A 230,686-nucleotide genomic window follows, 5' to 3' on the forward strand; every position below is an offset into this window, starting at 1 on the left:
TCACTCCCCTGAAATCCGCCGCCATTGCCCGTAAAGGCATTGTTCGCTCCTTCCAGATCTCTGCCGTGTTTCCCCACATGACCGCGCTGGAAAACATTCGCGTGGCCCTGCAAACCGCAGAGGGCTCCTCCTACAGCTTCTGGAAATCCGGCAACTCCCTGCACAAGCTCAACGAGCGCTGCATGGAGCTGTTGGAGTCTGTTGGCCTGGCCGAGTTCGCCAATACCACCACGGTAGAGCTGGCGTATGGCCGCAAACGGGCGCTGGAGCTGGCCACCACCCTGGCCATGGAGCCCCAGCTGTTGCTGCTGGACGAACCCACTCAGGGCATGGGCTCGGAAGACGTTGACCGCGTAGTGGAACTGGTGCGCAAGGCCGCCCAGGGTCGCACGGTACTGATGGTGGAGCACAACCTGAGCGTGGTCAGCAAACTGTGCGACCGCATCACCGTGCTCGCCCAGGGTGCAGTATTGACTGAAGGCGATTACCAGACGGTCTCCGCCGACCCGCGTGTGCGTGAGGTGTATATGGGCAGTGATGGCAGCGGCGAGCGGGGGTCACAGGCCGCCGCCAGTGAAAACGTGGAGGCGGCCCAATGAGCAAGAATCCGGACCGCGAATACGAGCAGCTGCGCATTTCCGGCCTGCACGCATTCTATGGCGAATCCCACATTCTGCACGGCATCGACATGGTGGTTCAGCGGGGCGAACTGGTCACACTGCTCGGCCGAAATGGCGCAGGGCGCAGCACCACGCTGAAAGCCATCATGAACATGGTGGGCCGGCGCACGGGTTCCATCATGATCAACGGCGAAGAAACCATGCAGTGCGCACCTCATCATATTGCCAGGTTGGGTGTCGGGTATTGCCCCGAGCATCGGGGCATTTTTTCCTCCCTCAGCGTGCAGGAAAACCTCACCCTGCCGCCGGTGGTGCGCAGCGGTGGCATGAGCCTGGAAGAAATCTACACCATGTTCCCCAACCTCTATGAACGCCGCTTCAGCCAGGGCACCAAGCTCTCTGGTGGCGAACAACAGATGCTGGCCATGGCCCGCATTCTGCGCACTGGCGCCAACATGCTGTTGCTGGATGAAATCACCGAAGGCCTGGCCCCGGTGATCGTGGAGAAACTGGGGGAAGTCCTGATAGCCCTGAAGAACAAGGGCCTGACCATTGTTCTGGTGGAGCAGAATTTCCACTTTGCCGCGCCGTTGGCCGACCGACATTACGTGGTGGAGCACGGCCAGATTGTGGAAGAAATCAGCGCCAACGAACTGAGTGCCAAACAGTCGGTGCTGGATGGCTATTTGGGGGTCTGACCCCGGATAGAACGAGAGTAATAAGAGCAACAACAACCCGAACCAACGCAATACAGTAGCGGAGAAACAACAATGACAATGATGAAAAAGCTTCTGACCTCAGCCGTTGCATCAGCTCTGATGGCCAGTGGTGCCCAGGCGGCAATCTCGGACAACACTGTAAAAATTGGCTACCTGGCCGATATGTCCGGTACCTATCGAGACCTGGCCGGCCCCAATGGCCTGACTGCCCTGGAAATGGCGATCAAGGATTTTGGCGGTACCGTCAATGGTGCCAAGATTGAAGTGGTAAGTGCTGACGACCGCAACAGCCCGGACACCTCCTCCAGCACCGTTCGCCGCTGGGTGGAAAACGACAAGGTGGATCTGGTGGCCGGTATGGTGGCTTCCTCGGTGTCCATCGCCGTGAGCAAGATCCTGGAAGAGAACGACCGGCTGGGCATCATTTCCGGTTCGGCGGCTTCCAGCATCACCAACGAACACTGCACACCCAACCACATTCACTATGTATACGACACCTATCCGCTGGCCAATGGTACGGCCAGTGCTGTAGTGAAGGAAGGCGGCAAGACCTGGTATCTGCTGACCGCCGACTACGCCTTCGGCCACGCCCTGGAAGCCGACGTTACCCGCGTGGTTGAGGCCAACGGCGGCGAGATCGTGGGCAGCGTGCGCCATCCGTTCCCGACCCAGGATTTCTCTTCCTTCATCCTCCAGGCCCAGGCCTCGGGAGCGGATGTGGTCGGCCTGGCGAATGCCGGTGCAGACACCACCAACGCCATCACCACCGCCAGTGAGTTCGGGGTAACCCAGGCGGGCCAGACGCTGGCGGCTTTGTTGCTGTTCCTTACCGACGTCCATGCCCTCGGTGCGGAAACCGCGCAAGGCATCCAGCTGACGACCGGCTGGTACTGGGACATGAACGACGAAACCCGCGAGTGGTCTGATCGCTTCATGAAAGAAACCGGTGTGCGCCCGACCATGGTTCATGCCGGCATTTACTCCAGCACCATGCAATACCTGAATGCGGTGGCCGCCACCGGCTCGGATGATGCCCAGACCGTGCGCAAGCAGATGATGGATACACCCATCAACGACATGTTTGCCAAGAACGGCAAAATCCGGGTAGACGGCCGTATGGTGCATGACATGTACCTGGCGGAAGTGAAAACTCCGGCGGAGTCCAAGAATGAATGGGATCTGTACAAGATCCTGCGGACGATTCCGGCGGATGAAGCCTACCGCCCGCTCTCTGAGAGCAAGTGCAAGCTGGTGAACTAAGCAACGGGGAATTACCCGGTGCCCGGTCTCTAAGCGCGACCGGCGCCGGGTACCCGCCCGGACGAACACCCCAACAAAAACAACGTCTGCGCTGCTTGTGGAGTTAGCAACATGACCATGATTTTCGGCGTCCCCCTTGCTGTGCTGTCTGGCCAGCTGCTGATCGGGATTATCAACGGCGCCTTCTACGCCCTGTTAAGCCTTGGCCTCGCGGTTATCTTCGGTCTGCTGAAGATCATCAACTTCGCCCATGGCGCCATGTACATGCTCGGTGCCTTGGTCACCGTGGTTCTGTTTGACCTGCTGGGCGTCAATTACTGGGTCGCGCTCTTTGTCGCTCCCGTACTGGTTGGCGCGTTTGGTATGCTCATCGAATACTTCCTGCTCCGGCGCATTGCCGGCCAGGATCATATCTACAGCCTGCTGCTCACCTTCGGGGTGGCCCTGATCATCCAGGGCGTGCTCACCAATATCTACGGCGTGTCCGGGCTTCGATATTCCATGCCGGACATGTTCAAAGGCGGCATCAACCTTGGCTTCATGTTCCTGCCGTACTACCGGGCCTGGGTGATCGTGGTGGCCCTGCTGGTGTGTTTTGGCACCTGGTTCATCATCGAGAAAACCAAACTGGGCTCCTACCTCCGGGCGGGCACAGAAGACTCACAGCTCATGCAGGGCTTCGGCATTAACGTCCCCTTGCTGGTGAGCCTGACCTACGGATTCGGCGTCATGCTGGCGGCTTTCGCCGGTGTGCTGGCGGCACCCATATATTCGGTAACTCCGGTGATGGGGTCCAACATTCTCATCGTGGTCTTTGCGGTGGTGGTGATCGGGGGCATGGGCTCCATTGGCGGGGCCATAATCACGGGCATCCTGATGGGCGTGATCGAAGGCCTCACCAAAACGTTTTACCCGCCGGCGTCTTCGGCCGTTATCTTCCTGGTGATGGTTCTGGTGCTGATGATTCGACCCACCGGCCTGTTCGGTAAGGAGGCATAATCATGAACCAGCCTGTTAATCCTGCCGATATCCACAAAGCCATTGTCGAGCAGCAAAAGATCCAGGACCGCAAGAAACTGATGGTGAACGGCGTGCTGCTGCTGTTGCTGCTGGCCGCGCCCTTCGTGATGTACCCGGTCTTCCTGATGAAGATCCTGTGTTTTGCCCTGTTTGCGGTGGCCTTTAACCTGCTGTTCGGCTTTACCGGCCTGCTGTCCTTCGGCCATGCGGCCTTCCTGGCCACCGGAGGTTACACCACGGGCTACCTGCTCAGTCATTTCTCCGGCCTGACCACCGAGATGGGCATTATTGCCGGTACCGCCACGGCCACCTTGTTGGGACTGGCCTTTGCGTTACTGTCGATCCGCCGGCAAGGCATCTACTTTGCCATGGTGACCCTGGCGCTGGCACAGCTGGTGTTCTTCTTCTTTGTGCAGTCGGAATTCACCGGCGGCGAAGACGGCATGCACGGCATCCCCCGGGGCGAGCTGTTTGGTCTGATTAACCTCGAAGACAACCTCAACATGTACTACTTCGTGCTGGTGGTGTTTATCGCCTGTTATCTGCTGGTGCAGCGCATTGTCAGCAGCCCGTACGGGCAGATCCTGAAAGCCATCAAGCAGAACGAACCGCGGGCGGTCTCGCTGGGTTACAACGTGGATCGTTACAAGATCCTGGCCTTTGTGATCTCCGCCGCGCTGGCGGGCCTGGCCGGCTCCATGAAATCCGTGGTGTTCCAGCTGGCGTCCCTCAATGATGCCCACTGGCATATGTCGGGCGAGGTCATCCTGATGACCCTGGTGGGCGGCATGGGTACGCTGCTTGGGCCGGTGGTGGGCGCCACCTTTGTGGTGAACATTGAATACCAGCTGTCCCAGGGGCCGCTGCGCGACTGGGTAGACCCGATCCTCGGCGGAATCTTTGTGCTGACGGTACTGGCCTTCCGCAGCGGGATTGTGGGCGAGCTGCAGAAATTCATGCGCAAGAACCTGGGATGAGTTACGGGGGCGGCAGCCCCCAGTCCTGTTCGGCCAACGCCTGCGCGATAGCGCGGTAGCCCTTGTCGCTCGGGTGGTAGCCGTCCCGGGCGAGCAGGGCAGGGTCTGACACCGTGGGGTAACCCAGATACCGGAAATCGTCCGGGTTCCTTGCCGCAAGCACCTGATACACCCTGTCCAACTGCCGCGCCCGCCATCCCATAACCTGGCGCAGGGGTGCCGGCAAGGCCGAGAATTTGTCCATGGGCGGCACGCTGAGCAACGTAATGGGCGCCTGATACCGGGTTGCCAGGGTTTCGCGGAGCTGAATCAGTTGCCGGCGAAACCGGAACCGTGGAGTGAAACCGGTAGTGTCGTTTACCCCCATGCTCAGTAATACTGCATCTGCCGGTGGCAAGTCGGCGGAGCCCAGCGCATCAAGCAGCGCACCCAGCCGAATACCATTAACCCCGAAGGTAGACCAGCCAATACAGAGCCCGGTGCGTTGATGTAACTGCAACGCCAACTGGCTTGCCAGACCCTGGGCGTGGCTTTCAACCCCCACGCCCGCCGCAGTGGACTCGCCCAGCACCAGCAACCGAAAAACGGGCTCTCCCTCGCCGTACTGGCCTGCGCAATCCCCAGTAGCCTCTGGCAGCCGCGGTGTTACCCGCCGGGTGCGCTTGCCCTGATAGAGCAATACCGGAAACAGCAAAGCCGTAGTCAGCCAGAAAGGCGCGTGCATAAAGGCGTCTCTTTCAGCGAGGGTAAAGCCCAAGTATTGCAGGATTCCCCCATGCCAAACCAGCCAGAAACAACATAAAGCCCGGAGTTATACGAACGCGTTCGCAAAACTCCGGGAAGGTACCGGGAAATGTTGCTAACCTTCTGATAAGTTTGAAAAGGAATATCGGGGCGTGCGGAGTTATACGCCCCCAATCTGGAGCAGGGGTGGCTCAAACACGGGCGTATAACTCCGGCGGTAGCCGTGGTGGATTCAGGTAATTTGCTGATTTTATTAGTGAAGCTGGGGTTTGTTAGGGCCGAGATTTTTGGAGTTATACGAATGTGTGTTATACGAACGCGTTCGTATAATTAGCTGTTATGTGTTCTTTGTGAAGCGAGATATTTTGCTGTGTGCGAGAAAATATGAGTTTTAGCGATGATTTTTTGAGCATCTTGGGCGCCTGGCAGAGGGGGTGGAACGAGGATCAGGAAACTCGACTCCAGCTTGCAGACAAACTCAAAACAAGTGCCAAAAACCTGCCCAATGAGTTCAAGCAGGTGCACGGCCCCTGCTATCGAAAAAGGTTTCTACACTATGGTGAGCTTTTTGAAATCATTATGGTTGATGAAAAAGATGAGGGGCTGACTAGCTGGACCGTCTGTCAGAAATATGCAGAGAATTTCAAAGGCCTCCATAGGCCGGATGCGGTATCTGCCGCAATATTTGAGCACTCCCCAAAAGCCGATGAAGTCGTTTTGAATATCTGTGCCCTTTGGGATGCACCGTCTTTCTTGGACTCAGCGAAACAGTACCAAAGGAATGGTGGTGAAAACGCCGATGCGATCTTCAACTTCAAAGCCTCTCAAGGGGAGGTCATATTAAGTGCACCTCTCAAGGGAAGCGAGATAGTTGCTCTCACTGGGGCATCTAGCCCTTTTGATGAACTTTGCGATAAGGCGGGCATACCCGAGTCCGAGAGAGACGGCTATTTCAAACAGTTGATCGACCTTGAACAGTATCCCGAAGCCCTGAAGTACACGTCCAAAGAGGGGACGCAGAGGGTTATACAGAACACCATTAAAATTATGGAAGAGAAGATTGAGGCCGCGAGACGTGGAGCCACTATCACACATAACCATTAGCGCCAGTCGGACAGGTTTGTCGCGCTGTGCGCCACAAACCAGCCGCTGCGCATGGCGTTAAAGGTCCAAGACTGTTCTATGGCTAAATCTGAGTTTGAGCGACTTCCTTTGCATGATGCATTGCTTGAATCAGCAGAGGCGAGATGGTCTGAGAAGACAATTAAGTTGCGTCTTGCGGTGTTCACTGATTCTACAAAAGAGGCTGCTCCGCACGTCTTGAGCTTTCTGGGAGTCACCAACTTTATAATGCGGCACGAAGAAGCGTGGGGGCCGTCCGATTCAGTGCTCTCTGCGTCATATAGTTGCGGTATCTATAGACTGGAGATGCAATCTGGGGATTGTATCGAAGTGGAGGCTGGTTCCTTTGATCTGGCCAGCCTTTAACCAAGCGGTCAACCGGACACCAAAAGCTTACCGCTTTTGGTTCCCTCCGCTGGCGCTCCGGTGCCGGTTACCTCAGCGTTATGTGTCACGGGGGCTGAATGTCCTTCCCAAAAGATAGAGTCGTTGTTGATAGCGATGTGAATCCAAGAGACGGTATTGGTGTCGAGATATACCAAGATGACGAGCTTGTGATAGAGATTTTCCGAGATGACACAGAGAGAACTAGGACCGTTACGGTGTTTAGAGATTCGGTATCCTTGGAGTTGATGGAAAAGGCTATACAAAGATTCAAGGACGAAGGCCTATGGGATTTCATTGAATATGATGAATAAGCACATAACAAGGCCAGGCACGGCGACGCCTGCTACATTGCGGCTTCGCCTCCATTCCGTAGCCGCGCATGCTGGCTGGCGTTATAAGTAATGATGAAGATGCCATCTTGCCCAAATTGTGAGTCCGCGGTTTCGCTCTGGCGAAAGCTGTTTATGGGGCCGAAGGTTGTGATTCGTTGCACGAATTGTGACGCAAAGATACGCATCAACGAATCTCGCTATATTTTGCTGGTAGTCCCAGGGCTTTTTAGCGTTTTGTGCGCTGTGAGGTTAATGGAGGACGCCGATAGCTTCCTTTGGGGAGGATCGCTGGCATTATCGGTACTGGCCATGATTTACATCGTCCTTTTCTATGTCACTTACGAGTTGGTCGAGTGAAGGGACGTATGTCGCGGGCCTATGAAGTGACTTATAACCAGTGGGTGAAGCTGACCGGTACTACGCTGCGCTCCGCACCGGCAGCTTACCCAAGGCGTTAACAGATAAGGAGATCAAAGTGTCTTGGTTTTGGAATGCCTTTCAACAAACAGAAATTAGCGAAAATCGTAAGCGGGGCAGTGAGGCGCAAATTGATGCAAAAGTCGCTCTCCGTTCGATTAACGAGTTAGAAGAGAAAGTCGATCGTCTTTCACTTCTCTGCCACGCGCTGTTCGAGGAGCTAGAACGGACAACCGGTTTTTCCGAAGCTCAGCTCAAAGAAAAAATGACGCAAATTGACCTTAGAGACGGAAGATCAGACGGCAAGTATGATCCTGTTCTGGGGAGTGATTGCCCGGATTGTGGTCGCAAAGTAAAGAAAACGCGCTCAAATTGTTTCTGGTGCGGTGCTAGTCTTGGTGCATTCGGTTAGGCCCAGTCTGTTAACAAGGCAATCAAATTCGTTCCGGCCTTCTGCATCCACCGGGCGCCCTTTCAGGGCGCCGTTTATTGCTGGCGTTAGGGTATCAACTAGAAGCGGAGACACAATGAACAAGATAATCGAGCTATTCTCCGCTTTGTTAACGCCTACACTTGCCGTTGTTGCGGTGTATATCGCTTATCATCAATTTAAAATCAATAGATACAAAGCAAGAGTAGATCTATATGAAAAGCGATTTCATATGTACGAAAAAGCGCTAGATTTAATACAGCGAATGAGCAATGGAAATGAAAGTCCGGATGAAATAGTGCTTGAGTTCAAGAAAAGTACCGCTGGTGCTTATTTCTTATTTGGTGAAGAGGTCGGAAAATATTTCAATACACTTTGTGAAAAAGCTATAGAGTATCAACTGATTGAGGAGCAGTTACGGAAATTGCCTTACAGCGAAGAGGAACAGCTGTCTAAGCGAGATGACAAGCTCAAGATTAAGAAATGGTTCTTTTCTCAATTTGAAGAATCTAGGAGCTATTTTATGAAATACCTAAAGTTCGATGAGATTTAACCCTAACAATGCATTTCACCGGACAAGCCGGTGAACGCGGCGTTATGTGCCTGAGGGGTAAGTCCTCATGAGAAGTAATGTAACCAGAGCCTGGGTCGCAACCGTTGTCGTCCTGTCGTCTCTGATTCCCTTGGCATTACTCGGAGCATTTGCCTTCTATGCTCATGGTGGTCTTTACGATGGTTATCAGGGGAGCATCAGCGCATTGATCGCAATGGCAATTCTGGTCCCGGTCTTATCGCACAGAGAGAGATTTTTCTCGCTGAATACCAAACGCCAGATTGGGATTTTGGTGTTGAGTTTGGGATTGTTAGTGATTACCTATCTGTTCGTGCTGTCGACAATGTCAGGCCCAGTGAACTGACAGTGCAATCACATAACAAGGTGTTGTAGTTTGTTCCGGCCTACGGCCTCCACCGGACGCCCCTGGCGGGCCACCGCTAAACCAAGGCGTTATAAGCACTAGGGAAGTCAGCATGCTTAACAAGGCAGTCTTAGTATTTTTGTTCTTATTATCAGGATCCGCTATCGCTGAGGAAAAACCGCCTGAGCTTTGGTCATGGTTTAAAGATCTGAACAAATCCAAAGAGGCTTGCGAGATACAAAGCTCTTATGCTCTGCAAGTCCTAGGGCTAGAGAATCAAGTTGAAAATGAGTACGGAATATACGGAAACGTAAAGTCAAATCGTGTTGTGGTTAAATGTATAGAAATATCACCCAATCAAAGCAAGCTCATGGTTGCGGTTGCTGGCTACAATAGGGATTCAGTTGAGCTTGTAAGAAATAAAATCATTGATTCAATTCAGTAGCATACAGCTTATAACAAGGCCAGGCGCAGCGACGCCTGCTACATTGCGGCTTCGCCTCCATTTCGCAGCCGCGCATGCTGGCTGGCGTTAAAAGTCACAAGGAAGTATTCGTGGAATTTCTGTTAATACTGCTCATCCCACTTGGATTTATTGGAGTTTTCCTTTCGGCTCCCTTTTGGATCTCTCGGGTCACGAAAGCCGAGCATGAAGAGGTACTTACTGAAGCCCAAAACTATGAGGGAAAGGAGAGAGACGAGTTCATAGAAGCACAGCGAAAAGACAAACGCCTTGGCGAATACAGCAAGAGCCTCTCTGGAGGAGCGGTACTTATCTTCATAGCTGGACTTGCTCTGCTGTCAGGGGAGCTTTCGATTCGCGGAGGCGACCCAATAGTAAGCCAAGCTATTGGCGATGATCGATTCTTTGCTTTTGTAGGGATTATTTTGGTTTTGGGTGTTTTGCTTGCTGGATACGGGTTGATCGGGAAGTGGAAAAATGGAACGTTAAACAAGTCACGGAAGACGGACGCGTAGGATGCGCCGCTTCGTTCAGCGTTATAGGTCACTATGAAAATCGCGATAATCGTCTTATTAATTCTTCTGGTCGGAACCAACGCGTTTTGGGTTTACCAAGCACTAGACTCTGGCGTAACTGCTTCCTATCGGGATGACACAATCAATCGGCTCCAGAAAACTCAGGATCAGCTTATGGCTACCATACCCAAGCTGGCAGGTTCTCAGGAGAAGGCTGAAATTGTTGATACGTTCGAAGCTTTCACAGATCAAGAAACGTTCGAGAAAGAAGGCTGTACCTGGGTGGGTTGGGTAGGTCTGAAGTTTGGCGACGACGATAGATTGTTGGCGGTTTCGCCCTCTTGGTCATATCGGCAGGGAAATCCGTGCTTTGAGAACTTATAACAAGGCCATTAGTTCTGTTCCGGGCCGATGGCCCTCCACCGGACGCCCTTGTCAGGGCGCCGCTTATGGCTAGCGTTTAAATCACAGGGAAAGTCCATGCAGAGATTATTTGCAGCGATCATTATTTTCTTCGGTTGCCACGCCATTCAAGCATCTGAATTTGAACCAAACGTCGAGATGAACCAAAGGGTGATAAAGGCACTCATCGAGGCGGGTTCAGTTCCCACGAAGCCACATCCTATAGAGCATCATTTTTTATGCTACACCTCAGACTGTCTTCAAGAATTGCTGGAAAAAGGTGAATCGCTCGGATACCGGGCGGCTTATATGGGAGAGGATACTTATCAAGGCACCTGTAGTAGCCCCCATTTAAACCGGACACCTTGGTAGAAGCAAAGGCCTAGGCATAGACCTAGTGCAAAGGAGTGTCCAAGGTGGAGAGAATCGAAGTCATAACCGGAGTGCAGCGCCGTCGCCGGTATTCCGCGCAGGAGAAAGCATTCATGGTTGCAGAGTGTGAGCAGCCAGGCATGTCGGTATCGCTTGTAGCCCGGCGTCATGGTATATCAGCAAGTCTGTTGTTCCGTTGGAAGAAGCTGATGAAAGACGGTGGCATGTCCGCGATTGAATCCGGTGATGAGGTTGTAAGCGCATCCGAGGTGAAAGCCCTGAACAAGAAGGTTCGGGAGCTGGAGCGGATGTTGGGCCGCAAGACGATGGAAGCTGAAATACTCCGGGAAGCCCTGGAGGTGGTTCAGTCAAAAAAGTTGATCTCGCGCATGCCGTTGCTGCCACCGGACGATACCCTCTGAAGCGGGTTGCGGAAGTGCTGAAGGTGTCGCGCTCCAATCTTTTGGATCGCCTTCATGGTCGCCAGAAAGGCCGAAGCCCGAGATACAGCAAACAGGACGATGACCGGCATTTACCGTTTATCCGTGAGCTGTGCGAGGCCCGTGCTGCCAATGGCTATCGAAGGATCACGGCTCGACTGAATCGGTTGCTCGCAGCCAACGATGAGCGAGTAAACCACAAGCGCGTGTACCGACTGATGAAGCAGAATGGGCTGCTGTTACCCCGGTATACAGGGCGACCTCAAGAGCGCTGCCACAATGGCCAGGTTATTACGTTGAAGCCGGACCTTCGCTGGTGCTCAGATGGCTTGGAGATCCGCTGCTGGAACAAGGAGGTTGTCCGTGTAGCCTTCAGCCTGGACTGCTGTGATCGTGAGCTGATGCGCTATGTAGCGACCACTGGTGGCATCACCGGTGAGATGGTTCAGGACCTGCTGCTGGAAAGCTTGGAATACCGGTTCGGCCAGTCAGAGCGAGTGCCTCATCCACTGGAGTGGCTGACTGACAATGGCAGTTGCTACATTGCCAAAGAAACGCGAGCCTTCGCGTCCTCTCTGGGCTTTGTCGTGTGTACCACACCGGTGAGAAGCCCTCAGAGCAATGGCATGGCTGAGGCCTTCGTGAAGACGTTCAAGCGGGACTATGTGTACCTGAACGATCTTCCTGATGCCGCCACAGTGATGGCCAGGTTGCCGGAATGGATCGAGGACTATAACCGCAGCCACCCGCACAAGGGGCTGAAAATGAAATCGCCCTGGGAGTACCGGGCGGAACTGGCATCAAACGAATGAGGTGGTGTCCGGTTTAGCGGGGGCAACTACAGCACCCACTATTGGTATGGGGACCTAGTAAAAGAAACCGTTTTAGACCTTCACATCATCAATCAGCAGAATTCACTTATGCTCAAACTGGCGGACGAATTCAATGCAGACTATGACGGTTGGGGAACACCAATTATCAAATAATTTAACAAGGCGCATCAGTACTTGGCCTATGGCCACCGGGCCGCTTTCAGCGGCCGCTGTGCTTCAGCGTTATGCGGTCACTGAATGAGCATTGAGATTGTTCTCGCAATATCAGCTTTCCTCTTGGTCATTCCGGTGTTGATCACCCGCTGGCTATGGTTTTGGGTGTTCTCGCTGGTATTGGGGCTCCCGATGGTTGGGGTTTGGGCGGTGTATTTTTACCAAACATCGCAGCCTGAATACTCTGGTTCTCCACAGGAGTTTTTTGGCATCCTCATAATGGTGCTGGTCTCAGGCTCCTTAGCAGTGGGAATGTTCCTGCGGTACATTCGGTGGGTAATTGGACTTAAAGTACACGAAATTAGGGCGGCAAAGGCGTTGGGTTCCGGCGCCCCAGGGAGTAACACATAACCAGCTGTTGTAGTTCGTTCCCGGCCTGACAGCCATCCACCGGACGCCTACTACGCTGCGCTCCTTATCGGCAGCTTACCCAGGGCGTTATGCAGCGCTTACCGCGGACGGGGCGAGCTAATGGACAATGAGATGCTTCCACCATGGCTTCAGTATCTCGACATACCGTTGGGGTCTATCGGTTAGCGAATGGGTCTTGGCGAAGACTACTGGTACAGATTCGTTGATTGGTTCGGCAGCCTTAGTGGGAGAGAAAGGGAACGCTACCGGGAGCGTTACCCAAAGCCAGAAGACTGGGCAATGTTTTGGCCTCATGTTCCTGAAAAGCTGGAGGCCTATGTTGGAAAAAATGCATAGCCAATCGTTCAAGTTCGCTACCGGCCTGGCGGCCGTCCGCGGACGCCTAACATCCAGCGTTATGTGTGAGGGACCATGCACGAGTACTATCGAATAGAACAAGGGATATGGCCTCATTTGGAGAAAGCGGGGTTCGTAAAAGAGTCTGAGAATGATCTGGTCGATTATTGTGGCTCAATCAGAACGATCTTCGCGAAGGATGAAAGGCGGGTTCTCCTGGAATGGGACGGAGAAGAGGACTTTGGCTTCGCTGAAGTATGGCGTAATGGTGAGTGGTGCGCATTACCCACCAAAGTATTGGAGTCCAAGAAAGCTGAAGTTCAATCAGCAATCAAAAAGTTGTGTGCCGATTTACAGGGGTATTTGAATTGAGCCTGGCTCTATTAAATTACCAGGCGGTCAACCGGACGCCAAAAGCAAGGCACTCTTGGTTCCCTCCGCTGCGCTCCAGCGCCGGTTACCGCAATCGTTATAGCCCAAGGAGATTCGGTGCTGGTCTGGGATGAGGCAGATGTGCTATCCGTGCTTGAGGTACTTCCGGAAGTGGAGCACGACGGTATTTGGCATAGGTACGTAGTCCAGAGGCATGGAATTGAGCTTACTGTAACTATTTACCAATATGACGCTGATGTTTGGTTTGAAATGCGATCATTAGGCATTGAGAAGCCAATTTTCTCCATGCGGGTTACCGATTGCCCTGGTATAGCACGCAGGCTTGATTCTACTGGCGAGTATTTGGAGTTTGCCGCGTCAAAGTGTTTTGGTTCGCGCTATGACGGGGAGCAACCAATGCCTTATGGTGTCCGTGTATACATTAAGCCTACGATCAACGTGGCACTGTTCGGGTAGGTTATAACAAATCGATTAAGTTCGTTCCGGTTTGGCGGCCTCCACCAGACGCCCCTGTCGGGCCGCTTATCATCGGCGTTATGTCCATGAATAGACGCGTTATTTTTACAATAATTGGCACCATGGTAAGCGCGATCGTGTTCTGGAATGCGTTGGCCGAGGCTGTTGTGCTCTACGAAATGTGGGCGACTGGGGCATCCACACGGGCGGAATTAGTAGATGACATGGGTTTAGGTATTCTGTTGCTCGTAGTGGTTCCACCGGGCACGATCATCCTGTCGTCGATCATTGCATGGGGAATTTGGCGGCATCTGAAGAAGCGACAGTTATAGCGCATAACCAGTTGTTGTAGTTCGTTTCGGGCCTTCGGCCCTACATCGGGCGTCCATTTCGCTGCGCTGTATGAGCGCCGCTGAACGTCGGCGTTATGTACTCTAGGGAGCTGGGCTTGGATTTCGAGTTAATTAGAAGAGCTGCAATCTCTTCGCTCCCGGCGTTAGTCGTCGCTTTTGGGGCTTACCGGTTAGTCAAAGCATTTTTCTATACGCCTGCTCCTTCAGGCCCCGCCTCACTTGGAAGAGCCTTCGGATTTCTGTTTTCGGGAGAAGTCATGGGGGCTGTAACTATTTGGTACCTCTCCTATGTATGGTCATTCTTGGTTGGTGAAGAGTTCATCAATGCACTCCGGCTAAGTTTCTTGGTTTTAGTGTTTGTTTTCGTGAGCACTGGCGCTGGGTACTTAGCTGCGCATAGCTACGAAAAAGTGGGTGGTATGAATGCTAAAATTTTTGTGGTGACTGGCTTTTTCCTGCATTCACTAATTTCTTCGATAGCATTTATGCGATCCGGGTATGTAGTTATTATGCTATTAAGCTTTATCCCGAGCAGCATTTTGGGGGTATTTCTGCAATTAAGAATACATAACCAACCACGGCAGCCAGACGCTCATTAAGCGCGCCGCTGCGTTCCGCGTTAGGCCTGAATATCTATGGAAACATTCATCGCGAATTGTAGTCAGTATAGGGCCTACGACCGCAGGCTAAAGCAAGAGGGTAGCCTTACGATATTGGTGCGAATCAGTATTCGCGGAAATCACCATAAAGGCCCTGTTCCGGTATCTGTCGTCTACGAAGCCATATTTCGGCCATAGGAGAGATACTGGGAGATTGATAAAGAGTACCCGGATGAAGAGCCTTACCCAGTGATCTATTCAAAAGATTTTTCTACAGCGGAAGATCGAGATTTTTATGTGGAAAGAAATTTCGACTTCGGAACCAAGCTGGCATAACAAGTTGTTGTAGTTTGTTTCGGCCTGCAGCCTCCACCGGACGCCCCTGTCGGAGCGCCGATAAACGTCAGCGTTATGGCGCTTTACGTACATTTCGTCTACATTTTCTGGGTTGCGCCAAGATAGTTGGAGGGCAATTAACATGGAGGTTGCACAGTGCGCTAGCACCTCAATCCTGGAGAATGACCATGAAAAAAATAATGCTAAGTTTGGTTCTTGTTGTGTTCGCCTCGACGGCGTTCGCTCATGGTGGCGGTTGCCGGAAAGACAGCCCACCTGGGCAATGCTGTCACGCAGGTTCACAGCCTTATCATTGCCACTAAAGCTGTGTTTTCCAGCGGAGCTTGGCTGGTTGAGCTATAACCATATGGTCAACCGGCAACCAAAAGCGTACCGCATTTGGTTTCCTCCGCTGGCGCTCCGGAGCCGGTTACCTCAGCGTTAAGAGGCATCATGTTCTGGAAGAATAAAGGATCATTCAGGCTCATTCCGGTGCTCCCCAAGAACTATCGAAGTATTTGCCTGCACGCGATAGAGATCGCGTCCGAGCCCTGCGTGGTAGTTGATAATGATGTGGTTACCGACTTCTCCGAACGAGGCAAGCTCACTCAAAAGGGCATTCGCAACTGCAGGAATCTAGAGATTCGGGATGGGGGTGTTGGAATCGTGGGCTTTCATGATCATCCCAGTGAAATGTGGATCAATGAAAACTACCAAGATTTCGCCAATTACTGCGAACACCAAGGTTGGCTTCAAATTCAAGGGCCGGCCTCTTAACAATCGGCTGTTGTCGGACGCCCCTACGCTGGCGCTCCGGTGCGCCGCAAGGTCATGACGTGATACAGAATCTGCGGAGAATTGAATGTTTGGAGAAGTTGGCTTTTCGCCATGGGTGAACTGGGAGGCCAGAGCCGAGGTCAATGGAAGAAAGCTTCCAGGCGTCTACTTCATCGCTCGGAGCAAAAATGAGCCTAAGGACTTTAGGGTCAATAACGACAGCATTATCTACATAGGTGAAACAACCGGCCAAACTCTCGGGGATCGCCTGAGGCAATTCAACACGTCAGCGTTCAGCGTAAAGCCTGGACACTCAGGAGGCAACACGTTCAGAGAAACCATGTCTCACGATACTGATGCACCTATGCTATGGGTGTCTGCCTGCCCTGTAGAAATGGGAGAGGTCTACACCGCGGCTTATATTAAGTATCTGGAACGGCGCCTAATTTGGGAATATGTCTGCACATACGGATGCCTTCCACCATGCAACAGTCAGTAGGCTTCTAGTATAACAATGCCATTAAGTCTGTTCCCGGCCGATGGCCCTCCACCGGGCGTCGCTGACGGGCCGCCGCTATCGATGGAGGTTACATCGAATGGTATGACTCAAAGCGTCAAGAATTTGGGTTGGGCATGAAGTCTACCGAGGGCAAATATATTTTTATCGGGGTTGGCGGTGATTTGGTCGGTGCGTACTGTGCCATGTAATCAGTAAACAAGTGAATTAAGCGGGCCGTTTTGAGCTGGCGCTCCAAATGGCCGCTTATTCGGTGTGTTAGCTGTAAGAACGAGAAGGTCCGAGAAAAGGAACGCTATGATTGAGGATCTGAGAGTATATTTTGGCGTGTATGGATTTGAGTGTGATCATACAACGATTACGAATCAATTAGGTGTACCTCCGACCTCCGCTTGGAATAAAGGAGAGACCTATAGGGTTGGTTTCTCGAGTGCGGTACGTACGCATAGCCGATGGTCTCTTGGTACTGGATTGAGTGCTTCGGCGTCGGTGGAGGACAATTTAATGAGGTTGGTAGAGCTATTGGCGCCAATAATTGATCGAGTTAACGATGTTAAGCAACAATTCGAAGCTAGCTTAGTTGTGGTTCAGCATTTCAGGACAGCCAACAATGATTTCTCTCTGTCTGCAACGTGTTTGGAGAGAGTTAGTAGTTTGGGGTTGGACTTGTGGTTTGATCAGTACTACGAGTCTCGTACCAGCTAACAAGTCACTGTTGCCGGACAATTTTTCCACCGCTTTGCGGTTCCAAAATTGTCGCAAAGTTTTGCGTTAATTTCTAAAGACAGGGATCAGTCCATGCATCACGAAGATCTTAAGCAAGTGCGAGAAAACTGGTACTCGGCTTTTTTCGCAGGTGACGTTGAGCACCTTGCTCGGGTCCAGGCAGACAATTTTACGGTCACTACCGAGCGTGGTGTCCAATCCAAAAAATCCCAGATCGACGCGATCTCGTCAGCCAAGCGCAATGGCAGTTGGTTTCCCCAAGGAGGGGAAAAACACGACACTGCGTTAACCATTCAGGATTCTGGTAGCAGCACCACTGTCACTGGTCAGGGGTATACCATTTCTGGTCAATCCCCAGGGCCGGTAGTGGCGTTTTCGGAAACCTGGAAGTGGGATGGCGCTGCTTGGCAGGTTGTCAGTCTGAGCTACGGTGCAGCCCGAAACTAAAATTAACAAGTCACGGAAGTCGGACGCGTGAGACGCGCCCCTTCGTTTTGGCATTATGGGAAACTCTATGCAAACCACTAGCGTATTTGAAAGCAAGGAGTCTGGCCTTGGATATGGTGGCTGGCTTCGTTGTTTTCGGGTATTCAATGGTATTAATTGGGGGATAGGAGTATTGGTGGTTCTGGCGCTGCCTCCCTTGTTTTTGCTTACTTGGGGAAACAACTCTCAAAATGACTTGAATCTTATTGCATCATTGGTGAGGTTTATTCCTGGAGCTGTGATTTCCTTTTTAATATGGAAGTCGCTACTAATGAAATCGGATAAGGTTCCATCAAAGATTAAATGGTTAATGAGGATTGATCTGGCGCTGAGTCTTGTAGCGATCATGCTTATATATTATTTATATATGCGAGGTTACGTTAGTGAAAAGCCAGCACCGATCCTATTTGGTATTATTTATTATGTGGTCTGTTCCTCTTATTTTAAGCGCTCAAAGCGAGTTGCTTCATACTATGGTGTCAATTCTTGAAGCCCCACATAACGCGCAGGCACAGCGACACCTAACTGCATTGCGGCTTCGCCTCTGGACTTCCCCCACTTCAGTAGACACGCATCGATAACTCCGAAGAGGGAGAAGAACGATGCCTGCAATGAACACGGGGAAGAAGACCCAAAGGTACAGCATTGAGTTCAAGGTCAAAGCGGTGGAATGGAGCTACCAGGCGCACCGGAGCGTGAAAGGCGTAGCGGAAGCGCTGGATATACACCCCTTCATGCTGTCACGCTGGCGAAAGGAATACCGAGAGGGAAAGTTCGCCATGAAACGGGTCAAGAAAGCGCCTGATGAAGCCAAAAAGCTGATGAAAGAGAGGGATGAAATCAACCGTCTGAAACGCCGGATAGCGGAGCTTCAGGAGGAAAATGACATCCTAAAAAAGTTTCAACGTTTTCAGGCAGAGGAACGACGGAAGCGTTCAGATTCGTCTGGAAACACCGAGGACAACACGGAGTAAAGGCGCTGTGTCGTCACCTGAACATATCTCGGTCTGGCTACTACGCCTGGGCAAACCGCAAGCCCAGTCAGAGAGCTGCTGAGAATGCTGATTTACTGTTGAAGGTTCGAAGAGTCTTCAACGACAGCAAAGGCCGCTATGGCAGTCCACGGGTCTACCAGGCTCTGCGTCGAGAGGGGCTGGTTGTCGGCGAGAACCGGGTTGCGAGGGTCATGCGGGAATGGGGAATGAAAGCCCGTGTTGCTCGCGTGTATCGCCCGAATGAGGACGCTGAGGGAAGACCTGAAAGCCTTGCCCAATCATCGACTGGAGGCCGACAAACCGGTCGCAGCGAATTTGCAGTGGAGCAGCGATGTCACCTACATCAAGCTGGGCAAGAAATATGTGTTCCTGGCGGTTGTGCTGGATCTGTATTCCCGACGCATCATCAGTTGGCGGCTTGGTGAGAATCTGAGCGCAGATTTTGCCAGGGCAACGCTCAGGGAAGCCTTCGCGAGCCGGAAACCGTCCCCGGGCCTATTGTTCCATACGGATCGTGGTATCGAATATCGCGCTCATAAGACCCAAGCTCTGCTGAATCGATACTTGGTACGGCACAGCATGAACCGCCCAGGACAGTGTACGGATAATGCTGAGGTGGAGTCCTTCTTCAAGACACTGAAGGGCGAGTTGCTGCACGCCACGAGCTTCGTGACGATGCGGCAATTACGGAAACATATAAGTAACTATATTGAGAGCTTTTATAACAGCCAAAGGCTGCACAGTGGTCTTGGTTACCGGACTCCGATAGAGTTCGAAGGAATCAATTGATGGGGCGTGTCCATTTTATTGGGGGAAGTTCATTCCCGGCCCGACAGCCTTCCATCGGATGCTGTTTACGCAAGCGTTAACCTCATTGACAATCTGGAGAGCCTGACATTGTGGAAGTTTGATCCCGTCATCAGGGATGCTAGCTATTATCGTCGGCGCTGGTCATTCATTAATGGTTTGTTCAGTTTCGTGTTCCTGGTTGCCGGTACGGTGGCATTCTATTTCGACAATGTGACGCTACCTGGACGCACGGGACTCGCTGAGTTTTCGGGTAAGTGGGCCCACGGGGTAGGGGTGGCTTCCTTTTTTGTTGCCGCCTATTGGATTTATATGTCGCTAAAGGAGTATCGAGTCTCTTTACTCATACTCATAGCGCCGTTTTTAGCTGCGGCGGCGGTGTCGGCAACTTTGCTCGCCATCAAGTATGGTTAACAAGTTGTTGTAGCCCATTCCGTCCTGTGGCCTCCACCGGACGCCCTTGTCAGGGCACTGCTTATTTCAGCATTAGAACCGCAACCCTGAGGGGCTAGTAATTTGAGAAAAGTATTAATGAGTGCATGCCTTTTAGGTAAAAAGGTCAGATACGATGGTGGAAGCCTTTCGGTGCACGATCAACTTGTGGAGAAGTGGGTATCTGAAGGCCGGATCGTTTCCGTCTGCCCGGAAGTGGAGTCCGGGATGAGTATCCCCAGGAAGCCTGCGGAGATCTTCGGAGGTAGCGGAACCAGTGTGTTAGACGGTGAAGCTGACGTTTTTGAAAAAGGCGGAGATGTTGTCACCGATGATTTTATCGCAGGTGCCTCCATTGCTTTGGAGCTGTGCAAAAAGTTCAACATTGAGATAGCTGTACTGGCTGAGTCCAGTCCTTCTTGCGGCAGCTCTTTCATCTATGATGGTAGCTTTTCAGGTAATCGGACTCCTGGCATCGGGGTTACGGCCGCGTTGTTGCGTCGGCATGGTATTCAGGTGTTTAGCCAACATGAGATAGCGGATGCCAATAAGGCCATCCACGCGACGAGTGCGTGATGGTGGGCGTTATGAAGCAAGTTTTCGGCAAAGTGTTCGGAATCGGTGATGGCAATGAACACGGGATCATTTGAAAGACTACGAAACCGGTTACTGAAGAGCTTTCTATTGTAGTTCGTTCCGGACTGGAGCTTACATCGGGTGCTCCTGTGGGGCACGGTAAGGAGAGCAGATGAAAATTTACGGTGATGCCAAATCCGGCAACTGCTACAAAGTTCAGCTGGTGTGCAACCTCCTGAACATCGACCACGAGTGGATTGAGGTCGATATTCTGGCTGGCGACACCAGGTCCGACGAGTTCTTGCGAAAGAACCCGAATGGCAAAATACCTTTGCTTGAACTCGATGGAGGCGAGACGCTTTCCGAGTCCAACGCCATTATCAACTTCCTGGCAGGCGGATCGGCGTTATACCCCGAGGGTGGGCTGGCTCAAGCGCGTATCCTGCAGTGGCAGTTTTTCGAACAATACAGCCATGAGCCTTATATCGCGGTAGCCCGCTTCATCAATAAGTACCTTGGGCTGCCTGATGACAGAGCTGAGGAATATGCGTCGAAGCAAGCCGGCGGCCACAAAGCGTTGCGAGTGATGGAGCAGCAGCTTCAGAAAACGCCTTATCTCACAGGGGAGCATGCGACCACGGCAGACATCTCGCTTTATGCCTACACCCACGTAGCTCACGAGGGCGGCTTTGAACTGGCAGACTATCCGGCGATTCTGGCATGGCTGAAGCGTGTGGCTTCGTTGCCAGATTTCAAGCCGATGGCCTGAGGCCATTGGCTTTTCTGAGCTTTCCAATCCAGTGAACCGGATGCCCGCGTCGGGCGCTTAACAACAGCCTTGTATGAACCAAAGGGATTGTTTATGCATAGATCGATAGTGTTGGTTGTGTTGTCTTTCCTCCTGCTGACAGGCTGTGCCTCTCACCAGATACCTGTCAGGCACAAGGTTGCCCTGTCTTCTGACTCAGAACGAATCGCTTATGACGTGGTCGGGAGTGGAAAAACGGCTCTGGTGTTTATCCACGGCTGGAGTTGTGACGGACGCTACTGGCAGCAACAAATACCGGCGTTTGCCGGCGATTATCAGGTGATTACGGTTGATCTGGTGGGCCATGGGCACTCATCGGTTGGCCGCTCTGATTATTCGATGGTGGCTTTCGCTCACGATGTGAAGGCCATTGTCGATCAAGAGCGCATTGAACGTGCGATTCTGGTAGGGCATTCGATGGGCGGTGCGGTGATTGCCGAAGCAGCCAGATTGATGCCGGCCAGAGTTGTTGGTGTGATAGGGGTTGATACCTTACAGAACGTTGCGGAGCGAATTCCCCAAAGTGTCGTTGATGAAATGGCTCAGCCCTTTGAGGCTGACTTTACGTCGGCGGTAAAGGATTTTGTCGCACCTATGTTTCCTGAAGGTGCCGATGAGCCATTGGTTTCCTGGGTGAAAGAAGATATGTCTTCTGCGCCAAAGGCCATTGCCTTGAACGCTTTCCGAAACTATCTCGGGCGATATGTCACTGGCGAAGCGGCCACTGCGTTTGATGAAGTCAGGGTGCCCGTCATCTCGATAAACGCCAGGTTATGGCCGACAGCGGTGGAAGAGAATAGAAAACACATTGATGATTACCAGCTTATGTACATTGAGGATGCTGGCCATTTCCCGATGTTGAAAAGGCCTGAGGCGTTCAATGAGCATTTGAAACAGGCCATTGATTCGATCGAGGAAAAGGGCAGTAAACCCATTTAACTGCCGGGCAGGGCATGCTTGGTGGCACGCGGGAATTCTGAATGAGCAGCAGCTCCAATAAACCATCCGAGTTGGCGCAAAGCTGGATAACGAATGCCGAACTCTGGACCTCGGCGGTCCGCGACGGCGATATCGAGAGTCGCCGCCTGGTGACTGATCAGGCCATGGTCAACGCCGTGCTCGCCCAACATCCGAGGCGGGTGCTTGACTTGGGGTGCGGAGAAGGTTGGCTGGTACGGGCGCTCGCCAGTCATGGTGTTGACTGCGTCGGGGTGGATGGCTCACCCGGGTTGATTGAAGCGGCCCGGTCCCTTGGGGGAGGACGATTCCACGTCTGTACCTATTCTGAGCTTGTCGACGATGCCCGGAAGATAGGCCACAACTTTGATGTGGTGTCTGTGAATTTCGCAATCCTCCATGAAGACGTGGCCGGGTTATTGCGGGCTCTCCGGCCGTTGCTTGCTCCTCGGGGAAGAATGGTCATGCAGACGGTGCATCCCTGGTTGGTGAGCGGCCCCTATCTCGACGGTTGGCGCAATGAGGATTTTCGGGATTTCCCGGGAACATGGCAATCCATGCCCTGGTACTTTCGCACGCTCGGCTCCTGGGTAGCGTTGTTCCGGGACTGCGGTTACTCCATTGTTGATATCGCAGAGCCACGCCATCCCGTTACCCAGCAGCCAGCGTCGCTTTTGATCACGCTTCACCGCCATTTATAGGGCTGGCGGTACTTCTTGCAGGAGGCAGTATGATTCGGGTTGTTTACCGTTGGAAAGTTAAGGAAGAGAACTTCGCGGACTTCAAGAAGGTTTGGGTTCGCACCACCAACCATATCCATGAAACCGTGCCCGGAGCCCTGGGTAGCTTTATGCTCCGCAGTCCTGAGGACAAAACCGAGGTGCTCACCGTCGCGAAATGGGATTCCGTGGAAAGCTGGAAAGCATTCTGGAGCGGGGAAAACCCTGCGCAGATGGTGGGCATGCGGGCACTGGGGGAGCGCGTTTCAGTGACGCACTATGAGGAAGTCGAAGACTTTACCCGTTAGCTCTGGCTGCAAAGCGTCAATCGACCAGCCAGTGGCGTTTCTTGCTCCCATCAATTGCTCCAGGTGTGGCTCTCAGGGGCCAACCGCTGCCTCGATAGCAGCAATATCGATTTTTCCCATGGTCATCATGGCGTCGAAGGCACGCTTGGCAACACTGGGGTCCGGGTTATTGATCGCCTCGGTAAGGGCCACGGGGGTTATCTGCCACGAAAGTCCCCACTTGTCTTTGCACCATCCGCACGCACTTTCCTCGCCCCCGTTATCGACTATGGCATGCCAATAGCGATCTGTTTCTTCCTGATCCCAAGTCGCAATCTGGAAAGAGAAGGCCTCGTTATGCTGGAAGGCGGGGCCGCCGTTGAGCCCAAGGCAGGGAACGCCAAGCACCGTAAATTCAACCGTTAAGATGTCGCCCCTGGATCCGGCGGGATAATCCCCGGGTGCGCGCAATATCCTGCCGACTGAGGAATCGGGGAAGATGCTGGTATAAAACTGAGCGGCCTCCTCAGCCTGGCCGTTGAACCAGAGGCAAATGGTATTTCTCGGATGTGTCATGGCAATAACCCTCCTGGACGTTTGGTTTGTGTCTATGAGTCTAGTCGGTTGGGAATGGTCGAAATCGACAACGGCTATCGGCAACTATCCAGAAGGCGAGTGGCGTGCGCCTTTACCGCGTGTTTGAGCTCAGCAGGGGAATGAATGGTGAAAGCAAAGGTCAGCTGGGCTAGCCAGCTGGCGAACCACTCGAAGCTGTCGACGTGGGTTTCCATCAAAAGGCCATCGGCAGTTTGCTGAATGCCATCACGGCAGTATTCGCCGGGATCAAATAATGAGGCTAGCGTTGCAGGATCGGTATGAAAGGTCAGGGATACCGCGTGGGTATTGTTCCAGGCCATGAAGCTCTGGTGCAGGAATTCTGCGGCATCAAAATCTGCAGGCCGTATGAAGCGGTCTGCGAGCAGCTGAACCTCGCTGATTCGGTCCAGTCGGAATGAGCGCATGGCCGACCGGAGATGGCAAAATCCCGTGACATACCAGCGCCCCTGTCTGAAAACCAGGCCGTAGGGGTCGATGTTCCGCTCCATTTCGGGGTGTTGTGGAGCGTGGTATATGAAATGGACTGAACGAGCGGTTTCTGTGGCAGTGGCCAGTGTGTCCAGTGCATGTTCATCCAGATTGGGCTCTTTGCGCGGCAGGATTACTCTGGCTGTCTCGCTGATGGCCCGAGCCCGACTTTTCAGCTTGTCGGGCATTACCCGCTCCAGTTTGGCCTGAACACTGGCAATGGCGGGCGCTGCATCGGTCAATCCAAGTTGCTTCGCGGAAAGCAGGCCCAGCGAGATCGCCAGCGTTTCCTCGTTGGTGAACATCATCGGCGGTAGTTTGAAGCCCGCCACCAGTCTGTACCCACCGTAGCGTCCCTGTTCTGTCATCACAGGGATACCCAGATCCTCCAGTATCCGGATGTAGCGCCGAACCGTGCGCCGGTTTACGCCCAGCCGTTGCGCTAACTCCCCTCCGCCCAACTGGCCATGAGCCTGAAGTAGTTCCAGAACAGTCAATACACGGGTGGTTGGGCCAGACATGGGCGCCTCCGGGGAGCTGAATCAGCCGTCAGATGATGCCACGAATTATTTCATTTATTTAGGACGGATTCTTGCCTAATTGCCGCATAAGCTGGCGCTGCAGTACACACAATCATGAAAACAACTGGCAGGAAAAGGAGATCAATATGTCAGATCTGACGCTTTATACCCATCCCATGTCCCGCGGGCGCGTGGTTCGATGGATGCTGGAGGAAGTGGGTGCCGATTATACGGTGAAAACACTGGAGTTTGGCGGGGATATGAAAGGGCCGGAATACCTGGCCATTAACCCGATGGGCAAGGTGCCCGCTATCAAGCATGGCGACGTGGTGGTGACTGAAGTCGCCGCGATCTGTGCCTGGCTGGCCGATCGGTTCCCGGAAAAGAATCTGGCTCCCGGGCTCCACGCACCGGAGCGTGGCGGGTATTACCGCTGGCTGTTTTTTATGGCGGGGCCTTTTGAAATGGCGAGCAGCGCCATCGCTTATGATTGGCGGATCGATAGCAGCAACGAGCAGGCTGTAGGATGTGGGCCAGTCAACGACAGTATTAAGGTACTGGAACAAGCGCTGGCAAAAACTCCCTATATCTGCGGTGATCAGTTCACGGCTGCAGATGTGCTGGTGAGTAGTTACCTTTGGTGGGAAATGATGCAGGAAAACATCCCCAGGCTTGATGTGTTCCGGGAGTACACCGACAGACTGGAAAGCCGGCCAGCGGCCAGACGTGCCAACGCACTGGACGATGAACTGGCAGAGCAGCTCAAAGCCGCAGTGGTCTGATTTTGCCGGCTCTGAGATACGGGGCATGACAACCTTGCCGGGCAGGCCTGCTTGAGACGGCCCGGCACGGTTACAGGCATCACCGGAGTCGTTCGCAAGGGGGCATCTGGTATGTACCAGTTGTCATGAATCTTTAAGGTGACCGCAACACAATAATCACAGGACTGACACTTTCTCCCTCTATTTTGGTAGGTACCAAAACTGGTATATACCAATAAAGGAGAGTTTCATGTCTTCCCCCTACCGCATACTGCTGGCAGCCGGTGCCTCGGCCCTGCTGCTGACAGGTTGTAACGATTCCAGTTCGAGTTCTGACGCAGCTCCGGCCCCTGGCACTGAGCAGCCGGGCAACCCAGACCCTGTGGTGGTGCCGGCGCCTTCGGCAGAGCAGCCCCCCGATTTTATTGTCAGGCCGTATTTGCAGGCACCGGGTAGCGATACCATGACGGTGATGTTTGAGACCGAGAACACGCAGCCGCAGGTGTGGGTGCGTCCTTTCGGCAGTTCGGACGAGTTTCAGAAGATTGACGCTGGCGTTCACTCCGAGGATGGCCTGGTGTATCGGGCGGTCATGTCGGGGCTCCAGTCAAATCGTTTGTACGAATACTACGTGCTGACGAACGACGCAGGCGGAGTGGGGCGGGTGACGCAGGCCTTTGCCTTCAAAACCTGGCCAGATGCGAGCGACGATGTTGATCAGGCGCGGTTCATTGCGATCAGTGACACCCAGCTGGATCGGGAGATCTACGAGGTGGTGCTGAACAACGTGGTGACAGATGGTTTCATGACCGAGGAATGCAACGGTACTCAGCCCGAGACCTGTGCCGAGAACATTGCTGCCATCACTATCTCAGGGGACGTGGTACAAACCGGCGGCAACCGTTCCAACTGGCGGGACCAGCTGTTCGGGCGAATGGCAGATATCACACCCTACGTGCCACTGATTACGGTTCCGGGTAACCATGACTACTACTCGAATGCGGAGCTGGAGCTGTATCGAACTTACATGTCGCCACCGGAAAACGGATCGGTGGGCTATGAGGATCACTGGTATTTCATCGATTATCTGGACCTTCGGTTGATTGGGCTGGACAGCTACCCGATTTCGGGCGCCCACGGCAGTTTCAATCGCGAGACCTTGGCGGTTCAGCGCCAATGGCTGCGGGAAACGCTGCTTGATGCCGAAATCCAGCAGAAGACCTTCGTGATGGGCATGTTCCATCACGGCTGCCTGTCTGAGATGTGGAATGTGGGGGAAAGCATTGGTTCCTGCGAAATGGTGTCTGAGCTGGAAAAATACAGCGACCGCACCGGTGCGGTCACCGGCCATTTCTTCGGGCACACTCATTCCTATTCCCGCGGGCAGTCGTTAAACACGCCGCACCTGTGGCTCAACGCAGCCAGTGCCTCAGGCTACATTGAACCACTCGACAACGCCGATCATCAGAACAATCAGATCAGCGACTACGATACCTTTGAGGTCAGCCGTAGCGAGTTTGGTTACAGCGTGCTGACGTACCGTTTTGGAGCGGACGCCTCGGTGACGTTGCAGCGGAAAAAAGGCGGGTATGAAGGTGATACCGAATTTGAGGTGGTGGATGAGGTAACCTTCGCCAGTAACCGCAATGACAACCTGCCGCAGGCAACCGCGGGAACGGGTGAGCTGCCGGCCACGGATATTCAACTGGCGGTGAACGTGGGAGCGCCTGAGCAGGTGCACGAAGTGCAATGGCAGATCTCCGAGAATGAGCAGTTCGAGGGGGTCGTGTTTGACGTATGGGGTAACGAAACCCGGCGCCACAATCTGTTCTATGATGAAGCCACTCAGGTGGGCGGTGATGAATATCAGGGCTATGAAGCCATTGATACCCAGCAGGGCGCCGATATCTTCCGTCTGGATCTGTCGGAGCTGTTAAGCCTGAAGACCGTCCGTCCGGGGGGGGATGACTACTACCGCTGGAACAAACGGTTTGCCTCTCAGAATACGCACGTTTCCTCCTACGATGCCTACGGCGGACAGCCAAGGCCCACTCTGGGGCTGAAGCCCGGCACCACCTATTACTGGCGAGCCCGGGTGAGAGACTCGCAGATGAACTGGTCGTCCTGGAGTGAGGGCTACAGTTTCAGCCTGGCCGGCACCCGCACCCCGAACCTGCTGACCAATGGTGATGCAGAAGCCGGAGACCTCTCGGCCTGGACGCTGTCGAGCGGACTGGTCAGTGCCATCACGGCCAACAACAACGGGGGCTTTGGTGCGGCCGAGGGCGACTACTATTTCGCGGGCCGAGGGTTCGGCCAGGGGTTGCCTGGCGACTGCTGCACGGATTCGGCGTTCCAGCAGGTGGATATTTCGTCCTACGGGCAGGATATCGACGCCGGTAAGGTGTATCTGGATCTCTCGGCGCAAATGACCACCTGGTCGGCGGATGATATACCGGAATTGAGGATTGAGTTGCGCGATGCGAACGATCAGCCGGTGGCGTGGAACCAGTCGCCGGAGCGTACCAGTACCTCCATCAAGAGCTGGGAAACCCAGTCAATAGAGGGCTTTTTACCGGCCGGTGTCCGCAGCGTGGTGGTGCACATTGGCGGTGAGCGCAAGGCCGGCAACGACAACGACGTTTACTTTGATAACGTGTCGCTGAGTTTGCTGTACTGAACGATCTCTGCTCATTGAAAAGCAATAGACGGAAACCCCGGGCCGCCGATGTGGCCTGGGGTTTCTTATTTTAACGTACCGGGTTCAGGAACTTACGCCCTTCGCCCGTGCTCTGTCATACTGTCGTCACAGTGCCGGCTTAGCGTGGCAGGTTTTGTGGGTGACAGGAGCGGAGTATGCAGCAGCAAGCGTTTGCGGAGGGTACCCTGCCGCTTTATCTGAGGGTGCGAGATCAGTTAGCGGGGCAGATCGACAAGGGAGTGCTGACCCCGAATACCCGATTACCCTCCGAGCGAATCCTGGCCGAACAATTCGGCACTACCCGCGTCACCACCCGTCTCGCGCTCGCGCAACTGGAAGCAGAAGGAAAGATCTACCGCTCCAATCGCCGTGGCTGGTTTGTTTCTCCGCCCCGGCTGATCTACAAGCCAACGCACGATTACAGTTTCTCAGACAACGTTACCGCTCAGGGGCGAGTGCCCGAAACCGAAACCCTGGATGTCACCGCGACCGAGGCCAATGCCTGGCTTGCCACAAAAACCGGCCTGGCTGTCGGCGATCCGGTGATCTGGCTTCGTCGGCGCCGTCAGATTGATAGCCGGCCAGTGCTGGTTGAGAACATTTACCTGAATGCGACCCGCTTGCCGGGCATTGAGACATACGATTTCAACCGCTCGCTCTGGAAACTTCTCCGGGAGCAATACGGCGTGGAACTGAAGGGTAAGCGAATTGAAATGTATCCCACGGCGTTGGTGGATCCTCAGGCGAGTGCCATCGGTGTAACGGCTGGTACCGCAGGGCTCTATGTCACCCGTTGCAGTCAGGACGGTCAGGGAGGCTTTATCGAGTTCGATGAAGAGTTCTGGCTGCACGATGCCTTGAGTATTCAGGTTGAAGTGAGCTGACCACTCCGGCAGATCGTCTCCGGACTGTCATCGGGTCTTCATAAAACCGTCACAGTTCCTCGGCAAACTGGTCTATACCAGATGAGCGAGGAGCTACCATGCCCACACCCCATCATCCGGATGTCGTCATTATTGGAGGCGGCATCCTCGGATGCGCGATTGCCCGATATCTCAGTCGTTTACCCGGCCTCAGCGTCACCGTGGTTGAGCGACACGGCCTCGGAGAGCAGACCACCAGCTACGCGGCTGCGCTTCTTACCCGTATCCGTCCGCATTCGGCCTTGACGGCTTTGGCCATGGAAACCTTTCGCGCCATCGAGGAAATGGGGCAGAGCAGCGGTGAGCCCTTACCGCTCAGAAGCGTTGGCAGTCTGCAGGTGTCTGCGCGACCAGACGGGCTGCGCCAGCTCGAAGAGACGGCCCGGCGAGCAAAAGAGGCCGGCGTGACTGCAAATGCGATTGCCGTGCAAGATGCCATGCAACTGGCTCCGTGGCTTGATTTGACACCCGATACTGCCGCCCTCTGGTTGCCGGACGATGGCTATATTGATCCTTATTCGTTGTGCATGGCTTATGCCGCTGAGGGGCGCCGCCGTGGTGTTCGGTTCCGTCTGAAGCAAAGTGTCAGCGACCTGCTTATGCAGGGTGGCCGGGTAACGGGTGTTCGCCTAGGGCATGGTGAAGTGCTCTCGGCCGGCCTGGTGGTTGATGCCGCCGGCCCCTGGAGTACGGCTCTGGCCAGGCAAGTGGGTGTTCACCTTGGCATGGCGCCGGTGCGCAGTCATTACTGGATATCCGCACCTGACGCTCGTATTCCTGCCCATGGCCCGATGACGATATTGCCCGACAGTGGCGCTTATGCGCGGCCAGACGTGGGCGGTTTGCTGTTCGGTCTTCGGGAAGCACAGGCCGTGGTTGCAGACCCGGCGGTCCTGCCCGAGAGTCTGCAGGGCTTCCGCTTCGATACCGATCCAGCGGGTGAGCATGCCCTTGAGGACGGGTACGCGTCACTGCGGTCTCAGCTTCCCCTGCTGGACGAACTCCGGTTGGCCCACTACGTCAGCAACGTTTCCAGCTATACCCCGGACGGCTTCTACCTGCTGGGCCCCATGCCTGGCATTCAGGGTTTTATCGCTGCAACCGGCTGTTCCGGTGCCGGCATTGGTATGTCGGGAGGCATTGGTCGATTCATCAGCGAACTGATAGCCGGCCAGCCGACCTTCGTCACTTCCGAGCCGTTTCGCCTGGACCGGTTTGGCGCCATTGATCCCTTTGATCCTGATTTTATCCACCGCTGTGCTGCGGCACGAGCCCGCAAACGCACTGGCTAATTCCGTTGGAGACTCCAATGACCCCGAACGATCCGTATTTACTGACCCCCGGTCCGCTGACCACCAGTCTGTCTGTGAAGCAGGCCATGTTGCACGACTGGGGCTCCTGGGATAACGACTTTAATGAGCTCACCGCAGAGGTGTGTGCGCGTCTGCTGCGTGTGGCCGGTGGCCAGGATAGTCATGTGTGCGTTCCCATGCAGGGTAGCGGTACCTTTGCGGTGGAAGCCACGTTGGGCACGCTGGTTCCCCGGAACAGCACCACGCTGGTACTGATGAACGGAGCCTATGGACAGCGAATCAGCAAAATTCTTGATCGCTTGGGCCGTCGATGTCTGGCCATCGACAAAGGAGATTACCATCCGCCGCGGGGTGACGAGGTGGCACGGACACTTCGACAGTACCCGGAGATTGATCAGGTGGTGGTCGTTCACTGCGAAACCAGTTCGGGCATTCTCAACCCGATTCCTGAAATCGCCGAGGTTTGTGAAAAGGCTGGCAAGCGCCTGATTATCGACAGCATGAGCGCGTTTGGCGCGTTGCCGGTCAACGTGGCGGAGTTACCCTGTGCGGCGCTGATTTCGTCCGCCAACAAGTGCTTTGAAGGTGTGCCGGGCTTCGGTTTTGCCATAGTGGACAAGACCCTGCTGTCTGAATCCGAAGGGCAGTGTCACAGCCTGTCGCTGGATCTGCACGACCAATGGCGGTACATGGAAAGAACGGGGCAGTGGCGCTATACGCCGCCGACCCACGTGGTCGCCGCCTTTTTGCAGGCCCTGCGAGAACACGAGGCCGAGGGCGGTGTGGCCGGTCGTCTTGCCCGCTACAGCCGAAACCGAGACCGACTGGTGGCGGGCCTTCGCGAGCTAGGGTTCCAGACTCTGCTGGCCGATGAATGGCTGTCTCCGATCATTACGACTTTCCTGTCTCCAGACAGCCCGGATTTCGATTTTCCCCGTTTTTACGAGGCCATCAAGGCCCGAGGTTTCCTGATCTATCCCGGCAAGCTGACGGTCGCGGAGAGCTTCCGGCTTGGCTGTATTGGCCAACTTCATGACCCGCAGATTGATGCAGTGGTGGCGGCGATTGCCGATGCCTGTCAGTCGCTGGGAATGCCGGTGCCGGTACCCCCTCCGGCTGCTGCGCCAGACAATCTTGAAAACCAATGATCTCACTCTGATCGCAAAAGGAAGAAGCGTTATGCACAGTTACACCCGTCGTTACACCGGTCCTCTGCAAGCGGTGATTATGGACCTTGCCGGAACCTGCGTGGATTTCGGTTCACTGGCACCGATTCAGGCCTTTCTCCAGCTCTTCCGGAACGAGGGCATTGATGTCTCCGAAACCGAAGCCCGGGAGCCCATGGGGACCGAAAAGCGTGAGCATATCCGTTGTTTGCTGGCGATGCCCCGCATTCGGAGCCAATGGCTGGAGGCTCATGGTAAGGCGCCGGAGGCCGCTGATGTCGATCGCCTCTATGAGGCATTTCTGCCCCTTCAGACCGCGGCGATTGCGGAACGGGCAACACTGATTCCGGGTGCTCTGGCGCTTCAGGATCTGCTTCGTGAAAAAGGCATCAGGTTGGGGGTGAACACCGGATATAGCCGAGACATGGTGAACGTTATGCTGCCGGGGCTCGCGGATCAGGGGTTTATGCCGGAAAGCGTGGTTGTGGCGACAGAAGTGCCGGCCGGTAGGCCGGCACCCCACATGAGTCTGAAAAACGCACTCGAGCTGGGCATTGGCGCAGTTCAGGCCTGCGTCAAAGTGGACGACACAGGGACGGGTATTGAGGAAGGTCTGAATGCGGGTATGTGGACGGTGGCCGTAGTGGCCTCCGGTAATTCAGTCGGATTGAGTGAAGCTCAGTTTTACGCCCTTCCGGAGAACGATCGCGAAGCGTTGCTGGCCCGTGGTCGCCAGGTGATGGCGAGATCGGCAGCCCACTATGTCATCGATTCGATACAGGACCTGCCGGGCGTTATCCGCGATATCGAGAGGCGTCTGGCAGCGGGAGAGCGCCCCTGAGGGACCGACAAGGAAACGTCATTGATCTGTCACGTCTTTGCAATCAAATGTCCCTAAGGTGGTGGTTAGCGAATCTGGTATAGACCAGAAAGCCTAACCGAACTGATGCCGTAAAAGGAGAGTAGCGTGAAACACCTGAAAAAAGCCCTGGCCCTGACCGCCCTGATGGCGGCCGTTAACGCCAACGCCCAGACCGAACTGACCGTGTACACCGCGGTTGAGGCGGAAGATCTCAAGAAGTATGCCGCCCGATTCAATGAAGACCACCCGGACATCAAGATCAACTGGGTTCGCGACTCCACCGGTGTCATCACCGCGCGACTGCTGGCCGAGAAAGAAAACCCGCAGGCAGATGTCGTTTGGGGGCTGGCGGGAACCAGCCTGCTGTTGCTGAAGAACGAGGGCATGCTGACGCCTTATGCACCGGAAGGGCTGGAAAAACTGTCGCCGAAGTTCCGTGACCGCGATGAGACTCCCTCATGGGTGGGCATGGATGCCTGGATGGCGGCGGTATGCGTCAACACCATCGAGGCTGAGAAGAACAATTTGCCCATGCCCACCAGTTGGCAGGATCTGACCAAACCGGTGTATCGGGGCCATGTTGTGATGCCGAACCCGAACTCTTCCGGAACCGGTTTTCTGGACGTTTCAGCCTGGCTCCAGTTGATGGGCGAAGACAAAGGCTGGGAGTTCATGGACGGCCTGCATCAGAACATCAGTCGCTATACGCACTCCGGCTCCAAGCCTTGCAAAATGGCTGCTTCGGGTGAGACCTCGATTGGTGTGTCTTTCGCTTTCCGTGGTGCCCGTCTGAAAGAGAAGGGCGCGCCTCTTGAATTGGTGTTCCCGGAAGAAGGGCTGGGCTGGGAAGTTGAAGCGACCGCCATTGTTGACGGCACCGACAAACTGGAAGCCGCCCAGACTCTGGTCGACTGGTCAATCACCCGCCAGGCCATGGAGATGTACAACGAAGGCTACGCCATTGTAGCGATGCCAGGTGTGGCACAGCCGGTGGAACATTTTCCCGCCAACGCGGAAGCGCTGATTATCGACAACGATTTCGGTTGGGCCGCCAGTAATCGCGAAGCCATTCTGACCGAGTGGGCGCGTCGTTACGACGGCAAATCCGAAGCCAAGTAATCCGCTCGGAGCCGGGCGCAGCCCCGGCCTGTGCGACCGGGCACCCGTTCTGGTGTGCCCGGGCAGATATTGGAGAAGCAGGGGGTACCATGATTCAGCATACCCAGGGAAGTCGTCTGGAAGTCCGGGGCGTAAACAAGTTCTTCGGCGAGTTTTGTGCGTTGAAGGATATCAATCTCACCATTGAGCCCGGTGAACTGGTGTGTTTTCTGGGGCCGTCCGGATGTGGCAAGACGACCCTGCTTCGCATTATTGCCGGGCTTGAACAGCAGAGCTGCGGCACGCTCCGACAGGGCGATGTCGATATCTCGCAAAAGCCGCCCCGGGATCGTGACTTCGGCATTGTGTTCCAGTCCTACGCGCTGTTCCCGAACATGACGGTAACCGACAATGTGGCGTACGGACTGCGTAGCATCGGTATGCCCAAGGCCCGGGTTCGTGATCGGGTAGACGAGCTTCTGGCCGTGGTCGGGCTGGAGGATCACGCCCGCAAGTATCCCGCGCAGCTTTCCGGTGGCCAGCAGCAACGGGTGGCGCTTGCCCGAGCCTTGGCGCCATCCCCGGGCCTGCTGCTTCTCGATGAGCCACTCTCAGCTCTGGATGCGAAAGTTCGCCACCACCTTCGCAGCGAGATTCGCAGCCTGCAGAAGCAACTGGGCGTTACCACCATCATGGTAACCCACGATCAGGAAGAAGCCCTGGCCATGGCAGACCGAGTGGTGGTTATGAATAACGGGGTGATTGAACAGGTGGGAACACCCCTGGACATCTACCAACAGCCTGCTTCGGCGTTTGTGGCGTCGTTTATCGGGGCAATGAACTTTTTCGACAGCGCTCCGGTGAACGGGCAGCGTGTTCGCCTCGGCAATCGGGAGCTGGATCTGGTCAGGCCGCTACCGGCCACGCCGGACGGCATTCGTCTGGCGATTCGGCCTGAGGATGTTCATCTCCTGCCGCAGGGCGACGGTGAGTGGGAAGGCCAGGTCCAGGCGATGGATTACCTGGGGGCCTTTATTCGCACCCACGTCCGGCTGCATGGCGTGGAACTGGACCTGGTGGTGGACGTAGACCCGCGCTCTGCCCGACAACTGGAATTGCGGGTGGGCGGTGCAGTCTGTCTCAACCTGCCGTCTGATGCCTTGCATTGCTTCGCGGCCTGAAAGAGGTCGCGAAAACCCGATGCCCTCGTTTCACCCTGGTAAGACCTTCATGATGGATTCCTCTGTACCTCTAACCTCGCCCTCACGCAGGGCAGGGGCCTTGTCGGAACTCCGGCAGCGTGTCACCGGGCGCTGGCTGTTTGCGTTGCTGCTGGTGCTCGGCTGTGCGGTTTTGAGCCTTCTGGTTCTGGCGCCGCTCTATACCCTGTTGTCCAAGAGTGTGGAGAACAAGGCCGGTGACTTTGTCGGGCTCGACAACTTTGCTCATTATCTGAGTTCCGGCGGCATCGAATCGGCCTTTTTCAACTCCCTCTGGGTTGCAGGACTGAGCACCCTGGTGGTGGTCGGTCTGGCCTTTATGGCGGCCTGGGCGTTAACACGAACTCGCCTGCCGATGACCGGCTGGATTCGCGGGGTTCTGGTGCTGCCGATACTGGCGCCCTCTCTGCTGCCGGCGATCAGCCTGGTGTATCTGTTCGGGAATCAGGGTGTCCTGAAAAGCTGGTTGTTCGGTGCCGAAATCTACGGCCCCATCGGTATTATCATGGGGTCCTGTTTCTGGACGTTTCCCCATGCGCTGATGATTCTGCTGACGGCAATGGACAATGCCGATGGTCGGCACTATGAGGCCGCAACCGCGTTGAAGGCGAGCCCCTGGCGCACCTTCTGGACCGTGACGGTGCCAGGTGCCCGTTATGGACTGGTCAGCGCCGCGTTTGTGGTTTTCACTCTGGTGATCACTGACTTCGGGGTGCCCAAGGTGATTGGCGGGCAATTCGACGTGTTGGCTACCGACATCTACAAACAGGTGATCGGGCAACAGAAATTTGAAATGGGGGCCGTCGTCAGCGTGCTGCTTTTGCTGCCCGCCATGCTGGCCTTTCTGGCCGACCGCTATGTGCAGCGCAAGCAATCGGCAAGCTTTACCGCGCGCTCGGTGCCTTACCGGCCGAGCCGGGACCACAGGAGGGATGTCATCGGTGCTGTTATGCTGGCGCCGACGGTTCTGTTCATCCTGGCCATTATCGGTATGGCTGTCTACGCCTCGTTCGTGACTTTCTGGCCGTACAATCTGGAACTGAGCCTGAACAACTATCAGTTCGGCCGTATGGACGGGGGCGGCTGGGGCGCCTACACCAATAGCCTGCAGATGGCCCTGGGCACCATGGTGATCGGGACACTGCTGGTTTTCTTCAATGCCTGGCTGATGGAGCGCACACCCCAGCCGAGGCTGCTGACCGGTGTATTTCAGTTCCTGTCGCTGTTGCCGCTGGCGGTGCCAGGCCTGGTGCTTGGGTTGTCGTATATTTTCTTCTTTAATCATCCGGATAACCCGATCAACGGGATCTACGGCACGCTGTTTATTCTGATTCTGTGTACCGTGAGCCATTTCTACGCGGTGTCCCACCTGACGGCGGTAACGGCGTTAAAACAGCTTGATCAGGAGTTCGAAGCGGTGGGCGAGTCCCTGAAAGCGTCTCGCTGGCGGGTCCTGTTTACCGTGACCTTGCCCTTGTGTCTGCCGGCGATTCTTGACGTTGCGCTCTACCTTTTCGTTAACGCCATGACCACGGTGTCTGCGGTGGTCTTTCTGTACGGTCATGATTCACAACTCGCCTCTGTCGCGGTACTGAACATGGATGAGGCGGGAGACATTGCGCCCGCCGCCGCCATGGCGATCCTGATAACCACCACTTGTGCTGCCGCGAAGCTCATTCAGGGTGGCCTGCGCTTCTGGGTGGATCGGTCCACGCGGGCCTGGCGCCAGGGCACCGAATGAACGGCCCGGCAATGATCCTATGACACCAATCGCGATTGTTATTGTACTGGTGTCGGCGCTGGCCCATGCGGGCTGGAACCTGTTTGGCAAAAAAGTCAGTCCCACTGGTGCTTTCTTCTGGTATAGCACCTTCTGGGGCGCCTTTCTGACATTGCCAGTCTTACTGTATTACCACCGGATGTTGCCGGAACTGGACGCAGGGATCTGGTGGCTGGTGGTCGCGACCGGTTTCTTTCAGGCTACCTACCTGAGCAGTCTGGCGGCAGCATACCGACACGGGGAATTGTCGGTGGTTTACCCGCTGGCCCGTTCTTCGCCGCTGATCATCCTGTTAGTGGGAACGTTGTTCCTTGGCACCGCGGAGGCAATCACCACTGCTGCGGTTATAGGGATCAGTCTGATTGTGGCTGGCTGTATTGTTCTGCCAATGCAGAGATTCCGCGACTTCACGCTGGCGAACTACCGTAACCTGGCCACGTTGTTTGCGCTGTTGGCCGCAGCCAGCACGGCCGGTTACTCCATGGTTGATGATCTGGCCACCGAGCGGATGCGGGCGCTATTGGCGGGACTGGCGCAGGACGCCGAGGTGGCACTCGTGTTCGTGATTCTCCAGGCCTGGTCGGCGCTGTGCTGGCTCAGTCTTGGTCTGTGGTTACAATCCGAAGAGCGACGACTGTTGAGGGAGCTGGCCGCAAATTGGCGCAGCACCATGGCGGCTGGCATCCTGATTCTGGGCACCTACGCGTTGGTGGTTTGGGCTATGGCCTATGCGGACGATGTGAGTTACGTTGTCGCGTTCCGGCAAATCAGTATTCCCATGGGCGTAGCCCTGGGCTGGTATTTCCTGGGCGAGGCCTTGCATGGGCCGAAGGTCGTGGGGGTCCTGACCATCCTGGCCGGCTTGCTGCTTGTGGTTTTGGGATAACCGGGGAAGGGGCGGCGGGCGGCCCGATCGCCGGCGCCGCAAGACATGCCCGGGCCATAGCCAGGTGTCGTAGCATCATGGCAGGGCCGCAGAATCTGTCAGGATCTGCCAGCCGTGTTTCTGGGCGTGTTGTCTCAGCCTGGGGTCCGGGTTGACCGCAACAGGGAAATCAACTTGTTCCAGTAGCGGCAGATCGTTATGCGAGTCGGAATAGAACCAGGTCTTTTCCGGTGTTACCTGGTCCCTCCCCAGCCATTCGCGCAGGGCGGCCACCTTTCCTTCCTGGAAGGGGCGCCTTGGCCCGATCTGTCCTGTCAGGCTTCCGTCGCGCCATTCCACTTCCACGCCGATGCCTTCCTCAATGCCCAGATGCTGAGCAATGGGTTTGACCAGATGTTCGCCGGTGGCCGATATGATCAACACCCGGTGCCCCTGGGCCTTATGCCACGCAACACGCTCGCGGCCGGTCGGTAAAACCCGTGACGCAATGACACGATCAATAAACCGGCTGACGAGGGTGTTGAGTTGTTCCCGGTGCCAGCCCTGTAGCGGTGCCAGGCTGAATTCCATATACGCCTGAAGGTTCAGTCGGCCTTGCCGGTAGTCCGACATGAAATCCCGGTCTTTGTCGAGGGCATCGTCAGTGCGCTCGATCTCTTGTGCCCGAAGGAACTCGGTGAACAATTGAGAGCTGTCCCCCTGAATCAGGGTCTCGTCGAGATCAAATATGGCAAGCATTGTTAACTCCTTTGGTATACACCAGATTGTGCTTCAGGCGTGTTACGGTTGTGTGACGACGACGGGCTGAGCGGTGGGATTCCGGCGGCCGGCTTGATGCTGGCGGTTTTGCTGTCTACGCTGACCGCTATGGACAGCGAGCAGGGCAGACCGATATGAAGTTTCCCTCCAGCACAGCGTTCGCGCTCCTGGGCGCGGGGTTGATTGCGATCAGCTTCGGTCTTGCGCGCTTCGCCTTCGGTCTGTTTGTTCCGCCCATTCGTGCGGATCTGTCTTTGTCGCCCCATGTGATCGGTATCATCGGTGCACTCCCTCTGATCAGTTTTGCACTGGCGTCGGTGGTGGCGCCCTGGTGTGCCGACCGTCTCGGCGCCCGGAATACGGCGATGGCCTCCGGCGTTTTTGGGGTAGTCGGACTGGCTTTGATCAGTCAATCGGCCGGTGCCCTGTCACTGGGGCTGGGTGTATTTGCCTGTGGTATCTGCACGGGCCTGATGATGCCTGCACTGACAGCGGCCATGCAGGCACTGGTGCGGCGCTCGATGCATGGCCGGGTCAGCTCGGTGATGAATGCTGGTACCAGCGTGGGTGTGATGGTTGCGGTGCCCACGGTTCTTTTTCTGGCCGGGGCCTGGCGCTATACCTACGCGTCTTTTGCCATTCTTGCCCTGATCGGGGTGTTTGCCACCTGGTTTTTCCTGCCTTCGGTTTCACGGGTGATGCCATCTAACGCAGCGCCACCGCCGGCGATCACGGCTTTGCAGTGGTGGCGCCTGTTACGGCTCTCGATCTTTGGCTTCATGATGGGGTTTGTCTCGGCGGCCTACTGGATTTTCGCGCCCGACCTGGTGGTGAACCTGGGTGAAATGAGTTCCGATTCCACCGCCTGGCTGTGGCTGGGCGTTGGGGTTGCTGGCCTGGGTGGTGCCGTGGTTGCCGATCTGGCAGACCGCAATAACCCGCCGATCACCCAGGCATTGATGTTGATGATGCTTGCGGCGAGCCTGGCTCTGTTGGCTGCCAGTCCAGACAACCTGCCGCTGGCAGCGTTTTCAGCCCTGGTGTTCGGGCTGGCCTATATGAGTCTGACCGGGCTGTACCTGATGACAGGGATTCGTTTGTTGCCGGGGCGGCTGTCCATGGGGCCGGTGCTGCCATTCATGGCGGTGTCTCTGGGACAGGCAGCGGGCTCGCCTGTGGTCGGTATGCTGGTGGGGCAGGTGGGGTATGCCGATGCCTTTGGGTTCTTCTGCGCCATTGGCATTGTCGTGGCCATGTTTTCACCTCTATACCCGCGCTATCTGGAGCAGGAACCGGAGGAGGAGACGGAAGACGAAACCGGGCTCCAGGCTGCCTACGATTATCAACTGCAGAATGAAGAGGGTGAGCCCTACCGGTACAAGCGTATGAGCAAGCATTAGGTTTCACTGATAGCAGAAACCCGGCCGTGGCCGGGTTTCCTGGGGTTGAGCGGTATTCGATTATTGCTTCAGTCCCATTTCCTCAATCGAGATTTCCCGCATCTTGAACTTCTGGATCTTCCCGGTCACGGTCATCGGGAAGGCATCCACAAACTTGTAGTTTTTGGGAATCTTGAAGTGGGCGATCTTGCCCTTGCAGAAGGCCTGCAGGTCCTCTGCGGTTACCGGGTCTGCATCGGGCCGCAGTTTCACCCAGGCAATCAGCTCTTCACCGTACTTCTCGTCCGGAATACCGGTTACCTGCACCTCTTCAATGGCCGGGTGAGTGTAGAGGAACTCTTCGATCTCTTTCGGGTAGATGTTTTCACCACCGCGGATCACCATGTCCTTGATGCGGCCCACGATCTGGATGTAACCATCCTCGTCCATGGTCGCCAGGTCGCCGGTGTGCATCCAGCCGGCATCGTCGATGGCTTCGCGGGTCTTTTCCTCGTTGTTCCAGTACTTCAGCATTACGCTGTAGCCGCGGGTACATAGTTCGCCAATCTCACCTCGGGGCATGACGTTGCCTGTGCCCGGGTCGACAATCTTGGTTTCCAGGTGCGGCTGGGTGCGGCCCACGGTGGTGACCTGCTTCTCGAACGGGTCGAGGGAACTGGTCTGGGTGGAAACCGGGCTGGTTTCCGTCATGCCGTAGGCAATCTGCACTTCTTTCATGTGCATTTTGCCGTTGACCTTCTTCATGACTTCGGCGGGGCAGATGGAACCTGCCATGATGCCGGTGCGCAGGGTGGAAAGGTCGTAGCTGTCGAACTCCGGGTCGGCCAGTTCGGCGATGAACATGGTGGGGACACCGTACAAGGCCGTGGCTTTTTCCTGGTGGACCGCCTGGAGTACGGTTTTCGGGTCAAAGCCTTCGCTCGGGTAGATCATGGCGGTGCCATGGGTGATGCAGCCCAGGTTGCCCATCACCATGCCGAAGCAATGGTAGAGCGGCACTGGAATCACCAGCCGGTCGTTCTCGGTCAGGCGCTGGCTTTCACCAACAAAATAGCCGTTGTTCAGAATGTTGTGGTGGGTGAGCGTGGCGCCTTTCGGGTTGCCGGTGGTACCGGAGGTGAACTGGATATTGATGGGGTCGTCGAACTGCAGCTCATCCTGACGCTTGGCAAGGTCCGCCTCTGATACGTCGCCGGCAAAGCCCAGGAAATCCTGCCAGGTCCACATACCCTCGTGGTTATCCGGGTGTACGTTAATGACCGCCCGGAGATCGGGGACGTTGTCAGCTTTGAGTTTACCGGGTGCGCTGCGCTTCAGTTCCGGGGCCAGCTCGTAGATCATCTCCCGGTAGTTGGAGGTTTTGAAGCTGTCGGCGGTAACCAGAACGCTGATGCCGGCCAGATTCATGGCGTACTTCAGCTCGTGAACACCGTAGGCCGGGTTGATGTTTACCAGAATGGCGCCTACTTTCGCAGTCGCAAACTGGGTAACGGTCCATTCGTAGCGGTTGGGTGACCAGATGCCCACGCGGTCGCCACGCTTGACGCCGATGGCCATGAACGCCCGGGCCGCTTCGTTTACCTTGTCGACGAACTCTTTGTAAGTCCAGCGAATGTCCTGGTGCAGGCACACCAGAGCCTCGTTGTCGGGAAACTGTTGGGCGGTGCGGTCCAGCATATCGCCGATGGTCATGCCCAGCAGTGGCTTTTCTGCGATACCGCTGGTGTAACTTGGGAGAGTCTTGCTCATGTCTCTGCCTCCATTGTTTTTGTAGTTGAGGGCTGGAAAGTTACTGGCACAGGCCCCCGAGTGCCTGGCCCACTTTAGAGCCGTTATGACGTTTCAGTTGCGCGCAGATCCAGTCGCCGGTTTTCACCAGCTTGTTCAGATCCGCGCCGGTATCGATGCCCAGGCCGTTAAGCAGGTATAGCACGTCTTCGGTGGCTACGTTGCCAGATGCCCCTTTGGCATAAGGGCAGCCGCCCAGACCGGCCACAGAGGCGTCAATCACGCTTACGCCCTCTTCCAGTACTGCGTACAGGTTGGCCAGGGCCTGGCCATAGGTGTCGTGGAAATGCGCCGCCAGTTTGTCCATGGGCACATGGGCGGCCACGGCTTCGAGCATCCGCTTGGCTTTCAGGGGCGTACCCACGCCGATGGTGTCGCCCAGGGATATTTCGTGACAGCCCATGTCGTACAGGGCCTTGGCCACGGTGGCCACTTGTGCCGGTTGGATATCGCCCTCGTACGGGCAGCCCATCACGGTAGACACGTAACCGCGTACGGGAATGCCGTGTTTGCGGGCTTCTTCAACCACCGGTGCAAAGCGCTCCAGGCTTTCAGCAATCGTGCAGTTGATGTTCTTTTGGGTGAAGGACTCCGATGCCGCACCGAATACCGCTACTTCGTCGGCCCCGGCCGCCAGGGCGCCCTCGAATCCTTTCAGGTTCGGGGTGAGGGCCGAGTAGCGAACGCCGGGTTTACGGGTGATGCCGGCCATCACTGCGGCCGCGTCGCCCATTTGCGGCACCCATTTGGGTGATACGAAGCTGGCGGCCTCGATGTGACTGAGACCGCAATCGGCCAGCCGGTCGATCAGGCCGGTTTTGACCTCGGTGGCGATCACATCGCCGGGCTCATTCTGAAGCCCGTCCCTGGGGCTCATTTCCACCAACCGAGCCTGCTTCGGAAAGGCCATTATTCTGCCTCCCCGGTGTCGATGGCGATGAGTTCCGCACCCTCGGCCACCTGGTCACCCTCGGCGTAGAAAATCTCGGAAACCACACCATCGGCGGGCGCCTTGATGGCGTGTTCCATTTTCATGGCTTCCATGATCACCAGCGTCTGGCCGGCCGTTACCTTGTCGCCTACCTGGGCCTGAATCGCCACTACGGAGCCGTTCATGGGCGCCGCCAGGCTGCCTTCGCTGGCCATTTCCTCAAACCCGTAGGTTTCCCGGTATACGGTGCACTTGAAGGTATCGCCCTCGTAGAAGAGCACCAGTTCTTCGTTGTGCAGGTTGCCGTGCACGCTTAGCCGGTGGCCGTTGATCACCGCCTGCAGGTAATCGTCATTCAGTTTGGCGTTCAGGTGGTACACGCTGCCGCCCACGAACACCTGGTAGCGGTCATCCCGTTCCAGGATCTTGAGCTCGTGTTTATCGTCGCCCACCTGAAGGGTGAGAGGCTGGGCGTATTCGGAGTTCATGCGCCAGCTGTTCTTGCGGCCGAACGGCGACCAGGGATCGCCGGTAACCGGTTCCGCTGATTTGCGTTGCTCCAGGATGAATCCAGCGGCAAGCACCAGTGCCTTGTCCAGATCCAGTCTGGATTTCGGGAACAGCAGGTCGTTGTGAGTGGCAATGAAGTTGGTGGTCAGTTCGGCTTCGCGGAATGGCTGCGCATCCACCGCCGCGTGCAGGAACCGGATATTGGTTTTCAGCCCGGCGATACGGTAGTGCTCCAGGGCCTGAACCATGCGGTTGACCGCCTGTTCGCGGGTCTCGTCCCACACGATGAGTTTGGCAATCATCGGGTCGTAGTGGATGCTGATTTCATCGCCTTCGGTCACGCCGGTATCTACCCGCACGTGGGCAGACTCATCCGGAGTGCTGAGGTAACGCAGGGTTCCGGTGGCTGGCAGGAAGTCCTGATCCGGATCTTCGGCGTAGATACGCGCCTCGATGGCGTGGCCACGGGTCTTTACCTGGTCCTGGGTCAGCGGCAGGGGCTCACCCCAGGCCACTTTCAGTTGCCATTCCACCAGATCCTGGCCGGTGACCATTTCGGTGACCGGGTGTTCTACCTGCAGGCGGGTATTCATTTCCATGAAGAAGAAGGAACCGTCCACGTCGTACAGAAACTCGACGGTGCCGGCGCCCACGTAGTTGATGGCCTGGGCCGCCCGCACCGCGGCTTCGCCCATGGCTTTGCGGGTGTCTTCACTGAGGCCGGGGGCGGGCGCTTCTTCCAGCACTTTCTGGTGCCGGCGCTGCACGGAGCAGTCCCGCTCGGCCAGATAGATGCCGTTGCCGGATTGATCGCAGAACACCTGGATTTCGACATGGCGTGGCTGGGTCAGGTAGCGCTCGATCAGCATGTCCGGGTTGCCGAACGCATTTTTTGCCTCGCGCTGGGCCGCGGCCAGGGCATCGTCGAATTCGGCCATGTTTTCGACCACCCGCATGCCTTTGCCGCCACCGCCGGCAACCGCTTTCAGCAGCAGCGGGAAACCGCATTTTTCGGCTTCAGCCCGCAGCAAGTCCGGCGACTGGTCCTTGCCGTGGTAGCCCGGCACCAGCGGTACACCGGCGTCTTCCATGATCGCTTTTGCCGCGGACTTGGAGCCCATGGCGGCGATGGCGGAAGAGGGCGGGCCGATGAAGACGATATCGTTGGCTTCGCAGGCTTCTGCGAAGTCGGTGTTTTCAGACAGGAAGCCGTACCCCGGGTGGATAGCCTGGGCACCGCTTTCTTTGGCAATCTCGATAATCTTGTCGGCCCGCAGGTAGCTCTCGGAGCTGGGGGCGGGGCCGATGTAGAAGGCCTCATCGGCCATGGCCACGTGCCGGGCGTTGGCGTCGGCTTCGGAATAGACCGCTACGCAACGGATGCCCATTCGATGGGCCGTCTGGATGATCCGGCAGGCGATTTCGCCCCGGTTGGCTATCAGGATCTTGTTAAACATTATTGTGTCTCCGGAATCCAACTGGCCTTTCGTTTGTTCAGGAAAGCGCTAAGCCCTTCCTGGCCTTCTTCGCCCACACGAATATCAGCGATGCGCTGCGCGGTGTCGTCAATCACTTCGGAGGTGATGGTCTTGTGGCTGACCGCAAAGACCAGTTCTTTGGCTGCTTTCATGGCTTCGGGACCGTTCAGCGCAAGTTGCAGTAGCAGCTCGTCGCAACGCTGGTGCATGGCCTGTTCGTCTTCGCACACCAGGTGAACCAGGCCGTAGTGCTGCGCCTCCTGAGCACTGAAGACTTCCGCCGACAGGAAGTAGCGCCGGGCCTGACGTTCGCCGATGGCTCGCACCACATAGGGGCTGATCACGGCCGGAATCAGGCCGAGTTTGACTTCGCTCAGGCAGAAGCTGGCTTTTTCAGTGGCCAGCACGATGTCGCAGCAGGCCGCTAGGCCGACCGCGCCGCCGAAGGCCGCTCCCTGCACCAGGCCGATCACGGGCTTGGACAGGTGGTTCAGGGTGTTCATCAGACGGGCCAGTTCCCGGGAGTCGTCCAGGTTTTCCTGGCGGGTGTTGTCCGCCATGCGGCGCATCCAGCCCAGATCGGCACCGGCGGAAAAGTGTTTGCCCTCTGAGCGCAGGATAACAATCTGGGTTTGCTCATCCCGGTCCACGTGTTCCAGTGCCTGAATCAGCTGCTGGATGATCACGTCGTCGAAGGCATTGCGTTTGTCCGGGCGGTTCAACACCACTTCTGAGACGCCATCGCCCCGTTGGTGCAGCAGAACCGCTGTGTCTTGCTGTGACATGGCTGCGCTCCTTTACATGCGGAACACGCCGAAGCGCGTTGGCTTGGCGGGCCGGTTGAGGGTGGCAGACAGGCTCAGGGCAACCACTTCCCGGGTCTGGGCCGGGTCGATCACGCCGTCATCCCACAGGCGGGCGCTGGCGTAGTACGGGTGGCCCTGGTGTTCGTAGGTTTCGGTAATGGGCTTCTTGAACTCGGCTTCTTCCTCGGCGCTCCAGCTCTGGCCTTTACGCTCCAGGCCTTCCCGGCGTACCTGCGCCAGCACGCCGGCTGCCTGTTCGCCGCCCATGACGGAGATCCGGGCATTCGGCCACATCCACAGGAAGTCCGGGCTGTAGGCGCGGCCACACATGCCGTAGTTGCCGGCACCGTAGCTACCGCCAATCAGAACGGTAATCTTGGGCACGTTGGCACAGGCCACGGCCATCACCATCTTGGCGCCATGTTTGGCGATGCCCTCGGCTTCGTATTTCTGGCCGACCATGAAGCCGGTAATGTTCTGCAGGAACAGCAGGGGTATGTTGCGTTGGCAACACAGTTCAATAAAGTGCGCGCCTTTCTGGGCGGATTCGCTGAACAGGATGCCGTTGTTGGCGATGATGCCCACGGGGTAGCCGTGGATGTGGGCAAACCCGGTTACCAGGGTGGAGCCGTAATAGCGCTTGAATTCGTCGAATTCTGAGCCGTCGACGATGCGGGCGATGACGTCGCGCGCATCAAACTGCTTGCGCAGGTCGGTGCCGACGATGCCGTAGATTTCTTCCTGATCGTACAGCGGGGCGCGGGGCTTCTGGACCTCAACCGGTACTGGTTTGCGACGGTTCAGGTTGGCCACGCAGCGCCGGGCGATTTCCAGGCCGTGGGCATCATTCTCGGCGTAGTGGTCGGCGACACCGGAGATTTTACAATGCACGTCTGCGCCCCCCAGGTCTTCCGCGCTGACCACTTCACCTGTGGCGGCTTTTACCAGCGGTGGGCCGGCCAGGAAGATGGTGCCCTGGTTACGGACGATGATGGATTCGTCGGCCATGGCGGGCACGTAGGCGCCCCCGGCGGTACACAGGCCCATGACGACGGCAATCTGGGGAATGTCGTCTGCGCTCATACGGGCCTGGTTGTAGAAAATGCGGCCGAAGTGGTCGCGGTCGGGGAAGACTTCATCCTGTTGGGGCAGGTTGGCGCCACCGGAATCCACCAGGTAGATGCAGGGCAGGCGGTTGGCCATGGCGATTTCCTGGGCCCGCAGGTGCTTTTTCACGGTCAGCGGGAAGTAGGTGCCGCCTTTGACGGTGGCGTCGTTGGCGATAATCATGCACTCGGTGCCGGAGACGCGGCCGATGCCGGCGATGACGCCAGCGGCGGGCACTTCTTCCTTATAGACGTTGTAGGCGGCGAACTGGCCGATTTCGAGGAAGGGGGAGCCTTCGTCGATGAGGGTGTTGATGCGCTCGCGAGGCAGGAGTTTGCCTCGGTCGGTGTGGCGCTTCTGGTAGTCGGGGCCGCCGCCCTGGTGGATCTTTTCGACTTTTTCCCGGAGGTCGGCGACGGCTTGTTGCATGGCCTGGTGGTTGGCCTGGAATTCGTCGGACCTTGGGTTGATTTTGCTTTGGAGTATCGTCATGTTCCGTGGTCCCTCGGGTTGGGGGCACGGGCCTGGAGGGGTGTCGTTCCGAAAACCGCTACGAGCACATCCATGTGCGCTTCTCTCCGGCCATCCATGGCCTCCGAAATTTTCGGAACGACACCCCTCCAGTCCCTAGTCGTACAATTGGAGCTGGATTCTGTGCGTCGTTACTTGTTCAGGAACAGCTCGCGACCGATCAGCATCCGTCGGATTTCAGACGTTCCAGCGCCGATTTCGTAGAGTTTCGCGTCCCGCAGCAGGCGGCCGGTCGGGTATTCGTTGATGTAGCCGTTGCCGCCCAGCAGCTGGATGGCGTCCAGGGCCAGTTTGGTGGCCATTTCGGCGGAGTAGAGGATGGCGCCGGCGGCGTCTTTGCGGGTGGTTTCGCCGCGGTCGGCGGACTGGGCCACCATGTAGACGTAGGATTTCGCGGTGTTCATCCAGGTGTACATGTCGGCGACTTTGCCCTGTACCAGTTCGAATTCACCGATGGCCTGGCCGAATTGTTTACGCTCGCGGATGTAGGGGACGACCACATCCATAGCAGCCTGCATGATGCCCAGCGGGCCGCCGGAGAGGACGAGGCGTTCGTAGTCGAGGCCGCTCATGAGGACTTTGGCACCGTTGCCCACGCCGCCCAGGACGTTTTCTTTGGGAACTTTGCAGTCCTGGAACACCAGTTCACAGGTGTTGGAGCCGCGCATGCCGAGTTTGTCGAGTTTCTGGTGGCGGCTGAAGCCCGGGTAGTCGCGCTCTACGATAAAGGCGGTGACGCCTTTGGAACCGCCTTTCGGGTCAGTCTTGGCGTAGATAACGTAAGTGTGTGCGTCCGGACCGTTGGTGATCCACATCTTGTTGCCGTTGAGGACGTAGTGGTCGCCTTCGTCGCGGGCGTGGAGTTTCATGGAGATTACGTCGGAGCCGGCGTTGGGCTCGGACATGGCCAGGGCGCCGATGTGTTCACCGGTGACCAGCTTGGGCAGGTATTTCTGCTTTTGTTCTTCGGTGCCGTTGCGGTGAATCTGGTTCACGCACAGGTTGGAGTGGGCACCGTAAGAGAGGCCAACGGAGGCCGAGGCGCGGCTGATTTCTTCCATGGCGATGACGTGGGCCACATAGCCCATGTCGGAGCCGCCGTACTCTTCGCTGACGGTAATGCCCAGCAGGCCCATGTCGCCCAGTTTGCGCCACAGGTCCATGGGGAATTCGTTGTTTTTGTCGATTTCCTCGGCCCGCGGGGCAATTTCGGTGGCGGCGAAGTTATTCACCTGTTCCCGGAGCATGTCCAGGGTCTCGCCGAGGCCGAAATTGAGCTCTGAGTACTGTGATTTCATCGTTTGCTACCTTTTTGTTTTTAACGTCGGGTATCCGTTGGCTGCCAGGTTCTATTTGCTGACAGCGGTTTCTTTGGTGTTCGTCGTCAGGCCCTGCTCTTCCTTTTTCTTCTGCAGTTCGGTCAGGGCTTCGCGGCACCGTGCTTCGGCGGTGTCCATTTCCATCTCTGCCATGGCGATGTCTTCTTTCTGCTGTTCCAGCTGTTCCCGTCTTGCGCTGAGGATTTCCAGCATCTTCAGCAGCTGCTTTTCATTGCCGGTCAGCGTTTCGTCCCAGAGGTCGAACAGTTCTTTCGTTTCGGCCAGGGAAAAGCCCATGCGCTTGCCCCGGAGAATCAGCTTCAAGCGAACGCGGTCCTTGGTGCTGAAGATCCGGGTTTGCCCGCGCCGGGTGGGCTTGAGCAGCCCCTGGTCTTCATAGAACCGGATGCTCCGGGTGGTTACATCGAACTCCTGGGAAAGCTCGCTGATGCTGAAAGTTCGTTTTTCGCTCATGACGGATTTCCTTTTTTCACCAAGGTTAGTTAAAGTTTACGTAAACGTAAAGTGTTTTTGTGGTCCGAATGAATACCCGCGGATCAGACTTCGATCATTGTTAATAAGGAGTACCCGATGGAATTCCAGAATGTGCCGGCAATTGTAACAGGCGGTGCCTCCGGTCTGGGTGAGGGCGCTGCCCGTGCTCTGGCGGCGGCTGGCTGCAAGGTTGCGATTCTTGATGTGAACAAGGAGCAGGGCGAAAAGGTTGCGGCTGAGCTCGGCGGTATCTTCCTGCATTGTGATGTGACTTCGGCCGACAGTGCTGAGGCTGCTGTCAATGCTGCGCGAGAGGCTCACGGCCCCTGCGGTGTCGCCGTGAACTGCGCGGGTATTGCGCCGGCGGCCAAGATTCTGGGCCGGGAAGGTGTGATGCCGCTGGAAAGCTTTAGCAAGGTGGTCCAGGTTAATCTGATCGGCACCTTCAATATCTTGCGGCTGGCGGCTGCCGATATGGCGCAACGGGAACCGAACGGTGACGGCGAGCGCGGTGTCATCATCAATACCGCTTCGGTTGCTGCCTACGAAGGCCAGATTGGCCAGGCGGCTTACAGCGCATCCAAAGGCGGTGTGGTGTCCCTGACCCTGCAGGCGGCCCGCGAGCTGGCCCGTGAAGGGATTCGGGTGAATACCATTGCTCCTGGCCTGTTTATGACACCAATGCTGGCGGGTATGCCCCAGGAAGTGCAGGACAGCCTTGCAGCCACGCTACCGTTCCCGAAACGCCTCGGTAAGCCGGAAGAGTTCGGGATGATGGTGGACCAGATGGTGCGCAACCCGATTCTGAATGGCGAAGTCATCCGGCTTGATTGTGCCCTGCGGATGGCGCCAAAGTGACATTGGAATAACCTGCCAAAAGCAGGTTTCTGTAATGGTGTTCGCCAAAAGCGAACCGGTAACCACAGGTGAGTGATATGACTAACCCTGTCGATCAGGAAGAACTGGCTCTTTTCCGGGAGTCTGTGATCAAGGCTCTGGAAACCGAAGTGGCCCCGCATTACGAGGCCTGGGAGAAAAGCGGCATTGTGCCACGGGAGCTTTGGAACACTCTGGGCGATGCAGGCATGCTGTGCGTCGATGTGCCGGAAAGCTGCGGCGGCTGCGGCGCACCCTTCCAGTACTCGGTCGTGGTGGGTGAGGAGCTTGCCCGGCTGGGATTCGGTGCGCTTTCCACCAACGTGATGGTGCATTCCGACATTGTCGCGCCCTATCTCAGCCATATCGGCAATGAACAGCAGAAACAGCAGTGGCTGCCGAAGATGGTATCAGGTGAGGCGGTGGGCGCCATTGCCATGACCGAACCGGGCGCCGGCAGCGACTTGCAGGCCATGCGCACCAGCGCTGTAAAAGACGGCGACGACTACATCCTCAATGGCTCCAAGACCTTCATCACCAACGGCCAACACGCCGATATGGTGATCGTCGCCGCCAAAACCGATCCCAAAGCCGGAGCCAAAGGGATCAGCCTGTTCCTGGTGGATACGTCGTTGCCAGGATTCAGCAAAGGCCGGAACCTGGACAAGATTGGCCAGCACTCTGGCGATACCTCTGAACTGTTTTTCTCCGACATGCGCATACCTGCCTCGGCGTTGCTGGGCGAGGAAGGACAGGGTTTCGTTTACCTGATGCGCGAACTGCCCCGTGAGCGACTGGTGATCGGAGCGCTGGGTGTGGCAGCGGCCCGGGGCTCGCTGGACATGACCATCCAGTATGCCCAGGAGCGTGAGCTGTTTGGCCAAAAGCTCAGCCAGTTGCAGAACACACGTTTCGAAATTGCCCGCATGGAAACGGATTACCGCATCAACAAAGCGTTTGTGGACCAGTGCATTCGGGAATACGAAGATGGCAAATTGGATGCCCCCACGGCGTCCATGGCCAAGTACAGCGCTACCGAGATGCAGTGTCGTGTTGCTGATGGCTGTTTGCAGCTGTTTGGCGGCTACGGCTACACCACGGAGTACCCGATTTCCAGGAACTTTATTGATGCCCGGGTGCAGCGGATTTATGGCGGCACCTCGGAAGTAATGAAGGAAATCATTGCCCGGTCGGTACTCGGAAGATAGTACCTCCTGAATCCAGCGCTAATTCTTTTTGAAGGCGACTGAAATGTATGGGGTTCGAGCAGGGGGATACCTTTCCGGGACCGTCAAAAGCCATGGATGGCTTTTGTCGAGCGTACAGGGATGTATTCACAGCGTGTCTCGGAAAGGTATCCCCCTGATCGAACCTGACTCCCAACATGGAGACCAGATTCAATGAACAACAATGACATCGTTATAGCAGGCTCCGCCCGAACCCCCATGGGCGGAATGATGGGCTCCCTGAGTACGGTACGTTCACCGGACCTGGGTGCCGTCGCCATTAAGGCAGCCATTGAACGCTCCGGCCTTCAGCCGGCAGACATCCAGGAAGTGATCATGGGCTGCGTGCTGCCCGGTGGCTTGGGCCAGGCGCCGGCGCGTCAGGCCTCGAGGGCCTCTGGCATCCCGGACAGCTCCGGCTGCACCACCATCAACAAAATGTGCGGCTCCGGCATGCAGGCCGTCATCATGGCCCACGACCAGATCAAAGCTGGCACCAACAACATCATGATCGCCGGCGGCATGGAAAACATGAGCCAGGCACCGTACCTGTTGCCGAAAGCCCGCGCCGGCATGCGCATGGGCCATGGCCAGGTACTCGACAGCATGTTCCTGGACGGCCTGGAAGATGCCTACGAGGGTGGCCTGATGGGCGTATTCGCCCAGCGTACGGCAGATAAATTCGACATCACCCGCCAGGCTATGGACGAATTCGCCATCGGCTCCCTGCAAAAATCCCTGGCGGCCATCGAAAACGGCTGGTTCCGGGACGAAATCGTACCGGTAACCGTCCCGGGCCGAGGCGGCGACACCGAAGTGGATACCGATGAACAACCGGGCAACGCCAAACCGGAAAAAATTCCACACCTCAAACCCGCGTTCGCCAAGGACGGTTCTGTCACCGCCGCCAACTCCAGCTCCATCAGTGATGGTGCTTCCGCGCTGGTACTGGCCTCCGCCGCCGAAGCCGATGCCCGGGGCCTGACCCCGCAGGCCCGGGTCGTGGCCCACGCTACCAACGCACGCCTGCCGTCCGAATTCACCATCGCACCGATCGGCTCCATCGAGAAGGTGCTCAAGAAAGCGGGGTGGACGCTGGACGATGTCGATCTGTTCGAGATCAACGAAGCCTTTGCCGTGGTCACCCTGGCGGCGATCAATGAGCTGAAGCTTCCTGCGGAGAAGGTCAACGTGCACGGCGGTGCCTGTGCACTGGGGCATCCGATTGGTTCCTCCGGCTCCCGGATCATCGTCACCCTGATCAATGCGTTGAAACAGCGTGGGCTTAAGCGTGGTGTAGCCTCGCTCTGCATCGGTGGTGGTGAAGCCACGGCTGTGGCTATTGAGCTGATCTGATCGGCTTATATTCCCTGTAGCCTGTCAGCTCTGGGGCGGGCTTGCGGGGTGGCCGGGTTAAAGATCCCGTTCCTGGAATTGTCGCGGTTCGATTTTCAGCTTTTTCAGGCGTGAGGACAGGGTGGTCGGTTTGACACCCAGCAGCGCAGCGGCGCCATCGTCGCCGAACACCCGGCCGCCACTGATTTTCAGGGCTCGTCTCAGGTTGTTTGTCTCAAGCTCCCTGAGTTCGTGCTCTGTCATCAGTTCACCGTCGAAATGCCTGGCTGGCGGCATGGGTTCCAGCGTGTGTCTGGCGGCAGAATCCGGACCCTGCAGGTCCAGATCCAGCCGGCCATCGGCTGTGATCACCTGACGTTCAATAACGTTTTCCAGCTCCCGAACATTGCCTGGCCACGGGTAAGCTTTGAGCGTTTCCACGTCCCGCTCCCGGAGTGCCAGCGGTGGCCGGTTGAATTTCTGGCACGCCCGGTTCAGAAACTCCTGGGCGAGAATGGGAATGTCCTCGATACGTCGGCGCAACGGCACCGACTCAATAGGGAACACATTCAGGCGAAAGTACAGATCCTCCCGGAAGTTTTTGTCCCGGACCTCGGTTTTCAGGTCGCGGTTGGTGGCGGCAATGACACGAACGTCCACGGCTCGGGTGTGGTTTTCCCCCACGCGTTCGAACTGTTGATCCTGCAAGACCCGCAGCAGCTTGCCCTGGAGCTCCAGTGGGATCTCGCCCACTTCATCCAGAAAAAGGGTACCCCCATCGGCGAGCTCGAAGCGACCAACCCGGTCACTGACGGCTCCGGTAAAGGCACCCTTTACATGGCCAAAGAACTCACTCTCAAACAGATCCTTGGGAATCGCTGCGCAGTTTACCCGGATCAGGGGGCGATCCCTCCGGCTGCTCGACTGATGAATGGCCCGGGCAATGAGTTCCTTGCCGGTACCGGATTCCCCAGTGATCAACACGTTGGCATCGGTTGGGGCGACCATTCCGATTCTGCGCACGATGGCTTTGATAGCATCGCTCTGGCCTAAAATTTCGTGAAAGTGGTATTCCGCACTGAGTTCTTCCTGAAGGTAGGCGTTTTCCATTTCCAGGCGGTGTTTCAGGGTTTCCACTTCCTCCAGTGCTTTTTGCAATTCCTTCTGAGTCTCAAGCCGGGCAGAGATATCGCGAAACACCACCACGGCACCAACCGGGTGGCCATTGTCTATAATGGGCGTACTGGTGTATTCCACCGGAAAGCCGGTGCCATCCTTGCGCCAGAACCAGTCCTCGCCAACCCGTTTTACACTGGCGTCCCGAAACGCGGCATAGATAGGGCATTCTTTCAGGGGGAAGATGCTGCCGTCTTCGTGGGAGTGGTGCACCACCCGGTGAATCACCCTTCCCATCAGCTCGTCAATGCGCCAGCCCAGCATGCGTTCCGCTGCCGGGTTGGCAAAGGTCGTCCGTCCCTCGGCATCCACCCCGTAAATGCCTTCGCCCACCGCGTGCAGGATCAACTGGTTTTCCCGCTCCATGTCCTTGAACAGTTCTTCTACCCGCCGCCATTCCAGCAGGCCACCCCGGTGGTAGTGGTTGGCGTCGTGTCGTTCCCGCAAGGTGCGCAGCTGGCGCCGGTCCCGAAGCAGTAGCAGGAGGCTCTGGGATTCGGCTTCACCCACCCGTGAGGAAGAAATCTCCAGCTCCACGTTGCGCCCATCCCGATGCTGCAGGATGAAATCCCGGCTCCAGCCATGACTGCGAAACAGGGTTTCCTCGGTAAAGGCGATGAGCTGAGGCCGCTGGTCGGTGAACAGGTGGGTACAGGGAGTACCAATCAGAGACTGTCTGTCGGTTCCGACCAGCCGCCCCATGGCGCTGTTGGCAGCGATGATGAGATCGCGCCCGGCATCCACCAGCAGCGCCGCCTCCGGAAGGTGGTCAATCCAGCTGGTGGTACTGGTGGATGTTATCGCGGCTTTGATTGTCATCGGGTTGTCCTTTCTCTGGCCTGACAGAGACAGAACAAACCTTGTGCCAACTCTGAAATTTCGTAGTGGAGGCTACGAAATATCGTTAATTACGAAAGTTCGTAATTGGCAGGAAGCACCGAAGAAAAATAAAAGCAATATAAAACAAGGTGTTAAAGATTTTTTTGGGGTTGGCACAAACCCTGCGATATCTCCTCCAGAACGTGTTGTCGGCCCGGGAGCAGATTCTCTCCGGGAGCCGAGCCACCACTTTACTGCACCGCAAGAGTGCATAAACGACCCGTACTTCAGGAGAGTGCCCCATGACGACAAAGAGCCTTGGTAATCCGTTTGATGGAGACAAATCGCTGATCCACGCCAAAACCTGTGGCTGCCCGGACTGTAAGCCCGGCCAGGACGCCCCGGCAATTTCGCTGGACCTAAAATCTTCCGTCAGCAGGCAGGACGCATCGGAGGCGCCACTGAATTCAGAAGAGATGATGGACCGAGCCATCGAGAGCGCCGTTGTCCGCTCCGTATTCGGCCACAACGACCACAGCCGCCGCAGCTTCATGAAAATGATGGGTGCGGGCACCGCCGCCGCGCTGCTGGGCAGCGTGTTCCCCATGGACAAGGCCAAGGCCGCGGTTAAGGAATCCCTCGGCAAGCTTGAGAAGACCAAACTGAACGTTGGCTTTGTACCCATTACCTGCGCCACGCCGATCATCATGGCTCACCCCATGGGCTTCTATGAGCGCTACGGCCTGGACGTGACCGTGACCAAGACCGCGGGCTGGGCGGTGGCCCGGGACAAGTCCCTGGCCGGTGAATACGACGCGTCCCATATGCTTACCCCAATGCCCCTGGCCATGACCATGGGTGCCGGTTCCACACCGGAGCCGTTCATCATGCCGGCGGTGGAGAACATCAACGGCCAGGCCATCGTGCTGCACGTGGACCACAAGGACAAACGCGATCCCAAGCAGTGGAAGGGCTTCAAGTTCGGCGTGCCGTTCGAATACTCCATGCACAACTTCCTGCTGCGTTACTACCTGGCCGAGAACGGTATCGACCCGGACAAGGACGTGCAGATCCGAGTGGTTCCGCCACCCGAGATGGTGGCCAACCTGCGTGCCGGTAACCTCGATGGCTACCTGTCACCGGACCCGTTCAACCAGCGTGCCGTGTGGGAAAAGGTGGGCTTCATTCACATGCTTACCAAGGATATCTGGGAAGGCCACCCCTGCTGCGCCTTCGCCTGCAGCCAGCAGTTTGCGACTCAGAATCCGAATACCTATGGAGCCCTGCTGCGCGCCATCATTGATGCCACCCAATACTCCAACAACCCTGAAAACCGAAAGGAAATTTCCGAAGCCATCGCGCCCAAGAACTACCTGAACCAGCCGGTCCCGGTAATACAGCAGGTGCTGACCGGGTACTACGCGGACGGCCTGGGCGAGGTGAAGAATGTGCCGGATCGCATCGATTTCGATCCGTTCCCCTGGCATTCCATGGGTGTGTGGATCCTCACCCAGATGAAGCGCTGGGGCTACATCGAGGGCGACGTGGATTACAAGGGCATCGCCGAGCAGGTCTACCTGGCTGGAGAAACCGGCAAGCTCATGGAGGAGATGGGCTACAGCGCGCCGGACAAGACCTACAAGACCCACACCATCATGGGCAAGACTTTTGATCCGGACAGCGCGGAAGAGTATGCCCGCAGTTTTGCCATCGGGAGGGTATAACCATGGCTTCCCTGAACATACGGGCGGCGTTGCTGTCGGTGTCGTTCCTGATTGTGGCCCTGGGGCTATGGGAAATGGCAACCCAGCCGCCGGAAGCCCAGACCGGAATGAGTGAATACGAAATGCTCATGGGTGGCGCCGACCAGGAATCCCGGGTACCGCCACCTTCAGCGGTGATCAAGCTGGCCTGGGCCGAGCTGTCGAATCCGTTCTACGACGCCGGCGCCAACGACAAGGGTATCGGCATCCAGCTGGCCTATTCGGTTTACCGGGTACTTACCGGCTACCTGGCGGCCATGGCCATCGCCTTGCCCCTGGGGTTCCTGATCGGTATGTCTCCACTGATGTACAAGGCCCTGAACCCCTACATCCAGGTTTTGCGGCCGATTTCGCCGCTGGCCTGGATGCCCCTGGCCCTGTTCATAATCCAGGACTCGGACGCCTCGGCCATCTTCGTGATCTTCATCTGCTCGATCTGGCCGATGCTGCTTAACACCGCCTTTGGTGTGGCCAATGTCCGGCAGGATTGGGTGAATGTGGCCCGAACCCACGAACTGGGGCCGATCAAAACCGCGTTAACCGTGATTCTGCCGGCGGCCGCGCCCACCATCCTGACCGGCATGCGCATCTCCATCGGTATTGCCTGGCTGGTCATCGTGGCGGCGGAAATGCTCGTGGGCGGCACCGGCATTGGCTACTACGTGTGGAACGAGTGGAACAACCTGGATCTGGCCAGTGTGATCTTCTCCATCCTGATGATCGGGGTGGTGGGAATGCTGCTGGACCTGGCCCTGGGCAAGGCCCAGAAACTGGTGGAGTACAAAGAATGAGCGGCCCGGCACCGGCCGCCGATGCCGGCCTCAACCCTCCGAACGGAGACCTGTTATGAGTAAACCATTCCTGGAAGTAGATGGTCTGTCCAAAGTCTATCCGGATGGCCAGGGCGGTGAGCTGACCGTCTTCGAGGATATCCGCTTTGCCCTGGAGAAAGGCGAGTTCGTCTGCATCATCGGCCACTCCGGCTGCGGCAAATCCACCATCCTGAACGTGCTGGCTGGCCTGGACGAAGCCAGCGCCGGCAACGTGGTGATGAACGGCAAGGAAGTAAAGGGCCCGGGCCTGGAGCGCGGCGTGGTGTTTCAGAACTACAGCTTGCTGCCCTGGAAAACGGCCCTGAACAACATCGTATTTGCGGTGAAAGCCCGTTGGCCCGGCTGGTCCAAGGAAAAGGTGCGGGAGCACAGCGAGCGCTACCTGAAAATGGTGGGCCTGGAGCACGCCATGAACCGCAAGCCCTCACAGCTCTCAGGCGGCATGCGCCAACGGGTGAGCATCGCCCGGGCCTTCGCTACCCAGCCGGAACTCCTGCTGCTGGATGAACCCTTCGGCGCGCTGGATGCCCTTACGCGAGGAGTGATTCAGGATGAACTGGTGAAGATCTGGGAAGAAACCCGCCAGACCGTGTTCATGATCACCCACGATGTTGATGAAGCCATTCTCCTTTCCGACCGCATCTTTCTGATGTCCAACGGCCCCAATGCTCGCATCGCCGAGAGTGTGAAAGTGGACATCCCGCATCCGCGGGCGCGGGCCACCATTTTCCAGAACCCGGCTTACCACAAGACCCGGGACTACCTGGTTGACTTCCTGGTCAACCGAAGCGGCTCGGCCCTGCCGGAACAAGACGGCAGCCCGAAAGTTGTCGAGCCTGCCAAAGGTACCGCTCAGCCGGAACCGGCTGAACCTGAAACCGAATCCGAAACTGCCGCTCGTGCGGTGAATGCCTGACGTTAAAAGTGAAGAGAGGAACCAACCATGATGAACAAAGAACTGATGACCGCAAAAATCCTTGAAGCCAAAGTTGCCAAGGGCATGACCTGGGAAGCGATTGCCGAGGCAGTGGGGCTGTCGCCGGTGTTCACCACCTCTGCGGCTCTCGGGATGAACAGCCTCACCGAGGACAAGGCTTTCGCCCTCTGCGAAACCCTCGGCCTCGACAAGCCGGTAGCCGAAGCCCTGCAGGTCTGCCCCAAAAAAGCGTGGGATGGCGCTGTTCCCCAAGACCCGCTGATCTATCGCCTGTATGAAGTGGTAGGCGTGTATGGCGATACCATGAAAGCGCTGATTCACGAGAAGTTCGGGGATGGCATCATGAGTGCCATTGACTTCACCATGGACATTGAGAAGGAAGAGAATCCGAAGGGCGACCGGGTGGTGGTTACCATGAACGGGAAGTTTCTGCCTTATAAGGCCTGGTAGTCGTCGGACTTTGAGTTTGCCTCGTTCCTAGCCTTCTGGCTGCGGGGCGGGCTTGCGGGGTGGCTGGTGGATTTGTCTTGGAAAAAGAACTCGCTTCGCTCAGACACCTTTTTCCGGCGAAAAATCCACCATACCCGCCGTACCTGCCCATAACATCAAGGCTGCGAGCCCAACCCTAACTAGGGCAGGTCGGTAACGGCGCCCGTAGATGCGGAACTCACCACACGGGCATACTTGGCCAGCACGCCCCGGGTAAATCTGGGTTCCGGCGGCGTCCAGGCTTTGCGCCGTTTTTCCATTTCCGCGTCAGAGATTTCCAGCACAATCGAGTTGCTCACGGCATCAATGGTGATGGTGTCGCCGTCTTCCACCAGCGCAATTGGCCCGCCCACGGCGGCCTCTGGTGTGATATGGCCAACCACAAAACCATGGCTGCCACCGGAGAAGCGGCCGTCTGTAATCAGAGCTACATCACTGCCAAGACCTTTGCCCATAATCGCCGAGGTGGGGCTGAGCATTTCCCGCATGCCGGGCCCGCCCTTGGGGCCTTCGTATCGGATCACCAGCACGTCGCCGGCCACCACGGTGCCGTCCAGGATGCGTGCCTGGGCCTCCTCTTCCGAGTGAAAGACACGGGCGCGGCCGGAGAAATGGGTGCCTTCCTTGCCAGTGATTTTCGCCACCGAGCCTTCCGGAGCCAGGTTGCCGTAGAGAATGCGCAAATGGCTGTCGGCTTTGATCGGGTTGTCGAAGGCGTGGATGATCTGCTGGTCTTCGGGGTAGGGCACCACGGTCTCGAGGTTTTCTGCCAGGGTCTTGCCGGTCACCGTGAGGCAGTCCCCATGCAGCAGCCCCCGGTCGAGCAGCATCTTCATTAGCGGTTGAATGCCGCCAATGGCCACCAGCTCGGACATCATGTAGTGGCCGGAGGGGCGAAGGTCTGCCAGGACCGGTACCTGTTTGCCGATGCGTACGAAATCGTCCAGTGACAGCTCCACTCCCACGGTACTGGCCATACCCAGAAGGTGAAGCACGGCGTTGGTGGAACCGCCCAGCGCGATCACCACGGTGATGGCGTTCTCGAACGCTTCCCGGGTCATGATATCGGAGGGCTTGATATCGGCTTCCAGCAGTTTCAGTACCGCGGCGCCCGCGGCTTCGCAATCCGCCAGTTTGCTGTCGGAAACGGCGTTCTGGGCCGAGCTGCCTGGCAGGCTCATACCCATGGCCTCAATGGCGGAGGCCATGGTGTTGGCGGTGTACATGCCGCCACAGGAGCCTGGCCCGGGAATCGCGGTTTCCTCGATCTGTTTGACTTCGATCAGCTCCATGTTACCGCGGGCATGGGCGCCCACCGCCTCAAACACGGAGATGATGTCGGTATGGTTCTCGCCGGGCATGATGGTGCCGCCGTAAACGAAGACCGAGGGCCGGTTCAGCCGGGCCAGGCCCATCATGCAGCCGGGCATGTTCTTGTCGCAGCCACCGATGGCGACCAATCCGTCGAAGCCCTCACAACCGGCCACGGTCTCAATGGAATCAGCAATCACCTCGCGCGACACCAGAGAATATTTCATGCCCTCGGTGCCGTTGGCGATGCCATCGGAGATGGTGATGGTGTTGAAGATCAGGCTCTTGCCCCCGGCTCCGTCGGCACCCTTGGCGGCCTCCCGGGCCAGGCCGTCAATGTGCATGTTGCAGGGCGTAAGGTTGCTCCAGGTGGAGGCAATGCCAATCTGGGGTTTGCGGAAATCCTCGTCGGTAAAACCTACCGCCCGGAGCATGGCCCGGCTGGCGGATTTATTGATACCGTCTACCACCGGTGCCGAGTGTCGGCGTCGTTTATCGGTTGTCATGCGTTATCCCTCTCCGTCGTTTCAAGCCGATCGCGACCGTGCCATGGTATCGGAGACCAGTTCAACTCCGGCAACGGTATGCAGTTTCTCCAGCTGAGATTGAAGCATAGCAACTGGCCGGGAACCCTCCAGCGTGAGGGCAATGTCGAGGGTATCGCCAGTTGATTCCATGGCCATCCTGGAAATCCGGAAGCCGCGTACCCGCACCACCCGGCACAGCCGCTCCAGAGCTGCCGCTTCCTGGTTCATGCGGCAATTCAGGGTATATCGTTGACTGGCGCTTTCATGATTCGGCTTCATGCTACCTGCTCCTTGCGGCTGTTCGTTTTACGGGGTTCGTCAATCATTTCCTTGTTGCTGGCGCCGGCTTTGACGATGGGCCAGACGTTCTCTTCACGACTGATGGCAACGTGCAGCAGCATCGGGCCGTTGTAAGCCAGAATGGTTTCGATGCCGCGGCGGATCTGGTCGGTCCGCTCAATGTGCAGGGCCGGGATATCGAACGCCCGGGCCATGGCGACAAAGTCCGGATTGTCGTCCAGATCGATCTGGCTCTCGCGGTTGTTGTAGAACAGTTCCTGTTGCTGACGAACCATGCCCAGGCACTGGTTGTCCAGAATGATCAGCTTCAACGGCAGGTTGTAGCGCCGTATGGTGGCCAGTTCCTGTGCGTTCATCATGAACGAACCATCACCGGTCACGTTGATGACGGTGCGTGTTCGGTCCGAGAACTGGGCGCCGATGGCCGCCGGAAGCCCGAAGCCCATGGTGCCCAGACCTCCGCTGGTCAGGTGGTGGCGTGGATGGGCGAACTGGTAGTACTGGGCAACCCACATCTGATGCTGGCCAACATCGCAGGCGATGACAGTGTCGTCGCCGGTGATGCCGGAAAGCTGACGGATGAATGCGGGGCCGGTAATGGGGGCCAACGGTTCCTCGTTATCGGCGGCGCGAAAGCCTCCGGTGGTATGCCAGGTGCGGCATTGTTTCTGCCAGGCGTCGATAGCCAGTGGCTCAGCCGCAATGGCATCGGTCATTGCCGCCAGAATGGCGTTCAGATCGCCGCGCAGAGACAGGTCTGCTGGCCGCAGTTTGTTGATCTCGGCGGCATCGGCGTCAATATGGATCATCCGGGCATTAGGCGCGAATCCGTCCAGGTTGCCGGTGGCACGGTCATCCAGCCGGGCGCCGATGACGACCAGGAGGTCGCACTCGTCAACCGCCTTGTTGGCCGCCCGGGAACCGTGCATGCCGAGCATGCCCAGATCATTCGGGTTGTTTCGGCCGGCGTTGCCTATGCCTTTGAGGGTAACTACGCCCGGCAGCCCCGAGACTTCGGCAAAGGTACGAAAACGGTCTTCGGCTCCGGCCAGAGACACACCGCCACCACTGTAGAGCAGGGGCCGCCTGGCTGATTTCAGCATGGCCAGGGCCGGGCCGATCTCCGGGCAATCCGCTGGCGGTGCCTCGGTGCAGGCCGGGGCTGGAGCCTCAATCTCGGACAACAGAATGTCTTTGGGAATATCAATCCATACCGGCCCGGGGCGGCCAGCCTGGGCCAGGTCGATGGCTTCCTCCAGAATGCCCGGCAGGTCTTCGGGGTCATCCACCAGGTAGCTGTGTTTGACGATGCCCAGGGTCATGCCAAGGATGTCGGTTTCCTGAAAGGCGTCGGTGCCAATCAATCCGGAGGGGACCTGCCCGGTGATCACCAGCAGGGGAATGGAATCCATGTAGGCGTTGGCAACGCCAGTGATCAGGTTGGTGGCGCCGGGGCCGGAGGTGGCAATACAAACCCCCAGTTGGCCACTGGCCCGGGCGTAACCGTCTGCCGCCAGGGCGCAGGCCTGCTCGTGGCGGCACAGCACATGCTCCATTCCCACGTCATCCACCAGCGCGTCATACAGGGGCATGATGCAGCCACCCGGATACCCGAAAACCGTGCTGATGTTATGGCGGTGGAACGCTGCAAGAATGTGCTGTGAGCCGTTCATGGTCGTTTTTCCCTTTTTCTTTGCCGCAAAAAAGAAACCCCCGGGACCTTGCGGTGCCGGGGGTTTCTGGTGTCGTTGTCAGGTTGTCGCTATCTCACCCGCTTGTCCACGCAAAAGCCCCCGGACGGTACCACGACCACCAGGACTAGCTTCACAAGGACCATAACTGCGTTGAGATTCATGAAATCGACAATCTGCTCTGAATTGAGTTGAACAATGTGTGTAGAATCTAACCCACGTTTTCAGGCGGATGCAAGGGCTTATTTCCGGAAATTCAACCGGTGCCGGCTTTTTCGCTTTCTCAAACCAAATCTGTTCACGGCGAGTGGTGCATGACAAGAGCAAAATGGAGCTCCCTGGGATTATCCCTTCTGGTCATCGTCTTATTGGTTGTATGGATGGCAACGGGTGAGGTAAAAGTCGCCAGTGAAGAGGCGCCGGAGGCGCCGGCTTCCGAACAGGTATCTGTCACCCGGGTTGAGGTAACACCGGTCAGCGCGCGGGCTTATCAGCCAGCCCTGAAGCTTCAGGGCCAACTGGAACCCTGGCAGTCGGTTCAGGTCAGTGCCCGCGTGGCTGGTACTGTTGAGCAACTGAACGTTGAGCTGGGGCAGCAGGTGAAAGCGGGTACGGTGCTTGCGACCTTGTCGATGGATGGTCGGGACACGGTGGTACAGCGCTGGCAGGCCAGTATTCGCAAGTTGGAAGCGGATCTGGCCGCCGCCCGGAAGCTGCGTTCCAGCAATCTGGCCGCCGAAACTGAAATACTGCGTCTGCAGAGTGAACTCGCCGCGGCTCGAGCAGAACTCGCTGCGGCTGAACTGGCGCTGAATCACCTCAAGCCCATCGCACCGTTTGATGCCACTGTGAATCGTCGCGAAGTGGACGAAGGCAGTCTGGTGCAGGTGGGAACGCCCCTGTTTGAGCTGGTACAGATAGACCGCCTGAAAGCCACCGGACAGATCCCCCAACAATCGGCGGCGCTGGTTCAACCGGGGCAGGCAGTCGATATACAACTGCTGGACGGCTCCCGGCTGGCCGGCGTTGTCAGTTTTGTGGCCAGCGCTGCCAATTCGGACACCCGAAGTTTTGCGGTGGAAGTGGTGGTGGAGAATCCTGAATTGAAGCGGGCTGCGGGCGGCTCTGCCAGCCTGAGTATTCAACTGCCGGAACAACAGGCCACCTTCATATCGCCGGCTTATCTGGGGCTGGATGACGATGGCCGGCCCGGCGTGAAGTATGTCGATGCCGATAATCGAGTGGTGTTTGAGACCGTGCGGCTGCTAAGCGTCTCGACCGACGGTGCCTGGGTTGCCGGCTTGCCGCCTGAGATTCGCCTGATTACCCGAGGGGCCGGATTTGTCTCGCCGGGTGAACAGGTGCGCCCTGTTGATACCTCCGACCAGCGGGGCTGACCGTCATGCGAGCATTGATTGCCGCGGCCATGGACCGAAGCCGCACCACGCTGTTGTTGTTCCTGTTCCTGCTGTTGGGCGGTATGGCGGCCTACCAGGTGATTCCCAAGGAATCCAATCCGGACGTCACCATCCCGATGATCTATGTCTCGATGACGCTTGAAGGCATCAGCCCGGAAGACGCTGAGCGCCTGCTGGTCCGGCCCATGGAGCAGGAGCTGCGCTCGCTGGAAGGCATCAAGGAAATGCGGGGTACCGCCTCAGAAGGCCATGCCTCGGTGATGCTTGAATTCGACGCCGGTTTCGATCCGGACAAGGCCCTGCAGGATGTCCGGGAGAAGGTGGATACCGCCCGCAGCAAGCTACCCCAGGAAGCCGACGAACCCCGGGTCAATGAAATCAACGTGTCGCTGTTTCCGGTGTTGTCGGTAGGCCTGTCCGGTCCGCTGTCGGAACGCGAGCTGATCACCATTGCGCGCCGACTTCAGGATGCCATCGAAGCCATTCCCGAAGTGCTGGAGGTGGAAATTGGTGGCGACAGGGAGGATCTGCTGGAGATCGTGGTGGATCCCCAGGTGCTGGAAAGCTACGGCATCGATTTTGATCAGTTGGCCTCCCTGGTTACCCGGAACAACCAGCTGGTGGCTGCCGGCTCACTCGACACGGGTAATGGTCGGATGGCGCTGAAAGTGCCGGGAGTAATCGAAACCATCGAAGATGTGATGTCGATGCCTGTTAAGGTAGACGGCGACACTGTGGTTACCTTCGGTGATGTGGCCATGCTGCAGCGCACCTTCAAAGACCCGACCGGCTTCGCCCGCATCAACGGGGAGCCAGCCCTGGTACTGGAAGTTTCCAAGCGCTCGGGCGCCAACATTATTGAAACCATTGAGCAGATTCGCACCCTGATTGATGAGGCCCGGCCCCGGTTGCCGGAGACCCTCGATATCCGCTTCATCATGGACCAGTCCGAGGAAGTGCGCGATATCCTCTCGGATCTGCTCAACAACGTGCTGACTGCCATTGTGCTGGTAATCATCGTGGTGATCGCGGCCATGGGCCCACGCTCAGCTGTGCTGGTGGGGCTCACCATCCCCGGGGCGTTTCTGACCGGCATCCTGGTGATCTGGAGCATGGGCCTGACGCTCAATATCGTCGTGCTGTTCAGCCTGATCCTCGTGGCGGGCATGCTGGTGGATGGCGCCATTGTGGTGTCTGAGCTGGCAGATCGGAATCTGTCGGACGGGCAGCCGGTCAAAGCCGCCTGGGTGGAAGCAGCCTCGCGCATGGCCTGGCCGGTTATTGCCTCCACGGCGACGACGCTTGCGGTCTTCGTGCCGCTGCTGTTCTGGCCCGGAGTGGTGGGCGAATTCATGAAATACCTGCCGATGACCGTGTTGATCTGCCTGATTGCTTCGCTGGCCATGGCGCTGGTTTTTCTCCCGGTTTTGGGTGGCGTGAGCGGTGGTCGCCGGCACCACCAGGATGCCAGTGAAGGGCGTTTCATGCGGGGCTACCGACAGGTGCTGGCCGCTCTTCTGCAGCGCCCGGGCCTGACCTTGCTCGGCACCCTGATGGTGATTGTTGTGATCTACGCCGCCTATGGGCGCTTTAACCATGGTGTCGAGTTTTTCCCGAGTGTCGAGCCCGAGTCGGCCCAGGTTCAGGTGCGGGCTCGTGGCGATCTTTCGGTGTGGGAACGGGATGCCATTGTGCGTGAAGTGGAGTCTCGGCTGCAGAATATGCCGGAGGTAAAGGCCCTGTATGCGCGCTCCATGGTGACCACCAGCTCCCAGATGGCTCCGGATGTGATCGGCGTTCTGCAGTTCCAGTTCACGGACTGGTACACCCGCCGCACTGCCACGGATATTCTGGAAGACTTTCGGGAACGTACGGCAGATATCGCCGGTATTGAACTGGAGTTCCGCAAGCAGGAGGGCGGCCCGGCTGAAGGCAAGCCCATCGAGCTGCAGGTCAGCAGTATGGACAGCACACAGCTGGATGGCTATGTCGACAGCATTGAGAACCGCATGCGCGAACTCGGTGGTTTTGTCGATATTGAAGACGACCGGAGCTTGCCCGGGATCGAGTGGCGCCTGAATGTGGATCGTGAGGCGGCCGCTCGATTCGGTACCGATGTGTTGAGCATCGGCAGTGCGGTTCGGCTGGTAACCAATGGCCTGGTGCTGGCCACCTACCGGCCGGAAGATGTTCGCGATGAGGTGGACATTGCGGTGCGGGTGCCCAACAATTGGCGGGAGCTGGATCACCTGGAGCGCCAGACACTGAACACCCCTCGCGGTCAGGTGCCGCTGTCGGAATTCGTGGACCTGGAGCCAGGCGACAAGACCGGCTCAATCGTGCGGGTTGATGGCCAGCGCACGATCACCATCAAATCGGATATTGCGCCGGGCAGGCGAATGGACGAGCTGCTGCGGACCCTGCAGGCTGAGATGCCTGAGCCACCGGAAGGGGTGAGCGTGCGCTTTGCCGGCGAAAACGAGGATCAGCAGCAGGCCGCCAACTTCCTGACCTCCGCTTTTCTGGTTGCGGTTGGCCTGATGTTGCTGATTCTGGTGACCCAGTTCAATTCTCTTTACCAGACCCTTCTGATCCTGTCGGCGATTGTATTGTCCACCGCCGGAGTGCTGCTGGGCTTGCTGTTTTCCGGTCAGTCTTTCGGCGTGGTGATGGTGGGCATGGGCATTATTGCGCTGGCGGGTATTGTGGTGAACAACAACATCATCCTGATCGATACCTTCAACCAGATGAAGCGGGAGGGCAAAGCCGCCTACGAGGCCGCCCTGGAGACCGGATGTCTGCGTTTCCGGCCGGTGTTGCTGACGGCCATCACCACAATCCTTGGGCTTACCCCCATGGTGTTGGGGGTAAATGTGAATCTGTTGGAGCCATCATTGGGGCTAGGTGCGCCATCCACTCAGTGGTGGACGCAGCTGTCCAGCGCCATTGCAGGCGGCCTGGCCTTTGCGACGCTGCTCACTCTATTACTGACGCCGGCTTTGCTGGTTCTGGGAGAACGCACCGGCCAGCGGGTCAGGGGGCTGGTCCGGCGCATTTCACAGCGTGATCAGTAGCGGATTCGCCCAGCCAACTCCTGGGCCTTCCGGGCCATAGCCTCGAGCTCCGGAACCGTGCGCAGGTTCTGCTCTGCGGCATCGTGCATGGCTTCGGATATTTCGGCCACTTCTGTGACATTTCGGTTGATGTCTTCGCTGACACTGGTCTGCTCTTCAGCGGCGGTGGCCACCTGCGTTGTGGCGTCGTTTACCTTGATCATCCTCTGGGTAATGTCTGCCAGTGTGGTTCGTACTGCATCCACGGATTCGCTACTCTCTTTGGCGACCACCTCAGAGGCCTGCATGTACTCTGTGGCGTCCCGGGAGCCATTCTGAATGGAGGCAATGATCTCATCTATTTCCACGGTGGCGTCCTGAGTTTTGGCTGCCAGGTTGCGAACCTCATCGGCAACGACCGCAAAACCCCGCCCGGCTTCTCCAGCTCTGGCAGCCTCTATTGCGGCGTTGAGCGCCAGTAGATTGGTCTGGTCGGCAATTTCCCGGATTACCCGCATGACGTCGCCGACCTGTTGGCCGCTTTTGGCCAGTTCAGCAACGGTGGCCGCGGAACTGCGGATCTGATCGGTCAATCGATTCATGCTGGCAACCGCCTGGTTGATCTGTTCGTCGGCGTGTCGCGTCTGGTTGGCGGTTTCGTCCACCTGGCTGGCAACAGAACTTGCGTGCTGTGCGACGTCCTGAGCGGTGGCTGACATCTCGTTCATCGCCGTGGCTATCTGGTCAATGCGTTGGTGCGCTTTGTCAGACTGAGAGGACACTGCGTCGGCGTTGGACCGAATCATCGCTCCGGTGTCGGCCAGCTGAGACGCGTTGTGTTGCATCATTTCGCCGGTTTCCCGCAGGAACCGGTGCAGGGTTCGGGCGGTGTCCGCCAGTCGACCCAGCTCGTCCGGGCGTTTCAGGGTTACCGGGTCTGTCAGGTCGCCCTCACCAATTCTGCTCAGTTTGGCAATCAGCTCCTGGGTCGGACGTACCACGGACGTCACCAGAACACCAAGACAGGCCAGCGTGCCCATCACGATGGCAGCGAGCAGCAAGCCACCCATCAGCCAGGTGGTTTCCGTTGCGCTGTCCCGCAATTCGCCGGAGTGGGAGACGGCCACGTCACGAATTTTGTTGGCCGCCTGCTCAATCAGTTGCGCGGGTTCACGATCAATCCCGGTCACTGCTTCATCGCCCTCGGTATGGTCGTACCCCGAGGCCACGAAATCCTGGTATCCCGTCCGGTACGCTTCGCCCATCCGTTGATGGGCGGCCCTGAACCGGTCCATCAGCGCGCGGGCTTCCTGATCAGCGATTCTTGGGATCAATTGGTCCAGCTGTTGTTGAATACTGGACTCGGTCTTCTGGAACCGTTGCCAGTATTTATCGCGCTGCGCATCGTCGGCGCCGCGAATCAGGACGTTCTTCCATTCCTGAACCTGCGTCTTGAAATCACTGAGAATGTCTTGCGCTTCCAGGGCCAGCACAATCTCGTCACTGATCAGGTGTTCGTATTCATCCTGGCTGGACAATGATCGGTTGAAGTAGATGCCTGCAACAATCGCTATCAGAAGGTTGGAGACCACGATGATGGTAAGGATCCGGTTAAGGATGCTTTTGTTGTACCAGCGCATGGGCGGGGTCCTGTAAGATGCTAGGGCTAATGGAGTATCGTGGCGGCCTCTGGCGGGCTGCCTGACTGGTTTATCGGCCGATATTTTATATTATGAACCCGCTCACAGAAATTTATCGTGATTCCCAGCTTCTTGTGGTTCACAAACCGGCCGGGTTGCTCATGCATCGCAGCCCGATTGACCGCCATGAGACGGAATTCGCGTTGCAGTACGCCCGTTCTATGAACGGCGGAGCCCATGTCTATCCGGTGCATCGGCTGGATCGGCCGACATCTGGCATCGTTTTGTTCGCCAGGGATCAGGCAACGGCGAGGGTACTGGGGCTTGCAATGATGGCGGGCGAATTCAAGAAGACCTACCTTGCGTTGGTTCGAGGCTGGGCGCCGGAACAGGGCGTGATCGATCATCCACTCCGGGAAGAGCCCGAAGACCGCCGATTGAAGGGAGAAGAACAGCCCGTCCGGCCGGCCCTGACTCGCTACCGTTGCCTCGCCACCACGGAGTTGCCGGTCTCTATTGAGCGATACCCCACCAGTCGTTACAGCCTGGTGGAGCTGAAGCCCGAAACCGGCCGGAAACATCAGCTCCGGCGGCACATGAAGCATATTAGTCATCCGATTATCGGGGATGCCAATCACGGGCGCGGCCGGCACAACCGGTATTTTGCTGAACGGTTCGGCTATGGGCGGTTGATGTTGGCGGCCACTGAGCTGGAACTTTCACACCCGGCCACCGGGGAAGTCCTGCGGTTTTCTGCCCCTCCCGAGGAGAGCTTCCGAACTGTGCTGGAAATATTTGAACAGGAGACGGTGACGGGTTAAGGGCTGACGCCAGCCAGATCGGACAACTTGTGTAGCTTTTTATGTCAATTTGCGACAAATAGTACTTTCAGCAGACGTTGTCGCTACCTTGGTGCATACTCAGTCGTAAGCTTATAACAAATAACAAGTGCGTTTGACGCCCGAGACTGCTATGCCACGGCTTTTTGTCTTCCTGACGCTGTTCTTTTATTTGGTGCTCCCTTCCTTTGCCCATGCAGATGCCGGAGAGTGGGGGCCCTTTTCCAAACGCCTTGAGCTTTCACGGTTCGTCGATTTCTGGAAGGAGACAGGGTCGCCATCGGTTGCTGACATACGAAACCTTCCGGACCAGGCCTGGACCCGAAACGGTAGTGACAGTGTCAGTCTGGGGTATGGCGAGGATATCTACTGGTTTCGGGTAAAGCTCACCAACACGCTGAAATCGGAAGCCAGTAATTTTCTGGAGATCGGTTACCCTGTCCTGGACCATATTGAGATCTACCGTGAGGTCAGCGGGAAGCTGCTCGAACCGCTGATCCTTGGGGATAAGCGTCCTTTTTACGACCGGCCGATCCACCATCGCAATTTCATTGTCCCGTTGGTGCTGCCCCCGGAATCGTCCACAACGGTTTATCTTCGGGTGGACACCACCAGCTCTATGCAGGTGCCCATGACGCTCTGGGAGCAGGATGCCTTCTACGCGGCTGAACAGGCTCGTAGCCTGTTTGAGGGGATCTATTACGGCATCGTCCTGGTGATGATGCTTTACAACCTTTTCGTCTTCATGGCTGTGGGAGAGCGCAGTTTTCTCTACTACGTTGGCTATATTGCAGCGATGCCGCTTTTCCTGGCGTCACTGCACGGTGTGGCGTTCCAGTACCTCTGGCCTGAGGCGACCTGGTGGAACGACCAATCCATTATTGTGTTCCTGAATCTGGTGGTGCTGTTCGGGGGAGCCTTCAGTATTCGCTTCATCAGTGTGACAAGAAAAAACCACCCGTGGCTGAACCGGTGGACGATGGCGATGATCATGACGGCCGGCCTGCTTGCTCTGGCGGGCCTTCTTATTCCCTACAGGCTGATGATTCTTCCGACGATTATGGTTGCCTTTGTAGGATGCTCCACCATGCTTATGCTGAGTGTGGTGCGCTGGCTGAAGCGTGACCCAGCTGCCCGGTATTACACGGTAGCCTGGGTTTTTATGCTGTTCGGGGGCATCGTATTGGCGCTGAGTAAATTTACCATGCTGCCCAGGAACCTGCTGACTGAGAATGCCACTCAGGTTGGCTCGGCCCTTGGCGTGATTCTGTTATCGCTTGCGCTGGCTGACAGGCTGAACCGGGAGAAGAAGAAGTCGTTTGCGGCCCAGCAGAAGTTATTGCGTGAGGAACGCAAAGCTCGACTGGCCCAGGAAAAATCGTTGCGTGTTCAGCAAGAGGCTAATGCCCTGTTGGAAGAGAGGGTGCAGGAGCGAACCCGCGACCTGGAATCCCTGAACGAACAACTACTGGAACTGAGTGCGACGGATCCCCTTACCGGACTCAAAAACCGGGGGCACTTTGACAAAAAGTTTCAGGCTGACGTGGTCCATGCCTATCGGTTTGAGGAGACACTGTCGCTGCTGGTGGTAGATATTGATCACTTCAAGAGCTTTAACGATACCTACGGACATCTCGTTGGCGATGATTGTCTGAAAATGGTCGCCGACTGCATCAAACGTCACGTCACCCGGCCGCAGGATCTGGCCGCGCGATACGGCGGCGAGGAGTTTGTCGTCCTGTTGCCAGACACTCCGGAAGCGGGCGCCGTTCGGGTCGCCGAGAGAATCCGCGAGGAGATTCAGAAAACAGCTTTCCGGGTCTCCGATCAGGTACTTCATCTGACCGTCAGTATCGGTGTTTGCAGCTGCGCGCCCGCCCGGGCGGACGCTACCAAAGCGTTGTTTGCCTGCGCCGATGACGCGCTTTACCAGGCCAAGGCGGAGGGCCGCAACCGGGTAATTGCAAGTACCCAGGCCGGGCAGGACCAGGCAGTCTGTCAGGCCTGATTTGACCGGGCTGCCTGGCTTAGAGTGGGCCAGGGGTGGTTGGCTTCCAGCGCGTAGGCAATTTCAAGTAGCGTTCGCTCATCGCCATGCCGACCCATAAACTGCACCGAAATGGGCAGGTGCTGGCTGCTTTCCCCCATAGGCAAGGCGATAGCCGGAGCACCTGTGGCGTTGGCCAGCGGCGTAAAACTCACATAGCGGGTCAGCCGTTCGAACAGGGTATCGAAAGGTACGCCGGGGTTCAGATGGCCCAGTGGCGGTGTGGTATGTCCCAGGACGGGGGTCAGCACCGCGTCATAATCATTCATGTGCCTCTGATAGTCGTGCCAGGAGCGTTTCAGCCGCCAGATGACAGCGGGCAGGCGCCAGAACTGGCGGCGGAACATTTTGTCCAGGCCATTGGTCAGGCCGTCCACTCGGGATTTGTCGAAATCCGGGTGATAGAGCTTCTTACCGCGGGCTTTTACACCGAACGCGAGCATCCCCCAGTAAAGCGCAAAGTCATCCGGAAATGAGCTGGCGACCGGCACATCCATGGGCTCGATAATGTGCCCCAGCTTTTCCAGGTAGCGGGCCGTCTGCTCCACGGTTAGCCGGGTTTCCGGGTCGGTGGGGTGGCCGTTGATGGAGTCCAGCACCAGGCCAATGCGCAATTGTCGGCCAGAGGGGCCCTGCACATGCCCGATGGCGGGTAGTTTCCGGTTCTTGAACCAGGACTCGGCGTACGCCAGGAAGCCGGCGGTATCGCGCACTGAACGCGTGACGACACCATCACTGATGATGTTGACGGGCAAATCCCGGGCGGCATCGTTATCTACCACTCGGCCTCGTGTAGGTTTCAGGCCTACCAACCCGCAACAGGCAGCCGGTATGCGGATAGAGCCGCCACCGTCATTGGCGTGGGCGATGGGCACCACGCCGGCTGCGACCAGGGCGGCAGCACCGCCGGATGAAGCGCCACAGGAATAGTCCAGGTTCCATGGGTTGCGTGTCGGGTCTCCCTGGGCGGGCTCACTTGAGGCGTTAAAACCGAATTCCGGCAGTGTGGACTTGCCCAGGCAAATATAGCCCTGGGACAGCATCTGTTCGGCAAAAGGGCTGGTTCTTTTCGCCACCCGGGGCGTGACCGCCTGTGACCCGTGCCCGGTGGGCAAACCCTCAACGTCTGTGTTGTCCTTGATATAAGTAGGTACACCGGCAAAGGGGCCAGTCTGGGCGCCCGGTCGCTGGCTCTGTGTCAGCGCTGGCTGATAACGTTCAGTCACCACACCATTGATCACCGGCGCCGCCAGCTGTGCCCGCTCTATCGCCGCCGCCGTCACTTCCTGCGCCGAAACCTCGCCTGAACGAATCCGTTCAGCAAGTGCAGTAGCGTCGTTGTCGGCCAGCGCGTCGTTGCGGAAACAATGGAAGCGGGTACTGGGTGGCTGATTCATGGCGGCTCCTGAAAGCAAAAACAGAGGCTTACTAACATAACTCAGGCTTAAACGTGACGATATGTCATTTCAGGTATGGCGTCACAAAATGGGTGCAAAATATGGCAGCAAAGGATTGATCTGTGTCTCTTTCAATGAAGCCTCAAGCACAGTAAGCTGTTTGCCAACCTACTGAACCAGAATGAATAATGGATCTGATCGAGCCAGCTGTCCGGGTTTTTCTCGGCGTTTTTTTCCTGATGATTGGCCTGCAGTTTGCGGCCCGTACGCTCGGCCTGTATTCACGATTGGGCTTCTCTCACATCAATTATGGCAGGATCGGTACGGCTACCTGGTGGCATCGCCACACCTTTAACCTGTTCCGGGCTGCGATTCTGCTGGTTTGCCTGGCCAGGATCTGGGTTGATCTGGACGCCTGGTTGGGCGTTTTCCCCCTGCTGTACCACTGGCCGGTGTTACTGGCCGGGGCTGTGCTTCTGCTGGTTTCCTACACAGCCGTGAACTATCTGCAGGCCTACATGCATGAGGACTGGCGTTCCGGCATTGATGACCAGCATGGCAGTGGGCACCTTCTGACCGATGGACCTTTTGGTCGCAGCCGGAACCCGCTGTTTCTGGCGGTGATGACGGGGCAGTTGGGGTTCTTTCTGGCGTTGCCCAGCGTGTTTTCGCTGGTGTGCCTGGTGACTGGCGTGCTGGTGATCATGCGCCAGGCCAGGGAGGAAGAGAAAGCCCTGGCCAGGCGTTTTGATGAACAGTACGAGGCCTATTGCAAACGGGTGCCCCGCTGGTTCTGACTGTCGGGCTCAGGACGCTTTGTTCCGCGCTTCCTTGATCACGTCGTAAGCGTGGCTGATTTCACGGGTTCGTTCTTCCGCCATTTCCCGCATACTTTCGGGCAAGCCGCGTCCGGCGAGTTTGTCCGGGTGGTTTTCACTCATCAGCTTGCGGTAAGCGCGCTTGATCTCGGCGTCTGAGGCCTCTGGCGAGACGCCAAGAACCTTGTAGGCATCATCGATCTGCTGGCTGCTGGAATAATTGCGGGTACCGCCCGCCTGGCCGGCATGGGCACCACGCAGCATAGCTTCGAGCTGGTCGACCTGACTTTCCGGCAGCCCCAGCCCACGGGCGATACGAACCAGCATTTCGTGCTCGGCCGGATGTACCTGCCCGTCTGCGGCAACCGCAGACACCTGTACCTGCAGAAACATCTGCAACAGCACCGGCTGGCGGCCGGACGCCTGCATGAAGCGCTGGAGTTCGGCATCCAGGTCGAAGTCCGATGCTTTACCCCGGTTGAACGCTTCCTTGGCCATGGCTTTCTGGGATTCGTTCAGGCGAAAGCGAATGAACATGGCCTCTGCCATCTGGATTTCATCCCGTGAGACCACGCCATCGGCCTTGCACAGGGCGCCCATCACCGCGAACACGGATTCAATGAAACCGGCCTGCAGCCCCTGAAGCTTGCCCAGCAGTCGGCTTTTCATGCGCTGGAACAGGAACGCACCAATGGCTGCGCCAACCAGAAAGCCGGGGAATCGACCAAAGGCATAACCGATCAGACCGCCAAAAATGATTGCGAACAGCATTCTCTATCCTTCGTTGAGTAAACAGTCCTGAGAATATACGTGTTTTTGGTCAGGGCTTCATGAACAGGCTTTCATCCACGGTATCAATCTGCTCGGCCTTCAGGTGCTGGGCACCGTAGCGCCGATAGGTTCCGGAGCGTACGAAGAGCAGGAATACCTCCCGGTCTATATGGCCCTGTCTGGTCATGTTATCCATGATGTCCAGTGCTTCAGACAGTGTCTTGCCCTGCTTGTAAGGGCGATCCACGGCGGTCAGCGCCTCGAAGATGTCAGCCACGGCCATGATTTTCTCGGGAATGCTCATGTCCTCACCGCTCAGGCCGAAGGGGTAGCCCTTGCCGTCCACACGCTCGTGGTGGGTGCCGGCCAGCCGGGGCACACGGGCCAGACGGTCTGGCAGGGGCAGGGCATCCAGCATGCAGATGGTCTGCACGATGTGTTCGTTGATACGGAAGCGCTCTTCTTCCGTCAGGGTGCCGTACTGGATGGTCAGATTGTGGAGTTCTCCCCGGTTGTAGGCATACTCAGGCAGCTTCATGTCAAAGCCCCAGAGATTGCGCGGGTCGTCCCGCTGGACCGGAGGCACCCGGTCGCCCCAGGTGCGAATATGCCAGGGTTTGTCTGCCAGCAGTGGCTCTGTGGCGGGCAGTGCCGCTTCCGGAGAATCCGCCAGGGCTTGCTGCTCATCCCCGGAGAGGCCCAGCCGGTCACTGAAATGGCGTTGCCAGGTCTGGGCTCCGATCTGGCGAATGCGCGCTACATCCTCGTCCGACATGGACTCACTGCCCACATTGGCGTCTGCCAGGAAGCCAAAGTCAGCCTGAAGTTTTGCCTGGGCCTCATCTCTGTAACGGGCAGCCTGGGTCGGGTCTTCTCCATTCAGGCAGGCTTGAAGGTAACGGACCTCGGCATCCCGGTGCAGGATTTCAAAGCGGGCCCGGATTTCGTGGATGCGGTTGTAGATGGTTTCCAGCTTTACGGCTTTGTCGACCACATATTCCGGGCTGGTGATCTTGCCGCAGTCGTGCAACCAGGCCGCCAGGTGAAATTCGTAACGTTCGTCTTCGTTCATGCGGAAATGGGCAAAAGGCCCTTCCGATGCCTGCTCTGCCACCTCCGTGATCATCTGGGCGAGCTTGGGTACCCGCTCGCAATGACCACCGGTGTAGGGCGACTTGGCATCAATGGCGCTGGCCACCAGGCGGATAAACCCATCGAGCAGGGCTTGCTGGCTTTCGATCAGTTCACGGGTTTCGATGGCAACTGCGGCGGAGCCGGCAATTTCATCCACGAAAACAATCAGGTCATCACTGAGATGGGTGTGGTCGCCCACTTCCATTTCGATGATCAATGCACCAATGAGTTTCTTGCGTCGATTACGCAGGATGGCAAACACCGGGTGGCCGGATATGTGGTTTCTGAGCTGACGAATGATCTCGTTATCGTCTGCCGCCTGGTTGATGGCTGGCAGGCTGGCGGGCAGTTCAAGTCCGCGGTTAACCGCCAGGTCGAGCTTATGTTCATGGCTGCCGTACAGGTAAATAGCGCCACGTTCCTGGCTGACGATGGCGATGATCTGATCAAGAATGTCGCGTAACAACTGGTTCAGGTCCTGGCCCCGGTTGAGCACCGTGGCGATGTTCTGGAAGCTTCGGATGGTGCGGGCCATGTCATCCAGGGCAATGCTGAGCTCCGAGGCTTCCCGGATATGCGACTCCGAACGGATTGGCATGTCAAAGCGGAAGCGGGAGAGGCTGCTGACCCGGTCGGTCAGGCGTTCAAGGGGTTTGCCCACCTGGCGCCCCATAAACCAGCCAAGTATCAACAGCAGAAGCGCTATGGCGCCGGCGATCGCGGTCTGGCGGGCAAGGGCGGCCCAGACATCGGCCAGCAGTTCATCCGAGGGAATGGCGACAACCACGGAGAGTGCTTCATCGGGCAGGGTTCCAAGTCGCTCGGCCATGCCATACCAGTCACGGCCCTGCTGCTGAAAGCGGCGGATTTCCCGGTTGGTGCCAGGCTCAAGCACCTGGCGGATCACGGCATCGGGCTCGGTGTTACCGTCGGCGTCTGCAAGCAGTTCCCCGGAGGCGCTGACAATGGCCAGCCGGCTGCCTGGGGTCTGTTTCAGCTCCGCCAGTTGCGAGCCCAGGTCGGTCACGGTGACATCAACACCCAGCACGGTACCCGGGATACTGGCGGCCCTCTGAGACAGGGTCAGCCCGGTTTCCTGGGTGGTGAAAAACACATAGGGCGCTGATAGCTGCAGCGAATCTCCGGCCCTGGCTGCCTGATACCAGGGGCGCTGGCGGGGATCATAGTCGTAATCCGGCAGCGAGCGGCGTTCGAGCAGTTCCAGGTCGCTGTTATAGAATTGCCAGATGCCCTTGCGCAGGTTGCCCTGGTATTCCAGGCTTTGCAGCAGATAGCGACTGGTTGCGGGGGCGTCCGGAAACTGGAGTGAGCCCGAACTGCGAATCTTACGGAACAGGAAAAAATCGCCATTGTCATAGCCTGCGTATACCGCACTGACAATATCGCTGCTGGTGAGCACATCGGCAATCACCGGCAGGCGTTGCCGTCGTTGCTCAAGGGTAGAACTCCGGGAGAGTGGGTCGTGCCGCAACAAGGCCAGCGCCGTAGCCGGCGGTTGGGTAATGGCATTGATACGATCGTCCACGCTTAGAGCCAGCTGTCGGGCAGTGGCGGCGGCAGCGGTGACCTTGGCCTGTTCCATGCCCCGATAACTCTGGGCCACCAGTGTGATGGCCAGTATCAGCATTCCCAAGGTAATGGCAGAGGCTATCAGGAATGCCAGTGATACCCGGGCGGACTGTTTGTTGTGTGGCGGTTTTGTCTGTCTCACAGCGTCGGGATCCAACGACGGATGAAGGGTTCTCTAAGTGTAGACGCTCTGCGGGCGTTATTCTGATTTCAGAAGATAAACGGGTGGCTTATGACGCCAGATCTGTTTTCCGGGTCGAACGATCAACCGACAATGGAAGCCTTTGACGAGGGCGTGGTTGTGCTACGGCGCCATGCCGTGAAGCACCAGCAAGCCTTGATGCGAGATATAGAACAGGTGGCGCGACAGGCGCCGTTTCGCAACATGAAAACGCCGGGTGGCCATCAGATGTCGGCCGCCATGACCTGTTGCGGCCCCCTGGGATGGGTGACTGACGAGACAGGGTATCGCTACCAGCCTCAGGATCCCTTATCCGGGCTTCCGTGGCCGGCCATGCCCGAAAGCTTTGTCTCATTGGCCTGCAAGTCAGCCCGGGAAGCGGGATTTCCCGGCTTTGACCCGGATGCCTGCCTGATTAATCGCTATCAGCCAGGGGCCAAAATGGGACTGCATCAGGATAAGGACGAAAAAGACTTTGCCTGGCCCATTGTGTCGGTGTCTCTGGGTCTGCCCATTGTGTTTCAGTTTGGTGGACTCAAGCGCAGCGACTGCCCCGCGCGTATTCTGCTGGAACATGGTGATGTGGTGGTCTGGGGCGGTCCGGCCCGTTTGCGTTACCACGGCGTTCTGACTCTGAAAGCCGGTGAACACCCGGTGACCGGCTCGGCCCGCTACAATCTGACCTTCCGTAAGGCTGGCTGATACCTTATTGCAGCCAGGCCACCAACAGGCCTGCGGCCAGAGATAACACCATCGGGCCAGCCACCAGCAGACCGGTTTGTCGGTTGCCGATACTCCAGGCGATGCCCGATTTCACCAGATTATTCACCGCTGCCGCGATGACAATCCCCAGCACGGCTGCATCCATGCCCAGGCCATCGTTGGACATCCGGGTAAGAGACAGGGTGATGGCATCGACATCCGCCACGCCAGAGGTGGCGGCCAGGGCGTAAATGCCGACATCGCCAACGGCATTCTTGAGGAATTCCCCCAGTAACAGAATGGCGGTCAGCAAGAAACCGAACACCAGTGCGGAAGAGAGATCCAGCGGGTTCTGGTTCATGGTGGGCTGGCTCACCTGCAGTTGCCGGGCGTTGCGGCGCCAAATGATCAGCGCGGGCACGTAGAGGAGGGCGGTCATCATGGCGACCGGCCAGATCAGGCTGGGCAGCAGTGCCTTGTTGATGACCAGGCAATAAACCAGAATCCGGGGGAACATGGTGCCGCAGGCAATCAGGATGCCGGCAGCAAACTGCGGGCTGAAGTCGGGATTTTTCGCCGATTGCCGGGCGAAGTGCAGGCTCAGGGCGGTAGATGAACTCAGCCCGGCAAACAGACTGGTGAACAGAATGCCTTTGCGGGCTCCGGCCACCCGGATGGCAAAGTAACCGACAAATGAGATGGAGGCGATCATCACCACCATCCACCAGATTTCCCGGGGGTTGAGCACGCCACCCGGGCCCATGGCCTCGTTTGGTAGCAGAGGCAGCATCACCACCGAGATCAAGAGCAGTTTAAGGGCCGCGTCCAGTTCGCTGGCCTGAAGCTTGTGTACCCAGCCGTGGATTTCTTCCTTGTTGTCCAGAATGATGGCGGTGACCACCGCAGCAGCGGTGGCGATCACCGGATCCACCGCCACGGCAACGGCGCCAAAACAGAAGGTCAGTAACATGCCGACCATGCCGGTAATGCTGAAATTGCGGATGTGTTCCAGGCGCTCGCTGTAGGCCACCAGCCCCATGGCCACTACACTAAGTAGCAATACCGGAAAGGCCCAGGGGGTAATCTGCTCCGACAATACGGCGGCAATACCGCCCAACAGCCCGACCAGTGAGAAGGTGCGGATACCGGCAATGCGTTCCCCGGATTTCTGCTCCCGGGCATCCCAGCCCCGCTCCAGCCCAATGATGGCTCCGAGCAGCAAGGCCACGGCCAGATTGATGGTGGTCTGGTTGGCGTTTAGGAACTGGCTTGCTACATCATCCATGTACTTGTCACCAAAAAGATTATTTAAACGCATTCTAGGCAATTAGCGGCCCCGGCGGCACCCCCGGTCTGTCGGGATGGTCAGTCTGGCCATACTTTCAGGACGGTTTCTGGTACCCTTCGCGGCCCCGATCTGATATCCCCAAGAATTGAAAGCGACACCCCTGACCATGACAAACGCACTCAAGCAGAACTGGTTTTCGAACATCCGCGGCGACTTGCTCGCCGGAACCGTGGTTGCGCTGGCACTGATTCCGGAGGCGATTGCCTTCTCTATCATTGCCGGGGTTGACCCGAAAGTGGGCTTGTATGCCTCCTTCTGTATTGCCGTGATTATTGCCTTTGTCGGTGGCCGCCCGGGAATGATCTCGGCGGCCACCGGCGCCATGGCGCTGCTGATGGTGACGCTGGTCAAAGAGCATGGCCTGCAATACCTGCTGGCGGCAACCCTGCTGACCGGTGTGATCCAGATTGCCGCCGGCTACCTGAAACTGGGCGGCTTGATGCGGTTTGTATCCCGTTCAGTGGTGACCGGTTTCGTGAACGCTCTGGCCATCCTGATTTTTATGGCCCAGTTGCCGGAACTCACCAATGTGACCTGGCATGTCTACGCCATGACCGCCGCTGGTCTGGCTATTATCTATCTCTTCCCGCTGATACCCACTGTGGGCAAGTTGATTCCGTCTCCGCTGGTTTGCATCGTCGGTTTGACCATTGTCTCCATGGTTATGGGGCTGGATATTCGTACCGTAGGTGATATGGGTGAATTGCCGGATACCTTGCCGATTTTTCTGTGGCCAGACGTACCGCTGACGCTGGAAACCCTGATGATCATCCTGCCCTATTCACTCGGTCTTGCCGTGGTAGGGCTGCTGGAATCCTTGATGACGGCGACGATTGTCGATGATCTTACGGACACGACCAGCGACCGTAACCGCGAGTGCAAGGGCCAGGGCATTGCCAATATCGGTTCCGGCTTGCTGGGCGGCATGGCAGGCTGCGCGATGATCGGTCAGTCCATCATCAACGTGAAATCCGGTGGTCGCACACGTTTATCCACGCTCACGGCCGGTGTCTTTCTGCTGATTCTGGTGCTTGTGCTCGACAAGTGGCTGGTGCAGATTCCGATGGCCGCCCTGGTGGCCGTGATGATTATGGTCTCCATCGGTACCTTTAGCTGGGATTCCATCCGTAATCTCAGGGAGCATCCATTGTCTACCAATATCGTGATGCTGGTTACGGTCATTGTGGTCGTCGCCACCCACAACCTGGCTTTCGGCGTGCTGGCCGGTGTCCTGCTGGCGGCCCTGTTCTTCGCCAACAAGGTTGGCCATTACATGCTGGTGACCTCCGAGCTGGACGAGGCAACAGACACCCGTCGCTATACCGTGGTGGGCCAGGTGTTTTTCAGTTCCTCGGAAAAATTCCTGGAATCCTTTGACTTCAAGGAAGCGGTGGACAATGTTGTGATAGACCTCAGCCGCGCGCACTTCTGGGACATTACCGCCGTTGGCGCGCTGGACAAGGCGGTGATCAAGTTCCGCCGAGAGGGTGCGGATGTAGAAGTGATTGGCCTGAATGAGGCCAGTGCCACCATCGTTGACCGCTTCGGGGTGCACGACAAGCCCGACGCCGTTGACCAGCTGATGGGGCACTGATATGACTCAGACCAAAGAAAACTCTGACATTCGCAGCAAGAATAACAGCCAGAATCAGGCGCAAGGCGAGGCAGCTATGACGGCAGACAAGTTGAGAATTGTGGCGTGTATTGACGGTTCCCGGGCCGCCCCTGCAGTGTGCGATTTTGCCGCCTGGGCCAGCCGCCACATGGACACGCCGCTGATGCTGCTGCATGTTCTGGATGAAGAACGGTATCCGGCCGAGCCGGATCTGGCTGGCAGCATCGGCCTTGGCAGCCGCGAGCATTTGCTGGATGAGCTGGCGGAGCTGGACCGTAAGCGCTCCAAGCTTGCCCTGGAGCATGGCCACCACATGCTGGACGAAGCAGAGGCCAGGGTAAAAACTGCGGGTATTGGCGAGACGGTCAAGCGCCAGCGCCATGACAACCTGGCCGAGGCTCTGACCGCGCTGGAAAAAGAAACCCGGCTATTTGTGATGGGGTTGCACGGTGAAAGCAGTTCCGATCGAGATGTGCACATCGGTAGCCAGCTTGAGACCGTGATCCGTAGTGTGCATCGTCCGATTCTACTGGTGCCAGATGAATACCGCGAGCCGAAAAGTGCCATGGTGGCCTTTGATGGTTCCGCGACCGCCTTCAAGGGCATTGAGATGATTGCGGCCAGCCCGGTGTTACGGGGCATGCCTTTGCACCTGGTGATGGTTGGAGCCGACACGGCCGATCGTTGGGAGCAACTGAAAAAAGCGGAAAAAATGCTGGAAGGCCTCGGTGTTGAGATCACGCTGGCTATCCGCGCTGGCGATGTGGAGCCCACGCTGCACGCCTATCAGGAAGAGCACGGCATCGACATTCTGGTGATGGGCGCTTACGGCCACTCGCGAATCCGCCAATTTCTGGTGGGCAGTACAACAACCACCATGCTGAAAACCGCGCACAAGCCGCTGGTTATTCTCAGATAAGGAGCAACCATTGCTCACAGGCAGCCGAGAAGGGAACCCGATGATCAGAAGGTTATTGACCCTGATATCCCTGGTTGTCCTTGCTGGCTGTGCAGGAGGGATCAAGCCGATGGAACACGGGCCGGCAATACCGGTCGCCTCGGAGCCAGACGCTTTTCTGCAGGCACAGAGCGAAGAGCGGGTCGGCGCCGGGTTGCCGGCGGTAAAACTGCTGAACACCGGCCAGGATGCCTTTCTGGCCCGGGCCGCACTGATCGAGACTGCCAGCCAGCGCATCGACGCCCAGTATTACATCTGGAACGATGATGACAGTGGGCGTTACCTGGCCAGCCGTCTGGTTGCGGCCGCAGATCGCGGGGTGGTGATTCGCCTGCTGCTGGATGACATTAATGTTGCTGGCAAGGAATCCCTGTTCGCCTTGCTGGATGCCCACGCCAATATCCGTGTGCGTATTTTCAATCCATCCCGGTCCCGGGATGGATTCGGTCGCTGGCTCTCGTTTATCACTGACTTTGATCGCATCAACCGGCGCATGCACAACAAAACCTTTGTGGTGGACAGTCTTGTGGGTATTGCCGGGGGCAGGAACATCGGGGATGAGTACTTCGATCAGCATCCGACACTGAACTTCCGGGATCGCGATGTTCTGGTGCTGGGGCCGTTGGCGGGGGACATGACCGCCAATTTCGAGGCCTACTGGGACAGTCCCTGGACCTTGCCGCTGGTAGAGCTTTATCCCAAGCCTGAACAGGCACAACCGAAGCTCAGCGTCCTGATTGAATCTGCCGCCTCGCGGCATTACCAGATCGAGCCCCCAGGAAACCGGCAAACGGCAAGAACCTATCTGGAGACCTTGTTTGCCAACACCGTTTCCGCACCCGCCGAACTGGTGTTTGATCCGCCTCCCGAAGACCCGGATGCCCCCGCAGAGGCTCCCCAGCGAACCGCGCAAACCCTGTATGACCTGGTGGACGGTGCCCGGTCCGAGATTCTTATTGAATCGGCGTATCTGATCCTGACTGACCATCAGCTCAGTGCCATGAGCGACATTGGCAGAGGTCGTTTACAGGTTGCCGCCCTGACCAATTCGCTGGCCACCAATGATCTGGTTACCAACCACTCCGGATACGCACGGTGGCGCCGGGCGATGTTGGAGCAGGGTATTGAGCTACACGAATTACGACCGGATGCCCCTGCATGCCAACGTTGGGTGGCCGCCAGTGCAGCCTGTGAAGGCGGTGAGGTAAGCCTTCATTCCAAAGCGGTGGTGTTTGATCGGGAAACCCTGTTTGTCGGGTCCTTTAACGTGAATCTTCGTTCCATCTATCTCAATGGCGAGACGGTGCTGGTGATCAAAAGCCCAGAGCTCGCGGATGCCGTGGCGGACGATATCCGTTACGCCATGGAGCCCCGGAACAGCTGGCGGGTTGAGCTGAATGGCCAGGATGAGCTGGTCTGGCGGTCAGAAGGGCAGGAGGTGCAGCACGAGCCGGAGGTGGGTTTCTGGCGCCGGGCCATGTCGCGGATGCTGTCGTGGTTGCCTATCGAGAAATACCTGTAGCGGGGCTCAGGCCTCGTTGCCGGCAGCCACACCAGACGCCCAGGCCCACTGGAAATTGTGACCACCCAGGTGCCCGGTCACGTCCACCACTTCGCCAATAAAGAACAGGTTCGGCCGATCCAGAACCGCCATGGTTTTGGAGGAGAGTTGGCGTGTATCAACTCCGCCCAGGGTCACTTCTGCGGTTCGATAACCTTCGGTGCCGGCAGGTTTCACCGTCCAGTTGCCCAGAGTGTCGGCAATCTGCTCGATGTCCTGATTGCTGCAGCCTTGAAGTGGGCCCTGCCAGCCCTGAAGTTCATTAAATGCCTGGGCAAAACGTTTGGGCAGATGCTGGTTGAGATACTGCGCCAGAGTGGATTGCGGCTTTTGCCTGCGAAGTGCCAGCAGGTCCTCCTGAATACGCAGGCCGGGCAACAGGTTGATGTGCACCTCATCCCCCGGCCGCCAGTAGCTGGACACCTGCAACATGGCCGGGCCACTCAGCCCCCGGTGCGTCACCAGCATGGGCTCGCGGAAATGCTGGTTGTGGCAGTGGGCATCCACAGGGCAACTGACGCCCGAGAGTGGTGCCAGTTGCTGTTTCAGCTCCGGTTGCAGGGTAAAGGGCACCAGCCCGGCCCGGGTCGGCAGAATGTTCAACCCGAATTTTCTGGCAAGCTCATAACCGAATCCGGTCGCGCCCATGGTGGGAATGGACAGGCCGCCGCAGGCAACCACAAGAGATTCGCAGCTCAGCACGCCGCTGCCAGTCATAACCTGATAGCCACCGTTCGCTTCCCGTACTTTCTGAATCTGGGTCTTCAGTCGGATCTCCGCGCCCGCCCATTCACATTCGGTCAGCAGAACATTGAGGACGTCTTTGGCGCTGTCCCGGCAGAACAACTGACCGGGCGCTTTCTCCTCGTACTCGACGCCGTGTCGATCCACCAGTTCGAGGAAATCCTGGGGAGTGTACCGCTTCAACGCTGAGATACAGTAATGGGGATTGTCCGAGAGGAAGTTGGCGGGTGTGCTGTTCAGGTTGGTGAAATTGCAGCGCCCGCCGCCGGACATCAGGATCTTCTTGCCCGGTTTGTTGGCATGGTCCAGCACCATCACACGCCGACCACGGTAGCCGGCGGTTGCCGCACACATCAGCCCTGCTGCGCCGGCGCCGATGATGATTACGTCATACGCTGAGGATGAACCTGCCATGATACTACCCGCCGTTGGTGAAAAACGCCGGGCAGTATACCAGCCTCACGGCAGGTGAACGGAGCCTTCCATGTAGAAGGCTGCCTGGCCAGAAATGGCCACCCGCTCGCCCCGGAGCTCGCAGCGCAGTTCGCCGCCGCGGGCAGAAATCTGGCGCGCCCTGAGTTCGGTTTTACCAAGCTTCTCAGCCCAGTAGGGCACCAACACACTGTGGATGGAGCCGGTCACGGGGTCCTCGTCGATACCGGCGCCGGGAGCGAAATAGCGGCTGACAAAATCGCAGTCCGTTCCCGGGGCGGTCACAATCAGGCCCTGGTTGCCCAGCTCGGCCAGTTTGCGGTTATCCGGAGTTGCGGTCCGCACCTCGTCTTCGGAGTCCAGCACCACCATGTAATTGGTGTCGTTAGGCACGTAGAAAGACTCGGCCGGCGCCCCGGGCAAAGCCTCCAGAATCAGCGCCGGCGTTGGCCTGTGCTCGAAAGGCAGATTAGGGAAATCCAGTTCCAGCCAGCCTTCTGTCCGGCGGGTAACGGCCAATGGACCACTTTTGGAGTGAAAACGTACGGTGTCGGCCGGCCAGTTCAGGCGGTTGAACACCACCCACGCCGAGGCCAGTGTGGCATGGCCGCACAGCGGTACTTCCACCGCAGGGGTGAACCAGCGGATGTGGAAATCCGCTGGGTCAGACTCTGGCAACGGCACCAGAAACGCGGTTTCCGACAGGTTGTTCTCCAGTGCTATTGCCTGCATCCGCTCGTCTGGCAGCCATTGGTCCAGCGGCATAACGGTTGCCGGATTACCGCCGAACAGGGTGTTGGTAAAGGCATCGACCTGATAAATCGGTGTGGTGTTCATAGGTTCTCCCTGTTGGAGTTGGTCAGATAATGTCTGGCTCGCGAACGGGCGAAGCGCTGTAATTCCTGCTCACTGTAGCAGTGGACTTCCGGTAGCGGGCGGTTGCCGGTGAGAATCCAGTGGTTGTGGCCGGCCGGGATTACCCGGATGCCCTCCCGGGCCAGGCCTTGTATGGTTTTGAGGTGAAGGCCGTTGCCTGTAGTAGCGTCTGCACCGGCGAGGTTGAACAGGTCTTTCTGACTGGCTCTGGATCTTTCCGGTTGCTGATCAAAACGCTCGTGGGTTTTCTGTACCTGTGCCATGGTGAAACTCCTTCTTCAGTGGATGGCTTTATTGTTCGCTTATCCGTATTGCCATAACAGATTCAGTTAACCAGGCATTGAATCGGTACAGATGGCCTATAATCTGAACTGTGCTGGCCGAAAAGTAGCCAATCTGTACTGCCTGAATCGGCGCCGGATCTGCTGCAATAGACCTCGATTGGCCACTGCAAACAGGGAGAAGACCATGGGTGTGCTTTATAACCAGGTAGCAGATCAGCTGCAGGGGCTGATTCGTGATGGCGTTTACCGGGAGGGTGAGCGTTTGCCTGGGGTTCGGGTGCTCAGTCGCCAGTTCGGAGTCAGCATTTCCACGGTGCTTCAGGCCCACCAGACACTGGAAGCCCGTGGCTATCTGCAGGCCAGGGAGCGCAGTGGCTATTTCGTAAGGTTGCCTGCCAGGGACGTGCCGGAACCCAGAATGTCGGAACAACGTAGCCAACCGCTGCCGGTGTCTGCCCGGGAAATGACACTGGATCTGTGCGCGGACGAGCAAAAGCGCATGGTGCCGTTGGCCACCGCCATACCACACCCGGATTACCTGCCGCTGCGGCAGATCCAGCAGAGCACCCTGTGGGCTGCCCGGCGGGGCCTGGAAACCCTGGACTACGCCTTCCCCGGCAAGGAATCCTTTCGCCGGCAGATTGCCCAGCGCATGGCGAGCCTCGGCGTGCCGATCTCGCCAGACGATGTACTAGCCACCAATGGTGCCCAGGAGGCCATCATCCTGGCTCTGCGAGCGGTCACCCAGCCCGGCGACATTGTGGCCGTGGAATCGCCTTCCTTTCCGGGAATCCTGCAGGCGCTGGAAGTGGTGGGGCTCCGGGTGATTGAGATTCCAACCCATCCCTCCGATGGTATTAGCCTGGAGGGGCTTCAGCTGGCCTTGGAGCAGTGGCCTCTGAAAGCCTGCGTGGTGGTGCCGAATCACAGTAATCCTATGGGTGCCAGGATGACGGACGAGCGCAAGCAACAACTGGTGGCCATGCTGGCGGCCGCCAATGTGCCGTTGATTGAAGACGATATCTATGGCGATCTGTACCACACGGGTGAGCGCCCGCGGCCGGCCAAGGCTTTTGATCGCGCCGATAACGTGATCTACTGCAGCTCCTTCTCCAAAACCATTTCACCGGGCCTGAGACTGGGCTGGATGATCCCCGGTCGACACATGGCCAGTGCTCGCCAGCACAAATATTTTGTGAACCTGGCAACCTCATCCATTCCTCAGTTGGCGGTGGCGCATTTTCTGGAGCAGGGTGGTTACGATCGTTATTTGCGCGCTGCCCGCCAACACTACCATGAGGCGACCGAACGGCTGCGTTCGTCCGTGGCCCGGTCGTTCCCGGAGGGCACGGCGGTCAGCCGGCCACAGGGAGGGTTCGTGCTCTGGGTGCAGCTGCCGGACGGTGTGTCCGGTACTGAAGTGTATCGGCGCGCCCGGGCCGAAAACATCAACGTGGCACCGGGGCTGATGTTCTCAACCACCAACAAGTTCGAGAACTGCCTGCGACTGAACGGTGGCAATCCCTGGACAGACCGGCTGGAGACCGCGGTGATACGACTTGGCTCCCTGGCCCACGAAGTCCAGCGTCATTCTGGCTGAGCGGGCTGCCTGAGTTCGAGGGGGTTCAACAGACCCGCGGCAATGGCCAGGCCGGTCACGTCTGGCAGACGCTCTGCACCAAGGCGCTTCATCACCCGGGCCCGGTACAGGTCGATGGTCTTGACGCTGACATCCAGCTGCTCGGCAATTTCCTTGCTGGTGTAACCCTGGGCCAGGGGCAGGAATACATCCTTTTCCCGGCGGGTCATGCTGGCAATCAATGCTTCGGTACTGGCAGCAGGCGTTGCGTTTGGTACAGGATCGTCGGCGTCCTGAAGGGCTTGTTGCACACTGTCCAGCAACAATTGTTCGTTGAATGGTTTTTCGATGAAGTCAAAAGCCCCGGACTTGAAGGCCCTTACCACAATGGGCACGTCGGCGTGGCCGGAAACAAAGATGATCGGCACGTCCAGGCCTCGTTTCTGCAACTCTTCCTGTACGTTCAATCCCCCCAGCCCCGGCATACGGATATCCAGAACCACGCAGCCAGGGCGCTGGTCTTCCACCGCATCCAGAAACTGGCGGCCATCGCTGTAGGCTTTCACCTTCAGCCCCACTGATTCCAGTAGCCACTGGGTGGATTCAAGCATGCCGGCGTCGTCGTCGACCACGTAGACCGTGTTGTGCGTGTCTGGCATCAGGGTTTTTCTCCTGGCGAATGTGCGAAATCTGCGGTGCGATTTGGGGCGAGCCGGTGCTGGTTGGGCGGAAACCGGCAGATCAATGACAGCCCGCCGGTTTCGGCGGGTATGGCGTCGAGAAAGCCGCCAAAACCTTCGATAATGGAGCGGCTCATGGACAGCCCGAGCCCCAGGCCTTTGGGTTTGCTGGTGAAAAACGGCTGAAACATCTGGCGTATGCCTTCGTCATCCAGGCCCGTGCCCTCGTCGGTGACCTGGATCAGGGTTTCGCGCTGATCGTTGATGCAGGTGGTCACCACGATATGGGACAGCCGGCCGGTTTCGCCACGGGCTTCGACATTGGCTTCTATGCCGTTACGGACCAGGTTGATCAACACCTGCTCCAGCAGAACCGGGTCTGCGGTAATCACGGGAGAATCGGCGGCCAGATACTCCTGTAACCGGACCCCGTTTTTTTCAGCTTCCCACTGGCACAGTTTCACTACGTCGCTGATAACGGCATTGAGCGAGACCGGTGCCATGCGCTTCTGGCCCTTGCGCAGGAAAGCTCGTAGCCGTTTGATGACTTCTGAGGCCCGGTTGGCATGATGTACGATCTTCTGCAGACCGTCGTCCACTTTCAGCAGACGGTCCGGGTGTTTATCGGCTTCCTTGAGAAAACGCTGGCTGGCGCTGGCGAAATTGACGATGGAGGCCAGCGGCTGGTTCATCTCATGAGCAATGCTCGAGGCGAGCTCGCCCAGGGTGGCCAGGCGCGCGGTATGGGCCAGCTCGTCTGCCAGACGTCGGTTCTGCTCTTCCGATTCTACCCGGGCGGTAATATCACGGGAGACACTGATCACTTCAACTACGGCACCGGTGTATGTCTCGCGGATGGCTCGGCTGGCAATCTCGAACCAGCGGCGGCTGCCGTCCCGGTGATGGAGTTCCAGAGTGAGGGTGGCGTAGCCGTCTTCCCGCAGGCGGTGGCGGGTTTGTGCCAGCTCTTCGGCCAGATTCTCCCCCTGGAAAACGTCTTCCAGGGCTTTGCCGCGCAGCTCTTCGGGCCAGTATCCCAGCAGCCGCCAGGAAGCGGGCGTGGCGTCGATAAAACGGCCATCCGGGGCATGGCGGGAGATCAGGTCGGTGGTGTTCTCAGTGATCAGGCGGTAAAGCCGGTTGGAGCGGACCGCCTGCTCCTGATCCCGAATGTCGTTGGTGGCATCGCGCCCGCGCACCAGAACCTGCGTGCCCTCTGGCAGGGGAATAAAGCTCCACAGAACGATTCGATCACTGAACCGTGACTCCACATCCTCAATGGCCCGGCCCTGGCCGATGGCCGCCTGCACCAGCGCCTGAGTGTTTACCGGTAACAAAGTATCTGGTGTCGGTGCTTTACTGATAGTGAGCAACTCACGGGTGGCACGGTTGCAGTCGGATACCGTGGCGTCGGCTGCCAGAATCAGCGTGGGTTGCGGGTCGCTGTCCAGTAGGAGATTGATTTGTCGAGAATTGTTGGGATCTGTCATGTTTTATAGAAGTATTCCCATAATACCATGGTAGAGTTTCTAGTAATTTTGCTGTGGTCTACCATTTTCGGCAATGCTGATTATAGCTGCTTTAGCGATTCTTCTGAATACGCCATAAGAACAACATCCGAGTTAGAGGACCACGCCAATGACGTCGATCTTTGACCAGGGCCTAGAGCCCCGGGACGCGAACTACGCTGTTCAATCCCCCATAGATTTTATCGAGCGCACGGCCAGTGTGTATCCGGATTACCCGGCCATTATTCACGGTGCTATCCGCCGCACCTGGGCTGAAACCTACGACCGTTGTCTGCGCCTGGCATCTGCCCTGAAAGGCCGTGGAATCGGCCGGGGCGACACCGTTGCCGTGATGCTGCCGAACATTCCGGCCATGGTGGAGTGCCATTTCGGCATTCCGATGATCGGTGCCGTGCTCAATACCCTGAACGTTCGCCTGGATGCCGAAGCCATCGCCTTCATGCTGGAGCATGGCGAAGCCAAGGTGGTGATTGCTGACCGGGAGTTCGGCCAGGTGATCAAGGATGCGGTGCGCCATCTGGAGCACAAGCCGCTGGTGATTGACGTGGATGATCCGGAATATGGTGAGGGCGTTCAGGTCAGCGATCTGGATTACGAGGCCTTCCTGCAGGAAGGGGACCCGCAGTTCCAGTGGAGTTTCCCGGATAATGAGTGGGATGCCATTTCCCTGAACTACACCTCCGGCACTACCGGTAATCCCAAAGGCGTGGTGTACCACCACCGCGGTGCCTACATCAACGCGCTGGGCAACCAGACGGTGTGGTCCATGGACATGCACCCGGTGTACCTGTGGACGCTGCCGATGTTCCACTGCAATGGCTGGTGTTTCCCCTGGACCATTACCGCCATGGCCGGTACCCACGTGTGCCTGCGCCGGGTAGACCCGGAGAAGATTCTGCAGCTGATTCGTGACCATCAGGTTACCCACATGTGTGGTGCTCCGATCGTCCTCAATGCCTTGCTGAATGCCTCACCGGAAGCCAAGGCGGGCATCGACCACGAAGTGAAGTCCATGACTGCCGGCGCTGCGCCACCCGCCCAGGTGATTGGCTCCATCGAAGAAATGGGCATCAAGGTTACTCACGTGTATGGCCTGACCGAAGTCTATGGACCGGTCACTGTGTGTGCCTGGAAATCCGAGTGGGACGAGCTGCCCCTGCATGATCGCGCCAAGATCAAAGCCCGCCAGGGTGTGCGTTACCACACGCTGGGCGGCACCATGGTGGCTGATCCCAACACCATGCAGCCAGTCCCCAAGGACGGCAAAACTATCGGTGAGATCTTCCTGCGCGGTAACACCGTGATGAAGGGCTACCTGAAAAATCCGACCGCCACGGAAGAGGCGTTCCGTGGTGGCTGGTTCCACACTGGCGACCTGGCGGTGTGGCACGAAGACGGCTACATGGAAATCAAGGATCGCCTGAAGGACATCATCATATCCGGTGGCGAGAACATCTCCACCATCGAGGTGGAAGATACCCTCTATCGCCATCCGGCCGTACTGGAAGCGGCGGTGGTTGCCCGGCCTGATGAGAAGTGGGGCGAAACCCCCTGTGCCTTCATCACCCTGAAGCCGGAAGCCGGGGATGTGTCTGAAGACGACATCATCAACTTCTGCCGCGAGCACCTGGCCCGCTTCAAGGTGCCCAAGACCGTGGTCTTCACGGAGCTGCCGAAAACCTCAACCGGCAAGATCCAGAAGTTCGTACTGAGGGACCAGGCCAAAGACCTGAACTGAATCCTTTAACGGCTGCGCCTGCCGGCGCAGCCATACCTCTCCACAAAAACAACACTGGCTGGCGCCTGAAACACGGTGTCTGGAGGTTTCTTTATGCAAATGTTCCACAGAAAAAACGGTGAAGAGCAGCCGTACTGGCCTGCTGGTCCCTTCAAAGTTCGTCTTCCGTTTGTACATTACCGCTGGGAATTCGCGGAGATGGTGCAGGCGTTGATCATGTTTGTGGTCAGTCTGGCCATGATTCCGCTGCTGGAAAAATATCTCGGTGTTCCCTATGACGTGGCCCTGGCCTACGTAGTGATCTGCGGTATTGGTTTTATGCTGCCAGCCTTGCTGGGTGTGCCTCTGGTGCCCGGCTGGATTACCCCGGGTATTCCGGTGGTGCTGCTGTTCCTTTCCGATTATGAACCCGGCCCTGAGGCCATCCAGGCGCTGTTTGCATTGCAGTTCCTGGTGTTCCTGATCTTTCTGATTCTGGGCGTGACCCGTCTGGGCAGCAAACTGGTTAACTGGATTCCGCGCTCGATGAAGGGCGGTATCATTATTGGTGCCGGTATTGCGGCATTGATGGGTGAAATCGAGGCCGGCGGCCGCCTGGCCAACACGCCGATCTCCCTGATCGTGGGTGGTCTGGTGTGTCTGTATCTGATGTTCTCGGTCTCGTTCAAAGGCTTTGTCGACAAGAACGTGCTGGCCCGCAAGATTGCCAACTACGGCATGGTGCCGGGCATGGTGGTGGCCATTCTGGTGGGCTTTGCCACCGGCGAATACGATGTCCCGAACGTGGAGTGGGGGATCACCAAGCCAGCGTTCGACCAGCTGTGGAACTACCTGCCGTTTAGCGTTGGTTTCCCGGATCTGAATGTATTCCTGTATGCGATTCCGACCGCAGTCATTGCCTACGTCATTGCCTTCGGTGACATCGTGGTGGGTCAGTCCCTGATGAACCGTGTTGACCACCTGCGCAAAGACGAAGACATCGACAACAGCGTGGACCGTGTACACCTGGTGACCGCTATTCGTAATGGCGGCCACGCATTCTTCGCGCCGTACCCTGGCCTGGCTGGCCCGATCTGGACGGCGGTGACCGCCACCATGGCCGAGCGCTACAAGTATGGCCGTAATGCCATGGATTCCATCTACAGCGGTGGTGGCACCTTCTGGATTACAGGCTTCATCGCACTGTTTGTGCTGCCGCTGGTGAGCTTCTTCCAGCCGGTGCTGCCGATTGCCCTGTCGCTGACACTGCTGCTGACCGGCTACATCTGTTTGATGGTGGGCCTGGAGCAACTGGAAAACAACACCGAACGCGGTATTGCTGGCACGATGGGCGTAGTACTCGCGGTTTACGGCGCGGGCTGGGGCCTGGCCACTGGTGCGGTGTTGTACTTCCTGATCGAGCGCACTCATATTCTCGGCTTTACCCCCGACCCGGAAGCACCGGGCGCGGAGCCGGTCAACGAGCACTGAACCTGATGCCGCCGTGTTCGGCGGCGGCATCTACCCACTGTGTGTCCTTGGGAGGCCTGAGCGCCTCCCTTTTTTGTTGCTGTTCGGACTTCTGACAAGTTGTCATATTGTGACAAAGCGTCTTTTTTTCTTGAGGTATGCCTTTCGGTTTGCAGTTACGTGGGGGTAAACTGATCCCGTTGATTAAAAATTATCCGCAGTCAAACTCCCGATAACAACAAACAGACCACAGGAGGCTGCCATGACGATCAGCTCCACCCCCGATGGTGTCACGGTCAAACCCCGGCACCTGCGGTTCGATGTTCGTACCGAACTGAGAACGCTCTGGCATGGCAACGATGCCTTTCGAACGGCCTTTTTCAATGCCTTGTCCCTGCAGTTTCCGGATGGCGAGCAACAGTTTATCAACGCAGTCCGGCTCTACCGGGATCAGATTACCGATCCCAAGTTGAAGGAGGAGATCAAGGGCTTTATCGGCCAGGAGGCTTTGCATAGCCGGGAGCACAAGGAATACAACGAGGCTCTGAAAGCCCGGGGCTACGATATTGATGCCCTGGACGAACGGTTCCGCAAACACATGGAGTGGGTCGGGCGCCTGCCGCCGAGTCGGCAACTGGCCGGGACTTGTGGTGCTGAGCACTACACGGCGGTTCTGGCCAACGCCATTCTCAGTCACCCGGAGTGGATGGAAGGAGCGACTCCAACCATGAAGAGGCTGTGGCGCTGGCATGCCATTGAGGAAACCGAACACAAGTCGGTGGCCTTCGACGTATACCGTGCCTGTATCGGCAATGACAAGCTTCGCCGGATCGTGTTCCTGTTCGTGACCTGGAATTTCTTCCGCTACACCTTCCTTAATACCTGCAGCCTCCTGAAAACGGACGGCAAGCTCTGGAGCCTGAGAACCTGGTTGGGCGGTCTGAATTTCCTGTGGGGCAAGCCGGGGGTTCTGCGCAAGTGCCTGCCGGATTTTCTGGCCTATTTCCGGCGGGATTTTCACCCGTGGCAGCAGGACAATCGCGGTTTGCTGGAAGCCAATCTGAGGGAACTGGAAGCCTGATCCGGTTCCCGGGTTGCTGAAATTTTCATCAGCCTGTGTAACACTGGGGCGCTGCAAAATAATCATAAGAAAGGGCGTACCCGCCAGAGGACGCGCCCGAACCCGGAGACATTCAGCATGCGAGTTGGTCTGATCGTTGATAGCGCCTGTGATCTACCCTATGAATTCGCCCGCAAACACGACCTGTTTGTGCTGCCCGTCACGGCCATAATTGATGGCCAGACCTACATCGATAACCACGATCCTGTCCGTACCCAGGAGTTCTATCAGAGCGGCCTGCTCGATAAGGGGCACCAGGCGGAAACGGAGGCGTTCAGCGCCGAGCAGATTCATGATCTTTTCATGGAAAAAATTGTCACCGAATTTGATGTCGCCATCTGCGAAACTGTTACCCGCAGCCGGAGCCTGATTTACCAGAACGCATCTGAAGCCATGAACTCTGTGATGGCGCATTATGAAGAGGCGCGCAAGGCTGCAGGCCGGGATGGCAAATTTTCCATGCGGGTGATCGACAGCAAACAGATATTTGCCGGCCAGGGGCTGCTGGCGGCTCACACGCTGAAGCTGATTGGCCAGAAAGTATCGAAGAATGCGCTTCGCCATGAAGTGGAAACCTTCACCGACAAAATCTACACCTGTGTCATTCCCCGGGATCTGCATTACATCCGTGAACGCGCCCGGCGCCGAGGTGACAAAAGCGTGTCTGCGGTGGCGGCTTTCCTGGGTAAGGCGCTGAACATCATCCCGGTGATTTTCGGGCAGGGTGTGGAAGGCAAACCGGTTGCCAAGACCCGTAACTTCGACATGGCTGTGGAGAAGGTGATGAATTACGCGGTCGCCCGGGTGGAAGCGGGTTTGCTGACGCCGTATGTCAGCCTTTCCTGTGGCCTGAGCTGGACCGAGATCGAGGATCTGCCGGGCCTGAATCGCCTTCGGGACGCGTGTGAGCAGAACGGCGTTGAGCTGTTGTTGTCCCAGATGGGTATTACCAGTGCCATTTATGTGGGGCCGGGCAGTATCTGCCTGGCGTTGGCCGCCGAGCCTCACGAGTTCAGTGATTTTCAGTAAATCGAACGGGCCGGTCGCCAGACTGGCCCTGTATCACGCCTGATGGTGTAGTTCGGGCAAACCCGCCATACGCCGGAACGTGTTAGCCTCTTTGCCAGACAAGAAAACCTGGCAAAGGAAAACAGGCTTATGACCGAGACCACCTCAACCCTGGCGGACCAATTACTTGAAGCCCACGTTCGGCACGAGCTGAATGCCCTGAAAGGCGCCAAACTGAAAAAGTTCCTGCATCAGGAAGTGGACGAACTGCTGGAGTATGCCAATAGCGTGACCCTGGAGCGTGTGGTTAGTGCCGAGCAGATTATGGGCCTGATCCGGCGGGTGGTGGTGAGCATGGAGCTGGATGCCGGCATTCCGGAGCTGGCAGCGGACCTGGCAACCGAAGTGTTGAAGGCCCCGGTTCAGAGCCAGACCAGACTGGGCGATATTCTGTCCCGTGAGCAGGCCAGTGCGTTTGTTGAGGAAGCCCTGGAGTTGCGCCATCAGCGGGAACGGGTGATCAGTGAGATTATGGCTCACCCGGTTTATCAGGAGCTGGTGTCGAATGTGGTCTATCACGGGCTGGTGAACTACCTCTACGAGGATAATCTGATTACCCGCTCAGTACCCGGGGTGGGCTCGATGATGAAGTTCGGCAAGAAAATGGCTAACAAGGCGGTGCCGGGGCTGGATGAGACCTTTGAACGCCGCATCAAGGCCTGGCTTTCGGACAGCCTGCCGAGCCTGATTGCCCGAAGTGAGCAGTTCCTCCACAAGGCTTTGAGTGATGACGAACTGCGTGACACAGTCATGGCGGCCTGGGTGTCTCTCGAAGACCGAACCATTGAGGATCTGCAGGACGGACTGGGTGATGTTCAGTTGCAGGAATTTGTGGTGCTGGGCTATGACTTCTGGCTGCATTTCCGCCAGACCCCGTATTTTGAGGGCTGCGTTCAGGCAGTAGTGGAGGGGTTGTATGCCCGTTATGGTAACCAACCGGTGATGAACCTGCTCGCGGATATCGGCGTCACGCGGGAAGTGATTGTCACGGAACTTGAAGCGGTGGGCTTGCCGCTGGTGGATCTGCTCCGGCAGGAGGGCTATCTGGAAGCGCTGTTGCGGCGCAGGCTGGAACCGTTCTATCGTTCGGCAGCGACGAAAAAGCTGCTGGCGGCCGCTGGCTGAAACGCATCAGGGCCAATCAAAAAAGGCCGGAGGTGATGCCTCCGGCCTTTTTCGTTTGCGCGCGGCCTGGCCTCAGCGCTCCAGGTACTTGAGTTTGTCGGGCTTACCGTCCCACTCTTCGGCATCTGGCAGCGGGTCTTTCTTTTCAGTGATGTTGGGCCACTTGCCGGCCAGCTCTGCGTTGATTTCAACAAAGGCTTCCTGGCCTGCCGGCAGCTCGTCTTCCGAGAAGATGGCCTCGGCCGGGCACTCTGGCTCGCACAGGGCGCAGTCAATGCACTCGTCCGGGTCGATGACCAGAAAGTTGGGGCCTTCGTAGAAGCAGTCCACGGGGCAGACTTCCACGCAGTCGGTGTATTTACACTTGATGCAGTTATCAGTAACGATAAACGCCATAGTCAGATCCCTGGTTCGTAGAAGATTCAGTCTCATCAGGAGCCTGTCAGTTACCCGGCCCCGTTTATAATTTGGAGCGATATTGTAGGGAGCCCCCCACACTGCCGCAAGCGTTGGCCTGCTATATCGTTATTACCCAGATCAAGTTTGGCGCAGAATGCTGTTATTTTGCCAGTAACTCCTTGAGTTCATAAAGCTGGTTCAGGGCGTCTCTAGGGGTAATGCCGTCCAGATCGAGCTTCTCCAGAGCCTGTTCCACTGCACTAGGCTCGGCCACGGCAAACATGTCGCCCTGGTACACTGCATCCACACTGGCGGTCTTAGCCGCAGATGGCGTAGCCGGTTTCGGCTCATTAACGCTCACGGGCGCCGGCGACGGGTTGCTGCCTGCTTCCAGACCTTCCAGATGCGCCAGCTGGGTTTTGGCGTTGCGGATCACATCCTGGGGTACACCGGCCAGTTTTGCCACCTGCAGCCCGTAACTCTGGCTTGCCGGGCCATCGTGCACATTGTGCAGAAACACGATGGAGTCGTCGTGCTCGGTGGCGGTCAGGTGCACGTTAACCGCATGTTCGAGGTCATCGGCCAACTGGGTCAGCTCGAAGTAGTGGGTGGCGAACAGGGTGTAACACCGGATGTTCTTTGCCAGGTGCTCGGCCGTGGCCCAGGCCAGCGAAAGGCCATCGAAGGTGCTGGTGCCGCGGCCCACTTCATCCATCAACACCAGGCTGTGTTCGGTGGCATTGTGCAGGATATTGGCGGTTTCAGTCATTTCCACCATGAAGGTGGAGCGGCCACCCGCTATGTCATCCGAGGAGCCCATGCGAGTGAATATCCTGTCCACCGGGCCAAGCACGGCGCGGTTGGCAGGCACGAAGCTACCGGTGTAAGCCAGCAGGGCAATCAGGGCGGCCTGGCGCATGTAGGTGGACTTACCGCCCATGTTCGGGCCGGTGATCACCAGCATGCGGCGTCTGGTATCCATCAACAGGTTGTTGGGCACAAACGGCTCGTCGAGCAGCTGCTCCACCACCGGGTGCCGACCTTCCTCCACATCAAATCCTGGCTGGTCGGTAAATTCCGGCGCGGTGAAGCGCAGGGAGGTGGCTCGTTCGGCGAAGTTGCTCAGCACGTCAAGTTCGGCCAGGGCCTGGGCGGCGTCCTGTAGCGGGGCCAGCTGCTCGGCCACGGTTTCGAGGACATCGTCGTACAGACCTTTTTCCCGGGCCAGGGCACGGCTTTTGGCGCTCAGTGCCTTGTCCTCAAACTCTTTCAGTTCCGGAGTGATGAAGCGTTCGGCGTTTTTCAGGGTCTGGCGGCGGATATAGTCCACCGGCGCCTGGTCAGACTGCGCCCGGCTGATTTCGATGTAGTAACCATGCACCCGGTTGTACCCCACTTTCAGGGTGGAAATGCCGGTGCGTTCACGCTCCCGGGTTTCCACATCCAGCAGGTACTGGCCGGCGTTTTCACTGATGTTGCGGAGTTCATCCAATTCTTCGTCGAAGCCTTCGGCAATCACACCGCCATCACGAATCACCACGGGCGGGTTGTCGATGATGGCGCGTTCCAGCAGGTCGGCCAGTTCCGGGTATTCACCGATGACGGTGGCCAGCTTCACGACATGGTGTGAGTTGACCGGTTTCAGTGCCTCCTGCAGTTCTGGCAGGGCATGAAAAGCGTCGCGCAGGCGCGCAAGGTCCCTGGGGCGGGCAGAACGCAGGGCAACCCGGGCCAGAATCCGTTCGATATCACCCACCCGTTTCAGCAGATCGTGCACCGGCTCATAGTGGAAACCGTCCAGCAGCGCAGATACTGCCTGCTGGCGCTGGCGCACGCGCTCAACATCCCGAAGTGGACGGTTCAGCCAGCGTCGGAGCTCCCGGGCTCCCATGGCGGTGGCGGTGCGGTCCATCACCCAGGCCAGGGTGTGTTGTTGGCCACCCATCAGGTTGGTGTCGATTTCCAGGTTCCGGCGGCTGGCGGCATCCAGTATCACGGCGTCTTCCCGGCGTTCGCGGGTCAGTTTTCGGATATGTGGCAGTGCCGTGCGCTGGGTCTCCTTGGCGTATTGCAGCAGGCAGCCGGCAGCACAAACGGCCAGGGTCAGGTCTTCGCAGCCAAAGCCGGTGAGATCGCGTACCTGCAACTGCTGGGTGATCACCCGGAGGGCAGTGTCCGATTCAAACAGCCAGGGGCCCTGGCGGCGTACGCCGGTGAAACCCTCAAGGATGTCGGTATAGGGAAAATCCTCGCTGATCAGGATTTCAGCGGGTCGCAGGCGCTGAAGCTCACCCTGCAGGGCTTCAAGGCTCTCCAGTTCCGACACCGCGAACCGGCCGCTGGAAATATCCAGTGAGGCAAAACCGAACTGCTCTTTGTGATGGTAGATGGCTGCCAGCAGGTTATCGCGGCGGTCTTCCAGAAACGCCTCGTCACTCAGTGTGCCGGGAGTGACAATGCGCACGACCTTGCGTTCCACCGGGCCCTTGCTGGTGGCAGGATCTCCAATCTGCTCGCAGATAGCGATGGACTGGCCCGCGCGAACCATGCGGGCAATGTAGCCTTCGGCCGAATGGAAGGGTACCCCTGCCATGGGAATCGGATTACCTCCGGACTGGCCACGTGCGGTCAGGGTAATGTCCAGCAACTCTGCGGCTTTTTTAGCGTCGTCGTAAAACAGCTCGTAGAAGTCCCCCATGCGGTAGAACACCATCTCGTTCGGGTGTTCTCCCTTGATTTTCAGGTACTGCTGCATCATCGGGGTGTGCTTGGACAGGTCCGTCATAGTTCCTCAATTCTTCCGGGTAAACATCGGCAAGGGTGGTGGCACGCCGTTCGGGATACCAAAACCCGCGATGGTACCACGGTCCGGAGGTGTCGGCAGCCGGTCAGTCACTCAGGGCATCATCAGTCCGGGATAGTCTGTCGCCAGCCTTTGCAGGTCAGCCGGTTCGTCGACGTCGTTCAGGGTTTCGCTCTCCGCCAGCCGCCACCCCAGGGCCGCCAGACGCTGTCGGGTGATGGCGGCCACCTGTTCGGTACTCCAGGGTATATCCGTGAAGAGGGTCGGGCTGAAACGCCGGAGCCCCAGCAGGGCATAGCCGCCGTCGGCGACCGGACAAAGGCAGGCATCGTGGTTCAGGAGGTCGCCGGCCATTTGCCTGAGTCGGTTGGCGTCAAGATCCGGGCAGTCTGTTCCGATCAGGATCACCGGTAAGCCGGCTGTCAGGGCGTGTCTGGCGGCTTCCGCCATGCGATGGCCCAGGTCACCGTCAGCCTGGGAAGACAGGATGGCTCGGTCCCCAAGGTCCAACTGTTGCCAGTATTCTGCCGCAGGATCCGGGCTGACACAGAGCTCCACCGGGCCGATATTGGCGTCGAGGGCCTGCGCCAGAGTGTGCCGCAGCATGCGGTCTGCCAGCCGGGCGGCACCGGCCTCGCCCAACGCCGGGATCAGGCGGGTTTTTACCTTTCCAGGTCGGGGTTCTTTGGCGATAACAATAATACGTGTCTGGTTCATCGGTAACGGGCTGCCAGTTGGTCTGCGGGAACGCCGCGCCAATAGGCCCAGCGCAACTGCCACATTAAAAAGATCGTCCGCCAGCCGCCGCGCTGGTCCCAGCGCCGGCCGGAGGTGACCACTCTGTCACTCAGACACACCGGGGGCGTGATGTGTTTCAGGCGTTTGCAGATTTCCACATCTTCCATCAGTGGTTGTTCCGGAAAGCCTCCGACCTGCTCGAACAGGGTTCGAGTCATAAACAGGGCCTGATCGCCCGTGGCGATGCCGGTCAGTCTTGAGCGCAGGTTCATCATGGCGCCAACGATCGGCAACAGGCGGGAACGGCCGTCGATACGAACATCAAAACGGCCCCAGCTGGTTTCTGAGCGTGCCAGGTGAGTCATTACTTGCGTGTCCGCATGCTCCGGCAACCGGGTGTCCGAGTGCAGGAATATCAGGAAAGGCGATTGGCTGCTGCGTGCTCCAGCATTCATCTGGGTTGCGCGTCCGCGGGCAGAGCGAATCAGGGGAAACCCCCTCGCTTCAATGAGACTGTCCGATTTGTCGTCGCTGCCGCCATCCACCACAATGATTTCGGCGCCCCGCTGACGCCAGATTTCCAGGTGGCTCAGCAGTGATTCGATACCGTCGATCTCGTTGAGAACGGGGACGATGATCGCCATCCGGGGATCTTCTTCGCGTATTGGGTGTCGCAACATGGATTTTGGTGGCCTCCTGAGAGGAGCATATCAGAGCTCGGGGTGGTGAGCATGGCAGGCGGGAGATGAGGTTATGAAACGACTGGTTTTGCTGGGTGCCGGCCACGCTCACATGGTGGCGTTGCGTCAGTTCGCGCGCGAGCCGTTGCCGGAAACTGAGCTGGTGGTGGTGTCACCGTCCCGGTGGCAGTACTACTCCGGGATGATCCCGGGCTGGCTGGCCGGGCACTATCGCTTCGATCAGTGTCGTGTCCTGGTCGAGCCCACGGTGATCGCCGCCGGTGGCAGGCTGGTGCTCGATCGGGCTGTTGAATTGCGGGCAGCCGAGCAGGAGGTCGTGTTGGCAAGTGGTGAACGGGTGCCCTACGATCTGCTCTCTGTCGATGTTGGATCGGCCAGTGACAGTGCCGTGCTGAACGAGCCGGACAGCATGATCCTCGGTGTTAAGCCCGTCGAAAGATTTGCTGAAGACTGGCCGGCAACCGAAAGATCCCTGCGCGCCAGAGCGCGCCCGCGCATTGTTGTTCTTGGTGGAGGCGCTGGAGGTGCGGAGATCGCTATGGCCCTGGCCCGGCGATCAGCGGACTGCGACCAGGCGGGCGTTGTTCTGGTGGCCGGCAGCAATGGTGTAGTGCCGGGCTTTCGTCCCCGCTTTCGCCGCCTGGTGCGGCGGGCGCTGATGCGCTGCGGTGTCGAGATTGTTGAGGAGTATGGCGAACCGGTGGTTGATGGGGTCCGGTTGGCTGGTGGGCGACGAATGCGGGCCGATGCGGTTCTGGTATCTACCGGTGGCAGGGCTCTGCCCTTTCTGGAAGCCAGCGGCCTGGCCGTAGACGAAGCCGGTTTTGTCAGGGTAGACGCCAGCCATCGCAGCACGTCTCACCACAATGTGTTTGTGGCCGGAGATGCCTGTAGCCGGGTTGACCAACGGCTGGACCGTTCCGGGGTACACGCGGTTCGTGCCGGGCCGATACTGGCCCGCAATCTTGCGGCTGCGATATCGGGTAAACCGTTGGTGCGTTTCTATCCGCGCAGGTTTTCGTTGTACCTGTTGGCGGCGGGAGACTGCACGGCGATTGGTAGTTATGGCCCCTTGACGTTTTCGGGCGCCTGGGTCTGGAAGTGGAAAGACCGCATTGATCGCGGATTTGTTGACAGTTTTCCCGGAGCCTGAGACTGGCGACGGGCATTATAGGAAACGGGAGAACCGTATGAATGTGACCGACGGACAATTGGCCAAGGCTGGTGACGCGCTGGCGGCGGCGCTTGAGCGCAGGCGGATGACCATCGCTACCGCTGAAAGCTGCACCGGTGGCTGGGTGGCCAAGGTGCTGACTGACCGGGCGGGTTCGTCCGCCTATGTTATGGCGGGTCTGGTGACCTACAGTAACGCCGCTAAGCAGGCCATCCTTGGCGTACAAGCTGATACTCTGGAGCAGTGCGGGGCGGTCAGTGAACCGGTGGTGCGACAGATGGTGACAGGTGCCATACGTGCCACAGGCGTGGATATCGCTGTCGCTGTCAGCGGTGTTGCCGGGCCGGGTGGGGGTAGTGCAGACAAGCCGGTTGGTACGGTCTGGTTTGCCTGGGGCAGCCGGGCTGACAACACCGAAGCCCGGGTAGCGCATTTCGATGGCGATCGGGATCAGGTGCGCCGGCAGTCGGTTTTGTATGTATTAGAAGGAGTTACCGGATTTGTCGAAACCCTGTGAGGATTTTCACCTTTCCGGGGGTTGGTCTCCTTCTGGCCATATGTTTTAATACTGTTCAAATATACAGGAAAACACTGGATGGCTATTCAGGTTTTCTCCGGATTCTGCCGCATTGGCCAACAAGGTTGAGCGGCCCTGGTAACGAGGGTTTGCAAGAATGGAAGATAACCGCAAGAAAGCACTCGGCGCAGCGTTGAGCCAGATCGAACGCCAGTTCGGTAAAGGTGCTGTAATGAAGATGGGCGACCAGCCCCGTGAGGCGATTCCTGCCGTATCCACCGGCTCCCTTGGGCTGGATGTTGCTCTGGGCATTGGTGGTCTTCCTTACGGCCGGATCGTTGAGATTTACGGCCCGGAGAGCTCCGGTAAAACCACACTGACTCTGCAGGTTATCGCGGAAGCGCAAAAACAGGGTAAAACCTGTGCCTTTGTGGATGCCGAGCACGCACTGGACCCGGTTTATGCGGAAAAGCTGGGTGTTAACGTTGATGAGCTGCTGGTTTCCCAGCCGGATACCGGTGAGCAGGCGCTGGAAATTGCCGACATGCTCGTGCGCTCGAACGCGGTGGACGTGATCATAGTCGATTCGGTAGCGGCCCTGACCCCGAAAGCGGAAATCGAAGGCGAGATGGGCGACAGCCACGTGGGTCTTCAGGCTCGCCTGATGTCACAGGCACTGCGCAAGCTTACCGGTAATGTGAAGCACGCCAATTGCCTGATGGTGTTCATCAACCAGATCCGTATGAAGATTGGTGTTATGTTCGGTAGCCCCGAGACCACCACCGGTGGTAACGCCCTGAAATTCTATTCCTCTGTGCGTCTGGATATTCGCCGTATCGGTTCGGTGAAAGACGGCGACGAGGTGGTGGGCAACGAAACCCGCGTAAAAGTCGTCAAGAACAAGGTGTCGCCTCCGTTCCGGCAGGCGGAGTTCCAGATCATGTACGGCAAGGGCATCTACCACATGGCGGAAGTGCTCGACATGGGCGTGAAAGAAGGCTTTGTGGACAAATCCGGCGCCTGGTACGCCTATAACGGCGACAAGATCGGCCAGGGCAAAGCAAACGCTTGTAAGTTCCTGGAAGAGAACCTGGATATCGCCAATGAAATCGAGGCTAAAGTGCGTGACAAGCTGATGCCCAAGCCGGTCAAGAAAGAGACGGCGGAGGCTCCTGCTGAAGCTAATGGCGAACTGCTATAAATTCTAAAAAGAGAAAGATAGGGAGGCGTGACATGAAGCGACTGCTGATTGTGGCTCATGCCCCGTCTCCGAATACCCTGAGATTACGGAGCGCCATCGAAAATGGCGCTCGTAATCCGGACATCGAAGCGGTAGAGGTGGTGGTAAAGGCGCCTCTCGAAGCTGGCCCCGAAGACATCCTCGCATGCGACGCCATCATCCTGGGCACCACGGAAAACCTCGGCTACATGTCTGGCGCCCTGAAAGACTTTTTCGACCGCAGCTACTATCCCTGCCTGGAGAAAACCCAGGGCCTGCCTTTTGCCTTTTATATCCGTGCCGGCCATGATGGTACCGGGACCCGCCGAGCTATTGAGACCATAACCACAGGGCTGCGCTGGAAGCTGGTGCAGGATGCACTGGTATGCCGGGGTGAATTCCGGCCCGAGTTTGAAGAGCAGTGTTACGAGTTGGGTATGGCAGTGGCGGCCAGTCTTGACGCCGGCCTGATTTGATCAACTGGCGTAGCGGTTGTAGAAGCCTTCAATACGGGACAGTGCGTTGTCCATCGTTCGTGAGTAGGCATTTTTGTCCAGGCAATAGGCAAACTGCAGACTGACCCGATATCCCGCCTGGTAGGGCTGGCAGGCGATAACCCGGGCGCCGACCCGGGATTCACTGATGTACTTGCCCTCGATATCAAGAAACAGTCGCACACCTACATCCACCGGTCGTGGGCAGAGAACCGCCATACCATAGCGGTTCATGTCCAGGCAGGTAACTGCCACAGGCTGTTTGCCACGGCCGAAGAAACCGCGCTCACGCAGTTGAACCCTCAGGCAGGACGCCGGAAAACGATCCTTGATGCGGCGATCTGCGGAATTATTCGTCATGTTTTCAGTCATCACGTGTCTTGTACTTGTTGTGGCCGGATTCCGTCCGGGAGATGAAGTGTAGTAATCGACGGCTTGCATGAAAAATGACCACGGCCGGATTTGTGACCAAGTTGGCACTTGCAGTCGGCTCTGGCCCCTTTCGATAAAACCGGACGAGGTACGCGACAGACCCGGCCCCAGGCACTACAATGGCGGGCCTGAAATCCGACAAAACTGACCGTTACGGGAAGCCAATTTGAAGTCTCTGCCCCTGCATCAGCTGTATAAAGCCTGCGTCCTCAAAGACCTGCCATTCAAGACCACAAGGCAACTTGAGCCCCTGGCCGAAATCGTGGGCCAGAACCGTGCCCAGGAGGCCGTGCGCTTTGCCCTGGCCATGCCCCATGGCGGCTACAACGTCTATGCCGTGGGTCGGAATGGGCTGGGCAAGCGAACGATGATGCTGCGTTACCTTGAGCATCATGTGGACACGCTGCAGCAAAGCCATGACTGGTGTTATGTCGCCAACTTCGAGGAACCGCGTAATCCCAAGCTGTTGCAGCTGCCGGGAGGTATGGGGACCCAGCTGAAGCAGGACATGGAAAAGCTGATGACCCGGCTGGTGAAAACGATCCCCCAGACTTTTGACAGCGACAGCTTTCTGGAACGCTCGGAGCAGTTGAAGAATGATTACGGCAAGAGGCAGGAAGATGAGCTGGCCAAAGTGGCTGCCCAGGCCAAACGGAAAAAGGTAAGCCTGACGGTAACCACCCCCGGTGGCTATCGCCTGGTCGCCATGAACGGCGACGAGCCTCACACGGCGGAAAGTTTCCAGGCTCTGACCGAGGAGCAGCGGGACAAGTTTGAGGACTCGATCAACAAGCTTGAGAAGAAGTTGCGCCAGGCGTTGCGGAAAATGGCGGACTGGGAACAGGAATATGCCGACAAACAGCAGGCTCTGAACCAGGAGACCCTGGAGGGTATCTCCGGCCATCAGATTGACGAGCTGGTGGAGAAATACCGTGAACAGCCCGATGTGGTTACATACCTGGAGGCGGTTCGCAAAGACCTGGTGGATAACCTGGATATCTTCCTGGAAGACGACGAGGAGCAGGCTGCCATTGCCTGGGCCGCACTGGACAAGAGAATGCCCCGGCGCTACCTCATCAATGTGCTGGTGCATCAGAAAACCAATGAAGTACCGGTGGTGGTGGAAGATAATCCCACCTATCACAATCTGTTCGGCTATGTGGAAAACGTGACCTACAAGGGCACGGTCTTTACCGACTTCTCTCTGATTCGGGCCGGAAGCCTGCACCGGGCCAACGGTGGCTATCTGCTGATGGACGCCATCAAGGTGCTGGAGCAGCCGTTCGTGTGGGATGGTCTGAAGCGCGCATTGCGATCAAAATCTATCCAGATCAACTCCCTGGAGCGGGAGCTGACCCTGTCCGGCACCATTTCCATCGAGCCGGAGGCGGTTCCTCTGAACGTCAAGATTGTGTTGTTCGGCGATCGGGAAACCTGGATGCTGCTGCAGGAATACGATTCCGAGTTTGCCGAGCTGTTCCGGGTAACGGCGGATTTCGAAAACGAGATGTACCGCACCGAAGAGAGCCAGTTGCTGTACGCCAAGTTCATCTCCAGCCTTGTGGTTGAGAAGAAGCTGTTGCATTGCACCAACAAGGCGGTGGCTCGCATTATCGAGCATAGTGCCCGCATGGCTGACCATCAGGACAGGCTGTCGTTGCATGCCGCCGACATCGCCAACCTGTTGCGAGAGTCGGATTTCTGGGCCCGCCAGGCTGGTGCCAAGCTGATTTCTGAGGTACATGTGGAACGTGCGCTGGAGAGCGCCCGTTACCGCAGCAGTCGCATCCGTGATCAGTTCTATGATTCCATCCGGGACGGTTCCACTCTGGTGACCACCACGGGCACCTGCGTAGGTCAGGTAAACGCGCTTTCGGTATTGTCCACCGGTGGCTTCGAGTTTGGTTTGTCCAATCGTGTGACCGCAAGCTGCTACTATGGCGATGGCGGAGTCATGGACATTGAGCGCGATGTGAAGCTGGGAGGCAATATCCACTCCAAGGGCGTGATGATTCTGAGTTCCTGGCTAGCCTCTCATTTTGCCGTGAACGATCCCATGCACCTGTCTGCCAGCCTGACCTTTGAGCAGAACTATGGCGAGGTGGATGGCGACAGTGCCTCGTTGGCGGAACTCTGTGCGCTGATTTCGGCCTTGTCCGGCATTCCGGTGCGGCAGGATCTGGCCATTACCGGCTCTGTTAATCAGTTTGGCGAGGTTCAGCCGATTGGTGGTGTGAACGAAAAGGTGGAAGGCTTCTATGCCACCTGTGAGCTTAAAGGTGGTCTGACCGGCAGCCAGGGTGTCATCATTCCAACCACCAATGTCCAGAACCTGATGTTGGACAGCGAAGTGGTGCAGGCGGCCCGGGCAGGGCGGTTTGCCGTGTACCCGGTTGCCCGGGTGGAAGAGGCGATTACACTGTTACTGGGCAAGCCGGCGGGCAAAGCCGATGAGAAAGGCAGGTACCCCAAGCAGAGTGTTTTTGGCATTATTCAGCAACGGCTCGAAAAAATGCGCGAGCATGAGCGGCAGGAGCACGCCCGGGACGATCATAAAGATCCGTCCATTCACTGACCGGCACCATAATAAAACGGACAGGAGAGTACAGATCCATGACTGAGATCCAGCAAACTGTGTACGTGGTAGAGGACGATGAAGCCGTTCGTGATTCACTGGAGTTGTTGTTGAAATCCGATAGCAAGCCGGTGAAAACCTACGAAAGCGCCAATGCCTTTCTGAAGGACTATTCCGACAAGATGGCCGGCTGCATCGTGCTGGATATACGTATGCCCGGGATGGATGGCATGGAGCTTCAGAAGAAGCTTAACGACAAGCATTCGATCCTGCCCATTATCTTTGTGACCGGCCATGGCGATGTGCCGATGGCGGTGGATGCCATGAAAGAGGGCGCCGTGGATTTCATCCAGAAGCCCTACCGTGAAGAGGCCCTGCTGGAGAAAATCGAGGCGGCCCTGGAGCAGGATCAGGAACAGCGTAAATCCCTAGACGAAAAACAGGAAATCATCCGCCGGGTGAAGAGTCTGACGCCCCGCGAGCGGGAAATCATGGACCGCATGATTGCAGGCCAGGCCAACAAGGTCATCGCCATTGAGCTGGAAATCAGCCAGCGTACCGTGGAGATTCACCGTTCCCGCGTAATGCACAAAATGGGCACGCATTCCCTGGCCCATCTGGTACGTATGGTCCTGTCCGTAAAGGACCTTATCGACTAGGACGGCCGGCACCGTCATCATGTCCGAACGTTTTTAACCGGCCGTATTTCTATGACTGAAACTGTCAGTGAGAACTCCGAGGTGACGGTTCTGTTGGTGGACGACAACCCGCAGAACCTGAAGGTCCTCTACGAGACCCTGAAAGACAAAGGCTACCGTTTGCTGATCGCCAACGAAGGCGAGAAAGCACTGGACCTTGCCCACCGACACCACCCCGAAGTCATCCTTCTGGATATCATGATGCCGGAAATGGACGGCTATGAGGTGTGCGAGCGCCTGAAAGCCGACCCGCAAACGGCCGACTGCGCGGTGGTGTTTCTGTCGGCACTGGATGATCTGCAGGCCAAGGTAAAAGGTTTTTCTCTTGGTGGCGCGGATTACATTTCCAAGCCTTTTCAGTCCCAGGAAGTGATTGCGCGGGTGAAAACCCACGCCCAGGTGATTCGCCTTGAGCGCGAATTACAGGCCCGGAACCGTGAACTCCAGGGTGATCAGGCCCGGATTCTCAATTCCATCAGCGAGGGCATCTACGGCCTCGACGAGGATGGCATCATTGAATTCGCCAATCCCGCTGCGGGCATGATCATGGGCTGCCCGGTTGAAGACCTGATCGGCAAGAGCTTTTTTGATCTGCATTTTTCCACCGCGTCAGATTCGGAAGACAACCTGCCGGTGATGGCTACCTGCCGGCAAGGCGTGGCCGAAAACCAGCGCGATATCCGCATGCTGCGGGCCGACGGTTCCGGTTTCCCCGCGGAGTATCGCTCAACGCCAAAGCTGGATGACGAAGAACTCCACGGTGCGGTGGTGGTGTTCCGGGATATCACCACCGAGCTGGAAAACGAGCAGGCACTGGAGGATGCCCGGGCCATGGTTCAGGAGCAGCGGGATCAACTGGCCCACACCTCCCGTTTGAGCACCATGGGTGAGATGGCGGCGGGATTTGCCCACGAAGTCAATCAGCCACTGACGGCCATCACCAATTACGCCCGTGTGGCCAAGCGTATGATGGGAAAGGAGCAACCGGATCTGGGTTTGCTGCAGGAAACCCTGGACAAGGTTGAGGCTCAGTCCCATCGTGCCAGCGAAATCATCCGCCGGATCCGGCGATTCATGAAAAAACCTGCCACCGGTAAGGAAATACTCTCGGTTCCCGGTTTGCTGGAGGATACCCGCCAGTTTGCCGAGGTCGACATGCGCAACAACGAAGGTGGCATCGAGGTACAGGTAGAGGATTCGCTGCCGGATGTGCTGGCCGACCCCATACAGGTGCAGCAGGTCGCCCTGAACCTGATACGCAATGCCCTGGAAGCCACCCGCAGTGCCGGCGCGGCAACGCCGGTTGAAGTGAGCGCCCGCCGTTGTGGCGACCACTGTGTCCGAGTTCAGGTGCGGGACCATGGCATCGGCGTCGCCGAAGAAGCCGAAGAGAAACTGTTTCATCCGTTTCATACCACCAAGGACGAGGGTATGGGGATCGGATTGGCCACCTGCCGCTCCCTGATTCAGGCCCAGGGCGGCGAAATCGGATACGAGCGCCCGGACGATGGCGGCGCTTGTTTCTGGTTCACCCTGCCTGTTTCCGGAGCCGAAGGAGAACTCTGCGCTCCGGAGGAATAAGCGCTACAGCCAGTCGATGCGCCCGGTCAGATGCGGGGCATCGCCTTTCGCATTCAGTAACTGGAAATCCCAGCCATCCTTTCCTGTCTGCCAGTTGAGCATCGCGTTTCCCGGCAGCAGCAGGGGTTTCTTGAACTGACAACTGGCCCGCACCGGGCCATCCTTCCAGCCCTTCTGATTCTCCAGCAGCGCCAATGCCCGTGCTTTGCTCCACATGCCATGGGCAATGGCCCGTGGAAAGCCGAAGGCTCTGGCGCTCAGGGCATGCATGTGGATCGGGTTTCGATCCCCCGAGACTTTGGCGTATTGCCGGCCCAGGTTTTCCGGGGCTTTGATCGCTTCGGAGAAGGGATAGGTTTCCAGCTCCGGTTTCGGTTTGGGGCTGGTTTTACCGGGGCCGTTGGTTATCCGGAACAGGTTGGTGCTGACTTCCTCCCAGATCAGGCGTCCTGAGGCTCTGGCTTCCGTAACCAGGTCAAATTCCAGGCCCCGGTCGGTGCGTTTCTGGTTGTCGAGGATAACCTTGAGATCCAGATTTTCGCCTGCGGCCAGAGGGCGATGCTGGGTGATGCTGTTTCTCAGATGGACCAACCCCAGCAACGGCAGCGGGAATGCGGGTTCGGTCAGCAGCTTAAGGTGCAGGGGGAACGCCAGGATATGCGGCCAGGTCACTGGCAGGCGGGTTCCCGGCTGAAAACTGCAGACTTTCATATAATCGCGGAGCGCGGGAGAGTCCGTTGTAACGCCCAGAAGACTGGCCTCCAGCCTCGGAATCTGCACCGCTTCGGGGTGGTTCTTTCCGGATTTCGGCAGCAGTGCCTTACCGTACAGAGGCAAGAGGGCAGGGGGCGTGTGGTGATAAACCAGTGGCGCGGACATCGTAGCGTTCTCCTTGGTCGGCCCCGGGGCCGGCATCCATGTGCATGTCTTGATGGCAATGTGATTTTATATTGGGCGTTGCCAATTTCTGGTACAACTGTGCGTATGTGGCCTGATATGCTCTAATGTACGACGAAAGTCTGGCAAACCCGGCCAGATCTGGCATTGACCTGGCGTGCTCCGGGCCCTGTCCGGCGGGTCAAAGTAGTAACCAATAAATAAAAAAGCGGGATACTATGCAGGAACTACGTGATGCAGGCGTGATGCTGCGCCTGATATACGAGGCGATGAAGCGAAGAGGTATTGATACCGACGCCATCTTCAGCCGCCTTGGCGTTAACGAGCAGTACGTATACACGGATCAGCTAAGGACTCCCCACAGCGCCCAGCTCTATTTCTGGCAGGCGGTGGAGGATGTATCCGGTGACCCCGACGTTGGTTTGCACCTTGGGCCATTGCTCCCCGCCTACAAGGGGCAGGTACTGGAATACCTGTTCCTGAGTAGTCCGACGTTTGGCGAGGGGTTGCGCCGCGCCCAGAATTATCAGCGCTTGCTCAGCGATGCCGCCAACACGGATTTTTTCGTGGCTGGCGATGAAGCCTGCATGGTTCTGGATACCGCCTCAGACGATGTTCGCCGTCTGAAACACTTCAATGAGTGTTTTGTTCAAGGCCTGATTACCTTCTTCAAATCCATTACCGACGGCAATTTCTACCCATCCCGGATTGAGTTCGAGCATGATCGGGAGCAGGGTCAGGACCATGTTCGTGAGGTGTTGGGGTGTGAGGTGGTGTTCGGTGCCGAGGAGAACCGGCTTTACTTCCCCGCCGAATTGTTGTCCCATGCATCGCCTCATGCGGAACCCGAACTGTTGGCCCTGCATGAACGCTTCGCCAGTGAGCAGGTGGCCCGGCTCGAGAAGAAGGACATTGTTGGCCAGGTGGAGCGCATCATCGCGGAATTGCTCGATAGCGGCGAAGTCACGCTTGATGCCGTGGCTGAGCGTTTGGGGATCAAGCCCCGGACCCTGCGAACCCGGCTGACCGAGGCCGAGACCAGTTTTAATCAGGTATTGGCGGATTTCCGCTACCGTCTAGCACGGCAGCTACTGGCCACCACCGATGAATCCATTGATGAAATTGTCTACCTGACAGGCTTTTCAGAACCCAGTACGTTTTATCGGGCGTTCAAGCGCTGGTCTGGCATGACACCGATTGAATACCGCAAGACCGCCCAGGGCAAGGATGCAATGGTTGATGCCATGTAAGTGGCGATTCAGGCAAATCTGAAAAAAGTTTGGGAAAATCGTTGACATAAACGAGGGCCTCTTTATAATGCGCCCTCGTTGTCACAGAGCAGTCGCAAGACAGCTCAGGCAGCTACGCGGAGCGGTAGTTCAGTTGGTTAGAATACCGGCCTGTCACGCCGGGGGTCGCGGGTTCGAGTCCCGTCCGCTCCGCCATTTTTACCTCCCCTGAAGTCTTCTCAGTTTTTCCTGATCCTCAGAATCTTTCGATGTTCACCCGGGCTGATGCCATACCATCGCTGGTATGCCTTGTGAAATGCCGGTGGGTTGGCAAAACCGAGCAGCCAGGCAATTTCTGCCAGCGAGCTGTCGGTTTCCTTCAAGTAATCCCAGGCCAGTTGTTGGCGGGTAGTGTCCAGCAATTGCCGGAATCCACTGCCTTCTTCGGCCAGCTGTCGTTGCAGTGTCCAGGGCGTCAGGCCCATTTTTGCGGCCAGAACGTCCACCGACACCTTGCCACCCACCAGTAATGGCGCCATGTGATGGCGGGCGCGATCGGTAATTCTCCACCCTCGCTGGATTCGCTGCAGTTCCTGTTCGCACAGGCTCACCAGTTTCTCATTCATGCCTCTCTGGGCCTGTGCCGGTACCAGTTCCCAGATTGAAGCCTTGATCCTGATATCGTTTGCCGGAGCCCCGAATTCCACAGGGCATCGGAACCAGCTCTCGAACAGGTCGTCCTGGCCAATGGATGGGTACTCAATCCGGACACGCTCCAGTACATCGTAGCGGCCAGTCATGTGTCGAATCAGTTGGGTCCAGGCGGCCAGCACAGAATCCACGACAAAATAGTTGTATTGGTTGTAGGGGCGAATGGAATAGAAGCTCACGGTTTTCATTGCGCGCTGAAAGCTGGGAGCCCCGCGGGAATTATGGCTGGTGAGGAGTGAATATCGCACCAGCAATTCAAGTGCCCCGGCGACTGTCCCGGCGGTTTCGGCGGCGAGCCCCGCGATGCCGGCGTCGACCGGGCGTGACAGCGCCCCCATGCGCAGCCCCAGCGCCGGATTCCCCGTGGCTTTGATAGCGGCGTGGCCCAGTCGCATGAATCTGGGGATGCTGATACGGGCATCGACGGCTGCCTGTTCCGGAGCGCTCAGATGGAACCGTGCTTTCAGCTGTTCCGCATCTCCACCTTCGGCAGCAACGGCCCGCAGTAGTACGGACACGTAGAGCAGGCTGATATCGCCCAGAGCATTCCGGGCCGGCGTTCGGGATTTGATCATGGGCCTATTATTGATGTTGTTCAGGGATAATCAAATGTTATTTTTGGATATTGTTGGCGCAGAGCAGGGTCGGTAGTGTTATGCCCATAACAAATGGGCGGATGTCCCGATACCTGATCAGATGAGGAGAATTTCATGACCACTGCTTCCGGCGAGAGCAAATACCCGAATCTTCTGAAGCCTCTTGATCTGGGCTTTACCACGTTACGCAACCGTACCCTGATGGGGTCCATGCACACCGGCCTTGAGGAAGTGAAAAACGGTTTTGAGCGCCTGGCTGCTTTCTACGCTGAGCGCGCCCGTGGCGGCGTTGGTCTTATCGTGACTGGTGGTATAGGCCCGAATACGGAAGGTGCGGTATTCCAGCATGCGGCCAAGATGAATACCGAGGAAGAGTCCGACAAGCACAAGGTCATCACCAAGGCGGTTCACGACGAAGGTGGCAAGATCTGTATGCAGATTCTGCATGCTGGCCGCTACGCCTACTCTCCGGAGCTGGTGGCACCCTCTGCTATTCAGGCGCCCATCAACCCTTTCAAACCCAGGGAGCTGGACGAAGCCGGTATCCAGAAGCAGATCGACGATTACGTGAATTGCGCCGCTCTTGCGCAGCGGGCCGGCTATGACGGTGTCGAGATCATGGGTTCTGAAGGTTACTTCATCAACCAGTTTATCGTCGCTCACACCAACCACCGCACCGACCAGTGGGGCGGCAGCTACGAGAACCGTATCCGTCTGCCGCTGGAGATTGTGCGCCGGGTCCGTGAGCGGGTGGGTGAGAACTTTATTATCGTCTACCGGTTGTCCATGCTGGACCTGATTGAAGACGGCAGCACCTGGGAAGAAGTGGTTCACCTGGCCAAGGAAATCGAGAAAGCCGGAGCCACCATTATCAACACCGGTATCGGTTGGCACGAAGCCCGTGTTCCGACCATTGCCACCTCGGTGCCCCGGGCTGCATTTACCAAGGTAACAGCGCGCCTGAAGGGCGAGGTCAGCATTCCTCTTGTGACCACCAACCGGATTAACATGCCGGATGTCGCCGAGAAAGTCCTGGCGGACGGCGATGCCGACATGGTCTCCATGGCCCGGCCGTTCCTGGCCGATGCTGAGCTGGTGCTGAAGGCGGAGCAGGATCGTGCCGACGAGATCAACACCTGCATCGGCTGTAACCAGGCTTGTCTGGATCATACCTTCAGCGGCAAGCTGACCTCCTGCCTGGTCAACCCGCGGGCCTGCCATGAAACCGAGCTGGCTTACGTTAAAGCGGCGCAGCCCAAGTCCATCGCGGTAGTCGGTGCCGGCCCTGCGGGCCTGGCGTTTTCCACCGTGGCCGCGGAGCGTGGTCACAAGGTGACCCTGTTTGATGCCGGCAGCGAAGTCGGTGGCCAGTTCAACGTGGCCAAGCGTATTCCGGGCAAGGAGGAATTCTACGAAACCCTGCGTTATTTCCGGAAAATGCTCGACAAGACCGGGGTCGATGTACGTCTGAATACCCGGGTTTCCGCCGAGGAACTCAAAGCGGGTGGTTTCGATGAAGTGGTTCTGGCTACTGGTGTGGAACCCCGCACTCCGGATATCGAGGGCATTGATCGCCCGAACGTTATCGGTTACCTCGACGCCCTGTTGGAGCGCAAGCCGGTGGGCCAGCGAGTGGCGGTGATCGGTGCCGGTGGTATCGGTTTTGATGTGTCCGAGTTTATTGTCCACAAGGGCGATTCTCCCTCTCTGAATACCGAACACTTCATGAAGGAGTGGGGCGTGGACCTGTCGGTAGAGCATCGCGGCGGTATCCAGGGCGTTACGGCGGAAGTGCCGGCACCGGCTCGCGAGGTCTATCTGCTGCAGCGTAAGGCCTCCAAAGTGGGCAAGAATCTGGGCAAGACCACAGGCTGGATTCACAGAACCTCGCTGAAGAATCGCCATGTTCAGATGGTGCCGGGGGTGACTTATCGCAAGATCGACGATGAAGGTCTGCACATCACGGTTACGCCGAAAGGCGCAGAGCAGGGTGAGGACAAGATCCTGCCGGTGGATACCATCATTGTGTGTGCGGGTCAGGAGCCGCTTCGCGAACTGCAGGCCGGTGTTGAGGCAGCGGGCATTCCGGTACACCTGATTGGTGGCGCCGATGTGGCGGCGGAGCTGGATGCCAAGCGGGCCATTAACCAGGGTAGCCGGCTCGCTGCGGAGATTTGATCACAAATCGTTGCAGTTTTTCTCTGTGCTTCGGCACTTGTCTGGCTAGACTATGTCGGAAAGTGTTTGAATTGGAACCAAAGGGCGCTGGCGAGCGTCCGGAACTGAGATTCCCGGGGCACGGAGAAGGTTGATGGTAAATGCCAGCCAGGCCGCTGAAGGTTATTCGGCGGTATTTTTTATGGACGGTAGCCAGGTTGCCCGGCAGATGAGACTGTCGGAATTTGGCGCTTTCCTGGATGGCTATGTTGGTCTGTCAGACCTGGCCGAGACTGATGTCCGGGCGGTTCTCGTCAATCTCAGCACCGATCTGAATGTGCGTTCTCTGGTGTTCTTCCGCATCTGGTTTGATGAGGAGGGGCGCGCAGACAGCCACTGGAATGTCCCCATTGAAGCGCTGGCAGAGCAGGGCGCCAAAGGCCCCAACATGGGGGGCGGCCCTATCAGGCTGGTGTGTCGTAGTCAGTGTCCGGATCCAGAGTTTGCCAATGAACTCTGGGACCCGGACATGACCCCCGGAAACAACCATTTTCAGGCCATTCGCAAGGCGGTTGACGCCAATACTCTCCGTTTTCAGAAGATCGAGCCCGAAGAAGAGAATATCCCGGTACTCACTGCCCCGACCCCGCAATCGAATAGTGACGATGGTAGCCGTGACCGCGCGCGTCTGGCTCAGGTCCTCCGCGAGCAACGGCTCAGAATCAAGACGCTCCAGAGCGTCCATCGGGATTCACTGGCTGACCTTCAGCGTGAGCATCGCAATGAAATGCAGGGGCTGCGCAGTGAGCTGGCGGACCTGGAGCAGCGACACGAACGCCTGAAACTGACCAACGAGCAGTTGAAAAAACGCCTGTCCCAGCGCAATGAGCAATACCTGAGCATGCAGGAGAAAATGGCGGAGGGCAGTGCCGAACAAGGCAGGGAAGATGCCAACGCCAATGCCGAGACGGTGTTGTTGCGGGAACAGTTGGAGCGCAAACAACGGGAGCTGGAATTGCGTGACGACAAGATCGTGGCTCTGGAGCAGGAGAACCATGAACTCCGCCATCGCCAGCCTCCGGAAGATTCCCTGCTGGAGCAGCTGCGCACCCAGGCGGTATTCCTGGTGGCCTACCACCCCGGTGTCGGGCATATTACTTTGCCCTACGAAGACATCGACACTTACTTCGGGAACCCACTGGCCTATGCCGCAGAGCGCTGTGGCATGAATGAGCCAGCCTATCGGGAATGGCTTGCCCACTATGAACACCCCGTATGCAAACATGTTGATGACGAAGGCAAAGCCTGTGGCGAGCCCATCATGCGCGTGACCCAGCCTGCCGAATTCGAGCCCGGACAGGACGATCGCTGCGACCAGCACAAGGCCTGATCGGTATCTTTTTTCAGAATCTGCCCGAGTTTCGTTAAACTGTTTCCTGTTTCATTCAGAGACCACGGGACACTTCATGGACCAGTTCAGGAATATCGGCATCGTCGGGCGCATGGGTAGCGTCAAGGTGGTGGAATCTTTACGGCAGCTCAAGCAGTACCTTACCGCCAACAATTACCATGTGATCATCGAGGAAGACACTTCCACCATGATTCCGGGCCATGGTCTGCAGGTGGCCAGCAAGAAGCTCCTGGGTGAGATCTGTGATCTGGTGATCGTGGTCGGGGGCGATGGTAGCCTGCTGGGCGCCGCCAGGGAGTTGGCCAAGTCCAAGATTCCGATTCTTGGCGTGAACCGCGGCCGACTGGGGTTTCTGACCGATATCTCGCCGTCAGATCTTGAAGAGCGCCTGGCCCGGGTTCTTGAGGGCGATTACATCGAAGAGTCCCGGTTTTTGCTGGATGGTCACGTTGAGCGCAATGGCCAGCCATTGGGGTATGGCTCGGCACTCAACGATGTGGTTCTGCATCCGGGCAAATCCACGCGCATGATTGGCTTTGATCTGTTTATCGACGGTCATTTCGTCTACAGCCAGCGTTCAGATGGTTTGATTGTGGCGACGCCGACCGGCTCTACAGCCTACTCTCTGTCGGCTGGTGGCCCGATTATGCATCCCAAGCTGGATGCGGTGGTGCTGGTGCCCATGTTCCCCCACACCCTGAGCAGTCGGCCGATCGTGGTGGATGGTAAAAGCGAGATCAAACTGGTGATCGGCGAAACCAATGAGACCTATCCACAGGTCAGCTTCGATGGTCAGATGAACATTGCCTGTGCCCCGGGGGATATCATCAGAATCACCAAAAAACCATTCAAGATCCGTCTGATTCATCCCACCGATCACAATTTTTACGCGACCTGCCGGGACAAGCTGGGCTGGGCAAGCGAAATAGCAGCGAGTTGATCATGGCGGCAATCAAGACAACCGCACATCGCGGCTACGACGTTATTGGTGACATCCACGGCTGCGCCCATACCCTGGAGCGATTGCTGGAGCAGATGGGGTATCGGAAGCGGAACGGCATTTACCAGCACCCCAGCCGACAGGCCATTTTTATCGGCGATATTATTGATCGTGGGCCGAGAATCCGGGAAGCGTTGCACCTGGTGCGTGACATGGTGGAACACGGCTTTGCCCGAATTGTCATGGGCAACCACGAGTACAACGCACTGGGTTACTGCACCCGGGCACGGCCAGGCAGCGGCAAGAAATTTCTGAGGGAACACAATGCCCGCCACGATCGGCTGATCAAGGAAACCCTTGAGCAGTTTGATGCGTATCCACATGAATGGAACGAATTTCTGGAGTGGTTTTATAGCATTCCGCTGTTCATTGATGAGGCTGGCTTCCGCGTGGTGCATGCCTGCTGGGATCAGACCCTGATTGATCAGTTCCGCCAGAGCCAGGGCGGCGCCTGTATCGACGAGGATTTCCTGCACGCCTCGGCGGCCATCGAATCCTTCGCCGGGCAGGTGATGGATACCCTGTTGCGCGGAACCGACCTGCGCCTGCCGGAAGGGATGTCCATTACGGGCCGGGATGGCTACGTCCGGCAGTTCTTCCGTACCAAGTTCTGGGCAGACGACCCGCAAACCTATGCAGATGTGGTGTTCCAGCCGGACCCGCTGCCGCCGGAGGTGGCCAGCAGGACTTTGCGCGAGGAGGAGCGCAAGCAGCTGATTACCTATCCACTGGACGCACCGCCGGTGTTTGTCGGGCATTACTGGATGGAGGGTGCCCCTGCTCCGCTCAAGCACAATGTGGCGTGTATTGATTTCAGCGCCGTGAAGTATGGCAAATTGGTGGCCTATCGGTTTGATGGGGAAAAGGTGCTCTCTTCGGACAAATTTGTCTGGGTTGATGTTGACCGGCCGGAGCAGCCCGATTACCCGACCAGCGAAGATAGTGTCGCCCGCTAACACCAGAGAGGTAGTTTTGGATAGTCCGTCGTCTTCCCCGATCACTCCTGGCGGCCGCTGGCAGCCGGCGCCCCGTCATGCCCCTTTTGTCATTGGCGTCATCGTGGTTGCCGTGGTGATGGTATGGCTGACCGGCATGGGGCAGAGCAATTTTGCCGCCGCTATGATGATTGTCGACCCCCGGCCGTTCAGCTGGGATACCTTCAGCACACTGGCAGGGCGCCTGGAAGCGCTCTCTATCACCCTTTCGGGAGGCCAGGTCTGGAGGCTGCTGACGCCGGATTTCCTGCATTTCAGCTGGACCCATATCATCTTCAACTCGGTGATGCTCTGGTTCCTGGGCAGTCAGATCGAATGGATGGACGGCCGGGCACGGCTGGTAGGACTGTTTCTGGCCACCAGTCTGGCGTCCAATCTTCTACAGTATCTGGTGTCCGGCCCGCTGTTCGGCGGGCTCTCGGGGGTGGTGTACGGTATTCTCGGTTATTGCTGGTTGAGCCAGCGAAGACTGCCGCGTTTCCAATTCCCGCCGGCACTCGTGACCTTTGCGCTGGTGTGGATGATCATTGGCTTTACGCCAGTGCCGGAGATGATTGGCGTGGGTCGCATGGCCAATGAGGCACACCTGGGCGGTTTTCTGGCCGGGTTGGCGATGGCGGCGATCATGCCTCCTCGTCGATACCGACGCTGAAACAAAAAAAAGCCCCACCAAAAGGTGAGGCTGTTAAAAGAGCTTTTAGCTCCTGATGAGAGAGACCAAATGATACGACCGTTGTCATTTGGTGAATTAATGATAATCGTTATCATTTTTAATTGTCAAACGGTCTTGGCATTTTTTTATATGAAGAAACGTTCAGGAGGCGGGAATGACATACGAAGAACTGATTGAGCGGCTGGACCCGACGGTTTACCGCAACCTGAAACGGGCCATTGAGCTTGGCAAATGGCCAGATGGTCGCGCGCTGACCCGTGAGCAGCGTGCTATCAGCCTGGAAGCGGTGATTTATTATGAAGAGAAGCACAACGTGCCGGAAGAACAGCGAGTGGGATACCTGGACCGTGGCGAGAAAGCCGGTACCGCTTGCGATCCGTCTGTGCAGTTCCGCAAAGATCGCCAGGGCAACAACGATGTGGACCCCGATCAGTTTGTTGAGGTCAAGGTTTGAGCGAATCCATTGATTTAACCGGCCGGCTTCGTAAGATGCCGGCCGAGGCCGGCGACCCGGTGGCCTATAACCTGGCCATCGGCGACAACCGCATTACCCTGAATGACCTTATTGGTCATAAGGTCCGGCTGAATTTTGATGGCGTGATTCGCTGTATTCATTGCGATCGCACCACCAAAAAGAGTTTCAATCAGGGCTACTGCTATCCGTGTTTCCGAAAGCTGGCCGCCTGCGACAGCTGCATCATGAGCCCGGAAAAATGCCACTATCACCTGGGTACCTGCCGGGAGCCGGAGTGGGGCGAGGCCAACTGCATGGTTGAACATGTTGTGTATCTGGCCAATTCCAGCGGCTTGAAAGTGGGTATAACACGGGCGACCCAGGTACCGACCCGCTGGATTGATCAGGGGGCGGTAACGGCGATACCGATGCTGCGGGTCGCCAGCCGTTACCTGTCTGGTCTGGTGGAAGTGGCGTGCAAGAACCACGTGGCCGACCGCACCAACTGGCGAGCCATGCTAAAGGGTGATGTGCCGGAGCTGGATCTGGTGCAGGAGCGTGAGCGCCTGTTGGACTTGATCGCAGACGACCTGGCGCAATTGCGGGCGCAGCATGGTGAAGACAGCATACGAACTGTGGACGAAGCCACACTTGGGCTGGGTTATCCGGTTCAGGTATGGCCGGCCAAGGTGAAAACCCATAATCTGGACAAAACGCCGGAAGTGGAAGGCTTGCTGGAAGGTATCAAAGGCCAGTATCTGATGCTCGACACCGGTGTAATCAATATCCGCAAGTTTACCGGCTATGAAGTCCGGTTCCGGGTTCTTGACTGAATCCGCCATGTCTTTTCTCTGGAGAGTATGAATGCGAACCAACCAGCCACAAACCATTTACCTGAGTGAATACAAGGTTCCTGCGTATCTGGTTGATCAGGTGGATCTGCGTTTCGAATTATTTGAAGACGGCGCCCGTGTGCACAGTACCCTGACTGTGCGCCGCAACCCGGACTCCGGGGAGAGCGCTGCCCCTCTGTTTCTGCACGGTGATAGTCTGCAACTGGAATCGGTTGCCCTGAATGGCTCGCCTCTACGTACCGGTGAGTTCGAAGACCGTGGCGATGCGCTGGTCGTGCCCTCGGTGCCGGAAAAATTTGAGCTGCAGGTAGTGACCTGGATCGAACCTCAGAACAACACCCGGCTGGAAGGTTTGTACAAGTCCTCCGGTATGTTCTGCACTCAGTGCGAGGCGGAAGGGTTTCGCTGCATTACCTTCTATCCGGACCGGCCGGATGTCATGGCACGCTTCCGTACCCGTATCGAGGCAGACAAAAGCGCCTATCCCGTGCTGCTTTCCAATGGTAACCCGGTGGATAACGGCGAGCTGGAAAACGGTCGCCATTTTGTCACCTGGGAAGACCCGTTCCCCAAGCCGGCTTACCTCTTTGCCCTGGTAGCCGGAGACCTGGTGGAGAAAAAAGATACCTTCACCACCTGTTCCGGCCGCAACATTGATCTGCGGATGTATGTCGAGCCCCGCAACGCGAAGAAGTGTGATTTCGCGATGGATGCCCTCAAGCGTTCCATGCGCTGGGACGAAGATGTCTACGGGCGGGAGTACGACCTGGATATCTTCATGATCGTGGCGGTGGACGACTTCAACATGGGCGCCATGGAAAACAAAGGGCTGAATATTTTCAACTCTTCCTGTGTACTGGCCAGTCAGGAGACTGCCACGGACGCCGCCTTCCAGCGTATCGAGGCCATCGTCGCCCACGAATACTTCCATAACTGGTCCGGCAACCGGGTAACCTGCCGCGACTGGTTTCAGCTGAGCCTGAAAGAGGGTTTTACGGTGTTCCGGGATTCCCAGTTCTCTGCCGATATGGGATCGCCGACGGTGAAACGAATAGAGGATGCCACCCTGTTGCGCACAGCACAGTTTGCCGAGGATGCCGGCCCCATGGCCCACCCGGTGCGCCCGGCGTCTTACATGGAGATCTCCAACTTCTATACCCTGACCATCTACGAAAAGGGTGCCGAAGTGGTTCGGATGATCCACAACCTCCTTGGTGACGAGATGTTCCGTAAGGGCAGCGATCTGTACTTCCAGCGCCATGACGGGCAGGCGGTCACCACCGATGATTTTGTTCGCGCTATGGAAGACGCCTCCGGGCGGGACCTGGGCCAGTTCCGGCTATGGTATGAGCAAGCCGGCACGCCGGTGGTTTCGGTGTCTGATGAGTACGACGAGTCGAGCGGTATCTATCGGCTTACCGTGCGCCAGAGTATTCCTGACACGCCAGGCCAGACCGGCAAGAAGCCGCAGCATATTCCATTTGCGCTCGGCCTTCTGGGCGCCGACGGGCAGCCTCTGCCCCTGAAGCTGAGTGGTGAGAGTGGCGAAGCGCCTCTGGAGCGGGTGCTGGAGCTGAGCCAGGCGGAACACTGCTTTGAGTTTGAGGGCCTGTCGGAGCGCCCGGTACCTTCTCTGCTGAGAGATTTTTCTGCCCCCGTGCGGGTGCACTACCCCTGGACGCGGGAGCAACTACTGTTCCTGATGAGCCATGATCCGGACGGTTTTAACCGCTGGGACGCAGGTCAGCGCCTGGCCGTGGACGTTATTCAGTCTCTGGTGGGGGCTCCGGAGTCTGCCGGGGTGGAGCCGCGCCTGGTGGATGCTTATCGGTCGTTGCTGCAGGACAGCGAGCTGGATCAGGCTCTGATGGCAAAGATGCTGCAGTTGCCTTCAGAGGCCTATCTCATTGAGCTGGCGGAGCAGGCTGATGTTGCTGCCATTCACCAGGCCCGTGAAAAGGTGCTTGGTTATTTGGCTGAAGGCCTGCGGGATGAACTCATGGCCTGTTATCAGCGTAACGCCGGGCAGGGCGATTACCAGCTGACGCCCGAGGCCATTGCCCGCCGCAGTCTCCGTAACACCGCGCTGGGCTGGTTGCTGCATATTGGTGATCAGGAAGCGCTGGCGCTGGCCAAAGAGCAGTTCCGGGGTGCTGATAACATGACTGACCGGCTCGGCGCACTGCGAGCGTTGGTGAATTCTGATTTCGCGGAAGATCGAACACAGGCCCTGGAAGCCTTTTACAAGCGATTCAGCGACGACCCGCAAGTGGTAGAGTTGTGGTTCTCGGTGCAGGCTTCCAGCGATCGTGCAGGTCAGCTGCCGCAGATACGGCAGTTGCTCGATCACCCGGCGTTTGACTGGAAGAATCCGAACAAGGTGCGCTCTGTCGTGGGTGCCTTTGCGGCCCAGAACCTGGCGGCATTCCACAATCCTGACGGCAGCGGGTATGAATTCCTTGCCGAGCAGGTATGCCGACTGGATGACAGCAATCCCCAGATTGCGGCGCGACTGGTGGCACCGCTGACCCGTTGGCGGAAGTTCGCTCCCGGGTATAGCAAACAGATGAAATCGGCACTGGAGCGGATTCGCGATAAAGCCGAGTTGTCCAGAGACGTGTATGAAGTAGTACACAAGAGCCTGGCAGACTGACGCCGGAGCCTGGCCCCGCGACTGATGCCGTGGGGCCCTTTGTCTGGCTGTGATTGTAAAGCCGTCGTCACAGCCGGATACAAAATCGCACTTTCGGTCGATAGACAATGTTGCCGGATCGGCTAATCTGTCAGAAAGTCTGCGATTGCATCAGACGATAACAAAAAGGCCCACAGAGGCTTCCAGACGGATTTAAGGTTGCACAATGAGATACAACAAAAACGTTTTGTTTGGCGGGTTGCTGGCTCTGTCCTTTGCTGCTTCGCCACTTCAGGCGGCAGTGTCTTCATCCGAGGCAGCGCGCCTTGGCCAGGATCTCACCCCGTTCGGTTCACCCAAGGCCGGTAACGATGCCGGCACCATTCCGGCGTGGGATGGCGGCCTGACGGAGCCGCCGGCTGGCTACGAGGGCAGCGGGCAGCACCATATCAATCCATTCCCCGACGACGAAGTGCTGTTTACCATTACAGCCTCCAACATGGATCAGTACAGCGAGTATCTGACCGATGGCGTCCGGGCGATGCTGGAAACCTACCCGACCACCTTCCGCATACCCGTGTATCAGTCCCGGCGCACCCACGCGGTGCCCGAATGGGTGGCTGAAAACACCCGTAAGAACGCGGTAAATGCCGAGATTGTGGGTGAGGCAGAGGGTATTGAGGGTGCCTTTGGTGGCTATCCTTTCCCGATTCTTCACGGCAATAATGAAGAAAAGGCCTGGCAGGTAATCTGGAACCACCTGACCCGTTGGCGCGGTGTGTCTGTCACCCGGCGCTCCAGTGAGGTGGCGGTTCAGACCAACGGCGACTACAGCCTGGTGACCTCTCAGCAGGAAGCGTTCTTCAACTTCTACAACCCTGAGGGTGGTGAAGAAGATCTGGACAACGTGATCTTCTACTATCTCTCGTTCACTCAGTCGCCACCCCGTCTTGCCGGTGGCGCCATTCTGATTCACGAAACCCTGAATCAGATCATCAATCCGCGCAATGGCTGGGGCTATAACGCTGGTCAACGTCGTGTCCGCCGTGCTCCGAACCTGGGCTACGACTCACCGATTGCGGCCTCCGATAACCTGCGTACCGCTGATGACACCGATATCTTCAACGGTGCCATGGATCGCTATAACTGGGATTACGAAGGTGTTCGGGAAATCTACATTCCCTACAACAACTACCGGATCGGTGAGAAGGGAACGCCTTACTCTGAAATTCTGGGTATGTCCCACCTCAATCCTGATCTGACCCGCTGGGAGCTCCACCGCGTGCACGTGGTCGAAGCGACCCTCAAGGAAGGCGAGCGTCACATCTACGGTAAGCGCCGCTTCTATGTGGATGAAGACAGCTGGAACACCGTATTGCTCGACCAGTATGACGGTCGCGGCAATCTCTGGCGTGTGACCATGGGTATTCCCAAGAACTACTACGAGTTGCCGGGGGTTTGGACGGTGCTTGATGTGTATCACGATCTCCAGGCGCGTCGATATCACGTGTTGGGTCTGGACACCGAAGAGCCGAATACCCGTGTATTTACCAATGATGTACCAAACACACGGTACTTCTCGCCAGCTTCTTTGCGCAGGCGAAGCGTACGCTGAGGCTTCGGCGCCGGTTTGATCCGGCGCCTGAGGCCACAAGCAGGATGTCGACCGGCGGCCCAGGGGGCTGCCGGTTTGTTTGCGAAGGCTGCTGCCAGTCGTGCAGCAGGCGCATCAGGATTTAACCAACGTAAAGGCAATCTGAATGGCTAAAAGGTTCATGTGCGAGACACTGGGAACTGCCTGCCTTGGCCTCTCTATGGCACTGGCAGCTCCAGCGGCATTTGCACTCGCGGATATTATCGAGACACCGGCGAGGCCAACAGAACTGGCTCCCCAGTCACTACTGACCGACGCAACCCGCGCAGGCGATCGAATCGTGTCAGTGGGTGAGCGTGGGCACGTAATCTATTCCGACGATCAGGGCCAGTCGTGGACGCAGGCCGAGGTGCCGGTGGCGGTCACCTTGACCGCCGTTGATTTTGGCACCGAGCAGCATGGCTGGGTGGTTGGCCACAGCGGTGTTGTGCTGCATTCCAGCGATTCCGGGGAGACCTGGGAGCTGCAGCTCGATGGTATTCAGGCCGCCGAGCTGGTGATTGCCAGCAAGGAAGACCAGATTGCTGAGCTGGAAGAGCGCATTGAACAGGCTCCGGAAGAAGAGAAGGCTGACCTGGAGTGGGCGCTTGACGATCTGTTCTTCGCCCTCGAAAACACCCAGGCAGATATGGAAATCGGGCCGGTTAACCCGTTCCTTGATGTCTGGTTCGAAGACGAGAACCACGGTTTTGTGGTGGGTGCCTATGGCATGATTCTGCGAACCCAGGATGGTGGGCAGACCTGGGAAGACTGGGCGCCGAAACTCGATAACCCAACCAACTTCCACTACAACAGCATTACCGAGGTAGCCGGTGGCGCGCTGGTGGTGGTCGGTGAAGCTGGTCAGATTCACGTATCTGTTGACGGCGGAGAATCCTGGGAGAAGCGGGAAAGCCCTTACGACGGCTCCCTGTTTGGCGTCACCGGAACCGGGCGGGTGAACGAGGTGCTGGCGTTCGGCTTGCGGGGCAACACTCTGCTGTCGACCGATCTTGGCCGCAGCTGGACCATGGTGCCCAATGAGGGTGGCGCCACCCTGAATAACGCGGCGGTGGCCGAGGATGGACGCATTACCCTGGTGGGAAATGGCGGCGCAGTGCTGATGAGCACCAACAATGGTGAAAGCTTCCGCCCCTACTTCCGCAATGACCGGGAAGGTGTCATGGGTGTGGTTCCATTGCCGGGAACCAATCTATTGCTGGTCGGCGAAGGCGGTGTTGAGATTACCGACGCTCGCGGCCGGAACCTGAATTAACGCCCTGGTGTGGCATCAACGGATTAATGGATAGAGGGGTTTTTTAATGTCTGACCCGATGCATGACAGGGGTGAACATTACCTGACAACGCCCAAGGCGGAACCGTTCCTTGAGCGTTTACTTTTCAACAACCGGGCGCTGATCCTGGTCGCCTTTTTTGTGCTGACGCTGTTTCTTGGCTACAACGCCATCAAAATTCAGCCGGATGCCAGTTTTGAGCGGATGATTCCGCTGGAACATCCGTACATCGTCAATATGCTGGATCACCGGGACGACCTGGACAACCTGGGTAACTTTGTCCGGATTGCGGTTGCCGTGGAAGAAGGCGACATCTTTACTGCCGAATACATGGAAACCCTCAAGCAGATCACCGATGAGGTGTTCTATCTGAATGGGGTGGACCGTTCCGGCCTGAAAACCATGTGGACATCGAACGTTCGCTGGGTAGAGGTTACCGAGCAGGGCTTCCAGGGCGGTACGGTTATTCCGGATGGCTACGATGGTTCCCGGGAGAGCCTGGAGCAGTTGCGCCAGAACGTATTGCGTTCGAACGAAGTGGGCCGTCTGATTTCAGACAACTTCAAATCCACGATTGTGTATGCGCCACTGTATGAGAAAAATCCGGAAACCGGCGAGGCTCTGGATTACGCAGCATTCTCCCGTGAGCTGGAAGAGAAGATCCGGGAGAAGTACGAAGCACAGAATCCGAACGTCAATATCCACATTGTTGGTTTCGCCAAGAAAGTCGGGGACCTGATTGAAGGCATCGGCTCCATTGCCTGGTTTGCCGGCATTACCATTCTGCTGACCACGCTGCTGCTGTTCTGGTATTCCCGCTGCATCGCCGGAACCCTGGTGCCGATCTTTACCTCAATCATTGCCGTGTTCTGGCAGTTGGGGGCCCTGCGGCTGCTGGGCTATGGCCTGGATCCATACTCGGTACTGGTGCCGTTTCTGGTGTTCGCGATCGGTATCAGTCATGGTGTTCAGATCGTTAATGCCATGGCGGTTGAGTCGGCCAAAGGTTTCGATGCCGTCACCTCAGCACGTCTGGCGTTCCGGGCTCTTTATATTCCGGGCATGCTGGCGCTGATTTCTGATGCTGTCGGCTTCCTCACGTTGGTGTTTATTGAAATCGACGTTATTCGTGATCTGGCTGTGGCGGCCGGTCTGGGTGTGGCGTTCGTCATTATCACCAACCTGGTGCTGCACGTTCTGATCATGTCTTACATCGGCATCTCCAAAGGCGGTGTCCAGCATGTTCAGAATCATGGTGAAAAGCAGGACCGCAAGTGGCGGGTCATGTCCTACTTCTCCCATCCGGGGGTTGCGCCGATTTCCCTGCTGATCGCGGTGATCGGCCTGGGGCTGGGCATGTACTACAAGCAGGACCTGAAAGTGGGGGACCTGGACCAGGGTGCGCCCGAATTGCGCCCGGATTCCCGCTACAACAAGGATAACGCCTACATCATCAACAATTATTCCACCAGTGCAGACGTGCTTGTGGTGATGGTGAAGACCCCGGAAGAACAATGTACCCAGTACAACGTACTCCGGGCCATGGACAGTCTGCAGTGGGAGCTGCAGAACACTCCGGGTGTGCAGAGCTCCGCCTCCCTGGCTGATGTCTCCAAGCTGGTTACCAAGGCTCTGAACGAGGGTAACTGGAAGTGGTACGAGATTTCCCGCAACCAGACCATCATCAATGCCTCCATTCGTGACGCGCCGGCAGGTTTGATTAATACCAACTGCAGCCTCACGCCGGTTCTGGTGTTCCTGGAAGATCACAAGGCGGAAACTCTGGAAACGGTAGTCGAGCGGGTCGAACAGTTCGCCGATGCCAACAGCAACGAAGAGCATACCTTCCTGCTGGCAGCTGGTAACGCCGGTATCGAAGCGGCGACTAACGAGGTGATCTCGAACGCCAAGGACATGATGCTGCTGCTGGTGTATGGCGTAGTGAGTTTGCTCTGCTTCCTGACTTTCCGCTCCATCAGGGCTGTGGCCTGTATTGTGATTCCGCTAGGCCTGACCTCCATCCTGTGTGAGGCGATCATGGCGGTGTCCGGTATCGGCATCAAGGTGGCCACGCTGCCGGTGATTGCGTTGGGTGTGGGTATCGGTGTGGACTACGGTATCTATATCTACAGCAAACTTGAAAAGTTCCTGCTGGAGGGTAAGACGCTGCAGGAGGCGTACTATGAAACCCTGCGCTCCACCGGTAAGGCGGTTATCTTTACCGGTGTGACTCTGGGTCTTGGTGTTGTGACCTGGATATTCTCTCCGATCAAGTTCCAGGCGGACATGGGCTTCCTGCTGTTCTTCATGTTCCTGTGGAACATGGTAGGGGCAATCTGGCTGCTGCCGGCCCTGGCGAGATTCCTGCTTCGCCCGGACAAGATGCTGGCGAAAGCACGGGCTGCGAAGTCCTGAAAATCGCCCTGAACCAGCAAAAAAGCCCGCCTGTGCGGGCTTTTTTGTTGATAGGTCAGCTGGTTAGCGTGCTAATCCTTCCTTTATTTATGGCCAGAAGTGTTCTATGTTCTAGAACGAACCGGATGTTTGCCCGTATACCCGTGCGGGTAATCGACTATAACTATCAAGAAAAGGAAGAGCACACATGACACTGAAACTCAAAGCGTCCGCTTTTGCCGTTGCAGCCGCCGTGAGCCTGGGTGCCGCGTCCTCTGCGGTTTCCGCGCAGGAACAGCGCTTCGTGACCATCGGTACCGGTGGTGTTACCGGCGTTTATTATCCGGCGGGTGGCGCTATCTGTCGCCTGGTGAATATGGATCGCAAGGAGCATGGTATCCGTTGCTCGGTTGAGAGTACCGGTGGCTCCGTTTACAACCTGAACGCCATTCGCCAGGGCGAGCTGGATCTGGCTGTTGCCCAGTCCGACTGGCAATACCACGCCTACAATGGCACCAGCCAGTTTGAAGATGCGGGCAAAAACGAGAAGCTGCGTGCGGTCTTCTCTCTGCACCCTGAGCCGTTCACCGTGGTAGCCAGCAAAGGTTCCGGCATCAAGACCTTTGAAGACCTGGAAGGCAAGCGCGTGTCTGTGGGTAATCCGGGTTCTGGCCAACGCGCCACAGCAGAAGTGCTGATGGATGAAATGGGCTGGACCATGGATAAGTTCTCGCTGGCGGCTGAGATCAAGGCTGCCGAGCAGTCCCAGGCGCTGTGCGATGGCAACATTGACGCTTTCTTCTACACCGTTGGCCACCCCTCCGGTGCCATCAAGGAAGCCACCACGTCCTGTGACAGTGTAATTGTTGCCGTTGACAACAAGGCGACGGAAGCGTTGATCAAGGAAAACCCCTACTACCGTAAGGCAGTGATTCCGGGTGGTATGTACCGTGGTTCCGACGAAGATGTAACTACCTTCGGTGTGGCTGCTACGTTCGTTTCCTCAACTGACGTTCCGGAAGATGTCGTGTACGAAGTGGTCAAGGCCGTGTTCGAGAACTTCGACAGCTTCAAGCGTCTGCACCCTGCCTTCGGCAACCTGAAGAAAGAAGAAATGGTCTCTGATGCCCTGAGTGCGCCGCTGCACCCGGGCGCGGCCAAGTACTATCGCGAGGCTGGCCTGATCGACTGATCGGCCAGGAATATCAACAGAGCGGGCTGAGGCCCGCTCTGTTGATTCAGTAAGGTTATTTCCCATCACAGGAACATTCTATGGCAAAGAATGACCCCGGTACCGGGGCGGGAGTGGATGCCAGCAAGGTAGAACAGGTATTGCAGACCGAAACCGGAGGCCGGGCGCTGACCGGGCCTGCAGCGGTCATCCTGTTCATCGTTCCGGTGTGCTGGTCGTTGTTCCAGCTCTGGATTGCATCACCCCTGCCGTTCATTCTGAATTTCGGAATATTCAATTCCACCGAAGCGCGCTCAATCCATCTGGCGTTTGCGGTGTTTCTTGCATTCTCGGCATTCCCGATGATCAAAGGGGTGCATGCCAACAAGGTGCCCATATATGACTGGGTGTTGGCTTTGGCTGCTGCATTTGCGGCTTCCTATCTTTATGTTTTTTATGATGCTCTTTCGCAGAGGCCGGGGGCACCAACCACCATGGATCTCTGGGTGGCGTTGGGCGGCCTGGTATTGCTGCTGGAAGCTACCCGGAGGGCCCTTGGGCTCCCGCTGACTGTTGTTGCGGCGGTATTTATTGCCTACTCACTGGCCGGCCCTTACATGCCGGATGTGATTTCTCATAAAGGCGTGAGCCTGAACAAGCTGGCTTCCCACCAATGGCTCGGAACCGAGGGGGTATTCGGGGTTGCTCTTGGGGTGTCTACCAGCTTTGTTTTCCTGTTTGTGTTGTTCGGTGCCTTGCTTGAGCGGGCGGGAGCCGGTAACTACTTTATCAAGGTGGCTTACGCCATGCTGGGGCATATGCGCGGAGGCCCGGCCAAGGCGGCGGTGGTTTCCAGTGGCCTGAGTGGAGTGATTTCCGGATCCTCCATCGCCAATGTGGTGACCACCGGTACCTTCACGATCCCCCTGATGAAACGGGTCGGTTTCCCGGCAACCAAAGCCGGCGCGGTTGAAGTGGCTGCGTCCACCAACGGTCAGCTTACCCCGCCCATCATGGGTGCCGCGGCCTTCCTGATGGTCGAGTACGTGGGGATTTCCTATCTCGAGGTGATCAAGCACGCCATTCTGCCGGCACTGATTTCCTATGTTGCCCTGATTTACATCGTCCATCTGGAAGCCTGCAAGCTGAAGATGGAAGGGGTAGAGCGGCTGAATCGTCCAACCCTGGCCCAGCGCATGCTGAACTGGGTGGTCATTCTGATTGGCCTGATCGTACTGACCTTCGCGGTTTATTACGGGGTTGGCTGGACCAAAGGGGTGTTGGGTGAGGCCGCGCCCTGGGTGCTTGGGCCGATTCTGGTGATGATTTATGTCGGCCTGGTAGGTTATGCCACCCGCTTCCCGGAGCTGGAGGAAGACGATCCCAATAAAGAAATGAACGAGTTGCCAGAGGTAGGCCCCACCGTTAAAACCGGACTCTATTATCTGCTGCCGGTGGTGGTGCTGGTCTGGTGTCTGACGGTTGAACGCTTTTCGCCCCAGCTGTCTGCCTTCTGGGCGACCTTGTTCATGATCTTTATCGTTATTACCCAGCGGCCGCTGAAGGCCTTTTTCCGCAAGCATGGCGGATTGATGTCTGAATTCACCGGCGGCATCAGTGATTTGTTCCATTCGCTGGCGACCGGCGCCAGGAACATGGTGGGTATCGGCGTTGCGACAGCAACGGCCGGCATCGTAGTTGGTACGGTGACGCTGACCGGTATCGGCCTGGTGATGACTCAGTTCGTGGAATTCCTGTCTGGCGGAAATCTGCTGCTGATGCTCATCTTCACTGCTGTGATCAGTCTGATTCTGGGGATGGGATTGCCGACAACCGCCAACTACATTGTGGTTTCCACCTTGATGGCGCCGGTTATCGTAACCCTGGGGGCCCAGAATGGCCTGATCGTTCCGCTGATTGCGGTGCACCTGTTCGTGTTCTATTTCGGGATACTGGCGGATGATACGCCGCCCGTGGGGTTGGCCGCCTACGCGGCGGCCGCAATCTCAGGGGCAGACCCTATCCGAACGGGTGTCCAGGGTTTTACCTACGATATTCGAACCGCCATCCTGCCGTTCATGTTCATCTTCAATACGCAGCTGTTGTTGATTGGCCTGACTGGCTGGTTTGATCTGCTGGTTACGGTGTTCAGTGCCGTCACGGCCATGCTGGTGTTCTCGGCGGCAACTCAGGGCTTCTGGTTCACCCGGAGCCGGAAGTGGGAAACCCTGTTGTTGTTGCTGATTACCTTTACCATGTTCCGGCCCGGTTTCTGGTGGGACATGATCTATCCGCCGAACGAAGAACGGCCGGGGACAGCCGTTATGGAATACGTGGCGGATGTGCCTGCTGACGGTGAGGTGGTGCTGAAGGTGTCAGGCATGGCGCTGGATGGCAGTGATGTCACCACCTACGTCGAGCTTGAGATCCCTGAAGGTGAAACCGCGCAGGAGCGCCTGGCGGGTGCAGGCCTGGAAGTGTCAGAGCAGGGCGGTGATCTGGTGGTGGATTTCGTCAACTTTGGCAGTGCCGCGGAAGATGCCGGTATCCAGTTTGGCTGGACCATTGATGCAGTCCAGATTGAGCTGGAGCGGCCACCAAAAGAGTTGATGTTTATCCCGGCACTGTTACTGTTGGGCCTGGTCGCTTTCGGACAGCTCAGGCGCAAGGCACGGGAGGATGCTCAACCCCAGCCGGCCTGATTGGCTTCGGCTCCGTAAAAACCCGGCGTTGCTGCCGGGTTTTTTTCTGTTAGACTCGCCCTCAAATCCGGCTCGCGGTTTGTGTCGCGCAGCCCGGCAACCAAGTGATCTTTGGTATAGATCACCGCTGAGAAACCACGAGGAGATCATCATGCCCGTCATTACCCTGCCAGATGGCAGTCATCGCAGTTTTGCTGAACCCGTAACCGTACACGACGTTGCCGCAGACATTGGCGCGGGCCTGGCCAAAGCGGCCCTGGCCGGAAAGGTTAACGGAAAGCTTGTGGATACCAGCCACCTGATTGAAAACGATACAGAGCTGGCGATTGTGACGGAGCGTGATGAAGACGGCGTGGATATTATTCGCCACTCCACTGCTCACCTGATGGCCATGGCGGTTCAGGAGCTGTTCCCTGGCGCCCAGGTCACCATCGGTCCGGTAATCGAGAACGGCTTCTACTACGACTTCAAATATGAGCGCCCGTTTACCAATGAAGACATGGCGCGCATTGAAAAGCGTATGGAAGAACTCGCGAAACAGGATCTGCCGGTTTCCCGCTCCATTATGTCCCGGGACGAAGCGATCAAGCTGTTTAACGAGATGGGCGAGGAGTACAAGGTTCGCATCATCGAAGACATTCCGGGAGAGGAAGACCTGTCATTCTATCGTCAGGGCGACTTCATCGATCTGTGTCGTGGTCCTCACGTGCCCAGCACCGGTAAGCTCAAGGCCTTCAAGCTGACCAAGGTGGCCGGTGCCTATTGGCGTGGCGATACCAGTAATGAGCAGCTGCAGCGTATCTACGGTACTGCCTGGGGTAACAAGAAAGACCTCAAGGCCTACCTGCACCGCCTGGAAGAAGCTGAAAAAAGGGATCATCGCAAGATTGGCAAGAAGCTGGGCCTGTTCCACATGCAGGAAGAAGCCCCGGGTATGGTGTTCTGGCATCCGGATGGCTGGTCCCTCTATCAGGAGGTGGAACAGTACATGCGTGCCCAGCAGCATAAGCATGGCTACAAGGAGATCAAGACACCTCAGGTGGTGTCGCGGACCCTGTGGGAAAAGTCCGGCCACTGGGACAAGTTCAAGGACGACATGTTTACCACTGAGTCCGAGAAGCACGATTACGCCATCAAGCCCATGAACTGTCCGTGTCACGTGCAGGTGTTTAATCAGGGCCTGAAGAGCTACAAGGATCTGCCGCTGCGCCTGGCCGAGTTTGGCTCCTGCCACCGGAATGAAGCTTCTGGCGCGTTGCATGGACTGATGCGGGTGCGTGGTTTTACCCAGGATGATGCCCATATCTTCTGTGAGGAAGATGCTATCCAGGAAGAAGTGTCTGCATTTATTGCCATGTTGCACGAGATATATGCAGACTTCGGCTTCAGTGAAATCCTTTACAAGCTGTCCACCCGCCCTGAAAAGCGGGTCGGGTCGGACGAAGTCTGGGACAAATCCGAGGCAGCGCTCGAGCAGGCGCTGAACCGTGAAGGGGTTGACTGGGAGCTGTTGCCGGGCGAAGGTGCCTTCTACGGCCCGAAGATCGAGTTTTCTCTGAAAGATTGCCTCGGTCGGGTGTGGCAGTGTGGTACCATCCAGGTCGACTTCTCGATGCCGGGTCGTCTGGGGGCGCAGTATGTGGCCGACAATTCCGAGCGCAAAACGCCGGTTATGCTGCATCGGGCTGTACTGGGTTCCTTTGAGCGCTTCATCGGTATCCTGATCGAGGAGTACGAGGGTGCTTTCCCAACCTGGCTGGCACCGACACAGGTTGCTGTCCTGAATATTACCGATAAACAGCGTGATTACTGTCAGAATCTGGCCAAAAAACTGGATTCTTTAGGCTATCGGGTTAATGCTGACTTGAGAAACGAGAAGATCGGCTTTAAAATCCGCGAGCATACTCTAAATAAGGTTCCCTATCTGGTTGTTGTTGGCGATAAAGAAATCGAGAACAACGCCGTTGCCGTCCGGACACGTAAGGGCGAAGACCTGGGAACCATGTCGGTCGACGATTTTGAAAAGCTGCTTGCAGCCGACGTCGAGCGCAAAGGTAGAACCAAAACGGAGATCTGATTATTAAACAGCGAGCGAATCGGGGTGGGCGCGCACCCAAGGCGCCTATCAATGAGAATATTGACGCAACTGAAGTCCGACTGATTGATGCCGAAGGCAATCAGGTCGGGATTGTTCCGATCGAAGACGCCCTGCGTATGGCGGAAGAGGCGACCCTGGATCTGGTACAGGTTACGGATTCCGATCCGATCGTCTGTAAGATAATGGACTACGGCAAGAAGATCTTTGAAGAGAAAAAGGCCAAGGCGGCTGCCAAGAAAAAGCAGAAGCAGACGCAGGTCAAAGAGCTGAAGTTCCGACCAGGAACGGAAGAAGGGGATTATCAGGTCAAACTACGCAACCTGGTACGTTTCCTTGAGAACGGGGACCGCGGCAAGATCACAATCCGGTTCCGTGGACGTGAGATGGCACACCAAGAAATTGGTATGAAGCTCATGCAGCGGATTGAGGAAGATGTGGCAGAAATAGCCCAGGTTGAGATGCGGCCGAAAATGGAAGGCCGGCAGATGACCATGGTTATCGCACCCCGCAAGAAGAAGTGAACCTGATCCCGTGACGGGTCCCCCGCATTAGCGGGGGATTTGTCGTTCAGGGGCACAATTGTTTATCCAAAATAGAATGCGGAGTTTTAAAAATGCCGAAGATGAAAACCAAGAGCGGAGCTACCAAGCGGTTCAAGAAGACCGCCACTGGCTTCAAGCACAAGCAGTCCTTCACCAGCCACATCCTGACCAAGAAGAGCCCGAAGCGTAAGCGTCAGCTGCGCGGTACCAAGCTCATCGCCAAGTCGGACGTAGCGTCTATCAAGCGCATGACCGCGTGCTGATTCAGCCGCGCGAATCATTCCTTAGAAAGTAAAGGTAGAAGGATTAAAGTATGGCTCGTGTAAAGCGTGGCGTGGTAGCACGTCGTCGTCACAAGAAGATTCTCAATCAGGCCAAAGGTTACTACGGTGCCCGTAGCCGTGTTTACCGCGTTGCCAAGCAAGCGGTTATCAAGGCCGGTCAGTATGCCTACCGTGACCGTCGCAACCGTAAGCGTGCATTCCGCGCTCTGTGGATTGCCCGTATCAACGCTGGCGCCCGTGCAAACGGTCTGTCTTACAGCCGTCTGATCGCTGGTCTGAAGAAGGCGAATGTTGAAATCGATCGTAAGGTTCTGGCTGATCTGGCCATGAACGAACAGCAGGCGTTTGCCGCTGTTGTTGAGAAGGCCAAAGCGTCCCTGTGATCGCTTAAGCTCTTTCATCGATTGCTGATCGATCCGGGCGCCCCATGTTTCATGACGGCGCCTTCTGATAGGGGAAGGGCACGCTCTTCCCCTATTTTTGTTTTAACCTACCCCATTTCTGGTTTGGAGCAGGGTCAATGGAAAACCTGGAGCAACTGGTTCAGGACGGGTTGAATGCCGTAGAAAAGGCCGACAACCTGCAGGCGCTTGATCAAATTCGTGTGGAATACCTCGGCAAAAAGGGTGTGATTACCCAGCAGGCAAAAACTCTGGGCAAGCTCTCTGCGGAGGAGCGCCCGGCGGCCGGCCAGAAGATCAATGAAGCCAAGGGGCAGGTGGAGCAAGCCATCAACGCACGGCGGGCAGATCTTGAGAAGGCGGCCATTGAAGCCAGGCTTGCGGCGGAATCCATTGACGTAACACTGCCGGGACGGGGTCAGGATCTGGGTGGTTTGCATCCGGTAACCCGCACCCTGCAGCGCATTGAGGAAATCTTTGCCCGTGCCGGTTACAGCGTAGAGCAAGGGCCAGAAATCGAAGACGATTACCACAACTTCGAAGCTCTGAATATTCCCGGGCACCACCCGGCCCGTGCCATGCACGATACTTTCTATTTCAATCCGGGTACCTTGCTCCGTACCCACACCTCACCGGTACAGATTCGGACCATGGAAGCAGGCAAGCCGCCGTTCCGCATGATCTGCCCCGGACGGGTCTATCGTTGTGATTCCGATATGACTCACACCCCTATGTTCCACCAGGTAGAAGGTCTGCTGGTGGAGAAGAATGTGAGCTTCGCCGATCTGAAAAGCACTGTGGAGGAATTTCTCCGGGTGTTCTTCGAGCGGGATCTGAAAGTGCGCTTCCGTCCCTCCTACTTCCCGTTCACCGAGCCTTCGGCGGAAGTGGATATCGAATGGGGACGTGAGCCGGATGGCAGCATCAAGTGGCTGGAAGTGATGGGCTGCGGCATGGTGCATCCGAAAGTGTTCGAATATTGCGGTATTGATTCCGAGGAATATCGCGGGTTTGCTTTTGGTCTGGGTGTCGAGCGCCTGGCCATGCTTCGTTATGGAGTAAAAGACCTGCGTATGTTCTTCGAAAACGACCTGCGTTTCCTTCGTCAGTTCCGTTGATACGACACCAGGAATTGGCGTAACAGGCTCAGAATCAACCGAATCAGGACAGGACCAGGATAATGAAATTCAGTGAACAGTGGCTGCGCGAGTGGGTAAACCCGAACATTGGCTCTCAGGAGTTGATGGACCAGATCACCATGGCGGGGCTGGAAGTCGACGGCTTTGAGGCCGTGGCTGGCGAATTTTCCGGCGTGGTTGTGGGTGAGGTCGTTTCCGTTGCGCCCCATCCGGATGCCGACAAGCTGCGGGTGTGTCAGGTGAGCAATGGCGAGCAGACCGTGCAGGTGGTCTGTGGTGCCCCCAATGTTCGCGACGGGCTGAAGGTACCTTTTGCCGAGGTGGGCGCTGTGCTGCCCGGCAATTTCAAGATCAAGAAAGCCAAGCTCCGGGGGCAGCCCTCCGAGGGTATGCTGTGTTCGGAATCCGAGCTGGGCTTGTCCGATAACCATGACGGCCTGATGGAGCTCCCGGAGGATGCCCCGGTTGGGCAGCCGGTGGTTGACTATCTGAAGCTGAATGACATCACCATTGATGTGGATCTGACCCCGAATCGCAGCGACTGTCTGTCCATCAAGGGCCTGGCCCGGGAAGTGGGCGTGTTGAACAGCCTGGTCACCAATGCGCCTTCCATTCCGCACGTGGAAGCGGTGCACTCGGAAGTGCCTGATATCCGGGTGGAAGCCCCTGAGGGTTGCCCCCGTTATCTGGGGCGTGTTCTGCGAAACGTCAATCTGCAGGCAGAAACGCCGCTCTGGATGCAGGAGAAGCTGCGTCGTTCCGGTATCCGTTCCATTGATGCGGCGGTGGATGTCACCAACTACGTCATGCTGGAACTGGGCCAGCCCATGCATGCCTTTGACCGGGATGAGATCAAAGGTGGGATTGTTGTGCGTATGGCTGGCTCGGGCGAAAAACTGGTATTGCTGGACGGTCAGGAGGTCGAGCTTACTCCGGAAACGCTGGTGATTGCCGACCACGAGAAGCCAGTGGCCATTGCCGGTGTGATGGGGGGCGAGCATTCCGGGGTGAGTGAGAAAACCCGGGATCTGGTGCTTGAATCCGCCTATTTTGACCCGATCACGCTGGCCGGCAAGGCTCGTCAATATGGCCTGCATACAGATGCCTCCCACCGTTTTGAGCGGGGCGTGGATTATGAGCTGGCACGGGATGCCATGGAGCGGGCAACCGGTCTGCTGATGGCTATTGTCGGGGGTGAGCCCGGCGAAATTGTCGAAGTGGCCAGCAAGGAACACCTGCCAAAGGCGCGGGTGATTGATCTGCGTGAGCAGCGCCTGGCGGATGTGTTGGGGCTTAGAATTGACCGCACTACCGTTGAAGAGATTCTCAGCCGGCTTGGCCTGCACATCGACAAGCTGTTGAAAGACGGCTGGCGTATCAGTGTGCCCAGCTTCCGGCCGGATATTTCCATCGAAGAAGACCTGATCGAAGAGGTCGGTCGCATTTTTGGTTATAACAATCTGCCGGTCACCGAGCCAACCGGCTCGCTTGGGCTGCGGGCCCGGGAAGAAGCGGTTCGGCCGCTGTCTGCTGTGCGTAACTTTTTCGTCGCCCAGGGCTACCAGGAAGCGGTGACCTACAGCTTTGTTGATCCCAAGGTTCAACAGCTGGTGGATCCGGAACGTGAGGGGATTGCGTTGGCCAATCCCATCTCGTCGGATCTTTCGGTGATGCGCACGACGCTGTGGAGCGGCCTGCTTAAAACCGTGGGCTACAACCAGAACCGGCAGCAGCCCCGTATTCGTCTGTTTGAGACCGGTTTGCGATTCGTTCAGGATGCCGATGGCATCAGTCAGCAGCCGATGCTGGCAGGGGTGGTGGTTGGTAACCAGAATCCCGAAAACTGGGTAAACGGTCGCAGAACCACGGATTTCTTTGATGTAAAAGGGGAATTGGAAAGCCTGTTCCGACTGCTTGGCATCGAGGTTGATTTTATTGCCAGCCAGCACCCTGCGCTGCATCCGGGCCAGACGGCGGAACTGTTGAGGGATGGCGAGCATGTGGGCTGGCTGGGTGCACTGCATCCACAAGTTCAGAAAAATCTTGAACTTAATGGCACGATCCTGATGTTTGAGCTATTCTTGAATTCGATCGTTGCCGGTTATGTGCCTAATTTCAAAGATATTTCAAAATTCCCGGAAGTTCGCCGGGATTTGGCTATCATTATCGGGAGCGATGTGGCGTTCGCCCAGGTAGAACATGTGGCCCGTAAACATGCTGGCGAGCACCTCACGGCGTTGCGTGTGTTTGATGTCTATGAAGGTGAAAGCCTGGGTGAGGGTAACCGAAGCCTGGCTCTGAGCCTGTTCTGGCAGCATCCTGAACGCACGCTTAACGAGGACGAAGTGCATTCGCTCTTCAATGGGGTTATCGATGCCCTGAAAGAAGAGTTGGGGGCAACACTGAGGAGTTGACAGATGGCGGCTTTGACGAAAGCGGACATGGCAGAGCGCTTGTACGAGGAGTTGGGGCTTAACAAGCGGGAAGCCAAGGAAATGGTGGAAGCTTTCTTCGACGAAATCAGAGGCGCACTCAGCCACAACGAGCAGGTGAAGTTGTCGGGTTTCGGCAACTTCGATCTCAGGGACAAGAAGCAGCGACCGGGACGGAACCCGAAAACGGGTGAGGAAATTCCCATCAGTGCACGGCGCGTAGTTACGTTTCGACCAGGTCAGAAACTGAAGCAGAAAGTAGAAGCGTATGCTGGAACCCAGTCATAACAATGAGCTCCCGGTTATTCCGGGCAAGCGTTATTTCACCATTGGTGAAGTAGCCGAGCTGTGTGCGGTCAAGGCGCATGTGTTGCGCTATTGGGAGCAGGAATTCCCGCAGCTGTCGCCGGTCAAGCGCCGGGGCAATCGCCGTTACTATCAACGCGCGGATGTGATCACCATCCGCCAGATCCGCAGCCTGCTGTACGATCAGGGCTACACCATTGGTGGTGCCAAGCAGAAGCTCAGCAGCAGCGAAGTGAAGGATGATACTTCACAGTACAAGCAGTTGATCCGTCAGATGATCACCGAGCTTGAGGAAGTGCTGGATGTGCTGAACACGCCGGTGCGCTGAAACAGCAGTAAGCCTGTCTGTATTGAAGAACGACAAAGGCCAGAGTGGCGAGAGCAGCTCTGGCCTTTGTGTTTCTGGTGCCTGGAGGCCTATTTTGTTTTGCAGGTTTTGATGCCGAGCAGGGAATAGGCAGGGCAGTTTCCCACCAGTGCTGTTGCCAGCGGTACAATGCCAATCCAGCCCCAGGGCGTCTGAGGGCCAACAAAGACCAGGGCCAGCAGGACAACACCCACGATGGCACGAATAATACGATCAGCGGAACCCATGTTTACCGTCATCTTGGTCTCTCCTGTGTGATGTCGGATGATGGTTTGACTATAGGCCTGTTATTGGCCGGGTTCAGTGATAAAGTCACACAGGCAGACGACTTTCGATACAAGGCAATGCGGAATGGCCAGGCACAGTATTCTCGACACACTACATGACTCCTTGCGCAAAGATGCCCTGGAGGGTCTCCAGGCCATGCGTTTCCCTCCCGGGCAGGTGCTGTTCAGTGCCGGAGAACATTGCCGGGGGCTTCCCCTGGTGCTGGATGGCAGTATCAAGGTGCAGATGACCGGAGCATCTGGCCACAGCATCGTGCTCTACCGTATGGGCGCTGACGATATCTGCACGTTGTCCATTGGCTGTCTGATGACGGGCCGTGGCTACCGGGCTGAAGCCATCGTTGAAGAGGTGGCAGAAGCCGCCATTATCCCGCGCGGATTATTCGATCGGCTGATGGATCAGTCGGCAGAGTTCCGGCTGGGGATTATGGAGTCCTATGGCCGTCGACTTGACGATCTGATGTTGTTGGTTGAAGAAGTAGCGTTTCACCGTATGGATGAGCGCCTGGCGGAGTGGCTTCAGGCCCGTGCGGCTGATGGTCAGAGTGTACTGAATATTACCCATCAGGAGCTGGCCGTGGAGCTGGGAACGGCCAGGGAAGTGGTCAGCCGACTGCTTAAAGAACTCGAACGCCGGGGCCAGGTTCGGTTAGCCCGCGGCCGGGTTGAGCTCACCGGATTACGGAAAACCGCTTCACCGGCGTGAGAAACTGTGCGTCAGGCGCGCCAGCTGCTCCGAAGACTTCTCGAGGTTAGCTTCTGCCAGACCATAGGCTTCCGTCAGGGTGATGGGAGCGGGGGTGATCGAGAAAGCCGCTGTTAACCCAACGCTATGGAGCGGAGCCAGTTCAGCCCCTAATTTTCCACACAGGCCAATCACTGGTACACCGCAGGCATGCGCCAGTCTGGACACGCCGGCCGGCGTTTTTCCAAAGGCGCTTTGAGCATCGATGGCGCCTTCCGCGGTGATCACCAGATCCGCGTTGCGGATATGCTGCTCCAGTTTGACGGCCTCCATCACCAGCTCTATTCCCGGTTGGAGTCGGGCGCCCAGAATACCCTTGACCGTGCCACCGATACCCCCGGCGGCGCCACTACCGGGAAAGCTGGCAATGTCCAGGCCCTGCGCCTTAACCAGACGGGAAAAATGCGCAAGACTGGCGTCCAGCTGACGAACGTCGTCTTCATTGGCGCCTTTCTGCGGCCCGAAAACCGCTGCCGCTCCCTCCGGGCCCAGCAATGCATTGGTAACATCACAGGCCACAATCAACTGGATGCCGTTGAGTCTGCGAATGGCAGGTTCAAGGTCCGCCGTGGCCAGTCGTGCCAGGCCTGCACCGCCGGGCCCGATTTCCTCGCTCTGGTTATCCAGCAGGCGCGCCCCCAGAGCCTGCAGTATGCCCGCGCCGCCATCCGTTGTGGCGCTTCCTCCCAGGCCCATGATCAATGTTTTCGGCCGGTGTTTCAGGGCTGCCAGAATCAACTCTCCGGTACCACGGCTGGTTGCCCGGAGCGCATCACGGGCCTCGGCGGGTACACAATGCAAGCCACTGGCTTCAGCTACCTCAATCACGGCGGTTTCGTTGTTATTGGCCAGGCCAAAGCGGGCTTCGATACGCTCACCCAGCGGGCCCGTGACGGCCACCGTATGCAGTTGCCCGCCCAGAGCCTCTGTCAGTGCCACTGTGGTTCCTTCGCCCCCATCAGCGAGAGGGATTTCTACAATCTCATCCTCCGGGGCAGCGTTGCGCCAACCACGGGCGATGGCAGAGGCAACCTGCTGCGCTGAGAGACATTCCTTGAAAGAGTCGGGGGCAACAACGATCCGCATCTTACTGTCCTCGGTCTTTAACGTTTTCCATCACGACAAAAGTGCTGGTCTGGAGTACGTGGGGCAGGCTGGAGATCTGTTCTCCCAGAACCTGGCGGTATTCAGCCATGTTGCGGGTACGTATTTTCAGAAGATAGTCGAAATTCGCCGCCATCATATGACACTGCTCCACCGCGGAGATTTGCCGGACGGCCTCATTGAACGCCGCCAGTGCCTTGCTGCTGGTGTCATTCAGGGTGACCTGGGCGAACGCAACATGAGAGAGCCCCAGCTTGGTCTGATTCACCATGGCGCTGTAGCCGGTAATGTATCCCTGATCTTCCAGCCGTTTCATTCGTACCTGACAGGGAGTCTTTGATAAACCGACCCGGGAAGCAAGGTCTGTCACGGTAATACGGCCGTTCTTCTGCAGTTCCCGGATGATGGAAAGATCGATTCTGTCGAGATCTGCCATGACTGCTATCCTTTGAGATAGTGGATGAATTTTTTTAAAAGGCCGAAACGTCCAATATTAGCGAAAGTGCAGGCTTATAGATAATTTTTAGGGTACTAAAAAAGGAAAATAATAATCTATTTTGATGCTGAACAGGCTAATTGCATGTACCTGCTTCGCTAAAATGCGGTCAGTATTCAAACAATCAGGAGGGTACACCATGAGTCTTCAGCAATCTGTGGCACCGGAACTTAACGACATTCGCCAGGCGATCCGTGCAAACTACCTGGCAGATGAACATGAAGTGATTCACCGGCTGATTGCTGAGGCCCAGTTGTCGGATGAAACCCGAAAGGCGATCTCGGTCCGGGCGGCAGAGCTGGTGCGGGATGTCCGCAACAGCGCACGCCCGACCATCATGGAAAAGTTTCTCGCCGAATATGGGCTGACCACCAAAGAAGGTGTGGCTCTTATGTGCCTGGCGGAGGCTTTGCTGCGGGTACCCGACAACCTCACCATCCAGGACCTGATCGAAGACAAGATTACCTCGGGCAACTGGGGTGCTCACGTGGGCAAGGCCAAGTCCGGAATGATCAACTCGGCCACCCTGGCCCTGCTGATGACCAGCAACCTGCTGAAAGATTCCGAGCGCCAGAGTGTGGGTGATACCTTGCGTAAGCTGGTAAAGCGCCTGGGCGAACCGGTTGTGCGCACCGTGGCGGGCCAGGCCATGAAGGAAATGGGGCGCCAGTTTGTACTGGGTCGTACCATTGAAGAGGCGCAGGACCGCGGCAAGTCCCAGGAAGAGCGGGGCTATACCTATTCCTATGACATGCTGGGCGAAGCGGCGCGCACCGATGCCGATGCTCAGCGTTATTACCAGGCGTACTCTGATGCCATTGACAGCATCAGCAAGCGCTGCAAAGGCGATGTGAGGACGAATCCGGGTATCTCGGTGAAGCTGTCGGCGCTGCTGGCACGCTATGAGTACGGGCATAAAGAGCGGGTGATGAATGAGCTCATGCCCCGGGCACTCAAGCTCGCCAGAAAGGCGGCAGCGGCCAACATGGGCTTCAATATTGATGCCGAAGAGCAGGATCGTCTGGATCTTTCCCTGGATGTGATTGAGGCCATCCTGTCCGACCCGGAACTGAAAGACTGGCAAGGTTTTGGTGTTGTGGTCCAGGCGTTCGGCAAGCGTGCCTCGCAGACCCTGGACTGGCTCTATGCGCTGTCTGAAAAACTGGATCGCCGCATCATGGTGCGGCTGGTTAAAGGTGCTTACTGGGATGCCGAGATCAAGCGTGCCCAGGTGATGGGCCTGTCAGACTTTCCGGTCTTCACCCGCAAGGCCTGCAGCGACGTCGCTTACCTGGCCGGTGCTCGCAAGCTTCTGGGCATGACCGACCGTATCTACCCGCAGTTCGCCACCCACAACGCCCATTCGGTGTCAGCGGTGCTGGAACTGGCCAAGGATCTGAGTCGGGATAAATTCGAGTTCCAGCGCCTGCATGGTATGGGGGAATCCCTGCACGATCAGGTTCTGGAGGACAGTGGTGTGCCTTGCCGGATCTACGCGCCGGTGGGTGCTCACAAAGACCTGCTGGCTTACCTGGTTCGCCGGTTGCTGGAGAACGGTGCCAACAGTTCCTTTGTTAACCAGATTGTGGATACCAGCATCACCCCGGAAGAAATCGCCAAAGACCCTATTGATGTGGTGGTGGGCCTTGGCCATAACCTGTCCAGCAAAGCGATTGTGCATCCGTCGAAAATCTTTGGTGAGCAGCGTCGAAACTCCAAAGGATGGGATATTACGGATCCGGTGACGGTGGCTGAGATTGATGAAGGTCGTAATCGTTACAAGAGCCATCAGTGGAAAGGTGGCCCGATACTGGCCGTGGATTCTGTCAGTGACGAAGTGGTTGAGGTGCGGAATCCTGCAAACCCGGACGACCTGGTCGGTCACATCACCTATACCTCAGAGGCGGATATTTCGTCAGCTCTGGACGCCGCTCAGGAGGGCTTCAAACAGTGGTCTTCGGTACCGGCGGAAGAGCGTGCGGCCATGATTCGCAGGGTCGGCGACCTGTACGAAGAGAACGTGCACGAGCTGTTTGCGCTAACCACCCGAGAAGCAGGCAAATCCCTGTTGGATGCCGTGGCCGAGATTCGTGAGGCCGTGGATTTTGCCATGTTCTATGCCAATGAAGGCATTCGTTACAAGAATGACGGCGAAGCCCGTGGTGTGATGTGCTGCATCTCGCCCTGGAACTTCCCGCTGGCGATCTTTACTGGCCAGATTCTGGCGAACCTGGCGGCCGGTAACGCGGTGGTGGCCAAGCCGGCAGAACAAACCTCGCTGCTGGCCTTCCGGGCCGTGGAGCTGATGCATCAGGCGGGCATCCCCCGGGCTGCGATCCAGCTATTGCCTGGTACCGGCGCCACCGTCGGTTCTGGCCTGACGTCCGATGCCCGGGTGACCGGCGTGTGTTTCACGGGTTCAACCGCCACGGCGCAGCGGATCAACAAGGCCATGACCGAACACATGGAGCCGGATGCACCGCTGGTGGCAGAAACTGGTGGCCTGAACGCCATGATCGTGGATTCCACCGCGTTGCCGGAGCAGGTGGTGCGTGACGTGCTGGCATCCTCCTTCCAGAGTGCCGGTCAGCGCTGTTCTGCACTTCGCATGCTGTATGTACAGAAGGACATTGCCGATAATCTCCTGGACATGCTCTACGGTGCCATGGAGGAACTTGGTATTGGTGATCCGTGGCAGTTGTCGACCGATGTGGGCCCGGTGATCGACGAAAACGCCCGCAAGAAGATTACCGACCATTGCCAGAAATTCGAGCAGCAAGGCAAACTGCTCAAGAAACTCAACGTACCGGAGAAGGGCCTGTTCGTGTCGCCGGCAGTGCTTCAGGTGAGCGGAATTGAAGAGCTGGAAGAGGAGATTTTCGGCCCGGTTCTGCACGTGGCTACGTTTGAAGCCAAGGACATCGACAAGGTGATTGATGCCGTCAATGCCAAGGGCTACGGTCTGACTTTCGGTATTCATAGCCGCGTTGACCGCCGGATCGAGCACATTGCCAGTCGTATCAAGGTGGGCAACACCTACGTTAACCGTAACCAGATCGGCGCCATCGTCGGCTCCCAGCCATTCGGTGGCGAGGGACTGTCTGGTACCGGGCCGAAAGCCGGTGGCCCGCAATACGTGCGCCGTTTCCTGCGAGGTGAGGTGGTTGAAAAGCCTGCTCAGTCCAGTGACAAGGTGTTCAGTACCGACAAGGCCCAGAAGCTGATCGACAAGCTGGCCAAAGCAGCGGTACCGGAAGCTGAAGGTCGTCAGGCGTTGCTGGAGCCCTTCTTCGGTAAGGTGCCGGCGCCTCTGGACGAAGGGTACGAGGAGATGCCGGGGCCGACGGGCGAGCAGAACCATCTGTCCTGCCATGGTCGCGGTCTGGTGCTGTGCCTTGGCCCAGACGCCGAATCTGCCGTTGAGCAGGCCGGCACCGCCCTGTCGCAGGGTAACAAGGTGGTGGTGATTGCACCGGGCGCCGAGAAGGCACTGGCCGATGTCATCAAGGCGGGCCTTCCGGTTGTTGCCAGCGATGGCATGCTTGATCCGGACGCTCTGAGCCATCTGACCGGCTTTGAAGCGGTGGTGAGCGTAGCCGAGAAGCCGCTGCTCAAGCAGTACCGCATGGCGCTGAGTAAGCGTGAGGGCGCGCTGCTGCCGGTGATCACCGAACACAAGCTGGATCAGCGCTACGTGATTGAGCGGCATCTGTGTATCGACACCACAGCGGCCGGCGGTAACGCCAGCCTGATTGCGTCGGCTGAATAAAGCCGGTTTGGGCCGGGGGAGCGCTTCCCCCGGCTTGTCCTTTCCTCGCGTTTCTGTTGCGAGCCATTCGCGTTACCATAGCCCGCTTTAGCTACATCATTCGAATCGGGCTTCCACTTGCAAAGCAACCATTCCAGCCACCGCGACTCTTCCGGGCGAGCCTCTGAGGCCTCGCAAAATTTCTTCGCGGTCTGTCTGTCACTGACGCTGTGTTTTGTCGTCTATTCAATGCTGATTGTGGCAGTGCCTGTGTATGGACTTCAGCTTGGCGCGTCTCCGCTCGTTCTGGGTGCAGTGTTAAGCGCCCAGTATCTGCTACCGCTGGTCCTGGCCATTCCCCTGGGAGGCATCGTGAGCCGGTTTGGTGGCAGGGCCACGCTGCTGGCCGGGGCGGGCATTATGGTGGCAGGCTTGTTGTCGATGCATGCGTGGTATGGCTATGCGGGCCTCGTGACTGGTCAGTTGCTGGTGGGGCTGGCTCACCTCCAGATGGTTCTGGCTGCCCAGACCATCATTTCCAACCTGGGCACCGGGCCGAGGCTGGAGCAGTACTTTGGCTGGTATGCCACCTGGCTGTCGGGCGGGCAGGTTATCGGCCCGCTGTTGGCCGGTGTTGTGCTGAAGTCTTCTGGTACCCAGTACGTGTTCCTTGTGATGGCTCTGTTTGCGCTGGTCTCGGGCGTTGTAACACTCCGCCTGACCGGGCAGGCGAGGGAGCGTATTCACGTTACGCGAAAGCAGGCGGGTTTCCGGGCGCAATGGCAGCTTGTCGGCAGTAACCGCGGGGTGCAGTTGTCGATTCTGGTCACGGTATTGGGGATGTTCGCGCTCGGGGTCTACGGCAGCTATTTGCCAGTGTACCTGGAGAGCCTGGCCATCAGCCCGTTGATTATTGGAGTTCTGGTCAGTCTTCGAGCCGGTGTGTCCATGCTGGTTCGGCCGTTTATGGCGCGCATTATTGCACTTGCCGGGGGCCGCGTGCCGACAGTGTTGCTCTCGCTCGGTACCCTTGCCACTGGCTTGGCTTTTCTGGGGGCGTCTGAGCAGTTGCTGCTGATGGCTGCCCTGGCCATGCTGGTCGGTATCGGTTCCGGCCTTACCCAGCCTTTATCCATGGTGATCCTGGCGGAATCTGTTGAACGTGAGCGGCGCGCAGGGGCATTGGGTATGCGTTTGATGGCAAACCGGGCGGTGCACTTTCTGGCGCCCCTGTTCTTTGGTCTGCTACTTGAACTGAGCGGCTTTACACTGGCTTTCGCTGCTTCAGGTATACTGATTGGCTTCGCGCTTATTGTGGCGCACCGACTGTTCAGCTCCGGGAATCTGTAACCATGTCTGGCACGGCCTCCGGCACCTATGATCGACTGATCAACCCTGTACTTTTCGCAGGCTGTATTATTATTCTGGTTGGTTTTTCCGTGCGGGCTTCTTTTGGTCTGTTTCAACTGCCGATTGCCCTGGAATTTGCCTGGCCAAGGGAGTCGTTTTCTCTGGCCATCGCCATTCAGAACCTGTTCTGGGGCATCGGGCAGCCGATCTTTGGAGCTTTTGCCGAACGCTACGGTGATCGCAAAGCTATCCTGGTGGGCGGTATCTGTTACGTGGTCGGGCTGGTTGCCTCGGCATTCGCCATTACCCCGGGCCAGCACCAGCTTCTGGAAATGCTGGTTGGGTTCGGGATTGCCGGAACCGGATTCGGGGTCATCCTCGCTGTCGTAGGGCGCTCTGCCCCGGAAAAGCATCGCTCCATGGCGCTGGGCATTGCAACCGCAGCCGGTTCTGCAGGGCAGATCATTGGCCCGCCCGTCGCGCAGGCGCTGCTGAGCCAGATGCCCTGGCAAAGCGTGTTCATGGTGCTGGCCGGTTTCATTACGGTGTCGATGCTTGCCCTTCTGTTCATGCGGGCACCCAAGGCGGCACCCTCGGTCTCGACCGATGAACCGATGGGAGTGGTGCTGAAGCGAGCGGTGAAAGACCCCTCGTTCCTGTTCATTTTTATCGGCTTTTTCTCTTGCGGGTACCAACTGGCGTTCATCACCGCGCATTTTCCGGCGTTTATTACGGAAATGTGTGGGCCAATTACGCCGGACAGCCTGATCTACGTGCTGGGGGTAACGTCAGCGTCCGGGCTCGGCGCCATCTCAATTGCCCTGATCGGTCTGTTCAATATCGGTGGCACACTGATGGCCGGCTGGTTGGGTAACCGATACTCGCGCAAGTACCTTCTGGCGACGATTTACCTGTTACGAACAATCGTCTCTGCCGCCTTTATCATGGCGCCCATCACTCCTGAAAGCGTTGTGCTCTTCTCGGTGGCGATGGGTTCGTTGTGGTTGGCAACGGTACCGCTGACGTCTGGCCTGGTTGCCCACATCTACGGGTTGAAGTACATGGGCACGCTCTATGGCCTGGTATTCTTTTCGCACCAGCTTGGCGGTTTTCTTGGTGTCTGGCTGGGTGGAGCCCTGTACGACCTCTACCATAACTACACGCTGGTGTGGTGGATCGGTGTAGGCGTCGGGGCGTTGTCGGCACTGATTCACCTGCCGATTCGGGAATACCCCTGGGAGAAGCGTGGGCAGGCGGTCGCTGCCTGATAGAACGACAAAGCCCGGACCTTTCGGCCCGGGCTTTGTGTAGGGAATTCTGGTCGGGACGGTAGGATTTGAACCTACGACCCCTTGCACCCCATGCAAGTGCGCTACCAAGCTGCGCTACGCCCCGTAAACTGCAAACCGCCGAGAAACAAGGTTTATCTCAGTGGCTTAGCGGGAGCGAAGTCTACACCAGCCCAAACTAAAAATAAACACCGGGCTGGCGAATTTCTCTCGAAATCAACGTAACTTGGTCTCCCGCAGCGCCAGGATGAATTCCGGCGGCTCGAAGGTATCCGGTTGGGCGCTTTCCCAGTACTTATCGAACACCCGAAGGCCGGTTTTGCCTTCCAGTAGTGCTCCCGGTTCGAGGAACGGAAACAGGTCCAGATAGCTATGCACTTCGGTTTTGGAGATGCGGCGAACGATGTGCTCCGGGCCAAGCTCAGAGGGATGCCGGAGACCCGAGGCCTCAAGCAGATTCTGCAGGGCATCCAGAGTGTTCTTGTGGAAGTTGAATACCCGCTCGCTTTTCAAGGGCACGTCCAGTTTATTGCCACGACGCGGATCCTGTGTTGCGACCCCGCTGGGACAGCGGCCGGTATGACAATTCAATGCCTGGATGCAGCCCAGGGAAAACATGTAGCCCCTGGCGGAATTACACCAGTCCGCTCCCAGAGCAAGGGTGCGGGCAATATTGAACGCGGACGTAATCTTGCCTGCGGCGCCAATGGCGATGTCTTCGCGCAGGTGAGTGCCCACCAGTGTGTTATGAACCAGAAGCAGGGCCTCTGTCATCGGCATGCCAAGGCGATTGATGAACTCCAGTGGCGCCGCACCGGTGCCGCCTTCGCCGCCATCAACCACGATGAAATCGGGCTTTTTGCCTGTCTTCAGCATGGCCTTAACGATGGCGAACCATTCCCAGGGGTGGCCAATGGCGAGCTTGAAGCCGACCGGTTTGCCGCCGGAGAGGCTTCGCAGCTGTTCGAGGAATTCCAGCAGTTCAATGGGGGTGGAAAAGGCGGAATGGCTGGCGGGTGAAATGCAGTCTTCGCCAACCTGAACGCCTCGGGCTTCAGCGATTTCGGGGGTCACTTTTGCACCAGGCAAAATGCCACCGTGGCCTGGTTTTGCCCCTTGAGATAGTTTGACCTCTATCATTTTGACCTGGTCCAGGGTGGCATTCCTTTCGAACATCTCGGCATTGAAGGAGCCGTCGGGATGCCGGCAACCGAAATAGCCGGAACCGATTTCCCAGACCAGATCTCCGCCGGGTTCCCGGTGGTAGCGGGAGATCGATCCTTCCCCTGTGTCGTGGTAGAAGCCTCCTTTTTTTGCGCCGGTATTCAGGCTCAGAATGGCGTTGGCGGAAAGTGAGCCAAAGCTCATGGCGGAGATATTGAAAACGCTTGCACTGTAAGGTTTCTCGCAGTTTTTGCCGATCAGAATCCGGAAGTTACTGCTGTCGAGTCGGGTTGGGGTGAGCGAGTGGTTCATCCATTCAAAGCCCTCGTCGTACATGCCTAACTGTGAGCCGAATGGTCGCTTGTCGAGCACGTTCTTCGCCCGCTGGTAGATAATAGTGCGCTGTTCCCGCGAGAACGGCCGCTCCTCCGTATCGGACTGGATAAAGTACTGCCTGATCTCCGGGCCGATCGACTCAAACAGATACCGGAAGTTGGCCATGATGGGATAGTTTCGGCTAACAGTATGCTTTCGCTGCAGTAAATCCCAGGTGCCGAGGGCTGTGAGCGCACCAAAAATCACCGGAAACAGATAGCCTGCTCCAAGCCAAATCGTTACCGGTAACGACACCAGCAGCCCGGCGATGCTGAGGACATAAGCGGAATAGCGCAAAGGGAAGGTGGTGGTTTTTTCCATGAATACCTCTGGGTGCTGTCGGGCGGGTGTCGGCGAAACCTTGCAGTATAACTACGTCACTTGTCCGGGTAGTAGACCTGTTTCAGGGAACAATCTTTGCCTCTGCAAAATCTGGACTATGCTGATGTAGATAAAAAAGGCATTTTTCTTGCTTTTGATGTTTTGAGTTCAAAGTAATAAAATGACCGGCTTGTAACGTATGAATGATTGTTCATTGCGTTATCCATTCACTCAGCATATTCAGTGATCACACCAGACCAGGAGGCGCCAACGTGGGCGAGGTAGTGAAAGACGAATATCAGACGGATTACGTCGCAGGCCAGGATAATATCAATCCGTTCGGCCTGGATCTTCATAACTGGGTTTTCCCGGTAGCGGCCATCATTGTGGTTCTGTTTGTTATCGGAACCCTGATGTTTCCGGTAGCGGCGAAGGAGACTCTTGATGGGGCCAAGTGGGACATTATTGCCAGTTTTGACTGGTTCTTCCTGCTCAGCGCCAACATTTTCGTGGTTGTCAGCCTTGCGCTGATCTTCATGCCGGTAGGCAAGATCCGGCTGGGTGGACAGGATGCAACGCCCGAATTCTCAACCATGTCCTGGTTTGCCATGCTGTTCGCAGCCGGGATGGGGATCGGCCTGATGTTCTGGGCCGTGGCCGAGCCGGTGGCCTACTACACAGGCTGGTACGAAACCCCGTTCAATGTGGCTGCCAACTCTCCCGAAGCGCGTGATCTGGCGATGGGGGCAACCCTTTATCACTGGGGGCTGCACCCCTGGGCAATCTACGCCATTGTGGCTCTGTCTCTGGCGTTCTTTGCGTTTAACAAGAACATGCCACTGACCATCCGTTCCGCGTTTTTCCCACTGCTGAAAGACAAGGTGTGGGGCTGGCCGGGGCACATCATTGATGTCCTCGCGGTTGTGGCCACTATCTTTGGTCTGGCCACGTCACTTGGCTTTGGTGCCCAGCAGGCTGCCTCCGGCCTGGATTACCTGTTTCAGGTAGGTTCTGGCACCAATGTGCAGATGGCTATCATTGTTGGCGTTACGGCCTTGGCGCTCATTTCCGTGCTGCGTGGCCTGGACGGCGGCGTGAAGGTGCTCAGTAACATCAACATGGCGACTGCGGGCATCGTGTTGTTCTTCGTGATCTTCGCCGGTCCGACCATGACCATTCTGGAGACCATCTGGGTAACCTCTTCCACCTACGTGGCCAACGTTGTGCCGCTGAGTAATCCGTTTGGTCGTGAAGACGAGGCGTGGTTCCAGGGCTGGACTGTATTCTACTGGGCCTGGTGGATTTCCTGGTCACCGTTCGTAGGTATGTTTATCGCGCGGGTTTCAAAAGGCCGGACAGTACGCGAGTTCGTCACTGCGGTTCTGATTATCCCGACCTTGATCACCACCGTATGGATGAGTGGTTTCGGTGGCACGGCACTGGAACAGATCCAGCAAGGCGTTGGTGTGCTCGCAGACAAAGGGCTGACCGAGGTTTCTCTGGCGACCTTCCAGATGTTTGAGCAGCTGCCCTGGACCGGCATTGTCTCGTTCGTCGGTATTATCCTGGTGCTGGTGTTCTTCGTAACCTCGTCGGATTCCGGCTCGCTGGTGATCGACAGCATCACCGCTGGCGGCAAAACCGATGCCCCGACGGCTCAGCGTGTATTCTGGGTGGTCATGGAAGGTGCCATTGCGGCGGCGTTGATCTTCGGCGGTGGCGAAGACGCTCTGGGCGCGATCCAGGCCGTGGCCATCAGTGCCGGGTTGCCCTTCACGGCAATACTTCTGCTGATGACCTGGGGCTTGTTGAAAGGCCTCACCCATGAGAGGAAGTTGCTCCTGCAAAGGGGTGAGCTGACCTCCTGATCAGCGGGTCTGAACAAAAAACCGGAGCTACACCAGCTCCGGTTTTTTTATGCCCAAACACTGATTGTCAGCGCCGGGCAAAGCTTTCCATGGCAAACAGCGCTCGCTCTCTGGGGCTGAAATGTGGGCGCTTGAGGCTCTCGATCGCGTTGAGCCTGGGCAGTAGGCCGCAGCCGTTGGCCATCTGAATGGCCAGACCGGGTCGGGCGTTCAGTTCGAGCAGCAGTGGGCCTTCGTTGGCGTCCACCACCAGGTCTACCCCCATATATCCCAGGCCGGTGGCCTCATAGCATCGGGCTGCCATTTCCAGCATGTTTTCCCAGTCTTCAATCCGGATATTCTCCAGAGCCAGTCCGGTGTCCGGGTGCAGGGTAATCGGCCGATTGAACTGAACTGCGTTCAGGCTCTGGCCAGAGCCGATATCCAGCCCGACGCCAACAGCCCCCTGGTGCAGGTTGGCTTTACCGTCGGACGCGGTGGTTGCCAGCCGGAGCATGGCCATGACGGGATATCCCTGAAACACCACGATCCGGATGTCGGGTACGCCCTGGAAGGAGTACTTGGCGAGTGCCGGGGAGGACTGAACCAGATTTTCAACAATGGCAACATCCGGGGTACCGGCAAGGGAATACAGGCCAGCCAGAATGTTGGTGAGGTGACGCTCCAGCATGGCGACGGAAATGCGGGCGCTGGAGGCCTTGATAAAGTCGTCGCCGTCTCGCCCGGTAATCACGGTAATGCCCTTGCCGCCAGAGCCTTTTGCTGGCTTGATGGCGAAACCGGCCAGATCCTCTGCCATTTCCCGAAAATGGGAGATTTCGTGTTGTTGGCGAACCACCTGCAGCAGCTTGGGGGTTTTTACGCCGTATTCGCTGACCGCCAGCTTGGTTTTCAGCTTGTTGTCCACCAGCGGGTAGGAGGTGCGATCATTGTACCGGGCAATGTAATCTACATTGCGCCGGTTCATGTTCAGCATCCCGAGATTTTTCAGCCTGCGAGGAGAGATCCAGTCCATATCAGTCGTAGGCCTTCATCGGGGTAAACCGCTTGAGCTCGCTGAGTTTGTAGCCGGTGTACTGACCCATCAGCAGGATCAGCCCGAGAATAACCAGATGTAACTCCGGGAAGTTGAAGGTGAGGTGGCCAGCCAGCGGTGTACTCATGGCCAGGTAGGCGCAGATGGCCACAAACAGACTGCCTGACCCCTGCACAAGCACTTCGCGGGCGCCTTCCTCTTCCCAGAGAATGGACATACGTTCGATGGTCCAGGCGATGATCACCATGGGGAAGAAGGTGACGGTCATGCCGGTGTTAAAGCCCATCTGGTAGCCAATGATGCTGAGCCCTGCGGTGATGAAGATCACCAGAATGATCAACGCCGATATGCGTGATACCAGCAGCAGGTTCAGGCTGGAAAGATAGCCGCGCAACAGCAGGCCAATGGCTACAACGGACAGAAATGCGATCAGCCCCGGCACCAGAGTGGTCTGTACAAAGGCCACGGCAATCAGGACCGGCATGAAGGTGCCCGATGTCCGGATGCCAATGACAATCCGCATGAAGGCGACAATGAGGGCGCCGATGGGGAGCAACAGCAGCATTCGAAACATGCTCTGTTCTTCGATGGGTAGCTGGTAGAAACCGAGCACACTCAGCCCATTGGCGTTGGACTCCAGCGTTGCCAGTTGCAGCGCCGGCACGGTCTGCCGCAGCATGGAAAAGCTTACTTGGGAGTCGTCGCCACCCACCACGTCGAGGAGGGAATCTGCCCCTTGTCTCCAGAGCAACAGGTTTTCCGGTACACCTTGTTCTGCGGTGCGCGGGTCGAAGGTAAGCCAGCGCTTGCCATTGTATATCTGTAGAAATGGCACCAGTTGTTGGCGACGGCGGGCATCCTCAAGCTTCAGGGCATCTGCGGTGCGCGCAGCGATGCCAGCGTGGTTCAGCATCTTCACCAGCAGTTGCAGATAGTTGTCGTCGGATACCAGCAGTGTTGTGTTCTGGGTGCGGTTGTCTGGCTGCATCAGGCGGATCAGCTCGCGGGTCATGCTCTCCGGGGAACTGGATCGCTCGGAAGCCTGGGTCAGGAGCTCTCTTACGGCGGTGGCCTGGGGCTCCTCCCAGAAAACCGTCAACGCCCGGGGTTTACGCACTGGTGGAGTATGAATTGCGTCTTCATCCGGTACAAACTGTGCCTTGAAATAGAGAGTCTGAGGACCGGCGACGTCTCGTTTTGTCCACTGTGCCCTGCGCCCGCTGTTGCTATCCAGAATTGAGAAGCCGTAGCCGGGCGAGGCGGCCTGCTCCGTCAGGATGCGGAAGCCGGGCGGTTGCTCCGGGATGTGCAGGCTCACTTCAGCCGGGCTGTTCTGGCCCTCGAAATCGACTCGCGCCTCAATCATCCAGACCGGACGTTGTTCACCGGTCATCCACGGAATACCCAATTCCAGATGGCGCCAGGTGGCGATCGCTATCCCTGCCGCAATCAACAGGAAGACAAACACGTAAAACGGGACCCGGGAGCGTACCGTCATTCTTCCTCTCCGTTTGCCGCTTGTTCAAGGTAGGATTCGGGCAGCTCTGTTGCGAATTCCTTGCCGACATCGATCAACATGACGTCTCGCAATACGTTGCGGCCAATCAGGACTTCGTAAGTCAGATTTGTCCGGTCTGCCAGGGTAAACTCAGCCACCTGCTGGTGGTCGCCAATGGCAAACTGAAGCTCCACCACCACCCGTCGCTCTGACTCATCGGCACTGGACTGGATAATCTTCACGCGCCTGGAGATTTCTTTCTCCATGGCTACCCACTCGGCATCCTCAGTACCAGGAACGGGCACTTCAAAGCGCACCCAGTTGCTGCCATCCCGTTCAAAACGCTGAACGTTACGGGCGTGTATGGAAGAGGTTTCCGCGCCACTGTCGATTCGGGCGGTATAGACATGGTCGGGGCCAGCCAGGAAAAACTTTTCGACCTCACCGACAACGACTTTGCCTTTGAGGCGATCCGCCCGGCCTTTATCTTCGCGGGAAGCGGGGCAGGTAGGTGCCGCCTTTGGTGGTGGGCACGATGGCTTTTCAACCTGAGTGGCAATGGCCTGGAGAATGGTCTGGGTAGAATCCTGATTCTGCTGCAGGAGCTTTTCGTGCCTTACACCGGCATTCTGCTCCATGGTAACAAGGGTCGCACGCTGGCTTTGGACCGAGGCTCGCACCTCTTCAATATTCTCTTTCGGTACCATGAAATAACGATCGGAAGCGCAACCAGAAAGTGCGACTGCCAGCCCTGTTAAGGCAACTGCGAACGATGAGCGGGTTTGCGAAACACTGGACCCCATGAATATCCCCTGAACCGGCCGTGAGAATTATTGGCACTGGATGCCTCAGCCATTGGATGTGTTGTCAATCAGGCGGGAGAGTATACTACAACGTACCTGTGTGGTGACTTTACAGATGGTTAAGGCGCACCTTTATCGGCCCAGAAAAGGCCCTTGGCCCAGCGGCGTCTCGGATCTGAGGTACTCCTGAATGACCGGGGAACAATTCAGGTAGAACAGTAGTAGCTCCCGCTGAATATCCTGGTCCTGAATGCGCGCGGCGAAGGAGATGACTTCTTTGAGCGCCCGGTCGCTGGAGGTGGTGTCGGTCGGCACCGTGAAGTTCTTTCCATAACGGCTTTTCAGCAACTGGGTCAGTCGTTCAAGGTGAAACTCGCCGGTATGGGTGATGTGAGGCAAAACCCGCACATGCTTGTCCGCCGAGCGTTGATTTTCCGAAGACAATGTCTGTTCGTCGTCCACACAGGTAGCCTGCAGGAAATCGGACCCGAATTTTCTCCACAATTCCTTGAACATGCTCCGACCTGCCAGTCAGCTTTCCGTTTACGGCTTTAGCACTCCGGTTGGGTGCTTTTTAACCGTTGTAGAGCAATTTACGCCCTGCGTCCATAGGTGGATTGACGCAATGTTGATAAATGCCAAACAGTCGAGGCCGGCCTGGTGGCACCGTTCCGCCAACAAGAAAAAAGGGTAAGCATTGCGGTAGACTGTCAGGCTTTGATCCCGGGGCCATGCCCTGATCTGACCAACGAAGACCAAGGAGAACATGCTGGTGCTAGATGCGCTTACCCTCACCATGGCTGAACGTCCGGAATGGCTGGCAGGCTGGTTCCTTGCTCTGGTGGCGAGTGCCGCCTCGCTTTTGGCGGGCGTGATCTGGCTGCTGTGGCGTCGGCGTCAGGATAGAGCCACCGAGTCTGCCTTGCGCGAGGAACTGGACGCCCGGGACAGGCAACTGAGAGATAGCGAGCAGGTGCGGGCGTTGCATGAGCAGGAAGTTGAACATCTGCAGACCGCACTCGAGGAGCAGAAAGCCCGCTCCGGGCATCTGGAGCAGAGCATCGAACACTGGCGACAACAGTCTGCGGCCCTGGAAAACCGATTGGCGGCTCTGGACTCGGAGTTGACAGCAAAACAGGATCGGGTTGCGCAACTGGCAAGTGAGAGCAGTCAATACCAGCAGCGGGCTGAAGCGCTCTCAGAAGAGCTAGGTCAGTTGAAGGTCGAGTTACGCGAGCAGCAGGTCACTCTGGATAAAGAGCGCCGTAGTGCCTCGGAAAAACTGGAGTTGCTGGAAAAGAATCGAGATGCACTGAAACAGGAATTCGAGAACCTGGCGAACCGGATTTTCGAGCAGAAAAGTGAGCGCTTCAGCCAGCAATCTAAAACCAGCCTGGACTCCTTGCTTAACCCCTTCCGCGACCAGTTGCAGGATTTCCGTAAACGGGTTGAGGATGTCTACACCACGGAAACCCGGGATCGTCAGGCGCTTCGCAGCGAAATAAAATCCCTGCAGGAGCTGAACCGGCAAATTACCGAAGAAGCCGCCAATCTGACCCGCGCTCTCAAAGGCGACAAGAAAATTCAGGGCAACTGGGGTGAGTTGATCCTGGAGCGGGTGCTGGAACGGTCGGGCCTACGCAAAGGGGTTGAGTACGAAACCCAGGGTAGTTACCGGGACGAAGACAACCAGTTGTTGAGGCCCGATGTCATTGTGCATTTGCCGGACCAGCGAAATCTGGTAATTGATTCCAAGGTATCGTTGGTCGCCTATCAGCAGTGGGTGACCGCAGATCAGGAGGAAGAGCGAGCTGCGGCGCTGAAGCAGCATGTTGAGGCGGTTCGCAATCACATCCGTGCATTGAGCGAGAAAGATTACAGTCAGCTTAACGGGCTGCATTCTCCCGATTTCGTGCTGCTGTTCATGCCCATTGAGCCGGCATTTGTGGCAGCATTCCAGCAGGACGAGAATCTCTTCGCAGAAGCATTTGAGCGGAAGATTATTGTGGTGACGCCTACCACCCTGCTGGCGACACTGAGAACCATTGAGAATATCTGGCGTTATGAACGCCAGAGCCAGAATGCCCGCCGCATTGCCGATCGCGCCGGCGCGGTCTACGACAAGCTGCGGGTGTTTGTCGAGGCTATGGAAAAGCTGGGAAGCCAGTTACACACGGCCCAGGGCACCTACGATAATGCCATGAATACCCTGACACGGGGCCGTGGTAATCTGATTTCCCAGGCCAATCGGTTTGTGGAGCTGGGGGTCAGGGTTAAAAAAGAGTTGCCCAAGTCGATAGTGGATCAGGCCGAGGTCGATTCTGAAGACGCCGATGAGCCGGGAGATACGCCCGCCATCGACAGGGAGCCTACGGACGCCGGGGAAGCCCGTGCAGAGGACCAACAGGAGTAGCGGTATGTTGTCATCCATGAAAAAAAGGCGTTTGCCTGGTCACAAGGCATTTGCGGGCCTGGTGTTGTCTTCTGTTCTTGCCCTGCAGGCGGGGTTCGCCCAGGCATTGGCTCCGGAACACGAGATTCGCCGCTTGATGCTGGCGACTGAAGAAGCCGTTGCAGCAGAGAACTGGAGTGAGGCAGGAGAGTACCTGAACCGTCTTCAGGCCATGGAGGGAGAGAAGCCCGCCGAGTATTACTACTATCGCGGCCGGGCCATGTTGCAGGCCAATCATCTGAATGAGGCACGTTCAGCACTGGAGCAATACATTACCAGGGCCGGGGCAGAGGGCACGCATTATCAGCAAAGCCTGAAGCTGATTACCGACATTGAGAAGGCCAGCCGTGCCAGTGTTCGCGCTCTGGCCGAAGGGCAGGCCAGTGCCAACGAGCCCGTGGCCGTCATTGAGCCGGCGAATGAACAGGATGTGAAGACGCTGCGCCAGCTGTATCTGGCAAGCTCGGACAGGGAGGCTTTGGTCATCCATCTGAATACTCTGCTCGAGACCGCTGGCTGGCGGCGTGACAAAACGGTGGTGCGCCTGGACAGGCCAGCAGATCGCCAGTACCAGGTGGCTCTGGATGACGGCAATATCAGTATTCAGGACATCGAGCGCAATCCCGATGGCACCACCGTTCGCAGGACCCTGTCTCTGTCGGTATTCGGTGTGAATCCTCAGTTGCGTTGGGATTGTGAACCGGTGGTCGGAGCCTGCTGGGTTTATGATCCGCGGGACGGCTCACGGCTTTTCCAGTTGGCCGAGAATCGCGATCAGGCCCGGGACATTGCCCGAACTCTGGGGCGCTTGATCCGGAACCTGCAGCAGGGAAGTTCGTAAGGCCGGGTGTTCAGATCAGATCGCCCCGTTCGCCTTCCCGCCAGGCCCCCGGGGTGACCCCCGTCCATTTTTTGAAGGCCCGATGGAAGGTGGATGGTTCGGTAAAGCCTACCCGTTCGGCAATATCGTTGATGGGTATCTCCGGATGGGCCAGATAGTAGATGGCCATATCCCGCCGCAATAGATCCTTGATCTCCTGAAACGACGTGTTCTCCTGCTTCAGTCGGCGCCTGAGGGTTTGCGGGCTGGTGTGGAGCTCTTGCGCTATCCAGTCGAAATCCGGCATGGGTTTGGAGAAGTCACGGCCAATCAGGCCCCGAATGCGACCGGTCCAGGTGTTGCTCTCATCCGGTCTTGACAGCAGATCTGCCGGGGACGTTTTCAGGAACTGTCGCATTTCCGGCTTGTCCCGAATCACCGGGGCGGAGAGGAAACGTTTGCTGAAGGTCAATGCCGTACAGTCGGACTCGAACGCCAGCGGACAATGAAAAATGTGCCGGTATTCGTCCCCGTGGTCTGGTCTCGGGTAATCGAACTCAGCTTTCTCCAGTTCCACTGGCTGGCCAATGAGCCAGCTGCCCAGCCGGTGCCAGATCACCAGAATGCTCTCGCGCAGAAAATAGTCCGGGTCGTGGATGCTGCCTTCAATTCGCGTGACCAGGCGCACACGGTCATCGAGGATTTCAAGCTCCATGGACACCATCGGTTCGAACAGCCGAGAGAACCGGAAGGCCTGTTGATATACCTCTTCCAGCGTCTGGCAACTGACCACCAACGCACACATGGTGGCGAACGTTCCGGAGCGGGCACGGCGTGGCCCCATGCCCATAAACTCATCGCCAGTGCGCTGCCAGATTACCTGCATCAGCTTGCTGAACTGATCACTGCTCACCCTTGCCATTTCAATGCGAAGAAGATCTGGCGAGATCCCGGCCTCCTGGAGCAACGCACGGCTGTCCAGGCCCAGGCGTTCGGCGCCTGACAGGGAAGCTTCAACAAAATGTCGTGAGACTGTCAGTGTTGACATAGAGGCAGCCAGAAGAAAGAACGAACTTCATCATAAGTACCCGGCTCAACATTGCAAGCCCATGATTTGCCAACGGATGGAAGAAACGGTCAATAGGAATGAAGGAACCGGTAGTTGGCCCGGGCTGCAAAACCCGTCAGCATGAGCCAGAGTCATTGCCGCCGATCAAAAACAAGGAGATGCTTTATGGCAGCCCCGCTCGCCAACCTGAAAATTCTGGATTTCAGTACCTTGCTGCCCGGACCCTACGCCACCATGATGCTCGCCGATATGGGCGCGGAAGTGCTCAGAATTGAAGCTCCGGATCGCGTGGATCTGGCCAAGGTAATGCCACCTTTTGATGGTAAATTCAGCACGACTTTTTCCTACCTCGGTCGCGGCAAGCAAACCTTGCAACTGAACCTGAAGCAGCCCGAGAGTGTTGAAAAGGTCAAGCAGCTGGTTCAGGACTACGACATTGTGGTGGAGCAGTTTCGCCCGGGCGTCATGGATCGCCTCGGGATAGGCTATGAGGTACTCAAAGCCATCAATCCCAAGCTGATTTACTGTGCCATTACGGGCTATGGCCAGACCGGTCCCTACAAGGACAGGGCAGGCCACGATATCAACTATCTTGCTATTTCCGGTGTTGCCAGCCACTGCGGTCGCGCTGACAGCGGTCCACCACCCATGGGCATTCAGGTTGCCGACGTGGCCGGAGGCTCCCATCACGCCGTGATGGGCATCCTCGCTGCCGTCATCAAACGCCAGGAAACCGGAGAGGGCGCCTTTATCGACATCAGCATGACCGATGCCGCCTTCGCCCTGAATGCCATGGCGGGTGCTGCTGCCCTGGCAGGCGGACAGCCTCAGAAGCCCGAAAGCGGCATGCTCAATGGTGGCACCTTCTACGACTATTACCAGACCAGAGATGGCCGCTGGTTGTCTGTCGGGAGCCTGGAGCCGCAGTTCTCTTCGCGCCTGTGTGACACCCTTGGGTTGGGCAAACTGAAAAGCTATGCCCTGAGCCAGAAGCCCGAACATCAGCAGGAATTGAAAGCCGCTATCAAACAGAAGATCGCGGAGCGTTCACTGGCTGAGTGGCGGGAGGTGTTTGCCGATGTGGATGCCTGTGTAGAGCCGGTGTTGACGATTGAGGAGGCGGCAGAGCATCCGCAGTTGAAGGCCAGGGGGATGATTGTTGAAAGGGATCGAGGGGATGGAAATCTGCAGAAGCAGATTGGTTCCGTTTTCAGCTAGAGGCACAGACAAAAAAGGGCTCCCGTTGAGGGAGCCCTTTGTCATTCTGCCTGCCTGAGTTTATCAGGGCGCGGTGCAGAATGCGGGCAGTTCCGCCAAAGTAACACCGAAGGTCACCAGTGTCTCGCAGACCATCCCGCCAAATACGGCATCATTATTAGCCGATACCGGGGTTCCATGATCACCTGCCTGATAAGTCGTCAACAGATCATCGCCGAGTCCAATGGTCAGTGGTTTTGTGCCGGCCAGTGGTGCACTGAAGCTGTTCACGGTGACTGGTACAGGCAGACCTGTAACTTCTGGTCCGAATGTACCGGACAGTGCGTCAATACCCCACTGTTCCTGGTCAGCAGCATTCGGGATAACGGTATCTCCAGCAACCTCTGACAGCAGGATAGGCGTTCCACCCGCTGCAAGGGAGGCGGTGAAGTTCACGGGATCTGCTGAGTCGATCGCAGCCTGGAAAATATTAAAGAACGTCTCGAGATTGGCGTCGCCTTGTTCCAGTCCAGCAGCTTGCTGCAGGCCAAACAGAATGCGAGGCGCGAACGACGGTGAGTTCTCCAGCAGTCGAACCACGCCACCGCCCGGCGTCAGCAGGCTGGCAGACTGGATATTGTTGAACGCTGATGGCAATGAGCTGCTGCCGTCAGGTGCGGTGAAGATGGTATCCGCGATCTGATCCTCGTTGGCGGCAGCCAGGAACGGCATACCGGTGATGGTGCCGAGCGAGTGGCCAACAAAGTAGACCGGATCGTTGATGTCGATGGTCAGCGTGCCGTCATCTCCGCCCGCTGCCGCCGGTTTCTGAAGCGTCATGCCTGCACGACCTGCCGCCGGACTGCCGGCCAGGGTGGCGCGAAGGTTCAACTGGTCAACAACGCTCTGACGGATATTGTCCCTGCCAGCCAGGAAATTCTGGAGGTTGATGAAGAAGCTGCCGGAGCCATCGGTACCGGCGGCGTTAGCTGGATCGAAAACCATTGGCGCCGGTGTGCCTGCGGGGGTGGCGTACAGGCCGTAATGGCGTTCAAACGTATCCGGCGCGAGGCCGGGGATGGTACTGCCAGCATTCGCTACGGTGTTGACGAGCGACTGAGCGGTTGCTGCAGACAAGCCCAGCTCGTTAACGAGACGTGTAGTATCGCCCGCTACAACGACCGGGGCATATACGGGAATTGCCGCTTCCGGAGCTCCGCCGGCTGCCAGCAGGTCACCTGCCAGCTCAAGCTGAGCCTCCTCGGAGAATGGCGTGATGCCATGCAGTGGCTGGTCGATAGCGACTACAACGTAACCCTGAGCCGCCAACGCCGTGCCAAAGGTCAGGGCTGCGCTACGATCCGTGGTGATGCCGTGCTGGTACATGACCACACCGCGTTCGTTGCCGCTGTTCGGGTAGAGAACGAGCATCGGGACTTCCTGAGTGCTCTGTTCCAGCGGGAATGGGAAGATGTAGTTGACCGCTGTCGATACGGAAGCATCGGCCTGCGGCAGGCTCAGGCCAAGCGCCGAGAAGGTGGTATTCAGAGATTCGGCCAGAGGTTGGTCTGCAACCCAGTTCACTGCGTTGCCGCCTGCGATGCCCGCGGGAGTATTGCCCAGATAGTAGGGGAGCGAGATGCTGCCCTGAACGGCCAGCACACCGGAAGCTCCGGGAATGCTTCCAGCAACTGCTGATACCAGGCCAACAGGCTGAATGGTGCCGTTGTCGATGGTGATCGCATCCGTAAAGCCGGCGCCATCGAATACGTTACGGTTAACACCAGGCAACGGTGTTGGGAGTTCCTCCCGGAACTGCGATGCGAGGGAGGTTGCCAGGCAGTCGATGGCTCCTGAGCCCAGATCCCCGGCGCCTGCGATCGGGCAGGGCCCAGTGGGCGCGAATACGGCGTTCAGAGGCGAGGCCGGATTCTCGGGAAGCGATTGTGGGAACTGTGCGACGGCAGCGTCCGCAGCGGCTGCAAGATCCGCGTACGCGGAGGCGCCCCCTTGACGAGCGGCCGTCACCGCACTGGTGCGTACGAACGTAGTGATCTGATCCGCGAACCAGGCCGCTGGCTCAGCAATGTATTGCAGTACTTTCGCATCATTTGACGTTGTGAAGCTGTAGGTCAGAGCTATCTCGCTTTCATTCAGCGAGCCACCCAGCGCCTTGATGTAGTTGGTAGCGATTGGCTCCCAAAGGTTGTTAACGAGAGTTCTGACAGGCAGAAGAGCCCCGTTGACGAGCCCTTTGCCGGGATCATCCTCTGTTCCCTCGCCGGTGATGTTCGTATACAGCGGATCCTGAATGATCGAATCGCCATTGATGTCCTTGACCCCTGTCGTGACAAGAACCACGTAGCGCTTCTGCGGGTTCAGGGGTTCGAGCGGCAGGATTCGAATGGCCGAATTGCCGTCGAGAGATTCAACGTCTGCGCGAATCTTCGGCATGTTCTGGGGGCCGCTGATTGCGAGTTCGAGAGTTGGTGGCTCTCCAGCAGACAGCGCCCGTACCGGGTCGCCGCTGGCGTAAGCCAATTCAATGAGGTGAACTGTTTTTCCGGCAATAACGGTTGACGCATCAAGCTGCCCGCTGGTCTGAATTACAGCAGGGGCAATGGTAGAAGCACCGGACAGCTCATTGAGCGCTGTGGTAACCGGCGGAGTAGTGTCATCAACACCAAAGGTTCCGTCTTTCTGCGTGGAGTCAAAAATCAAATCGTTGGGCAGAGGCAACTGGCCCTTCGCAGGGTTAAAGATGGGGTAGGTTTTTCCCAGTGAATCAGCAGAATACTGCGGCTTGGGATTATCATTACCCCCACTGTTAGAGCCACTGAAACAGCCCGTCAACCCAAGGGAAGAAGCCACGGCAAGACTTATTAGAGTTTTCTTGAACATGGGTGGAACCTTTTCCTGTTGTTGTGTCGTTATATCCGGCGTTGACGGAACCGGTCGGCCCCAGGATTCCGCGCATAGCCTTTTCTGATTTGTTGGTTGTCTGAAATTGTAGCCAGCACTTAAAAGCCAATTTCTGTAGCTTCGACTATAGCGACAGAGTAGCAAGTGTTGATCAGCCAAAAGTGTGATTCTGCGTCTGGAAACCCTCCTCGCACCCTTGGAGTGGCCCTCAATCAAAAATAGTGGCCGCTCCGCGGTTTGTCGAGTTCCAGTGGCCGGGTAATGCCTGTTTTAACAAATTGTTGCGAATTGGTTTTACCGTAATAGCTATTTTCGCTGGCCTACATGGCATTTGCGCCTTCTGTCGCATCAACCGCTGAGTCGAATTTCTGGTAAACTCTCGCTTCCTTATATAAGCAGGGGGCTGCTTTGGTGGCTCCGCATACTTCCGATAATCAGAAAGCTGATGAGGCCACTATGACCACCGTGATCCGCCAGGACGACCTGATCGAAAGCGTAGCCGATGCGCTGCAGTTCATTTCCTATTATCACCCGAAGGATTTCATTCAGGCCGTGTACGAGGCCTACCAGAAGGAAGAGTCCCAGGCGGCCAAGGATGCCATGGCCCAGATTCTGATTAACTCCCGTATGTGTGCCCAGGGCCACCGTCCGATCTGCCAGGACACCGGTATCGTCACCGTGTTCGTGAACATCGGTATGAACGTGAAGTTCGAGTGCGACATGGCGCTGGACGACGTGATCAACGAAGGAGTGCGCCGTGCTTACACCCATCCGGACAACGTGCTGCGGGCCTCTGTGTTGGCAGATCCGGACGGCAAACGTCAGAACACCAAAGACAACACCCCCGCCATCATTCACTACAAGATGGTGCCGGGTAACACCGTAGACGTGCACGTGGCAGCCAAGGGCGGCGGCTCTGAAGCCAAGTCCAAGTTTGCCATGCTGAACCCGTCCGACTCGGTTGTGGACTGGGTGTTGAAGATGGTGCCGCAGATGGGTGCCGGCTGGTGTCCGCCTGGCATGCTGGGTATTGGTATTGGTGGTACCGCTGAGAAGGCGATGGAGCTGGCGAAAGAGGCTCTGTTGGATCCGATCGATATTCACGATCTGCAGGCCCGTGGTGCCTCCAATCGTGCCGAGGAATTGCGCCTGGAGCTGTTCGAGAAGGTGAACGAGCTGGGCATCGGCGCTCAGGGGTTGGGTGGCCTGACCACCGTTCTGGATGTAAAAGTCAAGGATTACCCCACCCACGCGGCCAACAAGCCGGTGGCGATCATCCCGAACTGCGCCGCAACCCGCCACGCACACTTTGTGCTGGATGGTACGGGCCCGTCCCTGCAGACCCCGCCGAGCCTGGACGACTGGCCGGAAATCACCTGGGAAGTAGGCGAGAATGTTCGCCGTGTGAATCTGGACACTGTAACTCCGGAAGACGTGAAAGACTGGCAACCGGGTGAAACCGTTCTGCTGTCCGGCAAGATGCTGACCGGCCGTGATGCGGCCCACAAGAAGATGGTGGATATGATCGAGCGCGGTGAAGAGCTGCCGGTGGATCTGAAAGGCCGCTTCATTTACTACGTGGGCCCGGTTGATCCGGTACGCGAAGAAGTGGTTGGCCCCGCTGGCCCTACTACTGCAACCCGCATGGACAAGTTCACTGACACCATGCTGGAAAAAACCGGCCTGACTGGCATGATCGGCAAAGCCGAGCGTGGCCAGGTTGCCATCGACGCCATCAAGAAGCACGGCGCAGTGTATCTGATGGCGGTGGGTGGTGCTGCGTACCTGGTCTCCAAGGCCATCAAGGGCGCCAAGGTGGTGGCCTTCGAAGAGCTGGGTATGGAAGCTATCTACGAGTTTGAGGTGGAAGAAATGCCGGTAACCGTAGCCGTGGATTCCCGTGGCAGTTCCGTGCACCAGACCGGCCCGGTTGAGTGGCACGACAAGATCATTGCCGCCAAGGCGGTTTGATCTGAGTCTTTGTTGGTCCGGTGGCAGCCTTGGGCGTTCGGCTCAAGGCTGCCACTGAAAGTCCTTCATCTTTACCCTTCCTTTATACACTTCCACCCCTTCCAGCCTCAGTTTCTCTGTTTGAAGCTGGCAGGTTTTCGTGCCTTCAGGAAAAGCGATCTGGCCATTGCTCCGGATAACCCGATACCAGGGAATGCAGTGGCCGGCGGGCAGTTTGCCCAGGGCACGGCCAACGAAACGCGCCTGGCGTCCGAGGCCGGCCATGGCGGCTACCTGGCCGTAGCTGGCCACTTTTCCTTTCGGAATCGCGGCCACTACCTGCCAGATTTTCTGCTCCTTTGTCGGTTCTTTTTCGGACTCGTTCATTCAGAGCTCCGGAATTGGCCAGGTTACAGGCGCAGGGCGCCGTCCACCTCGATCATGCGGCCAGAAACGTAGTCGTTCTCGAAGATAAATGCTACCGCCGAGGCGATTTCCTCTGGCTTGCCCATGCGTTTCAGGGGGATGCCGGCGGTCATTTTCTCCAGGGCTTCCGGTTTCATGGAAGCCGTCATTTCGGTTTCGATAAACCCTGGGGCGATGCCCATGCAGCGGATGCCGTAGCGGGCGAGTTCTTTGGCCCACACTGGCACCAGGGCAGATACGCCGGCTTTGGCGGCGGAGTAGTTGCTCTGGCCCATGTTTCCGGCGCGTGAGATAGAGGCGATGTTGATGATCGCGCCCTGGTCGCCGTTTTCGATCATGCGGGTGGCCGCTTCACGGCCGCACAGGAAAACGCCGGTGAGGTTAACGTCGATCACGGACTGCCACTGGGCCAGCTCCATGCGCTTCTCGAGCTTGCCGTCCTTGAATTTCACCATCAGGCCGTCGCGCAGGATGCCGGCGTTGTTCACCAGGCCGTTGAGGTGGCCGAAGTCATTGATGATTGCCTGAAAGGTTGCCTCAACGTCTTCTTCTTTGGCGACGTTGCAGACATAGGTTTTGGCGTCGCCACCGGCCAGTTTGCAGGCCTCAGCGGCTTCAGCCAGCTTGTCTTCCATCAGGTCGATGAGTGCCAGCCTGGCGCCTTTGGCTGCCAGGTATTCAGCCATTGCGCGGCCGAGGCCCTGGCCGCCACCAGTGATTGCGATAACAGAATCTTGAAGTTTCATGGTTTGCCCTAATTAAGTTCAGAGGTGTTTTACGTTCTCTGTGTGTCTGCATCGTTTTTATGGGGAGGCATTTTGCCCGTTTTCTTTTTTCTTTTCATCGTTATGCCCATTGCCGAACTGGCGGTATTGATTCAGGTCGGTAGCGTTATCGGCGTGTTGAATACGGTAGGGCTGGTGTTTCTGACGGCTGTAATCGGGGCCTGGTTGCTGCGCCAGCAGGGGCTGGCGACCTTGTTGCGGGCGAATGAACGGCTCAACAGCGGTGAGTTGCCGGCAAAAGAAGTGGCCGAGGGGCTGATTCTTGCGGTCGGCGGCGCCATGTTGCTCACGCCGGGGTTTATCACCGACACCTTCGGCTTTCTGTGTTTGTTGCCGGGCTCGCGACATTGGCTGGCATCGCAGGCACTGAAGAGAATGACGGTGGCGGGGCAGAATCACGGCCGGAGTTTCTTTTTCAGCGCCGGAGGCGGTGCAGGGCCCTTCGGGCAAGGCCCTTTTGGCCAGCAGCGACCATTCGATCGTGATGCCAACGGCAACATCATTGAAGGCGAGTACCAGGATCAGACCCGGAATGATCGGGGCCAGCTCCAGCAGGGGCAGTCTGATCAGGATGAGCAGGAAAAAAAGTGAAATTTTTTTTGTTGCGGGTGTTGAAAACCTTTCGCTCAACCCCATTAACACAGCACAGATTCGCTTCAGGCTGAAAACCGCTGTCTATCAGTGGCTTGGATGCCGGGGCAATTTGTCGGGTCCGGGTCTCCGGCCAGACATTTTTAACATGCAATTGTCATTGCCACATTAATCTGACTATTGGAGAAACAGAGCAATGAAAATTCGTCCGCTACACGATCGTGTTGTCGTACGCCGTAAGGAAGAAGAAGAGAAAACTGCGGGTGGCATCGTGCTGCCGGGTAATGCCAAAGAAAAGCCTTCCCAGGGCGAAGTGATCGCTGTGGGTAATGGCCGCATTCTGGATAACGGCGAAACCCGTGCACTGGCGGTCAAGGTGGGTGACACCGTGGTCTTCGGTCAGTACGCCGGTAACACCGTGAAGGTTGACGGTGAAGAGCTGCTCATCATGAGTGAGAACGATATTTACGGCGTGCTTGAGTGATCGCAACAGCGATAGGCACGAACGCTCATTAATCCGATTGGTTCAATTTTCGGTTTAACGAACAGGAATAGAAGACATGGCAGCAAAAGACGTTAAATTCGGTGATAGCGCCCGTAAGCGCATGGTAGCAGGTGTTAACATCCTGGCGGACGCGGTCAAGGTAACACTGGGCCCCAAAGGTCGTAACGTGGTTCTGGAGAAGTCTTTCGGCGCTCCGACTGTGACCAAGGACGGCGTGTCTGTGGCCAAGGAAATCGAGCTGAAAGACAAGTTCGAGAACATGGGCGCGCAGATGGTGAAGGAAGTCGCTTCCCAGGCCAACGAAACTGCTGGTGACGGTACCACGACGGCGACCGTACTGGCCCAGTCCATCGTAAATGAGGGTATCAAGGCCGTGACTGCCGGCATGAACCCGATGGACCTGAAGCGTGGTATCGACAAAGGTACCGCCGAAGCTGTTAAAGCCATCCGTGAAATGGCTAAGCCCTGCGACGACAGCCGCATGATCGCCCAGGTCGGTACTATCTCCGCCAACGGTGACGAAACCATCGGCAAGATCATCGCAGACGCGATGGAAAAAGTGGGTAAAGAAGGCGTCATTACCGTTGAGGAAGGCCGTGGCCTGGAAGACGAGCTGGACGTGGTTGAAGGCATGCAGTTTGACCGCGGTTTCCTGAGCCCGTACTTCATCAACAACCAGGACAACATGTCTGCCGAGCTGGAAGACCCGTACATCCTGCTGGTCGACAAGAAGATCTCCAACATCCGCGAACTGCTGCCGGTGCTGGAAGCAGTTGCCAAGGCTGGCAAGCCGCTCCAGATCATCGCTGAAGACATCGAAGGCGAAGCCCTGGCTACTCTGGTGGTCAACAACATGCGCGGCATTGTGAAAGTCAACGCTGTGAAGGCGCCTGGCTTTGGTGACCGTCGCAAGGAAATGCTGCAGGACATCGCCATTCTGACTGGCGGTACTGTGATTTCCGAAGAAGTCGGCCTGACCCTGGAAAACACCACTCTGGATGACCTGGGTACTGCCAAGCGTGTCAACGTGACCAAGGAAAACACCACGATCATCGGTGGCGCTGGTGCCGAGGCTGATATCAGCGCTCGCGTTGAGCAGATTCGCAAGCAGATCGAAGACAGCAGCTCTGATTACGACAAAGAGAAGCTGCAAGAGCGCGTCGCCAAGCTGGCTGGCGGTGTCGCCGTCATCAAAGTGGGCGCCGGCTCTGAAGTTGAAATGAAAGAGAAGAAGGCCCGCGTTGAAGACGCTCTGCACTCCACCCGCGCTGCCGTTGAAGAAGGCATCGTAGCTGGTGGTGGTGTGACCCTCATCCGCGCTATTGCGGCTCTGGACAAGGTAGACGCCATCAACGACGAGCAGAAAGCCGGTGTGAACATTCTGCGTCGCGCCATGGAAGCTCCGCTGCGTCAGATCGTATTCAATGCAGGCGGTGAGTCTTCTGTTGTGGTTGCCAAGGTAAAAGAAGGCGAAGGTTCCTTCGGCTTCAACGCTGCTACCGAGCAGTATGGCGACATGCTGGAAATGGGTATCCTGGATCCCGCCAAGGTAACCCGTTCTTCCCTGCAGGCAGCGGCTTCTGTCGCTTCTCTGATCATCACCACCGAGGCGATGGTTGCAGACGAGCCGGAAGACGAGAAAGCCGGCGGTGGTATGCCGGATATGGGTGGCATGGGCGGAATGGGAGGCATGGGCGGCATGATGTAATGCCGGCCAGATCCCGAACAGGTCTCAGTTTCTGAGGCCTGGCCCGATCTACCCCTGAAAACCCCGCGCTGGTTCACACTGGCGCGGGGTTTTTCGTTTTTTTGTCATGAACTTGCCCAATGGCTTTGTTAGACTCGGCTACCGGTTTTTAAATGTGCCAATTGCAATGACTGAATCCCGACCAAAATCCTTTCTCGGCCCTGGCAAAGTGGTTCTGCTGCTGTTGCTCGGTCTGCTGGTTTACGGGATCACGCTGATTGTTCTGGTTCCGGCTGGCTGGCTTTGGCAGCAGGCCTCGGCCCAGGTGCAGCTGCCAGAGCAGGTTCGGGTGCAGCAGGTATCCGGGCGTCTCTGGAATGGGGCCGCAGGGGTTGTTGTGGCTGGTTTTCCGGCGCGCCTGGAATGGCAATTTGGCTGGCCATCGCTGTCCGGGGTGACATTACCGCTGCAATTTTCTGTGTCTTCATCACAATCCCGCGTGGAAGGGGTTGCCCGTGCCGGTTGGCAGGGTAATTTTGAGGTCAGTGCCAATGGGGTGGTAGCGGTTGCCGAGTTCGAGCAGCTGATACGCCAGAGCGGTGGCGCCATGATTGAGGGAACCGTGTCTGTGGATCGCTTCGAGATGTCCTGGGCAGACGGTCGCCTGAAGTCAGCAGACGGGCTCGGGCGCTGGGATGGTGGCAGGGTTACCTGGCCTATGGGCAATCAGGTGGGCCAGGCCGTGTTTCCTCCCATGCAGGCAGATCTGGACACCGTGGACGGAGGCGTTTCACTGGTAGTGGCAGAGCAGGGTGCAAGCGGGCCGGCGGCTGATGCCAGCATACTCTGGGATGGCATGATGGAACTGCGGGTGTACAAGCGCATGGTCGATCTGGCGCAACAGCCCTGGCCAGATTCTGCAAGGCCGGGTGACGTAGTGTTCCGGGTCCGGCAGCCATTGCTGCCCGGAGGCCTGTAATATGATGAAGCTGTCGGTGGGGCGTCAGGAGCGGTTCTCGCGTACATTGGCGAATCTGCTGTTGCTTGCGCTGGTGCTTTACCTTGCGGTAGAGCTGGCGAAACTAACCTGGTTGGTTGCCTGGAACGACCGGCCTGTGCCGGAAATCTTCGGGCAGACGGCCGCCGGCGCTGAAGTCCGTAGCCGAGTATCGGGGGCTCCGATCGCCGGTTATGAATTCTTCGGGAGACCGGATAATCAGAAGGGTGTGGCCGACGTGGTGCGCCGCTCTGCACCGGAAACCGGGCTGCGCCTGAGGCTGGAAGGTGTGCTTGTCGGGCAGCGTCCGGAGGACTCCGGTGCTATAGTTGCCGGAAGTAACGGCGAAACCGAATACTATCGGGTTGGCGACCAGTTACCGGGCAACGCTGAGCTGGCGGAGGTCGAGGCTGGAAGAATTCTGCTACGCAGGGGGGGGAGGTACGAATCCCTGGCGTTTGAGGAACAGATAGAGACCGGAGCGCTGGTTGCGGAAGAGCCGGTGCAAACGGCAGAATCGCCGGATACCTACCTGGAAGACGCCAGAGCGCGGTTGGACAGTGAAGGCGTGGCTGCACTGGCAACCTACGGTCTGCAGCCTGCAGAGGATCGCAGTGGGTATGTGTATGATGGCTCCAACGCCATGCTGAACGCCGTGAATCTGCGTCCGGGAGATATCATTACCTCGGTGAACGGTCAGCCTCTGGGCGACATCGAGCAGGACAAGCAGTTGCTGGACAGTTGGCGCAGCCAGCCGCAGCTGGATATAGAAATTGAACGTGACGGAACCCTGCTGACGGTCAGTTACGCCATACCCGAACAATGGCGCTGACAGGGTACTCAAAATAACAGGACGATATCGCCAGATGTATAACCACAAGATCAACCTCCTCCAGGCAATCATGTTCGCGCTTTTATTGCCGCTGGCTTCGCTGGCGCAGGCGCAGGAAGAAACCTGGAGGCTGAACCTCAAGGATGCGGACATTCGGGCCTTTGTCACCCAGGTGGCAGACATAACTGGCTACAGCTTTGTGGTGGATCCCCGGGTTAAAGGGAAAGTGACGGTATTGTCCAGTGCCCCCATGAACAAGGACGAAATCTACGATCTTTTCCTGGCAGTGCTGAATGTGCACGGTTTTACTGCGATCCCCGGAGAGGAAGTCGTCAAAATTGTCCAGCAGGTCGATGCCAAACAGTCTGCAGAGAACCTGAACAGGTTTCCGCAAACGCCTTCCGAGCAATTGATTACCCGTGTTATCCAGATTGATAATGCCAACGCCTTGGAACTGGTTCCGATTCTGCGTCCCCTGGTCGCCAAATACGGCCATCTGGCGGGTGTGGCTGCGGCAAACGCCCTGATTGTCAGTGATCATGCCTCTAACATCGCTCGCATTGAACAGATCGTTCGGGAACTGGACAGCCCCTCTAAATACGAAGTGGAAGTGATTCAGCTGCAGGAAGCCTGGGTTGGTGACATGGTGACCCTGCTGCAGGAGCTGGCACCGGAAGAGCTTGGCCGCGCTGGCGGTGAGAATGCCGCACGCAAATACAGCGTGACAGCCGACGAGCGCAGCAATCGATTGATTCTGCGGGGCGACGAAACCTTTCGGGACAAGATGCGCGGTTTGATTCTCCAACTGGACCAACCGTCTGCCAGTGGCGGAACCACCAAGGTGATTCGTCTTCGTCATGCCGATGCCAAGACCCTGACCGAAATACTCAAAGGTGTGATGGGTGAGGTAGTGAAAGAGGGTAGCGCTGGCGGCAGTTCGGGTGGCTCTGCCGGGAATCCGGGCAGCAGCTTTTCAGTCTTTGCCGACGAAGGGCTGAATGCTCTCGTCGTCCGGGGGGACCCCTCCCTGATGCAGGAAGCCGAGCAGATTGTGGCACAGCTGGATGTGCGCCGTGCCCAGGTTATGATTGAAGCGGCCATTGTGGAAATCAGTGATGAGCTGGGCGATCAGCTCGGGGTGCAATTGGCGGCTGGCGATGAGTCTGCAGGTTCATTTCCGGTGCTGGGTACAAACCTGACCAGTGGCCAGGGTATGGTTGGCCTGAACTCCGTGATTGGAGCTCTGGTGGGTGACACTATTCCGCAGCTAGCCGGCGGGTTGACCGTCGGTGCCGGGCAGCGTGATGAGGATGGTGTTACCTGGGGCTTACTGATTCAGGCACTGTCCTCTTCTTCCGCGGCGAACCTGTTGTCTACGCCCAGCATTATTACCCTCGACAATCAGGAATCTGAAATTATCGTTGGCCAGAACGTACCGTTCCGTACTGGCCAGTCTACCGTGACCGGAGACGGGACCACCAACCCGTTTACCACCATCGAGCGGCGCGATGTGGGGTTGTCGCTGAAAGTCACGCCTACGATCAGTGCAGATGGCCTGGTGCGTCTGGTGGTTGAGCAAACGACCGAGGACATTTCCACAACCAGCGTTGATGGTGCATCCGATCTGATCACCAACAAACGTGAGATTAAAACCACCGTGCTGGCGGATGACGGTGAGACCGTGGTACTGGGCGGTCTGATCAAGGACGATTACCAGGTCAGCAAGAGCAAGGTGCCGCTGCTGGGCGATATCCCGGTGCTTGGTCGCTTGTTCTCTTCTGAATCCGAGACCCGCGTTAAGCGCAACCTGCTGGTTTTCCTACGCCCCACGATTATGCTGGGCAAGGCAGATGCTGTGGCGGCGACCACTGAAAAGTTCAACCGCCTCTGGGATGTGAACCTGGAAGTGCGGGAAAAGCTTGGCTTGCCGCAGGAAGAATCTGATCCGTCGGTTGATATGCTGTTTGAAGGGCGCCGGCAGTAGGGAGTTGTGCTGGCGAGACAGCGTGGATAACCGCGCTGTCTGATCATCGCCCTGGCGAGCAGGACTGGGGCGGTGCTTCGAGTGCTCTCAGAGTGGCGGCATCGGGCAGTCCAGCTGATCCGCCACCAGCCTCATTAATTCGTATTCCTTAACTTCCACCTTTCCGTCGTGACTGATGCAATGTCCGCAGGCATCAATAATGGCAGGCTTCAGCAGTGGTGAGAGCTTGCTGAGAACATTCAGAGCAGCTCTAAGGTTCTGCATGGTGATCTTGCTGTGCATGGTTTCGTCGTTTCCGTTGCCGAACCCGGAAATAGCCTCCTGATAGAGCGCTTGAGCCTTTTCCGGTGCTTCGGTGCCGGCCCGGGCGAACAGGCTCAGCACCTGCTCAATGGCGGGTTTGACTTGCCGGAAGCTTCGGTATTTTACGGGCACGACCTGCCCGGAGCCACGGCCTAGATGCCGCCACAGGAAGGTGGTGAGTGCGAGTTCGAACAGGGTCACCCGGTTGTCCGCCTGAACCAGCGTCTGAATATTTGCAAGAAGGGTGTCCCGCTCCTCCGGATCGAGCTTTCGCAGCGCCGGCATGGCCAGTTCAAGCATTGGAAAACGTGCGCGTTCGCCAAGTTCTTTTAGGGATGGCAGTAGTTTGCCAAGCAACTCGGGTTGTGCGCCCAGCACGGAGTGCTCTGGTATGAGAGCAAGCCTCTCGGTTTGCTCGGCGTCCGTCAGTTCGTAGATCACCAGGCCATAGCAAAGCTGAACGGCTCCAGCCCGGGTATATAACAGGTTGCGAAAGGTCGATGGCAGTTTTTTCAGGAGACTGCTGGCGAAGCGCTCGCTGTCCGCGGAAACCGTGCCAACGCGGCTGGACAGCGCAGGGGCTGCCGTTGGAGATTCGTTGGTCAGGGAGCTTGCCAGAGGCGATAGGCTGTACTTTCGGGTGCCTTGAGCGGGTTCGACTACCTGGCTCACCAGGTCTCCAATGGCTGCCTTTTCCGGACTGGGGCCTTGTCCCTGCAAGCGTGAGCCCGGTTCGGTATCCCGTAGCCTGCTGCGCAGGCGTGCCATCAGCCCTGGCTGGATGGCGTTGATTCGTTCGTCAATGGGAGGATGGGATGCCAGCAGGGAGGTGAATTTCATCCTTGCTGCCTCGCCGAAACACATGTGGTTCATGTCGCTGGCATGGCTGGTAGTGTCCAGATACCCGCCTTTCATCCCGATTTTGAACAGGGCGGCGCCAATGCCTTCGGGGTTACGAGTGAACTGAACGGATGACGCGTCGGCCAGCATCTCCCGCTGACGTGAGACGGCCGACTGAATGAGCCGGCCAAAGAACACGCCGACATAACCGATCACCATCAAGGCCAGCCCGATCAGCCCCATGGCAGCCTGTGCCCGGCCGTCCCGGTTTCGGCTACGACCGCTGCTGTAGAAGCCGGCCCTCAGGAGAAACTGGCCAATCTGGCCGATCATCAGTATACCGGCCAGCAGGGCGATCAACCTGACATTGATGCGCATATCGCCGTTGAGGATGTGGCTGAATTCGTGGCCTACCACGCCCTGGAGTTCGTCCCGGTTCAATTGGGTCAGGGCTCCGTGGGTAACCACCATCACCGCTTCACCAGGGGTGTAACCGGCCACAAAGGCGTTGATGCCGGTTTCATGGTCCATCACGTAGAGCTCCGGTACCGGAACACCACTGGCAATTGACATTTCCTCGACGATATTGCGCAGTTTGCGTTCTTCCGGGTCGCGGGTGTCCGGATCGATAGCCCTGGCACCAACCATTCGCGCGACGCGCGTGCCGCCTCCGGCGAGGTCCACCCAGCGTACCAGGGAGCCGATGCCAATCAGCGCGACCACCGCACCGGCGGTTGTCAGGCCATGGCTGGACAGTAGCCAGTAATGAAATGGCAGGGCCGAGGTCTGGCTGCGGGTCACCATGTAACCCACCAGACAGACCGCCAGAGTAATCAGGGTGACTGCGGTGAGAAACAGCACAACCAACAAGCCAGTGTTGCGCCGGGCACTGGCCTGGCGCTGGAAGAAACCGGGGCTCGCCATGAATCAGGCCTCAGAAACTGACTTTCGGAGCCTGGCGGGCCTCTGGAGATTCAAGCTGGAGCTGGGCGGTTTCCTTGAACGCAAACAGGCCAGCGACCAGATTGTTGGGGAACTTCTCGCGGAAGATGTTGTAGTTCATCACGCCATCGTTATACGCCTGGCGCGCGAACGCGACACGGTTCTCGGTGCTGGAGAGTTCTTCCATCAGTTGCTGGATGGTCTCGTTGGCTTTCAGCTCAGGGTAATTCTCGGCCACGGCGTAGAAATTGGCGAGGGCTTTGGTGAGCAGGTTCTCGGCGCTGCCAAGGCGTTGGATCTTGGTGCTGTCGCCTGGGTCACGGGCGGCATCTTTCTGGGCGCTGACCGCGTTATTGCGTGCTTCCATTACCTGGGTCAGGGTGGACTTTTCATGGTCCAGATAGGCTTTCGCGGACTCCACCAGGTTGGGGATCAGATCGTGGCGGCGCTGAAGCTGGACATCAATCTGGGCAAAGCCATTCTTGAACTGGTTGCGCAAAGAGACAAGCTGGTTGTAGATAAACACCAGATAGAGGATGACAACGGCAATTACTACAAGACCGATGACAGTCGTTCCCATGACTACTCCTAAGGGCTAAAGGTTCAGGCGTTATTTTCCACGATCCGGGCGTGGAAAGTCTGTACGAAATTCTCAAAATCTCTGGGTAACAGGGGCTTGGAGAAGAAATACCCCTGAGCAAGCGCGCAGCCACGCTGGCTGAGGTAATACTCCTGCTCTGCTGTTTCCACACCTTCTGCGACGACGGTCAGATTCAGGCTCTTGCCAAGGTCGATGATGGTGTTGGCAATTCGGGTATCTTCCTCGTTGATCAGCAGGTCCCGAATGAACTGCTTGTCGATCTTCAGATGCTGTACCGGCATCTGCTTCAGATAGGTCAGCGATGAATAGCCCGTGCCGAAATCATCAACCGCAATACTGATGCCGGCCCGATGCAGCCGATGCAGCTTGGCGACCGCATCGGTGAGGTTGGTCATAAAACTGGTTTCGGTCACTTCCAGTTCCAGGCGTCCCGCCGGAATATTATGACGTTTCAGGGTGTTGAGAATATCGTCAACAATGGATTCCTGGCGTAGCTGAACGGCGGAAAGGTTCACGGCGATTCTGAGGTGAGTACCTTCGGATGCCCAGCGAGCGGCCTGCCAGCAAGCCTGATCCAGGACCCATTGACCAATCTCGACGATGGAACCATTCGCTTCCGCTACCGGAATGAAAAGGTCCGGGGGAATCATGCCGTGTTCAGGGTGTTCCCACCGCAGCAGTGCTTCTGCACCAATAACGCGCCGGGTCTCCAGATTGATCTGTGGCTGGTAGACCAGATGGAATTCGTGGTTTGCGAGGGCCTGGGCCAGGTCCTTTTCCATCTGTTTGCGTTCGCGAATTTCCTTGTCGATGCTGGCCACATAGAACTGGAAGTGGTTGTGCCCGGTCTGCTTCGCCAGTGCCATGGTTTGTTCGGCGCTCTGGAGCAAGCGATCGGCCTGGTCGGCATCTGACGGAAACAGGGAAATCCCCAGGGTGGCGGTCATGGAAATCCGGTGGTTGCCCGAATTGATGGGGGAGCCGATGGTAGCGAGTACCTTCTCGGCGGTTTCCGCCGCCTGGAATCCATCGCGCAGATGTTTCTCAACAATGACGAACTGGTCGCTGCCCAGCCGCGCGACATTGAATCTGTCGGATGAGAGGTTGGCGGTCAGGCGACTGGCCACCGTTTGAAGGATGGTGTCGCCGGTGCGGAAACCGCACTGCTCATTGACGGATTTGAAGTCGTCAATACCGCAGACCATCAGAGCGATAGAGCTGTGGCCTTCCTGGGCTCGTTCAATAGCGCCCTGAAGATCTTCCATAAAGGCATCGCGGCTGGGCAGGCCTGTCAGTGTGTCGTAACGGGCCAGTCGGGTGACCCGGTCCTCTGCTTCCCGATGTTTTTTCTGGGTATCTCCGATGGCTACGAGCAGATTGTTGGTGGCGTTAACCCAGAGGCCAAGTTCGTCGGCCCGGTGTCCTTCCGGGATCGAAACCAGGCGATCGTCCGGGTGTGCCGGGTCCACCTTTTTGACCGACTGCACAATGCGCAGCAGCGGGCGGGTCAGCAGCAGATGGAACACCACGAACAGTACGATGCCAAGAATGAGTGCCAGGGCGATGCCTGATGCAAACGTCACCAGTGCTCGGCCGAGCCAGGTTCGAGCATAGGGGGCGGTGTCGTAGTGAACCTCAAGATAGCCGTAGACAAGATCCGGATTGCTGCCTCGCGTGAGACTCTCGCGGTATTCGCGAACCTGGCCGAATATCGGGTCAGTTAAAGGGCGAAACGGGGAGTCCTGCAGAGGCCGTAGCCGATCACCCAGTTCATCACCGTCGGGATGGGTGATTTTGGCCATGTGAATGGGTTCCAGGGCGAACAGTCCATCCACCACCTGTTGGGCGAGCGTGTCATCAATGCTGAAAACGGCCTGGGTGGCAGAGTCTTCCACCATGGCAAGGGTCTGGGCCGCATCACGCTCCAGTTCAGCGGATACCCTCTTTGCATCCAGCACCACCTGTACCGCGCTCATCAGAATACCGCTCAGCAACGCGACGAGCAGTACCCATCGGAGAATGCGATATCCGAGGTGGTTCTCTACTTCAAAGGTTTTTTGCATCCGCTGTTCTTGGCTCATCTGTCTGATTGGTTCTGTCGGACCCTGCGACAGGATCTATCACGCGGCACATGACAGTATGGTTCAGATTCCTTTCAACTTCATGGAGTATGGACGATTTTTTCAGAGTTTCTTGTGGATGCGTGTGTCGATTTGTTTCGGTTTCGTCGCATTCAGATACAGAAACGCCCGCAGGGGTTCCCGTGCGGGCGTTTGGTCAACGGTCAGGCTGTTGCTACCTACCGTTGTTCCGGCTGGATCAGGCCAGGTTTTCGTTCACGAAATCCCAGTTGACCAGGTTCCAGAACGCTTCCAGGTAATTCGGACGGCTGTTCCGGTAGTCGATGTAGTAGGCGTGCTCCCAGACATCAACGGTCAGTACCGGCTTGTCGGCGCCGGTCAGCGGAGTTTCGGCGTTGCTGGTGTTGGCGATGGCAACACTGCCGTCAGCTTTTTTTACCAGCCAGGTCCAGCCAGAACCAAAGTTGTTGGCGGCCTTGTCGTTGAATTCTTTCTTGAAGTCTTCGAAGGAGCCAAAGGCCTTCTCGATGGCTTCTTTGGCGGCGCCGGTGGGTTCACCACCACCGTTCGGGCTCAGGCAGTGCCAGTAGAAGGTGTGGTTCCATACCTGGGCTGCGTTGTTGAACAGCGGGCCGCTGGCGCTCTTGATGATGTCTTCCAGAGACTTGTTGGCATTCTCAGTACCTTCAACCAGACCGTTCAGCTTGGTTACGTAGGTGTTGTGATGTTTGCCGTAGTGGTACTCAAGGGTTTCCTGAGAGATGTGCGGTTCCAGTGCGTTTTTTTCGTAAGGCAGTGCGGGAAGTTCAAATGCCATGAGGTCGTTCTCCCTGGTTCTCTCTGTTTATGTGAGTTGACACTCTCGCAATATAAGGGCGGTTTGAGTTAAATCAACCCTTTGTTGTGAGAGAGCTTTTAAACTCGGGGCTGCCGGGCAGAAACTGAGCGCAGTTCCGGACCCGCCAGACCAGCTCTTCATAACTGTCTGCGAGAATGTTCACATGCCCGAGCTTGCGCCCTGGGCGCTCCCCTTTATTGTAGAGGTGAAGGTGAGCGTAGGGCAGTTCCAGCATTCGTTCAATGTCGCCGTGCTCGCCGATGATATTAATCATGCAGCTCAGGCCGCGTGCCTGAACATTGCCCAGAGCATGTCCGCTGACCGCGCGAATGTGATTCTCGAACTGGCTGGTCATGGAACCCTCAATGGTCCAGTGTCCGGAATTGTGAACCCGGGGTGCCATTTCGTTTGCTACCAGGCCGTCCTCGGTCTCAAACAGTTCCAGAGTCAGTACGCCCACATAGTTCAATTCGTTCAGTAGTGCCTTGATATACTTTTCAGCATCTTGCTGGACGTGGGGTTGCAGTCCGGGTGCCGGGGCAATTGAGTAGCGCAGAATGCCCTCGTGGTGCGTGTTCTCGGCCATGGGGTAGAACGCCACATCGCCATCCTCGCCGCGAACAGCGATGATGGACACTTCGCGTTTGAAGTCAACGAACTTCTCCACGATTACCCTGGGATGGCCGATGGCGGTCCAGGCTTCTTCTGCCTGTTCCGGATCTCTCAGGACTGCCTGGCCTTTGCCGTCGTAGCCCTCAGTGATGGATTTGGCTACCACCGGGCAGCCAAGTGCCTCGGCAGCGGCTTTCAGGGAAGCGGCGCTATCAGCGACTTTCCATTCCGGCGTTGGAATGCCAAGCTGGCCGAACAGGGTTTTCTCTGCCTCCCGGTTCTGGCAAATCTGAAGCGCCCGGGGGCAGGGGTGAACCGGCTTGTGTTGGGCCAGCTTCTCCGCCACTTCAACAGGCAGGTGCTCGAATTCGTAGGTTACGCGGTCGACGCGGGAGAGGAAGTCGTCCAGGTAGCTGCCGTCGCGATCCACAATGACTTCCCCCAGACCAGCGCTGGGGCTGCCGGACATGTCGTAGAACACAAATTCCTTTGCGAGGGGGTATCCGGCAAGGGCCAGCATGCGCCCGAGTTGGCCGGCTCCTAGTACACCGATTCTCATCTGGTTCTCCTGCTCTTTATTTGGGGCGACGCCAGAGCGGGCCGGGGAGGGCTTTCCAAAACTGTTGAGGGCCATGGACGGCCCGAAACAAGCGCACAGGGAGGTGCTTGTAGCGTGTTTTGGAAAGCCCTCCCCGGCCCGCTCGCCTGGTCTCGGTAATAGGTTATTGATCCCTGGGGTCAGGGTTGTCCAGAATCGTCTGGGTCTGGTTTTTCCTGAAGTCTTCCACTGCCTGGCGAACCTTGTCGTCGAACGTACCAACGATCTGGGCTGCCAGCAGGCCTGCGTTGGTGGCGCCGGCCTTGCCAATCGCCAGGGTGCCAACAGCAATGCCGCCTGGCATCTGCACGATGGAAAGCAGCGAATCCAGGCCATTCAGTGCTTTTGATTGTACGGGCACGCCCAGCACCGGCAAAGACGTTTGTGAGGCAACCATGCCCGGCAGGTGCGCCGCGCCGCCGGCGCCACCGATGATGACCTTCAGTCCGCGATCGGCCGCGGTCTTGGCGTAATCAAAAAGCAGATCCGGTGTGCGATGGGCGGAGACAACCCGGGTTTCGTAGGGCACGCCGAGTTTGTCGAGCATATCGGCAGCGTGTTCCATGGTGGGCCAGTCAGATTTGGAGCCCATGATGAGTCCAACAAGCGGCTGCATAAGCAACAGTCCTGTGATAATTGGAAAGCCGGCCATTGTATGTTCTGGCCAGTTGCCGTGCAACACGGCAAGCCCGGGCGTCCGGGTGCCGGAGCGCTTTCTTTAAAAGCCTTCATTTTAACCTGTCCGTAACTGCAGGTATTATCGTCGGTTATACAATTAAACCATCCATTTCCAGGAGCTGTAATGGAACCCATCCGCCCGGACGAAGATGAGCTGAGAGCAGAACCCCCGATCGGCGCCGGGGAAGCGCGAACCCCTCGTGCCAGTAAAGAGCGTGAGACTGGGCGTGGGGCTCCCAAAGCCAGGCCGCCAGGTGCAGCTGCGGGCTCTGGCGGAGGCGGTGGTCGTGGTGGACGAGTTCTTGTCTGGGGGGCGATTTTCGGGCTTGCGGTGGCTGCTGGCGCAGGGTGGTATAGCCAGAGTCAGCGCATCGCGGCGCTGGAGAGTCAACTGGAAGAGGCGGATTACTGGGCGCGGCAAAGTAAGCTGGCGCTGGCCCGTTTTGAGGGCGAGCTTTCGGAAACCGGGGAATCCTTGCAGGAGCGGGGTGCCTCTCTGGAGGAAAAGATAGCGGCCAATGCGGAAAAGGTTGAGACCGCCAACAGTGAAATCCGCAAGCTCTGGGTGGTTGCTAATGAGCGCAACCGGAAACAGCTTGAGGAGCATGGTCAGCGGCTCTCGGTGCTGGATCAGAATCTGGCCGAGACCGGCAAATCGGTGTCAGATCTGGAAACCACGCTCGAGCAGGTTCGTACCACGTTTGCTGGAGATATCGCCCAACTGAGCCAGAAGCTGGAGACGTCTGTGGCTGCGCTGGAGCAGGCAAATAGTGAGGCGACGTCGCAACTGACCAGGCTGAGTCAGCAGATCGGTGATATCGATCAGGTGGTAGAGAGCCGTATCCGCCGGTTTGAGCAGGAGCAGAAACTGGGTATCGATGGTATTGAAAGCCGGCTGTCCTCCGTCGAGGCTCGAACGGACGGCCTCGCAGGAGCCGGTGATGTTCGGGCGCTGCGGAATCGACTGGCAGAACTGGCCCGGACCGTGGAATCCATCGATGCTTCCCGTGCCCAACTTACCTCACGCCTCGTGCGCCTGTCGGAGGAGGTCAATCAGCTCAGGGCGTCGAACTCAGGGCAGTAACGGTTGCCGGGGGTGAATGTAACGGTTTGTATTCATCCCTTGCGGTAGCTCTCATTTCTTGTGGTGGCCAGTTGTTATGATCGTCCCTACTCGATAAGGGATGAAGAGTGCATAACAATGAAAATCCGAGTGCCTTTCGTTAAAAGTGCCGCCGTTGTGGCATGCTTTCTGGTGTTGTCTGGCTGCACCGTTTATCAGTCTATCGGCAAGAGTGTGGGTGGCTTTCTGCATCCGGTGTCGGGCCATGATTTCGTGCATATCGACACCGATCAGTGGCACCAGAGCAATGCCTTGTTGTATTTCTACCGTACCCACTCCCAATGGGCGGCGGATGAGATCGAGTCTCCCAGCGTCTATATTGACGACAAGCACTATTTCAACATTCGCAATAACAGCTTTACCTGGCTGGAAGTGAGCCCCGGTGAACGGCACATCGCCATGCGTCGGCCTTTGCTTGGGCTTGAAGGCCTGAACTCCTTCAGTTTGAGCCTGATTGCGGATGCCACTCTGAAGGTGGAGCCTGGCAAGATCTACTACCTGAGATACAACGAACTGGAGGAGCCCTCGCGTCCTCATCCGGACCTGGACCCGGAGCACCCGCTGGCCTCCGGCGAGCTGCAGCTGGTTACCCGTGAATACGCCATGCAGTCGGACGAAATTGTGTCCACGCTGTTCCTGAACAGCGATCTACTGGCGCCGAACCATGCCGCAACGTCGATTGTCGAAGTTAACGAAGATACCGACTACGAGAAGCGGAAGCTGGCTCTTGAGCAGGAGCGCGAGCTGGAGATTGAGCGCCTGCAGCAGCAGGGTAAATATGAGGAGACCTCCTGGTTCTGGCCATTCGGGGGTGGGCCAACGGTGCCGCTGGAAGCCGATCGCAAGCTGAAGGCGCTGGAGCAGGAGTATGCCCAACTGGAACTTGAGCGCGAGCGCAGGGAAGAGGCAGAATCGGGAGGCTGGTGGATCTTCTAGGCAATGTCTACACTGGGGATGGTGTAGTGAAGAGAGATAAAAACAATGTCCTTCAAAGATACGTTCCGGCTACGTATTGACAGGCTGGCCGGGCAGGTTGGTCCGTTGCTTGAGGAATCCTGGCGGGAGGCTCGGCAACGCCTGGATGACCTTAACCAGGCGCTTGCCAGTCAGGCGGTGCCTGGCGAGCGCCGGGCGCGAGTGAGTGAGCTGGCTCTGAAGCGAAAGGGGCAGCAGGCAGGCCAGAAGTGTGCGGAAATACGGCCCTTCCCTGAGCAGGGTAAAACAGTACAACGTTCTGATTTTGATCAATAAATGTTCGCCTGAGAGCGTCTCGGAAAAAAGTTCAGTATTTTTCGGAAAAACATTTGACACAGTGAGCGAAATGCTTAAAATGCGCGTCTCACTTGGTTGAGACAGCAACGCTGACTCAGCAGGCGCCAAGCGCAGCAAGTGACTGTTTTGAGCCTGAAGTAAAGTAAGGCAGCGAAAGTGGGTGGTTAGCTCAGCTGGGAGAGCATCGCCCTTACAAGGCGAGGGTCGCAGGTTCGATCCCTGCACCACCCACCACTTTCAAAACAGAGTTCAGATTCGGCAAAGCTGAATCGATGCGGAGCGGTAGTTCAGTTGGTTAGAATACCGGCCTGTCACGCCGGGGGTCGCGGGTTCGAGTCCCGTCCGCTCCGCCACCTTACCCTGGGTGGTTAGCTCAGCTGGGAGAGCATCGCCCTTACAAGGCGAGGGTCGCAGGTTCGATCCCTGCACCACCCACCAGATTCTAAAAAGCAGACCAATCTGGTCTGCTTTTTTTATGCCCTCCGAAAACGTCAAGCTCGTTTGGCGAGCCGCAAAAAAGCCGGTCTGGGTTACCCTGACCGGCCTCTTCCTGAAGTGTCTTTTCTGAATTACTTGCCGATCAGGGACTGGCCGCAAACCCGAACCACGTTCCCGGTCACGCCCGCAGACGCAGGGTTGCAGTACCAGGCGATAGCCTCGGCCACATCTACCGGTTGCCCGCCCTGAGACAGGCTGTTCATGCGTCGACCGGCCTCACGGATGGTAAACGGCATGGCGGCGGTCATCTGGGTCTCAATAAAGCCCGGGGCAATGGCATTGATGGTGATGCCGTTCTTCAGATGACGGGCCATGGCTTCGACATAGCCAATCACGCCGCTTTTGGCGCAGGAGTAGTTGGTCTGGCCGAAATTGCCTGCAATGCCGCTGATCGAAGAAATGCAGACGATGCGGCCGTTTTCCCGCATCAGTTTGCGCTCAGCCAGTTCCTCGTCAATCAGCTCTTCTGCGGTCAGGTTGACGGCAATGGTCATATCCCAGAAATGTTCGGGCATGTTGCCAAGGGTCTTGTCTCTGGTGATTCCGGCGTTGTGGATGACGAAGTCGACACCGCCGGTTTCCTTCTCGATAAAGTCTGCGATCAGCTTTGGCGCTTTTTCATCGGTAATGTCGCAGGCGAGTGCCTTGCCTTTCAGGGCGCCGGTTACTTTCTGCAATTCCTCGAGTGCCGGCGGAATGTCGAGCCCGATAACAGTTGCTCCATCTCTGGCCAGGGTTTCAGCAATAGCGGCGCCAATGCCTCGGGACGCGCCGGTCACCAGGGCCACTTTGCCGGCCAATGGTGCGACCGGATTGGTGGCTTTGGCTTCGTCGGCTTTGCCGATGCGAACCACCTGCCCGGAGACGTAGGCTGAGCGTGGCGACAGGAAGAACCGAACCGAGGAATCCAGCTGGTTTTCGGCATTGGGTGCGATCCAGACCAGGTTCGCGGTAGCGCCCTTTTTGCCGATTTCTTTGCCAACGGCTCGTACAAAGCCTTCCAGTGCCTGTTGTGCAGCGGCCTGGGGCGCCTTGCGGCAGGTGTGCGGATCCTGACCAATCACCAGAACCCGGCCATTCGTCGCCAGTTTCCGGATAGTGGGGTGGAAGAAGTCATACAAGGCTCGCAGTTCGTTCGGTTTCTGCAGGCCGGAGGCATCAAAAATCAGCGCTGAAAACTTTCCGGAGACCTCGCCGGTGATCTCCAGTGCCCGGGCTTTGGGGCTTGCCTTGGCCGATTCGGCCAGGGTTTCCGGCCCGGAGGCATGGTGCAGGGTGGCCGGGCTGGCGCCAACAATGCTGCCAAGGGTGGCGATGGCGCGGGCACCATTGCCGGCCCCAATGAGGACGTCGCCCTCAATAAAAGGCTGATCCACCCGCTTGAGGCGTTTCAGCGGGGCCGGTGACGGCAAGCCAAGAGACTGGGCGGCGGTTTTTCCTACCGGGGTATTCACGAGTTTGAGGTAGAGGTCAGACATGTTTTCTTCCTTGTGCATCTGGTTGATTGCAAATTAGCCTAAAGGGTAAGGAATCTTCCAGCTATTGTATTGACTGAACGCAGGTTGTGCGTTGTCAGAGTTGCCAATGAGAGACTGCCGTCAGGCGCTAGACTCATCAACAGTATCGGTGAACCGAAACAGAATCATCTGACTCACAAGGAAACACAGCGATGGCACAGGCAAAGAAAACCTCATCACCCGTGAAAGGGGCAAGCCAGGGCATTCGACGGGTTGCCGTTATTGGCGGTAACCGTATTCCGTTTGCCCGCTCCAATACTGCCTACAGCAAGATCAGTAACCAGGAATTGTTGACTTCGGCGCTTCGTGGGCTGGTGGATCGCTTTAATCTGGACGGCATGAAAATGGGCGAAGTGGTCGCGGGCGCCGTGATCAAGCATTCCAGGGACTTCAACCTGACTCGTGAATCGGTTCTCAGCTGTGGTCTGGCACCTGAAACACCGGCCTACGATATCCAGCAAGCCTGCGGAACCGGCCTGGAAGCCGCGATTCTGGTGGCGAACAAAATCGCGTTGGGGCAGATCGAGTGCGGCATTGCCGGCGGCACCGATACCACGTCTGATGCGCCGATCGGGGTGGGCGAAGGGCTCCGGGAAATCCTGCTGGACCTCAACCGTGCCAAGACCACCAAGGAGCGTCTGAAAATTCTTGGCCGTTTCCGGCCTGGCTATCTGGTGCCGGAGATTCCGGAGAACGGCGAGCCCCGTACAGGCATGTCCATGGGGGACCATTGCCAGGTGACTGCCAAAGAGTGGAACATCGCCCGTGAAGATCAGGATCGCCTGGCCTGGGAGAGTCATCAGAAGCTGGCAAAGGCCTACGAGGAAGGCTTTTTCGACGATCTGATGACTCCCATGGCCGGTCTCGATAAAGATAATATCCTGCGTCCGGACACCACGCTGGAAAAGCTAGCGACCCTCAAGCCCTGTTTTGATCGGGAAAACGGCACCATGACTGCAGCCAACAGCACGGCGCTCACCGATGGCGCGTCGGCAGTGCTGTTGGCCAGCGAAGAGTGGGCAAAGGCCCATAACATGGATGTGAAAGCCTGGCTGACCTTCTCCGAAGTGGCTGCTGTGGATTTCGTCGACAAGAAAGAGGGCTTGCTGATGGCGCCAGCCTATGCCGTACCCCGGATGCTGGAAAGGGCCGGCCTGACCCTTCAGGATTTCGATTTCTATGAGATTCACGAGGCATTTGCGGCCCAGGTTTTATCTACCCTGAAAGCCTGGGAAGATCCGGGCTTCTGCAGGGAGCGCCTGGGGCTGGACAAGCCATTGGGCACCATTGATCGCGACAAGCTGAACGTGAAGGGTTCGAGTCTGGCCACGGGGCATCCGTTTGCCGCGACTGGAGGCCGTATTGTCGCCACGCTGGCCAAGCTGCTGGAGCAGAAAGGTAGTGGTCGTGGCCTGATCTCAATCTGCGCCGCTGGCGGCCAGGGCGTGACGGCAATTCTGGAGCGCTGATCCGGGCGGGATAGGTAATAACCGAAATCCTCTTTGACAGCTGGCGGCCAGAGCTATAGTATTCGCGCCACGTTGATCGGGCCTCTACCTGATTGATGAAAAGTTTGATGCGGGATGGAGCAGTCTGGTAGCTCGTCGGGCTCATAACCCGAAGGTCGTTGGTTCGAATCCAGCTCCCGCTACCAAAAAAGAAAAAGGCAGGTCAGTTACCTTCACTGATCTGCCTTTTTTGCTTTCTGGGCGGCAGATTATTCCCATGGCCATTATTGCCGGGTGATGCCCCTTTCTGACCAAGCAAAAGGAGCCCAAAGATGTCTTCCCGGCGACTTGGCGTTGTACGCCCCCTGCTGCAGATGGGGTTGATACCCCAGATTACCATCGGAATCATTGCCGGCGTTTTGCTGGCCGTGATTTGGCCTGATACTGCCCAATCGGTTTCTCTGCTTGGCCAACTGTTTATATCCGCCCTGAAAGCGGTTGCGCCTATCTTGGTGTTTGCGCTGGTGACGGCAGCCATTGCCAATCACCAGCAGGGACAGCCAACCCACATTCGTGGGGTGTTGCTGCTCTATGTGATCGGTACGCTGGTGGCGGCTGTGGTAGCGGTGATCGCCAGCTTTGTCTTCCCCACGGAACTCACGCTGGAGCTTCCGGAGGTCAGCGGCAACCCGCCTGGCGGGGTAGTCGAGATCCTGCGCAATCTTCTGCTGAGCGCGGTGACGAATCCGGTCAGCGCCCTGATGGAGGGGAACTTCATTGCTATTCTGGCCTGGGCCGTTGGTCTGGGATTAATGCTGCGCCAGGGCCGTGACGCCACCCGGCAAGTGGTGAACGACCTGTCCGATGCAATTTCCGGCATTGTCCGGGCCGTTATCCGGTTTGCGCCCCTGGGAATCTTCGGGCTGGTTGCCAATACCCTGGCCGATGCCGGCATCGGCGCGCTGCTGGAATACGGCCGCCTTCTGGCCGTCATTGTTGGCTGTATGCTGTTTGTGGCTCTGGTGACCAATCCGTTGATTGTCTTCCTCCACACCCGCCAGAATCCTTACCCCCTGGTATTCGCCTGTTTAAGGGGCAGTGCCATCACCGCCTTTTTTACCCGCAGTTCCGCTGCCAATATCCCGGTTAACCTTAACCTGTGTGACCGGCTGGGGCTGGACCCGGATACTTACGCTATTTCCATCCCGCTTGGTGCCACTATCAATATGGCCGGTGCCGCCATCACCATCTCCGTGATTACCCTGGCGGCTGCGAATACCCTGGGTATTCCGGTGGATTTCCCGACCGCACTGCTGCTTTGTGTGGTGTCGTCTATTGCGGCCTGCGGGGTGTCCGGCGTGGCTGGAGGTTCACTGCTGCTGATCCCGCTGGCGACCAGTCTGTTTGGTATCTCCACGGAAGTGGCCATGCAGGTGGTTGCCATTGGTTTTGTCATCAGCGTGGTTCAGGATTCCACCGAAACCGCATTGAACTCATCAACCGATGTTCTGTTCACCGCGGCGGCCTGCCGTTCGGCAGAGGCTCGTGAAGCAGCATGACCATCGGGCGCAGAAATCTGGTGTTTATCGGCATGCCTGGCAGCGGCAAAAGCACCGTCGGGGTGCTGGTGGCGAAACGTCTGGGCCTGGGGTTTATCGATACCGATCTGCTGATACAGGAGCAGGCCGGGCGAACGCTGCAGGAGATCGTTGATCAGGAAGGCTATCTGGCCCTGCGCCGGATTGAAGAGCAGGTACTGCTGGCACTTGAGGTTGAAGGTCAGGTCATCAGCACCGGTGGTAGTGCGGTGTACAGTGAGGCCGCGATGACGCACCTGAGGCAGAAGGGTACCGTAGTGTTTCTCGATATTTCTCTGGATGAGGTACGCAGACGTATCGGCAATTACAGTCTCCGCGGTATCTCCCGTCGGCCCGACCAGTCTCTGGAAGCGTTATTTGAAGAGCGTTTCGCCCTTTATACCCGCTACGCGGACCTGACCATCAAGGGCCAGGGGCTAAACCAGGAACAGGCCTGTCAGGCGGTCATCGATGGGTTGCCACAGTAACGAGCAATTCCTGTCAGGGCAGATCCTCGCGCCAGTGTTTGACCCGGACCTGATCCTTGATGGCGTCGACCACCTCCAGTATCAGGTTGATTAGCGCTTCGTTTTCGGCCTCTTCCTGTTGTTGGCCAGGTTCGGGCAGGAACACGTTGACGATATCTTCAATAAACGCATGGTTAGAAGTGGAAGCGAGGTCTTCGAGAATCTGGTGAATCACATTGGCGACAATGTCACCCACCGCATTCTCCAGCGTATCCTGGATGGTTGGCCCCACCACTGGCAGGTATTTCAACCGGGACAGCTCCAGATTCTGCTTCAAGGCCTGGTCTACCCGGTTTTCCAGGTAGGCCCTCAATGCGCCGCGATTTGGTACGTAACCCTCCTTGGCTGCCACTGCCACCCGCTCTGAAATCCAGTCTGACAACATTTCCCGCCGCGGATAAAGAATATCCTGCTGGATACGCTCAAACAGAGGCGAGCCCCGTCGAACTTCTTCCTGAACACCGCTGAGTACTTTCAGGACAATCCGGTCAGACAACTCCTCCATGAATGCTTCGTAGTAGAAATTAACGAACCGGAACAGCCGGGTGTTGGTGAAATCGATGATCTTGTACTGATGCAGCCGGTAGATAATAGAGATCACCCTCAGGATTCTCAGAAACCGGAGGCTGCCAACCGGAATGCAGCCCACCAGATCGTACCAGTGGATGAACGGATAGAAGTACCAGCGGTCATAGACTTTTGCCCTGATTGAATAACCCCAGCGCAGTACAAATTCGCTCAGGAAAATGGCCACGAAGATCAGGTCGTAGAAGATGAAGCGTTCATGAATGGGGTGGTAGGCAGATTGCAGTGCCGGCGCGTAGTCTTTGAGGAGATTCTGCACAGCCACAAAGTTGTAGATGGAATCCCAGATGATGAACGAAAGGTTGATGATCAACAGGCCAAGCATCAGAAAGTCGATCAGGAACCAGATCAACTGATGACTGGATTTCAGGTTTTCGCGGTTTACATGAAGCATCCGTAGGACCTGTCTATGGCTCTATAAGTGTCTGACAGGTTAGCCTATTTCTGGAACAGGTACGAGGCTGACGGTGGCAACAGCAATGGCGTTATGCTGCTAATCTTAATACGGCGGGCATGGATAGCGCCCCAGTCTTGCGGGTAAACTCTCGCCCCTGTGACAGGGAACACTCACTTTATCTGGTCAGGGCAGCCATCCTTTGATGCGGTTATTCGGGACTCACATTCAAGCAGCGATCAGGCCGGTGATATGGTTGCTGTTATGGCAGGCGAGCTCGGGATTTGCCAACCAGGTTCGGGTAGAGGTCGAGGGGGATTACGACCAGTTGCAGGAGAACGCGGAAATCCTGCTGGGTGAGGTGCAGGACAGAACCGCCGATGGACTGCGGCGCTACGCCTCCAGCGCCGCCGCCCAGGTGGAAGAAGCGGTCCGGGCCCTCGGATACTACAATCCGACCATACGCTGGCAAGTGAATGAACAGGATGAAGCGCCAGCGGAGCTGGTGCTGACCATCGTTCCCGGCGAGCCGGTGCGCGTGCGATCCCGGCAGGTGGATATCCAGGGGCCCGGGGCCGACGATCCGGACCTGGTGCAAAGCCTCCCGGAGCGTCCCCGGGAAGGTGATATTCTGAATCATGGTGAATATGACGGTTTGCGGCAGGCGATCCAGAACCGGGCAGGGCGCCTGGGCTACTTTGACGGCGAGTATGAGACCCGAAAGCTGAAGGTCGACCCGGACGCCAACGCCGCGGATATCCTGCTTACCTATCGCACCGGTGAACGCTACCAACTGGGTGAAGTCACCTTTCTGGAAGGCCATGGTTTTGATGAGCAGTTGCTGCGGCAATTTGTAACCACAGAGCCGGGCGAGCCGTTTCATGCCGATAAGGTGGCCCGGTTGAACCGGGATCTCTCCAACAGCGGCTATTTTTCTGGCGTCGACATTGATGCCTCTCCTTCCCAGGCAGAGGATCGTGTTATTCCAGTGACAATCGGTCTCACTCCCAGGCCTCCCAGATCGGTGTCTGCGGGCGTCGGGTTCTCGACCGATGTGGGGCCGCGTTTCCGCGGCAACTGGCGTGAGCACTATATTAACTCCATGGGGCACAAGAGAGGGGCAGACACCGAGCTCTCTGAACTGCGTCAGAGTGTCAGTGGTTGGTACGAACTGCCTCTTGACCCGCCCATGACCGATTCCATCCGCCTGGGCACCGGGTATCAGCGGGAACATGTGGAAGACGTTGAGTCCGAACGCCTGACCTTCGGTCAGCAATGGAACCATCAATTGGACAACGGTTGGATGCAGGTGTTGTCGATGCGCTGGGAAGGCGAGCGCTTTCGCATTGGTGACGGTGAGCGAGGGACCTCCAGCCTGCTTCTGCCGGGTGTGAGCTATTCGAAGCTGCAGGCGGATTCGCCACTGGATCCGTCCCGGGGATTTCGTTTACAGCTGGATGTCACCGGGGCCCACCGGGCGGTGCTTTCAGATGCGGATATTCTGCATGTCAATCTGCTTGCCAAGGGTCTGTATACCCTGGCTGACAACCATCGTTTTCTTGCCCGGTTCAACTTTGGCGGTATTGCCACCAACAATTTTTCCGATGTGCCGCCCTCTCTGCGGTTCTTTGCCGGCGGTGACCAGAGCGTACGAGGGTATGGTTATGAGACGCTTTCACCGGAGGACAGCGATGGTGTGGCCGTTGGCGGTCGATATCTCATTGTGGGGAGTGCTGAGTACCAGTATGAGTTTGCCAGGAACTGGCGTGTGGCTGCCTTTGTGGATGAGGGTAATGCCGTGAACGATGTCTTTGATCCGCTGGCGACCGGTGTTGGGGTGGGGATTCGTTGGGTCAGCCCCGTGGGGCCGCTTCGCCTGGATGTTGCCAGGGGGTTGAATGAGGAGCTTGGCGGTGGCTGGCGGATTCACTTTTCCATGGGGCCGGAACTGTGACCGAGGCGCAATCCAGAAATACACAGGCCCCGGATGCCGAACCGGATAGCCGAAAATCCCGGCATTGGTGGTTCTGGCCGCTGGTGATTGTCCTGGTACTGCTGCTGGTGCCCCTGTTGCTGGTGGTTGCAGTTCTGCTGGCCCTGCGCAGTGAGACGGGAACCGCCTGGGTCATTGAACAGGTACCAGGCCTGCGGACGGAAGCTGCCGAGGGCTCGATGCTGGGGCAGTGGCGGGCCGATGGCCTGGTCTGGCAGGGCTATGGTGTTGGCGTTCAGGTGAGCGAACCGGAAATTGACTGGTCACCGTCGTGCCTTCTTGAGCTGACGGTATGTCTGGACACGCTCAAGGCGGCCAGTATCGCGGTTACTGTGCAAGAAACCCCCGGCCAGGCTGATCAGCCACGAGGTGATATCCAGTTGCCTTCAGTCAATCTGCCCCTGGGTGTGAATATCCGTGAAGTCCGGCTCGGGGCACTGACGGTAAATGACAACCTGGTCTGGAATCGGGTCGAGCTGGATTCCCGGGCGTCGGGTGCCACCCTGAACATTGACCACCTTCTGTATGAACGCGGTGATATTCTGGTGACCGCCAATGGCCGAGCCGAGATGCGTCGGGACTGGCCATTGACTCTTTCAGTCAACGTGACCTTGCCACCACCGAGCGGAGACGACTGGCAGATTGCCCTGGATCTGTCCGGCAGCGCCCGGGATCTTCGTTTGGCAGGCGCCAGCAGCGGCTACCTCGATGCCCGCCTTGAGGGGGAATTGGATCCGCTTGATGTCGATCTGCCGGCTACCCTGAAGCTTCAGTCGCCGGAATTTCGGCCGCACAGCGCCGTGCCTGAAACCCTGACGCTGGGCCAATGGCGGCTGGAACTCGATGGTAGCCTGGCTCGGGGCTTCGATACCCGAACCCGGGCGATGCTCCCGGCGTCCACCGGGCCAGTGGAGGCGTCAGTTCAGGGTCTGGTGACCCTCCAAGGTGCTTCCGGCGTCGAGGTTACGATGATCGCGCGGGATCGGGAGGGCAATTCCGATGGCCGCTTCGGTGCGAACGGCAAGGTATCCTGGCGTGACGGTATTGATGCCAGCGCAGACATAACCCTGGAGGAGTTTCCCTGGTACGGCCTGATTCCGGGCCTGGAGCCGCCACCGGTTGTGCTGAAACGTCTGGATGGCCAGGTTCAGTATGGTAATGATCGTTATCAGGCAGCGCTGGATGCTTCAGTGGCGGGGCCCCTGGGTGAAGCCGAACTGACATCCCGGCTGATAGGGGATCTGCAATCGGTGAGCCTTAGCCAGCTGGACATGACCACCGGTGCCGGCGCGCTTTCCGGACAGGCAGAACTGGTGTTTTCCGGGCCGCTGAGCTGGGAGGCGCAGTTTGAGCTCGATCGATTCAATCCGGGCTTTTGGGTGCCGCAACTGGAAGCGCGTTTGAATGGAACGGTGGCTACCCGAGGCCACTTGCGGGAGGGGGCGCTGCCCGAATTATTCGCAGATCTGGATCTCAGCGGCCAATGGCGGCAGCAGCCGGCACAGGCAAAAGGAACCTTGTCCACTCAGGGGCGAGACTGGGTTGTGCAAAACTTCAACCTGTCAGTCGGGGATAACCGGATTGAGGGCAGTGGACGGTATGGCGAATCTCTGGCGGGCGACCTGCGCTTTGATCTTGCCGCACCGCAACAACTGTTGGCTGGTCTGGGTGGAGAGGCTGCCGGACGGCTTCGGCTGGCTGGGTCGCCGGAAGCTCCGGAAGCTGAGCTCTCACTGACGGCGGGCAATCTGGCCTGGCAGGATCAATTCCTGGTTACCGAGGCGCAGCTTGAGGCGGGGCTTGATAGTGACGGGGTGCTGGACCTTGATCTGTCGGGCACTGAACTGCGTCTCGCTGGCCAGGAACTCGACAAGGTTGTAGCGGCCCTCAGCGGCACCCGGGAGCGCCACACCCTGGCTTTGCAAGTCGATCATCCTGAAGCCTCGGTTGAGCTGGAATTCGCGGGCGGGCTCGGAGAGAAACTACCGGATTGGCGCGGACAGCTGACCCGGGGCCGGATTTCCGTACCAGAGCCAGGGCAGATCTGGCAGCTGGATACGAGAGCGGATCTTACCTACGTGGCCGGGGCTCTTGAGCTTGGTAGTCACTGTTGGCGCTGGCAGCAAAGCTCGGTCTGTGCGGCTGACCAGAGACTGTGGCCAGACTCCCGCATTGCTTATGAAGTGCGAGGTTTCCCTGCCAGTGCATTGGCGCCTTTGTTTCCAGAGACTTTCCGGTGGCAATCGACTATAGACGCCGACATTGCCGTAACACTCACGGATGCGGGTCCCGATGGCACTATCCGGATTGATGCCGGCGCTGGCGAGTTCGGGGTTCTGGTGCTGGACGACTGGCAGCCCATCACTCATGACCAGCTAGTGGTTGAGGCTAATCTTAAGCCGGATGAGGCCAATGTCAGCCTGGATTTCAGCGGCCCGGAACTTGGCCAGTTTGACCTGGATCTTGCGGTGGATCCCCTGGCCAGTGATCGCACAGTTGATGGTGAGTTCCGGCTCCAGGCCCTTAATCTTGCCTTCCTCTCGGCTTTTACCGGTATTGAAGACATTCAGGGGCGGGTTAATGGCAGTGGTCGTTTGAGCGGTCCCTTAATGAAGCCCGACGTCACCGGCGAACTGGTGCTTAGCGAAGGGCGTGTGTTTGATCCTGGCCTTCCCCTGCCACTGGAGGAATTGCTTGTAGTGCTTGAGTTCCGGGGGCAGTCGGCCGATATCAGCGGTCGGTGGAAAAGCAATGATCGCAGTAAGGGCCAGGTCTCCGGGAGCTTGGAGTGGGCTCAGTCGCCGCAGGTCGCGATCAACCTGAAAGGCGAACGACTGCCGGTGACGCTGGAACCTTATGCCCGGTTGGAGGTGGGGCCGGATCTGGATATTGCCTTCAAATCTGGCGAGCTGTCGGTCTCCGGCCGCGTTGAGGTGCCCAGAGGCGAAATCGAAGTTCAGAGCGTCCCCCCATCGGCGGTGTCGGTTTCCGAGGATGAAGTCATCGTGGGTGTCGAACGGGAAGAACCTGCCATTCGGTCCATGCTGATGGATGTGACTGTGGTGGTCGGTGAGGATGAGGTGTCGTTTGCTGCGTTTGGTGTCACCGGCAACCTCGAAGGCACGTTGCGCATTGGCAATAACATGGATACGCGGGGTGCGCTGCAGTTAGTGAATGGTCGCTATGAAGCCTTTGGCCAGGAACTGGACCTGCGCCGGGCACGGATTCTTTTTGTAGGTGCGCTGACCCGACCCTATTTGGACATTGAGGCAGTCCGTGAAGTTGATACGGTGGTTGCCGGGATCCGGTTATCCGGCCCGGTGGATGAGCCGGAAACGGAAGTGTTCTCGGAACCGTCGATGCCGCAGAGTGATGCCTTGTCGTACGTTATTCTTGGCCGACCGCCCCGGGGCCAGGGGGATGAGGGTCAGATGAGCCGGGCTGCGTTGTCACTGGGTCTTACCCAGGCCAGCAAGATCACACAAGGTATTGGAAACGAGCTGGGTATCCGTAACCTGACATTGGAGGCGGAGGGTTCAGGGGAGCAGGCCTCCGTGGTGGCGAGCGGCTATATCACAGACGAGCTAAGCCTCCGTTATGGTGTTGGCATATTTGAACCCATTACCACGGTAGCCCTGCGCTACGATTTGGGCCGCTATTTCTATCTGGAGGCCGCCAGTGGTCTGGCGGCCTCGCTGGATATTTTCTATACACGGAACTTCTGAGTGGCCAGGTCAGTCCAGCTCGAAGGTGGCACTGACGGTGGCCTGGATTTCCCTGGGGCCCACGCTTGAAACGGCGTCACCGACCATTTTCGATTCCGCTTGCATCATCGGTACCGGACGATGGCCGCCATTCACATTCAGACTGACCACTTCGCCACAACGTTGCTCGAGTTGCTTGGCGACAAACTCGCAGCGGCTTCTGGCATCGGCGATGGCCCTTGCCAGAGCCTCGCGTTCCAGCCCCTGCTCGTCTGAGTGGAAAAACTGGTGGCTGCCAAGATGATATTGCAGCCCCAGCTTGTTGGCTTCACCAATCAACGGATTCAGCAGATCCAGATCGTTGATCGAGAAGCTGACGGTCTGGCTTGCCACCGATACTCGCTTGGGATCCTGGCCTTGTTCCCGTACAGGAAGCATGCGAGTGTAAACGCTGAGATCGGCATCAGAATAGTCGTCCAGCTCATTACGATAGGCCGCAATGGCCTGGCGCCATTCGTCCATGGTGTCGGACACCTGTTCAGAGGCCTTGGCGGCATCCGGGTGCTCGGCCGTGACTGAGAACTGCAGTCTGGCGCTGTCTGGTTCGTAACGAACAATACCTTCGCCATTCAGGCTCACTTCTCCGGCACTGGCTGCCGCGGGTATCACGGTGATGGCGGCGGCGAGCGCAAGTGGCAGTCGACGTTTGATCATGGTCATTCTCCTTATGAGTGGAACTCCGGGCCTTCCCGGTTATCCAGTCGTTCCAGTTTCCGGGCCCGGGCGGCGTGCACAAAGTGGCTGAAGATGCGACGGTGCCCGGTGTGGTAAAGCAGGTATTCGGGGTGCCATTGCACTCCCATCAACCATTGTCGGCCGGTGTTTTCGATGGCCTGCACAAACAGGTCGTTGTCCACGGCCGTCACTCTGAGATTCTGTCCAAGGCGCTTGATGGCCTGGCTGTGAATGCGGTTGGCGCCAATCACGTGGCTGTACATCAGGCCTCCCAGACGGCTGTCCCGGACCAGGCGAACCGTTTGGAGGGGTAATAACAAAGGTCGATGTCGGGTATGTACCCGCAACGGGGTAACGTTCTGGCACAGGGACCCGCCGTGAAAGACGTTGATAAACTGTGCACCGCGGCAGATACCCAGCACCGGAATGTTAATCGCCTCCGCCTGGCGGAGAAGCTCGGTGTCGGTAGCATCCCGTTTCAGGTCATACCTGGCCGTCACCTGGGGTTGTTGACCATAGCGGCCCGGATGCACGTGGGTGCCGCCCGAGAGTACCAGCCCGTCCAGTAGTTCGACGTTGGTTCGGTCGCCCGGGCGGATGTAGTGTGTTCTGGCGCCATGCAGGCGCAGGCCCAGGCTGATCAGCCGATGGGCCATACTTCGCCGGGCCGGGCCACTGATGCCGATGGTGAGGCCGGGGATGTCCGTTTCGCTTTCCCAGTCAGACATAACCGTGCTGATGCAGCCATTCATCGGTGGTCTCACGCCAGGAGCGGGTGAGATTGCGTAAGCTGAACTTCCGGGATTCGTGGAATTCGCCCCGCAGGGCATCAAGATCCTGACGGTTGTTGGCAAGCTGCTCCAGCACTACCCAATCGTTCCAGACTGTGGAGAAGTGCCAATTGGGATTGTCGATATCACAATCCGGCAGCCGGTAGTGCAGAGTAGGACGACTTTTGATCCTGGGGTCCTGAACGTATTCGGACAACAGCGATTCGTTCAGATGAGCGAACAGTGGCAGAAGATCCAATGCCTTGTTCCGGGTAGGGTTGTAGTGCAGATAGTCCCTCATCAGTGTGTCCAGGTCAGGACGGTAATCGTCCGCCATCAGCTTGTCTGTGTAGCGGCTGCTCCAGGGCTCGATGTAGGTGGTGAACTTCCGGCTGATATCCAGCTGATGCCGGGACTTGAGCCAGTCATACAGCAGTGCGAACGCCTGCAGATAACGTACCAGGGTCTCGGGTTCAAGATCGGGCAGTTCCGGGTTAAGTTGAAGCCCGAACGCAAAGTAGATGGCCTCCCGGCTGCCTTCAGCACCCAGGTCTCGCAGCTCGTCTACCAGATTCTCGATCATGCCCAGAGCCGACATTGCGAGCGGTGGTCCCACAATCTCTAATGGCACAATCTTCTCGGCGGCAAAATCAATGACGTCCATGGCGTGGTTGCCGAGTTCCCGAATGGATTCCGGGAGCCGCTCGTCGGCAAGATCCAGGTCTTTGATAGGATCAGAGTCCAGCTCAATGGTGAAAGCCCCGGCGTCCGTATCCAGTCGGGTGACATAACGGGATGTCAGCTCCGGCTCGCCCCCAAGCAATCGGGCGGCATGCTGGACCAGGGCCTCGTAGGTCAGGCCGGACAGTTCAATCTCAACCCCGACTTTTCGTTCCTGGCCGTCCCGGTTTGTCGTTTGTTCCGGCATCTTGCAGCGGTCGTGTTCGGTCATGGTTGTGTGTGGCTTCCCTGTGTCTGGTTTGCGTCACCATAACATACAGGCTGTTGGTCGCCCGTTACAGGAAGGAAACGAAACGTAGAGGGCTTTACACTGGATAAAACACTGTATATAGTCAGTTCACTGTATAAAAAAACAGGATCGAAATTCCGGAGCCCGACTGATGAAACTGACTGCAAGACAATCCCAGGTGCTGGACATTATCCGACGTTACGTGGATGAAACCGGCTACCCGCCCACCAGGGCTGAAATTGCCGCAGAGCTGGGATTCCGTTCCGCCAACGCGGCGGAAGAACATCTGAGGGCTCTGGCAAGGAAGGGCGCCATAGAGATGGTCCCGGGGGCCAGCCGAGGCATTCGCTTGCCGGAGGCCGAAGAGGATCTGGGCCTCCCTGTCATCGGGCAGGTTGCCGCCGGCAGCCCGATTCTGGCGCAGGAACATATTGAAGATCACTGCACGCTGCAGCCGGGCTTCTTCTCTCCTTCAGCAGATTACCTTTTGCGGGTACGGGGGATGAGCATGAAAGACATCGGGATTCTGGATGGTGACTTACTGGCGGTGCACAGTACCCAGGATGTCCATAACGGTCAGATTGTTGTCGCTCGTGTCGGAGAGGAGGTCACCGTCAAGCGTTTCCGCAGGGAAGGCAACAAGGTCTGGCTGATTGCAGAGAATGAGGAGTTTGCTCCGATTGAAGTCGATCTCGCGGAGCAGGAATTGTTTATTGAAGGTCTCGGCGTAGGCGTTATCCGCCGCTCCGATCTTCACTGAATACCGTATTCGGCAGCGCATGGCGCAGGTAGGTGAGTAATGGAACAGTTGAGCTTCACTCAGAACATGGCATTTCAGCCGGCAGCTGTTGTTGCGGCTGGCGCGGTTTCCTCTGGCCAAAGGGCACCGGCGGCCAGGGCAGCAGCGTCCGGTTCGGAGCGACGTTCAGCGTCTGGCTTCGGTGGCAATGTTACCGAGATTATTCTTCCGGAGGAGCAGGTGGAGAATTTCCAGTTGCTGCTGCCAATGCTCACACAACTCAACCAGGAGAAACGTTGGCTGGCGTGGATTGATCCTCCCCAGTCCCTGGTGGCCAAGTGGCAGAAAATGCACGGCATTGTGGCCAGTGAGATTCTTGTGTTGCGGTCAACGGCAGAATTCCCGGCACAAGAGTTGGCTGAGCGAGCGCTGGGCGCAGGCACCTGCCATGCCGTTGTGCTCTGGACTCACAAGCTGGGCCGTGCAGCGCTGGAAACCTTGCAAAAGGCATCTGCCAAGGGTAATAGCCACGGTGTGGTGTTGCGCCAGAGATAACGGGTGCTCAATGCAAGGTGTAGTGGGGCTGATTGTCGGCGAACTCGCCTTCGTCCTCTTCCCAGTCAATGTCGTGGCTGATGTTGCCAGCGGCCTCGATGCCAGCGGCAATCATCGCCTTGGCGACGTTCATGTCCCGGTCTTCCAGCATTTCTCTGGCCTCGTCAGAGAATGAGATGCGCACAAGTGGAGCTGCGTCGTCATCAATCCGGCGAAGCGCGTAGTCGCCGTCGGCGAGTTGTACAATTTCAAAAAACGAAGGTGACATTCATTCAACCTATATCTGCTGTCAGCGTATGTTAATGGATTGGCTCCGGCAGGCGGATTACCACTCGCTGTGTTGCTCGTCTATCTCTCTGGTCAATACGGTCATGGCAGCCAGTATCTTGTTCAGAGCCTGAATGGACCGATCTGGCCCCTGATCCGCCGAAACCGCAATGATGTTTTCTTCCGTCACGGTTTTCCGTGTCTTGGGCGGTTCTCCAGCGGCAGCCTCCAACTGATTCAGCTGTTGCCACCAGCTCCCTGGTGTTTCAGCCAGTTCCTTCAACATCCCGCCTTCCGCAATCGCATAGGGAAACAGCGCCTCCAGCTCGTCAATGGAGGCCGGTCTGTCGACCTTGTTCTGGTGACATCGGGCAATCATTACCAGCAGGAGTCCGCGAGCCCGCAGCAACAACTCAATGGCACCTTGCAGTTGGGCTTCTCGTTCTGGCGCAGTCGCCGCTTCGTCTTGCTCAACCCGGATTAGTAACGTTTTGGCCAGAAACAGCTTTTGCGAAACCAGAGAATGCCATTGAGATGCCATGAGGAAACCTGCGAACGAAAAATCAGAGAAACAGGGCCGGTAAAACTTTGGGAGTTTATCATTTTTGGCTGTTTATTTCTCGCTCTATCCACTTTGTGGAAATGCTCTTGTCACAAGAAACTACAAACAACCACTTGAAACGGGCGTTTGAAACTGGCACAAAGAGCGTCAAATTGAGTGAGTATTGACCACTCATGTGACTCACGCTGGAGGTTGAGGATGCGAAACCGATTTATTGCTGCCATCGCAGTTGCTGTTATGGGGGCGTCCAGTCCGCTGCAGGCAAAGGTAACACAGGCTGAAGCCGCGCGCCTGAACAATGAGCTGACACCGGTTGGTGCCGAGCGCGCGGGCAACGCGGCGGGCACCATTCCAGCCTGGGATGGCGGGCTTGCCACGCCACCGGCGAATTGGCGCGAGGGGTCTGTAGAAATCAATCCGTTCCCTGGCGATGACGCCCTGTATGTGGTGACGGGGGATAACCTTGATCTTTACCGGGATAAGTTGTCGGACGGCCACATCCGGATGCTGGAGCAATATGGTCCGGCATTTTTCATGCCGGTGTATGAAACCCGTCGGACAGCGGCGTTTCCCGAACATGTATACGAGAAGTTTCGCCAGAATGCTCTGACCGCCGAGCTGCTGGATAATGGAAACGGGGTAAGAGACACCATCATGACCAGTCCGTTCCCCATTCCACAGAATGGTCTGGAAGCGATCTGGAACCACATTCTCCGGTATCGTGGTGAGGAAGTGTCCTTCCGTAGTGCTTCAGCCACCCCTCAGGAAGACGGTTCCTTCAACCCGGTGGTCAATCACTATGATTATTTCCTCGCGTACAGTCAGGTAGGCGCGGATCTTGCCGATATCGACAACAAGATCTTCTACCTGAAAACCGAGACGATCGCCCCAACCACGCTGGCGGGCACCATCACCCTGGTGCACGAGACTCTGGATCAGGTTCGTTCACCTCGCCTTGCATGGCGTTATGACGCCGGCTCCCGACGCCTGCGCCGTTCTCCGAACCTGGCCTACGAGACAGACCTGCCGAATTCGTCCTCTCTGCGTTCGGTAGACCAGAAAGATATGTATAACGGCGCTCCAAACCAGTATGACTGGGAACTCAAAGGTAAACGGGAGCTGCTGGTTCCCTACAACGGATACAAGCTTCACGATTCCAGTGTTCGCCCTGAGGACGTCATCCGCCCCAACCACATCAACCAGAGTCTTGCTCGCTATGAGCTGCATCGGGTGTGGGTGGTAGAGGCCAAGCGTCGTACCGGTATCGGCCATATTTACGAGCGCCGTGTGTTCTACATTGATGAAGATAGCTGGCAGATTCTGGTCTCTGAGGAGTACAACGAGAAAGGCGAGCTATGGCGCGTTTCCGAGGCTCACAATATCAGCTACTACAGTGAGCCGGTCTTCTGGACCACCATGGAAATGACGTATGATCTGAAGGCAAATCGTTATTACATTGATGGTCTGGACAATGGTTACCCCGCCTATGATTTCGCGCCGGGGTATCGTGGTAACGAGTTTACCGCCTCTGCGGCCCGTCGCGCTGCACGGCGTTAACCGTCCGCTTGCGGGGCGCCATCGTTTCCGGTGGCGCCCTTTCGTTGGCCAGTCTGTCCCGCAGACCACGGAGATTGCTGATGGCCAACCCTGAAAACCTCCTTTCCGATCTGGATCAGCTTCAAGACGAATTAACCCTGGCCCTGGACAACCAGGATTGGGAACGATTGGGCCAGCTTAATGCCCGGGTTCGACCGACGGTGGAACCGTTGATGGCTGAGCTCGAGAAGGGCTGCCTTGATGCCACACTGGTGCGAGAGCGACTGGAAGCGCTGAATCGTTTTGTGGCCGAGGCCGATGCCGCCGCTGTGAAGGCCCGCGACGAGGCGAAAGCCTCATTGAAGGGGGTCAGCCAGAACCGTAACGCCGCCAAAACCTATCAGAACGTCTCCTCGAATCGTCAAAGATAGCGTCATAAAATTGACTCGGGCCGACATACGGTCTTAAATACCGCACAAATCCATGAAGAGATTCCTGTGAATGTCCAAAAATAACAAAGTGCTGGTGCTGAGTGAGGATGAAACCAGACGGCGAGATCTGGTCACCATTCTGGAGTTTGTCGGTGAAGAGCAGGTGATTTCCGGCGACGAGGCTTTGGCGCTTTTGGCGAGTGACGATGATCAGGCCTGGGATAGTGTTTCGGTAGCGGTCGTCAACGGCACCGAATCCGGCGCCTGTTCCGCCATAGAGCAGGTGTGCCGGGCCATGACCGGTGTACCAGTGTTGCTGGTTGGCGACCCTGAGCTCAAGGGTTTGTCAGAGGACGATGCGGCACGAGTGATTGCGCGGATGGAATGGCCGCTGAACTACACCAAGTTCGTGGATTCCCTGTACCGCGCACAGATCTATCGGGACCAGTTCAGCCGCAACCAGCAGCGCGGCCAGCAGCGTGGTGTGCAGCTGTTCCGCAGCCTTGTGGGAACCAGTCGTAAAATCCAGCAAGTGCGCCAGTTGATGGAGCAGGTGGCCGACAAGGATGTGAGCGTGCTGATTACCGGAGAGTCCGGTACTGGGAAGGAAGTGGTTGCTCGCAATCTGCATTACCATTCTTCCCGCCGCGATAAGCCTTTCGTGCCGGTGAACTGTGGTGCTATTCCGGCAGAGCTGCTGGAGAGCGAGCTCTTTGGCCATGAGAAAGGCGCGTTTACCGGTGCCATTACGGCGAGGGTAGGGCGCTTTGAGATGGCGGAAGGCGGCACCTTGTTCCTGGATGAAATTGGCGATATGCCCCTGAACATGCAGGTGAAGATACTGCGGGTACTGCAGGAACGCACCTTTGAAAAAGTGGGCAGTAACCGCACCCAGACCGCTGACGTACGGGTGATTGCGGCGACCCACAAGCATCTTGAGGACATGATTGAATCCGGTGATTTCCGGGAGGATCTGTACTACCGGCTGAACGTGTTCCCCATCGAAATGCCGGCACTCCGGGAGCGAGTCGAAGACATTCCACTGCTGATCAACGAGCTGATTTCCCGGATGGAAAAAGAGAAGCGTGGTTCATTGCGGATGAACTCGGCGGCCATCATGAGCCTGTGTCGTCATGATTGGCCGGGCAATGTCCGTGAGCTGGCGAACCTCGTGGAGCGTCTTGCCATCATGCATCCCTATGGCGTGATCGGAGTGCAGGAATTGCCGAAGAAGTTCCGCTATGTGGATGATTACGACGAGAATCGCCCGGTAGAGGATTCAGGTATGCCCTCTTCCATACCAGGCCTGGTGGGGCTGGATGCGCCAGCGTTGCTTCCGGTGAACGGCATTGATCTGAAGGATTATCTCTCCAATCTCGAAAAGCAATTGATTCAGCAGGCTCTCGATGAAGCCAGCGGCGTAGTCGCCCGCGCCGCCGAGAAGCTGCGGATACGGCGCACGACGCTGGTGGAGAAAGTGCGAAAGTATGGTCTGAGGGACGACTCAGAAGAAGCCTGATGACACCGGGGTTGCCGGTAAAAGGTGGCGTCAAAGGTTTGTAACCTGCGACGCCATTGTTGTTTCTGGCCGACGGTAATTCGTCACCCTGGGTATCGTTGATTTCGTTACTATCTGAAAATAAACAATAAATACTAATTGGCACGCTGTTAGCTTTAACCTTTCCGAACAAAAGTATTGATGGCCCCGCCGGGCCTGTCAGGGGGAAAGGTTATGAGCCACGCACATGTCGTTATGGAGTCCCGCCACCAGCCGGATGCCAACGCTGCGGCTGATGTCAACGACAAGGTGACAGCACTGTTTCCACAGCAGGACGATGAGGCTGTAGATTCTGCGCTGGAACTGTTCAATCGCATGTCTCGTCAGATTACCGATTCCTATCGCACACTCGAGTCTCGGGTGAACCAGCTGTCCGGTGAGCTGTCTTATGAATCGCGACAGCGCCAGCAGGAGCTGGAGCAGAAAGAGCAGCTGGCAGATCGCCTGTCTACCTTGCTCAATGCCCTGCCTGCGGGTGTGGTGGTGCTGGACAAACATGGCACTGTCAGTCAGAGCAACCCGGCCGCCATTGCCTTGCTGGGCGAGCCGCTTGAGGGCGAGCGCTGGATTGACGTTATCCGCCGCTGTTTCGCGCCCCGTAACGATGATGGCCATGAGGTGTCCCTGAAGGATGGTCGCCGGGTCAGCATTGAGATCCGTACCATGGAGAATCAGCCGGGTCAGTTGATCCTGCTGACCGATCTGACTGAAACGCGCCAGCTCCAGTCGCAACTGGCTCATGCCCAGCGCCTCTCTGCCATGGGCAAGATGGTTGCGTCCCTGGCCCACCAGATTCGCACACCGCTGTCTGCTGCCATTCTCTATGGTGGCCATCTGAGCCAGCCGGATCTCGATGAGGAGCTACGTCAACGTTGCGCTTCCCGGCTGATGTCCCGCCTGACCCATCTGGAACAGCAGGTTCGTGACATGTTGATCTTCGCCCGCGGTGAAACCCGACTGGCGGAAGAGCTGGATTCGTCGCGCCTGGTGGAAGCGCTGGAGTCTGCTGTTGATGGGCTCAAGCTTGCGCCAGGTGTGCAGGTGACCCTGGACAACCAGGTGCAGACGCCTTGCCGGCTGATGTGCAATCGCGATGCCCTGGTCGGCGCCTGTACCAATCTTGTGAATAACAGTCTGGAGGCGGGGGCAGCCGATGTTTCAATCGTCGTTTCCGCTACCTCTGGCCGCCTGGAAATCCGGGTTTCCGATAATGGGCCCGGGTTCGAGCCTGGTGAGGCAGGTCGGATTATGGAAGCCTTCTACACCACCAAGTCCCATGGCACCGGCCTCGGGCTGGCCGTGGTGCAGGCTGTGGTCAAGGCCCATCAGGGCGAGTTTTCGATTTCATCCCCCGGACAGCAAGGCGCCGACGCGATAGTTCGGCTGCCTATTCTGACAGCCCGGTTTTAAAGAACAGGTTGGAGGTGCATAGCATGGTAAAGGCCCAGATTCTGATTGTGGAAGATGACCACGACCTGCGCGAAGCTTTGGTAACGACGCTGGAACTGGCGAAATTCCAGGTGCGGGAAGCGGCCAGCGCTGAAGATGCGCTGGCAAGCCTGGCCCGGGCGCCGGTCGATATGGTGGTCAGCGATGTCAATATGCCCGGCATGTCCGGCCATGAGTTGTTGGCGGAAGTTCAGCGCTTGTATCCGGGGCTGCCCATGATGCTGATTACCGCGTACGGCCAGATCAGCCACGCGGTGTCTGCCATGCAATCCGGTGCCATCGATTATCTGGTCAAGCCGTTTGAGCCTCAGGTTCTGGTGGAAGCGGTCAGTCGGGTCGTGGGCGGAAGCCGCCAGAAGGCTGGCGATGAGCCGGTGGCTGAGGATCCTGTCAGCAAACGCATGTTCCAGTTGGCCGCGAAAGTGGCGGCCAGTGATTCCACAGTGATGATTTCCGGTGAGAGTGGTACCGGTAAAGAAGTGTTGGCCCGCTATATCCATCAGCAGTCACCCCGAGCGGATGAGCCGTTTGTCGCGATCAACTGTGCCGCTATTCCGGAGAATATGCTGGAAGCCATTCTGTTCGGTCACGAGAAAGGTGCATTCACGGGTGCCGTTGCAGCCTCCCCAGGTAAATTCGAGCAGGCCAATGGCGGAACCATCCTGTTGGACGAGATTTCCGAAATGGATCTTGGTTTGCAGTCCAAGCTGCTGCGAGTGTTGCAGGAGCGGGAAGTGGAGCGCGTCGGTGGTCGCAAGACCATTCAGCTGGATGTTCGTGTGCTGGCGACCACAAACCGTGATCTGGCGGACTACGTGCGCGAGGGCAAGTTCCGCGAAGACCTTTATTATCGATTGACGGTGTTCCCGATGCGGTGGCAGCCTCTGCGGGAGCGGCCGCTGGATATTCTGCCCCTGGCCCGCTCACTGCTGAAAAAACATTGCCGCAAGATGAAGCTGACCGGCATCACCCTGGCCGAGGATGCCCGTAAGGCACTGATGGCTCATGCCTGGCCGGGTAATGTCCGGGAACTGGACAATGCCATTCAGCGGGCGCTGGTGTTGCATCAGGGTAATGTAATCCACGCCGGCGATCTTTGTCTGGAGCTTGGGATTACCGGTGCCGCTGACTTTGGTGCACCCGCCGAGCCGTCCATTTCCGCCAGGTCCATGGAGGTCCCTGCGGCTGACGTGCCAGACCCCGAGGCCGGGCTGGAAGCGGATTCAGCGGCTGATGAGGCGATTGGCTCACTCGGAGATGATCTGCGCCAACAGGAGTTCCGTATTATTATCCAGACCCTCAAGAAAGAGCGTGGCAGGCGCAACCGGGCCGCGGAGCAGTTGGGCATCAGCCCGCGAACGCTTCGTTACAAACTGGCCCAGATGCGAGATGCCGGTATCGATCTTGATGCGGAGCTGGCCATGGCCTGAGTCAGGGCCTTTGTTGTCGACCTTATACTCCTTCGGGCACCCTTCGGGGTGCCGTTTTTTTGCCCGCCTGCCTGGTCTTCTTTTTCGCTCTGGTTTCACTCCTGTCAATTCTTTGTCACGTAGACGCCTTCCACTGTTAAATTCTTTATTAACCCGTTGAAATAAAACGTTTAATTGTTTCTGGCCTGTTGCTTGCTTCCAGTTCATTTGAGTCAGCAACAAGTACAGGCCCGACAGGGCCGCCGGGAGAGAGTGATGGTTCAACGTGCCGACATAAATAATGTTCTGTCTGAGATCCGGAATCTGCGTACCCAGATGATGCAGAACCAGAGGATTGAACAGGATCAGTCCGTACGTGGCCGCATCGATGGCCCACGACAGGTTCAGGAAACCCAGGAAGTTCCCAGCTTCAGCGATATGCTGGGCAAGGCCGTCAACAATGTACACGAGGTCCAGAGTCAGGCCAGTGAACTCAGGACGGCCTACGAAATGGGCGATCCAAACGTGGACATTACCCGGGTAATGATTGCTGCCCAGAAATCTTCCGTGTCTTTCGAGGCTCTGACCCAGGTGCGTAACCGGGTCGTGCGCGCCTATGAAGACATCATGAATATGCCGATCTGATAACGGAGCAACAGCATGGCAAGCGTACCCGCGGAAACCGCCGCCTCTGACCTGCCGGCTACCCAGGAGAGTGATACTCCTGAGAGCCGTAGCAATCTTTTGCTCGGGTTCAACCGATTGAATCTGCTCCGCCAGGTCGGGCTTATGGTGGGGCTGGCCGCCAGTGTGGCACTGGGTGTGGCTGTGGTGCTCTGGGCTCAGGAGCCCAATTACCAGCCGGTGGTGGGGGATCTGTCTGCCTACAACCCGCAGGACGTGACCACCATCCTCGACAGCAATGGTATCGATTACAAGATGGACCCCCGCACCGGAGCGCTGCTGGTGCCGTCTGAACAGGTCTATAACGCGCGCCTCAAGCTTGCTGCTGAAGGCGTAACCGACCAGAAGACCATGGGTTATGAGTTGCTGGACCAGGAACGTGGTCTGGGAACGTCCCAGTTCATGGAAACCATCAGCTACCGGCGCGGATTGGAGGGCGAACTGGCCCGGACCATCGCCGCCATGCGTGGTGTTCGAAATGCCCGGGTGCACCTGGCCATTCCCGAGCGTTCGGTGTTTATCCGGGATGCCCGTGAACCGACCGCCTCGGTGTTTCTTGAAGTGTTTGCGGGCCGTCGTCCTGAGCCAGAACAGATTCGGGCCATCGTCAACCTGGTGGCCGGCAGCATTCCGATGATGAACCGGGATCAGGTGACCGTGGTTGACCAGAACGGCAATCTGTTGACGGGCGATGAGGTTCAGGCCGAAACAGACCGGATGAAAGACCAGTATGAATACACGTCCAGGGTTGAAGAGCGGCTGACCCGCCGTGTCGCCTCATTGATTGGCCCGATTGTCGGGGAAGGGCGTTACCGCGCGGAAGTCACCGCCGACCTCGACTTCTCTGCGGTCGAGCGTGCCGAGGAGTTATACAATCCGGAGCAACAGGCGGTGCGCAGTGAGCGCGAGTTGTCTGAGCAGCGTGTGGCGGGAGCCCAGGGTGGCATTCCCGGTGCGCTGGCCAATCAGCCGCCAGGGGCTGCGACGGTTCCGGAGCAGGCCACTGCCGCCCCAGGGGAAGATGGCGCTCCTGCAGCTCCGCCGGTGAATGTCCGGAGTGAATCCACCCGGAACTATGAACTGGATCGTACCGTCAGCTACACCCGTCAGGAGCTGGGTGCGGTCAAGCGGGTGACCGTGGCCCTTGCCGTGGATGACATGAAAGTGGTCGACCCGGAAACCGGCGAGGTGAGCTATCAACCCTGGCCAGAGGCCGAACTGCAACGGCTGAGCATGCTGGTGCGTGATGCGGTTGGCTATTCCGCGTCCCGCGGAGACAGCGTTACCGTCATGAATACGGCGTTTGCCCCAGAGGAAGCGGTGGAGTTTGATGCTCCGAGCTTCTGGGAGCAGCCCTGGTTCTGGGATTTTATGAAGCAGGTATTGGCAGTACTGGTCATTCTGATTCTGGTGCTTGGCTTGCTGCGCCCCACCCTGAAGACGCTGTCCGGTGGCGGCCGCCGCGAGCGTGGTGAAGGCGGAGAAGAGGGGGAGTATGGTGGCCTTGCTGATATCGAAGGCGGGCAGGCACTACGCGATGCCATGTCGTCTCAGGATGACCTGCTTTTGCCGGGCGCCACAGACAGCTATGATAGACAGTTGAATGCACTCAAAGGCCTGATTGCGGAAGATCCCGCCAGGGTTGCACAGGTTATGCGCCAGTGGGTGAACGTCGATGACTGAAGAAAACGGCCAGTTGCAGGGGGATGCCCCGAAAAAGCCGCAGCGCAAGATTCCGCGAGTGGAGCAGGCAGCGATCCTGCTGATGTCTCTGGGTGAAGCGGACGCTGCGGAGGTGCTCAAGCACATGGGGCCGAAAGAGGTTCAGCGGGTTGGCGTCGCCATGGCGCAGATGAAAGACGTCAGCAAGGACGACGTCACCTACGTGCTTAACCAGTTTGTGGACGCTGTCGGCGGCCAGACCGGTTTGGGGGTTGGTAATGACGATTATATCCGGGCGATGCTCACCCAGGCGCTTGGTGATGACAAGGCCGCGAGCCTGATTGACCGAATCCTGATTGGCGGCAATACCACCGGCCTGGATACTCTTAAGTGGATGGAGCCCCGGGCTGTGGGCGATATTATCCGTTACGAGCATCCCCAGATTCAGGCCATTGTTATCTCCTACCTAGACCCGGACCAGGCCGCTGAAATTCTTGGCACACTTGATGAAAAAGTGCGACTGGATGTGATGATGCGGGTGGCGTCGCTGGAAAGCATTCAGCCACAGGCCCTGCAGGAACTGAACGACATCCTTGAGAAGCAGTTCTCCGGTGGCGCGGCCTCCCAGACCAGTCGGATTGGTGGTGTGAAGCGAGCGGCCGATATCATGAACTTCATGGATCGCGGGATTGAGGGCTCGTTGATGGATTCCATCAAAGACATGGATCCTGATCTGGCGTCCACCATTGAAGACCTCATGTTCGTGTTTGATAACCTCAAGGATATCGATGATCGGGGTATTCAGGCGCTGCTTCGAGAGGTGTCCTCCGAGGTGCTGGTGGTGGCGCTCAAAGGTGCCGACGAAGCCGTCAAGGAGAAGATCTTCAAGAACATGTCCAAGCGTGCTGCGGAGTTGCTGCAGGATGATCTGGAAGCCAAGGGGCCGGTCAAGGTCAGCGAAGTCGAAGCGGCCCAGAAAGACATTATCACCGTTGCTCGCCGTATGGCTGAAGCCGGCGAGATCTCGCTGGGTGGTAGTGGCGAAGAAATGATGTGATGAAAGATTCCGATCAGGACAGCAAGCGCATACCGAAAGAACAGATGACCGCCTGGGAACGGTGGGAATTGCCTCTGCTTGATGAGCGCGGAAACCAGGTTGTCGAGGAAGAGGAAGTCAAGCCGCTGACCGCGAGGACGGTTTTCAGGAGGGCCGGCAGGCTGGTTACGCGGAAGGCTTTGAGCAGGGTCGCGCAGACGGGCACAAAGATGGCTACGCCGCAGGCGAGGCGGAGGGTCGGAGCGAGGGTGAGCAGCAGGCAGCGGAGCAGACGCGTCAGGAAGTTGCCTCCCGGATGGAACGGCTGGAGCATCTGATGGGTGAGCTGTTGTTGCCCATCGAACGCCATGAAGATGAGCTGGAAGCGGTGCTGGTCAACCTCACTACCGTATTGGCCCGGGCGGTGGTCTTCCGTGAGCTCAGCATTGATTCCTCCCAGATTCGCCAGGTGGTGCGTCGGGCTCTGTCGTCACTGCCCTCTACCGCCGACAATCTACGCATTCATATTCACCCCGACGATATCGAGCCGGTACGGGAAGTCACAGAGCGCCTGGAATCACCGGCGGTCCTCATTGAGGACGACACTCTCATGCCTGGTGGCTGTAAAGTGGAATCGCGCCATAGTCTGGTGGATTACACCGTGGAGAAGCGCTTCCAGCGGGTGGTTCAGGGTATGCTGGAAGAACAGCTGGCGGAGCCTGCCGGTCCGGATCAGGAGGAGCTGGCACCCAGTATGGGGGAGCTGACCGATTTTCACCGGGATGTGCTGAGTGATTCGGGCATGACATCACCACCAGAATCCGAGTCTGACGAATTCAACGACCAGAGCCAGGACGATGACATCACGCCTGGCTGAACGGTTACGGCAGCTTCAGGGGGCCATCAGCGACGAGCCTGCGCCAGAATTGTCTGGCCGGCTCACCCGCATGGTGGGTCTCACGCTGGAGTGCGTGGGTTGCCCGATGGTGGTGGGGGACCGTTGTCTGATTCAGGGTGATAGCGCCACCAGTGTGGAAGCGGAAGTGGTGGGGTTTGAGGAAGATAAGGTTTACCTGATGCCGCTGACCGCCATCGAAGGTCTCAAGCCCGGAGCCCGGGTGATTCCTCTGGCCTCGGCCAGCAGGGTACCGGTTGGCCCGCAAATGCTGGGGCGAGTGGTGAATGGTGCCGGCGACCCGCTGGACGGCAAGGGACCGTTGCAGGCAGAGGCCAGAGTGCAGCTGACCGGCGACATCATCAACCCATTGAACCGGGCTCCGGTGCGCCAGTCCATGGATGTGGGAATCCGTGCAATCAACGCGTTGCTGACCGTAGGGCAGGGGCAGCGTCTCGGCCTGTTTGCCGGCAGTGGTGTCGGTAAGAGTATGCTGCTGGGAATGATGACCCGGTTCACGGATGCAGACATTACCGTGGTTGGGTTGATTGGTGAACGGGGCCGGGAGGTCAAGGAATTCATCGAGGACATTCTCGGCGATGAAGGCCTGGCTCGTTCCGTGGTTGTAGCCGCTCCGGCAGATGACTCGCCGTTGATGCGCCTGCGCGCTGCCATGCTCACCACCCGAATTGCCGAATACTACCGCGATCAGGGTAAGCGCGTTCTTCTTTTAATGGATTCTCTCACCCGCTATGCCCAGGCACAGCGGGAGATCGCCCTGGCCGTTGGCGAACCACCGGCGACCAAGGGGTATCCGCCCTCGGTTTTTGCCAAGCTGCCGCAACTGGTTGAGCGCACAGGCAATGGCCGACCCGGCGGTGGTTCCATTACCGCGTTTTATACCGTTCTGACGGAAGGCGACGATCAGCAGGATCCCATTGCCGACGCTGCCAGGGCCATCCTTGATGGTCACATCGTCTTATCCCGGCGGCTGGCGGAAGAAGGCCATTATCCGGCGATTGATGTGGAGGCCTCTATCAGCCGGGTAATGCCCCAGGTGACTGATTCTGAGCATTTCTCCCGGGCCCAGAGATTCAAGCAGGTTTACTCCCGTTACCAGCAGGCCCGTGATCTGATCAGTGTGGGTGCCTATGTGAAAGGTTCCGACCCGGAGACTGACTTTGCCATTCAGCACATAGGCAATATGAGCCAGTTTCTGCAGCAGGGGCTGAATGAAAGTGCTCCTCTCACGGAGGCGATTGAGCAACTGATGGCGGTAGTGCCGGAACGACGTTCACCGGAACGAAGAAAGACGGCGGTGCCGAACCCCGCCGGCAATCGGGATAATGTCTGATGCTGCGATCGAAACGGCTTGAAGTTGTCCTCTCCCTTGAAGAGCGGAAAGAACAGGAAGCGTTGGAACGCCTTGGTGAGGCCCGAAAGCAGGTGGAGGCGCACCGCGAACAGGTGGAGAACCTGGAGCGCTATCAGCAGGAGTATCGTGACCAGATCCGCGCGAGCCAGCAGGGTGTTGTTCCTGTGGCGCGACTGCAGGCCTGGCAGGCTTTTATCGCCCAGCTGGACCAGGTGATTGCCCAGCAACAGCGGCAGCTGCAACAGGCTGAACAGGTGTTTGAAGCCAGGCGCCGGGAGTGGCAACAGGCCTGGGAACGTCGCCGTGGTATGGAAAAATACATTGAGTCCTGCCGGCAACAGGAACAACGGGAACAGGATCTCAGAGACCAGAAACTGGCGGACGAAGCTGCCGGTCGGGCCTTTGCCCGGCGACAGCGATAATTGAAGTCCCCGGTGATCTGCATCAGATAACCCGGATGCAATTTCCGTTTATTTGACTATCCTTTACCAGATAAGCTTGCCATCAATGGCTGGCAGCGAAGGAAAGTCATTGGTGGAATGTGCCGGGAGGTTCAGGAATGCCTATAGAGACACGCCGGAGCGATGACGGCAAGACCCTCACGATCTGCGTGGAGGGTCGGTTCGATTTCAGTACCCATCAATCCTTTCGGGATGCCTACGAGCACAGCGAACCCACCGTCAGCCACTACGTCATTGATCTTTCAGACACCACTTACCTCGACAGCTCTGCTCTGGGCATGTTGCTTCTGTTAAGGGATCATGCTGGCGGAGATGGCGCCCGCATCTCAATCGAGAACTGCAACAGCGATGTCCGGCGAATTCTCTCCATTTCCAACTTCGAGCAGTTGTTCAGCATTCGCTGAGGCGATTCCCTTGAAGGTACTTCTTGCCGAGGACAGTGCCAGCGACAGGTTGATTCTGGCGCGGCTGGTAAAGCGCCTGGGCCATACCGTGATTGAAGCCGAAGACGGTACCGAGGCGGTGGATCTGTTCCGGGAGACCCAGCCGGATCTGGTGTTGCTGGACGCCCTGATGCCGCGGATGGACGGAATGGAGGCCGCTCGTCAAATCAAGGCTCTGGCAGGCGAGCGCCTGGTGCCGCTCATCTTTCTCACCTCCCTGTCGGGGGCGGGTGATCTGGCCCGGTGTCTTGAGGCCGGCGGCGACGACTTTCTCGTCAAACCCTACAATCGCGTGATTCTGGAAGCGAAGATTAACGCGTTTAATCGTATGAGGGGGTTGCACCAGGCATTGTCGGACCAGCGTGACCATATTCGGCGCCAGAATCAGCAGATGCTGGACGAGCAGCGCACGGCGCGGCGGGTGTTTGATAATATTGCCCATACCGGTTGTCTGGATGCCCCCAACATCCGCCACCATGCATCCCCCCTCTCGGTTTTCAACGGTGATGTATTGTTTGCTGCTCAGCGCCCCGGGGGCGGCACTCTGGTGTTTCTGGGTGATTTCACCGGGCACGGATTACCTGCCGCCATTGGCGCCATGCCGGTTGCTGAAATCTTCTACGGGATGGCGGCCAAAGGCTTTGGCGCCCCGGATGTCCTCCGGGAAATTAACCGCAAGCTTCGGCGAATACTGCCGGTAGGCATGTTCTGTTGTGGTTTGATGGTTGAGGCTGACTTCAAACACAACAGCCTGCGTGTCTGGAATGGTGGCTTGCCGGATGGCTGGCTGTTGCGTGCCGGAGGCGACCGTGTCGCCATTCCGTCCCGGCATCTGCCGCTGGGTGTCCGGGAGCCGGACCAGTTTTCGGCCTCCATGACCGTGCTGGATGCGGCACCGGGCGACTGGCTGGTGATGATGACCGACGGGCTCCCCGAGGCGCCCAATAGTGGCGGTGAAAGCCTGGGCGAGGAAGGTGTCTTGAGCGTTCTGGCGGGTCTGGAACCAGGGCAGGAGCCGTTCGAGGCCCTGCTGGAGAGAATGCAGCAGCACACCGGGAAGCCAGAGCTGGCTGATGACCTGACGCTCTGCTGCCTGCAAATGGTCCGGGCCGAGGCGCCAGAAGCAATGCCCGACAAGATTCCTGAATCGGCGTTGACGGGCCCGGCGGACTGGCGCTGCGTCTATGAGCTGAGGGAACAGACACTGGCAGACTTCAACCCCCTGCCGCTTTTACTGCATATCTGTATGGAGGTGCCCGGACTGAGGAGCCGAAGCGGCGAGGTCTACACCCTGTTGTCGGAACTCTACAACAATGCTCTTGAGCACGGTGTTCTGGCCCTGTCCTCAGAGTGGAAAACGTCACCTGGCGGTTTCAGCCGCTATTACCAGGAGCGAACGCGCAGACTGGGGAACACCGATGGGCATTTCATACGGTTTTCTCTTGAGCATCAGCCCAGGGAGGGTGGAGGTACCCTTACCGTTGTCTGTGAAGACAGTGGTGATGGTTTTGATTTCACTGAATATTCTGACACAGTGATGCAACAGCAGGCGGCTTCAACCGGCCGATACGCGGGCCGGGGACTTGAGATCCTCCGGCGTATGACGCGAAATCTCAAGGTTCACGGCCGGGGCAATCGCGTGGAAATCGTCTATGATTGGTGGTTCCCCGACGCGGCCATAATCAGTGGCGCCTGAGTGCCGACAAACGAGGATAGCGAATGAACGACAAACCCCATCTTGACGTAGAGGCGCTGGCCGAACTGCAGGATGTGATGGAAGACGAGTTTGATGTCCTGATCCAGACCTACCTGGCAGACTCCCGTTCACGCATTGACGGCCTGAAAGAGGCGCTGGCAACGGCCGACCCGGAGCACTTCGCCAAGACCGCGCACAGCTTCAAGGGCAGTTGCATCAATATCGGTGCTCCCAGGCTCGGAGGCCTGTGTTTTGAGGCCGAGCAACTGGGCAAGGACGCCACTCTGGAACAGGCCCCTGCAGTGCTTGAACGGATTGAGGCCGAGTTTTCGGAGGTGGCTAGACGTTTGCAAAACTTTGGCCAGGAGGCCTGAACGTCAGCCCGTGTGAAGGTTTGGCACCGCTTTTGCAGCTCTCAGGAAAACGCTCCGAACAGGGGCTACCTGAGATCTAAAGCGGCAAGAGGTTGCCATGCAACAGACCATACTTCCCCAGGCACCGGCGAAAACGAGTCAGCCAGAGGTCGGTGCAGCGAAATCGCAAGGCCGGAAGGACCCGGAGGCCGGTGACAGTCGTTTTGACGAGCTGTCCAGGGCCGAGCAGAAGCGGATGGATGCCAAGCGCGCCGAACGTCGGGATCAGGCTGATGCCGCGCAGGAACGCAAGGCGGCCGACCGGGCCGATGAGAAAGCCGAAGCCTCCGGTACCCGGCCAGAAAAAAATGATACGCCCACTGACCAAAAGCAGGTAGCGGACTCCGATTCACCGGCCCGTCCTTCCTCGGCCAGTGACACCAGCAATACCGGCGATACTGAGGCAGACGATGCCCTGGTCGTTGCCGAACCGCTGATGCCCCTGACATTCGCCAATCTTCAGTCGCTGTATCCTGCAGCCGCCAACCAATCCGGTACGGGCGGACCTGAGAGCCTGGCATCAAATATGGCGCTCACAGGAACTCAGGCCAACCCCGGACTGATCAAGGGCCTGCCGGGGCAAACATCTGCCGGCGGAGGCAGCACCGCTCTGGCTCCGGGCATGCAGCTAACCGACCTGCTTGCCGGTGCGACAAGCGCTGAGAGCGCCCGTCCCGTTGATCCGACCAGTCTGCTCTCCAATCCCAGATTCCAGAGTGTAATGGATACCGCAGCGCAGCAGGCAGCACAGCCCGGAAAACTGGCTGCGGACGCCAACATTCCGCTCCGGGGCTACACTACCTCGGTGGATGTGCCGGTTGGACAGGCGGAGTGGGGCGACAAGGTCATGGGCAAGCTCAGTTGGCTGACCGCCCGCAATATGTCGGTTGCCGAAATACACCTCACGCCTCCGGATATGGGGCCAATGGAAGTCAAGGTGAAAGTCCACAACGATCAGGCCAGCGTCACCGTGCATGCGGCCAACCCGGTGGTGAGGGAGCAGCTCGAACAGCACTCCCACCGGCTCCGCGACCTGCTGGGTGAACAGGGGTTGTCCCTGGGGCAGTTTGATGTCTCTGACCAGGGCGGTCAGCAGGCCGGTGGCGAGAGTGGTGAGGCCGGTGAGGGCGATGGTCGGTCTTCTGGTGGATCATCACTGGCCAGCCACGATGCTGATGCAGAGTCGTTGAGCACCGGCCAGCTTGATCTGGGCTGGCGGGGTGAAGTGGACGTCTTTGCCTGAGTCCGGATGATTTCTGACCAATTCAGCCTGCTGTCTTCCGACTTCTTTGCCCATCCCCTCCGGCAACGCTAAACTGCGGTTCTGAATACAGGGGATGGGCTGTCTGGCCCGGCCTTTGCATCACATCAGCGAAAGGTTGTTCGGAGCTTTCCGGACGCCAAAAAAGTGACAAGCGAGTGTTATGGCCGAAAATACTGCGACCGAAGCGCCTGCCAAAAAAGGCAAGCTGAAACTGATCATCATGCTGGTGATCATCATTATCCTGGCGGTGGGCCTTTCCGTGGTCGGGACACTCTGGTTCCTGGGCGGAGGATTGCCCGGCGCAGATGACGCCGAAACCACGACTTCGGCAGAGCCCGCGTTTGTCGCCAGCAGTTATACCGAAATTGAGAAAGCCCTGGTGACCACCGTTCAGGCTCAGGGTCGACAGCGCTATGCCCAGGTCTATGTATCATTCGAAGCCAAAGATCCTGCTGCACTGGCCGCCGCTGACGTTCATATGCCGCTTATCCGCAGCCAACTGGTGATGGTGCTGGGCAGCAGCGACTTCATGCAGTTGCAAACGCCGGAAGGTCGTCAGACGCTGGCCGACAGCATGCTGCAGACTGTGAATCAGGTGCTGGAGCAGGAAGGGGAGCCGGCAATCGACCGGGTATTGTTCCGGAATTTTGTGGTTCAGTAATCATACCGGGCGGATAACCAACATTAGGGGCAGGAACAGGTATGCAGGATTTACTGTCACAGGACGAGATCGATGCCCTCCTCCACGGGGTGGATGATGGTGACATCGATACCTATGAAGAGACCGATGATACCGGCGTAAAGAACTACGACCTCGCCAGCCAGGATCGGATCGTCCGTGGCCGCATGCCAACGCTCGAGATGATCAACGAGCGTTTTGCCCGCTATACCCGTATCAGTCTGTTCAACCTGCTGCGCCGCAATGCCGATGTCTCCACCGGCGGCGTCCAGATCATGAAGTTCGGTGAGTACATCCATACCCTGTACGTACCCACCAGCCTTAACCTGTGCAAGGTTCGCCCGTTACGCGGTACATCCCTGTTCGTGCTGGACGCCAAGCTGGTGTTCAAACTGGTGGACAACTTCTTCGGTGGTGAGGGCCGCCATGCCAAGATCGAGGGGCGGGAATTCACACCGACCGAAACCCGAATTGTGCAAATGGTACTGAATCAGGTCTTCCACGATATGAAAGAAGCCTGGCATGCGGTCTTGCAGGTGGAATTCGAATACCTCAGCTCGGAAGTCAACCCGGCCATGGCCAACATCGTCAGCCCGAGCGAAGTGGTCGTGGTCAGCACCTTCCATATTGAACTCGATGGGGGGGGCGGCGAACTTCATTTCGCACTGCCGTATTCCATGATCGAGCCAATACGCGATGTGCTGGATGCGGGTGTGCAGAGTGATATTGATGATGTCGACGAACGCTGGGTAAACGCCTTGCAGGAGGACATCAAAGAGGTCAATGTGCCCATCAATACCACCGTCTGCCGGCGCCGCATATCGTTGCGTGACATTGCCCGGATGAAAGCTGGCGATGTGATTCCGGTAGAGATTCCCGAGTACCTGACGGTGACCGCCAATGGTATTCCAATCTACAAGGCAACGCTGGGCACCCGCGACGGTAAGCTGGCGCTGAGGATTCACGACCGGGCCAAGTTGCCCAAGGTAAAGAAACAACTGAAGGTGGGACGCAATGGCTGACGACGACAAGAAAGACGAGCAGGAACTCAGCGAAGACGAAAAGCTGGCGGCCGAGTGGGAAGCGGCAATGGACGAGTCTGGCGATGCAGAGGGCTCCCGGGAAGACGAGTGGGCAGCGGCTATGGCTGAGGCTGAAGGTGGCGACGACCAACCTGAAGCCGAACGCCAGGACGTGCGCACCGCGCCCATGGAGGAGTTTGGCGCGGACCAGGGCGCTGGTGGTGGCGAGTCTCCGGACATCGACGTGATCCTGGATATCCCCGTCACCATCTCCATGGAAGTGGGCAACACCCAGATTCCGATACGCAATCTGCTCCAGCTGAACCAGGGCTCGGTGATCGAACTGGACCGGCTGGCGGGCGAGCCACTGGATGTGCTGGTCAATGGCACCCTGATCGCCCACGGTGAGGTGGTCATGGTCAATGAGAAGTTTGGTATCCGGTTGACGGACGTGATCAGCCCGGGCGAGCGAATCAAACGGCTGCAGAAATAATATGACAAGACTGACGGGCTGGTTGCTGTTGTGGGCTCCGCTGCCGCTGTTGGCCGAGGAAACGGCAAAGGCGGGCGAAATCGCCACCTCTGGTGGGCGTGCCCCGGATACTGTGGCGACGATACTGAGCCTGGGAGCGGGCCTGCTGGCAGTGGTGGCCATCATTTATGGTTGTGCCTGGCTGATCCGTCGGATGGGCGGCATGACCGGTATGAACAACAACGCCATCAAGGTGGTGTCTGTGCTGGCCATCGGTGCCAGGGAACGTATTGCGCTGGTGGAAGTGGGGCAGCAGCAGATTCTGCTTGGTATTACTCCCAGCACGATCAGGACCCTGCATGTATTTGATCAGCCGGTGGTGGATGCCGGCAATGCCGGCTCCAGTGACTTCGCCCGCAAGCTGCAGTCCATGATTGGCAAATCCTGGTCAGCGCCAGAGAGGAAAGACTAACGTCATGGTGGTGGCCATTCTCAAACGCGGTTTTCCCTGGCTTGCGCTGATTGCCGGCCTTTGTCTTCCCGCCCTGGCCCAGGCTGATCTGCCCGGCATTCCGGCATTTACGGTTGAGCCCGGCGAGAACGGCACCGAGGAGTACTCGGTAACCCTGCAGATCCTGGCGCTGATGACCGCGCTGACTTTCCTGCCGGCCATGCTGATGATGATGACCTCGTTTACCCGGATCATCGTGGTCTTTGCGATTCTTCGTCAGGCTCTGGGGCTACAGGCCACACCCTCCAACCAGATTTTGCTGGGGCTGGCGCTGTTTCTGAGCATTTTTATCATGAAGCCGGTGCTGGAAGAGGCGAACCGGGTCGGCCTGCAACCATACCTGCAGGAAGAGGTGACTTCACTGGAGGCGGTGGAACTGGCCAGCCAGCCGTTTCGCAAGTTTATGCTGGAACAGACTCGAGAAGACGACCTGGCGCTGTTCATGAGGATTGCCGATGTTCAGTATGAAACACCGCAGGACGTGTCTTTCTGGATTCTGATGCCAGCGTTTGTCACCAGTGAACTGAAGACGGCGTTCCAGATCGGGTTTATTCTGTTTATACCATTCCTGATCATCGACATGGTGGTGGCCAGTGTTCTGATGGCCATGGGTATGATGATGCTGTCACCCATTATCATCTCGCTGCCGTTTAAAATCATGCTGTTTGTGCTGGTGGATGGCTGGGCCCTGATCATGGGAACTCTGGCCGCCAGTTACGGGATCTAGGAGGTATCATGACTCCGGAAACGGTTATCGACATACTGCGAGAAGCGCTCTGGCTGATTGTTTTGCTGTCTGCCGTCATCATCGGGCCGGGGCTGGCAATTGGTCTTGTGGTCAGTACCTTCCAGGCTGCCACCCAGATCAACGAGCAGACCCTCAGTTTCCTGCCTCGCCTCCTGATCACACTGATCGTGATCATTGCCGCCGGGCCCTGGATGCTGACCACCTTGCTGGACCACGCCAACGGGCTGATCTCCCGCATTCCCTATCTGATCGGCTGAGCCCATGCTGCCGGCGGAGTTCAGTGCAGATCTGATCGGCCAGTGGGTGGGGCAGCATATCTGGCCATTGTTCCGGCTGGCCAGTTTTCTCATGGTCATCCCTGTTTTCGGTACTCAACTGGTGCCGGCGAGGGTGCGGCTGGGACTGGCGTTACTGATGACCATCCTGATTGTGCCCATGATCCCTCCCGTTCCCCAGGTGGAAGCGCTCAGTGCCGACGCGGTCGTCATCACGCTGCAGCAGATCCTGATTGGTATCGGCCTGGGCTTCGCGCTGACCGCACTCTGGCAGTTGTTTGTGATCGCCGGGCAGATGATTGCCATGCAGATGGGCCTGGGCTTTGCCTCCATGGTAGACCCCGCCAATGGTGTTAACGTGCCAGTGCTGGCTCAGATCTACACCATCACCATTACTTTGCTGTTTCTGGTGATGAATGGCCATCTGGTGGCCTTCGAGGTGTTCATCGAGAGTTTCTATACCTTGCCTATTGGCCTGGAGGGGCTGGGGCAGGATGGTGTGTGGGCGCTGGCCCATCGCATTTCATGGATGTTTGCCTCAGCTATGTTGCTGGCATTGCCGGCCGTGACTGCGGTCCTGATTGTGAACATCTCTTTCGGTGTAATGACCCGTGCGGCGCCACAGATGAACATCTTCGCCCTCGGCTTTCCGATTGGCCTGATTTTTGGATTGTTTGCTATCTGGGTCTTACACGCCAATTTCCTGCCACACTTCGATCAGTACACGCGGGAAACGTTCGATTTCATGCGTGCTCTGCAAGGGCAACCCTGACCATGGCCGAAGAGAACGACAACAGTCAGGAAAAAACCGAAGAGCCTACCCCCCGACGCCTGGAAAAGGCCAAGGAGGAAGGCCAGACGGCCCGTTCCAAGGAACTCGCTACCATGGCGGTATTGCTGGCCGGTGCTGGTGGGCTTCTGATTTTTGGTACGTCGCTTGGCGCATCTATTGAGTCCATCATGCGCGACTCCTTCGTAATCGAGCGCTCTGCGATTTTTGATACCCGGCATATGAGTGTTCAGCTGATACTGGCAGCCAAAGAGGCGGCCTGGGCGCTGTCACCGATACTGGTGATGTTGCTGATTGCCGCCATTGCCGGCTCCATTGGCATCGGCGGTCTGCTGTTCAGTGCCAAGGCCATCGCACCGAAATTCAACCGGATGGATCCGATCAAGGGCCTGGGACGAATGTTCTCCATGCGCTCCCTTATCGAGCTGGTTAAGGCGATTGCCAAGGTGGGCCTGGTGATGGCGGTCGCCATCCTGATCCTGAACCTTCGCACCGAAGACTTGCTTGCGATTGCCGAAGAGCCGACCGTACCTGCCATGGAGCACGTGCTGTGGACGCTGGGCTGGAGCTTCTTCTTCCTGTCCTGCGCCACCATTGCCATTGCCGCCATCGATGTGCCTTTCCAGATCTACGATCACCAGAAAAAGCTCCGTATGACCAAGCAGGAGGTCAAGGACGAGTACAAGGACACCGAGGGCAAGCCGGAGGTCAAAGGCAAGATTCGCCAGCTCCAGCGGGAGATGGCCCAACGCCGGATGATGCAGGACGTTCCCAAGGCCGATGTGGTGATTACCAACCCGACCCACTATGCCGTGGCATTGAAGTACGATCAGAAAACCATGGGCGCGCCAGTGGTGGTGGCCAAGGGGGCAGACGAGGTGGCCTTCAAGATTATGGAAATTGCCAGGGAGAACAAGGTCGAGGTCCTGCGAACACCGCCACTGACACGGGCGGTGTATCACAATACCGATATTGGTGAAGAGATTCCGGACGGCCTGTACATGGCCATTGCTCAGGTGCTGGCCTACGTCTTCCAGCTGCGTCAGTTCCGCAAGGGCCGGGGGCCGAAGCCCGGCATGCCGGACTTCCCGATTCCGCCCGATATGCGGCGTGATATCTGAAGCCCTCTATTCCGGCGAACCGGAATAGAGGCAGGATATTGCTTTCCGCGGGGTCAGCTGGATTCGTGCTCGTGAATCCGCTTGCCCCAGGCTTCCCGTTCGCCCGGCAGGATCAGGTTAAGGATGATGGCAACCACTGCGCACAGGGCGATGCCTTCCAGTTGGCCCAGCGCCATGTTGCCGATACCAAAGACCAGGGTCACGCCTACGATCACCAGATTACGGGACTGGGACAGATCCACCTGATGTCGGATCAGGGTATTCAGGCCGACAACGGCGATTGAACCGAACAGCAGGCAGAGGATGCCGCCCATAACCGGTACCGGAATGGTCTGCAACGCGGCGCCGAACTTGCCGACAAACGCCAGAACAATGGCAACCACCGCCGCCCACCACATAACTTTCGGGTTGAAGTTCTTGGTCAGCATCACCGCACCGGTTACCTCGGAATACGTGGTGTTGGGAGGACCGCCAAGCAGCGAGGCAGCGCTGGTGGCCAGACCATCACCCAGCAGGGTACGGTGCAGGCCCGGTTTTTCCAGATAGTTCTTGCGGGTAACGTTACCGATGGCCAGAACGTCGCCGATGTGTTCGATGGCCGGTGCGATGGCGACCGGAATCATGAACAGGATAGCGCCCCAGCTGAACGCCGGTGCTACGAAGTTTGGCATTGCCAGCCACTCAGCCTGCTGGATCGGCGTTGTGTCAACAATGCCCATGATGGCAGAGAGAAGGTAACCCACGAGGACACCAAACATGATCGGGATCAGTCGGAAAATGCCCTTGGCCCAGACCGACATGATGATGGTCACGGCCAGAGAGATCATGGCAATCCATATGGCAGTGTTGTAGGGCACCAGCTGAGTCTGGCCGTCACCGGTTTTGCCCGTAGCCATAAACACGGCTACCGGAGCCAACCCCAGGCCGATGGTCATGATGACCGGTGCAATCACCACCGGAGGCAGCAGCCGGGTAATGAAGCCGGTACCACGCAGGCGAATCGCCCCGGACAGAATGATATACAGAATGCCTGCGGCCATCAGGCCACCGAGGGTTTCTTCCAGGCCAAAGCGGCCTTTGGAGGCCAGCACCGGCGCGATAAACGCGAACGATGAAGCCAGGAAGATCGGGATCTGGCCACCGGTGACAATGTGAAAAATCAGAGTGCCCAGGCCGGCAGTGAACAGCGCGACGTTCGGGTCCAGGCCGGTAATCAGTGGCATCAGTACCAGGGCGCCAAAAGCCACCAGCAGCATCTGGGAACCGGCAATAGCCTGTTTCCATACCGGATCGTTGTTATGGTCCTGCATGCTCAGACGTCCTTCTGCTTGGTGCCGAAGATCTTGTCGCCGGCATCACCCAGGCCCGGCAGAATGTAGCCTTTCTCGTTCAGGCGCTCATCCACCGATGCGGTGTAGATGGACACGTCCGGGTGTTTTTCCAGAACCTTTTCCACGCCCTCCGGCGCAGCCACCAGAACCAGGGCCCGGATTTCGGTGCTGCCGGCCTTCTTGAGCAAATCGATGGTGGAAATCATGGAGCCGCCGGTAGCCAGCATCGGATCGATGATCAGGGCCATGCGCTGATCCAGCTCGCCTACCAGTTTTTCCAGGTAGGTTTCCGCTTCGAGGGTGTCTTCGTTGCGGATCTGGCCAACCACGCTCACCCGGGCCACTGGAATCAGGCTCAGGACACCGTCCAGCATGCCCAGACCGGCACGTAGGATGGGCACGATGGTTACCTTCTTGCCGTGGATCTGCTCCACGGAGACCGGGCCGGCCCAGCCCTCAATGGTTTTTTCCTGAAGATTGAAGTCTTTGGTGGCCTCGTAAGTCAGCAACGCGCCAACTTCCTGTGCCAGCTCTCGGAAGTTTTTGGTACTGATGTCGGCGCGGCGCATGAGGCCGAGCTTGTGGCGGATCAGAGGGTGCTTCACTTCATGGATCGGCATGGGGTCACCTGTGTGTTCGGGTTTCTGGCTTGAATCGGGATAATGCAAATGGCGAAAGGATACCGTATCTGGGCCGCTGCGTCAGGCGTTGAAAGGTGCGCAGACGTCAAATTTTGCAAGGGCTGGTACGGTTCTTGCGATACCACCCGGAAAGCGACCCCTGGTGTCAGATTTTCGACCCGGAAAATGCCCGCAGGCACAGATACGTGGAGACAGACCCGGCATGGACAGAGCTCTAGTCCTTAACAACGTCAAATCCCTGACGCGGGGGAACCTCGGCATCCCCCTGATGCTGATGGGGCTGCTTGGCATGATGATTCTGCCCATGCCTGCGTTCCTGCTGGATGTGTTCTTCACCTTCAATATCACTCTGTCCATCGTCATTCTGCTGGTCTGTGTGTACGCCATGCGGCCGATGGAATTTGCCTCGTTTCCCACGGTATTGCTGGTGGCCACCCTGTTGCGGCTGGGCCTGAACGTGGCGTCCACCCGGATTGTATTGCTGAACGGCCATGAGGGCGGTGATGCTGCCGGTAAAGTCATCGAGTCCTTTGGTGAAGTCCTGATTGGGGGAAACTACGCTGTTGGTCTGGTGGTTTTCGCCATCCTTATGATCATCAACTTCCTGGTTGTCACCAAAGGTGCCGGCCGGGTGTCTGAGGTCAGTGCCCGCTTCACTCTGGATGCCATGCCGGGCAAGCAGATGGCGATTGACGCCGATCTGAACGCCGGGCTGATCAATCAGGACGAGGCGAAGTCACGCCGTTCGGAAATCGCTCAGGAAGCGGACTTTTACGGTTCTATGGACGGCGCCTCGAAGTTTGTGAAAGGCGATGCCGTTGCAGGCTTGCTGATCCTGGCGATCAACATCGTTGGTGGTGTGGCTATCGGCATGATGCAGCACGGGTTGGATTTTGGTCTGGCAATGGAGCGCTATGCGTTACTGACCATCGGTGATGGTCTGGTTGCCCAGATTCCCTCGCTGTTGCTCTCCACGTCTGCCGCCATCATGGTTACCCGGGTCACCTCCAGCCAGGACATGGGTGGCCAGATCATTCAGCAGATGTTCAGCGCTCCCAAAGCGTTGGGCATTGCGGCCGGTATCCTGATTCTGCTTGGCCTGATTCCGGGGATGCCCCACATCGCGTTTCTCGGCCTTGGTTTGCTGGCCGCTGGCGCAGCCTGGTTTATCTGGAAGAAACAGCAGCAAACGGTTGAGGATGAAGGTGGTTTTGTTGGCCGTGGCGGCATGGCTGGTGGTGCGGCCCGGCAGGGTGCGGAAATCTCTCCGGATCGTCCGGGTGGCGAGGGGCAGGCACTGCCGGCGCCGGGAGAAACCCGCGAGCTCGGATGGGATGACGTGGCCACGGTGGACATTGTCGGGCTGGAGGTAGGCTACCGCCTGATTCCGTTGGTAGACAAATCCCAGGGTGGACAATTGCTCAGTCGGATCAAGGGGGTTCGTAAGAAGCTTTCGCAGGATCTGGGCTTCCTCATGCCCTCGGTGCACATTCGCGACAACCTGGATCTTATGCCGAACGTCTACCGGATTACCCTGATGGGCGTGACCATTGCCGAGGCCGAGATCCATCCGGAGCGGGAGCTGGCCATTGATCCGGGGCAGGTGTTTGGCAAAGTTGAAGGCATTGCCGGCAAGGACCCCGCCTTCGGCCTGGACGCCATCTGGATTGAGTCCGACAGGAAGGATCAGGCCCAGACCCTGGGTTACACCGTGGTGGATGCGAGTACCGTGGTGGCGACACATCTGAATCAGATCCTGCAGAAACACGCTCATGAACTGATTGGCCACGAAGAAGCCCAGAAGTGGCTGGACCAGTTGGAGAAGATTTCGCCCAAGCTGGCGGAGGAACTGGTGCCGACCACGATTTCCATCAGCATCCTGTTGAAAGTTTTGCAGAACCTGTTGAAAGAAGAAGTGCCGGTGCGGGATATGCGCTCCATTGCCGAGGCCATCGTGAACGTGCATCCAAAGAGTCAGGACCCGAAAGTACTGACCACGGTAGCCCGCCAGGCGCTGCGCCGGATGATTGTTCAGAGTATTTGTGGCAACGACGCCGAAATCCCTGTTATCACGTTGGATCCAGACCTGGAACAGTTATTGCTGAAGTCTGTTCAGCAGAGTCAACAATCCGGCGGTCAGGATGACATTGGTCTGGTGCTTGAGCCCAACATGGTGGAAAAGCTGCAACGATCCCTTCAGGACAGCGTGCAGCGCCAGGAAATGCTCGGCAAGCCCGCCATCCTGCTGGTTTCTGGGCCCTTGCGGCCAGTACTGGCGAAGTTTGCCAGCTACGGGGTAGAGCGTTTGCATGTGCTCTCTTACCAGGAAATCCCGGATAACAAACAGATCACGATAGTCGCTTCTGTGGGTCAATAAACCGACGGAGCATCGCGGGGAGCCAGAGTGCTTGCCGGTGGGAGGATGAAACAGCATGAAAGTAAAACGGTTTTTTGCGCAGTCCATGGCTGAGGCCCTGAAGCAGGTAAGCCACGAAATGGGGCCGGATGCCGTTATTCTGTCTAACCGCCGGGTTGATGGTGGTGTTGAGATCGTGACGGCACTCGACTACGACGAAAACATGGCGCGTCAGCGTCTTGGCGATAGGGCGGTTGAAGCCACCAACGGCTCCCGGCTGGCAGAGATGCAGGCCGAGCAGCATCGTCGGCTGGAAGAGGAGCTGAACCGGTCCCGCAGTCGCATTCGTGAGGTTCGGGAAAAGCGCGCAGGAAGTGGCGCCTCAGGTGGCGTGGCGTCGTCCTTGTCTTTCGAGACTGCCGATTTTCCGGCGTCACGTCCCAGTGATGAAGCGCTGGCAAAGCCGTTTGCGGGTAGCGAATCCGGCGCCGGTGGCTATGCCGATGAACTGGCCAGTATGCGTGCCGAAATCAGCTCTCTGCGTGATCTGGTCAGTGGTAAGGCTGCAACTGCCACGCCGACCGGCAACAGCGCAGTTCAGCAACGATTGGCCGAGCGCCTGCAGGAGTTCGGTTTGGGCGCGGAGCTGGCCGGCTCTCTGTCCCGTCGGCACCGGGCCGGGCGTCTGGAGGACGGCTGGAAGCAGTCACTGAAAATGCTGGCGACCGGCGTTCGTACCGGTCGCGAAGACTGGCTTGATGCCGGCGGTATCTATGCCCTGGTCGGGCCAACCGGGTCTGGCAAAACCACCACCATTGGCAAGCTGGCGGCTCGATACGTGCTGGAGCATGGTCCGGATTCGTTGGCCCTGGTCACCACCGACCGCTACCGTGTGGCCGCTCATGAGCAGCTGTTCGTGTTCGGCCGCATCCTGAATGTGCCCGTGCGTGTGGTGGATGAGAGCCATTCCCTGGATGACATTCTTGATGAATTATCGGATCGACACCTGGTGCTGATTGACACTGCCGGCCTGACCAGTGCCGACCGCGGTTACCAGGAACAACTGGCGGAGTTGGCTCGCAGCGATCACAATATCCGTACACATCTGGTGGTCTCCGCCACCAGTCAGCCACGTATCATGAAATCCGTGTGGCATTGCTATAAGATGGCAAACCTTGCAGGCTGCATCATGACCAAGATTGATGAGGCCCTGACCCTGGGCGAAGCGCTCGGGTTCGTTATGGAGACCAGCTTACCGGTGGCTTGGTACACCGATGGCCAGAAGATACCGGAAGATCTCCAGAGGGCGGAGGCCATTCCGTTGGTGCGCCTGGGCGTAGAACGGCTTAAGGCTGTGCAGAGCGCACAGGCAGTCGCCGAAGGTGCCTGAGCCTCGTTGGCGACAGAATAAAACACCGGCACGCGTGCCCGTACAAGAACGTAGTAAGAGACTGATAACAGTATGAGCAGACCACATCCGGTTCAGGTGATTGCGGTTTCCGGCGGCAAGGGCGGTGTCGGCAAGAGCAATGTTTCGGTCAATCTCGGTATCGCCCTGGCCCAGAAGGGGCGCCGGGTTGTCTTGCTGGACGCGGATCTCGGGCTCGCCAACATCGATGTGTTGCTCGGCATTACCGCTAATCGAAATCTGCAAGACGTACTCAGCGGCGATTGTGATCTCAAAGACGTGCTGGTGAATGGTCCTGGTGGTATCAAGATTGTACCGGCTTCCTCCGGCACCCAGCGTATGACCCAGCTCAGCGCCATGGAACATGCCGGCCTGATCAACGCTTTCAGTGAGCTGGGCGATCAGATTGACGTTCTGATTGTGGATACCGCCGCAGGTATTTCTGAATCGGTGGTCAGCTTCCTCAGGGCATCGCAGGAACTTCTGCTGGTGGTCTGCGACGAACCTACCTCCATTACCGATGCCTACGCGCTGATCAAGCTGATGAACCGGGATTATGGCACGAACCGCTTCCGTATCCTGGCAAACCAGGTCCGCAATGAGCAGGAAGGCCGCCATCTGTTTGAAAAACTGACCCGGGTCACCGAGCGTTTTCTGGATGTGGCACTACAATATGTAGGTATCGTGCCTTACGACGAGGCCGTCAAGAAAGCCGTCCAAAGACAGAAAGCGGTATTGGATGCCTATCCGAGGGCGAAAGCCTCGCTGGCTATCCGGGCTCTGGCCGAAAAAGTGGATAGCTGGCCTTTGCCGTCCTCTCCCAGGGGGCATCTCGAATTCTTCGTGGAGCGGCTCGTCGAAGTCTGATCTGAATCCAGTCCTACAAGAAAACCGGATACATGACATTGGCGAAACATCTGGGAATTTACCATCAGGCCGGCGCCAGGAGCCCTTCAGCCCTGATTGAAGAGCATGCGCCGCTGGTCAAGAAAATCGCCCTTCATCTCATGGCCCGGCTGCCGCCATCAGTGCAGCTGGAAGACCTTATGCAGGCCGGTATGATTGGCCTGCTGGAGGCCGCGCAGCGCTATTCTTCCGGCAAAGGTGCCACCTTTGAAACCTACGCAGGGATTCGCATCCGCGGTGCCATGGTGGATGAGATCCGCAAGGGCGACTGGGTGCCCCGCTCAGTGCATCGCAACGCCCGGCGAATCGCCAGTGCTATCAAACAAGTGGAAGATCGTACCGGGCGCGAGGCCCAGGATGCCGAAGTAGCTGAAGAGCTTGGCATTGGTCTGGACGAGTATCATGCCTCACTTGCCGACGCGAACAGCGGTAGACTTTTTAGTCTTGATGAGCTCAATGAATCCGGCGAGCTGCCGATAGAAGAAGCAGAAGCGAGTGATAATCCGCTGGACGGTATTGCTTCAGGCGCTTTCCAGCGCAGTCTAGCAGACGCCATTGAGCAGTTGCCTGAGCGTGAAAAACTGGTATTGAGCCTGTATTACCAGGAGGAGCTCAACCTCAAGGAAATCGGTGCGGTGCTTGGGGTCAGTGAGAGCCGGGTAAGCCAGATTCACAGCCAGGCGGCGTTGAGACTTCGCAGCCGGCTGGCCGAGTGGCGGGATGGTGACAACGACTGATCGGCCAGGTGCTGTGTTTCGCTTTCAGCAAGCTGTGTAGCTTTTGGTAAACGATGCTTTACAACGTGCGCAAACACCACACAATAAGCGCTTAAGGTAGCAGCCTGCTAGACTTCCAAAAGGCTGAATGAATTCCGGGTGTTACTGACTGGAGGTCCCATTGGACAAGAACATGAAAATTCTCATTGTGGATGACTTCTCCACAATGCGACGCATCATCAAAAACCTGCTGCGAGATCTCGGCTTCACCAATACGGATGAAGCGGACGATGGCAACACCGCGTTGCCCATGCTCCGAAGCGGCAAGTATGACTTCCTGGTGACTGACTGGAACATGCCCGGCATGTCGGGCTTTGACCTTCTGAAGGCTGTCCGTGCTGATGAAAATCTGAAGAACCTGCCGGTTCTGATGGTAACGGCGGAGGCCAAGCGGGACCAGATCGTGGCGGCGGCTCAGGCCGGGGTGAACGGGTATGTGGTCAAGCCTTTCACGGCAGCCGTGCTGAAGGAAAAGATCGAGAAAATCTTCGAACGAATCCAGTAACCAGAGGTCGGATGGCTCGCCATGAGTGATACCAAACAGAACCATCAGGGCCTTGATCCGGAGGTGGCGGAGAAGCTTCAAAAGCAGGCCTCCGACCTGGCCGAGAATGTAAACGCCGGGAATTATGCCAAGGCGATGACCCTGATCAATGAACTGAGCGAGGTTCGCGATCAGAGTCTGTATCGGGAAGTGGGGCGACTGACCCGCAGCCTCCATGAGGCAATCCGGAACTTCCAGATAGACCCGCGTAATGCCGAGCAGAAAGAAGTGCTGTCGAAGATGAGCGACGCTTCTGACCGTCTGGCCTATGTGGTTCAGATGACCAGCCAGGCGGCGAACCGCACCATGGATCTGGTTGAGGAAAGCATGCCGGTGGCTCACGCCATGCGGGATGAAGCGGTTTCCCTGCGGGATGAGTGGCAGCGTCTGCGCCGTCGTGAAATGGAGCCTGCGGAGTTTCGGGAGCTTTACGGTCGCATCGACAAGTTCTTCGCTGGCCTGACGACAGACTCCGACAGTCTGTACCAGAACCTGTCGGAAATCCTTCTGGCTCAGGATTTTCAG

The 230,686-nt window shown here is 57.5% G+C and carries 203 protein-coding genes, 6 tRNA genes and 2 pseudogenes (2 of these 211 cut by a window edge); 151 read left to right on the forward strand and 60 right to left on the reverse strand.

The features are described from left to right. The 5 genes from MARHY_RS05280 to MARHY_RS05300 form a co-directional block, all read left to right on the forward strand. Positions 1-599 carry the 3' portion of an ABC transporter ATP-binding protein gene (locus MARHY_RS05280; protein ID WP_014420870.1) on the forward strand. It extends 208 nt beyond the left edge of the window, so the window shows 599 of its 807 coding nt (coding positions 209-807); the start codon falls outside the window, past its left edge; it ends in the stop codon at positions 597-599. Beyond that, positions 596-1,318 carry an ABC transporter ATP-binding protein gene (locus MARHY_RS05285; RefSeq protein ID WP_014420871.1) on the forward strand — a complete coding sequence of 241 codons (723 nt, stop codon included), beginning with the start codon at positions 596-598 and terminating at the stop codon, positions 1,316-1,318. The genes MARHY_RS05280 and MARHY_RS05285 overlap by 4 nt, the downstream gene beginning before the upstream one ends. Positions 1,319-1,390: 72 nt before the next feature. Further along, on the forward strand, positions 1,391-2,599 hold the full coding sequence (locus MARHY_RS05290; RefSeq protein WP_014420872.1) for an ABC transporter substrate-binding protein: 1,209 nt from the start codon (positions 1,391-1,393) through the stop codon (positions 2,597-2,599). Positions 2,600-2,710: 111 nt separating this feature from the next. Beyond that, entirely contained in the window at positions 2,711-3,598 is an 888-nt protein-coding gene (locus MARHY_RS05295) for a branched-chain amino acid ABC transporter permease (protein ID WP_014420873.1), read from the forward strand. 2 nt (positions 3,599-3,600) lie between these two features. Then, the gene (locus MARHY_RS05300; protein ID WP_014420874.1) at positions 3,601-4,596 is read left to right on the forward strand and encodes a branched-chain amino acid ABC transporter permease; all 996 of its coding nucleotides are present in this window, start codon (positions 3,601-3,603) and stop codon (positions 4,594-4,596) included. Position 4,597: 1 nt separating this feature from the next. On the opposite strand, the gene MARHY_RS05305 is transcribed toward MARHY_RS05300, so the two are convergent. Beyond that, positions 4,598-5,320, reverse strand: coding sequence for an SGNH/GDSL hydrolase family protein (locus tag MARHY_RS05305; protein WP_014420875.1), 723 nt, complete (start codon positions 5,318-5,320; stop codon positions 4,598-4,600). Between the two features lie 404 nt (positions 5,321-5,724). On the opposite strand from MARHY_RS05305, the gene MARHY_RS05310 reads away from it, so the two are divergent. The 25 genes and pseudogenes from MARHY_RS05310 to MARHY_RS05455 all read left to right on the forward strand — a co-directional run bounded on the left by MARHY_RS05310 (position 5,725) and on the right by MARHY_RS05455 (position 23,136). Then, positions 5,725-6,444, forward strand: coding sequence for a hypothetical protein (locus MARHY_RS05310; RefSeq protein ID WP_014420877.1), 720 nt, complete (start codon positions 5,725-5,727; stop codon positions 6,442-6,444). Between the two features lie 1,134 nt (positions 6,445-7,578). Next, complete coding sequence (locus tag MARHY_RS05330) at positions 7,579-8,010, forward strand: hypothetical protein (RefSeq protein WP_014420881.1); 432 nt, start codon at positions 7,579-7,581, stop codon at positions 8,008-8,010. A 115-nt stretch (positions 8,011-8,125) separates the two neighbouring features. Then, complete coding sequence (locus MARHY_RS05335; RefSeq protein WP_041654593.1) at positions 8,126-8,581, forward strand: hypothetical protein; 456 nt, start codon at positions 8,126-8,128, stop codon at positions 8,579-8,581. Positions 8,582-8,648: 67 nt separating this feature from the next. After that, complete coding sequence (locus MARHY_RS05340) at positions 8,649-8,945, forward strand: hypothetical protein (protein ID WP_014420883.1); 297 nt, start codon at positions 8,649-8,651, stop codon at positions 8,943-8,945. A 112-nt stretch (positions 8,946-9,057) separates the two neighbouring features. Beyond that, a complete protein-coding gene (locus tag MARHY_RS05345; protein ID WP_014420884.1) occupies positions 9,058-9,390 on the forward strand; it encodes a hypothetical protein in 333 nt (110 codons plus the stop codon). Positions 9,391-9,500: 110 nt separating this feature from the next. Beyond that, complete coding sequence (locus MARHY_RS05350) at positions 9,501-9,923, forward strand: hypothetical protein (RefSeq protein WP_041654594.1); 423 nt, start codon at positions 9,501-9,503, stop codon at positions 9,921-9,923. Between the two features lie 174 nt (positions 9,924-10,097). After that, entirely contained in the window at positions 10,098-10,307 is a 210-nt protein-coding gene (locus tag MARHY_RS18695) for a hypothetical protein (RefSeq protein ID WP_014420886.1), read from the forward strand. Positions 10,308-10,403: 96 nt separating this feature from the next. Further along, positions 10,404-10,697, forward strand: a complete 294-nt coding sequence (locus tag MARHY_RS18480; RefSeq protein ID WP_158011871.1) for a ribonuclease E inhibitor RraB — start codon at positions 10,404-10,406, stop codon at positions 10,695-10,697. Positions 10,698-10,741: 44 nt separating this feature from the next. Then, a protein-coding gene (locus tag MARHY_RS05365; protein ID WP_158011872.1) for an IS3-like element ISMaq2 family transposase occupies positions 10,742-11,949 on the forward strand; the annotation gives its coding sequence in 2 pieces (ribosomal slippage) (positions 10,742-11,069 and positions 11,069-11,949; 1,209 coding nt in all). Between the two features lie 45 nt (positions 11,950-11,994). Continuing rightward, positions 11,995-12,123: pseudogene (locus MARHY_RS19075) on the forward strand (ribonuclease E inhibitor RraB); the annotation flags it as partial. A gap of 84 nt (positions 12,124-12,207) precedes the next feature. After that, a complete protein-coding gene (locus MARHY_RS18805; RefSeq protein WP_041654597.1) occupies positions 12,208-12,534 on the forward strand; it encodes a hypothetical protein in 327 nt (108 codons plus the stop codon). Between the two features lie 432 nt (positions 12,535-12,966). Further along, positions 12,967-13,263 (forward strand): hypothetical protein, encoded by a 297-nt coding sequence (locus MARHY_RS05375; protein WP_014420892.1) that lies wholly within the window; start codon positions 12,967-12,969, stop codon positions 13,261-13,263. 563 nt (positions 13,264-13,826) lie between these two features. Then, positions 13,827-14,072: a hypothetical protein gene (locus MARHY_RS05385; RefSeq protein WP_158011873.1), complete on the forward strand. Its 246-nt coding sequence runs from the start codon at positions 13,827-13,829 to the stop codon at positions 14,070-14,072. A 116-nt stretch (positions 14,073-14,188) separates the two neighbouring features. Continuing rightward, positions 14,189-14,692: a hypothetical protein gene (locus MARHY_RS05390; protein WP_158011874.1), complete on the forward strand. Its 504-nt coding sequence runs from the start codon at positions 14,189-14,191 to the stop codon at positions 14,690-14,692. A 789-nt stretch (positions 14,693-15,481) separates the two neighbouring features. Further along, complete coding sequence (locus MARHY_RS05400; protein ID WP_041654601.1) at positions 15,482-15,805, forward strand: hypothetical protein; 324 nt, start codon at positions 15,482-15,484, stop codon at positions 15,803-15,805. An 814-nt stretch (positions 15,806-16,619) separates the two neighbouring features. Continuing rightward, positions 16,620-17,027 carry a DUF4279 domain-containing protein gene (locus MARHY_RS19080; protein ID WP_041654603.1) on the forward strand — a complete coding sequence of 136 codons (408 nt, stop codon included), beginning with the start codon at positions 16,620-16,622 and terminating at the stop codon, positions 17,025-17,027. 93 nt (positions 17,028-17,120) lie between these two features. Then, entirely contained in the window at positions 17,121-17,495 is a 375-nt protein-coding gene (locus tag MARHY_RS05415) for a nuclear transport factor 2 family protein (RefSeq protein WP_014420899.1), read from the forward strand. Between the two features lie 67 nt (positions 17,496-17,562). Continuing rightward, positions 17,563-18,024 (forward strand): hypothetical protein, encoded by a 462-nt coding sequence (locus tag MARHY_RS18700; RefSeq protein WP_158011875.1) that lies wholly within the window; start codon positions 17,563-17,565, stop codon positions 18,022-18,024. A 112-nt stretch (positions 18,025-18,136) separates the two neighbouring features. Continuing rightward, a pseudogene (locus MARHY_RS18490) lies at positions 18,137-19,318 on the forward strand (IS3 family transposase). A 6-nt stretch (positions 19,319-19,324) separates the two neighbouring features. After that, a complete protein-coding gene (locus MARHY_RS05430) occupies positions 19,325-19,750 on the forward strand; it encodes a hypothetical protein (RefSeq protein WP_014420904.1) in 426 nt (141 codons plus the stop codon). 102 nt (positions 19,751-19,852) lie between these two features. Further along, on the forward strand, positions 19,853-20,344 hold the full coding sequence (locus MARHY_RS05435; protein WP_197535989.1) for a 2-thiouracil desulfurase family protein: 492 nt from the start codon (positions 19,853-19,855) through the stop codon (positions 20,342-20,344). Positions 20,345-20,516: 172 nt separating this feature from the next. Continuing rightward, positions 20,517-21,113 (forward strand): glutathione S-transferase family protein, encoded by a 597-nt coding sequence (locus tag MARHY_RS05440; RefSeq protein ID WP_014420907.1) that lies wholly within the window; start codon positions 20,517-20,519, stop codon positions 21,111-21,113. A 243-nt stretch (positions 21,114-21,356) separates the two neighbouring features. Further along, complete coding sequence (locus MARHY_RS05445) at positions 21,357-22,091, forward strand: alpha/beta fold hydrolase (RefSeq protein ID WP_197535990.1); 735 nt, start codon at positions 21,357-21,359, stop codon at positions 22,089-22,091. 41 nt (positions 22,092-22,132) lie between these two features. Then, complete coding sequence (locus MARHY_RS05450) at positions 22,133-22,810, forward strand: class I SAM-dependent methyltransferase (protein ID WP_014420909.1); 678 nt, start codon at positions 22,133-22,135, stop codon at positions 22,808-22,810. A gap of 29 nt (positions 22,811-22,839) precedes the next feature. After that, the gene (locus MARHY_RS05455) at positions 22,840-23,136 is read left to right on the forward strand and encodes an antibiotic biosynthesis monooxygenase family protein (protein ID WP_014420910.1); all 297 of its coding nucleotides are present in this window, start codon (positions 22,840-22,842) and stop codon (positions 23,134-23,136) included. 72 nt (positions 23,137-23,208) lie between these two features. Here MARHY_RS05455 and MARHY_RS05460 read toward each other — a convergent pair whose 3' ends face one another. Together MARHY_RS05460 and MARHY_RS05465 are read right to left on the reverse strand one after the other, a co-directional pair. Beyond that, positions 23,209-23,691 carry a VOC family protein gene (locus MARHY_RS05460; RefSeq protein ID WP_014420911.1) on the reverse strand — a complete coding sequence of 161 codons (483 nt, stop codon included), beginning with the start codon at positions 23,689-23,691 and terminating at the stop codon, positions 23,209-23,211. Between the two features lie 74 nt (positions 23,692-23,765). Then, positions 23,766-24,722: a helix-turn-helix transcriptional regulator gene (locus MARHY_RS05465; RefSeq protein WP_014420912.1), complete on the reverse strand. Its 957-nt coding sequence runs from the start codon at positions 24,720-24,722 to the stop codon at positions 23,766-23,768. Between the two features lie 146 nt (positions 24,723-24,868). Here MARHY_RS05465 and MARHY_RS05470 point away from each other — a divergent pair, with 146 nt between their 5' ends. From MARHY_RS05470 to MARHY_RS05515, 10 genes are all read left to right on the forward strand, one after another. Then, entirely contained in the window at positions 24,869-25,504 is a 636-nt protein-coding gene (locus MARHY_RS05470; protein ID WP_014420913.1) for a glutathione S-transferase family protein, read from the forward strand. A gap of 229 nt (positions 25,505-25,733) precedes the next feature. Beyond that, a complete protein-coding gene (locus tag MARHY_RS05475) occupies positions 25,734-28,163 on the forward strand; it encodes a metallophosphoesterase family protein (RefSeq protein WP_014420914.1) in 2,430 nt (809 codons plus the stop codon). Positions 28,164-28,339: 176 nt separating this feature from the next. Beyond that, positions 28,340-29,068 carry a UTRA domain-containing protein gene (locus tag MARHY_RS05480; RefSeq protein WP_014420915.1) on the forward strand — a complete coding sequence of 243 codons (729 nt, stop codon included), beginning with the start codon at positions 28,340-28,342 and terminating at the stop codon, positions 29,066-29,068. 98 nt (positions 29,069-29,166) lie between these two features. Then, positions 29,167-30,399 carry an NAD(P)/FAD-dependent oxidoreductase gene (locus MARHY_RS05485; RefSeq protein ID WP_014420916.1) on the forward strand — a complete coding sequence of 411 codons (1,233 nt, stop codon included), beginning with the start codon at positions 29,167-29,169 and terminating at the stop codon, positions 30,397-30,399. Between the two features lie 17 nt (positions 30,400-30,416). Further along, the gene (locus MARHY_RS05490; RefSeq protein WP_014420917.1) at positions 30,417-31,568 is read left to right on the forward strand and encodes a 2-aminoethylphosphonate--pyruvate transaminase; all 1,152 of its coding nucleotides are present in this window, start codon (positions 30,417-30,419) and stop codon (positions 31,566-31,568) included. Positions 31,569-31,599: 31 nt separating this feature from the next. Beyond that, entirely contained in the window at positions 31,600-32,427 is an 828-nt protein-coding gene (gene phnX, locus MARHY_RS05495) for a phosphonoacetaldehyde hydrolase (RefSeq protein ID WP_014420918.1), read from the forward strand. A 135-nt stretch (positions 32,428-32,562) separates the two neighbouring features. Next, positions 32,563-33,567: a putative 2-aminoethylphosphonate ABC transporter substrate-binding protein gene (locus MARHY_RS05500; RefSeq protein WP_228703063.1), complete on the forward strand. Its 1,005-nt coding sequence runs from the start codon at positions 32,563-32,565 to the stop codon at positions 33,565-33,567. An 89-nt stretch (positions 33,568-33,656) separates the two neighbouring features. Next, positions 33,657-34,727, forward strand: coding sequence for a putative 2-aminoethylphosphonate ABC transporter ATP-binding protein (locus tag MARHY_RS05505; protein WP_014420920.1), 1,071 nt, complete (start codon positions 33,657-33,659; stop codon positions 34,725-34,727). 49 nt (positions 34,728-34,776) lie between these two features. Further along, positions 34,777-36,507, forward strand: a complete 1,731-nt coding sequence (locus tag MARHY_RS05510) for a putative 2-aminoethylphosphonate ABC transporter permease subunit (RefSeq protein ID WP_014420921.1) — start codon at positions 34,777-34,779, stop codon at positions 36,505-36,507. Between the two features lie 19 nt (positions 36,508-36,526). Continuing rightward, complete coding sequence (locus MARHY_RS05515) at positions 36,527-37,432, forward strand: EamA family transporter (RefSeq protein ID WP_014420922.1); 906 nt, start codon at positions 36,527-36,529, stop codon at positions 37,430-37,432. Positions 37,433-37,507: 75 nt separating this feature from the next. Here the strand turns inward: MARHY_RS05515 and MARHY_RS05520 are convergent, their stop codons facing one another. Further along, the gene (locus MARHY_RS05520; protein WP_014420923.1) at positions 37,508-38,170 is read right to left on the reverse strand and encodes an HAD family hydrolase; all 663 of its coding nucleotides are present in this window, start codon (positions 38,168-38,170) and stop codon (positions 37,508-37,510) included. Between the two features lie 155 nt (positions 38,171-38,325). Here MARHY_RS05520 and MARHY_RS05525 point away from each other — a divergent pair, with 155 nt between their 5' ends. Beyond that, positions 38,326-39,591, forward strand: a complete 1,266-nt coding sequence (locus MARHY_RS05525) for an MFS transporter (RefSeq protein ID WP_014420924.1) — start codon at positions 38,326-38,328, stop codon at positions 39,589-39,591. Between the two features lie 60 nt (positions 39,592-39,651). Here the strand turns inward: MARHY_RS05525 and MARHY_RS05530 are convergent, their stop codons facing one another. The 7 genes from MARHY_RS05530 to MARHY_RS05560 form a co-directional block, all read right to left on the reverse strand. Continuing rightward, positions 39,652-41,340 carry an AMP-binding protein gene (locus tag MARHY_RS05530; RefSeq protein ID WP_014420925.1) on the reverse strand — a complete coding sequence of 563 codons (1,689 nt, stop codon included), beginning with the start codon at positions 41,338-41,340 and terminating at the stop codon, positions 39,652-39,654. Positions 41,341-41,380: 40 nt separating this feature from the next. Further along, positions 41,381-42,289 carry a hydroxymethylglutaryl-CoA lyase gene (locus MARHY_RS05535; RefSeq protein ID WP_014420926.1) on the reverse strand — a complete coding sequence of 303 codons (909 nt, stop codon included), beginning with the start codon at positions 42,287-42,289 and terminating at the stop codon, positions 41,381-41,383. Continuing rightward, the gene (locus MARHY_RS05540; RefSeq protein WP_014420927.1) at positions 42,289-44,277 is read right to left on the reverse strand and encodes an acetyl/propionyl/methylcrotonyl-CoA carboxylase subunit alpha; all 1,989 of its coding nucleotides are present in this window, start codon (positions 44,275-44,277) and stop codon (positions 42,289-42,291) included. The genes MARHY_RS05535 and MARHY_RS05540 overlap by 1 nt, the downstream gene beginning before the upstream one ends. Continuing rightward, positions 44,277-45,083 (reverse strand): enoyl-CoA hydratase-related protein, encoded by an 807-nt coding sequence (locus MARHY_RS05545; RefSeq protein ID WP_014420928.1) that lies wholly within the window; start codon positions 45,081-45,083, stop codon positions 44,277-44,279. Before MARHY_RS05545 ends, MARHY_RS05540 begins: the two co-directional genes overlap by 1 nt. A 12-nt stretch (positions 45,084-45,095) precedes the next feature. Next, on the reverse strand, positions 45,096-46,703 hold the full coding sequence (locus MARHY_RS05550; protein ID WP_014420929.1) for a carboxyl transferase domain-containing protein: 1,608 nt from the start codon (positions 46,701-46,703) through the stop codon (positions 45,096-45,098). Between the two features lie 170 nt (positions 46,704-46,873). Then, positions 46,874-48,040 carry an isovaleryl-CoA dehydrogenase gene (locus tag MARHY_RS05555; protein ID WP_014420930.1) on the reverse strand — a complete coding sequence of 389 codons (1,167 nt, stop codon included), beginning with the start codon at positions 48,038-48,040 and terminating at the stop codon, positions 46,874-46,876. A gap of 51 nt (positions 48,041-48,091) precedes the next feature. After that, positions 48,092-48,535: a MerR family transcriptional regulator gene (locus tag MARHY_RS05560; protein ID WP_011785591.1), complete on the reverse strand. Its 444-nt coding sequence runs from the start codon at positions 48,533-48,535 to the stop codon at positions 48,092-48,094. Between the two features lie 117 nt (positions 48,536-48,652). Here MARHY_RS05560 and MARHY_RS05565 point away from each other — a divergent pair, with 117 nt between their 5' ends. The 3 genes from MARHY_RS05565 to MARHY_RS05575 all read left to right on the forward strand — a co-directional run bounded on the left by MARHY_RS05565 (position 48,653) and on the right by MARHY_RS05575 (position 52,014). Beyond that, positions 48,653-49,414 carry a 3-hydroxyacyl-CoA dehydrogenase gene (locus tag MARHY_RS05565; protein WP_014420931.1) on the forward strand — a complete coding sequence of 254 codons (762 nt, stop codon included), beginning with the start codon at positions 48,653-48,655 and terminating at the stop codon, positions 49,412-49,414. A 77-nt stretch (positions 49,415-49,491) separates the two neighbouring features. Continuing rightward, on the forward strand, positions 49,492-50,640 hold the full coding sequence (locus MARHY_RS05570) for an acyl-CoA dehydrogenase family protein (protein WP_014420932.1): 1,149 nt from the start codon (positions 49,492-49,494) through the stop codon (positions 50,638-50,640). A gap of 192 nt (positions 50,641-50,832) precedes the next feature. Beyond that, a complete protein-coding gene (locus MARHY_RS05575) occupies positions 50,833-52,014 on the forward strand; it encodes an acetyl-CoA C-acyltransferase (protein WP_014420933.1) in 1,182 nt (393 codons plus the stop codon). A gap of 57 nt (positions 52,015-52,071) precedes the next feature. Here the strand turns inward: MARHY_RS05575 and MARHY_RS05580 are convergent, their stop codons facing one another. After that, entirely contained in the window at positions 52,072-53,988 is a 1,917-nt protein-coding gene (locus MARHY_RS05580; RefSeq protein WP_014420934.1) for a sigma 54-interacting transcriptional regulator, read from the reverse strand. A gap of 302 nt (positions 53,989-54,290) precedes the next feature. Between MARHY_RS05580 and MARHY_RS05585 the strand changes: the two genes are divergently transcribed. From MARHY_RS05585 to cynS, 4 genes are read left to right on the forward strand one after another with little or no spacing between them, the layout of a single operon-like run. Next, positions 54,291-55,712 (forward strand): ABC transporter substrate-binding protein, encoded by a 1,422-nt coding sequence (locus MARHY_RS05585; protein ID WP_014420935.1) that lies wholly within the window; start codon positions 54,291-54,293, stop codon positions 55,710-55,712. A 2-nt stretch (positions 55,713-55,714) separates the two neighbouring features. Next, the gene (ntrB, locus tag MARHY_RS05590) at positions 55,715-56,542 is read left to right on the forward strand and encodes a nitrate ABC transporter permease (RefSeq protein WP_014420936.1); all 828 of its coding nucleotides are present in this window, start codon (positions 55,715-55,717) and stop codon (positions 56,540-56,542) included. A 55-nt stretch (positions 56,543-56,597) separates the two neighbouring features. Continuing rightward, positions 56,598-57,500, forward strand: coding sequence for an ABC transporter ATP-binding protein (locus tag MARHY_RS05595; protein ID WP_014420937.1), 903 nt, complete (start codon positions 56,598-56,600; stop codon positions 57,498-57,500). Positions 57,501-57,527: 27 nt separating this feature from the next. After that, positions 57,528-57,971 carry a cyanase gene (gene cynS, locus MARHY_RS05600; RefSeq protein ID WP_014420938.1) on the forward strand — a complete coding sequence of 148 codons (444 nt, stop codon included), beginning with the start codon at positions 57,528-57,530 and terminating at the stop codon, positions 57,969-57,971. 179 nt (positions 57,972-58,150) lie between these two features. Here the strand turns inward: cynS and ilvD are convergent, their stop codons facing one another. From ilvD to ilvG, 3 genes are read right to left on the reverse strand one after another with little or no spacing between them, the layout of a single operon-like run. Then, the gene (ilvD, locus tag MARHY_RS05605) at positions 58,151-59,827 is read right to left on the reverse strand and encodes a dihydroxy-acid dehydratase (RefSeq protein ID WP_014420939.1); all 1,677 of its coding nucleotides are present in this window, start codon (positions 59,825-59,827) and stop codon (positions 58,151-58,153) included. A gap of 21 nt (positions 59,828-59,848) precedes the next feature. Further along, positions 59,849-60,127 carry an ACT domain-containing protein gene (locus tag MARHY_RS05610; RefSeq protein ID WP_011785586.1) on the reverse strand — a complete coding sequence of 93 codons (279 nt, stop codon included), beginning with the start codon at positions 60,125-60,127 and terminating at the stop codon, positions 59,849-59,851. Next, the gene (gene ilvG, locus MARHY_RS05615) at positions 60,124-61,821 is read right to left on the reverse strand and encodes an acetolactate synthase 2 catalytic subunit (RefSeq protein WP_014420940.1); all 1,698 of its coding nucleotides are present in this window, start codon (positions 61,819-61,821) and stop codon (positions 60,124-60,126) included. Before ilvG ends, MARHY_RS05610 begins: the two co-directional genes overlap by 4 nt. Before the next feature lie 332 nt (positions 61,822-62,153). Here ilvG and MARHY_RS05620 point away from each other — a divergent pair, with 332 nt between their 5' ends. Next, positions 62,154-63,236 carry an efflux RND transporter periplasmic adaptor subunit gene (locus MARHY_RS05620; protein ID WP_041654607.1) on the forward strand — a complete coding sequence of 361 codons (1,083 nt, stop codon included), beginning with the start codon at positions 62,154-62,156 and terminating at the stop codon, positions 63,234-63,236. Between the two features lie 5 nt (positions 63,237-63,241). Continuing rightward, positions 63,242-66,331, forward strand: coding sequence for an efflux RND transporter permease subunit (locus MARHY_RS05625; RefSeq protein ID WP_014420943.1), 3,090 nt, complete (start codon positions 63,242-63,244; stop codon positions 66,329-66,331). Here MARHY_RS05625 and MARHY_RS05630 read toward each other — a convergent pair. Beyond that, on the reverse strand, positions 66,325-67,950 hold the full coding sequence (locus MARHY_RS05630; protein WP_014420944.1) for a methyl-accepting chemotaxis protein: 1,626 nt from the start codon (positions 67,948-67,950) through the stop codon (positions 66,325-66,327). The genes MARHY_RS05625 and MARHY_RS05630 overlap by 7 nt on opposite strands. 92 nt (positions 67,951-68,042) lie before the next feature. Between MARHY_RS05630 and MARHY_RS05635 the strand changes: the two genes are divergently transcribed. Together MARHY_RS05635 and MARHY_RS05640 are read left to right on the forward strand one after the other, a co-directional pair. Then, entirely contained in the window at positions 68,043-68,771 is a 729-nt protein-coding gene (locus tag MARHY_RS05635) for a pseudouridine synthase (protein ID WP_014420945.1), read from the forward strand. Positions 68,772-68,922: 151 nt separating this feature from the next. Further along, complete coding sequence (locus tag MARHY_RS05640) at positions 68,923-70,797, forward strand: sensor domain-containing diguanylate cyclase (protein WP_014420946.1); 1,875 nt, start codon at positions 68,923-68,925, stop codon at positions 70,795-70,797. Here the strand turns inward: MARHY_RS05640 and MARHY_RS05645 are convergent. Further along, positions 70,788-72,233 (reverse strand): amidase, encoded by a 1,446-nt coding sequence (locus MARHY_RS05645; RefSeq protein WP_014420947.1) that lies wholly within the window; start codon positions 72,231-72,233, stop codon positions 70,788-70,790. The genes MARHY_RS05640 and MARHY_RS05645 overlap by 10 nt on opposite strands. A 188-nt stretch (positions 72,234-72,421) precedes the next feature. Here MARHY_RS05645 and MARHY_RS05650 point away from each other — a divergent pair, with 188 nt between their 5' ends. Next, positions 72,422-73,030 (forward strand): methyltransferase family protein, encoded by a 609-nt coding sequence (locus MARHY_RS05650; RefSeq protein WP_014420948.1) that lies wholly within the window; start codon positions 72,422-72,424, stop codon positions 73,028-73,030. Between the two features lie 9 nt (positions 73,031-73,039). Here the strand turns inward: MARHY_RS05650 and djlA are convergent, their stop codons facing one another. Both djlA and MARHY_RS05660 read right to left on the reverse strand, forming a co-directional pair. Further along, on the reverse strand, positions 73,040-73,822 hold the full coding sequence (gene djlA, locus MARHY_RS05655; RefSeq protein WP_014420949.1) for a co-chaperone DjlA: 783 nt from the start codon (positions 73,820-73,822) through the stop codon (positions 73,040-73,042). 49 nt (positions 73,823-73,871) lie between these two features. Next, positions 73,872-76,688: an HD domain-containing phosphohydrolase gene (locus MARHY_RS05660; RefSeq protein WP_041655449.1), complete on the reverse strand. Its 2,817-nt coding sequence runs from the start codon at positions 76,686-76,688 to the stop codon at positions 73,872-73,874. A 90-nt stretch (positions 76,689-76,778) separates the two neighbouring features. Between MARHY_RS05660 and alkB the strand changes: the two genes are divergently transcribed. After that, positions 76,779-77,429, forward strand: a complete 651-nt coding sequence (gene alkB, locus MARHY_RS05665) for a DNA oxidative demethylase AlkB (RefSeq protein ID WP_014420951.1) — start codon at positions 76,779-76,781, stop codon at positions 77,427-77,429. Between the two features lie 4 nt (positions 77,430-77,433). Here alkB and MARHY_RS05670 read toward each other — a convergent pair whose 3' ends face one another. Continuing rightward, a complete protein-coding gene (locus tag MARHY_RS05670; RefSeq protein WP_014420952.1) occupies positions 77,434-78,714 on the reverse strand; it encodes an MgtC/SapB family protein in 1,281 nt (426 codons plus the stop codon). Positions 78,715-78,883: 169 nt separating this feature from the next. Here MARHY_RS05670 and MARHY_RS05675 point away from each other — a divergent pair, with 169 nt between their 5' ends. The 3 genes from MARHY_RS05675 (at position 78,884) to MARHY_RS05685 (ending at position 82,872) form a co-directional block, all read left to right on the forward strand. Continuing rightward, positions 78,884-80,371, forward strand: coding sequence for a SulP family inorganic anion transporter (locus MARHY_RS05675; protein ID WP_011785574.1), 1,488 nt, complete (start codon positions 78,884-78,886; stop codon positions 80,369-80,371). Between the two features lies 1 nt (position 80,372). After that, complete coding sequence (locus tag MARHY_RS05680; RefSeq protein WP_014420953.1) at positions 80,373-81,311, forward strand: universal stress protein; 939 nt, start codon at positions 80,373-80,375, stop codon at positions 81,309-81,311. 109 nt (positions 81,312-81,420) lie between these two features. Then, on the forward strand, positions 81,421-82,872 hold the full coding sequence (locus MARHY_RS05685) for a phospholipase D family protein (RefSeq protein ID WP_014420954.1): 1,452 nt from the start codon (positions 81,421-81,423) through the stop codon (positions 82,870-82,872). 6 nt (positions 82,873-82,878) lie between these two features. On the opposite strand, the gene MARHY_RS05690 is transcribed toward MARHY_RS05685, so the two are convergent. From MARHY_RS05690 to MARHY_RS05700, 3 genes are read right to left on the reverse strand one after another with little or no spacing between them, the layout of a single operon-like run. Further along, positions 82,879-84,069, reverse strand: a complete 1,191-nt coding sequence (locus MARHY_RS05690) for a BaiN/RdsA family NAD(P)/FAD-dependent oxidoreductase (protein WP_014420955.1) — start codon at positions 84,067-84,069, stop codon at positions 82,879-82,881. A 45-nt stretch (positions 84,070-84,114) separates the two neighbouring features. Further along, positions 84,115-84,924, reverse strand: a complete 810-nt coding sequence (locus tag MARHY_RS05695; protein ID WP_014420956.1) for a PhzF family phenazine biosynthesis protein — start codon at positions 84,922-84,924, stop codon at positions 84,115-84,117. After that, positions 84,921-85,226, reverse strand: coding sequence for a hypothetical protein (locus MARHY_RS05700; RefSeq protein ID WP_014420957.1), 306 nt, complete (start codon positions 85,224-85,226; stop codon positions 84,921-84,923). The genes MARHY_RS05695 and MARHY_RS05700 overlap by 4 nt, the downstream gene beginning before the upstream one ends. A 205-nt stretch (positions 85,227-85,431) precedes the next feature. Here MARHY_RS05700 and MARHY_RS05705 point away from each other — a divergent pair, with 205 nt between their 5' ends. Further along, entirely contained in the window at positions 85,432-86,847 is a 1,416-nt protein-coding gene (locus MARHY_RS05705; protein ID WP_014420958.1) for an aminotransferase-like domain-containing protein, read from the forward strand. Here the strand turns inward: MARHY_RS05705 and MARHY_RS05710 are convergent. Further along, entirely contained in the window at positions 86,835-87,485 is a 651-nt protein-coding gene (locus tag MARHY_RS05710; protein ID WP_014420959.1) for a response regulator transcription factor, read from the reverse strand. The two genes, MARHY_RS05705 and MARHY_RS05710, sit on opposite strands and share 13 nt — an antisense overlap. Beyond that, entirely contained in the window at positions 87,485-88,996 is a 1,512-nt protein-coding gene (locus MARHY_RS05715) for a PAS domain-containing sensor histidine kinase (protein ID WP_014420960.1), read from the reverse strand. Before MARHY_RS05715 ends, MARHY_RS05710 begins: the two co-directional genes overlap by 1 nt. A 148-nt stretch (positions 88,997-89,144) precedes the next feature. Here MARHY_RS05715 and MARHY_RS05720 point away from each other — a divergent pair, with 148 nt between their 5' ends. From MARHY_RS05720 to MARHY_RS05740, 5 genes are all read left to right on the forward strand, one after another. Then, positions 89,145-90,773 (forward strand): acyl-CoA synthetase, encoded by a 1,629-nt coding sequence (locus tag MARHY_RS05720; protein ID WP_014420961.1) that lies wholly within the window; start codon positions 89,145-89,147, stop codon positions 90,771-90,773. A gap of 93 nt (positions 90,774-90,866) precedes the next feature. Further along, positions 90,867-92,243: a solute carrier family 23 protein gene (locus tag MARHY_RS05725; protein ID WP_014420962.1), complete on the forward strand. Its 1,377-nt coding sequence runs from the start codon at positions 90,867-90,869 to the stop codon at positions 92,241-92,243. Positions 92,244-92,484: 241 nt separating this feature from the next. Beyond that, complete coding sequence (locus tag MARHY_RS05730; protein WP_011785563.1) at positions 92,485-93,303, forward strand: metal-dependent hydrolase; 819 nt, start codon at positions 92,485-92,487, stop codon at positions 93,301-93,303. Positions 93,304-93,420: 117 nt separating this feature from the next. Continuing rightward, positions 93,421-94,371 carry a DegV family protein gene (locus MARHY_RS05735; RefSeq protein WP_011785562.1) on the forward strand — a complete coding sequence of 317 codons (951 nt, stop codon included), beginning with the start codon at positions 93,421-93,423 and terminating at the stop codon, positions 94,369-94,371. A gap of 129 nt (positions 94,372-94,500) precedes the next feature. After that, positions 94,501-95,535: a hypothetical protein gene (locus MARHY_RS05740; RefSeq protein ID WP_011785561.1), complete on the forward strand. Its 1,035-nt coding sequence runs from the start codon at positions 94,501-94,503 to the stop codon at positions 95,533-95,535. Positions 95,536-95,607: 72 nt separating this feature from the next. Here MARHY_RS05740 and fdxA read toward each other — a convergent pair whose 3' ends face one another. The 4 genes from fdxA to MARHY_RS05760 form a co-directional block, all read right to left on the reverse strand. Beyond that, positions 95,608-95,931, reverse strand: coding sequence for a ferredoxin FdxA (gene fdxA / locus MARHY_RS05745; RefSeq protein WP_011785560.1), 324 nt, complete (start codon positions 95,929-95,931; stop codon positions 95,608-95,610). 163 nt (positions 95,932-96,094) lie between these two features. Then, on the reverse strand, positions 96,095-98,719 hold the full coding sequence (gene mutS, locus MARHY_RS05750) for a DNA mismatch repair protein MutS (RefSeq protein ID WP_014420963.1): 2,625 nt from the start codon (positions 98,717-98,719) through the stop codon (positions 96,095-96,097). A 111-nt stretch (positions 98,720-98,830) separates the two neighbouring features. Continuing rightward, positions 98,831-99,454, reverse strand: coding sequence for a TIGR04282 family arsenosugar biosynthesis glycosyltransferase (locus MARHY_RS05755; RefSeq protein ID WP_014420964.1), 624 nt, complete (start codon positions 99,452-99,454; stop codon positions 98,831-98,833). Continuing rightward, positions 99,451-100,155: a TIGR04283 family arsenosugar biosynthesis glycosyltransferase gene (locus MARHY_RS05760; RefSeq protein ID WP_014420965.1), complete on the reverse strand. Its 705-nt coding sequence runs from the start codon at positions 100,153-100,155 to the stop codon at positions 99,451-99,453. Before MARHY_RS05760 ends, MARHY_RS05755 begins: the two co-directional genes overlap by 4 nt. Before the next feature lie 73 nt (positions 100,156-100,228). Between MARHY_RS05760 and MARHY_RS05765 the strand changes: the two genes are divergently transcribed. From MARHY_RS05765 to MARHY_RS05780, 4 genes are all read left to right on the forward strand, one after another. After that, complete coding sequence (locus MARHY_RS05765; RefSeq protein ID WP_014420966.1) at positions 100,229-101,329, forward strand: FAD-dependent oxidoreductase; 1,101 nt, start codon at positions 100,229-100,231, stop codon at positions 101,327-101,329. 37 nt (positions 101,330-101,366) lie between these two features. Next, entirely contained in the window at positions 101,367-101,867 is a 501-nt protein-coding gene (locus MARHY_RS05770) for a CinA family protein (protein WP_014420967.1), read from the forward strand. Positions 101,868-102,024: 157 nt separating this feature from the next. Next, positions 102,025-103,068 (forward strand): recombinase RecA, encoded by a 1,044-nt coding sequence (recA, locus tag MARHY_RS05775; protein WP_011785554.1) that lies wholly within the window; start codon positions 102,025-102,027, stop codon positions 103,066-103,068. Between the two features lie 32 nt (positions 103,069-103,100). Next, positions 103,101-103,562, forward strand: a complete 462-nt coding sequence (locus MARHY_RS05780) for a flavodoxin family protein (protein ID WP_014420968.1) — start codon at positions 103,101-103,103, stop codon at positions 103,560-103,562. Here MARHY_RS05780 and MARHY_RS05785 read toward each other — a convergent pair whose 3' ends face one another. Next, the gene (locus tag MARHY_RS05785) at positions 103,563-103,940 is read right to left on the reverse strand and encodes a PilZ domain-containing protein (RefSeq protein WP_031210250.1); all 378 of its coding nucleotides are present in this window, start codon (positions 103,938-103,940) and stop codon (positions 103,563-103,565) included. It lies immediately after the preceding gene. Between the two features lie 238 nt (positions 103,941-104,178). On the opposite strand from MARHY_RS05785, the gene MARHY_RS05790 reads away from it, so the two are divergent. The 3 genes from MARHY_RS05790 to MARHY_RS05800 are packed head-to-tail and all read left to right on the forward strand — an operon-like array spanning position 104,179 to position 108,866. Further along, the gene (locus MARHY_RS05790) at positions 104,179-106,587 is read left to right on the forward strand and encodes a Lon protease family protein (RefSeq protein WP_011785551.1); all 2,409 of its coding nucleotides are present in this window, start codon (positions 104,179-104,181) and stop codon (positions 106,585-106,587) included. 38 nt (positions 106,588-106,625) lie between these two features. Then, a complete protein-coding gene (gene fixJ / locus MARHY_RS05795) occupies positions 106,626-107,246 on the forward strand; it encodes a response regulator FixJ (protein ID WP_014420970.1) in 621 nt (206 codons plus the stop codon). Between the two features lie 51 nt (positions 107,247-107,297). Beyond that, entirely contained in the window at positions 107,298-108,866 is a 1,569-nt protein-coding gene (locus tag MARHY_RS05800; RefSeq protein WP_014420971.1) for an ATP-binding response regulator, read from the forward strand. Between the two features lie 3 nt (positions 108,867-108,869). Here MARHY_RS05800 and MARHY_RS05805 read toward each other — a convergent pair whose 3' ends face one another. Next, complete coding sequence (locus MARHY_RS05805; protein WP_014420972.1) at positions 108,870-109,745, reverse strand: MaoC family dehydratase; 876 nt, start codon at positions 109,743-109,745, stop codon at positions 108,870-108,872. 236 nt (positions 109,746-109,981) lie between these two features. Between MARHY_RS05805 and MARHY_RS05810 the strand changes: the two genes are divergently transcribed. Beyond that, on the forward strand, positions 109,982-111,013 hold the full coding sequence (locus tag MARHY_RS05810) for an AraC family transcriptional regulator (protein WP_014420974.1): 1,032 nt from the start codon (positions 109,982-109,984) through the stop codon (positions 111,011-111,013). A gap of 118 nt (positions 111,014-111,131) precedes the next feature. Then, positions 111,132-111,208: transfer RNA gene (locus MARHY_RS05815), tRNA-Asp, on the forward strand. A 23-nt stretch (positions 111,209-111,231) separates the two neighbouring features. Here the strand turns inward: MARHY_RS05815 and MARHY_RS05820 are convergent. Next, on the reverse strand, positions 111,232-112,278 hold the full coding sequence (locus MARHY_RS05820; protein ID WP_014420975.1) for an AraC family transcriptional regulator: 1,047 nt from the start codon (positions 112,276-112,278) through the stop codon (positions 111,232-111,234). Positions 112,279-112,413: 135 nt separating this feature from the next. Between MARHY_RS05820 and MARHY_RS05825 the strand changes: the two genes are divergently transcribed. From MARHY_RS05825 to MARHY_RS05925, 21 genes are all read left to right on the forward strand, one after another. After that, positions 112,414-114,477: an NADPH-dependent 2,4-dienoyl-CoA reductase gene (locus tag MARHY_RS05825; protein ID WP_011785547.1), complete on the forward strand. Its 2,064-nt coding sequence runs from the start codon at positions 112,414-112,416 to the stop codon at positions 114,475-114,477. A gap of 133 nt (positions 114,478-114,610) precedes the next feature. Then, positions 114,611-115,846, forward strand: coding sequence for a DNA repair ATPase (locus tag MARHY_RS05830; RefSeq protein ID WP_011785546.1), 1,236 nt, complete (start codon positions 114,611-114,613; stop codon positions 115,844-115,846). A 76-nt stretch (positions 115,847-115,922) separates the two neighbouring features. Beyond that, positions 115,923-116,807, forward strand: a complete 885-nt coding sequence (locus tag MARHY_RS05835) for an NAD(+) kinase (RefSeq protein ID WP_011785545.1) — start codon at positions 115,923-115,925, stop codon at positions 116,805-116,807. A 2-nt stretch (positions 116,808-116,809) separates the two neighbouring features. Continuing rightward, entirely contained in the window at positions 116,810-117,823 is a 1,014-nt protein-coding gene (locus MARHY_RS05840) for a metallophosphoesterase (RefSeq protein ID WP_014420976.1), read from the forward strand. A gap of 16 nt (positions 117,824-117,839) precedes the next feature. Then, a complete protein-coding gene (locus MARHY_RS05845) occupies positions 117,840-118,514 on the forward strand; it encodes a rhomboid family intramembrane serine protease (RefSeq protein ID WP_011785543.1) in 675 nt (224 codons plus the stop codon). Positions 118,515-118,689: 175 nt separating this feature from the next. Further along, the gene (locus tag MARHY_RS05850) at positions 118,690-118,989 is read left to right on the forward strand and encodes a YeaC family protein (RefSeq protein ID WP_011785542.1); all 300 of its coding nucleotides are present in this window, start codon (positions 118,690-118,692) and stop codon (positions 118,987-118,989) included. After that, entirely contained in the window at positions 118,986-119,822 is an 837-nt protein-coding gene (locus MARHY_RS05855) for a DUF2797 domain-containing protein (protein ID WP_014420979.1), read from the forward strand. The genes MARHY_RS05850 and MARHY_RS05855 overlap by 4 nt, the downstream gene beginning before the upstream one ends. A gap of 31 nt (positions 119,823-119,853) precedes the next feature. After that, the gene (gene pepN / locus MARHY_RS05860; protein WP_014420980.1) at positions 119,854-122,496 is read left to right on the forward strand and encodes an aminopeptidase N; all 2,643 of its coding nucleotides are present in this window, start codon (positions 119,854-119,856) and stop codon (positions 122,494-122,496) included. Between the two features lie 205 nt (positions 122,497-122,701). Next, on the forward strand, positions 122,702-124,090 hold the full coding sequence (locus tag MARHY_RS05865) for a DUF1329 domain-containing protein (protein ID WP_011785539.1): 1,389 nt from the start codon (positions 122,702-122,704) through the stop codon (positions 124,088-124,090). Positions 124,091-124,235: 145 nt separating this feature from the next. Continuing rightward, positions 124,236-125,384 (forward strand): WD40/YVTN/BNR-like repeat-containing protein, encoded by a 1,149-nt coding sequence (locus tag MARHY_RS05870; protein ID WP_023010629.1) that lies wholly within the window; start codon positions 124,236-124,238, stop codon positions 125,382-125,384. Between the two features lie 46 nt (positions 125,385-125,430). Further along, complete coding sequence (locus tag MARHY_RS05875) at positions 125,431-127,818, forward strand: efflux RND transporter permease subunit (RefSeq protein WP_014420982.1); 2,388 nt, start codon at positions 125,431-125,433, stop codon at positions 127,816-127,818. A gap of 187 nt (positions 127,819-128,005) precedes the next feature. Beyond that, positions 128,006-128,989 carry a TAXI family TRAP transporter solute-binding subunit gene (locus MARHY_RS05880; protein WP_011785536.1) on the forward strand — a complete coding sequence of 328 codons (984 nt, stop codon included), beginning with the start codon at positions 128,006-128,008 and terminating at the stop codon, positions 128,987-128,989. Positions 128,990-129,069: 80 nt separating this feature from the next. Continuing rightward, complete coding sequence (locus MARHY_RS05885) at positions 129,070-131,670, forward strand: TRAP transporter permease (RefSeq protein ID WP_011785535.1); 2,601 nt, start codon at positions 129,070-129,072, stop codon at positions 131,668-131,670. A 151-nt stretch (positions 131,671-131,821) separates the two neighbouring features. Continuing rightward, complete coding sequence (gene thrS, locus MARHY_RS05890) at positions 131,822-133,747, forward strand: threonine--tRNA ligase (protein WP_014420984.1); 1,926 nt, start codon at positions 131,822-131,824, stop codon at positions 133,745-133,747. After that, complete coding sequence (infC, locus tag MARHY_RS18495) at positions 133,744-134,289, forward strand: translation initiation factor IF-3 (RefSeq protein ID WP_081432078.1); 546 nt, start codon at positions 133,744-133,746, stop codon at positions 134,287-134,289. The genes thrS and infC overlap by 4 nt, the downstream gene beginning before the upstream one ends. Positions 134,290-134,381: 92 nt before the next feature. Continuing rightward, the gene (gene rpmI, locus MARHY_RS05900; protein ID WP_007151842.1) at positions 134,382-134,573 is read left to right on the forward strand and encodes a 50S ribosomal protein L35; all 192 of its coding nucleotides are present in this window, start codon (positions 134,382-134,384) and stop codon (positions 134,571-134,573) included. A gap of 50 nt (positions 134,574-134,623) precedes the next feature. Then, entirely contained in the window at positions 134,624-134,977 is a 354-nt protein-coding gene (gene rplT / locus MARHY_RS05905) for a 50S ribosomal protein L20 (RefSeq protein WP_011785532.1), read from the forward strand. 137 nt (positions 134,978-135,114) lie between these two features. Further along, positions 135,115-136,113 (forward strand): phenylalanine--tRNA ligase subunit alpha, encoded by a 999-nt coding sequence (pheS, locus tag MARHY_RS05910; RefSeq protein WP_011785531.1) that lies wholly within the window; start codon positions 135,115-135,117, stop codon positions 136,111-136,113. Between the two features lie 62 nt (positions 136,114-136,175). Then, positions 136,176-138,548, forward strand: a complete 2,373-nt coding sequence (pheT, locus tag MARHY_RS05915; RefSeq protein ID WP_014420987.1) for a phenylalanine--tRNA ligase subunit beta — start codon at positions 136,176-136,178, stop codon at positions 138,546-138,548. 3 nt (positions 138,549-138,551) lie between these two features. Further along, the gene (ihfA, locus tag MARHY_RS05920; protein ID WP_011785529.1) at positions 138,552-138,854 is read left to right on the forward strand and encodes an integration host factor subunit alpha; all 303 of its coding nucleotides are present in this window, start codon (positions 138,552-138,554) and stop codon (positions 138,852-138,854) included. Then, entirely contained in the window at positions 138,835-139,200 is a 366-nt protein-coding gene (locus tag MARHY_RS05925) for a MerR family transcriptional regulator (RefSeq protein ID WP_011785528.1), read from the forward strand. Before ihfA ends, MARHY_RS05925 begins: the two co-directional genes overlap by 20 nt. 89 nt (positions 139,201-139,289) lie before the next feature. Here the strand turns inward: MARHY_RS05925 and MARHY_RS05930 are convergent, their stop codons facing one another. Further along, positions 139,290-139,478, reverse strand: a complete 189-nt coding sequence (locus MARHY_RS05930; protein WP_011785527.1) for a YgaP family membrane protein — start codon at positions 139,476-139,478, stop codon at positions 139,290-139,292. Between the two features lie 112 nt (positions 139,479-139,590). On the opposite strand from MARHY_RS05930, the gene MARHY_RS05935 reads away from it, so the two are divergent. Next, on the forward strand, positions 139,591-140,232 hold the full coding sequence (locus MARHY_RS05935; protein ID WP_014420989.1) for a Crp/Fnr family transcriptional regulator: 642 nt from the start codon (positions 139,591-139,593) through the stop codon (positions 140,230-140,232). Here the strand turns inward: MARHY_RS05935 and MARHY_RS05940 are convergent. After that, positions 140,221-141,357 (reverse strand): glycerate kinase, encoded by a 1,137-nt coding sequence (locus MARHY_RS05940; protein ID WP_014420990.1) that lies wholly within the window; start codon positions 141,355-141,357, stop codon positions 140,221-140,223. The two genes, MARHY_RS05935 and MARHY_RS05940, sit on opposite strands and share 12 nt — an antisense overlap. 1 nt (position 141,358) lies before the next feature. Next, positions 141,359-141,811: an Lrp/AsnC ligand binding domain-containing protein gene (locus MARHY_RS05945; protein WP_011785524.1), complete on the reverse strand. Its 453-nt coding sequence runs from the start codon at positions 141,809-141,811 to the stop codon at positions 141,359-141,361. A 199-nt stretch (positions 141,812-142,010) separates the two neighbouring features. Between MARHY_RS05945 and putA the strand changes: the two genes are divergently transcribed. From putA to MARHY_RS05960, 3 genes are all read left to right on the forward strand, one after another. Next, the gene (gene putA, locus MARHY_RS05950; protein WP_014420991.1) at positions 142,011-145,640 is read left to right on the forward strand and encodes a bifunctional proline dehydrogenase/L-glutamate gamma-semialdehyde dehydrogenase PutA; all 3,630 of its coding nucleotides are present in this window, start codon (positions 142,011-142,013) and stop codon (positions 145,638-145,640) included. A gap of 117 nt (positions 145,641-145,757) precedes the next feature. Next, positions 145,758-146,969 carry an MFS transporter gene (locus MARHY_RS05955; RefSeq protein ID WP_081496555.1) on the forward strand — a complete coding sequence of 404 codons (1,212 nt, stop codon included), beginning with the start codon at positions 145,758-145,760 and terminating at the stop codon, positions 146,967-146,969. A 2-nt stretch (positions 146,970-146,971) separates the two neighbouring features. Beyond that, positions 146,972-148,237 carry an MFS transporter gene (locus MARHY_RS05960; protein WP_014420993.1) on the forward strand — a complete coding sequence of 422 codons (1,266 nt, stop codon included), beginning with the start codon at positions 146,972-146,974 and terminating at the stop codon, positions 148,235-148,237. Positions 148,238-148,287: 50 nt separating this feature from the next. Here MARHY_RS05960 and MARHY_RS05965 read toward each other — a convergent pair. Continuing rightward, positions 148,288-148,364, reverse strand: a tRNA-Pro gene (locus MARHY_RS05965). Between the two features lie 110 nt (positions 148,365-148,474). Continuing rightward, positions 148,475-150,118 (reverse strand): FMN-binding glutamate synthase family protein, encoded by a 1,644-nt coding sequence (locus tag MARHY_RS05970; protein ID WP_014420994.1) that lies wholly within the window; start codon positions 150,116-150,118, stop codon positions 148,475-148,477. A gap of 272 nt (positions 150,119-150,390) precedes the next feature. Between MARHY_RS05970 and MARHY_RS05975 the strand changes: the two genes are divergently transcribed. After that, positions 150,391-151,986: a BCCT family transporter gene (locus tag MARHY_RS05975; RefSeq protein WP_014420995.1), complete on the forward strand. Its 1,596-nt coding sequence runs from the start codon at positions 150,391-150,393 to the stop codon at positions 151,984-151,986. 67 nt (positions 151,987-152,053) lie between these two features. Here the strand turns inward: MARHY_RS05975 and MARHY_RS05980 are convergent, their stop codons facing one another. From MARHY_RS05980 to MARHY_RS05995, 4 genes are all read right to left on the reverse strand, one after another. After that, positions 152,054-153,001, reverse strand: coding sequence for an alpha-L-glutamate ligase-like protein (locus MARHY_RS05980; RefSeq protein ID WP_014420996.1), 948 nt, complete (start codon positions 152,999-153,001; stop codon positions 152,054-152,056). A 1-nt stretch (position 153,002) separates the two neighbouring features. Then, positions 153,003-154,520, reverse strand: a complete 1,518-nt coding sequence (locus MARHY_RS05985) for an inactive transglutaminase family protein (protein ID WP_014420997.1) — start codon at positions 154,518-154,520, stop codon at positions 153,003-153,005. Further along, positions 154,517-155,323 carry an ATP-dependent zinc protease family protein gene (locus MARHY_RS05990; RefSeq protein ID WP_014420998.1) on the reverse strand — a complete coding sequence of 269 codons (807 nt, stop codon included), beginning with the start codon at positions 155,321-155,323 and terminating at the stop codon, positions 154,517-154,519. Before MARHY_RS05990 ends, MARHY_RS05985 begins: the two co-directional genes overlap by 4 nt. Positions 155,324-155,455: 132 nt before the next feature. Further along, on the reverse strand, positions 155,456-155,839 hold the full coding sequence (locus tag MARHY_RS05995; protein WP_014420999.1) for a hypothetical protein: 384 nt from the start codon (positions 155,837-155,839) through the stop codon (positions 155,456-155,458). A 250-nt stretch (positions 155,840-156,089) separates the two neighbouring features. Between MARHY_RS05995 and MARHY_RS06000 the strand changes: the two genes are divergently transcribed. Further along, on the forward strand, positions 156,090-157,736 hold the full coding sequence (locus tag MARHY_RS06000; protein WP_014421000.1) for a DNA recombination protein RmuC: 1,647 nt from the start codon (positions 156,090-156,092) through the stop codon (positions 157,734-157,736). Between the two features lie 4 nt (positions 157,737-157,740). After that, positions 157,741-158,616, forward strand: coding sequence for a hypothetical protein (locus MARHY_RS06005; RefSeq protein WP_014421001.1), 876 nt, complete (start codon positions 157,741-157,743; stop codon positions 158,614-158,616). 10 nt (positions 158,617-158,626) lie between these two features. On the opposite strand, the gene MARHY_RS06010 is transcribed toward MARHY_RS06005, so the two are convergent. After that, positions 158,627-159,643, reverse strand: a complete 1,017-nt coding sequence (locus MARHY_RS06010; protein WP_014421002.1) for an AraC family transcriptional regulator — start codon at positions 159,641-159,643, stop codon at positions 158,627-158,629. Positions 159,644-159,829: 186 nt separating this feature from the next. Between MARHY_RS06010 and MARHY_RS06015 the strand changes: the two genes are divergently transcribed. After that, on the forward strand, positions 159,830-160,882 hold the full coding sequence (locus MARHY_RS06015) for a CaiB/BaiF CoA transferase family protein (protein WP_014421003.1): 1,053 nt from the start codon (positions 159,830-159,832) through the stop codon (positions 160,880-160,882). A gap of 63 nt (positions 160,883-160,945) precedes the next feature. Here the strand turns inward: MARHY_RS06015 and MARHY_RS06020 are convergent, their stop codons facing one another. Further along, positions 160,946-163,762, reverse strand: coding sequence for a hypothetical protein (locus tag MARHY_RS06020; RefSeq protein ID WP_014421004.1), 2,817 nt, complete (start codon positions 163,760-163,762; stop codon positions 160,946-160,948). Between the two features lie 477 nt (positions 163,763-164,239). On the opposite strand from MARHY_RS06020, the gene MARHY_RS06025 reads away from it, so the two are divergent. After that, positions 164,240-165,754: a fumarate hydratase gene (locus MARHY_RS06025; protein WP_041655452.1), complete on the forward strand. Its 1,515-nt coding sequence runs from the start codon at positions 164,240-164,242 to the stop codon at positions 165,752-165,754. A 42-nt stretch (positions 165,755-165,796) separates the two neighbouring features. Here the strand turns inward: MARHY_RS06025 and MARHY_RS06030 are convergent, their stop codons facing one another. Together MARHY_RS06030 and MARHY_RS06035 are read right to left on the reverse strand one after the other, a co-directional pair. After that, positions 165,797-166,120 (reverse strand): MGMT family protein, encoded by a 324-nt coding sequence (locus tag MARHY_RS06030; protein ID WP_014421006.1) that lies wholly within the window; start codon positions 166,118-166,120, stop codon positions 165,797-165,799. Between the two features lie 23 nt (positions 166,121-166,143). Then, positions 166,144-166,905 carry an SDR family oxidoreductase gene (locus MARHY_RS06035; RefSeq protein WP_011785507.1) on the reverse strand — a complete coding sequence of 254 codons (762 nt, stop codon included), beginning with the start codon at positions 166,903-166,905 and terminating at the stop codon, positions 166,144-166,146. A 72-nt stretch (positions 166,906-166,977) separates the two neighbouring features. Between MARHY_RS06035 and MARHY_RS06040 the strand changes: the two genes are divergently transcribed. The 6 genes from MARHY_RS06040 to gspD all read left to right on the forward strand — a co-directional run bounded on the left by MARHY_RS06040 (position 166,978) and on the right by gspD (position 173,540). Beyond that, a complete protein-coding gene (locus MARHY_RS06040) occupies positions 166,978-167,535 on the forward strand; it encodes an FxsA family protein (protein WP_014421007.1) in 558 nt (185 codons plus the stop codon). Positions 167,536-167,731: 196 nt separating this feature from the next. Further along, the gene (gene groES, locus MARHY_RS06045) at positions 167,732-168,019 is read left to right on the forward strand and encodes a co-chaperone GroES (RefSeq protein ID WP_011785505.1); all 288 of its coding nucleotides are present in this window, start codon (positions 167,732-167,734) and stop codon (positions 168,017-168,019) included. 76 nt (positions 168,020-168,095) lie between these two features. Next, positions 168,096-169,748, forward strand: coding sequence for a chaperonin GroEL (gene groL / locus MARHY_RS06050; RefSeq protein WP_014421008.1), 1,653 nt, complete (start codon positions 168,096-168,098; stop codon positions 169,746-169,748). A 166-nt stretch (positions 169,749-169,914) separates the two neighbouring features. Further along, positions 169,915-170,706, forward strand: coding sequence for a type II secretion system protein N (gene gspN, locus MARHY_RS06055; protein ID WP_041654614.1), 792 nt, complete (start codon positions 169,915-169,917; stop codon positions 170,704-170,706). 1 nt (position 170,707) lies between these two features. After that, on the forward strand, positions 170,708-171,556 hold the full coding sequence (locus MARHY_RS06060) for a type II secretion system protein N (protein WP_014421010.1): 849 nt from the start codon (positions 170,708-170,710) through the stop codon (positions 171,554-171,556). Between the two features lie 34 nt (positions 171,557-171,590). Next, positions 171,591-173,540, forward strand: a complete 1,950-nt coding sequence (gspD, locus tag MARHY_RS06065; RefSeq protein WP_011785501.1) for a type II secretion system secretin GspD — start codon at positions 171,591-171,593, stop codon at positions 173,538-173,540. Positions 173,541-173,627: 87 nt separating this feature from the next. Here the strand turns inward: gspD and MARHY_RS06070 are convergent, their stop codons facing one another. The 6 genes from MARHY_RS06070 to purE all read right to left on the reverse strand — a co-directional run bounded on the left by MARHY_RS06070 (position 173,628) and on the right by purE (position 180,971). After that, positions 173,628-175,607: a M48 family metallopeptidase gene (locus MARHY_RS06070; protein WP_014421011.1), complete on the reverse strand. Its 1,980-nt coding sequence runs from the start codon at positions 175,605-175,607 to the stop codon at positions 173,628-173,630. 10 nt (positions 175,608-175,617) lie between these two features. Next, complete coding sequence (locus MARHY_RS06075) at positions 175,618-176,205, reverse strand: LemA family protein (protein WP_011785499.1); 588 nt, start codon at positions 176,203-176,205, stop codon at positions 175,618-175,620. A gap of 23 nt (positions 176,206-176,228) precedes the next feature. Beyond that, complete coding sequence (locus MARHY_RS06080) at positions 176,229-178,289, reverse strand: putative bifunctional diguanylate cyclase/phosphodiesterase (protein WP_022991646.1); 2,061 nt, start codon at positions 178,287-178,289, stop codon at positions 176,229-176,231. Positions 178,290-178,545: 256 nt separating this feature from the next. Next, positions 178,546-179,124 (reverse strand): superoxide dismutase [Fe], encoded by a 579-nt coding sequence (sodB, locus tag MARHY_RS06085; protein ID WP_011785497.1) that lies wholly within the window; start codon positions 179,122-179,124, stop codon positions 178,546-178,548. A 73-nt stretch (positions 179,125-179,197) separates the two neighbouring features. Next, a complete protein-coding gene (locus MARHY_RS06090) occupies positions 179,198-180,316 on the reverse strand; it encodes a 5-(carboxyamino)imidazole ribonucleotide synthase (protein WP_014421013.1) in 1,119 nt (372 codons plus the stop codon). Positions 180,317-180,479: 163 nt separating this feature from the next. Continuing rightward, on the reverse strand, positions 180,480-180,971 hold the full coding sequence (gene purE / locus MARHY_RS06095) for a 5-(carboxyamino)imidazole ribonucleotide mutase (RefSeq protein ID WP_011785495.1): 492 nt from the start codon (positions 180,969-180,971) through the stop codon (positions 180,480-180,482). A gap of 186 nt (positions 180,972-181,157) precedes the next feature. Between purE and MARHY_RS06100 the strand changes: the two genes are divergently transcribed. The 6 genes from MARHY_RS06100 to MARHY_RS06125 all read left to right on the forward strand — a co-directional run bounded on the left by MARHY_RS06100 (position 181,158) and on the right by MARHY_RS06125 (position 183,866). Continuing rightward, positions 181,158-182,117 carry a coiled-coil domain-containing protein gene (locus MARHY_RS06100; protein WP_014421014.1) on the forward strand — a complete coding sequence of 320 codons (960 nt, stop codon included), beginning with the start codon at positions 181,158-181,160 and terminating at the stop codon, positions 182,115-182,117. A 117-nt stretch (positions 182,118-182,234) separates the two neighbouring features. After that, positions 182,235-183,092, forward strand: a complete 858-nt coding sequence (locus MARHY_RS06105) for a DUF2846 domain-containing protein (protein WP_014421015.1) — start codon at positions 182,235-182,237, stop codon at positions 183,090-183,092. Between the two features lie 45 nt (positions 183,093-183,137). Next, positions 183,138-183,407 (forward strand): hypothetical protein, encoded by a 270-nt coding sequence (locus tag MARHY_RS06110; RefSeq protein WP_014421016.1) that lies wholly within the window; start codon positions 183,138-183,140, stop codon positions 183,405-183,407. A gap of 179 nt (positions 183,408-183,586) precedes the next feature. After that, positions 183,587-183,662 (forward strand) — tRNA-Val (locus MARHY_RS06115). A 42-nt stretch (positions 183,663-183,704) separates the two neighbouring features. Continuing rightward, a tRNA-Asp gene (locus MARHY_RS06120) sits at positions 183,705-183,781 on the forward strand. 9 nt (positions 183,782-183,790) lie between these two features. Beyond that, positions 183,791-183,866: transfer RNA gene (locus MARHY_RS06125), tRNA-Val, on the forward strand. Positions 183,867-183,997: 131 nt separating this feature from the next. Here MARHY_RS06125 and MARHY_RS06130 read toward each other — a convergent pair. Continuing rightward, positions 183,998-185,404 carry a 3-oxoacyl-ACP reductase gene (locus tag MARHY_RS06130; RefSeq protein ID WP_014421017.1) on the reverse strand — a complete coding sequence of 469 codons (1,407 nt, stop codon included), beginning with the start codon at positions 185,402-185,404 and terminating at the stop codon, positions 183,998-184,000. 191 nt (positions 185,405-185,595) lie between these two features. On the opposite strand from MARHY_RS06130, the gene MARHY_RS06135 reads away from it, so the two are divergent. The 4 genes from MARHY_RS06135 (at position 185,596) to MARHY_RS06150 (ending at position 188,956) form a co-directional block, all read left to right on the forward strand. Beyond that, entirely contained in the window at positions 185,596-186,912 is a 1,317-nt protein-coding gene (locus MARHY_RS06135) for an acetyl-CoA C-acetyltransferase (RefSeq protein WP_014421018.1), read from the forward strand. Between the two features lie 108 nt (positions 186,913-187,020). Then, positions 187,021-187,097: transfer RNA gene (locus tag MARHY_RS06140), tRNA-Met, on the forward strand. A 126-nt stretch (positions 187,098-187,223) separates the two neighbouring features. Beyond that, positions 187,224-188,450, forward strand: coding sequence for a serine/threonine transporter SstT (gene sstT, locus MARHY_RS06145; protein ID WP_014421019.1), 1,227 nt, complete (start codon positions 187,224-187,226; stop codon positions 188,448-188,450). Continuing rightward, complete coding sequence (locus tag MARHY_RS06150) at positions 188,447-188,956, forward strand: shikimate kinase (protein WP_014421020.1); 510 nt, start codon at positions 188,447-188,449, stop codon at positions 188,954-188,956. The genes sstT and MARHY_RS06150 overlap by 4 nt, the downstream gene beginning before the upstream one ends. 13 nt (positions 188,957-188,969) lie before the next feature. Here MARHY_RS06150 and MARHY_RS06155 read toward each other — a convergent pair whose 3' ends face one another. Then, the gene (locus MARHY_RS06155; protein WP_014421021.1) at positions 188,970-189,974 is read right to left on the reverse strand and encodes a hypothetical protein; all 1,005 of its coding nucleotides are present in this window, start codon (positions 189,972-189,974) and stop codon (positions 188,970-188,972) included. Between the two features lie 247 nt (positions 189,975-190,221). Between MARHY_RS06155 and MARHY_RS06160 the strand changes: the two genes are divergently transcribed. After that, the gene (locus MARHY_RS06160) at positions 190,222-191,928 is read left to right on the forward strand and encodes an autotransporter assembly complex protein TamA (protein WP_442852534.1); all 1,707 of its coding nucleotides are present in this window, start codon (positions 190,222-190,224) and stop codon (positions 191,926-191,928) included. Continuing rightward, entirely contained in the window at positions 191,925-195,692 is a 3,768-nt protein-coding gene (locus tag MARHY_RS06165) for a translocation/assembly module TamB domain-containing protein (RefSeq protein ID WP_014421024.1), read from the forward strand. The genes MARHY_RS06160 and MARHY_RS06165 overlap by 4 nt, the downstream gene beginning before the upstream one ends. Positions 195,693-195,701: 9 nt before the next feature. On the opposite strand, the gene MARHY_RS06170 is transcribed toward MARHY_RS06165, so the two are convergent. The 3 genes from MARHY_RS06170 to MARHY_RS06180 are packed head-to-tail and all read right to left on the reverse strand — an operon-like array spanning position 195,702 to position 198,128. Next, the gene (locus MARHY_RS06170; RefSeq protein WP_114433376.1) at positions 195,702-196,385 is read right to left on the reverse strand and encodes an SIMPL domain-containing protein; all 684 of its coding nucleotides are present in this window, start codon (positions 196,383-196,385) and stop codon (positions 195,702-195,704) included. Between the two features lie 11 nt (positions 196,386-196,396). Then, on the reverse strand, positions 196,397-197,134 hold the full coding sequence (locus MARHY_RS06175) for a gamma-glutamyl-gamma-aminobutyrate hydrolase family protein (protein ID WP_011785483.1): 738 nt from the start codon (positions 197,132-197,134) through the stop codon (positions 196,397-196,399). After that, positions 197,127-198,128 carry an amidoligase family protein gene (locus MARHY_RS06180; RefSeq protein ID WP_014421026.1) on the reverse strand — a complete coding sequence of 334 codons (1,002 nt, stop codon included), beginning with the start codon at positions 198,126-198,128 and terminating at the stop codon, positions 197,127-197,129. Before MARHY_RS06180 ends, MARHY_RS06175 begins: the two co-directional genes overlap by 8 nt. 166 nt (positions 198,129-198,294) lie before the next feature. Between MARHY_RS06180 and lexA the strand changes: the two genes are divergently transcribed. Together lexA and MARHY_RS06190 are read left to right on the forward strand one after the other, a co-directional pair. Further along, positions 198,295-198,906 carry a transcriptional repressor LexA gene (gene lexA / locus MARHY_RS06185; RefSeq protein WP_031210455.1) on the forward strand — a complete coding sequence of 204 codons (612 nt, stop codon included), beginning with the start codon at positions 198,295-198,297 and terminating at the stop codon, positions 198,904-198,906. A 39-nt stretch (positions 198,907-198,945) separates the two neighbouring features. Continuing rightward, a complete protein-coding gene (locus MARHY_RS06190) occupies positions 198,946-199,440 on the forward strand; it encodes a cell division inhibitor SulA (protein ID WP_014421027.1) in 495 nt (164 codons plus the stop codon). Positions 199,441-199,447: 7 nt separating this feature from the next. Here the strand turns inward: MARHY_RS06190 and MARHY_RS06195 are convergent, their stop codons facing one another. Continuing rightward, positions 199,448-199,708 (reverse strand): hypothetical protein, encoded by a 261-nt coding sequence (locus MARHY_RS06195; RefSeq protein ID WP_011785479.1) that lies wholly within the window; start codon positions 199,706-199,708, stop codon positions 199,448-199,450. A gap of 57 nt (positions 199,709-199,765) precedes the next feature. Beyond that, entirely contained in the window at positions 199,766-200,248 is a 483-nt protein-coding gene (locus MARHY_RS06200) for a DUF6586 family protein (protein WP_014421028.1), read from the reverse strand. A 219-nt stretch (positions 200,249-200,467) separates the two neighbouring features. Here MARHY_RS06200 and MARHY_RS06205 point away from each other — a divergent pair, with 219 nt between their 5' ends. The 23 genes from MARHY_RS06205 (at position 200,468) to flhB (ending at position 222,199) form a co-directional block, all read left to right on the forward strand. Next, the gene (locus MARHY_RS06205) at positions 200,468-201,826 is read left to right on the forward strand and encodes a DUF1329 domain-containing protein (RefSeq protein ID WP_014421029.1); all 1,359 of its coding nucleotides are present in this window, start codon (positions 200,468-200,470) and stop codon (positions 201,824-201,826) included. Positions 201,827-201,906: 80 nt separating this feature from the next. After that, positions 201,907-202,236 (forward strand): hypothetical protein, encoded by a 330-nt coding sequence (locus MARHY_RS06210; protein WP_014421030.1) that lies wholly within the window; start codon positions 201,907-201,909, stop codon positions 202,234-202,236. A gap of 70 nt (positions 202,237-202,306) precedes the next feature. Next, positions 202,307-203,755, forward strand: a complete 1,449-nt coding sequence (locus MARHY_RS06215) for a sigma-54 dependent transcriptional regulator (protein ID WP_014421031.1) — start codon at positions 202,307-202,309, stop codon at positions 203,753-203,755. A gap of 213 nt (positions 203,756-203,968) precedes the next feature. Next, positions 203,969-205,204 (forward strand): sensor histidine kinase, encoded by a 1,236-nt coding sequence (locus MARHY_RS06220; protein WP_011785474.1) that lies wholly within the window; start codon positions 203,969-203,971, stop codon positions 205,202-205,204. A gap of 23 nt (positions 205,205-205,227) precedes the next feature. After that, entirely contained in the window at positions 205,228-206,673 is a 1,446-nt protein-coding gene (locus MARHY_RS06225; RefSeq protein ID WP_014421032.1) for a sigma-54-dependent transcriptional regulator, read from the forward strand. A gap of 255 nt (positions 206,674-206,928) precedes the next feature. Then, entirely contained in the window at positions 206,929-207,297 is a 369-nt protein-coding gene (fliE, locus tag MARHY_RS06230) for a flagellar hook-basal body complex protein FliE (RefSeq protein ID WP_011785472.1), read from the forward strand. A gap of 15 nt (positions 207,298-207,312) precedes the next feature. Then, positions 207,313-209,019: a flagellar basal-body MS-ring/collar protein FliF gene (gene fliF, locus MARHY_RS06235; RefSeq protein ID WP_014421033.1), complete on the forward strand. Its 1,707-nt coding sequence runs from the start codon at positions 207,313-207,315 to the stop codon at positions 209,017-209,019. Continuing rightward, the gene (gene fliG, locus MARHY_RS06240; RefSeq protein ID WP_011785470.1) at positions 209,012-210,055 is read left to right on the forward strand and encodes a flagellar motor switch protein FliG; all 1,044 of its coding nucleotides are present in this window, start codon (positions 209,012-209,014) and stop codon (positions 210,053-210,055) included. Before fliF ends, fliG begins: the two co-directional genes overlap by 8 nt. Before the next feature lie 295 nt (positions 210,056-210,350). Further along, positions 210,351-210,911 (forward strand): flagellar assembly protein FliH, encoded by a 561-nt coding sequence (locus tag MARHY_RS06245; protein ID WP_226374408.1) that lies wholly within the window; start codon positions 210,351-210,353, stop codon positions 210,909-210,911. Continuing rightward, on the forward strand, positions 210,892-212,283 hold the full coding sequence (gene fliI, locus MARHY_RS06250; RefSeq protein WP_011785468.1) for a flagellar protein export ATPase FliI: 1,392 nt from the start codon (positions 210,892-210,894) through the stop codon (positions 212,281-212,283). Before MARHY_RS06245 ends, fliI begins: the two co-directional genes overlap by 20 nt. Further along, positions 212,283-212,726, forward strand: a complete 444-nt coding sequence (gene fliJ, locus MARHY_RS06255) for a flagellar export protein FliJ (protein ID WP_011785467.1) — start codon at positions 212,283-212,285, stop codon at positions 212,724-212,726. Before fliI ends, fliJ begins: the two co-directional genes overlap by 1 nt. Before the next feature lie 137 nt (positions 212,727-212,863). Continuing rightward, positions 212,864-213,169, forward strand: coding sequence for an STAS domain-containing protein (locus MARHY_RS06260; RefSeq protein WP_014421036.1), 306 nt, complete (start codon positions 212,864-212,866; stop codon positions 213,167-213,169). Between the two features lie 10 nt (positions 213,170-213,179). Next, on the forward strand, positions 213,180-214,904 hold the full coding sequence (locus MARHY_RS06265; RefSeq protein ID WP_014421037.1) for a fused response regulator/phosphatase: 1,725 nt from the start codon (positions 213,180-213,182) through the stop codon (positions 214,902-214,904). A gap of 23 nt (positions 214,905-214,927) precedes the next feature. Next, complete coding sequence (locus MARHY_RS06270) at positions 214,928-215,278, forward strand: Hpt domain-containing protein (protein ID WP_011785464.1); 351 nt, start codon at positions 214,928-214,930, stop codon at positions 215,276-215,278. A gap of 97 nt (positions 215,279-215,375) precedes the next feature. Further along, positions 215,376-216,560 (forward strand): flagellar hook-length control protein FliK, encoded by a 1,185-nt coding sequence (locus MARHY_RS06275; RefSeq protein ID WP_014421038.1) that lies wholly within the window; start codon positions 215,376-215,378, stop codon positions 216,558-216,560. Positions 216,561-216,741: 181 nt separating this feature from the next. Then, positions 216,742-217,242: a flagellar basal body-associated FliL family protein gene (locus MARHY_RS06280; RefSeq protein WP_011785462.1), complete on the forward strand. Its 501-nt coding sequence runs from the start codon at positions 216,742-216,744 to the stop codon at positions 217,240-217,242. A gap of 41 nt (positions 217,243-217,283) precedes the next feature. Further along, positions 217,284-218,282 (forward strand): flagellar motor switch protein FliM, encoded by a 999-nt coding sequence (gene fliM / locus MARHY_RS06285; protein WP_014421039.1) that lies wholly within the window; start codon positions 217,284-217,286, stop codon positions 218,280-218,282. After that, positions 218,275-218,775 carry a flagellar motor switch protein FliN gene (fliN, locus tag MARHY_RS06290; RefSeq protein WP_014421040.1) on the forward strand — a complete coding sequence of 167 codons (501 nt, stop codon included), beginning with the start codon at positions 218,275-218,277 and terminating at the stop codon, positions 218,773-218,775. Before fliM ends, fliN begins: the two co-directional genes overlap by 8 nt. A gap of 1 nt (position 218,776) precedes the next feature. Next, positions 218,777-219,226: a flagellar biosynthetic protein FliO gene (gene fliO / locus MARHY_RS06295; RefSeq protein WP_014421041.1), complete on the forward strand. Its 450-nt coding sequence runs from the start codon at positions 218,777-218,779 to the stop codon at positions 219,224-219,226. Positions 219,227-219,230: 4 nt separating this feature from the next. Next, a complete protein-coding gene (gene fliP / locus MARHY_RS06300; protein WP_011785458.1) occupies positions 219,231-219,992 on the forward strand; it encodes a flagellar type III secretion system pore protein FliP in 762 nt (253 codons plus the stop codon). Positions 219,993-220,000: 8 nt separating this feature from the next. Continuing rightward, positions 220,001-220,270, forward strand: a complete 270-nt coding sequence (gene fliQ / locus MARHY_RS06305) for a flagellar biosynthesis protein FliQ (protein WP_014421042.1) — start codon at positions 220,001-220,003, stop codon at positions 220,268-220,270. A gap of 4 nt (positions 220,271-220,274) precedes the next feature. After that, on the forward strand, positions 220,275-221,060 hold the full coding sequence (fliR, locus tag MARHY_RS06310; protein ID WP_014421043.1) for a flagellar biosynthetic protein FliR: 786 nt from the start codon (positions 220,275-220,277) through the stop codon (positions 221,058-221,060). A 2-nt stretch (positions 221,061-221,062) separates the two neighbouring features. Continuing rightward, on the forward strand, positions 221,063-222,199 hold the full coding sequence (flhB, locus tag MARHY_RS06315; RefSeq protein WP_011785455.1) for a flagellar biosynthesis protein FlhB: 1,137 nt from the start codon (positions 221,063-221,065) through the stop codon (positions 222,197-222,199). Between the two features lie 53 nt (positions 222,200-222,252). On the opposite strand, the gene MARHY_RS06320 is transcribed toward flhB, so the two are convergent. Both MARHY_RS06320 and upp read right to left on the reverse strand, forming a co-directional pair. Further along, positions 222,253-223,509, reverse strand: coding sequence for a uracil-xanthine permease family protein (locus tag MARHY_RS06320; protein ID WP_011785454.1), 1,257 nt, complete (start codon positions 223,507-223,509; stop codon positions 222,253-222,255). Between the two features lie 2 nt (positions 223,510-223,511). Then, entirely contained in the window at positions 223,512-224,150 is a 639-nt protein-coding gene (upp, locus tag MARHY_RS06325) for a uracil phosphoribosyltransferase (RefSeq protein WP_011785453.1), read from the reverse strand. A 223-nt stretch (positions 224,151-224,373) separates the two neighbouring features. Here upp and flhA point away from each other — a divergent pair, with 223 nt between their 5' ends. From flhA to MARHY_RS06355, 6 genes are all read left to right on the forward strand, one after another. Beyond that, positions 224,374-226,548: a flagellar biosynthesis protein FlhA gene (flhA, locus tag MARHY_RS06330; RefSeq protein ID WP_014421044.1), complete on the forward strand. Its 2,175-nt coding sequence runs from the start codon at positions 224,374-224,376 to the stop codon at positions 226,546-226,548. Between the two features lie 55 nt (positions 226,549-226,603). Next, positions 226,604-227,917: a flagellar biosynthesis GTPase FlhF gene (gene flhF / locus MARHY_RS06335; RefSeq protein WP_014421045.1), complete on the forward strand. Its 1,314-nt coding sequence runs from the start codon at positions 226,604-226,606 to the stop codon at positions 227,915-227,917. A 72-nt stretch (positions 227,918-227,989) separates the two neighbouring features. After that, complete coding sequence (locus MARHY_RS06340) at positions 227,990-228,802, forward strand: MinD/ParA family protein (protein WP_011785450.1); 813 nt, start codon at positions 227,990-227,992, stop codon at positions 228,800-228,802. A 32-nt stretch (positions 228,803-228,834) separates the two neighbouring features. Continuing rightward, positions 228,835-229,578, forward strand: a complete 744-nt coding sequence (locus MARHY_RS06345) for an RNA polymerase sigma factor FliA (protein WP_023010591.1) — start codon at positions 228,835-228,837, stop codon at positions 229,576-229,578. A 160-nt stretch (positions 229,579-229,738) separates the two neighbouring features. Then, positions 229,739-230,122 carry a chemotaxis response regulator CheY gene (cheY, locus tag MARHY_RS06350; protein WP_011785448.1) on the forward strand — a complete coding sequence of 128 codons (384 nt, stop codon included), beginning with the start codon at positions 229,739-229,741 and terminating at the stop codon, positions 230,120-230,122. Between the two features lie 21 nt (positions 230,123-230,143). Next, a protein-coding gene (locus MARHY_RS06355) for a protein phosphatase CheZ (protein ID WP_014421047.1) crosses the window boundary here: on the forward strand, positions 230,144-230,686 show its 5' portion. Its footprint extends 243 nt past the window's final position; 543 of the gene's 786 nt are visible here — the first part of the coding sequence; the start codon lies at positions 230,144-230,146; its stop codon lies beyond the right edge, outside the window.

The organism is Marinobacter nauticus ATCC 49840, from assembly GCF_000284615.1.
Lineage (GTDB): Bacteria > Pseudomonadota > Gammaproteobacteria > Pseudomonadales > Oleiphilaceae > Marinobacter > Marinobacter nauticus.

What these genes read in the sequence shown, in the direction of transcription:
- ilvG (WP_014420940.1), bottom strand. Translation starts at nt 61,821, where the DNA reads ATGAACGGCTCACAGCACATTCTTGCAGCGTTCCACCGCCATAACATC.
- MARHY_RS06015 (WP_014421003.1), top strand. Translation starts at nt 159,830, where the DNA reads ATGGCAGCCCCGCTCGCCAACCTGAAAATTCTGGATTTCAGTACCTTG.
- MARHY_RS05535 (WP_014420926.1), bottom strand. Translation starts at nt 42,289, where the DNA reads ATGGCCTTTCCGAAGCAGGCTCGGTTGGTGGAAATGAGCCCCAGGGAC.
- MARHY_RS05625 (WP_014420943.1), top strand. Translation starts at nt 63,242, where the DNA reads ATGCGAGCATTGATTGCCGCGGCCATGGACCGAAGCCGCACCACGCTG.
- MARHY_RS05935 (WP_014420989.1), top strand. Translation starts at nt 139,591, where the DNA reads ATGGCCAGGCACAGTATTCTCGACACACTACATGACTCCTTGCGCAAA.
- MARHY_RS06190 (WP_014421027.1), top strand. Translation starts at nt 198,946, where the DNA reads ATGGAACAGTTGAGCTTCACTCAGAACATGGCATTTCAGCCGGCAGCT.
- MARHY_RS05555 (WP_014420930.1), bottom strand. Translation starts at nt 48,040, where the DNA reads ATGAAATCACAGTACTCAGAGCTCAATTTCGGCCTCGGCGAGACCCTG.
- MARHY_RS06210 (WP_014421030.1), top strand. Translation starts at nt 201,907, where the DNA reads ATGGCCAACCCTGAAAACCTCCTTTCCGATCTGGATCAGCTTCAAGAC.
- MARHY_RS06245 (WP_226374408.1), top strand. Translation starts at nt 210,351, where the DNA reads ATGGAACGGCTGGAGCATCTGATGGGTGAGCTGTTGTTGCCCATCGAA.
- MARHY_RS05820 (WP_014420975.1), bottom strand. Translation starts at nt 112,278, where the DNA reads ATGATCAAATCCCGAACGCCGGCCCGGAATGCTCTGGGCGATATCAGC.
- MARHY_RS05780 (WP_014420968.1), top strand. Translation starts at nt 103,101, where the DNA reads ATGAAGCGACTGCTGATTGTGGCTCATGCCCCGTCTCCGAATACCCTG.
- phnX (WP_014420918.1), top strand. Translation starts at nt 31,600, where the DNA reads ATGCACAGTTACACCCGTCGTTACACCGGTCCTCTGCAAGCGGTGATT.
- MARHY_RS06135 (WP_014421018.1), top strand. Translation starts at nt 185,596, where the DNA reads ATGGCACAGGCAAAGAAAACCTCATCACCCGTGAAAGGGGCAAGCCAG.
- pheT (WP_014420987.1), top strand. Translation starts at nt 136,176, where the DNA reads ATGAAATTCAGTGAACAGTGGCTGCGCGAGTGGGTAAACCCGAACATT.
- MARHY_RS05735 (WP_011785562.1), top strand. Translation starts at nt 93,421, where the DNA reads ATGCGAGTTGGTCTGATCGTTGATAGCGCCTGTGATCTACCCTATGAA.
- MARHY_RS05385 (WP_158011873.1), top strand. Translation starts at nt 13,827, where the DNA reads ATGAATAGACGCGTTATTTTTACAATAATTGGCACCATGGTAAGCGCG.
- MARHY_RS05480 (WP_014420915.1), top strand. Translation starts at nt 28,340, where the DNA reads ATGCAGCAGCAAGCGTTTGCGGAGGGTACCCTGCCGCTTTATCTGAGG.
- gspD (WP_011785501.1), top strand. Translation starts at nt 171,591, where the DNA reads ATGTATAACCACAAGATCAACCTCCTCCAGGCAATCATGTTCGCGCTT.
- MARHY_RS05970 (WP_014420994.1), bottom strand. Translation starts at nt 150,118, where the DNA reads ATGGAAAAAACCACCACCTTCCCTTTGCGCTATTCCGCTTATGTCCTC.
- MARHY_RS05455 (WP_014420910.1), top strand. Translation starts at nt 22,840, where the DNA reads ATGATTCGGGTTGTTTACCGTTGGAAAGTTAAGGAAGAGAACTTCGCG.
- MARHY_RS05525 (WP_014420924.1), top strand. Translation starts at nt 38,326, where the DNA reads ATGAAGTTTCCCTCCAGCACAGCGTTCGCGCTCCTGGGCGCGGGGTTG.
- MARHY_RS06090 (WP_014421013.1), bottom strand. Translation starts at nt 180,316, where the DNA reads ATGAGAATCGGTGTACTAGGAGCCGGCCAACTCGGGCGCATGCTGGCC.
- MARHY_RS05345 (WP_014420884.1), top strand. Translation starts at nt 9,058, where the DNA reads ATGCTTAACAAGGCAGTCTTAGTATTTTTGTTCTTATTATCAGGATCC.
- MARHY_RS05340 (WP_014420883.1), top strand. Translation starts at nt 8,649, where the DNA reads ATGAGAAGTAATGTAACCAGAGCCTGGGTCGCAACCGTTGTCGTCCTG.
- fliJ (WP_011785467.1), top strand. Translation starts at nt 212,283, where the DNA reads ATGCTGCGATCGAAACGGCTTGAAGTTGTCCTCTCCCTTGAAGAGCGG.
- MARHY_RS05640 (WP_014420946.1), top strand. Translation starts at nt 68,923, where the DNA reads ATGCCACGGCTTTTTGTCTTCCTGACGCTGTTCTTTTATTTGGTGCTC.
- MARHY_RS05310 (WP_014420877.1), top strand. Translation starts at nt 5,725, where the DNA reads ATGAGTTTTAGCGATGATTTTTTGAGCATCTTGGGCGCCTGGCAGAGG.
- MARHY_RS05530 (WP_014420925.1), bottom strand. Translation starts at nt 41,340, where the DNA reads ATGAGCAAGACTCTCCCAAGTTACACCAGCGGTATCGCAGAAAAGCCA.
- MARHY_RS05695 (WP_014420956.1), bottom strand. Translation starts at nt 84,924, where the DNA reads ATGAACACCACACCGATTTATCAGGTCGATGCCTTTACCAACACCCTG.
- MARHY_RS06180 (WP_014421026.1), bottom strand. Translation starts at nt 198,128, where the DNA reads ATGACCGAACACGACCGCTGCAAGATGCCGGAACAAACGACAAACCGG.
- MARHY_RS05705 (WP_014420958.1), top strand. Translation starts at nt 85,432, where the DNA reads ATGGGTGTGCTTTATAACCAGGTAGCAGATCAGCTGCAGGGGCTGATT.
- MARHY_RS06225 (WP_014421032.1), top strand. Translation starts at nt 205,228, where the DNA reads ATGGTAAAGGCCCAGATTCTGATTGTGGAAGATGACCACGACCTGCGC.
- MARHY_RS05985 (WP_014420997.1), bottom strand. Translation starts at nt 154,520, where the DNA reads ATGACGGTACGCTCCCGGGTCCCGTTTTACGTGTTTGTCTTCCTGTTG.
- MARHY_RS06010 (WP_014421002.1), bottom strand. Translation starts at nt 159,643, where the DNA reads ATGTCAACACTGACAGTCTCACGACATTTTGTTGAAGCTTCCCTGTCA.
- MARHY_RS05415 (WP_014420899.1), top strand. Translation starts at nt 17,121, where the DNA reads ATGCATCACGAAGATCTTAAGCAAGTGCGAGAAAACTGGTACTCGGCT.
- MARHY_RS06005 (WP_014421001.1), top strand. Translation starts at nt 157,741, where the DNA reads ATGTTGTCATCCATGAAAAAAAGGCGTTTGCCTGGTCACAAGGCATTT.
- MARHY_RS05295 (WP_014420873.1), top strand. Translation starts at nt 2,711, where the DNA reads ATGACCATGATTTTCGGCGTCCCCCTTGCTGTGCTGTCTGGCCAGCTG.
- MARHY_RS05770 (WP_014420967.1), top strand. Translation starts at nt 101,367, where the DNA reads ATGAATGTGACCGACGGACAATTGGCCAAGGCTGGTGACGCGCTGGCG.
- MARHY_RS05960 (WP_014420993.1), top strand. Translation starts at nt 146,972, where the DNA reads ATGTCTGGCACGGCCTCCGGCACCTATGATCGACTGATCAACCCTGTA.
- MARHY_RS05715 (WP_014420960.1), bottom strand. Translation starts at nt 88,996, where the DNA reads ATGACAGATCCCAACAATTCTCGACAAATCAATCTCCTACTGGACAGC.
- MARHY_RS05885 (WP_011785535.1), top strand. Translation starts at nt 129,070, where the DNA reads ATGGCAAAGAATGACCCCGGTACCGGGGCGGGAGTGGATGCCAGCAAG.
- fliR (WP_014421043.1), top strand. Translation starts at nt 220,275, where the DNA reads ATGCTGCCGGCGGAGTTCAGTGCAGATCTGATCGGCCAGTGGGTGGGG.
- MARHY_RS05470 (WP_014420913.1), top strand. Translation starts at nt 24,869, where the DNA reads ATGTCAGATCTGACGCTTTATACCCATCCCATGTCCCGCGGGCGCGTG.
- MARHY_RS18700 (WP_158011875.1), top strand. Translation starts at nt 17,563, where the DNA reads ATGCAAACCACTAGCGTATTTGAAAGCAAGGAGTCTGGCCTTGGATAT.
- MARHY_RS06215 (WP_014421031.1), top strand. Translation starts at nt 202,307, where the DNA reads ATGTCCAAAAATAACAAAGTGCTGGTGCTGAGTGAGGATGAAACCAGA.
- MARHY_RS05765 (WP_014420966.1), top strand. Translation starts at nt 100,229, where the DNA reads ATGAAACGACTGGTTTTGCTGGGTGCCGGCCACGCTCACATGGTGGCG.
- MARHY_RS06200 (WP_014421028.1), bottom strand. Translation starts at nt 200,248, where the DNA reads ATGGCATCTCAATGGCATTCTCTGGTTTCGCAAAAGCTGTTTCTGGCC.
- MARHY_RS05720 (WP_014420961.1), top strand. Translation starts at nt 89,145, where the DNA reads ATGACGTCGATCTTTGACCAGGGCCTAGAGCCCCGGGACGCGAACTAC.
- ihfA (WP_011785529.1), top strand. Translation starts at nt 138,552, where the DNA reads ATGGCGGCTTTGACGAAAGCGGACATGGCAGAGCGCTTGTACGAGGAG.
- MARHY_RS05755 (WP_014420964.1), bottom strand. Translation starts at nt 99,454, where the DNA reads ATGAACCAGACACGTATTATTGTTATCGCCAAAGAACCCCGACCTGGA.
- MARHY_RS18695 (WP_014420886.1), top strand. Translation starts at nt 10,098, where the DNA reads ATGGCTACCATACCCAAGCTGGCAGGTTCTCAGGAGAAGGCTGAAATT.
- MARHY_RS05305 (WP_014420875.1), bottom strand. Translation starts at nt 5,320, where the DNA reads ATGCACGCGCCTTTCTGGCTGACTACGGCTTTGCTGTTTCCGGTATTG.
- pheS (WP_011785531.1), top strand. Translation starts at nt 135,115, where the DNA reads ATGGAAAACCTGGAGCAACTGGTTCAGGACGGGTTGAATGCCGTAGAA.
- MARHY_RS06205 (WP_014421029.1), top strand. Translation starts at nt 200,468, where the DNA reads ATGCGAAACCGATTTATTGCTGCCATCGCAGTTGCTGTTATGGGGGCG.
- MARHY_RS05400 (WP_041654601.1), top strand. Translation starts at nt 15,482, where the DNA reads ATGTTCTGGAAGAATAAAGGATCATTCAGGCTCATTCCGGTGCTCCCC.
- MARHY_RS05690 (WP_014420955.1), bottom strand. Translation starts at nt 84,069, where the DNA reads ATGGCAGGTTCATCCTCAGCGTATGACGTAATCATCATCGGCGCCGGC.
- MARHY_RS05785 (WP_031210250.1), bottom strand. Translation starts at nt 103,940, where the DNA reads ATGACGAATAATTCCGCAGATCGCCGCATCAAGGATCGTTTTCCGGCG.
- MARHY_RS06105 (WP_014421015.1), top strand. Translation starts at nt 182,235, where the DNA reads ATGAAAATCCGAGTGCCTTTCGTTAAAAGTGCCGCCGTTGTGGCATGC.
- MARHY_RS05465 (WP_014420912.1), bottom strand. Translation starts at nt 24,722, where the DNA reads ATGTCTGGCCCAACCACCCGTGTATTGACTGTTCTGGAACTACTTCAG.
- pepN (WP_014420980.1), top strand. Translation starts at nt 119,854, where the DNA reads ATGCGAACCAACCAGCCACAAACCATTTACCTGAGTGAATACAAGGTT.
- MARHY_RS05990 (WP_014420998.1), bottom strand. Translation starts at nt 155,323, where the DNA reads ATGGGGTCCAGTGTTTCGCAAACCCGCTCATCGTTCGCAGTTGCCTTA.
- MARHY_RS05595 (WP_014420937.1), top strand. Translation starts at nt 56,598, where the DNA reads ATGAGTAAACCATTCCTGGAAGTAGATGGTCTGTCCAAAGTCTATCCG.
- MARHY_RS05545 (WP_014420928.1), bottom strand. Translation starts at nt 45,083, where the DNA reads ATGTCACAGCAAGACACAGCGGTTCTGCTGCACCAACGGGGCGATGGC.
- djlA (WP_014420949.1), bottom strand. Translation starts at nt 73,822, where the DNA reads ATGCTGTTCGCAATCATTTTTGGCGGTCTGATCGGTTATGCCTTTGGT.
- MARHY_RS05875 (WP_014420982.1), top strand. Translation starts at nt 125,431, where the DNA reads ATGTCTGACCCGATGCATGACAGGGGTGAACATTACCTGACAACGCCC.
- MARHY_RS05710 (WP_014420959.1), bottom strand. Translation starts at nt 87,485, where the DNA reads ATGCCAGACACGCACAACACGGTCTACGTGGTCGACGACGACGCCGGC.
- MARHY_RS05585 (WP_014420935.1), top strand. Translation starts at nt 54,291, where the DNA reads ATGACGACAAAGAGCCTTGGTAATCCGTTTGATGGAGACAAATCGCTG.
- recA (WP_011785554.1), top strand. Translation starts at nt 102,025, where the DNA reads ATGGAAGATAACCGCAAGAAAGCACTCGGCGCAGCGTTGAGCCAGATC.
- MARHY_RS06130 (WP_014421017.1), bottom strand. Translation starts at nt 185,404, where the DNA reads ATGTCTGACCTCTACCTCAAACTCGTGAATACCCCGGTAGGAAAAACC.
- MARHY_RS05490 (WP_014420917.1), top strand. Translation starts at nt 30,417, where the DNA reads ATGACCCCGAACGATCCGTATTTACTGACCCCCGGTCCGCTGACCACC.
- MARHY_RS06220 (WP_011785474.1), top strand. Translation starts at nt 203,969, where the DNA reads ATGAGCCACGCACATGTCGTTATGGAGTCCCGCCACCAGCCGGATGCC.
- MARHY_RS06320 (WP_011785454.1), bottom strand. Translation starts at nt 223,509, where the DNA reads ATGCAGGACCATAACAACGATCCGGTATGGAAACAGGCTATTGCCGGT.
- MARHY_RS06080 (WP_022991646.1), bottom strand. Translation starts at nt 178,289, where the DNA reads ATGCAAAAAACCTTTGAAGTAGAGAACCACCTCGGATATCGCATTCTC.
- MARHY_RS05870 (WP_023010629.1), top strand. Translation starts at nt 124,236, where the DNA reads ATGGCTAAAAGGTTCATGTGCGAGACACTGGGAACTGCCTGCCTTGGC.
- MARHY_RS06195 (WP_011785479.1), bottom strand. Translation starts at nt 199,708, where the DNA reads ATGTCACCTTCGTTTTTTGAAATTGTACAACTCGCCGACGGCGACTAC.
- fliN (WP_014421040.1), top strand. Translation starts at nt 218,275, where the DNA reads ATGGCTGACGACGACAAGAAAGACGAGCAGGAACTCAGCGAAGACGAA.
- MARHY_RS05300 (WP_014420874.1), top strand. Translation starts at nt 3,601, where the DNA reads ATGAACCAGCCTGTTAATCCTGCCGATATCCACAAAGCCATTGTCGAG.
- fliQ (WP_014421042.1), top strand. Translation starts at nt 220,001, where the DNA reads ATGACTCCGGAAACGGTTATCGACATACTGCGAGAAGCGCTCTGGCTG.
- MARHY_RS05835 (WP_011785545.1), top strand. Translation starts at nt 115,923, where the DNA reads ATGGACCAGTTCAGGAATATCGGCATCGTCGGGCGCATGGGTAGCGTC.
- groL (WP_014421008.1), top strand. Translation starts at nt 168,096, where the DNA reads ATGGCAGCAAAAGACGTTAAATTCGGTGATAGCGCCCGTAAGCGCATG.
- MARHY_RS05925 (WP_011785528.1), top strand. Translation starts at nt 138,835, where the DNA reads ATGCTGGAACCCAGTCATAACAATGAGCTCCCGGTTATTCCGGGCAAG.
- MARHY_RS05830 (WP_011785546.1), top strand. Translation starts at nt 114,611, where the DNA reads ATGGTAAATGCCAGCCAGGCCGCTGAAGGTTATTCGGCGGTATTTTTT.
- MARHY_RS18805 (WP_041654597.1), top strand. Translation starts at nt 12,208, where the DNA reads ATGAGCATTGAGATTGTTCTCGCAATATCAGCTTTCCTCTTGGTCATT.
- MARHY_RS05560 (WP_011785591.1), bottom strand. Translation starts at nt 48,535, where the DNA reads ATGAGCGAAAAACGAACTTTCAGCATCAGCGAGCTTTCCCAGGAGTTC.
- MARHY_RS06270 (WP_011785464.1), top strand. Translation starts at nt 214,928, where the DNA reads ATGAACGACAAACCCCATCTTGACGTAGAGGCGCTGGCCGAACTGCAG.
- MARHY_RS06175 (WP_011785483.1), bottom strand. Translation starts at nt 197,134, where the DNA reads ATGTCTGACTGGGAAAGCGAAACGGACATCCCCGGCCTCACCATCGGC.
- MARHY_RS05620 (WP_041654607.1), top strand. Translation starts at nt 62,154, where the DNA reads ATGACAAGAGCAAAATGGAGCTCCCTGGGATTATCCCTTCTGGTCATC.
- thrS (WP_014420984.1), top strand. Translation starts at nt 131,822, where the DNA reads ATGCCCGTCATTACCCTGCCAGATGGCAGTCATCGCAGTTTTGCTGAA.
- fliO (WP_014421041.1), top strand. Translation starts at nt 218,777, where the DNA reads ATGACAAGACTGACGGGCTGGTTGCTGTTGTGGGCTCCGCTGCCGCTG.
- MARHY_RS05635 (WP_014420945.1), top strand. Translation starts at nt 68,043, where the DNA reads ATGAACCCGCTCACAGAAATTTATCGTGATTCCCAGCTTCTTGTGGTT.
- MARHY_RS05335 (WP_041654593.1), top strand. Translation starts at nt 8,126, where the DNA reads ATGAACAAGATAATCGAGCTATTCTCCGCTTTGTTAACGCCTACACTT.
- sodB (WP_011785497.1), bottom strand. Translation starts at nt 179,124, where the DNA reads ATGGCATTTGAACTTCCCGCACTGCCTTACGAAAAAAACGCACTGGAA.
- MARHY_RS05840 (WP_014420976.1), top strand. Translation starts at nt 116,810, where the DNA reads ATGGCGGCAATCAAGACAACCGCACATCGCGGCTACGACGTTATTGGT.
- MARHY_RS05290 (WP_014420872.1), top strand. Translation starts at nt 1,391, where the DNA reads ATGACAATGATGAAAAAGCTTCTGACCTCAGCCGTTGCATCAGCTCTG.
- alkB (WP_014420951.1), top strand. Translation starts at nt 76,779, where the DNA reads ATGACGCCAGATCTGTTTTCCGGGTCGAACGATCAACCGACAATGGAA.
- MARHY_RS05285 (WP_014420871.1), top strand. Translation starts at nt 596, where the DNA reads ATGAGCAAGAATCCGGACCGCGAATACGAGCAGCTGCGCATTTCCGGC.
- MARHY_RS05725 (WP_014420962.1), top strand. Translation starts at nt 90,867, where the DNA reads ATGCAAATGTTCCACAGAAAAAACGGTGAAGAGCAGCCGTACTGGCCT.
- flhA (WP_014421044.1), top strand. Translation starts at nt 224,374, where the DNA reads ATGGACAGAGCTCTAGTCCTTAACAACGTCAAATCCCTGACGCGGGGG.
- MARHY_RS05850 (WP_011785542.1), top strand. Translation starts at nt 118,690, where the DNA reads ATGACATACGAAGAACTGATTGAGCGGCTGGACCCGACGGTTTACCGC.
- MARHY_RS05940 (WP_014420990.1), bottom strand. Translation starts at nt 141,357, where the DNA reads ATGCGGATCGTTGTTGCCCCCGACTCTTTCAAGGAATGTCTCTCAGCG.
- MARHY_RS06030 (WP_014421006.1), bottom strand. Translation starts at nt 166,120, where the DNA reads ATGAACGAGTCCGAAAAAGAACCGACAAAGGAGCAGAAAATCTGGCAG.
- mutS (WP_014420963.1), bottom strand. Translation starts at nt 98,719, where the DNA reads ATGACGGACCTGTCCAAGCACACCCCGATGATGCAGCAGTACCTGAAA.
- putA (WP_014420991.1), top strand. Translation starts at nt 142,011, where the DNA reads ATGAGTCTTCAGCAATCTGTGGCACCGGAACTTAACGACATTCGCCAG.
- MARHY_RS05675 (WP_011785574.1), top strand. Translation starts at nt 78,884, where the DNA reads ATGACAAACGCACTCAAGCAGAACTGGTTTTCGAACATCCGCGGCGAC.
- fliI (WP_011785468.1), top strand. Translation starts at nt 210,892, where the DNA reads ATGACATCACGCCTGGCTGAACGGTTACGGCAGCTTCAGGGGGCCATC.
- fliM (WP_014421039.1), top strand. Translation starts at nt 217,284, where the DNA reads ATGCAGGATTTACTGTCACAGGACGAGATCGATGCCCTCCTCCACGGG.
- MARHY_RS05645 (WP_014420947.1), bottom strand. Translation starts at nt 72,233, where the DNA reads ATGAATCAGCCACCCAGTACCCGCTTCCATTGTTTCCGCAACGACGCG.
- ntrB (WP_014420936.1), top strand. Translation starts at nt 55,715, where the DNA reads ATGGCTTCCCTGAACATACGGGCGGCGTTGCTGTCGGTGTCGTTCCTG.
- MARHY_RS06345 (WP_023010591.1), top strand. Translation starts at nt 228,835, where the DNA reads ATGACATTGGCGAAACATCTGGGAATTTACCATCAGGCCGGCGCCAGG.
- MARHY_RS05680 (WP_014420953.1), top strand. Translation starts at nt 80,373, where the DNA reads ATGACTCAGACCAAAGAAAACTCTGACATTCGCAGCAAGAATAACAGC.
- MARHY_RS05460 (WP_014420911.1), bottom strand. Translation starts at nt 23,691, where the DNA reads ATGACACATCCGAGAAATACCATTTGCCTCTGGTTCAACGGCCAGGCT.
- MARHY_RS06060 (WP_014421010.1), top strand. Translation starts at nt 170,708, where the DNA reads ATGATGAAGCTGTCGGTGGGGCGTCAGGAGCGGTTCTCGCGTACATTG.
- MARHY_RS05575 (WP_014420933.1), top strand. Translation starts at nt 50,833, where the DNA reads ATGAACAACAATGACATCGTTATAGCAGGCTCCGCCCGAACCCCCATG.
- MARHY_RS05995 (WP_014420999.1), bottom strand. Translation starts at nt 155,839, where the DNA reads ATGTTCAAGGAATTGTGGAGAAAATTCGGGTCCGATTTCCTGCAGGCT.
- purE (WP_011785495.1), bottom strand. Translation starts at nt 180,971, where the DNA reads ATGCAGCCGCTTGTTGGACTCATCATGGGCTCCAAATCTGACTGGCCC.
- MARHY_RS05930 (WP_011785527.1), bottom strand. Translation starts at nt 139,478, where the DNA reads ATGACGGTAAACATGGGTTCCGCTGATCGTATTATTCGTGCCATCGTG.
- MARHY_RS05570 (WP_014420932.1), top strand. Translation starts at nt 49,492, where the DNA reads ATGACTAACCCTGTCGATCAGGAAGAACTGGCTCTTTTCCGGGAGTCT.
- flhB (WP_011785455.1), top strand. Translation starts at nt 221,063, where the DNA reads ATGGCCGAAGAGAACGACAACAGTCAGGAAAAAACCGAAGAGCCTACC.
- gspN (WP_041654614.1), top strand. Translation starts at nt 169,915, where the DNA reads ATGACTGAATCCCGACCAAAATCCTTTCTCGGCCCTGGCAAAGTGGTT.
- MARHY_RS05630 (WP_014420944.1), bottom strand. Translation starts at nt 67,950, where the DNA reads ATGCGCTGGTACAACAAAAGCATCCTTAACCGGATCCTTACCATCATC.
- MARHY_RS05550 (WP_014420929.1), bottom strand. Translation starts at nt 46,703, where the DNA reads ATGACGATACTCCAAAGCAAAATCAACCCAAGGTCCGACGAATTCCAG.
- MARHY_RS06260 (WP_014421036.1), top strand. Translation starts at nt 212,864, where the DNA reads ATGCCTATAGAGACACGCCGGAGCGATGACGGCAAGACCCTCACGATC.
- MARHY_RS05670 (WP_014420952.1), bottom strand. Translation starts at nt 78,714, where the DNA reads ATGGATGATGTAGCAAGCCAGTTCCTAAACGCCAACCAGACCACCATC.
- MARHY_RS06340 (WP_011785450.1), top strand. Translation starts at nt 227,990, where the DNA reads ATGAGCAGACCACATCCGGTTCAGGTGATTGCGGTTTCCGGCGGCAAG.
- MARHY_RS06150 (WP_014421020.1), top strand. Translation starts at nt 188,447, where the DNA reads ATGACCATCGGGCGCAGAAATCTGGTGTTTATCGGCATGCCTGGCAGC.
- MARHY_RS06075 (WP_011785499.1), bottom strand. Translation starts at nt 176,205, where the DNA reads ATGGGAACGACTGTCATCGGTCTTGTAGTAATTGCCGTTGTCATCCTC.
- ilvD (WP_014420939.1), bottom strand. Translation starts at nt 59,827, where the DNA reads ATGACAACCGATAAACGACGCCGACACTCGGCACCGGTGGTAGACGGT.
- MARHY_RS06275 (WP_014421038.1), top strand. Translation starts at nt 215,376, where the DNA reads ATGCAACAGACCATACTTCCCCAGGCACCGGCGAAAACGAGTCAGCCA.
- MARHY_RS05505 (WP_014420920.1), top strand. Translation starts at nt 33,657, where the DNA reads ATGATTCAGCATACCCAGGGAAGTCGTCTGGAAGTCCGGGGCGTAAAC.
- MARHY_RS05980 (WP_014420996.1), bottom strand. Translation starts at nt 153,001, where the DNA reads ATGGACTGGATCTCTCCTCGCAGGCTGAAAAATCTCGGGATGCTGAAC.
- fliE (WP_011785472.1), top strand. Translation starts at nt 206,929, where the DNA reads ATGGTTCAACGTGCCGACATAAATAATGTTCTGTCTGAGATCCGGAAT.
- MARHY_RS05650 (WP_014420948.1), top strand. Translation starts at nt 72,422, where the DNA reads ATGGATCTGATCGAGCCAGCTGTCCGGGTTTTTCTCGGCGTTTTTTTC.
- MARHY_RS05515 (WP_014420922.1), top strand. Translation starts at nt 36,527, where the DNA reads ATGACACCAATCGCGATTGTTATTGTACTGGTGTCGGCGCTGGCCCAT.
- MARHY_RS05730 (WP_011785563.1), top strand. Translation starts at nt 92,485, where the DNA reads ATGACGATCAGCTCCACCCCCGATGGTGTCACGGTCAAACCCCGGCAC.
- MARHY_RS05565 (WP_014420931.1), top strand. Translation starts at nt 48,653, where the DNA reads ATGGAATTCCAGAATGTGCCGGCAATTGTAACAGGCGGTGCCTCCGGT.
- rpmI (WP_007151842.1), top strand. Translation starts at nt 134,382, where the DNA reads ATGCCGAAGATGAAAACCAAGAGCGGAGCTACCAAGCGGTTCAAGAAG.
- MARHY_RS06280 (WP_011785462.1), top strand. Translation starts at nt 216,742, where the DNA reads ATGGCCGAAAATACTGCGACCGAAGCGCCTGCCAAAAAAGGCAAGCTG.
- MARHY_RS18480 (WP_158011871.1), top strand. Translation starts at nt 10,404, where the DNA reads ATGCAGAGATTATTTGCAGCGATCATTATTTTCTTCGGTTGCCACGCC.
- MARHY_RS05375 (WP_014420892.1), top strand. Translation starts at nt 12,967, where the DNA reads ATGCACGAGTACTATCGAATAGAACAAGGGATATGGCCTCATTTGGAG.
- rplT (WP_011785532.1), top strand. Translation starts at nt 134,624, where the DNA reads ATGGCTCGTGTAAAGCGTGGCGTGGTAGCACGTCGTCGTCACAAGAAG.
- MARHY_RS05825 (WP_011785547.1), top strand. Translation starts at nt 112,414, where the DNA reads ATGACCACTGCTTCCGGCGAGAGCAAATACCCGAATCTTCTGAAGCCT.
- MARHY_RS05520 (WP_014420923.1), bottom strand. Translation starts at nt 38,170, where the DNA reads ATGCTTGCCATATTTGATCTCGACGAGACCCTGATTCAGGGGGACAGC.
- MARHY_RS05485 (WP_014420916.1), top strand. Translation starts at nt 29,167, where the DNA reads ATGCCCACACCCCATCATCCGGATGTCGTCATTATTGGAGGCGGCATC.
- flhF (WP_014421045.1), top strand. Translation starts at nt 226,604, where the DNA reads ATGAAAGTAAAACGGTTTTTTGCGCAGTCCATGGCTGAGGCCCTGAAG.
- MARHY_RS05700 (WP_014420957.1), bottom strand. Translation starts at nt 85,226, where the DNA reads ATGGCACAGGTACAGAAAACCCACGAGCGTTTTGATCAGCAACCGGAA.
- MARHY_RS05740 (WP_011785561.1), top strand. Translation starts at nt 94,501, where the DNA reads ATGACCGAGACCACCTCAACCCTGGCGGACCAATTACTTGAAGCCCAC.
- MARHY_RS06020 (WP_014421004.1), bottom strand. Translation starts at nt 163,762, where the DNA reads ATGTTCAAGAAAACTCTAATAAGTCTTGCCGTGGCTTCTTCCCTTGGG.
- MARHY_RS06155 (WP_014421021.1), bottom strand. Translation starts at nt 189,974, where the DNA reads ATGCTTCATGTAAACCGCGAAAACCTGAAATCCAGTCATCAGTTGATC.
- MARHY_RS05440 (WP_014420907.1), top strand. Translation starts at nt 20,517, where the DNA reads ATGAAAATTTACGGTGATGCCAAATCCGGCAACTGCTACAAAGTTCAG.
- MARHY_RS06070 (WP_014421011.1), bottom strand. Translation starts at nt 175,607, where the DNA reads ATGGCGAGCCCCGGTTTCTTCCAGCGCCAGGCCAGTGCCCGGCGCAAC.
- MARHY_RS05685 (WP_014420954.1), top strand. Translation starts at nt 81,421, where the DNA reads ATGGAACACGGGCCGGCAATACCGGTCGCCTCGGAGCCAGACGCTTTT.
- MARHY_RS05805 (WP_014420972.1), bottom strand. Translation starts at nt 109,745, where the DNA reads ATGTCCGCGCCACTGGTTTATCACCACACGCCCCCTGCCCTCTTGCCT.
- MARHY_RS05580 (WP_014420934.1), bottom strand. Translation starts at nt 53,988, where the DNA reads ATGACAATCAAAGCCGCGATAACATCCACCAGTACCACCAGCTGGATT.
- fdxA (WP_011785560.1), bottom strand. Translation starts at nt 95,931, where the DNA reads ATGGCGTTTATCGTTACTGATAACTGCATCAAGTGTAAATACACCGAC.
- MARHY_RS05800 (WP_014420971.1), top strand. Translation starts at nt 107,298, where the DNA reads ATGACTGAAACTGTCAGTGAGAACTCCGAGGTGACGGTTCTGTTGGTG.
- MARHY_RS05540 (WP_014420927.1), bottom strand. Translation starts at nt 44,277, where the DNA reads ATGTTTAACAAGATCCTGATAGCCAACCGGGGCGAAATCGCCTGCCGG.
- MARHY_RS05810 (WP_014420974.1), top strand. Translation starts at nt 109,982, where the DNA reads ATGCAGGAACTACGTGATGCAGGCGTGATGCTGCGCCTGATATACGAG.
- MARHY_RS05475 (WP_014420914.1), top strand. Translation starts at nt 25,734, where the DNA reads ATGTCTTCCCCCTACCGCATACTGCTGGCAGCCGGTGCCTCGGCCCTG.
- fliP (WP_011785458.1), top strand. Translation starts at nt 219,231, where the DNA reads ATGGTGGTGGCCATTCTCAAACGCGGTTTTCCCTGGCTTGCGCTGATT.
- MARHY_RS05880 (WP_011785536.1), top strand. Translation starts at nt 128,006, where the DNA reads ATGACACTGAAACTCAAAGCGTCCGCTTTTGCCGTTGCAGCCGCCGTG.
- MARHY_RS06000 (WP_014421000.1), top strand. Translation starts at nt 156,090, where the DNA reads ATGCTGGTGCTAGATGCGCTTACCCTCACCATGGCTGAACGTCCGGAA.
- MARHY_RS05510 (WP_014420921.1), top strand. Translation starts at nt 34,777, where the DNA reads ATGATGGATTCCTCTGTACCTCTAACCTCGCCCTCACGCAGGGCAGGG.
- MARHY_RS06110 (WP_014421016.1), top strand. Translation starts at nt 183,138, where the DNA reads ATGTCCTTCAAAGATACGTTCCGGCTACGTATTGACAGGCTGGCCGGG.
- MARHY_RS06100 (WP_014421014.1), top strand. Translation starts at nt 181,158, where the DNA reads ATGGAACCCATCCGCCCGGACGAAGATGAGCTGAGAGCAGAACCCCCG.
- upp (WP_011785453.1), bottom strand. Translation starts at nt 224,150, where the DNA reads ATGCCGATCCATGAAGTGAAGCACCCTCTGATCCGCCACAAGCTCGGC.
- MARHY_RS05610 (WP_011785586.1), bottom strand. Translation starts at nt 60,127, where the DNA reads ATGAAGCCGAATCATGAAAGCGCCAGTCAACGATATACCCTGAATTGC.
- fliF (WP_014421033.1), top strand. Translation starts at nt 207,313, where the DNA reads ATGGCAAGCGTACCCGCGGAAACCGCCGCCTCTGACCTGCCGGCTACC.
- sstT (WP_014421019.1), top strand. Translation starts at nt 187,224, where the DNA reads ATGTCTTCCCGGCGACTTGGCGTTGTACGCCCCCTGCTGCAGATGGGG.
- MARHY_RS05450 (WP_014420909.1), top strand. Translation starts at nt 22,133, where the DNA reads ATGAGCAGCAGCTCCAATAAACCATCCGAGTTGGCGCAAAGCTGGATA.
- fliG (WP_011785470.1), top strand. Translation starts at nt 209,012, where the DNA reads ATGACTGAAGAAAACGGCCAGTTGCAGGGGGATGCCCCGAAAAAGCCG.
- MARHY_RS05760 (WP_014420965.1), bottom strand. Translation starts at nt 100,155, where the DNA reads ATGTTGCGACACCCAATACGCGAAGAAGATCCCCGGATGGCGATCATC.
- MARHY_RS06170 (WP_114433376.1), bottom strand. Translation starts at nt 196,385, where the DNA reads ATGATCAAACGTCGACTGCCACTTGCGCTCGCCGCCGCCATCACCGTG.
- MARHY_RS05865 (WP_011785539.1), top strand. Translation starts at nt 122,702, where the DNA reads ATGAGATACAACAAAAACGTTTTGTTTGGCGGGTTGCTGGCTCTGTCC.
- MARHY_RS19080 (WP_041654603.1), top strand. Translation starts at nt 16,620, where the DNA reads ATGATTGAGGATCTGAGAGTATATTTTGGCGTGTATGGATTTGAGTGT.
- MARHY_RS06035 (WP_011785507.1), bottom strand. Translation starts at nt 166,905, where the DNA reads ATGAAACTTCAAGATTCTGTTATCGCAATCACTGGTGGCGGCCAGGGC.
- fixJ (WP_014420970.1), top strand. Translation starts at nt 106,626, where the DNA reads ATGACTGAGATCCAGCAAACTGTGTACGTGGTAGAGGACGATGAAGCC.
- groES (WP_011785505.1), top strand. Translation starts at nt 167,732, where the DNA reads ATGAAAATTCGTCCGCTACACGATCGTGTTGTCGTACGCCGTAAGGAA.
- MARHY_RS05945 (WP_011785524.1), bottom strand. Translation starts at nt 141,811, where the DNA reads ATGGCAGATCTCGACAGAATCGATCTTTCCATCATCCGGGAACTGCAG.
- MARHY_RS06025 (WP_041655452.1), top strand. Translation starts at nt 164,240, where the DNA reads ATGACCACCGTGATCCGCCAGGACGACCTGATCGAAAGCGTAGCCGAT.
- cynS (WP_014420938.1), top strand. Translation starts at nt 57,528, where the DNA reads ATGATGAACAAAGAACTGATGACCGCAAAAATCCTTGAAGCCAAAGTT.